202 protein-coding genes and 5 pseudogenes (1 of these 207 cut by a window edge) are annotated in these 230,686 nt (G+C 72.2%); 72 read left to right on the forward strand and 135 right to left on the reverse strand.

Features of this window, described 5'->3' with window-relative positions; translation table 11 throughout:
- On the reverse strand, positions 1–439 hold a 439-nt coding region (locus Mam01_RS03110), incomplete at its 3' end, for an RNA-guided endonuclease InsQ/TnpB family protein (protein ID WP_204283980.1).
- A gap of 72 nt (positions 440–511) precedes the next feature.
- Here Mam01_RS03110 and tnpA point away from each other — a divergent pair.
- Positions 512–881 (forward strand): annotated as a pseudogene (tnpA, locus tag Mam01_RS03115) (IS200/IS605 family transposase).
- 154 nt (positions 882–1,035) lie between these two features.
- Here the strand turns inward: tnpA and Mam01_RS03120 are convergent.
- Entirely contained in the window at positions 1,036–1,455 is a 420-nt protein-coding gene (locus Mam01_RS03120; protein WP_204283981.1) for a prevent-host-death protein, read from the reverse strand.
- 147 nt (positions 1,456–1,602) lie between these two features.
- The gene (locus tag Mam01_RS03125) at positions 1,603–2,811 is read right to left on the reverse strand and encodes an acyltransferase family protein (protein ID WP_204283982.1); all 1,209 of its coding nucleotides are present in this window, start codon (positions 2,809–2,811) and stop codon (positions 1,603–1,605) included.
- 267 nt (positions 2,812–3,078) lie between these two features.
- Between Mam01_RS03125 and Mam01_RS03130 the strand changes: the two genes are divergently transcribed.
- Complete coding sequence (locus Mam01_RS03130) at positions 3,079–4,608, forward strand: carboxylesterase/lipase family protein (RefSeq protein WP_204283983.1); 1,530 nt, start codon at positions 3,079–3,081, stop codon at positions 4,606–4,608.
- Between the two features lie 17 nt (positions 4,609–4,625).
- Here the strand turns inward: Mam01_RS03130 and Mam01_RS03135 are convergent, their stop codons facing one another.
- On the reverse strand, positions 4,626–5,381 hold the full coding sequence (locus Mam01_RS03135; RefSeq protein ID WP_204283984.1) for an SDR family NAD(P)-dependent oxidoreductase: 756 nt from the start codon (positions 5,379–5,381) through the stop codon (positions 4,626–4,628).
- Between the two features lie 127 nt (positions 5,382–5,508).
- Between Mam01_RS03135 and Mam01_RS03140 the strand changes: the two genes are divergently transcribed.
- Positions 5,509–6,369 (forward strand): helix-turn-helix domain-containing protein, encoded by an 861-nt coding sequence (locus Mam01_RS03140; protein ID WP_204283985.1) that lies wholly within the window; start codon positions 5,509–5,511, stop codon positions 6,367–6,369.
- Positions 6,370–6,377: 8 nt separating this feature from the next.
- On the opposite strand, the gene Mam01_RS03145 is transcribed toward Mam01_RS03140, so the two are convergent.
- The gene (locus tag Mam01_RS03145) at positions 6,378–7,190 is read right to left on the reverse strand and encodes an alpha/beta fold hydrolase (RefSeq protein WP_239100997.1); all 813 of its coding nucleotides are present in this window, start codon (positions 7,188–7,190) and stop codon (positions 6,378–6,380) included.
- 127 nt (positions 7,191–7,317) lie between these two features.
- Between Mam01_RS03145 and Mam01_RS03150 the strand changes: the two genes are divergently transcribed.
- Positions 7,318–8,031, forward strand: a complete 714-nt coding sequence (locus Mam01_RS03150) for a DUF4328 domain-containing protein (protein WP_204283986.1) — start codon at positions 7,318–7,320, stop codon at positions 8,029–8,031.
- A 53-nt stretch (positions 8,032–8,084) separates the two neighbouring features.
- Here Mam01_RS03150 and hxlB read toward each other — a convergent pair whose 3' ends face one another.
- The 16 genes from hxlB to Mam01_RS03230 all read right to left on the reverse strand — a co-directional run bounded on the left by hxlB (position 8,085) and on the right by Mam01_RS03230 (position 22,869).
- Positions 8,085–8,642 carry a 6-phospho-3-hexuloisomerase gene (gene hxlB / locus Mam01_RS03155; RefSeq protein ID WP_204283987.1) on the reverse strand — a complete coding sequence of 186 codons (558 nt, stop codon included), beginning with the start codon at positions 8,640–8,642 and terminating at the stop codon, positions 8,085–8,087.
- A complete protein-coding gene (locus Mam01_RS03160) occupies positions 8,639–9,601 on the reverse strand; it encodes a sugar kinase (RefSeq protein ID WP_204283988.1) in 963 nt (320 codons plus the stop codon). Before Mam01_RS03160 ends, hxlB begins: the two co-directional genes overlap by 4 nt.
- Positions 9,598–10,995 carry an amidohydrolase family protein gene (locus Mam01_RS03165; protein ID WP_204283989.1) on the reverse strand — a complete coding sequence of 466 codons (1,398 nt, stop codon included), beginning with the start codon at positions 10,993–10,995 and terminating at the stop codon, positions 9,598–9,600. Before Mam01_RS03165 ends, Mam01_RS03160 begins: the two co-directional genes overlap by 4 nt.
- Positions 10,992–11,384 carry a RidA family protein gene (locus Mam01_RS03170; RefSeq protein ID WP_204283990.1) on the reverse strand — a complete coding sequence of 131 codons (393 nt, stop codon included), beginning with the start codon at positions 11,382–11,384 and terminating at the stop codon, positions 10,992–10,994. Before Mam01_RS03170 ends, Mam01_RS03165 begins: the two co-directional genes overlap by 4 nt.
- A 14-nt stretch (positions 11,385–11,398) precedes the next feature.
- Positions 11,399–12,241, reverse strand: a complete 843-nt coding sequence (locus Mam01_RS03175) for an FCD domain-containing protein (protein WP_150930283.1) — start codon at positions 12,239–12,241, stop codon at positions 11,399–11,401.
- The gene (locus Mam01_RS03180; RefSeq protein ID WP_204283991.1) at positions 12,222–12,959 is read right to left on the reverse strand and encodes an SDR family NAD(P)-dependent oxidoreductase; all 738 of its coding nucleotides are present in this window, start codon (positions 12,957–12,959) and stop codon (positions 12,222–12,224) included. The genes Mam01_RS03175 and Mam01_RS03180 overlap by 20 nt, the downstream gene beginning before the upstream one ends.
- Positions 12,960–13,014: 55 nt before the next feature.
- Positions 13,015–14,049: an ABC transporter substrate-binding protein gene (locus tag Mam01_RS03185; RefSeq protein ID WP_204283992.1), complete on the reverse strand. Its 1,035-nt coding sequence runs from the start codon at positions 14,047–14,049 to the stop codon at positions 13,015–13,017.
- Between the two features lie 106 nt (positions 14,050–14,155).
- A complete protein-coding gene (locus tag Mam01_RS03190; protein ID WP_204283993.1) occupies positions 14,156–15,181 on the reverse strand; it encodes an ABC transporter permease in 1,026 nt (341 codons plus the stop codon).
- Entirely contained in the window at positions 15,178–15,966 is a 789-nt protein-coding gene (locus Mam01_RS03195; protein ID WP_204283994.1) for an ATP-binding cassette domain-containing protein, read from the reverse strand. The genes Mam01_RS03190 and Mam01_RS03195 overlap by 4 nt, the downstream gene beginning before the upstream one ends.
- Before the next feature lie 3 nt (positions 15,967–15,969).
- The gene (locus Mam01_RS03200; protein ID WP_204283995.1) at positions 15,970–16,665 is read right to left on the reverse strand and encodes an isochorismatase family protein; all 696 of its coding nucleotides are present in this window, start codon (positions 16,663–16,665) and stop codon (positions 15,970–15,972) included.
- A gap of 405 nt (positions 16,666–17,070) precedes the next feature.
- Positions 17,071–17,937 (reverse strand): amidohydrolase family protein, encoded by an 867-nt coding sequence (locus Mam01_RS03205; protein WP_204283996.1) that lies wholly within the window; start codon positions 17,935–17,937, stop codon positions 17,071–17,073.
- Between the two features lie 44 nt (positions 17,938–17,981).
- On the reverse strand, positions 17,982–19,358 hold the full coding sequence (locus tag Mam01_RS03210) for a phenylacetate--CoA ligase family protein (RefSeq protein WP_204283997.1): 1,377 nt from the start codon (positions 19,356–19,358) through the stop codon (positions 17,982–17,984).
- Positions 19,355–20,305, reverse strand: a complete 951-nt coding sequence (locus Mam01_RS03215; protein WP_204283998.1) for an alpha/beta fold hydrolase — start codon at positions 20,303–20,305, stop codon at positions 19,355–19,357. The genes Mam01_RS03210 and Mam01_RS03215 overlap by 4 nt, the downstream gene beginning before the upstream one ends.
- A 53-nt stretch (positions 20,306–20,358) precedes the next feature.
- On the reverse strand, positions 20,359–21,177 hold the full coding sequence (locus Mam01_RS03220) for an IclR family transcriptional regulator (RefSeq protein ID WP_150930309.1): 819 nt from the start codon (positions 21,175–21,177) through the stop codon (positions 20,359–20,361).
- Positions 21,177–22,034, reverse strand: a complete 858-nt coding sequence (locus Mam01_RS03225; RefSeq protein WP_204283999.1) for an ABC transporter permease — start codon at positions 22,032–22,034, stop codon at positions 21,177–21,179. Before Mam01_RS03225 ends, Mam01_RS03220 begins: the two co-directional genes overlap by 1 nt.
- Before the next feature lie 10 nt (positions 22,035–22,044).
- On the reverse strand, positions 22,045–22,869 hold the full coding sequence (locus Mam01_RS03230; protein ID WP_204284000.1) for an ABC transporter ATP-binding protein: 825 nt from the start codon (positions 22,867–22,869) through the stop codon (positions 22,045–22,047).
- 258 nt (positions 22,870–23,127) lie between these two features.
- Here Mam01_RS03230 and Mam01_RS03235 point away from each other — a divergent pair, with 258 nt between their 5' ends.
- The 12 genes from Mam01_RS03235 (at position 23,128) to Mam01_RS03290 (ending at position 36,313) form a co-directional block, all read left to right on the forward strand.
- On the forward strand, positions 23,128–23,955 hold the full coding sequence (locus Mam01_RS03235; RefSeq protein WP_204284001.1) for an acetoacetate decarboxylase family protein: 828 nt from the start codon (positions 23,128–23,130) through the stop codon (positions 23,953–23,955).
- Positions 23,955–24,191 carry a hypothetical protein gene (locus Mam01_RS03240; RefSeq protein WP_204284002.1) on the forward strand — a complete coding sequence of 79 codons (237 nt, stop codon included), beginning with the start codon at positions 23,955–23,957 and terminating at the stop codon, positions 24,189–24,191. The genes Mam01_RS03235 and Mam01_RS03240 overlap by 1 nt, the downstream gene beginning before the upstream one ends.
- On the forward strand, positions 24,188–25,348 hold the full coding sequence (locus Mam01_RS03245; RefSeq protein WP_204284003.1) for a class I SAM-dependent methyltransferase: 1,161 nt from the start codon (positions 24,188–24,190) through the stop codon (positions 25,346–25,348). The genes Mam01_RS03240 and Mam01_RS03245 overlap by 4 nt, the downstream gene beginning before the upstream one ends.
- A 45-nt stretch (positions 25,349–25,393) precedes the next feature.
- The gene (locus Mam01_RS03250) at positions 25,394–26,512 is read left to right on the forward strand and encodes an ABC transporter substrate-binding protein (protein ID WP_204284004.1); all 1,119 of its coding nucleotides are present in this window, start codon (positions 25,394–25,396) and stop codon (positions 26,510–26,512) included.
- Between the two features lie 80 nt (positions 26,513–26,592).
- Positions 26,593–28,005 carry an FAD-dependent oxidoreductase gene (locus Mam01_RS03255; RefSeq protein WP_204284005.1) on the forward strand — a complete coding sequence of 471 codons (1,413 nt, stop codon included), beginning with the start codon at positions 26,593–26,595 and terminating at the stop codon, positions 28,003–28,005.
- A complete protein-coding gene (locus Mam01_RS03260) occupies positions 27,996–29,228 on the forward strand; it encodes a CaiB/BaiF CoA transferase family protein (RefSeq protein WP_204284006.1) in 1,233 nt (410 codons plus the stop codon). Before Mam01_RS03255 ends, Mam01_RS03260 begins: the two co-directional genes overlap by 10 nt.
- A 127-nt stretch (positions 29,229–29,355) precedes the next feature.
- Positions 29,356–30,192 (forward strand): cyclase family protein, encoded by an 837-nt coding sequence (locus tag Mam01_RS03265; RefSeq protein ID WP_204284007.1) that lies wholly within the window; start codon positions 29,356–29,358, stop codon positions 30,190–30,192.
- The gene (locus tag Mam01_RS03270; protein WP_204284008.1) at positions 30,185–31,624 is read left to right on the forward strand and encodes an MmgE/PrpD family protein; all 1,440 of its coding nucleotides are present in this window, start codon (positions 30,185–30,187) and stop codon (positions 31,622–31,624) included. Before Mam01_RS03265 ends, Mam01_RS03270 begins: the two co-directional genes overlap by 8 nt.
- Positions 31,609–33,075: a dihydroorotase gene (locus Mam01_RS03275; RefSeq protein ID WP_204284009.1), complete on the forward strand. Its 1,467-nt coding sequence runs from the start codon at positions 31,609–31,611 to the stop codon at positions 33,073–33,075. The genes Mam01_RS03270 and Mam01_RS03275 overlap by 16 nt, the downstream gene beginning before the upstream one ends.
- An 8-nt stretch (positions 33,076–33,083) precedes the next feature.
- The gene (locus tag Mam01_RS03280; protein ID WP_204284010.1) at positions 33,084–34,205 is read left to right on the forward strand and encodes an HpcH/HpaI aldolase/citrate lyase family protein; all 1,122 of its coding nucleotides are present in this window, start codon (positions 33,084–33,086) and stop codon (positions 34,203–34,205) included.
- 132 nt (positions 34,206–34,337) lie between these two features.
- On the forward strand, positions 34,338–35,471 hold the full coding sequence (locus tag Mam01_RS03285; protein ID WP_204284011.1) for an ATP-binding cassette domain-containing protein: 1,134 nt from the start codon (positions 34,338–34,340) through the stop codon (positions 35,469–35,471).
- Complete coding sequence (locus Mam01_RS03290; RefSeq protein ID WP_204284012.1) at positions 35,468–36,313, forward strand: ABC transporter permease; 846 nt, start codon at positions 35,468–35,470, stop codon at positions 36,311–36,313. The genes Mam01_RS03285 and Mam01_RS03290 overlap by 4 nt, the downstream gene beginning before the upstream one ends.
- Before the next feature lie 19 nt (positions 36,314–36,332).
- Here Mam01_RS03290 and Mam01_RS03295 read toward each other — a convergent pair whose 3' ends face one another.
- The 3 genes from Mam01_RS03295 to Mam01_RS03305 all read right to left on the reverse strand — a co-directional run bounded on the left by Mam01_RS03295 (position 36,333) and on the right by Mam01_RS03305 (position 41,452).
- Entirely contained in the window at positions 36,333–39,761 is a 3,429-nt protein-coding gene (locus Mam01_RS03295; protein ID WP_204284013.1) for an ATP-binding protein, read from the reverse strand.
- Between the two features lie 101 nt (positions 39,762–39,862).
- Positions 39,863–40,744 (reverse strand): alpha/beta fold hydrolase, encoded by an 882-nt coding sequence (locus tag Mam01_RS03300; protein WP_204284014.1) that lies wholly within the window; start codon positions 40,742–40,744, stop codon positions 39,863–39,865.
- 63 nt (positions 40,745–40,807) lie between these two features.
- The gene (locus Mam01_RS03305; protein ID WP_204284015.1) at positions 40,808–41,452 is read right to left on the reverse strand and encodes a dihydrofolate reductase family protein; all 645 of its coding nucleotides are present in this window, start codon (positions 41,450–41,452) and stop codon (positions 40,808–40,810) included.
- Positions 41,453–41,550: 98 nt separating this feature from the next.
- On the opposite strand from Mam01_RS03305, the gene Mam01_RS03310 reads away from it, so the two are divergent.
- From Mam01_RS03310 to Mam01_RS03320, 3 genes are read left to right on the forward strand one after another with little or no spacing between them, the layout of a single operon-like run.
- Positions 41,551–42,045: a winged helix-turn-helix transcriptional regulator gene (locus Mam01_RS03310; RefSeq protein WP_204284016.1), complete on the forward strand. Its 495-nt coding sequence runs from the start codon at positions 41,551–41,553 to the stop codon at positions 42,043–42,045.
- Between the two features lie 40 nt (positions 42,046–42,085).
- Positions 42,086–42,343, forward strand: coding sequence for a type II toxin-antitoxin system Phd/YefM family antitoxin (locus Mam01_RS03315; protein ID WP_204284017.1), 258 nt, complete (start codon positions 42,086–42,088; stop codon positions 42,341–42,343).
- A 2-nt stretch (positions 42,344–42,345) separates the two neighbouring features.
- Positions 42,346–42,714 carry a type II toxin-antitoxin system VapC family toxin gene (locus Mam01_RS03320; RefSeq protein WP_239101029.1) on the forward strand — a complete coding sequence of 123 codons (369 nt, stop codon included), beginning with the start codon at positions 42,346–42,348 and terminating at the stop codon, positions 42,712–42,714.
- Between the two features lie 286 nt (positions 42,715–43,000).
- On the opposite strand, the gene Mam01_RS03330 is transcribed toward Mam01_RS03320, so the two are convergent.
- The 4 genes from Mam01_RS03330 to Mam01_RS03345 all read right to left on the reverse strand — a co-directional run bounded on the left by Mam01_RS03330 (position 43,001) and on the right by Mam01_RS03345 (position 48,321).
- On the reverse strand, positions 43,001–44,443 hold the full coding sequence (locus tag Mam01_RS03330; RefSeq protein ID WP_239100998.1) for an AAA family ATPase: 1,443 nt from the start codon (positions 44,441–44,443) through the stop codon (positions 43,001–43,003).
- Between the two features lie 70 nt (positions 44,444–44,513).
- Positions 44,514–46,427, reverse strand: coding sequence for an acetoacetate--CoA ligase (locus Mam01_RS03335; RefSeq protein WP_204284019.1), 1,914 nt, complete (start codon positions 46,425–46,427; stop codon positions 44,514–44,516).
- Between the two features lie 62 nt (positions 46,428–46,489).
- Complete coding sequence (locus Mam01_RS03340; protein WP_239100999.1) at positions 46,490–47,377, reverse strand: serine hydrolase; 888 nt, start codon at positions 47,375–47,377, stop codon at positions 46,490–46,492.
- Entirely contained in the window at positions 47,374–48,321 is a 948-nt protein-coding gene (locus Mam01_RS03345) for a LysR family transcriptional regulator (RefSeq protein WP_204284020.1), read from the reverse strand. The genes Mam01_RS03340 and Mam01_RS03345 overlap by 4 nt, the downstream gene beginning before the upstream one ends.
- Before the next feature lie 108 nt (positions 48,322–48,429).
- On the opposite strand from Mam01_RS03345, the gene Mam01_RS03350 reads away from it, so the two are divergent.
- Positions 48,430–49,983 carry a penicillin-binding transpeptidase domain-containing protein gene (locus tag Mam01_RS03350; protein WP_204284021.1) on the forward strand — a complete coding sequence of 518 codons (1,554 nt, stop codon included), beginning with the start codon at positions 48,430–48,432 and terminating at the stop codon, positions 49,981–49,983.
- A 203-nt stretch (positions 49,984–50,186) separates the two neighbouring features.
- Here Mam01_RS03350 and Mam01_RS03355 read toward each other — a convergent pair whose 3' ends face one another.
- On the reverse strand, positions 50,187–50,699 hold the full coding sequence (locus Mam01_RS03355; RefSeq protein WP_204284022.1) for a hypothetical protein: 513 nt from the start codon (positions 50,697–50,699) through the stop codon (positions 50,187–50,189).
- A gap of 275 nt (positions 50,700–50,974) precedes the next feature.
- The gene (locus Mam01_RS03360; RefSeq protein WP_204284164.1) at positions 50,975–51,694 is read right to left on the reverse strand and encodes an HAD family hydrolase; all 720 of its coding nucleotides are present in this window, start codon (positions 51,692–51,694) and stop codon (positions 50,975–50,977) included.
- Positions 51,695–52,570: 876 nt separating this feature from the next.
- Between Mam01_RS03360 and Mam01_RS37515 the strand changes: the two are divergent.
- The 3 genes and pseudogenes from Mam01_RS37515 to Mam01_RS03370 form a co-directional block, all read left to right on the forward strand.
- Positions 52,571–52,696, forward strand: a pseudogene (locus Mam01_RS37515) (RNA-guided endonuclease TnpB family protein); the annotation flags it as partial.
- On the forward strand, positions 52,675–52,938 hold the full coding sequence (locus Mam01_RS37520; protein WP_307819798.1) for a zinc ribbon domain-containing protein: 264 nt from the start codon (positions 52,675–52,677) through the stop codon (positions 52,936–52,938). The pseudogene Mam01_RS37515 and the gene Mam01_RS37520, both read left to right, overlap by 22 nt.
- Before the next feature lie 150 nt (positions 52,939–53,088).
- Positions 53,089–53,400, forward strand: coding sequence for a hypothetical protein (locus Mam01_RS03370; protein ID WP_204284023.1), 312 nt, complete (start codon positions 53,089–53,091; stop codon positions 53,398–53,400).
- 111 nt (positions 53,401–53,511) lie between these two features.
- On the opposite strand, the gene Mam01_RS03375 is transcribed toward Mam01_RS03370, so the two are convergent.
- From Mam01_RS03375 to Mam01_RS03420, 10 genes are all read right to left on the reverse strand, one after another.
- Positions 53,512–54,144 carry an HAD family hydrolase gene (locus Mam01_RS03375; protein WP_150930359.1) on the reverse strand — a complete coding sequence of 211 codons (633 nt, stop codon included), beginning with the start codon at positions 54,142–54,144 and terminating at the stop codon, positions 53,512–53,514.
- Positions 54,145–54,194: 50 nt separating this feature from the next.
- Entirely contained in the window at positions 54,195–54,716 is a 522-nt protein-coding gene (locus Mam01_RS03380) for a DUF6912 family protein (protein WP_204284024.1), read from the reverse strand.
- A gap of 61 nt (positions 54,717–54,777) precedes the next feature.
- Positions 54,778–55,473 (reverse strand): HAD family hydrolase, encoded by a 696-nt coding sequence (locus tag Mam01_RS03385; RefSeq protein WP_204284025.1) that lies wholly within the window; start codon positions 55,471–55,473, stop codon positions 54,778–54,780.
- A 232-nt stretch (positions 55,474–55,705) separates the two neighbouring features.
- Entirely contained in the window at positions 55,706–57,064 is a 1,359-nt protein-coding gene (locus tag Mam01_RS03390; protein ID WP_239101000.1) for a glycoside hydrolase family 3 protein, read from the reverse strand.
- A 244-nt stretch (positions 57,065–57,308) separates the two neighbouring features.
- Positions 57,309–58,982 carry a phosphoenolpyruvate--protein phosphotransferase gene (gene ptsP / locus Mam01_RS03395; protein WP_204284166.1) on the reverse strand — a complete coding sequence of 558 codons (1,674 nt, stop codon included), beginning with the start codon at positions 58,980–58,982 and terminating at the stop codon, positions 57,309–57,311.
- A 262-nt stretch (positions 58,983–59,244) separates the two neighbouring features.
- Positions 59,245–59,502, reverse strand: coding sequence for an HPr family phosphocarrier protein (locus Mam01_RS03400; protein ID WP_150930369.1), 258 nt, complete (start codon positions 59,500–59,502; stop codon positions 59,245–59,247).
- Between the two features lie 24 nt (positions 59,503–59,526).
- A complete protein-coding gene (locus Mam01_RS03405) occupies positions 59,527–60,162 on the reverse strand; it encodes an HAD family hydrolase (protein WP_204284026.1) in 636 nt (211 codons plus the stop codon).
- A gap of 7 nt (positions 60,163–60,169) precedes the next feature.
- Positions 60,170–60,616 (reverse strand): PTS sugar transporter subunit IIA, encoded by a 447-nt coding sequence (locus tag Mam01_RS03410; RefSeq protein WP_150930373.1) that lies wholly within the window; start codon positions 60,614–60,616, stop codon positions 60,170–60,172.
- Positions 60,617–60,722: 106 nt separating this feature from the next.
- Positions 60,723–60,959 carry a PTS sugar transporter subunit IIB gene (locus Mam01_RS03415; protein ID WP_036329147.1) on the reverse strand — a complete coding sequence of 79 codons (237 nt, stop codon included), beginning with the start codon at positions 60,957–60,959 and terminating at the stop codon, positions 60,723–60,725.
- A 33-nt stretch (positions 60,960–60,992) separates the two neighbouring features.
- A complete protein-coding gene (locus tag Mam01_RS03420; RefSeq protein ID WP_204284027.1) occupies positions 60,993–62,027 on the reverse strand; it encodes an SIS domain-containing protein in 1,035 nt (344 codons plus the stop codon).
- 153 nt (positions 62,028–62,180) lie between these two features.
- Here Mam01_RS03420 and Mam01_RS03425 point away from each other — a divergent pair, with 153 nt between their 5' ends.
- Complete coding sequence (locus Mam01_RS03425) at positions 62,181–62,921, forward strand: GntR family transcriptional regulator (RefSeq protein ID WP_150930376.1); 741 nt, start codon at positions 62,181–62,183, stop codon at positions 62,919–62,921.
- 70 nt (positions 62,922–62,991) lie between these two features.
- Here Mam01_RS03425 and Mam01_RS03430 read toward each other — a convergent pair.
- Positions 62,992–64,188 (reverse strand): annotated as a pseudogene (locus tag Mam01_RS03430) (RNA-guided endonuclease InsQ/TnpB family protein); the annotation flags it as partial.
- Positions 64,189–64,328: 140 nt separating this feature from the next.
- Between Mam01_RS03430 and Mam01_RS03435 the strand changes: the two are divergent.
- Positions 64,329–65,657, forward strand: a complete 1,329-nt coding sequence (locus Mam01_RS03435) for a PTS transporter subunit EIIC (RefSeq protein WP_373868677.1) — start codon at positions 64,329–64,331, stop codon at positions 65,655–65,657.
- 262 nt (positions 65,658–65,919) lie between these two features.
- Positions 65,920–66,390 (forward strand): Rv3235 family protein, encoded by a 471-nt coding sequence (locus Mam01_RS03440; RefSeq protein ID WP_204284030.1) that lies wholly within the window; start codon positions 65,920–65,922, stop codon positions 66,388–66,390.
- Positions 66,391–66,546: 156 nt separating this feature from the next.
- On the opposite strand, the gene secA is transcribed toward Mam01_RS03440, so the two are convergent.
- Positions 66,547–69,348 (reverse strand): preprotein translocase subunit SecA, encoded by a 2,802-nt coding sequence (gene secA, locus Mam01_RS03445; RefSeq protein ID WP_204284031.1) that lies wholly within the window; start codon positions 69,346–69,348, stop codon positions 66,547–66,549.
- Positions 69,349–69,568: 220 nt separating this feature from the next.
- On the opposite strand from secA, the gene Mam01_RS03450 reads away from it, so the two are divergent.
- Positions 69,569–69,841: an HGxxPAAW family protein gene (locus tag Mam01_RS03450; protein WP_150930385.1), complete on the forward strand. Its 273-nt coding sequence runs from the start codon at positions 69,569–69,571 to the stop codon at positions 69,839–69,841.
- A 103-nt stretch (positions 69,842–69,944) separates the two neighbouring features.
- Positions 69,945–71,150, forward strand: a complete 1,206-nt coding sequence (locus Mam01_RS03455; RefSeq protein WP_239101001.1) for a winged helix-turn-helix domain-containing protein — start codon at positions 69,945–69,947, stop codon at positions 71,148–71,150.
- Between the two features lie 21 nt (positions 71,151–71,171).
- Here the strand turns inward: Mam01_RS03455 and Mam01_RS03460 are convergent, their stop codons facing one another.
- From Mam01_RS03460 to mtrA, 6 genes are all read right to left on the reverse strand, one after another.
- Positions 71,172–71,876, reverse strand: a complete 705-nt coding sequence (locus tag Mam01_RS03460; protein WP_204284032.1) for a response regulator — start codon at positions 71,874–71,876, stop codon at positions 71,172–71,174.
- 158 nt (positions 71,877–72,034) lie between these two features.
- The gene (gene hpf, locus Mam01_RS03465) at positions 72,035–72,730 is read right to left on the reverse strand and encodes a ribosome hibernation-promoting factor, HPF/YfiA family (protein WP_204284033.1); all 696 of its coding nucleotides are present in this window, start codon (positions 72,728–72,730) and stop codon (positions 72,035–72,037) included.
- Positions 72,731–73,255: 525 nt separating this feature from the next.
- A complete protein-coding gene (locus Mam01_RS36310; protein ID WP_239101002.1) occupies positions 73,256–74,284 on the reverse strand; it encodes a ComF family protein in 1,029 nt (342 codons plus the stop codon).
- A 46-nt stretch (positions 74,285–74,330) separates the two neighbouring features.
- A complete protein-coding gene (locus tag Mam01_RS03475) occupies positions 74,331–76,100 on the reverse strand; it encodes an LpqB family beta-propeller domain-containing protein (RefSeq protein WP_204284034.1) in 1,770 nt (589 codons plus the stop codon).
- On the reverse strand, positions 76,090–77,844 hold the full coding sequence (mtrB, locus tag Mam01_RS03480; RefSeq protein WP_204284035.1) for an MtrAB system histidine kinase MtrB: 1,755 nt from the start codon (positions 77,842–77,844) through the stop codon (positions 76,090–76,092). The genes Mam01_RS03475 and mtrB overlap by 11 nt, the downstream gene beginning before the upstream one ends.
- Positions 77,845–77,859: 15 nt before the next feature.
- Positions 77,860–78,537 (reverse strand): MtrAB system response regulator MtrA, encoded by a 678-nt coding sequence (gene mtrA / locus Mam01_RS03485; RefSeq protein ID WP_030509347.1) that lies wholly within the window; start codon positions 78,535–78,537, stop codon positions 77,860–77,862.
- 312 nt (positions 78,538–78,849) lie between these two features.
- On the opposite strand from mtrA, the gene Mam01_RS03490 reads away from it, so the two are divergent.
- From Mam01_RS03490 to Mam01_RS03510, 5 genes are all read left to right on the forward strand, one after another.
- Positions 78,850–80,481 (forward strand): DUF7847 domain-containing protein, encoded by a 1,632-nt coding sequence (locus Mam01_RS03490; protein ID WP_204284036.1) that lies wholly within the window; start codon positions 78,850–78,852, stop codon positions 80,479–80,481.
- Between the two features lie 5 nt (positions 80,482–80,486).
- Positions 80,487–81,137, forward strand: coding sequence for a DUF4129 domain-containing protein (locus Mam01_RS03495; RefSeq protein WP_239101003.1), 651 nt, complete (start codon positions 80,487–80,489; stop codon positions 81,135–81,137).
- Positions 81,138–81,288: 151 nt separating this feature from the next.
- Complete coding sequence (locus Mam01_RS03500; protein WP_204284037.1) at positions 81,289–82,494, forward strand: DUF4350 domain-containing protein; 1,206 nt, start codon at positions 81,289–81,291, stop codon at positions 82,492–82,494.
- A 74-nt stretch (positions 82,495–82,568) separates the two neighbouring features.
- Positions 82,569–83,567 (forward strand): AAA family ATPase, encoded by a 999-nt coding sequence (locus tag Mam01_RS03505; protein ID WP_204284169.1) that lies wholly within the window; start codon positions 82,569–82,571, stop codon positions 83,565–83,567.
- Positions 83,568–83,574: 7 nt separating this feature from the next.
- A complete protein-coding gene (locus Mam01_RS03510) occupies positions 83,575–84,990 on the forward strand; it encodes a DUF58 domain-containing protein (RefSeq protein ID WP_204284038.1) in 1,416 nt (471 codons plus the stop codon).
- 22 nt (positions 84,991–85,012) lie between these two features.
- On the opposite strand, the gene Mam01_RS03515 is transcribed toward Mam01_RS03510, so the two are convergent.
- Positions 85,013–86,005 (reverse strand): stage II sporulation protein M, encoded by a 993-nt coding sequence (locus Mam01_RS03515; protein WP_204284039.1) that lies wholly within the window; start codon positions 86,003–86,005, stop codon positions 85,013–85,015.
- Positions 86,006–86,188: 183 nt separating this feature from the next.
- On the opposite strand from Mam01_RS03515, the gene Mam01_RS03520 reads away from it, so the two are divergent.
- Positions 86,189–87,112: an RDD family protein gene (locus Mam01_RS03520; RefSeq protein ID WP_239101004.1), complete on the forward strand. Its 924-nt coding sequence runs from the start codon at positions 86,189–86,191 to the stop codon at positions 87,110–87,112.
- 127 nt (positions 87,113–87,239) lie between these two features.
- On the opposite strand, the gene Mam01_RS03525 is transcribed toward Mam01_RS03520, so the two are convergent.
- From Mam01_RS03525 to ahcY, 15 genes are all read right to left on the reverse strand, one after another.
- Complete coding sequence (locus Mam01_RS03525) at positions 87,240–88,061, reverse strand: carbon-nitrogen hydrolase family protein (protein ID WP_204284041.1); 822 nt, start codon at positions 88,059–88,061, stop codon at positions 87,240–87,242.
- Between the two features lie 7 nt (positions 88,062–88,068).
- The gene (gene npdG / locus Mam01_RS03530) at positions 88,069–88,779 is read right to left on the reverse strand and encodes an NADPH-dependent F420 reductase (protein ID WP_239101005.1); all 711 of its coding nucleotides are present in this window, start codon (positions 88,777–88,779) and stop codon (positions 88,069–88,071) included.
- Positions 88,780–88,781: 2 nt separating this feature from the next.
- Complete coding sequence (locus Mam01_RS03535) at positions 88,782–89,789, reverse strand: LLM class flavin-dependent oxidoreductase (RefSeq protein ID WP_204284042.1); 1,008 nt, start codon at positions 89,787–89,789, stop codon at positions 88,782–88,784.
- Between the two features lie 24 nt (positions 89,790–89,813).
- A complete protein-coding gene (gene hydA / locus Mam01_RS03540) occupies positions 89,814–91,229 on the reverse strand; it encodes a dihydropyrimidinase (protein WP_204284043.1) in 1,416 nt (471 codons plus the stop codon).
- A gap of 51 nt (positions 91,230–91,280) precedes the next feature.
- Complete coding sequence (locus Mam01_RS03545; protein ID WP_204284044.1) at positions 91,281–92,663, reverse strand: aminotransferase class III-fold pyridoxal phosphate-dependent enzyme; 1,383 nt, start codon at positions 92,661–92,663, stop codon at positions 91,281–91,283.
- Positions 92,660–93,223, reverse strand: coding sequence for an amino acid synthesis family protein (locus Mam01_RS03550; RefSeq protein WP_239101006.1), 564 nt, complete (start codon positions 93,221–93,223; stop codon positions 92,660–92,662). Before Mam01_RS03550 ends, Mam01_RS03545 begins: the two co-directional genes overlap by 4 nt.
- A 107-nt stretch (positions 93,224–93,330) precedes the next feature.
- A complete protein-coding gene (locus Mam01_RS03555) occupies positions 93,331–94,194 on the reverse strand; it encodes a nitrilase family protein (protein WP_204284045.1) in 864 nt (287 codons plus the stop codon).
- A complete protein-coding gene (locus Mam01_RS03560; RefSeq protein ID WP_204284172.1) occupies positions 94,191–95,654 on the reverse strand; it encodes an NAD-dependent succinate-semialdehyde dehydrogenase in 1,464 nt (487 codons plus the stop codon). Before Mam01_RS03560 ends, Mam01_RS03555 begins: the two co-directional genes overlap by 4 nt.
- Positions 95,655–95,725: 71 nt before the next feature.
- On the reverse strand, positions 95,726–96,565 hold the full coding sequence (locus tag Mam01_RS03565; RefSeq protein WP_307819803.1) for an IclR family transcriptional regulator: 840 nt from the start codon (positions 96,563–96,565) through the stop codon (positions 95,726–95,728).
- Between the two features lie 66 nt (positions 96,566–96,631).
- Complete coding sequence (locus tag Mam01_RS03570) at positions 96,632–97,780, reverse strand: ABC transporter substrate-binding protein (protein ID WP_204284047.1); 1,149 nt, start codon at positions 97,778–97,780, stop codon at positions 96,632–96,634.
- 38 nt (positions 97,781–97,818) lie between these two features.
- Positions 97,819–98,643: an ABC transporter permease gene (locus Mam01_RS03575; protein ID WP_204284048.1), complete on the reverse strand. Its 825-nt coding sequence runs from the start codon at positions 98,641–98,643 to the stop codon at positions 97,819–97,821.
- The gene (locus Mam01_RS03580) at positions 98,640–99,434 is read right to left on the reverse strand and encodes an ABC transporter ATP-binding protein (protein WP_204284049.1); all 795 of its coding nucleotides are present in this window, start codon (positions 99,432–99,434) and stop codon (positions 98,640–98,642) included. The genes Mam01_RS03575 and Mam01_RS03580 overlap by 4 nt, the downstream gene beginning before the upstream one ends.
- 75 nt (positions 99,435–99,509) lie before the next feature.
- Positions 99,510–100,397, reverse strand: a complete 888-nt coding sequence (locus Mam01_RS03585; RefSeq protein ID WP_204284050.1) for an ABC transporter permease — start codon at positions 100,395–100,397, stop codon at positions 99,510–99,512.
- Between the two features lie 319 nt (positions 100,398–100,716).
- Positions 100,717–101,961, reverse strand: a complete 1,245-nt coding sequence (locus Mam01_RS03590) for an adenosylhomocysteinase (RefSeq protein ID WP_150930413.1) — start codon at positions 101,959–101,961, stop codon at positions 100,717–100,719.
- Positions 101,962–102,060: 99 nt separating this feature from the next.
- A complete protein-coding gene (ahcY, locus tag Mam01_RS03595) occupies positions 102,061–103,488 on the reverse strand; it encodes an adenosylhomocysteinase (RefSeq protein WP_204284051.1) in 1,428 nt (475 codons plus the stop codon).
- 172 nt (positions 103,489–103,660) lie between these two features.
- On the opposite strand from ahcY, the gene Mam01_RS03600 reads away from it, so the two are divergent.
- Positions 103,661–103,993, forward strand: a complete 333-nt coding sequence (locus Mam01_RS03600) for a MerR family transcriptional regulator (RefSeq protein WP_204284052.1) — start codon at positions 103,661–103,663, stop codon at positions 103,991–103,993.
- Positions 103,994–104,019: 26 nt separating this feature from the next.
- Here Mam01_RS03600 and Mam01_RS03605 read toward each other — a convergent pair whose 3' ends face one another.
- The 7 genes from Mam01_RS03605 to Mam01_RS03635 all read right to left on the reverse strand — a co-directional run bounded on the left by Mam01_RS03605 (position 104,020) and on the right by Mam01_RS03635 (position 110,699).
- Positions 104,020–105,801, reverse strand: coding sequence for a DUF6114 domain-containing protein (locus tag Mam01_RS03605; protein ID WP_204284053.1), 1,782 nt, complete (start codon positions 105,799–105,801; stop codon positions 104,020–104,022).
- Positions 105,802–105,835: 34 nt separating this feature from the next.
- A complete protein-coding gene (locus tag Mam01_RS03610) occupies positions 105,836–106,432 on the reverse strand; it encodes a DUF6230 family protein (protein WP_204284054.1) in 597 nt (198 codons plus the stop codon).
- Between the two features lie 133 nt (positions 106,433–106,565).
- Positions 106,566–107,507, reverse strand: coding sequence for a cation diffusion facilitator family transporter (locus tag Mam01_RS03615; protein ID WP_150930423.1), 942 nt, complete (start codon positions 107,505–107,507; stop codon positions 106,566–106,568).
- Positions 107,508–107,542: 35 nt separating this feature from the next.
- The gene (locus Mam01_RS03620) at positions 107,543–108,688 is read right to left on the reverse strand and encodes an SIS domain-containing protein (RefSeq protein ID WP_204284055.1); all 1,146 of its coding nucleotides are present in this window, start codon (positions 108,686–108,688) and stop codon (positions 107,543–107,545) included.
- Positions 108,685–108,858 carry a Trm112 family protein gene (locus Mam01_RS03625; RefSeq protein ID WP_204284056.1) on the reverse strand — a complete coding sequence of 58 codons (174 nt, stop codon included), beginning with the start codon at positions 108,856–108,858 and terminating at the stop codon, positions 108,685–108,687. The genes Mam01_RS03620 and Mam01_RS03625 overlap by 4 nt, the downstream gene beginning before the upstream one ends.
- Before the next feature lie 4 nt (positions 108,859–108,862).
- Positions 108,863–110,218 carry a phosphomannomutase/phosphoglucomutase gene (locus Mam01_RS03630; RefSeq protein WP_204284057.1) on the reverse strand — a complete coding sequence of 452 codons (1,356 nt, stop codon included), beginning with the start codon at positions 110,216–110,218 and terminating at the stop codon, positions 108,863–108,865.
- Between the two features lie 115 nt (positions 110,219–110,333).
- Positions 110,334–110,699 (reverse strand): DUF3499 domain-containing protein, encoded by a 366-nt coding sequence (locus Mam01_RS03635; protein WP_139573364.1) that lies wholly within the window; start codon positions 110,697–110,699, stop codon positions 110,334–110,336.
- Between the two features lie 201 nt (positions 110,700–110,900).
- Here Mam01_RS03635 and Mam01_RS03640 point away from each other — a divergent pair, with 201 nt between their 5' ends.
- Complete coding sequence (locus Mam01_RS03640) at positions 110,901–111,368, forward strand: metallopeptidase family protein (protein WP_239101007.1); 468 nt, start codon at positions 110,901–110,903, stop codon at positions 111,366–111,368.
- Positions 111,369–111,461: 93 nt separating this feature from the next.
- Here Mam01_RS03640 and Mam01_RS03645 read toward each other — a convergent pair whose 3' ends face one another.
- The 4 genes from Mam01_RS03645 to Mam01_RS03660 all read right to left on the reverse strand — a co-directional run bounded on the left by Mam01_RS03645 (position 111,462) and on the right by Mam01_RS03660 (position 119,173).
- Complete coding sequence (locus Mam01_RS03645; protein WP_204284058.1) at positions 111,462–112,934, reverse strand: DUF5719 family protein; 1,473 nt, start codon at positions 112,932–112,934, stop codon at positions 111,462–111,464.
- Complete coding sequence (locus Mam01_RS03650; RefSeq protein ID WP_204284059.1) at positions 112,931–115,924, reverse strand: glycosyltransferase family 2 protein; 2,994 nt, start codon at positions 115,922–115,924, stop codon at positions 112,931–112,933. Before Mam01_RS03650 ends, Mam01_RS03645 begins: the two co-directional genes overlap by 4 nt.
- A 306-nt stretch (positions 115,925–116,230) precedes the next feature.
- Positions 116,231–116,488, reverse strand: a complete 258-nt coding sequence (locus Mam01_RS03655; protein ID WP_111701756.1) for a WhiB family transcriptional regulator — start codon at positions 116,486–116,488, stop codon at positions 116,231–116,233.
- A 192-nt stretch (positions 116,489–116,680) separates the two neighbouring features.
- On the reverse strand, positions 116,681–119,173 hold the full coding sequence (locus Mam01_RS03660; RefSeq protein ID WP_204284060.1) for a hypothetical protein: 2,493 nt from the start codon (positions 119,171–119,173) through the stop codon (positions 116,681–116,683).
- Positions 119,174–119,345: 172 nt separating this feature from the next.
- Here Mam01_RS03660 and cofD point away from each other — a divergent pair, with 172 nt between their 5' ends.
- Together cofD and Mam01_RS03670 are read left to right on the forward strand one after the other, a co-directional pair.
- Positions 119,346–120,281 carry a 2-phospho-L-lactate transferase gene (gene cofD / locus Mam01_RS03665; RefSeq protein WP_204284061.1) on the forward strand — a complete coding sequence of 312 codons (936 nt, stop codon included), beginning with the start codon at positions 119,346–119,348 and terminating at the stop codon, positions 120,279–120,281.
- A gap of 43 nt (positions 120,282–120,324) precedes the next feature.
- Complete coding sequence (locus Mam01_RS03670; RefSeq protein ID WP_204284062.1) at positions 120,325–121,692, forward strand: coenzyme F420-0:L-glutamate ligase; 1,368 nt, start codon at positions 120,325–120,327, stop codon at positions 121,690–121,692.
- Here the strand turns inward: Mam01_RS03670 and Mam01_RS03675 are convergent.
- On the reverse strand, positions 121,677–124,463 hold the full coding sequence (locus Mam01_RS03675; RefSeq protein WP_204284063.1) for a bifunctional FO biosynthesis protein CofGH: 2,787 nt from the start codon (positions 124,461–124,463) through the stop codon (positions 121,677–121,679). The two genes, Mam01_RS03670 and Mam01_RS03675, sit on opposite strands and share 16 nt — an antisense overlap.
- A 406-nt stretch (positions 124,464–124,869) precedes the next feature.
- Between Mam01_RS03675 and Mam01_RS03680 the strand changes: the two genes are divergently transcribed.
- Entirely contained in the window at positions 124,870–125,226 is a 357-nt protein-coding gene (locus Mam01_RS03680; RefSeq protein WP_204284064.1) for a hypothetical protein, read from the forward strand.
- Here the strand turns inward: Mam01_RS03680 and Mam01_RS36315 are convergent.
- Together Mam01_RS36315 and manB are read right to left on the reverse strand one after the other, a co-directional pair.
- On the reverse strand, positions 125,211–126,425 hold the full coding sequence (locus Mam01_RS36315; RefSeq protein WP_239101008.1) for a DNA-3-methyladenine glycosylase family protein: 1,215 nt from the start codon (positions 126,423–126,425) through the stop codon (positions 125,211–125,213). The two genes, Mam01_RS03680 and Mam01_RS36315, sit on opposite strands and share 16 nt — an antisense overlap.
- Positions 126,426–126,489: 64 nt before the next feature.
- On the reverse strand, positions 126,490–127,593 hold the full coding sequence (gene manB / locus Mam01_RS03690; RefSeq protein WP_239101009.1) for a mannose-1-phosphate guanylyltransferase: 1,104 nt from the start codon (positions 127,591–127,593) through the stop codon (positions 126,490–126,492).
- 165 nt (positions 127,594–127,758) lie between these two features.
- On the opposite strand from manB, the gene Mam01_RS03695 reads away from it, so the two are divergent.
- From Mam01_RS03695 to Mam01_RS03705, 4 genes and pseudogenes are all read left to right on the forward strand, one after another.
- Positions 127,759–128,100, forward strand: coding sequence for a hypothetical protein (locus tag Mam01_RS03695; protein ID WP_204284065.1), 342 nt, complete (start codon positions 127,759–127,761; stop codon positions 128,098–128,100).
- Positions 128,101–128,621: 521 nt separating this feature from the next.
- A pseudogene (locus Mam01_RS37585) lies at positions 128,622–128,756 on the forward strand (helix-turn-helix domain-containing protein); the annotation flags it as partial.
- Positions 128,757–129,208: 452 nt separating this feature from the next.
- A complete protein-coding gene (locus Mam01_RS36320; protein ID WP_239101010.1) occupies positions 129,209–129,379 on the forward strand; it encodes a hypothetical protein in 171 nt (56 codons plus the stop codon).
- A 79-nt stretch (positions 129,380–129,458) separates the two neighbouring features.
- Complete coding sequence (locus tag Mam01_RS03705) at positions 129,459–129,716, forward strand: hypothetical protein (RefSeq protein ID WP_204284067.1); 258 nt, start codon at positions 129,459–129,461, stop codon at positions 129,714–129,716.
- A gap of 87 nt (positions 129,717–129,803) precedes the next feature.
- On the opposite strand, the gene Mam01_RS03710 is transcribed toward Mam01_RS03705, so the two are convergent.
- From Mam01_RS03710 to Mam01_RS03720, 3 genes are all read right to left on the reverse strand, one after another.
- Entirely contained in the window at positions 129,804–130,931 is a 1,128-nt protein-coding gene (locus Mam01_RS03710) for a glycosyltransferase family 4 protein (protein ID WP_239101011.1), read from the reverse strand.
- Between the two features lie 226 nt (positions 130,932–131,157).
- Positions 131,158–132,084: a lysylphosphatidylglycerol synthase transmembrane domain-containing protein gene (locus Mam01_RS03715; RefSeq protein ID WP_204284068.1), complete on the reverse strand. Its 927-nt coding sequence runs from the start codon at positions 132,082–132,084 to the stop codon at positions 131,158–131,160.
- Positions 132,081–132,935 carry a class I SAM-dependent methyltransferase gene (locus tag Mam01_RS03720; protein ID WP_204284069.1) on the reverse strand — a complete coding sequence of 285 codons (855 nt, stop codon included), beginning with the start codon at positions 132,933–132,935 and terminating at the stop codon, positions 132,081–132,083. Before Mam01_RS03720 ends, Mam01_RS03715 begins: the two co-directional genes overlap by 4 nt.
- A 146-nt stretch (positions 132,936–133,081) precedes the next feature.
- Between Mam01_RS03720 and Mam01_RS03725 the strand changes: the two genes are divergently transcribed.
- Entirely contained in the window at positions 133,082–134,038 is a 957-nt protein-coding gene (locus Mam01_RS03725; RefSeq protein WP_239101012.1) for a lysylphosphatidylglycerol synthase transmembrane domain-containing protein, read from the forward strand.
- Positions 134,039–134,182: 144 nt separating this feature from the next.
- Here Mam01_RS03725 and Mam01_RS03730 read toward each other — a convergent pair whose 3' ends face one another.
- The 4 genes from Mam01_RS03730 to Mam01_RS03745 all read right to left on the reverse strand — a co-directional run bounded on the left by Mam01_RS03730 (position 134,183) and on the right by Mam01_RS03745 (position 139,456).
- Positions 134,183–135,268, reverse strand: a complete 1,086-nt coding sequence (locus Mam01_RS03730; protein WP_204284070.1) for a glycosyltransferase family 4 protein — start codon at positions 135,266–135,268, stop codon at positions 134,183–134,185.
- Positions 135,265–136,197 carry a glycosyltransferase family 2 protein gene (locus Mam01_RS03735; protein WP_204284071.1) on the reverse strand — a complete coding sequence of 311 codons (933 nt, stop codon included), beginning with the start codon at positions 136,195–136,197 and terminating at the stop codon, positions 135,265–135,267. The genes Mam01_RS03730 and Mam01_RS03735 overlap by 4 nt, the downstream gene beginning before the upstream one ends.
- A gap of 57 nt (positions 136,198–136,254) precedes the next feature.
- On the reverse strand, positions 136,255–136,965 hold the full coding sequence (locus Mam01_RS03740) for a permease-like cell division protein FtsX (protein ID WP_204284072.1): 711 nt from the start codon (positions 136,963–136,965) through the stop codon (positions 136,255–136,257).
- A gap of 319 nt (positions 136,966–137,284) precedes the next feature.
- The gene (locus tag Mam01_RS03745) at positions 137,285–139,456 is read right to left on the reverse strand and encodes a hypothetical protein (RefSeq protein WP_239101013.1); all 2,172 of its coding nucleotides are present in this window, start codon (positions 139,454–139,456) and stop codon (positions 137,285–137,287) included.
- 277 nt (positions 139,457–139,733) lie between these two features.
- Between Mam01_RS03745 and Mam01_RS03750 the strand changes: the two genes are divergently transcribed.
- The 6 genes from Mam01_RS03750 (at position 139,734) to Mam01_RS03775 (ending at position 148,737) form a co-directional block, all read left to right on the forward strand.
- Positions 139,734–140,081, forward strand: coding sequence for a type II toxin-antitoxin system RelE/ParE family toxin (locus tag Mam01_RS03750; RefSeq protein ID WP_239101014.1), 348 nt, complete (start codon positions 139,734–139,736; stop codon positions 140,079–140,081).
- The gene (locus Mam01_RS03755; RefSeq protein WP_204284074.1) at positions 140,078–140,410 is read left to right on the forward strand and encodes a helix-turn-helix domain-containing protein; all 333 of its coding nucleotides are present in this window, start codon (positions 140,078–140,080) and stop codon (positions 140,408–140,410) included. Before Mam01_RS03750 ends, Mam01_RS03755 begins: the two co-directional genes overlap by 4 nt.
- Positions 140,411–140,627: 217 nt before the next feature.
- Positions 140,628–142,271: a hypothetical protein gene (locus Mam01_RS03760; RefSeq protein ID WP_239101015.1), complete on the forward strand. Its 1,644-nt coding sequence runs from the start codon at positions 140,628–140,630 to the stop codon at positions 142,269–142,271.
- Between the two features lie 461 nt (positions 142,272–142,732).
- Complete coding sequence (locus Mam01_RS37210; RefSeq protein ID WP_204284075.1) at positions 142,733–144,673, forward strand: LCP family protein; 1,941 nt, start codon at positions 142,733–142,735, stop codon at positions 144,671–144,673.
- A gap of 402 nt (positions 144,674–145,075) precedes the next feature.
- The gene (locus Mam01_RS03770) at positions 145,076–147,439 is read left to right on the forward strand and encodes an acyltransferase family protein (RefSeq protein ID WP_204284076.1); all 2,364 of its coding nucleotides are present in this window, start codon (positions 145,076–145,078) and stop codon (positions 147,437–147,439) included.
- A gap of 86 nt (positions 147,440–147,525) precedes the next feature.
- On the forward strand, positions 147,526–148,737 hold the full coding sequence (locus Mam01_RS03775; RefSeq protein ID WP_204284077.1) for a glycosyltransferase: 1,212 nt from the start codon (positions 147,526–147,528) through the stop codon (positions 148,735–148,737).
- Here Mam01_RS03775 and Mam01_RS03780 read toward each other — a convergent pair.
- The gene (locus Mam01_RS03780) at positions 148,703–149,362 is read right to left on the reverse strand and encodes a hypothetical protein (RefSeq protein WP_204284078.1); all 660 of its coding nucleotides are present in this window, start codon (positions 149,360–149,362) and stop codon (positions 148,703–148,705) included. The two genes, Mam01_RS03775 and Mam01_RS03780, sit on opposite strands and share 35 nt — an antisense overlap.
- Positions 149,363–149,372: 10 nt before the next feature.
- Positions 149,373–149,723 carry a hypothetical protein gene (locus tag Mam01_RS03785; RefSeq protein ID WP_204284079.1) on the reverse strand — a complete coding sequence of 117 codons (351 nt, stop codon included), beginning with the start codon at positions 149,721–149,723 and terminating at the stop codon, positions 149,373–149,375.
- 138 nt (positions 149,724–149,861) lie between these two features.
- Here Mam01_RS03785 and Mam01_RS03790 point away from each other — a divergent pair, with 138 nt between their 5' ends.
- From Mam01_RS03790 to Mam01_RS03800, 3 genes are all read left to right on the forward strand, one after another.
- Positions 149,862–151,847 (forward strand): sensor histidine kinase, encoded by a 1,986-nt coding sequence (locus tag Mam01_RS03790; RefSeq protein WP_204284080.1) that lies wholly within the window; start codon positions 149,862–149,864, stop codon positions 151,845–151,847.
- The gene (locus tag Mam01_RS03795; RefSeq protein ID WP_204284081.1) at positions 151,835–152,485 is read left to right on the forward strand and encodes a response regulator transcription factor; all 651 of its coding nucleotides are present in this window, start codon (positions 151,835–151,837) and stop codon (positions 152,483–152,485) included. The genes Mam01_RS03790 and Mam01_RS03795 overlap by 13 nt, the downstream gene beginning before the upstream one ends.
- A 73-nt stretch (positions 152,486–152,558) precedes the next feature.
- Entirely contained in the window at positions 152,559–153,308 is a 750-nt protein-coding gene (locus Mam01_RS03800; RefSeq protein WP_204284082.1) for an acetoacetate decarboxylase family protein, read from the forward strand.
- Between the two features lie 33 nt (positions 153,309–153,341).
- Here Mam01_RS03800 and Mam01_RS03805 read toward each other — a convergent pair whose 3' ends face one another.
- The 7 genes from Mam01_RS03805 to Mam01_RS03835 form a co-directional block, all read right to left on the reverse strand.
- On the reverse strand, positions 153,342–154,379 hold the full coding sequence (locus tag Mam01_RS03805; RefSeq protein ID WP_204284083.1) for an ion transporter: 1,038 nt from the start codon (positions 154,377–154,379) through the stop codon (positions 153,342–153,344).
- Positions 154,380–154,518: 139 nt separating this feature from the next.
- Entirely contained in the window at positions 154,519–155,400 is an 882-nt protein-coding gene (locus tag Mam01_RS03810; protein WP_204284084.1) for a glycosyltransferase family 2 protein, read from the reverse strand.
- 174 nt (positions 155,401–155,574) lie between these two features.
- Positions 155,575–156,333, reverse strand: a complete 759-nt coding sequence (locus tag Mam01_RS03815) for a CDP-alcohol phosphatidyltransferase family protein (protein WP_150930479.1) — start codon at positions 156,331–156,333, stop codon at positions 155,575–155,577.
- A complete protein-coding gene (locus Mam01_RS03820) occupies positions 156,311–157,351 on the reverse strand; it encodes an iron-containing alcohol dehydrogenase family protein (protein WP_191909935.1) in 1,041 nt (346 codons plus the stop codon). The genes Mam01_RS03815 and Mam01_RS03820 overlap by 23 nt, the downstream gene beginning before the upstream one ends.
- A 44-nt stretch (positions 157,352–157,395) precedes the next feature.
- Entirely contained in the window at positions 157,396–158,127 is a 732-nt protein-coding gene (locus Mam01_RS03825) for a phosphocholine cytidylyltransferase family protein (RefSeq protein ID WP_204284085.1), read from the reverse strand.
- A 93-nt stretch (positions 158,128–158,220) separates the two neighbouring features.
- Positions 158,221–158,898: a DUF5941 domain-containing protein gene (locus Mam01_RS03830; RefSeq protein ID WP_239101016.1), complete on the reverse strand. Its 678-nt coding sequence runs from the start codon at positions 158,896–158,898 to the stop codon at positions 158,221–158,223.
- Positions 158,899–158,998: 100 nt separating this feature from the next.
- Entirely contained in the window at positions 158,999–160,564 is a 1,566-nt protein-coding gene (locus Mam01_RS03835) for a CDP-alcohol phosphatidyltransferase family protein (RefSeq protein ID WP_239101017.1), read from the reverse strand.
- Between the two features lie 170 nt (positions 160,565–160,734).
- Here Mam01_RS03835 and Mam01_RS03840 point away from each other — a divergent pair, with 170 nt between their 5' ends.
- From Mam01_RS03840 to Mam01_RS03850, 3 genes are read left to right on the forward strand one after another with little or no spacing between them, the layout of a single operon-like run.
- Positions 160,735–162,141, forward strand: coding sequence for a bifunctional cytidylyltransferase/SDR family oxidoreductase (locus Mam01_RS03840; protein ID WP_204284087.1), 1,407 nt, complete (start codon positions 160,735–160,737; stop codon positions 162,139–162,141).
- 34 nt (positions 162,142–162,175) lie between these two features.
- Positions 162,176–164,053 (forward strand): CDP-glycerol glycerophosphotransferase family protein, encoded by a 1,878-nt coding sequence (locus Mam01_RS03845; RefSeq protein WP_204284088.1) that lies wholly within the window; start codon positions 162,176–162,178, stop codon positions 164,051–164,053.
- A 42-nt stretch (positions 164,054–164,095) separates the two neighbouring features.
- Positions 164,096–164,710, forward strand: a complete 615-nt coding sequence (locus Mam01_RS03850) for a Uma2 family endonuclease (protein WP_204284089.1) — start codon at positions 164,096–164,098, stop codon at positions 164,708–164,710.
- Here Mam01_RS03850 and Mam01_RS03855 read toward each other — a convergent pair.
- On the reverse strand, positions 164,687–165,745 hold the full coding sequence (locus Mam01_RS03855; protein ID WP_204284090.1) for a glycosyltransferase family 2 protein: 1,059 nt from the start codon (positions 165,743–165,745) through the stop codon (positions 164,687–164,689). The two genes, Mam01_RS03850 and Mam01_RS03855, sit on opposite strands and share 24 nt — an antisense overlap.
- 54 nt (positions 165,746–165,799) lie before the next feature.
- Between Mam01_RS03855 and Mam01_RS03860 the strand changes: the two genes are divergently transcribed.
- Together Mam01_RS03860 and Mam01_RS03865 are read left to right on the forward strand one after the other, a co-directional pair.
- Complete coding sequence (locus tag Mam01_RS03860; protein WP_204284091.1) at positions 165,800–167,314, forward strand: LCP family protein; 1,515 nt, start codon at positions 165,800–165,802, stop codon at positions 167,312–167,314.
- A 231-nt stretch (positions 167,315–167,545) separates the two neighbouring features.
- Positions 167,546–167,788, forward strand: a complete 243-nt coding sequence (locus Mam01_RS03865) for a hypothetical protein (protein ID WP_204284092.1) — start codon at positions 167,546–167,548, stop codon at positions 167,786–167,788.
- A 79-nt stretch (positions 167,789–167,867) separates the two neighbouring features.
- On the opposite strand, the gene Mam01_RS03870 is transcribed toward Mam01_RS03865, so the two are convergent.
- The 5 genes from Mam01_RS03870 to fxsA all read right to left on the reverse strand — a co-directional run bounded on the left by Mam01_RS03870 (position 167,868) and on the right by fxsA (position 173,247).
- Entirely contained in the window at positions 167,868–169,196 is a 1,329-nt protein-coding gene (locus Mam01_RS03870) for an HEXXH motif domain-containing protein (protein ID WP_204284093.1), read from the reverse strand.
- Positions 169,193–170,362 (reverse strand): FxsB family cyclophane-forming radical SAM/SPASM peptide maturase, encoded by a 1,170-nt coding sequence (locus Mam01_RS03875; protein WP_239101018.1) that lies wholly within the window; start codon positions 170,360–170,362, stop codon positions 169,193–169,195. The genes Mam01_RS03870 and Mam01_RS03875 overlap by 4 nt, the downstream gene beginning before the upstream one ends.
- A gap of 78 nt (positions 170,363–170,440) precedes the next feature.
- A complete protein-coding gene (locus Mam01_RS03880; protein ID WP_204284095.1) occupies positions 170,441–172,087 on the reverse strand; it encodes an nSTAND1 domain-containing NTPase in 1,647 nt (548 codons plus the stop codon).
- Positions 172,084–172,965: an SIR2 family NAD-dependent protein deacylase gene (locus tag Mam01_RS03885; protein ID WP_204284096.1), complete on the reverse strand. Its 882-nt coding sequence runs from the start codon at positions 172,963–172,965 to the stop codon at positions 172,084–172,086. The genes Mam01_RS03880 and Mam01_RS03885 overlap by 4 nt, the downstream gene beginning before the upstream one ends.
- A 114-nt stretch (positions 172,966–173,079) precedes the next feature.
- Positions 173,080–173,247, reverse strand: coding sequence for an FxSxx-COOH cyclophane-containing RiPP peptide (fxsA, locus tag Mam01_RS03890; RefSeq protein ID WP_204284097.1), 168 nt, complete (start codon positions 173,245–173,247; stop codon positions 173,080–173,082).
- Between the two features lie 185 nt (positions 173,248–173,432).
- On the opposite strand from fxsA, the gene fxsT reads away from it, so the two are divergent.
- Positions 173,433–175,928 carry an FxSxx-COOH system tetratricopeptide repeat protein gene (gene fxsT, locus Mam01_RS03895; RefSeq protein WP_204284098.1) on the forward strand — a complete coding sequence of 832 codons (2,496 nt, stop codon included), beginning with the start codon at positions 173,433–173,435 and terminating at the stop codon, positions 175,926–175,928.
- Between the two features lie 16 nt (positions 175,929–175,944).
- On the opposite strand, the gene Mam01_RS03900 is transcribed toward fxsT, so the two are convergent.
- The 6 genes from Mam01_RS03900 to Mam01_RS03925 all read right to left on the reverse strand — a co-directional run bounded on the left by Mam01_RS03900 (position 175,945) and on the right by Mam01_RS03925 (position 182,724).
- The gene (locus Mam01_RS03900; RefSeq protein WP_275408894.1) at positions 175,945–177,249 is read right to left on the reverse strand and encodes an AbrB family transcriptional regulator; all 1,305 of its coding nucleotides are present in this window, start codon (positions 177,247–177,249) and stop codon (positions 175,945–175,947) included.
- 249 nt (positions 177,250–177,498) lie between these two features.
- Positions 177,499–178,446, reverse strand: a complete 948-nt coding sequence (locus tag Mam01_RS03905; RefSeq protein WP_204284100.1) for a WD40 repeat domain-containing protein — start codon at positions 178,444–178,446, stop codon at positions 177,499–177,501.
- Between the two features lie 55 nt (positions 178,447–178,501).
- Positions 178,502–179,641 carry a winged helix DNA-binding domain-containing protein gene (locus Mam01_RS03910; protein WP_204284101.1) on the reverse strand — a complete coding sequence of 380 codons (1,140 nt, stop codon included), beginning with the start codon at positions 179,639–179,641 and terminating at the stop codon, positions 178,502–178,504.
- A 48-nt stretch (positions 179,642–179,689) separates the two neighbouring features.
- Positions 179,690–180,823, reverse strand: a complete 1,134-nt coding sequence (locus tag Mam01_RS03915; RefSeq protein ID WP_204284102.1) for a methyltransferase domain-containing protein — start codon at positions 180,821–180,823, stop codon at positions 179,690–179,692.
- Positions 180,824–180,898: 75 nt separating this feature from the next.
- The gene (locus Mam01_RS03920; protein ID WP_204284103.1) at positions 180,899–182,065 is read right to left on the reverse strand and encodes a sensor histidine kinase; all 1,167 of its coding nucleotides are present in this window, start codon (positions 182,063–182,065) and stop codon (positions 180,899–180,901) included.
- On the reverse strand, positions 182,062–182,724 hold the full coding sequence (locus tag Mam01_RS03925) for a response regulator transcription factor (RefSeq protein ID WP_204284104.1): 663 nt from the start codon (positions 182,722–182,724) through the stop codon (positions 182,062–182,064). The genes Mam01_RS03920 and Mam01_RS03925 overlap by 4 nt, the downstream gene beginning before the upstream one ends.
- A gap of 139 nt (positions 182,725–182,863) precedes the next feature.
- Here Mam01_RS03925 and Mam01_RS03930 point away from each other — a divergent pair, with 139 nt between their 5' ends.
- Both Mam01_RS03930 and Mam01_RS03935 read left to right on the forward strand, forming a co-directional pair.
- Complete coding sequence (locus Mam01_RS03930; protein WP_204284105.1) at positions 182,864–184,411, forward strand: DUF1349 domain-containing protein; 1,548 nt, start codon at positions 182,864–182,866, stop codon at positions 184,409–184,411.
- Between the two features lie 185 nt (positions 184,412–184,596).
- A complete protein-coding gene (locus tag Mam01_RS03935) occupies positions 184,597–185,505 on the forward strand; it encodes a hypothetical protein (protein ID WP_204284106.1) in 909 nt (302 codons plus the stop codon).
- A gap of 92 nt (positions 185,506–185,597) precedes the next feature.
- Here the strand turns inward: Mam01_RS03935 and Mam01_RS03940 are convergent, their stop codons facing one another.
- Entirely contained in the window at positions 185,598–186,761 is a 1,164-nt protein-coding gene (locus Mam01_RS03940) for an acyl-CoA dehydrogenase family protein (protein ID WP_204284107.1), read from the reverse strand.
- Between the two features lie 232 nt (positions 186,762–186,993).
- Between Mam01_RS03940 and Mam01_RS03945 the strand changes: the two genes are divergently transcribed.
- The gene (locus Mam01_RS03945; protein ID WP_204284108.1) at positions 186,994–188,307 is read left to right on the forward strand and encodes a UDP-glucose dehydrogenase family protein; all 1,314 of its coding nucleotides are present in this window, start codon (positions 186,994–186,996) and stop codon (positions 188,305–188,307) included.
- Here the strand turns inward: Mam01_RS03945 and purE are convergent.
- From purE to Mam01_RS03960, 3 genes are all read right to left on the reverse strand, one after another.
- Positions 188,283–188,816, reverse strand: a complete 534-nt coding sequence (gene purE, locus Mam01_RS03950) for a 5-(carboxyamino)imidazole ribonucleotide mutase (RefSeq protein WP_204284109.1) — start codon at positions 188,814–188,816, stop codon at positions 188,283–188,285. The genes Mam01_RS03945 and purE overlap by 25 nt on opposite strands.
- On the reverse strand, positions 188,809–189,951 hold the full coding sequence (locus tag Mam01_RS03955) for a 5-(carboxyamino)imidazole ribonucleotide synthase (protein WP_204284180.1): 1,143 nt from the start codon (positions 189,949–189,951) through the stop codon (positions 188,809–188,811). Before Mam01_RS03955 ends, purE begins: the two co-directional genes overlap by 8 nt.
- Before the next feature lie 125 nt (positions 189,952–190,076).
- Positions 190,077–191,060 (reverse strand): hypothetical protein, encoded by a 984-nt coding sequence (locus Mam01_RS03960; protein ID WP_204284110.1) that lies wholly within the window; start codon positions 191,058–191,060, stop codon positions 190,077–190,079.
- Positions 191,061–191,300: 240 nt separating this feature from the next.
- Here Mam01_RS03960 and Mam01_RS03965 point away from each other — a divergent pair, with 240 nt between their 5' ends.
- Positions 191,301–191,954 (forward strand): GtrA family protein, encoded by a 654-nt coding sequence (locus Mam01_RS03965; RefSeq protein ID WP_204284111.1) that lies wholly within the window; start codon positions 191,301–191,303, stop codon positions 191,952–191,954.
- 36 nt (positions 191,955–191,990) lie between these two features.
- Here Mam01_RS03965 and Mam01_RS03970 read toward each other — a convergent pair whose 3' ends face one another.
- The 8 genes from Mam01_RS03970 to Mam01_RS04005 all read right to left on the reverse strand — a co-directional run bounded on the left by Mam01_RS03970 (position 191,991) and on the right by Mam01_RS04005 (position 198,778).
- Positions 191,991–193,259, reverse strand: coding sequence for a sensor histidine kinase (locus tag Mam01_RS03970; protein WP_150930536.1), 1,269 nt, complete (start codon positions 193,257–193,259; stop codon positions 191,991–191,993).
- A gap of 36 nt (positions 193,260–193,295) precedes the next feature.
- Positions 193,296–193,964, reverse strand: a complete 669-nt coding sequence (locus Mam01_RS03975; protein WP_030451323.1) for a response regulator transcription factor — start codon at positions 193,962–193,964, stop codon at positions 193,296–193,298.
- 275 nt (positions 193,965–194,239) lie between these two features.
- Positions 194,240–194,722, reverse strand: coding sequence for a bacterioferritin (gene bfr / locus Mam01_RS03980; RefSeq protein ID WP_150930537.1), 483 nt, complete (start codon positions 194,720–194,722; stop codon positions 194,240–194,242).
- Positions 194,723–194,735: 13 nt separating this feature from the next.
- Positions 194,736–194,915: a (2Fe-2S)-binding protein gene (locus Mam01_RS03985; protein WP_111698258.1), complete on the reverse strand. Its 180-nt coding sequence runs from the start codon at positions 194,913–194,915 to the stop codon at positions 194,736–194,738.
- Between the two features lie 257 nt (positions 194,916–195,172).
- Positions 195,173–196,258 carry an S-(hydroxymethyl)mycothiol dehydrogenase gene (locus Mam01_RS03990; protein WP_204284112.1) on the reverse strand — a complete coding sequence of 362 codons (1,086 nt, stop codon included), beginning with the start codon at positions 196,256–196,258 and terminating at the stop codon, positions 195,173–195,175.
- Positions 196,259–196,268: 10 nt separating this feature from the next.
- On the reverse strand, positions 196,269–197,279 hold the full coding sequence (locus Mam01_RS03995) for an adenylate/guanylate cyclase domain-containing protein (protein ID WP_239101019.1): 1,011 nt from the start codon (positions 197,277–197,279) through the stop codon (positions 196,269–196,271).
- 111 nt (positions 197,280–197,390) lie between these two features.
- Positions 197,391–197,903, reverse strand: coding sequence for a PH domain-containing protein (locus tag Mam01_RS04000; RefSeq protein ID WP_204284113.1), 513 nt, complete (start codon positions 197,901–197,903; stop codon positions 197,391–197,393).
- Between the two features lie 47 nt (positions 197,904–197,950).
- Positions 197,951–198,778 carry a biotin--[acetyl-CoA-carboxylase] ligase gene (locus Mam01_RS04005; RefSeq protein ID WP_204284114.1) on the reverse strand — a complete coding sequence of 276 codons (828 nt, stop codon included), beginning with the start codon at positions 198,776–198,778 and terminating at the stop codon, positions 197,951–197,953.
- A 400-nt stretch (positions 198,779–199,178) separates the two neighbouring features.
- Here Mam01_RS04005 and Mam01_RS37590 point away from each other — a divergent pair.
- From Mam01_RS37590 to fdhD, 3 genes and pseudogenes are all read left to right on the forward strand, one after another.
- Positions 199,179–199,583 (forward strand): annotated as a pseudogene (locus tag Mam01_RS37590) (glycosyltransferase); the annotation flags it as partial.
- A gap of 175 nt (positions 199,584–199,758) precedes the next feature.
- Entirely contained in the window at positions 199,759–200,250 is a 492-nt protein-coding gene (locus Mam01_RS36335) for a hypothetical protein (RefSeq protein ID WP_239101021.1), read from the forward strand.
- Between the two features lie 74 nt (positions 200,251–200,324).
- Complete coding sequence (fdhD, locus tag Mam01_RS36340; RefSeq protein ID WP_239101022.1) at positions 200,325–201,230, forward strand: formate dehydrogenase accessory sulfurtransferase FdhD; 906 nt, start codon at positions 200,325–200,327, stop codon at positions 201,228–201,230.
- 118 nt (positions 201,231–201,348) lie between these two features.
- On the opposite strand, the gene Mam01_RS04015 is transcribed toward fdhD, so the two are convergent.
- The 4 genes from Mam01_RS04015 to Mam01_RS04030 form a co-directional block, all read right to left on the reverse strand.
- The gene (locus Mam01_RS04015; RefSeq protein WP_204284116.1) at positions 201,349–203,985 is read right to left on the reverse strand and encodes a phosphoenolpyruvate carboxylase; all 2,637 of its coding nucleotides are present in this window, start codon (positions 203,983–203,985) and stop codon (positions 201,349–201,351) included.
- A gap of 79 nt (positions 203,986–204,064) precedes the next feature.
- Positions 204,065–204,532, reverse strand: coding sequence for a hypothetical protein (locus Mam01_RS04020; protein ID WP_204284117.1), 468 nt, complete (start codon positions 204,530–204,532; stop codon positions 204,065–204,067).
- A gap of 113 nt (positions 204,533–204,645) precedes the next feature.
- Positions 204,646–206,202 carry a hypothetical protein gene (locus tag Mam01_RS04025; protein ID WP_204284118.1) on the reverse strand — a complete coding sequence of 519 codons (1,557 nt, stop codon included), beginning with the start codon at positions 206,200–206,202 and terminating at the stop codon, positions 204,646–204,648.
- Between the two features lie 175 nt (positions 206,203–206,377).
- On the reverse strand, positions 206,378–207,160 hold the full coding sequence (locus Mam01_RS04030; RefSeq protein WP_204284119.1) for an ABC transporter ATP-binding protein: 783 nt from the start codon (positions 207,158–207,160) through the stop codon (positions 206,378–206,380).
- A 249-nt stretch (positions 207,161–207,409) separates the two neighbouring features.
- On the opposite strand from Mam01_RS04030, the gene Mam01_RS04035 reads away from it, so the two are divergent.
- The 5 genes from Mam01_RS04035 (at position 207,410) to Mam01_RS04055 (ending at position 212,600) form a co-directional block, all read left to right on the forward strand.
- Positions 207,410–208,999 (forward strand): acyl-CoA carboxylase subunit beta, encoded by a 1,590-nt coding sequence (locus tag Mam01_RS04035; protein WP_204284120.1) that lies wholly within the window; start codon positions 207,410–207,412, stop codon positions 208,997–208,999.
- On the forward strand, positions 208,996–209,220 hold the full coding sequence (locus Mam01_RS04040) for an acyl-CoA carboxylase epsilon subunit (protein ID WP_150930560.1): 225 nt from the start codon (positions 208,996–208,998) through the stop codon (positions 209,218–209,220). The genes Mam01_RS04035 and Mam01_RS04040 overlap by 4 nt, the downstream gene beginning before the upstream one ends.
- A 151-nt stretch (positions 209,221–209,371) precedes the next feature.
- Complete coding sequence (locus tag Mam01_RS04045) at positions 209,372–210,307, forward strand: NYN domain-containing protein (RefSeq protein WP_204284121.1); 936 nt, start codon at positions 209,372–209,374, stop codon at positions 210,305–210,307.
- 139 nt (positions 210,308–210,446) lie between these two features.
- The gene (locus Mam01_RS04050) at positions 210,447–211,973 is read left to right on the forward strand and encodes a DNA-3-methyladenine glycosylase 2 (RefSeq protein WP_204284122.1); all 1,527 of its coding nucleotides are present in this window, start codon (positions 210,447–210,449) and stop codon (positions 211,971–211,973) included.
- 126 nt (positions 211,974–212,099) lie between these two features.
- Positions 212,100–212,600 (forward strand): methylated-DNA--[protein]-cysteine S-methyltransferase, encoded by a 501-nt coding sequence (locus Mam01_RS04055; RefSeq protein ID WP_204284123.1) that lies wholly within the window; start codon positions 212,100–212,102, stop codon positions 212,598–212,600.
- Positions 212,601–212,668: 68 nt separating this feature from the next.
- Here the strand turns inward: Mam01_RS04055 and Mam01_RS04060 are convergent, their stop codons facing one another.
- The 12 genes from Mam01_RS04060 to Mam01_RS04115 all read right to left on the reverse strand — a co-directional run bounded on the left by Mam01_RS04060 (position 212,669) and on the right by Mam01_RS04115 (position 224,953).
- Complete coding sequence (locus tag Mam01_RS04060; RefSeq protein ID WP_373868678.1) at positions 212,669–213,688, reverse strand: hypothetical protein; 1,020 nt, start codon at positions 213,686–213,688, stop codon at positions 212,669–212,671.
- Positions 213,676–214,368 (reverse strand): hypothetical protein, encoded by a 693-nt coding sequence (locus Mam01_RS04065; protein ID WP_204284125.1) that lies wholly within the window; start codon positions 214,366–214,368, stop codon positions 213,676–213,678. The genes Mam01_RS04060 and Mam01_RS04065 overlap by 13 nt, the downstream gene beginning before the upstream one ends.
- 110 nt (positions 214,369–214,478) lie before the next feature.
- Entirely contained in the window at positions 214,479–218,369 is a 3,891-nt protein-coding gene (locus tag Mam01_RS04070) for an AfsR/SARP family transcriptional regulator (protein WP_204284126.1), read from the reverse strand.
- Positions 218,366–218,869 carry a pilus assembly protein TadG-related protein gene (locus tag Mam01_RS04075; RefSeq protein WP_239101023.1) on the reverse strand — a complete coding sequence of 168 codons (504 nt, stop codon included), beginning with the start codon at positions 218,867–218,869 and terminating at the stop codon, positions 218,366–218,368. The genes Mam01_RS04070 and Mam01_RS04075 overlap by 4 nt, the downstream gene beginning before the upstream one ends.
- A complete protein-coding gene (locus Mam01_RS04080) occupies positions 218,866–219,249 on the reverse strand; it encodes a TadE/TadG family type IV pilus assembly protein (RefSeq protein WP_204284127.1) in 384 nt (127 codons plus the stop codon). Before Mam01_RS04080 ends, Mam01_RS04075 begins: the two co-directional genes overlap by 4 nt.
- A gap of 71 nt (positions 219,250–219,320) precedes the next feature.
- Complete coding sequence (locus Mam01_RS04085; RefSeq protein WP_239101024.1) at positions 219,321–219,881, reverse strand: TadE family protein; 561 nt, start codon at positions 219,879–219,881, stop codon at positions 219,321–219,323.
- A gap of 5 nt (positions 219,882–219,886) precedes the next feature.
- Positions 219,887–220,138 carry a hypothetical protein gene (locus Mam01_RS04090; protein ID WP_204284129.1) on the reverse strand — a complete coding sequence of 84 codons (252 nt, stop codon included), beginning with the start codon at positions 220,136–220,138 and terminating at the stop codon, positions 219,887–219,889.
- A complete protein-coding gene (locus tag Mam01_RS04095) occupies positions 220,138–221,184 on the reverse strand; it encodes a type II secretion system F family protein (RefSeq protein WP_204284130.1) in 1,047 nt (348 codons plus the stop codon). Before Mam01_RS04095 ends, Mam01_RS04090 begins: the two co-directional genes overlap by 1 nt.
- Positions 221,181–222,152, reverse strand: a complete 972-nt coding sequence (locus Mam01_RS04100) for a type II secretion system F family protein (RefSeq protein ID WP_204284131.1) — start codon at positions 222,150–222,152, stop codon at positions 221,181–221,183. Before Mam01_RS04100 ends, Mam01_RS04095 begins: the two co-directional genes overlap by 4 nt.
- A complete protein-coding gene (locus tag Mam01_RS04105) occupies positions 222,149–223,468 on the reverse strand; it encodes a TadA family conjugal transfer-associated ATPase (RefSeq protein ID WP_150930584.1) in 1,320 nt (439 codons plus the stop codon). Before Mam01_RS04105 ends, Mam01_RS04100 begins: the two co-directional genes overlap by 4 nt.
- Positions 223,465–224,268, reverse strand: a complete 804-nt coding sequence (locus Mam01_RS04110; protein WP_239101025.1) for a MinD/ParA family ATP-binding protein — start codon at positions 224,266–224,268, stop codon at positions 223,465–223,467. The genes Mam01_RS04105 and Mam01_RS04110 overlap by 4 nt, the downstream gene beginning before the upstream one ends.
- A 1-nt stretch (position 224,269) precedes the next feature.
- Entirely contained in the window at positions 224,270–224,953 is a 684-nt protein-coding gene (locus Mam01_RS04115; RefSeq protein ID WP_204284132.1) for a hypothetical protein, read from the reverse strand.
- Positions 224,954–225,476: 523 nt separating this feature from the next.
- Between Mam01_RS04115 and Mam01_RS04120 the strand changes: the two genes are divergently transcribed.
- Positions 225,477–230,474: an FtsK/SpoIIIE domain-containing protein gene (locus tag Mam01_RS04120; RefSeq protein WP_239101026.1), complete on the forward strand. Its 4,998-nt coding sequence runs from the start codon at positions 225,477–225,479 to the stop codon at positions 230,472–230,474.
- Positions 230,475–230,663: 189 nt separating this feature from the next.
- Here Mam01_RS04120 and Mam01_RS04125 read toward each other — a convergent pair whose 3' ends face one another.
- On the reverse strand, positions 230,664–230,686 hold the 3' end of the coding sequence (locus Mam01_RS04125; protein ID WP_111698308.1) for a WXG100 family type VII secretion target. The gene runs 250 nt beyond the window's last position; 23 of the gene's 273 nt are visible here — the last part of the coding sequence; its start codon lies beyond the right edge, outside the window — the gene reads right to left on this strand; its stop codon occupies positions 230,664–230,666.

Below are 230,686 nucleotides of genomic sequence, written 5' to 3' on the forward strand. Positions count from 1 at the left end.
GGACCGCAACGTCACCGATCTTCGGTAACCGTAGTTTCCCGCCGGGGGTGATGGCGAAGCGGGCGTTGCGGGTGAAGCGGATCGCCTGCCGGTTGTCCCTTTTGGACCGGAACCGGGGCGGGGCGACCTTCGCCCCCTTCCGCTTCCCCGTGACGGAGGCGAAGAAGTTCCGGTAGGCGGTGTTCAAGTCGGCGAGCGCCTGCTGTAACACCACGGCGGAAACCTCGCCCAGCCAGGAACGTTCCGGGGTGTGCTTCGCCTGCGTGATGACCCGCTTGGACAACTCCCCATCCGAGATGTACGGCAGCCCGGCGTCGTGGGCGTCGTGTCGTGCGCGCAGCCCGTCGTTGAACACCACCCGCGCGCACCCGAACGCGCGGGCCAAGGCGTGACGCTGGCCCGGCGTCGGATAAAGGCGGAAGTTGTACCGGAGCCGCACACCATGATTTTACCGACGGTGCACGGCTGATTACAGGGAGACCTCAGAACTGGCAGGCACTGTGTTTTCGTCCTGCACGCTCCTCTGGTCGTCGTGACCACGTTCCGGCATCGGGCGTTCACCGGGGCACACCTGGAACGCATGGAGCAGATCATGCGGGACCTCCTGCGCCGACTTCGAGACCGAACCGTCCGAGTACAACGGCGAGACCAGCCACGTGCACCTGCTGGTGAACTTCCCGCCCAAGGTCGCCCTGTCCCGCCTCGTCAACTCGTTGAAAGGGGTGTCCTCCCGGCGGATGCGGACCCAGTTCCCCGAACTGGCCCGCCACTACTACCGGGCGAACAAGCTGTGGTCGGGCTCCTACTTCGCCGGGAGCGTGGGCGGCGCACCGATCAGCGTCCTGCGCCAGTACATCGAACAGCAGAACCGCCCCGTCTGAGCCCACTGGACGCCGATCCGCCTGACGGCGGATCGGCTTTCCCTTCCCCGCTACGCGGGCAAGTCCGCTTCACCCCCGGCCTGAAGCCCGGAGCACTGCGGACGAATCAGGTAGCCGAGGAGGGACGAAATCTCACTCGACGCCGCCGGCGAACTCACTTGTGGTCTCCCAACCCGATCAGCCACTCACGTAGCTGCTCGTCGCTGCTCAGGCAGAACATCTGCACCAGACCCCAGTTGTCCCTGTGGCCGGGGGCATCCAACAGGCGATCCTGCCAGTCCTCGGCGTACTCCCGGACAGCGTCGATCAGCTCATCGATCGCCTCGTCGAATGTCGATCCGTCCGCGGCAAACGGAAGGCCGGGGATGAAGGCCGACCATCCACCCGCCTCCGCCCCTACCTGGACCTTGGACGGGCAGGTGCGAGCGAGGAAGCGACGCAGGCACTCACCGTCCACTACGGCGACGGTGCGGTCACCGAAGCGGGCGGTCGCGCTGCGGCCCCGCTCGGCCGCGTCAAGAAGCTCCCCGAGCCTGGCCTGGGTCTCCGTGTAGCCGGCGAGATGCACTCCCATGCCGGTCCCCTTCGTCGGCGTCAGTGTCAGGCACTTGCCTATCCGACGAAAGCCCACGCCGGAGTGGGTTTCAGGCTCATCACTTGGATTAGGCGGCCACCGCCGAGGCTTCACGCCCGGCACCGTGGCATGAGGAGGCACTGACCGTCAGCTCACCTCGTCCGCCCCCATCCGGACGACCGTGGCCTTACTGCCGGGCGGCGTCAGGTCTGCTGAGGTGAGGCGTTTGGCGAGGCGTTGTGCGGGGGCTTCGACGAAACGCCACGTCAGCGCGCTGAGCACGAGCAGCAGCGTTACCACGAAGGCCAGAGCCGCGATGCGCAGGTGCAGGGGTACGGCCAGCGGCTCCGGCCAGAACCACTCGACCCACTCCAGCAGCAGGGGATGGAGCAGGTAGACCGAGTAACTGACCAGCCCCAGCCATGCGAGTACGCGCGGCATCCTCTGATGCCGCAAGGCCAGGCCGGCGGCGAAGGTGAGCCAGGCGGCGACCGTGGCCGTCTGTGTGCCGATGTCGTCACGCGCCAGCCAGATCCCGGCGACCGGGACCAGAGCCACCCAGCCTGCTTGCCTCCAGGAGAGTTCACGCTGCTCCGCCCTGTACAGCACGGTGCCGGCGAACATCGTGGCCAGGATCAGCAGGCCCTGCCATGGCCCGGGATAGCTCTGGTTGACGGCCAGGAGTGCCAGCACAGTGAGCCCAATAACGATCGCGCCTACGTGCCGCACCGCACCCGAACCCCTGATCGCAGCGGTCAGTCCCGCCGCTGTCAGCGTGGTCACCACCAGGGCGACCGTCAGCATCCGGCCGGATCCGCCCGCCGACAACAGGGCGACCGGGAGAGCGCCGGCGCCCAGCAGGGCCGCTGCGGTGAAACCGAGTGCGCCGGTGATGCTTTTCCGGTTGACGCCGAGCGTGAACATCGCCGTCAGCAGCAGATAGAAGGCCATCTCGTAGGACAGCGTCCAGAGGACGTTGAGCAGGTTGGGCATGTACAGCAGGTTCTGCAGCATCGTCAGGTGGCCCAAGACGAGGGAGACCGGCCGGGACGTCCACCAGATGTGCGGGTCGTCCCAGCCTGCCAGCGCCAGCAGAGCCATGGCCGCCGCGGCGATTCCGAACAGCGGATACAGACGAAAGAAACGGGAAATCCAGAATTCCCGTAGGCTGGCCCGCCGTTCCAGGGACGCCGGCACGATGTATCCGCTGACCAAGAAGAACACCATCACGCCGAACCAGCCAGGGTCGAAAACCACTTTCACCGGTAGCCGCGCTTCGGGTAACAACGGCTCAAGGCTGTGCTCGAAGACCACGGTCAGGGCCGCGAGGCCACGGAGGGCGTCGAGCCACGCCAAGCGTTTCCTGGTCTGTAGCGGCATATCCCGAGTTGTGAGCATTCGGCCCATGCTAGCCATCGATGACAGCACCTACGGGCCAGCTCACTCCTTAAAGCATTTGGATGTGAACGGGATGTGGGAAATTACCAATGCCATATACACCACAGTGGCGGACGGCCGAAATCGGCTTTTCAGACCTGCCGGCATCGCTTTCCAAAATGGTTTGCCCGCGGTCCGTACGCATTGGCATGCTCGGCCGGGCAGGTTCGGAGAGGAGACCGCGAAGTGGCCGTCACCGCGTCTGGCACGCCGTACGAGTCCGAGCCGGAGGTCCGCACGGCGGCCGGTGTCCTGCGCGGCGGCCGGGAGGCGGGGATGGCGGTCTTCCGCGGCATCCCGTACGCCGAGCCGCCGGTCGGCGCCCTGCGGTTCGCCGCGCCGCGGCCGGTGCGCGGCTGGGACGGTGTGCGCCCGGCGGTCGCGTACGGCCCGCCGCCCCCGCAGTCCGGCCTGCTCGGGGGATCCCAGGAAGCCTCCGGCGACGACTGGCTGACCGTCAACGTGTGGACGCCGGAACCGGACCAGGCGGCGGGGCTCCCGGTGATGGTGTGGATCCCCGGCGGTGGGTACGTCTCGGGCAACTCCGGCCTTCCGGAGTACGACGCCGGGCGCCTGGCCGCGAGCGGAACCGTGGTCGTGACCCTCAACTACCGGCTCGGCATCGAGGGCTTCGCGCTGATCGACGGGGCCCCGGCCAACCGGGGGCTGCTCGACCAGGTCGAGGCCCTGCGATGGGTGCGGGACAACATCCGGGCCTTCGGCGGCGACCCGGGCCGGGTCACGGTCTTCGGCGAGTCGGCGGGCGGCGGATCGGTCGCCGCGCTGCTCGCCATGCCTTGCGCCGCCGGGCTCTTCCGCCGGGCGGTCGCGCAGAGTGTGCCGGGCACGTTCTTCTCCCCCGAGCTGGCCGCCGACATCGCCGCCGCGTGCGCCGACGAGCTGGGCGTACGGCCCACGGCGCACGGCCTGTCGGCGGTGGACCCGGCCCGGTTGCCAGCCGCGGGCGACGCGATCTCGGCGAAGATCGTCCGGTGGCGAGAGCGCTGGGGGCAGATCATCCACCGGCCGATCCCGTTCGCGCCGGTCGTCGACGGCGACGTCCTGCCGATGACCCCCTGGCAGGCGCTGGCCGACGGCGCCGCCCGGGACGTCGAGCTTCTCGCCGGGCACACGCGTGACGAGCACCGGTTGTTCAGCCTGATCGACGGCGTGCTCGGCCAGGTCACACCCGAGCAGACCGAGACCGCTCTGCGCATGCTCGCCCCCGGCCCGGACGGCGCACGCCGCTACCGGGAGGCGTTCCCGGGCGCGGCCGAGGAGGAGCTGTACGAGCTGGTCAACGGGGACTGGCTGTTCCGCATGCCGAGCCTCCACCTCGGCGACGCGCAGATCGCCGGGGGCGGGCGGGCCCACCTCTACGAGCTGACGTGGCCCGCTCCGGGGCTGGGTGGTGCCCTCGGCGCCTGCCACGGCCTGGACGTGCCGCTCGTGTTCGGCAACCTCAGCAGTGGTCAGCCCGCCATGCTGATCGGCACCCCGCCCTCCCCTGCGGCGGAGGAGCTGTCCGCGCGGATCCGTACGGCGTGGACGGCGTTCGCCGCGCACGGCGACCCGGGCTGGCCTCCGTACGACGCCGAGCGCCGCCTCGCGCAGGTCTTCGACACGCCGTCGACGGTCACCGCCTATCCGGAGGAGGCCTCGCGGCTGCTGTGGCAGGACCACGCCTTCCCGGCGCTCCCGCTGCTCGCGCCGTAGGAGACGAGCGGCCGCGCTCACGCTCCGCCGGTGACCTTGACCGCCTGTCCGGTGATGCCGGTGTTGGCGGCGGAGCCCAGATAGACGACGGCGCCGGCGACCTCGGCGGCGTCGAGCAGGCGGCCGATCGGAGCCAGCGCGCTGTAGTGGCCGCCCGCCTGCTCGACGATCGCGCCGTTGGTCTCCGTCCTGGTGAGGCCGGGCATGACGACGTTGGAGAGGATGTCGCCGTCCTTGCCGAGCCCGAACGCGGCGGACCTACTGAAACCGTGCAGTGCCGCCTTGGCCGCGCCGTAGTACTCACCACCGGCCATCCCGTCGACCGCGATGCCCGAGGAGATGTGCACCAGCCGGCCCCATCCGCGCTTTCGCATGGACGGGACGACCGCCCGGCTGAGCTGGAGCGCACCCTCGACGTTGGCCCGGATCGTCTTCTGCCACCTCTCGTCGGACACGGCCTCGAAGGCGAGGCCCGCGTCCGGTTCCGTGGCGCCCCAGTGCACCGCGTTGTTGACCAGCACGTCGATCCGGCCGGACCACTCGATCACGGTCTCGGCCAGAGTGCGGGCCGCCTCGTCGTCATCCAGGTCGTACGGCGCGACGAGCGAGCGTCCGCCGATCTCCTTGGCGAGCCGCTCCGCCCCCGCCTGGGAGTGGTGATAGGTGAGCACGACGTCTGCCCCTTCGGCGGCGAAGCCGCGGGCGATCTCGCGGCCGATGCCGCCGGAGGCTCCCGTCACGACGACCGTACGGCCGGTGAGTCCCAGATCCATTTCGACGCTCCTCAGCACAGTGGAAACCCAAGGATCCGGCGGCGGCGACCATCGGAGGGAGGCCGGGCCGAGGCTGGCCCCGGCAGGGCCACGATCGGAGCCGAGGTCACTCGGTAGCCTGCGAATCGTGAGCGACACCACTCTGGGCGAGTTCCTGCGGGCCCGCCGCGAGGCCGTCACCCCCGCCGATGTCGGGCTGCCGGGCGGCGGCCGGCGCCGTACCCCCGGCCTGCGCCGTTCCGAGCTGGCCGCGCTCGCCGGGATCAGCGTCGAATATCTGACCCGGCTTGAGCAGGGGCGGGATCGCCACCCCTCGATGCCCGTGCTCGCCGCCCTCGCCGACGCGTTGCGCCTGTCCGCCGACGAGCGCCTCCGTCTGCTGAACCACTACAAGGCGGCCGACGGCGCCGGCCGGCTGGTCGGCATGTGCCAGGGGCCGCCCGCGCAGTCGGTGCGCCCCACCGTGCGGGCGTTGCTCGACCGGCTCGAACCCGCCCCCGCGCTGGTGGTCAACCGGCTCGGTGACGTGCTCGCCCACACGGACGGCTTCGAGCGGCTCGCCGGGCCCATCGGGCTGCTGGACCACCGGCCGGCCAATCTGTTGCGCTACCTGTTCGCCGACCCGAGGGCCAGGGCCGCCTATCCGGAGTGGGAGCGGGTGGCCGACGAGCGGATCGCCGTCCTCGGCCTGGGCCTTCGCCGGGAGGACCCGCACGTCGGCCATCTCGTCGACGAGCTGACCCTCGCCGTCGGCGCCCCCTTCAGCGACCGATTGCAGGCTCCGCCCGGCCCGCCCAGTCGCACGGGCGTCGAACGGCTGGAGCATCCGCAGGAGGGCGAACTGCGGCTGGCCTACGAGACCCTCGGCCTGTCCGACGACGAGAGCCAGCTACTGATCGCCTATCTCCCCGCCGACGACTCCACCGCCGCGCGGCTCGATCGGCTCACCGGCCGTCACCCCGGAGCCCTCCGCGCCGTCAGCGGCTGAGACCGGCGTCACGTCGTACGATGCTCGTCCACCCGGTCGAGCCACTCGGCGGCGAGGGCGGTGAACAGGCCGAGCTGCTCGTGCGGCAGCGCGTGACCGGCGCGGTCCAGGACGGCGAACGTGGCCCGCGGATACCGCTCCACCAGCTCCCACGGGCCGGCGTACCCGACCGTGCCGTCCTGGCGTCCGGCGAGGATCAGCGCCGGGCCGGTGTACGGGGGCGTCTCCGCGGGAGCCTTGCTCAGCCGCCAGTGTCCGGAGATCCGCTCAAGGCCGTCACCGTCGACGAGGGGCAGAGCCGGAGCCACGTGCTCGCGGAACCGCTCCGCCATGGCGGGCGTCTGCACCACGAAGTAGTCGCGGAACTGGGCCTGCTCGTCCGGGCTCAGCGCGTCGGCCGCGTCGGCCGAGCCGTGCAGCACCGCGTGCGCGGGCACGTCGCCCGCCTCCTCGCCGATGGGGCAGATCAGCGCCAGTCCCGCGACCCGCTCCGGGCGGCGGTCGGCGACGGCCCTCGCGAGGTACGCGCCGAAGGAGTGGCCGACGACCGCGAACGGCTCGTCTCCGACCAGAGCGTCGACCAAGCCGAGCACGACATCCAAGGTGTCGTCGGAGCCACGGAACCAGTCCGGCAACGGGGTGCGCCCCATTCCCGGCAGGTCCGGATAAATGCGCCGATAAGCGGGCCGGCCGCGGAACACCGGCTCCAGAACGCCGGCTATTTCCCGATGATCCACGCCCGCGCCGTGCAACGCCAGAACGGGCATTCCGCCGCCGCGCTCCACGACGTGCACCGGAACACCGCTGATCTTCACGTCCATGACCCCACCCTAACGAGGGCACCGGAGCCGCCCGGCCCGAGAGAAACGATCACGAAATGGAAATTCGGATGATCACGTTCGTACGGCGATGAATGATGATTCCTCACCCCCTCCTGAGGAGTTCTCCGTGTATCCCACAGCACCGCCCACGCCGTTGCAGCCGATACGGGCGCTGGGGACGGCGGCGGTCGTGATGCTGGCCGCCGACTCCCTGGTGAGCGTGCTCTCCTCCGCCGTCGACGTGCAGCGGGCCCTGCTCATCGACAGGTTCCTCGCCGACCCCGCCTCCGCCTCCCAGGCCGACGGCGACGCCAGCGACACGTTGTACGCCCTGTCGGGCCTGGTGGAGACCGTCGTCTACGTCGCCACCGCGGTCGTGTTCCTGGTCTGGCTCTTCCGAGCCCGGACGAACGCCGAGACGCTGAGCCCGTGGCCGCACCGGCGCGCCAGGCCCTGGCTGGTCTTCGGCTGGGGCTTCCCGGTCCTCTGCTGGTGGTATCCCAAGCAGATCGTCGACGACATCTGGACGGCGTCGAAGCCCGGCGCCGTCGAGGAGACCGGAAACCTCGCGACCGCCCGCCGGTCCGGGCTGATCTGGGCCTGGTGGCTGGCGTGGCTGGTCAGCATGTGGATCGCCAAGGGAGTGGGCCGCAGATACCTGAACGCCGAAGAGCTGCCGGAAATGCGGGAGGCCGCGCTCTTCGACATCGCCGTCAACGCCGCGTACATCGTCACCGCCGCCCTCACCGTCGCGGTCGTCCTGTCGATCACGCGTTTCCAGGAGGACCGCCGTACCGCCGCGACGCCGATGCCCAGCGTCGTCCAGAACCCCGCTGTCTGAACCCCCGCCGTCTTAACCCCGCTGTCCAGAACCCCGCCGGGTGGACCGACCTGTCACTCGGTGTTCGCGTGGGCCTGCCTGGCCTGCTCGTCGGTCACGTCGTGGCGCCGGGCGAGCTCCAGGCAGACGCAGTCGAGCAGCAGATGCGTGCATTGGTCGAACAGGCTCGACAGGGGCTGCACCGTGGCTGCCTCGCCCTCGCGCCGGTGCTTGGTGGCGGCGGGCACGTGCAGGACGTGCAGCGCGCCGGAGGCGAGGGGCGACGACGGCGCGGTGGTGACGGCCAGCACTCCCCCGCCGCCGTCGGTCACCGCCCGCGCCGCGCGTACGGTGGCCGCCGTCGTGCCGGACCCGGAGACGGCGACGAGCAGGTCGCCCGGCCCGGTCGACGGCGTGCAGGTGTCGCCGACGAAGTACGTCGTACGGCCCAGATGGACGAGGCGCATGGCGAACGCCCGGGCCATGTAACCCGACCTGCCCTCCCCCGCGACGAAGATGCGCGGCGCGTGGTCCAGCAGGTCGGCGGCCGTCTCCAGCGTGGCCAGGTCGATTTCGGCCAGGACGCCGGACACCTCCGCCTGGACGACGTCGAGGAGGCTGCGCGCGGTCATCGCGTTCCCTCCACAGGTAGGTCGGCCGCGAGGAGCGCGTCCAGTTCCGCGCGGGTGGGCATGCCCTCGTTGTCTCCCTTGTTGCTGGTCGCGAGCGCCCCCACCGCGCAGGCGCGCCGGAGCCGCCGCTCCTCGTCGAGCCCGTCGAGCAGGCCGCTGACGAACCCGGCCGCGAACCCGTCGCCCGCCCCGATCGTGTCGACCGTGACGACCCGGAACGGCGGGCAGGTCCACGACCCCTCGGGCGTGAACAGCCTGGCCCCCGCCGCGCCGAGCTTGACGGCGACTCCGCGCGCTCCGCGTGACAGGTAGTGGTCGGCGATGGCCTCCGGCTCGCGCCGTCCGGTCAGCGCCTCGCCCTCCGCGACGCCGGGCAGCACCCAGTCGGCCCGCACGGCCAGGTCGTCCACGAGGCGCGTCATCTCGCCGTGGTCCGGCCAGAGGGTGGGACGCAGGTTCGGATCGAAGGTGACGCTCGCCCCGGCGTCCCGCGCCGCCTCCATCGCCTCGTACGCGAACCGGCGGGCCGTCGCCGACAGCGCGGGCGGGATGCCGGTGGCGTGCAGGTGCCGGGCCGACGCCACGTAGGCGAGCGTCTCGGGGGACGGCGCGAGCAGCGACCCGGCCGACCCTCGGCGGTAGTACACGTAGCGGGGATCCCCGACGAGCACGCGTTGCTTCAACTGGATGCCGGTGACCGCGTGGTCCTCGGCGCGCACGTGCGCGTCGTCGATGCCCTCCTCGCGCAGGCGGGCGCGGGCGGCGTCCCCGAGCGGGTCGTCGCCCACGCGGCCGACGTAGCCGGTCCGGTGGCCGAGCCGCGCCAGCGCGACCGCGACATTCAGCTCCGATCCCGCGAGCCGCCGTTCGAACAGCGTGGCCTTCTCCAGCGGTCCCACCTCGGTGGCCACGAAGTTGCCCATGATCTCGCCGTACGTGACGACGTCGGGTGCGCTCACGGCCGCCCGCCTGCTTGCCGGGCCATCGGCGCGCGGGCGAGGAACCGTCCGGCGCCCCTCTCCCCCGCGAAGGTCCCGTTCTCGACGACCAGCCGGCCCCCGGCCACGACGTGCCGGGCGAGCCCGGTGCCGCTCGACCGCTCGTACAGGGAGAAGGTCGCGGGCGAGACGGGCCGCAGGTCGGCGCCGGTCCAGGCGCGGGCCGGGTCCCACAGGACGAGGTCGGCGTCGGCGCCGACCGCCACGCGGCCCTTGCGCGGGAACAGCCCGAGCGCCCGCGCGGCGCGCTCCGCCGAGACCTGGACGAACTGGCACGGGTCGAGCCCGCGAACGTTCACGGCCTCGTTCCACAGCACCGGCGTGCGGGCCTCGATGCCGGGGGCACCCGCCGGGATGTGGCGGTGGTCGTGCTCCCAGCCCCGCTTCGCGGAGGTGTCGTACGCGCAGTGGTCGGAGCCGACGGAGACGACCGTGCCGTCCGCAATGCCCGACCACAGGTCGAGCCGGTCGGCCGCGCCGCGGATCGGCGGGGAGATGACGAAGCGCCACGCGTCCTCGCCGGTGAACACGCTCTCGTCGTGCGCCAGGTAGTGCGTGCAGGTCTCGGCGTGGACGACCGTGCCGGCCTGGCGCGCGAAGCGCACGGCGTCGAGCGCGTCGGAGCCGGAGACGTGGAAGATGTAGACCGGCGTGCCCAGCCGCCGGGCGTACATCGACACCATGTGGATGGTCTCGGCCTCGGCCAGCCCGGGGCGGCTGTGGGGATAGTCCGCGAGGCCCAGATGGCCGGAGCGGACCTGGTCGTCCAGCGCGTTGGTGAGGATCTCGTGGTTCTCGGCGTGGAAGCCGGGCAGCCCGCCGTTCGCGGCGATGGCCCGCATCAGCGTCCAGGCGGCTCCGTCGTCGACCCGCCGGTCCTCGTACGTCGTGTACATCTTGAACGACGTGAAGCCCTCGGCGATGACCTTGCCGATGTCCTCGACGTCCCGGGTGTCGGACGCCGTGAGGATCGGGTGGAACCCGAAGTCGATCACCGCGTCGGCGGCGGCCTCCTCGACCCGGGCGCGGCAGCGCGCGGCCAGGCCGCCCTCGGCGGGCGGGACGAAGTCCATGATCGTGGTCGTCCCGCCGAGCACCGCGGCCCGGGTCGCCGAGTGCCAGTCGTCCACGGTGACGGTGTCGTCGTACGGCCAGGCGACGTGGGTGTGGGTGTCGACGCCGCCGGGCATGACGAGCAGCCCGGTCGCGTCGATCTCCCGCTCGGCGGCGGCCGGCGAGCCGGGGGCGAGGAGGGCGGCGACCCGCCCTCCGGCCACGCCGACGTCCAGCGCCGCCCGGGCGTCGCCGTTGACGACCTCACCACCGCGGATGAGCAGGTCGAAACCGGGCCTCATGCCACTTCCTCGGGCTTGACGGCCAACGCCTCGATCTCGAACAGCAGGTCGCCCGCCAGCACGACGCCGACCGTGCTGCGCGCGGGCAGCGGGTCGGAGAAGTGCTTCCGGTAGATGGCGTCGAACTCCGGGAAGTCCTGGATCCGGGTGAGGAAGCAGGTCGTCTTCACCACGTGCGACAGGTCGAGACCGGCCGCCGCGAGCACGGCCTTGAGGTTGGCGATGGCCGACTCCACCTGCCCGGCCAGCGTGTCCGGCAGTTCGCCGGTCGCCGCGTCGCGGCCGACCTGGCCCGCCGTCACGACGAGCCGGCCCGCCACGATGCCCTGGGAGTAGGACGCGCTCGGCGCCGCCGCGGCGTCGGTGATGATCGGGGTGATAGTGGACACGGGTTCCTCCAGGGTCATGTGCCGCCGCCGATGACGGGGCTGTGGTTCTTGAGCAACAGTTCGATCGCCAGGCGCGTGGACGGGGCGACCACGGCGCTGGCGTCGGCGATGAGGCGGTTGATGTGGCGGACCATGGCCGCCTCCGCCGCGTCCGGGTCGCCGGCCCGGATGGCGCGCATGATCTCCTCGTGCTCGTGCACGGAGTGCATGGTCGTGCCGCGCCCGGCGGTGACCATGTCGAGGACGTGCTCCAGCATGTCGAAGCGGGGATCGAAGATCACCATGGCGACGGCGCGGAGCATCGTGTTCTCCACGGTCGACGCGAGCGCCTTGTGGAAGTTGGTGGAGACGTCGCGGCGCCGCTCCTCGGTGTGGACGGACCGCTCGTACTCCTCCATGACGAACTGCAGGCGTTCGACGTCCTCGCCGGAGACCGACGTCGCCGCCTCCCGGACGATCTCGCGTTCCACGCCGCGCCGGGCGACCAGCAGGTCGCGCACGTCCTGCACCGTACGGATCTCCAGGGAGCCGATCTGCTGGTGCCAGGTGACCTCGGCCGCGGCCCGCTGCGCGAGCACCCGGCCGGCCTCGGACACGACCCGTCCCCGGCCGTCCATCGAACGGGTGAGGCCCTGCTCGTCGAGCCGCCGCAGCAGCCGGTTCACCGTCGACTCGCTCAGCGGCCGGTTGCCGGCCTCGATGCGGCGGCCGAGCTCCCGCGCGCCGAGCGGTTCCGGCGAGTCCGCGATGGCCCGGAGCAGCTCCAGGGCCCTCGGCTCCAGCGAGGCGTGGACGGAGGCGTGGGGACCGGCCTGCAGGGGGTCGCCGGCCTCGGGGTTACTGCGCTGTGTAGCCACCGTCGACCGTCCATGCAGTGCCGGTGACGAAGGCCGCCGCGTCGGACAGCAGGAAGCAGATCGTGGCGCTGATCTCCTCCGGCCGGGCGACGCGGCCCAGCGGCACCCGCGAGGCCGCCAGGTCGTATCCCTCCCCGGTCTGCTCGAAGCCCTCGCGCAGCATCGGGGTGTCGACGGGCCCGGGGCAGACCGCCACGGCGCGGACGCCGCTGTCGCGGGCGTCGACGCTCATCGCGCGGACCAGGTTGATCACGCCCGCCTTCGCCGCGCAGTAGGCGACGTTCTCGGGATAGCCCACGAGCCCCACCTGCGAGGCGACCGCGACCAGCGCGCCGCCGCCCGCCCGGCGCATCGCGGGCACGGCGGCCTTCGCGAGCAGGAAGACCGAGGTCAGGTTGACCCGCAGCACCTCGTTCCAGGTGTCCAGGCTCATGGAGTCGACCGTCCCGGCGCGGGTGATCCCCGCGCAGGCGACCGCGCCGTTCACCAGGCCGAAGGCGTCCTCCCCCGCGCGTACGGCGTCCAGCACCTGGCGCTCGTCGGCGGCGTCGGCGACGACGGGCAGCACCCCGTCTCCCGCGAGCGCCTTGACCTCCCGCGCCCGGTCCACGGCGACCACCCGCCCGCCGCGTTCCAGGACGTCGCTGACGGTCGCGGCGCCCAGGCCGGAGGCCGCGCCCGTCACCACCACCACCTTCCCGGCAAGGTCGGCCGTCATCTCGATCCCCTCGTTGATTTCGCGTTGATGATGTTCGACAGCGACAGTGCCACGATCAAGAGCAGCTTGTGGGGTAGAGCAGCTTCTTGATCTCCGGCGAGTCGACGTTGTCGGCGGTGACGATCGCGTTCGGCACAACGTTGTCGAAGGCCGCCCCCTGCGGCACCTCGCCGCGGATGTCCTGCACGAGCCGGGTCAGCGCGTCGTACCCCTGGGTATAGGAGCCCTGCGCGACGAGCGCGTCGAGCGTCCCGGCGCGCAGCGCGGTGACCAGCGTCGGGCCCGCGTCGTACGCGATCACGGTCATCTTGTCGTTGTCGACCTTGGCGGCCTGGAGGCCGGAGACGGCGCCCATCGCGCCCGACTCGGAGGTGGCGAAGATCCCGACGATGTCCGGGTTGGCACCCAGCGAGCTCTGCACGATGGTCGCCGCCTTGGTGGGGTCGTCCTCGTAGTACTGCGTGCCGAGGATCTGCAGGCCCGAGCCGGAGTCCTTGAGCGCCTTGACGAACCCCTCGGCGCGCTCGTTGGTCACCGGCAGGCCGGGCCGGGTGTCGAGCACCAGCACCTTCCCGCTCTGTCCCTTGGCCCGCTTGAGCAGCTCTTCGGCCGCCAGCGCGCCGCCCGCGTTGTTGTCCCCGCGGAACTGCGCCTTGGCCACCTTCTCGTTCAGCGTCGCGTCGGTGGTGACGACCGGGATGCCGGCGTTCACCGCGAGCCTGATCGGCGCGACCATCGCGGCCGGGTCGGCCGGTACGAAGATCATGCCGTCGGGGCGCCGGTTGACCACCCCTTCGAGGACCGGGGTCTGGTCGGCGGCGTTCATGCCCCGCGACGGCCCGTCGGCCTTCACCGTGATGTCGCCGCCCAGCTTCTTGGCCGCGTCCTGCGCGCCGCACTGCATCGCCGTGTAGAAGGGCAGGCCGTTGTACGTCGTGAGAAGGGAGATCTGCAGGGGGCCGGACTTCTGCTCGGCGGTGGCGCCGCTGGTGCCGCCCGCCGCGCCGGTGTCACCCGATGAGCCGCAGGCGGCGGAGGTCAGGGCGATCGCCGTCAGCGCGGCGGCCAGCACACTGGTGCGTACGTTCATGGTGGTTCTCCGTGTTTCGGCGCGAATCTCGGCGCGGGGTCTCGGCAGGAGGGATCTCGGCAGGGGATCTCGGCAGGGGATCTCGGCAGGGGATCTCGGTGAGGGGCTACTTGCCGCGCAACTGGTCGAGCCAGACGGCGATGATCAGGACGGCGCCGATGGCGATGTTCTGGTAGAAGGACGAGACGCCGACCATGACGAACCCGGCGAGCAGCATGGTCGGGATGAAGGTGGCGAGGACCGAGCCCAGCACCGAGGCGCGCCCGCCGAACAGGCTCGTCCCACCGATGATCACGGCGGACAGCGCCTGCAGCATGGTCGTCTCGTGCCCGGAGATGGCCGTCGTGCCGAAGCGGGTGATGTCGAGGAATCCGGCGATCCCGGCCATCAGCCCGGAGATGACGAAGACTGCGATCGTGCTGCGCTGGACGTTGACGCCCGCCCGCATGGCCCCGTCGGAGGAGGAGCCGATGGCGAGGGCGTGCCTGCCCGCGCTGGTCTGCGACAGGACGACCCCGGCCACCAGGGCGACCACCACGGCCAGCACCAGCGGGAGCGGGATTCCGGCGACGGAGTTGAGCCCGAAGGACGTCTGGACGTCCGGCGGGATCCCGGCGACGTTCGACCCGTTCGTGAGGACCTGCGCGGTGCCGGTGGCCACGCCCATCGTGCCCAGCGTGACGACGAAGGAGTTGACCTTCAGTTTTGTCACCAGGAGCCCGTTGACCAGCCCCGCGATCCCTCCCACGACGACCGCGGCGAGCGCCGCGACGGCGATGGCGGGCCCGGCGCTCGGGAAGGCCCCCGACGCCGACGGAGGTCCGGCGATGTCCACGGCCACGGTGCCCGCCACCACCGACGACAGCACGAGCGTGGCGCCGACGCTGAGGTCGATGTGCCCGGCGCCGAGGACGAAAGTCAGGCCGACGGCCAGCAGGACGAGCCCGGCGCTGTTGCGCCCGACCGCCTGCAGGTTGGTGGCGTCCAGGAAGCGCCCCTCGGGCGAGATGATCGTGAAGACCACGACCAGCGCGACCAGTGCGACCACGATGTAGGCGGGGGTGGACCGTATCAGCGCGCCGGCGCGGGCGCGGTTCGACGGGGCCCGGAGTGTCGGTTGCGTCGCGGTCATGCCGGCAGGCTCTCCTCACGTGGGTCGTTCTGCTCGCCGAGCATCAGCGCGACGATCTGGCCGATCTTCAGATCCCGTGCGGGAACGTCGGCCACCACCCGGCCCAGCCGCATGACCACGATCCGGTCCGCGACCTCCAGCACCCTCGGCAGGTCGTGCGAGATGAGGACCACCCCGAGACCGCGGTCGCGGGTCGCCCGGATGGTCTCGATCACCATCTGCGACTGCCGGGCGCCGAGCGCCGCCGTCGGCTCGTCCATGATCACCAGACGCCCCGCGCGGGAGACGGCGCGGGCGACCGCGACAACCTGGCGCTGCCCTCCGGACAGGTCGCCGACGGGCAGGGTCACGTCCTGGAGGGTCGTGATGCCGAGACTGTCCATGAGCTCCCAGGCGCGCTCGCGCATCGCCTTCTTGTCCAGGAGGCCGAGCCGGCCCAGCAGCCCGGGACGGCGCAGCTCGCAGGAGAGGAACAGGTTCTCGGCCACCGACAGGTCGGGGGCCATCGCCAGGCCCTGGTAGACCGTGGCGATGCCGTGCTCCATCGCGGCCTTGATCGACCCGAGCGGCATCGGACGGTCGTCCACCCTGACCTCGCCGGCGTCCGGCAGGTGGGTGCCGGAGATGCAGGAGATCAGCGTGCTCTTGCCGGCGCCGTTGTCGCCGACGAGCGCGACCACCTCCCCGGCGTGGACGGTGAGCTCACCGTGCCGCAGCGCCTGCACGTGGCCGAAGGACTTGGCGAGGCCGGTGGCCCGCAGCACCGGAGGTTGCCGGTCGGTCATCGGTCATTCCTCCGCGGCGCGGGGATGGGTCTGGGGCAGCGCTCGCAGGTGGTCGAGCACCTCGGCCTCGGGCAGCACGTCGCCGTAGCGGGCGTCGATGTCGAAGAGGTTGGCGGCGTGCGCGGAGGGGCTCCGGTCGCCGACCGCCTCACGCGGGACGATGACGTGGAATCCCCGGTTGAACGCGCTCTCGGCGGTCGCCCGGATGCAGCCGCTGGTGCTGCACCCCACCACGATCACCGTGTCGGCCTTGGCGGAGATCAGCATCGCGTCCACGTACGTGCCGAAGAACGCCGAGGCGCGCGGCTTGACGACGAGCGGCTCCTCGGGACGGCGGCCCATCTCCGGCCGGAGCGCGACCCGCTCGGTGCCGTGCAGCATCAGTTCGCTGTGCGGCGTCTTGCGGCGGACCACCTCGCCGATCTCGGCCAGGCTCGGGTCCCACGCCATGGTGGTGAAGATGATCGGCAGGCCCGCGCGGCGGCCCTCCTCCAGGATGCGGACGATGCTGTCGGACACCGCCGACAGGTCCGAGCCGATCCGCTCTCCCGGATCGGCCCAGGCCCCGGCCATGTCGATCACGAGGATCGCCGGCCGCTCGCCCCATCCGACGCGCCCGGCGAAGCCGGCGGCCTCGTAGAAGGCGCGCAGGTCCGCGTTCTCCAGGCTGTGCGCGTACGTCTCGTTGACAGTGGTCACTCGAACCTCCTCGCGGGCGGCTCTCGCCCGTGGGCCCCGACCCTGCCACCCGCGTGAAGCGTGTGTCAATACCGACACACCAAATGACCTGTTCTGCGGTTTCATGGTCAGGAAGATGATTCATGTGTCACAGTTGACACACTGGCGTTGTGAGGGGCAGGATCGGCGACGGACGTCCCGCCGACCCGTGGAGGGGATGTGAAGGCGCCCTTTCCGCTTGCCCTCCGCCCGCTTGCTCTTCGACCGCTCGAACGCCGAAAACGCCGGGGGGCCCGCTCCTCGTCCATGGAGCGGGCCCCGGATGCGCCGTATGCGAACTCGGCACCGGCCGCCGTGTTCCGTTCGGCGGTCCGGCCCCAGGTCCGATCAGATGGCCCGATCAGATGGGCCGATCAGATGGGCCGATCAGGTGGGCAGGTCGTACACGCGGAGGGCGTTGTCGCGCAGGAGCTTGCGCTCGGAGCCGGGGCGGAGGCCCAGCTCGGCGATCTCGGTCCGGGCCCGCTGGTGCGGGATCACCGGGAAGTCGGTGCCGAAGAGCACCTTGTCCTGACCGAAGGTGTTGGCGTAGTGGACGAGCTTGGGGTCCCAGTGCCGGGGCGCGTAGGCGTCCACGCCGATGTAGACGTTGGGGTGCTTGTACGCGACCGCGATCATCTCCTCGGTCCACGGCCAGCCGATGTGGATGCCGAGGATCTTCAGCTCGGGGAAGTGACAGGCGATCGTGTCGAGCAGGATGGGGCGGCCGACCGAGGGCAGCGGGTGCTCGTCGCTGTAGCGGAGACAGTGGCCGACCTGCATCTGGATCGGGACGCCCAGCTCGGCGCACTTGGCGTAGAGCGGGTAGTAGCGGGCGTCGTCGGGCGGCAGTTCGAACCAGTGCGGGTAGAGATGCGCGCCGACGAAGCCGTACTCGCGGACCCATTTCTCCAGCTCGCGCACGCCGCGCATGCCGGCGTAGGGGTCCAGGCCGATGAGGCCGCTGAAGCGGTCGGGCCGGGCCTGCACGGCGTCGGCCACGTGGCGCGGGTCCATCTGCCACGACTCCGGCAGGCCCACCCGGCCCATCTTCGGGGCGATCAGCAGCGCGCGTTCGACGCCGGCCTCGTCCAGCCGCTCGACGTGCTGGTCGAGGGTGAGGCCGCCCAGCGTGCGGTCCTCGGTGTGCACCTTGCCGCCCAGGAAGGTCTGCGTCCAGCCCGGCCGCGACCGGACCACCTCCGGGGTGAAGAGGTTGCAGACGATGTCGATCGCCGCGACCCGCTCGCTCATTGCCGAACCTTTCGTCAGTGCTCTTTGCTGCCCAGTGGTGGTGCTCACCGATTCGCGGAGGCGCGTTCGTCGAGGAAACGGCGTGGCTTCATGCGCTCGTCCGCCGGGAAGATCTCGTCGGCCGTCGCCACCTCGACGAGCGGGGTGACGCGGCACGCCTGCTTGACCGCCGTACGGACCGCCGGGACGACCTCGCGGGCGTCGGCTCCCGCGGTCAGGGCCACCGCCACGACCAGTTCGTCGCCGGAGAGCGGGTCGGACGGGACCGTCCAGCGCACCGTCGCCCGGTGTTCGAGCACGCCGGGCACCCGCTCGACGGTCCGCCCCAGCACCTGGCCGTCCAGCAACTGGCCGCGCACCTTGGTCGCGCTGCCGGTGCGGTGGTGATAGGCCACCACCCGGCCGCCGCCGCGGCCACAGTGCGGGCACCTGCCGTGGTCGACGGTCACGACGTCTCCGAGCAGATATCGCAGCAGCACGGTGCCCCGGCGGTCGAGGTGGGTCAGGGTGAGCCGGCCGGGAGTCCCAGGCGCGCAGGGCCGCCCGTCGTCGTCCACCGCCTCGATGTGGAACAGCTCCGGGGCGGGGTTGTGGAACCCGCCGCCCGGCTCGCACTCGACCAGGCCGCACTGCAGCTCGGACGCGCCCAGGCTGTTGGAGACGACGACCTCCCGCGCGCCGAGGTCGCGGGTCAGCCCGGCGAGCACGTCCGCCGTCTCGGGGGTGCACGGCTCTCCGCTGACCGCGAGCATGCGCACACTCGGCAGCCGTCCGCCCTGACGGGCCACCTCGTCCAGCACTCTGCGCAGGTAGCTGGGGACGCCCCACAGCGTGGTGGGGTCGCTCGCGACGACCAGCTCGGCCACCTCGGGCAGGCGGCGCGACACCCCGAACCAGCCGGTGGCGCCGCTCATGCCGCAGACCACGGACGCGCCGAGCGCGGCGGCGGCGTGGTTGGCGCGGGTCCAGGCGCCGTGCGGCTGCGGGGTGAGCGGATAGAGGTTGGCGATGCGGTCCGCCGAGGTCATGCCGCGGATCTCGGCCATCCGCCGCTGGGCCAGCAGGATCGCGTGGAAGTCGTACGCCGCCTGGTAGATCGGGGTGGGCGTGGAGGTCGATCCCGAGGTGTAGGCGATGTCCCACAACTGGTCGGCGGGGTCGCCGGTCGGCTCCAGGCGGAAGCGCTCCGGGGCGGCGGCGAAGTCGGCCTTCCCGGTCAGCGGCAGCAACGGCAGGTCGGCCACGCCCTGTACGTCGCCGGGGTCGATGCCGCGCTCACGCAGCAGGTCCCGGTAGTACGGGTGCCGGGAGGCGACGCGCCGCATCGTCGCGCGCAGCCGCTCGTCCTGGAGAGGCGCGACGGCGTCGGGGTCCCACGGGAGACCGGAGGGGCAGGGACGACCGGAGGGGAGCGCGCTCATCCGGCGGCCCGCCCGTCCCCGGAGGGCGTCGCTCCGGGCACCGCCGTGGGCTGCCCGTGCCCGGCGGAGATGGCTGTGGACGCCGCCGTCGCCGAGGACGCCACCCTCGCCGTGGCTGCCGCCGTGGACTCCGCAGAAGGTGCCGACGATGGCGCCGATGGGATCGGCAGCACGCGGTCGGCGAAGCGGCGGAGCATCGCGGCCAGTTCCGCCGGTCGTCGCACCGACGGCTGACCGGGAATCCCGGGGATCATCTCGTACGCGAAGCCGAGTTCGGCGGCGGCCTCCCGGGTGGCCGGCTCCAGGAACTCGCCCTCGGCGGCGGTGGCCCAGACCGGGCAGGTCACCTCGCGCAGCGGCGGCAGCGCCTCGTACTCGAACGCGGAATGGTAGGCCCAGTTGAACCGCTCGATCGACCCCAGCATCGCGCTCACCGCCTGGTGCCGGACGGCGGGGCCGAGGCCGCGCCACAGCGCGTTGTAACGTTCCCAGGCCGCGGTCAGGTGCGAGCCGTCCTCCACCGGGGGCTGGTCGGGCGCCCAGTTCCGGCGGCGGTCCGCGCGCTGCGCCGGGGTGTACGTCGCGAGCCCCAGCAGGGCGAGCCCGGCGACCCGGCCGGCGGCCTGGCGGGCCACCTCGATCGCGATGCTCGCGCCGGTGTGCGACCCGGCGACCAGGACGGGACCGTCCAGACCGCGGATGATCTCCACCATCGGCTCGGCGTACTCGGGGATGGTCAGCCGGCGCGGCGGCGGGTCGGACATGCCGTATCCCGGCGTGTCCGGCGCGATCACCCGGGCCCACGCGGAGAGCGGGGCGATCATGTCCTCGTACACGAAGGACGACAGCGGGCTCTCGTGCAGGAGCAGCAGGTGCGGGCCTCCGGTGCCGCCGATCCGGGCGTGGATCTGCCCGCAGGACGTGTCGAAGTACATGCGTCGGCTCATGACGAGCTCAGCTCCTCGCGGAAGACGTGCGGAAAAGCGGTGATCGGTGGGTGCTAGGGGCGGTAACCGGCCGCCCGGGACGCCTCCTGCGCCGCGCCGGCGACCAGCGCGCCGTAGTGCGGCATCTCGGTGGTCTGGAAGCGGTGCAGCGGCCCGCACACCGAGATCGCGCCGAGGACGCGCCCGCCCGCACCGAGTACGGCGGCGGCGATGCTGGCCGCGCCGGCCTCGCGTTCGCCGGTGCTCACGGCGTATCCACGACGGCGGATCATCGCGACCTCGGCCAGCAACTGGTCACGGGAGGAGATGGTCGTCGCGGTGACGTGGTCGAGGGAGTGGGTGGCGAGGTAACGCGTGATCTCCTCGTCGTCCATCGCGGCCAGCAGGGCCTTGGACGACGCGCCCGCGTGCAGCGGGTACGGATGGCCCAGGGTGACCGACATGCGGATCTCCTGGGGAGACAGCACCTGGTCGACGTAGATGCGCGACCAGCGCTGCCGCACCGACAGGGTCGCGGTCTCGTCGGTCACGGCGACCAGGCGCTCCAGCAGGGGCCGGACGATGCGCTGGATGTCGAGCTGACGCAGCGCGGCCAGCCCGACCTGCAACGCGCCGGGGCCGAGGGTGTAGCGCTTGGTGTCGCTCTCGAAGCTGAGGAAGCCGTCGTCGCTGAGCACCTTGAGGATGCGGTGGGCGACGGCCTTGGACAGCCCGACCTCCCGGGCAAGGGCGGAGACGCCGACGCCCTCCGGGCCGGACTCGCCGACGGCGTAGATCACCTGCAGCGCGCGGCCCAGCCCGGAGGCCGACCCGTTCGCGCGCGCCGGGTCCTCGCGTTCCTCGCGTTCCTCGAAGGGGGCGGAGATCAGCATCAGTGTGCGCCACCTCTGTCGCCGGAGTTCCAGAACACGATACGACGGTTGGCGTACCGGACGATCAGATGCGCGACGATTCCCAGCACGGACAGCGCGAGCAGCACCGCGAACAGGCCGGGGATGTCGAAGTTGTAGTTGGCCTGCAGCAGCTGGTAGCCCAGGCCCTCCTTGGCACCGATGAACTCGCCCACGATCGCGCCGAGGATCGAGAACACGACGCCGATGTCGAGCCCGGCGAAGATGAACGGCAGCGCGCTGGGCAGCCGCACCATCCGGAAGATCTGGAACTTCGAGGCGCCGAAGCTGGTCAGCATCTCGACCTTGTCCGCGTCGGCGGACTTCAGCCCGGCGATGACGTTGACCAGGACCGGGAAGAACGCGATGACCGCGGCCATGATGATCTTCGACTCGGCGCCGAAGCCGAACCACACCACCATCAGCGGCGCGATGGCGACCTTCGGGATGGTCTGGATCGCCACGACGTACGGCATCACGGTGCGCTCGACGACCCGCACCTGGGCCACGAAGGTGCCCACCAGGATGGCGCCGACCGCGGCGATCACGAAGCCGGTCAGCGCCTCGGTCACCGTCACCCGGACGTTGCTCCAGAAGGCCGGCGAGCCGAGCTGGGCGACGAACGCGTCCAGGATCTGCGTCGGCCGGGGCAGCACGTACTCCTTGATCCCCAGTGGCACCGTCAGGAACTGCCAGGCGAGGACCACGACGACGAAGACGGCGGGCACGAGGATCAGCTCGGGACGCTCGTGCAGGTCGAGGCGGCGCCGCCGGCGGGGTGCGGCGGTGGCGGCCGGGGCGGCGTCCGGCTTGGACGGCGCCGTGTTGAGGGAGGCCATCGTTCGTCTCCTAGTTGATGACGCCGGAGTTGTTGAAGTAGCGGCGGATGCGCTCGACGTACACTCCGGCGGCGTCCGAGGCCATGATGCTGAGATCGCGCGGACGGTCGAGATCGATGTCGATGATCTCGGCGATCCGGCCGGGGCGCGGGGTCATGACGATGACCCGGTCGGACAGGAACACCGCCTCGGGGATCGAGTGCGTGACCAGGACGGCCGTCTTCCTGCTCTCCCGCCAGATGCGCAGCAGCTCGACGTTCATGTACTCGCGGGTCATCGCGTCGAGCGCGCCGAACGGCTCGTCCAGCAGGAGGACGGCCGGGTCGTGGACGAGGGCGCGGCAGATGCCGGCGCGCTGCTGCATGCCGCCGGACAGTTCGTTGGGGTACTTGTCGGCGAAACCGCCGAGCCCGACCATGTCGAGCAGTTCCACGGCCCGTTTCCGGTGCGCGGTTCTGTCGAGTTTCTGCACCTCGACGGGGACCAGCACGTTTTCCAGGATGGTCCGCCACGGCAGCAGCGTCGGCGCCTGGAAAACCATGCCGACCTCGCGCTTCGGCCCGTCCACGTCCACCCCGGAGATCCGCACCGTCCCCTCCGAGCGCTGGACCAGCCCGGCGAGGATCTTCAGCAGGGTCGTCTTGCCGCATCCGGACGGGCCGACGACCGCGACGAACTCGCCCTTGCGTACGGTGAAGTCGACATCCGCCAGCGCGTGCGTCGGCTCGGACTTCCGCGGCCGGTAGATCTTCTGCAGCCCCCGGACGTCGATCCAGCGATCGTGCGCGTCCTCGGGCGTCCGGACGTTGCCGGAACTGGCGGCTGAACGAGTCACAGATGTCCCTTCGGGTGGGCCCAAATTGTGCCGACCGCGTTTCGATCAGCGGAACGGGATATCGATAGGGGAGACCGTAAGTCCGCATTCCGGGCGCCGTCAAGAGGTCACCCAATGATGTTGACGAGCCATTTCTCCATGCGGAGAGGGTTGACGCGGTCTTCCAGGGCTCTTAGCCTGCGTTCGTCTTGCAAATATGTTGTTCCGCTCAACGGAACGATCAGGGGACGCTTTCCGGCTCGGCAGAAGGAGTCAGACGTGGAATTGAATGGGTTCTCGAACCCGCTGTCTCCGTCGGGGACCGCGTCCCTGGTCGAACCGCCGCCGCACCACATCGGGGCGGACGCGATCCGCGTCGTGTTCCGGGCGGGCCGTGACCTGGCCCGCCGCTACCTGCCCGAGCCGCTGGAGCCGGTCGAGGACGGCCTCGGGTTCGCGTACGTCGCGGACATGGTGAAGGTCAGCGCCGACGAGCCGGACCAGGCGTTCCTCTCACCGCGCCGCACCCAGTACGGCGAGGGCATCGTCGGGTTCTACTGCCGACTGGGCGAGCGGGCCGGGCGGTTCAGCACGTTCATCTGGGTCACCCAGGACTGGTCGATGGGCTTCGGCTCGATCATGGGCTGGGGCAAGAAGATCGGCGAGGTCTGGCGGACGCACCTCAACCCCTACAACCCGGCCATGGGCGAGGTGGGGCCGGGCGCCCGGCTCGCCGGCGAGGTCACCCGGCTCGGGCGTCCCGTGCTGCGGGTCGGCATCGAGATCGAACGGGCCATCACGCCCGCCGAGATGCCGGGTTACGGCGACCGCGGCTACCTGCTCCGCCACCAGCCGTCGCCCGGTCCGGAGATCCCGGCGGCCACCCAACTGCTCGAACTGCAACTGCGCGACGTGCGGACCGGCGACGTGTTCACCGGCCGCCCCCACCTGGAGATCCACGACGCGGAGAACGAGGACCTGGCCCCGCTGCGCGACTGCGAGCCCATCGCGGCGTACGCGTACAAGCAGGGCTGGACGACCGACACCGACGCCCGGCTCGTGCACGACTACTCCGCCGCCGACCACTCCACGGGCCGGCGGGCCTGATGACGACGGCGCCGCGCTACCTCGGCGAGCCGCACGCCGACGCGCTGCTGTCCGGGCTGCTGCTGCTCACGCAGGAGGTCGCGGTGCTGCGGCACCGGTGCGCCGTGCTGGAGGCCGAGCGGGACGGCCGGCAGCCGCCCTCGCCGGACGACTCCGACCTCATGCCGCGCCTGGTGGACGAGCTCTTCGGGCGCCTCGGCACGACCCAGGGCACGACCGGGAAGGAAGACCGATGACAGGAGCGGCCCTCGCCGACGGCCAGACCGTCCACGACGCCCTCGCCGTCCCCACGGCCGAGGAGGCGGTGCGCCAGAACGAGATCTGGACGCTCAAGCGCAAGCTGGCCGAGGAGATCGCGCCCGAGCTGCGGCGGCACTACGAGACCGAGATCGTGCCCCGCCACGTCGCCGAGCACGGCGCGCCGCCGGCCGACCGCCGCGTCATCGCGTCGCTGATGGCGCCCGACCCGCGGATGCGGCTGTTCAGCGCGCTGCGGCGGCGCTCGCAGGAGCAGATGTGGGATCTCGTCCTGACCAGCGCGAACCGGCAGCTCGACCGCCTCCTCGACCTCGCCGCCGGCGCGTCCGCCGCCCCGGGCTCGCTCGACCTGGACCCGGCACTGGAGATCCCCCGGTATCTGCGCGCGGTCGACATCCACTGCATGCCGACCGGTTACTACCGCGAGTTCGCCCCCGACGACGTCACGGCGGGAGCGCTCTACGACCGCGGTGTCTACGTCTACGCCGGCGGCCAGCTCGGCGGGCTGAACGACGACAAGGGATGGTCGGTGATCAGGGGCTACCTGGACCGGCACCGGCCCGGCTGGACGCCCGCCCGCATCCTCGACATGGGCTGCTCGGTCGGGCACAGCACCGTCCCCTACACGCTGCGCTACCCGGCGGCCGAGGTGCACGCGATCGACGTCGCGGCCCCGATGCTGCGCTACGCCAGGGCCCGCGCCGCCGCGCTCGGCGCCCCGGTCCACTTCGCGCAGCGGGACGCCACCGCGACCGGGTATCCCGACGCGAGCTTCGACCTGGTCGTGTCGCACATCCTGCTCCACGAGACCAGCGTGAAGGCCGTACAGCAGGTGCTCGCCGAGAGCTACCGCCTGCTCCGTCCCGGCGGCCTGATGATCCATGCCGAGTATCCGCCGTTCGACACCATGGACCCCTTCGCCCAGTTCCTCGTCGAGTGGGACACCACCAACAACAACGAGCCGTTCTGGAGCAAGGTCCGCACGCTCGACCTGGTGGCGATGGCCGCCACGGCCGGCTTCGACCCCGCGACCGTCCACCGCGAGCTCATCCCGACCGGGCGGCGCCTCACCACGGGCCAATCCGGCAGCACGTCCGGCGGCGGCCGGATGCAGGTCCTCGCCGCCTCCCGCTGACACTCCACACCCCAGCCCGCACCACATCTTGCAAGGAGTCCCGCAGTGAGGAAGTCACTGGTCGCGATCGCGGTGCTCGTCGCCACCGCGCTGACCGCGTGTTCGGGCGGCGACGAGACCGGCGGCGTCGCCGCCGCCCCGAGCAGCGGCGGAAAGACCAAGGTCACGTACGTGACCACGGCCGCCGTCCCCGGGTCGACGCAGATCGCCCTGTTCGCGGTGCCCACCGCGATGAAGTACTTCGAGGAGGAGGGCCTCGACGTCACGCTGCAGACCACCAACGGCTCCACGGCGGCGCTGCAGGTGATCGCCGCCGGTGACGCGCTCGCCACCAACGCCGAGGTCGTCTCGACGATGGCGGCGGTGCAGAAGGGCGTGGACGTCCGCACCGTCGGGTCGATCAACACGTCGTTCCCCTGGAAGATCGGCGTGCCCGAGGGGTCGAAGATCGCCACGGCCGCCGACCTCAAGGGCAAGAAGATCGGCATCATCTCGCTGGCGTCCGGCTCGAACCTGTTCACCCGCTCGTTCCTGCAGCAGAACGGCCTCAACCCCGACACCGACGTGCAACTGCTGCCGGTGGGCCAGGGCGCGCAGGCCAAGGCCGCGCTCGACTCCCACCAGGTGGACGCGCTGGCCCTCTACGCCGAGCTGTTCGCCCAGCTGGAGATGAGCGGGTCGAGCTTCACCTACCTGCAGAACCCGCCGCTGTTCGACGGCATGCCGAGCATCGCCTTCACCGCCCGCGCCGACGACCTGACGGACGCCAGGAAGGACGTGCTCACCCGCTACATGCGGGCCGCGTACAAGGGCCTGATGTTCGCCGCGGTCAACCCGGAGGCGGCCGTGGAGATGGGGACCAAGGTCTTCCCGCAGATCGCCGGGCCCAACGCGAGCCCGCAGAAGAAGAAGGAACTGGTCACCCTGATGAAGGCGTGGCTGTCCACCTCCAGCCCGCAGAGCGGCGACCCGAGCACCTGGCCCGACTGGGGCGTGCTCACCGAGGACGGGCTGAACAAGGCCGCCGAGTACGCCGTGTCCACCGGCCAGGTCGCCAAGAAGCCGGTGCCCTCGGAGGTCTGGAACGGAAGCCTCGTCACCGAGGTGAACAAGTTCGACAAGGAGGCCCTGATCAAGCAGGCGCGCGACTACACGACCGGCTGACGCCGCGGGTGGCGCGCCCCGGCCGAAGCGCGCCGCCCCCGCCGAAGCCGCATCAGCCATCTCACGAAGGGACCGCTTCTGTGAACAAGGCGTGGGACGTCATCGTCGCCGGTGCCGGCACCGGAGGACTCGTCCTGGCGACCTTCGCCGCCCGCCGGGGCGCGCGGGTGCTGGTCGCCGATCCGGCGCCGCGCGTCGGCGGCACGCTGCACATCGCGACCGGGCAGCTCAGCGCCGCGGGCACCCGCCTGCAGGCCGAGCGGGGCATCGAGGACTCCCCCGAGGCCCACCTGGCGGACATCCTCCGGATCAGCAAGGGCACCGTGGACGAGGGCCTGGTGCGGCTCGCCGTCGAGAACGCGGCGGACACCTTCGAGTGGCTGCTCGGGAACGGGTACGAGGTGCTGCCGGACCACCCGGTGCAGGGCCAGAACCACGAGCCGTACAGCACCCCGCGGTACTACTGGGGCCCGGAGGCGGGGCGGTCCATCCTGGCCGCGCTGCTGCCGCCGTTCGAGGCCGAGCGCGCGAAGGGCGGCATCACCCTCCTCCTGGAGACCGAGGTGGTCGCGCTGCGCCAGGAGGACGGCGCGGTCACCGGCGTCGCGGTGCGGCGCGCGGACGGGAGCACCGAGGAGCACACCGGCCGCAACGTCGTGCTCGCCACCGGCGGCTACAACTCCGACCCGGAGCGGTTCAGGAAGCTGAACGGCGTCACCGCGTACGCCGCCGCCTCCTATCCGTACGCCAGGGGCCGGGGTCTCGACCTCGGCGTCTCGGCCGGAGGGTACGTGCGCGGCGGGGAGAAGTACCTCTGCTCGTTCGGCTCGGTGCTCGACCACGACGGCCACCCCGCGCCGGTGCTGTGCCGGCCGGTGCACTGGCCGGAGATGCGGCAGCCCTGGGAGATCTACGTCAACGCGCACGGCGAGCGGTTCGTCGCGGAGGACGACCCGAGCGTGGACCGGCGGGAGCACGCCCTGCGCGCGCAGCCGGAGCTGCGGCGCTGGATCGTCTTCGACGACCGCATCGCCCGGGAGGCGCCGCGGCTCGTCCCGGACTGGCCGCTGGAGACGCTGCTGGGCCACTTCGGCACCCACCCGATGTTCCACCGGGCGGACACGCTGGAGGAGCTCGGCCGGCTGGCGGGGGTCCACCCGGAGAACCTCGCGCGCACCGTCGCCGAGTACAACGCGGCGCTCGGCGGCGAGGACCCGCTGGGCCGCACGCACCGGCCGCTGCCGGTGGCCGAGCCGCCGTTCTACGCGATCCGCGTGCAGGGCATGTCGATCACCTCCACGGCCGGGCTCGCGGTGGACACGCGGCTGCGCGTCGTGGACCGGGCCGGTGACCCCGTCCCGAACCTGTACGCCATCGGCGAGATCCTCGGCTCGGGTCAGCTGATGGGCGACTCGTTCTGCGGCGGCATGCTGGCCACGCCCGCCATGACGTTCGGCCGGCTGCTCGGCGATCGGATGCTGACATGGACCTGACCCCGACGCAGCCTCACAAGCAGCAGCCCACCGGCCCGCTGGCCGGCGTCCGGGTGATCGACGCCTCCACGATCCTGGCCGGGCCGCTCTGCTGCCAGATCCTCGGCGACTTCGGCGCCGACGTCATCAAGATCGAGCACCCGGTGGCCGGGGACAGCATGCGCGGGCACGGCAGGTCGAAGGACGGCAAGCCGCTGTGGTGGAAGGAGATCTCCCGCAACAAGCGCACGATCGGGCTCAGCCTCTCCGACCCCGACGGCGCGGCGGTGTTCCTCCGGCTGGCCGAGACCGCCGACGTCGTCGTGGAGAACTTCCGCCCGGGCACGCTGGAGCGCTGGGGAATCGGCCCCGAGAGGCTGCACGAGGTGAACCCGCGGCTCGTGCTGGTGCGGGTGACCGGGTTCGGGCAGCACGGCCCGTACGCGAGCCGGCCCGGCTTCGGCACCCTGGCCGAGGCGATGAGCGGCTTCGCCCACCTCACCGGCCAGCCCGACGGCCCGCCGACGCTCCCGGCCTTCGGCCTCGCGGACAGCATCTGCGGCATCGCCGCCTCGTCGGCCACCATGATGGCCCTCTATCACCGGGACCTGCACGGCGGCGCCGGACAGGTGATCGACATGAGCCTGCTGGAGCCGATCCTGACCGCCGTCGGCCCCGGCCCGCTCGAATACGACCAGCTCGGGCACGTGGGGCACCGGCACGGCAACCGTTCGACGAACAACGCGCCGCGCAACACCTACCGCACCAAGGACGGCCGCTGGGTGGCGATCTCGACCAGCGCCCAGCAGATCGCCGAACGCGTGCTGCGCCTCGTCGGGCACCCCGAGGTGATCGACGAGCCGTGGTTCGCCACCGGCGCCCAGCGCGCCGAGCACGCCGACGAACTGGACGAGTACGTCGGAGGCTGGATCGCCGCACGCACCCGCGCCGAGGTTCTGGAGGCCTTCACCGCCGCCGGCGCCGCGGTGGCGCCGATCTACGACATGGCGGACATCGCCGCCGACGAGCACGTGCGGGCCACCCAGATGATCACGACGGTGGACGACCCGGACTTCGGGCCGATGGCCATGCACAACGTGATGTGGCGGATGTCCGCGACGCCCGGCTCGATCCGGTTCAGCGGCCGGGATCTGGGGGCCGACACCGACGAGGTGCTGGTGGAGGGGCTGGGTTACGACCCCGAGCGGGTGGCGGAGCTACGCGCCCGCCGCGTCGTCCGATGAGAGGGCGTCCGATGAGAGATGCGCGATGAGTGACGTCCGAATGAGAAGCGCGCGTGACAGCGCGGTGGAAGCGGCGACACGGCCGAGCCCGCCCGCGTACGGGCGAGGCAGTGAAACGAGAGGAAGCATGACGACCGCGACGAAGGGGGACCCGCTGCTGCGCATCGCCGGCGGCGGGCTGCGGATCTACGACCTGGGCAGGCCGTTCACCATCGGCATGCCGCAGTCGCCCAACCACCCGCCGTACTGGCACACCCTCCCGCGCCGTCACGGCGACCGGGTGCGGGCCGACGGCGGATCGGCCGCCAACGACCTGATCAGCATGGGCACGCACGTCGGCACGCACATCGACGCCCTCGCCCACGTCTCGCAGGACGGCCGCCTGTACGGCGGCGGGGACGCCGCGGCGGCCGGGGTCGGCGGGCGGTACGAGGAACTCGGCGCGCACACCATCGAGCCGATCGTCCGCCGCGGGGTGCTGCTGGACGTGCCCGCCGCCATCGGCGAACGGCACTGCGCGCCCGGCTACGAGATCACCCCGGCCGACCTGGAGACCGCCGTACGGCGGCAGGGCACCGCGCCGGAGGCCGGTGACGTGGTGCTGATCCGCAGCGGCTGGGGCCGGCACTTCGACGACCCCGACCGGAACGTCTACATCGGGCAGGACTCCGGCGTTCCCGGCGTGTCCGAGGCGGGGGCGCGCTGGCTCGCCGAGCGCCGGGTGCACGCGGTGGGCGCCGACACCATCGCCTTCGAACGGCTCGCCCCCGGCGCCGGGCACGCCGCGCTGCCCGCGCACCGCGTGCTGCTGGTCGAGCACGGCATCTACATCATCGAGGCGATGGCGCTGGAGGACCTGGCCGCGGCCGGGGTGCACGAGTTCCTCTTCGTGCTCAGCCCCCTGGCCCTTTACGGCGCCACCGGTTCCCCGGCGCGCCCGCTGGCGGTGGTCACCGGTGCCTGACCGGACCCTCGCGGAGGAACTCGCCGCGTTCGCCGCCAGGACGGCGGCCGGCGCGCTGCCCGAAGCGGTGGCGGCCAGCGTGCGGCGGCGCGTGCTCGACGTGCTCGGGCTGTGCGTCGCCGCGGGCGACCTGCCCACCAGCCGCGCCGCGCTGGAGCACGTGGTGGAGCAGGGCGGCCGCCCGGAGGCGCACGCCATCGGCGCGCCGCGCCCGGTGCCGGCCGCGTGGGCCGCGTTCGTCAACGGCGTGACCGCGCACTCCCTCGACTACGACGACACGCACCTGCCCTCGGTGCTGCATCCCAGCGCCGCCGTCGTCCCCGCCGCGCTGGCCGCGGCGGAGGTGGCGGACGCCGACGGCGCCGCCGTCGTCAGCGCGATCGCCGTCGGGCTGGAGACGACGGTGCGGCTCGGCATGGCGGCCTACGATCCGGAGCTCGGCAACTCGGTGTTCTTCGAGCACGGCCAGCACGCGACCTCGATCTGCGGCGCGATGGGCGGCGCGGTCGCCGCGGCCCTGCTGCTCGGCCTGGGCGAGGAGGGCGTACGGCACGCGCTCGGCGTCACCGCCTCGATGGCGGCCGGGGTGATCGAGGCGAACCGCACCGGCGGGACGGTCAAGCGGCTGCACTGCGGCTGGGCCGCGCACTCCGCGGTCACCGCCGCCCAGCTGGTGCGCCGCGGGTTCACCGGGCCGCCCACCGTGCTGGAGGGCCGGTTCGGGTTCTTCGAGGCGTTCGTCCGGGACCGCTACGACCCCTCCGCCGTCACCGACGGGCTCGGCGAGCAGTGGGAGGTGCCGGGCATCTTCTTCAAGCCTTACCCGGCCAACCACTTCACGCACACCGCCGTGGACGCCGCCGCCCTGCTCCGGAAGCGCGGGGTGCGGCCCGAGGACGTCCGCTCGGCGACGCTGGGCGTGCCGTCGGCGGTGGTCCGCACGATCGGCGAGCCGATCGCCGGGAAACGGGAGCCGCAGACCGGCTACCAGGCCCAGTTCTCCGGTCCGTACGCCGTCGCGGTGGGCCTGTTCGGCGGGTCCGGCCTGGGCGCGGGTCTCGCCGACTACACCGACGAACTCGCCGCCGACCCGGCCCGCCGGGCGCTCATGGCCCGCGTCGAGGTCGTCCCCGACGCGCGCTGCGACGAGATCTTCCCCCACCAGTTCCCGGCCGTGCTCACGGTCACCACCCACGACGGCGCCGAATGGGTCGAGGAGGTGCCGGAGAACCGGGGCGGCCCGCGGCGCCCGCTCACCGACGCGGAGCTCGCCCGCAAGTTCCGCGACAACGTCGCCGGACGGGTGCCGCCCGGCGCGGCCGCGGATGTGGAGCGGGCCGTGCTGACGCTCGGCACCGGTCCCTCCCTGCCCGTCATCGGCTCGCTGCTCGCCCGGCTGTCAGTTCAGGAGGATTCATGGCCCTCGATTTGATCATCGCGAACGCGCTCGTCGTCGACCACGACCGGCCCGAGCCCGAACGACTCGACATCGGCGTCGCGGACGGCCGGATCGCCCGCCTCGCGCCCTCGATCCCCGCCGAGGACGCGGCGACCGTCGTGGACGCCGAAGGCAGGCTGGCCTTCCCCGGCGTGGTGGACGCCCACCAGCACTGGGGCATCTACAACCCGCTGTCCGTCGACACCGAGGTGGAGAGCCGGGCGTGCGCCCAGGGCGGCGTCACCTCCGCGCTCAACTACATGCGCACCGGGCAGTACTACCTCAACAAGGGCGGCCCGTACGCGGAGTTCTTCCCCGAGGTGCTGGCCGGTTCCGAGGGACGGGCACTGGTCGACTACGCCTTCCACCTGGCGCCGATGATGAACGAGCACATCGACGAGATCCCGATGCTCATCGAGCGGTTCGGGGTCACCTCGTTCAAGATCTTCATGTTCTACGGCGGGCACGGCCTGCACGGCCGGTCCAGCGACCAGAGCGCGTTCCTGATGACGCCCGAGGGCGAGCGGTACGACTTCGCGCACTTCGAGTTCGTGATGCGCGGCATCCAGGCGGCGCGGGAGCGGTTCCCCGACCTCGCCGACGAGATCTCGCTCGGGCTGCACTGCGAGACCGCCGAGATCATGACCGCGTACACGAAGCTGGTGGAGGCCGACTCGTCGCTGTCCGGCCTGGCGGCGTACTCGGCGTCCCGGCCGCCGCACTCGGAAGGCCTGGCCGTGTCGATCGCGGCGTACCTGGCGCACGAGACCGGCCTGCCGAAGATCAACCTGCTGCACCTGAGCTCGGCCAAGGCGGTCGACGCCGCGCTGCGGATGGCGAGGGCGTTCCCGCACATCGACTTCCGCCGCGAGGTCACCATCGGCCACCTGCTCGCCGACGTGGACACCGCGCACGGCCTCGGCGGCAAGGTCAACCCGCCGCTGCGCCCGCGCGAGGACGTCGAGGCGCTGTGGCGGCACCTGCTCGACGGCGAGCTCGACTGGGTGGTCAGCGACCACGCGTGCTGCCGGGAGGAGCTCAAGTTCGGCAACCCGCCCGAGGACGTCTTCCTGGCCAAGTCGGGCTTCGGCGGCGCCGAGTATCTGCTGCCCGGACTGGTCACCGAGGGCGGGCGGCGCGGGCTGTCGTACCAGCGGATCGCACAGCTCACCTCGTGGAACCCCGCCCAGCGGTTCGGGCTGCGGACCAAGGGCGCGCTCCAGGTCGGCTACGACGCGGACGTCGCGCTGGTCGACCCGTCGGTGACCTGGACGGTGCGCGCGGAGGACTCGGAGTCGGCGCAGGAGTACACACCCTTCGAGGGCTTCGAGCTCACCGCCGCCGTCACCGACACCTTCCTGCGCGGCCGGCGGATCCTCGCCGACGGCAAGGTCACCGGCGAGGCGGACGGCGTCTACCTGCGCCGGCCGACCGTACGGGATTGAGGCGAAAGGTGACCGAACAGGAGGGGCCGGGCCGCATGGTGGCGCGCAGTTACCTGTACGTGCCGGGAGACCGGCGGGAGAAGCTCGCGCGGGCACGCGAGCGCGGGGCGGACGGGCTGGTGCTCGACCTGGAGGACGCCGTCGCCCCGCCCGCGAAGGACACCGCACGCGAGGTGGTGGCGGCGTTCCTCGCCGGACTCACCGGACTCGCCGGACTCGCCGACGAGGGCGCGGCGGCCTCCGCACCGGACGGTCCCGCTCCGGGCGCACCTCCCCCGGCCACCCCGAACGAATTCGGCCCGAGCGGATCCACTTGGAGCGGATCGACTCGGAGCGGATCGACTCGGAGCGGATCGACTCCGCACGGGTCCGCTCTTGGCACATCTTCCCCGGCCGCTTCGCCCGGGTCCGCGTCGAACGGGCCCACTCCGGCCGGGTCCGCGCCGAACGGGTCGGAGCTGTGGGTGCGGGTGAACGCGGACCGCCTGGACGAGGACGTGCCCGCCGTGACCTCGGCCTCCTGCGCCGGCGTCTGGGTGCCCAAGGCCGATCCGGAGTCGCTCGCCCGGGTCGACGCCCTGCTCACCGCGGCCGAGCGCGCCGCCGGGCTCCCGGCGGGCGTGATGCGGATGGTCCCCGTCATCGAGACCGCTCGCGGGCTGCTCGCCGTCGCCGAGATCGCCCGTGCTCCGCGCGTGCTGCGCCTGGGCATCGGGGAGGCGGACCTCGCCGCCGAGCTCGGCGTACGGCCCGGCCGTGACCGGGCGGAACTGGCCCCGCACCGGGCGGCCCTGGTGGTGGCCTCCGCCGCGGCCGGGCTCGCCGCACCGATCGCGCCCGTCGAGACCGACCTGTCGGCGACCCGCGCGGACCTCGCCGCCAGCACCCGCGCCCTGCTGTGCGAGGGCTTCCGGGCGCGCACCGCGATCCACCCCCGCCAGGTGCCGGTCATCAACGAGGTGTTCACCCCGTCGCCCGCCGAGATCGCCGCGGCGCGCGACGTCGTCACACGGCTGCGCGCCGCGAACCAGTCCGGTACGGGTGTCGCCGTCGACGCCCGGGGACGGATGATCGATGAGGCCGTCGCACGGTCGGCCCGCGAAGTCCTCGGCCGGGCCCCCGCGTCATAGGCGTCCGGTCCACGGCGGCGCGGGAGGACCGTCCCGCCGCCGCGCGTCCCCCGCCAGATCGGATCTAGCGGCTGAGTACCCCGGATCTGGCGCCTCCTCTGTGAACGGCTGAACAGAAGGAGACGACAGATCATGCGGGACCGGACGACGGACCTGGCGATAGAGACATCGGGCCTGGTCAAGATATTCGGCAAGAACCGGGCGGTGGACGGGCTCGACCTCAGGGTGCCCGCGGGCACCGTGTACGGCGTGCTCGGCCCCAACGGAGCGGGCAAGACGACCGCGGTCAAGATGCTGGCGACCCTGCTGCGCCCGGACGGCGGCGAGGCGCGGGTCTTCGGCCACGACGTGCTGCGCGAACCCGACGCCGTACGCGCCCGGGTGAGCCTGACGGGCCAGTACGCCTCCGTGGACGAGGAGATGACCGGCGCGGAGAACCTCGTCCTGCTCGGCCGGCTGCTCGGCCACCGGAAGGCCGCGGCCAAAGACAGGGCCGCGCGGCTGCTGGAGGCATTCGGGCTGACCGACGCGGCGGGCCGGCAGGTCAAGACCTACTCGGGCGGCATGCGCAGGAGGCTGGACATCGCGGCCAGCATCCTCGACACGCCCGACCTGCTGTTCCTGGACGAGCCTACGACCGGCCTGGACCCACGCAGCCGCAACCAGGTCTGGGACATCGTCCGGATCGTGGTCGCCCACGGCACGACCGTGCTGCTCACCACGCAGTATCTCGACGAGGCCGACCGGCTGGCCGGGCGCATCGCGGTCGTCGACCACGGCCGGGTCATCGCCGAGGGCACCCCCGGCGAGCTGAAGTCATCCGTCGGCGCGGGCATGGTCCACGTACGGCTGCGCGACCCCGCGCAGCGGCCCGCGGCCGAGCGCGTGCTGGCCGCGGAACTGGGCACCGACGTCCATCTGGATGCCGATCCCGTGGCGCTGACCGCCCGCGTCGCGGCGCGGGACGCCGACGCGGGCGCCGAGCGGGCCTCCCGCGCCCTCGGGGCACTGGCCGCGGCCGGGATCGTCGTCGACGACTTCTCCCTCGGCCAGCCCAGCCTCGACGAGGTGTTCCTCGCGCTGACCGGCGCGCCCGCCGGGGAGACCGGCCGCACCCCGGCCGGCGTGCCCGCAGGGAACCGCGCCGGGGAACCCGGCTCCGCTCTGGCGGACCGGCCCGCCGCCCGATCCGGCCGAGCCGGGCACGAGGCCCGGCAGACGCACGGAGCCAAGGAGACGTACGAGATCGAGGAGACGACGGTATGAGCGCCACGACCACCGAGACCGGCACGTCCTTCGTCCCCGCGGCCGAGACGCTGGGCGCGGTCCTGGCGCCGGGGGCACGCCCACCGCGCCCCGGCGCCCTGTCGGCCTCGCTGACCTTCGGCTGGCGGGCGATGCTGAAGGTCAAGCACGTGCCCGAGCAGCTCTTCGACGTCACCGCGTTTCCGATCATGATGACGCTGATGTTCACCTACCTGTTCGGCGGCGCGCTCGCGGGCTCTCCGACGGAGTATCTGCAGTTCCTGCTGCCGGGCATCATGGTGACGAGCGTCGTGATGATCACCATGTACACCGGGGTCGAGGTCAACAAGGACATCGAGAAGGGCGTCTTCGACCGCTTCCGCACGCTGCCGATCTGGCGGCCGTCCACGATGGTCGGCTACCTGCTGGGCGACATGTTCCGCTACACGATGGCGGCGACGGTCATCCTCGTGGTCGGCCTGGTGCTGGGCTTCCGCCCGCAGGGCGGCGTCGTCGGCGTGGTGGCCGCCATCGCCCTGCTGGTGGCCTTCTCGTTCGCCTTCTCGTGGGTGTGGACGATGTTCGGCCTGCTGCTGCGCAGCGAGAAGTCGGTGATGGGCATCAGCATGCTGGTGCTCTTCCCGCTCACCTTCCTCAGCAACGTCTACGTCGACCCGGAGACGATGCCGGGCTGGCTGCAGGCGTTCGTGGGCGTCAATCCCATCTCACATCTGGTCACCGCGGCCCGCTCGCTGATGTCGGGCGCCGCCGACACCGGGGAGATCACCTGGGTGCTCGTCAGCGGGGCGGTGTGTGTCGCGGTCTTCGGCGCGCTGACCATGCGCCTGTACAACCGCAGGTGAGTCAGCGGGTCTCAGAGGGTCACAGTCGCCAGGCGATCTCGCGATCGGGCTGGTATCGGCAGGTCGCCCCGGTGGAGACGGCGCCGCGCAGATGGGCGGCCAGCTCGGGGTGGAGCCCGTCGAGCTTGCGCAGGACGTCGCGGATCCGGGCCGTGACGGCCTTGCGGGCACGTTCGGCCTCGTCGCCGAGGCGGCGGTCGCGCCCGCCGAGGCCCGAGGCGGAGCGCAGTTCCGCCAGCAGCGCCGCCCGCTCCCGGTCGAACTCCGCCGCCCTGGCGTCGTCACCCCGCTCGACGGCCCGGTCGATCTCCTCGTCGAGCAGGGTGAGCCGGCGCCGGTAACGGGCCTTGGCCTCCTCGTCCAGGACGGCGTCGCCGCCCATCCCGCGGGCGGCGACGACGATCCGGCCGCCCTCCGGGGCGAGCAGCAGTACGGCGGGCAGGTCGGCCCCGGGGTGGCCCAGCAGCCTGTGGAGGTCGCGCAGGCCCTTGGCGTCGGGCAGGCGCACGGTGCGGTCCGCGAACGTCAGCGTCCAGACCGCGCCGTCCCGCCGGAACTCGTCGCCCACACCGAGCACGAGGCCGGGCGCGGGGCCGGGCCCGTGAACCGGCACGTCGTCCGGCACAGCGCCAGGGGCACGGCCCGACACAGCGCCCGGCCCACCGTCCAGCGCAGGGCCCGGCGCTCCGTCCGGCGCACCGTCCGGCGCAGGGCCCGGCGCACCGTCCGGCGCACGGCCCGGCCCACCGTCCGGCGCACGGCCCGGCGCTCCGTCCGGCGCACGGCCGGGCGTATCGCCCTGCGTACGGCCGGGTAAGCGGCCGGACGGGGACGCGCGCCGCCTCGCCCGGCGGGCGCGGGCCACGACGTGCCGCATGCCGAGCCGGTCCGCTTCGCTCTCCACGTCGGCCAGCAGCGTCCCGGCCTCCTCCGCGTCGCCGGGACGGCCCCGCGCCAGCAGCGCCTCGGCGAGATGCGCCCGCGCCTCGACCGACCAGGGGCGGGCGAGGAGGAGATCGGCGGACCGCCGGGCGGCGGCGAACCCCTCGATCGCCTCGTCCCACCGCTCCTGCGCCGCGTTGACGAGGGCGCGCCAGAAGACCATGGGGCCGCCGATGTCCCAGCCGTACATCGAGACCGCCCAGGTGCCGGCGTACGGGTCGAGATCGGCCCGGGCCTTGTCACACAACCGCGGATCGCGCGACCACGCCGCGATCATCGCCTGGAACCGCAGCCACAGGGGCCGGGCCGAGCGCAGGCGCGGCTCTCCCCCGGCTGTGGCGTCGCGGTAGTGACGCAGCGCGGTGCCGCCGTCGCCCCGCAGCAGCGCGGTCATCCCCTCCAGCAGTCCCGGACACGGATGCCGGCTCCTGCGCAGCGTGCGGTGCACCTCGTCGAGGTCGTCGAACCTGCCCCGGAGCAGCCGTACGGCCCAGCGGTGGTGATGCAGCATGTAACCGAACTGGTCGTGCCCGTGTTGCCAGGTGAACCCGGTGAGCTCGTCGAGCAGGCTCTCCGCCTCGTCGAAGTCGCCGGTGAGCGCGCCGATGATGCTCCGGTCGGCCACCGTTGCCATGTCCATGCGGGGCAGATCGCTGCGGCGGCCGAGCACGACGAACTCCCGGAACTGGGCGAGATATCCGGGATCTCCCTGTTCGAGGAGCGCCACCCAGCGCAGGGCGGCGGCGACGCTCTCCATCTCCACGTCGGCCGTACGCCGGGCCAGTGCCTGCACCTCGCCGGTGAGCTCCGCCCGCTGCGCCGCCGTCCCCGGACCCCAGATCGCGTCGTGATAGGCCCACAGGCCGAAGGTCAGCGCCTCGTCGTCCTGGCCGCGCTTGGCCAGCACCGCGACCTGCACGGCCAGCTCCCGCGCGAGCCGGTCGGGAGAGAGCTCCTCGCCGGGCACACGGCCGTTCCCGAGCAACGCGCCGTGCGCCTCCCGCAGCAGGCCGGTGGCGAACTGGTCGCCGTCACCGTCGGATTGGTCGCCGTCGCCCCGGACACCGTGGACGGCCAGCGCGACACGGGCCAGCACCTCGGGGTCGCCGGCCTCCCGGGCGACGGCGGCCGCCTCCTCGAAGACCCGCCGCCCGCCGTCGTGGTCGTCGCCGTGGACGAGCGCGCGGCCCAGGTCGATCGCGATCACGACCCGCCTGCGCGGTTCGCCGGCCGCCGCGAGCTCCAGCGCCCTGCGGTAGTGCCCGATCGCCTCCTCGACCGCCAGGCGGCCCGCGGCGCCGCGGGCGGCGGCGAGCAGCCGATCCACCGCGACGGACACTTCGATCCGGTCTCCGGCGAGATAGGCGTGCCGGGCCAGGTCGGCAGGCAGGACATGCTCCGCCAGACCGGGCGACCGGTCGGCGGCCCGGACGACCGCGGCGTGCAGGCGGGGCGCCTCTCCCTCGTCCAGCGACTCGTACAACGTCTGCCGGAACAGGTCATGGGCGAACGCGAACGAGTCTCCCCCTCGCTGCACGACGAGGCGGGCGGCCACGGCTTGGTCGAGCAGCCGTTCCAGGGGGAGGACGGAGGTCTCGGCGACGGCGGCCAGCACCGGACGGTGGAACTCCCGGCCGAGCACCGCGGCGGTGCTGAGCAGGTCGATGACCGGCCGGGGCAGCAGGGACAGCCGGCGCAGCAGGGTGTCACGGACGCCGGGCGCGATGGCGGTCACGGAGCCGCCGCCGCTCCACAGCCGCGCCGTCTGCTCGACGAAGAACGGGTTGCCGCCGGTGCGCCGGTGCACCTCGGCGACCAGATCGGCGGACGGCTCCCGGCCGGCGGCGTGGGCCATCAGCGCGCCGACCTCCTCCCGTCCGAGCCCGGTGAGGGTGATCGTCGCCGCCCGCGCCGTCAGCGGCAGCACGAGAGGGCGCAGCGGATGATCCGGCGACTCCACCTCGACATCACGGTAGGTGCCCACCAGCAGCACCCGCTCGAACCAGGTGTGCTGCGCCGCGAACTCCAACAACCGGAGTGTCGCGGGATCGGCCCAGTGCAGGTCTTCGAGGACGACCACCAGGGGACGGCTCTGCGAGACCGACACCAGGGCACTGGTCACCGCGTCGTACAACCGGAAGCCCTCGGCCGCGTCGCCGCCCGGCGACTCTCCGAGCAGGGCGGACAGGCCGGCGCCCCCGGCCTCCTCGGCCGCCGCCCACTCCCCCGGCGCGGCGCAACGCCGCAGCCCGCGAAGGACCTGTACCCAGGGCCAGTAACCAGGGGCGCTGTCGGAGTCCCAGCACGACCCGCCGAGCACGAGCGCGCCCAGGCGCCTGGCCTCCTCCGCCACGCTGGCGACGAGTGTGGTCTTGCCGATGCCGGCCTCACCGGCGACCAGCACCAGGCCGCCGTGGCTGGCGACCGCCCGCCCTATCTCGGCACGCAGCAGCGCGGCAGGATGCTCCCTGCCGAGCAGCCCGGTGATCGCCTCATCGATTCGCATGCCGCTACGAAGGTATCCGCCCGCTCCGACAATTTCCGGCCGCCCGGCACCCCTCGGCCGTGCGGCACGGCATCTCCTCGGCTGTACGGCCTGGCGGACGGTCAGGCGAAGAAGTCCGTCAGGATGCGCGCCAGTGCGGCCGGGCGCTGCAGCACCGCGTGGTCCTCTCCGGGCATCACCCGCAGTTCGGCGCCGGGAAGGGCCGCCGCGACGGCCTCCGTCGCCTTCGCGAGGCCGGGCGAGGTCCGGTCGCCGTAGACCGCCAGCACCGGCACGCCGATCCCGGCGACCCGCTCCTGCGGCGTCCCCTGCCAGGGCGCGGTGACCAGCACGTCGTACGGCAGGCTGGGGGCCTTGTCCGCCATGAACGCCCACCCCTCGCCGGCCTTCATCCCGGCGATCGCCCCGGCCGGGACGCCGACCGCCTCGCGGAGGAACAGCTCCGCCGCACCGTCGCGGTCCCCGGCCGCGACCAGTGCCCTGAGCCGGTCGTAGACCTCGGCCGCCAGGCGCGGCTGGTTCTCGTCGGCGTGGTACGGCGGCTCATAGACGGCGACCCGGTCGATCGGCAGTCCGCGCCTGGCGGCCTCCAGCACGAGGACGGCGCCGGAGGAGTGGCCGAACGCCGAGGCCCGGCCGCCGGCGTGCTCGATGACGGCCGCCAGGTCGGCGACCTCGTTGGCCACCTGGTAGTCCTCGCTCCTGTCGTCACTGGCCCCCCGGCCGCGCCGGTCGTAGGTCAGCACGGTGAACGCCGGCGCGAGCTCGGCGGCGAGCGCGGCCACGGTCGAGCGGTCGTTGAACGCGCCGCCGATGAGGATGACCGGCGCGCCCTGGCCGATCACGTCGACGGCGAGGGTTGTGCCGTCCTTGGAGACGACGTTCACGCACGTGATGTCCACCGGCGCGATATGCCCGGGAACGTCGTCCCCGGAAACCTGCTGCTCGGAAACCTGCTGCTCGGAAACCTGGTGTTCGGTCATGTCAGTCGGCCTTCGTGTCGGGGCTTGCGGGCTGGTTTCACACTCTGGGCTTGCGGGCTGCGCTCACGGGCGGGTGAAGGTGATGTGGGTGACGCCGCTGGGGGTGGACACCGACTCGATGCGGAAGCGCTTCTCGAGTTCCTCCAGCCCGTCCCACAGTCGTTCGCCGCGGCCCAGGACGATCGGGACGACGGCGACGTGCATGTGGTCGACCAGGTCGGCGGCCAGGAACTGGCGGACGGTGCTCGGCCCGCCGCCGATGCGCACGTCGAGGTCGCCCGCGGCCTCGCGGGCCTGACGCAGCGCCTCCTCGGGGGTGGCGTCGACGAAGTGGAAGGTCGTGCCGCCCTCCATCTCCACGGAGGGCCGGGGGTGGTGGGTCAGGACGAACACCGGCGTGTGGAACGGCGGGTTCGGCCCCCACCAGCCGTTCCAGTCGTGATTCTCCCACGGGCCCCGCTGCGGCCCGAACTTGTTGCGGCCCATGATCTCCGCCCCGATGCCCGTGTCCCACGTACGGACGATGGCGTCCTCGACCCCGGTGCTCCCGCCGGTCTTCCCCTGCATGGCCTGGAAGGTCCGCGTCTCGAAGAACCACTCGTGCAGCCGTCCGCCCGCGTGGCCGAACGGCTCCTCAAGGCTCTGGCCCTCGCCGGTGGCGAAGCCGTCCAGGGAGACGGCGAAGTTGTGCACCCTGACACGCGACATGGTCGATCTCCTGATTTCCAGAAGTGCTTGCAGATTGCAACCACTGAGGAAGAGCGTAAAGTAGGTGGTTGTAAAACGCAACCAGCTGGAGGTCGAGCATGAGGGACGAGCCACGGTCGGGTTGCCCGATCAACGGGTCGGTGGAGGCGCTCGGAGACAGGTGGAGCCTCATCGTGCTGCGTGACGTGATCTTCGGGGGGCGCCGGCACTTCCGTGACCTGCTGGCCAACTCCATGGAGGGGATCGCGTCGAACATCCTCAGCAGCCGCCTCAAGGCCCTCGTCGCCAAGGGGCTCCTGACCCACGAGGAGGCGGCGCGAGGACGACGAGGGACCTACAGCCTCACCGAGGCGGGCATCCAGACGGTCCCGATCATGGTCGCGCTCGGCTCCTGGGGCCTGCGCCATCTCCCGGCGACACCGGAGCTGGCCGTACGGGCACGCTTGCTGGAGGAGGGCGGGCCGCCCCTCTGGGAAGACCTGATGGACGAGTTGCGCGAGGCGCACCTGGGCATCCCCCCGCCCGGACCCCGTCCGCCCCCGCGCGTCCCAGCTCCTCCAGGAGGCGTACGAACGCGTATCGATGAGCCCTGAGCATGCGATGGACTAAGCTAACTTAGCTAGGAGGTGGAGCATGTCCGAAGGCGCTACCGAGCAGTACAACATCCACGAGGCGAAGACGAACTTGTCGCGCATCATCGACCGGGTCGAGCATGGCGAAGAGATCGTCATCAGCCGTGCCGGTCGCCCCGTGGCCAAAGTCATTCCCTTTCCGACCAAGGTGAGCCGCCACGGCAGGGGTTCCCTGAAGGGAGTCCTTCAGGTGACCGACGACTGGGACTCTTCAGAGGTCAACGACGCCATAGCACGGGATTTCGGATTGCTGCCGTGAGGATGCTCCTCGACACACACGTCGTCCTATGGTGGCTGAGTGACGACCCGACGCTCACGGATGAGATCAAGCAGATGATCGATCAGGAGCCAGAGGTCTTCGTAAGCCCCGCCACGCTGTGGGAAGTGGCCATCAAGCAGAGCATCGGCAAATTGGTCGCGCCCAGGGACCTGGTCGAACGCATTCGCGACAGCGAGTTCCGTGAACTTCCCATCCGCTTCGGGCATGCCATTGAGGCGGGAATGCTGCCGCTTCTGCATCGCGATCCCTTCGACCGGCTACTGATCGCTCAAGCCCGGCGCGAAGATCTCTCCCTGGTCACCAGGGATGGACAGATCGCCAAGTACGACGTTCACGTGCTGGCTGTGTGAACAGACTGAGCCGTTGTCTGTAACGGTTCATTGCTTTGTGTAGTGCCGACGCCGGCCGGGCGCGCGTGACCCTCCAGGTGCGCCACACGTCAACCTCGACGGCATCGTCTTCGCCACGGACCGCGTCGCCACCCCGGGCCCCAACGGCACCGACCTGTGGTGGTCCGGGGGCCCCATGATCTCCGCCCCGATGCCCGGGTCCCCCGACGGCACCGGAGCCGGCCGTCCGGGCGCGGGCGGCATCCGAACGAAGACCATGAAATGCGGGCTCAGGCGGTGAGGATGCTCACGGGCCGCCGTACAGCAGGGGGAGGCCGACGAGGAGGACGCGGGGGTCGCGGGCGGCGGCCTCGGTGAGCGCGGGGTCGAAACCGGCGCCGCTGTAGAGGGCGAGCACCGTGTCGCGCGTGTCGAGCCCCCGCGTGTGCAACTGGTCTCTGGCCTGCTCCAGGCGCTTGAGATGGCCGACGTTCATGGTCTGCGACCACTTCGCCTCGCCGACGGACAGAAGCCGGCGCGGGTGGTCGTCCTGCGGGGCGAGGGCGATCACGTCGACCTCGATGTTCTGCCCCCTGCCGCCGCCGGGGGCGATCCCCGCGGCGACCTCGGTCGCGTACTCGCCGTTCCAGTCGTGGGCGAGCGCGAACTCCCGGCACACGTGCTCGAAGTGCGGGCCCACGACCTGCGCCGCGAACCTGGCCCCGGCGCCCCGCCACACCCGGTCGGCCCACCCCCGCTCCAGCAGGCTCCAGGCCGGGCGCATGATGGCCTCGTAGAACGTGACGAGCGGCTCGGCGACGCGGAAGAGCGACCGCTTACGGATGGGGTCGATCTCCCTGCGGATGAGCCGGCAGTCCTCCAGGACGGCGAGCGGATGGGCGATGTCGGTCGCCTTGCGCTCCATGTGCCCGGCGATGCCGCCCCGCGTGTTGTTCCCGGCCGCGATCGCGCCGAGGACCGCGTGGTAGAGCGCCTCGTCGCGGATCTCCATCTCGTTCGTCAGCAGATATCGGGCCTCGCGGAAGAGCGGCACCGCGGGGTCGAGCACCCGTCTGACCACCCAGTCGTCGAGGTCGTCGCCCGGCGCCTCGTGGTCGACGAAACCGGTCCGGTACGCCGGTGTCCCGCCCACGATGGCGTTCACCTGGAGCGCGAGCCGGAGGTCCTCGATCCCCCAGAACCGCCGGGAGAGCCGGTGGTCGAACGGCTGCACCACCAGGTCGAGCGAGGCCCGCCCGCGCAGCGGCGCCTGCCCGGCGAGGAGCCTCCCCATCACCGACATCGCGGACCCGGCGAGCACCAGGCGCACCCGGCTCCCGGCGCTTCGATGCGCGCCCCGCCCGTCGATCTCCCGCTGGAGGATCGAGGGGATCGAGGGATCGGCCTTCGTCAGGTACGGGAACTCGTCGAGGACGATCAGCCGGTCACCGCAGTGGTCCAGCAGATGGACGATCGCCTCGTCCCAGTTGGCGAACGCCAGCGTGCCCGGCACCCCCAGATAGGCCGCGACGGCCGTGCCGAACTGCCGGAGGGCGTCGGCCGACGTGGACTCGACGGCCACGAAGTAGAAGCCGCCGTACACGTCGGCGAGCGCCTGCAGGAGGAACGTCTTGCCCTGCCGGCGGCGGCCGCTCACCACCGCCAGCCGCATCTCCGGGCTCGGCGACTCGGCGAAGGCCCTGAGGGCGGCCCATTCCCGATCACGGTCGAAGATGTGGGCGGGCTTCATGGCCCCTCCCGATATAAGTGCGCTTCTTATAAGTGGACTTCTTAGAAGTGTACTTATACAGACGGCGATCTCAGTGGTCCGGCGCGAAGTGGGAGAGGACCTCGGGGTTGGCCATGGCGTCGGTGTTGGCGGCCCGGTCGATCGGCGTGCCGAGCAGGATCTTCCGTACGGGGACCTCCAGCTTCTTGCCCGACAGCGTGCGGGGGATGCCGGGGACCTCGTGGATCTCGTCGGGCACGTGCCGGGGCGACAGTTCCGTGCGCAGGGCCGTACGCAGCCGGGAGACCAGGTCGTCGGACAGGGCCGCGCCGTCGGCGAGCGTGACGAAGAGCAGCAGCCTGCCCTCCTGGCCGAGTTGCCCGGTGTCGATGACGAGGCTATCGGCGATCTCGTCGAACCGCTCCACGACCCGGTAGAACTCGCTGGTGCCCATGCGCACCCCGCCGCGGTTCAGGGTGGAGTCGGACCGGCCGTAGATGACGCAGCCGCCGTCGGGGAGGATCTTGATCCAGTCGCCGTGCCGCCAGACGCCCGGATAGTCGGCGAAGTACGACTCCCGATATCGGTCGCCGGAGGGGTCGTTCCAGAACATGACCGGCATGGACGGCATGGGCCGGGTGATGACGAGCTCGCCCACCTCGCCGACGATCGAGGCGCCGGAGGCGTCGAACGACTCGACGGACGCGCCGAGGCAGCGGCACGGGATGACGCCGGCCCTGATCGGCAGCAGCGGCACCGGCCCGACGAACCCGGTGCACACGTCGGTGCCGCCGGAGAACGAGCCGAGCTGCACGCCGGGCCCGACCTCGGAGTAGACCCAGGCGAACCCCTCCGGCGGCAGGGGCGAGCCGGTGGAGCCGATGCCGCGCAGCCGGTCGAGGCCCTCCGGCCTCAGCCCGGCCTTCATCGACGCCACGATGTACGGCGCGCCCGTGCCGAAGTAGGTCACGCCCTCCTCGGCGGCGAGCCGCCACAGGGCCTCGGTGCCGGGATGGGCCGCGCTGCCGTCGTACAGCAGGACGGTGGCGCCTGCCAGCAGGCCGCCGATGAGGTAGTTCCACATCATCCAGCCGGTGGTGGTGTACCAGAAGAACACGTCCCCCTCACCGAGGTCCTGGTGGAAGGACAGCGACTTGAGGTGCTCCAGGACGATCCCGCCGTGGCCGTGGACGATCGGCTTGGGCAGGCCGGTGGTGCCCGAGGAGTAGAGCACCCACAGCGGATGGCCGAACGGCACCCGCTCGAACTCCAGCGGCGCCGGCTCGGCGCGCAGGTCGTCCCAGATCGCAGCGCCTTCGGGCGCGTCCGCGCGGAGCCGGGGGATCCAGACGGTCGCCCGCAGCCCCGGCAGCTTCGCGGCGATCTCCCGCACCACCTCCGACCGGTCGTACGCCTTGCCGCCGTAGCGGTAGCCGTCCACCGCGATCAGCACCTTCGGCTCGATCTGGGCGAACCGGTCGGTCACGCTGGGCGCGCCGAAGTCGGGCGAGCAGGAGGACCAGATCGCCCCGAGCGAGGCGGTGGCGAGGAACGCGATGAGCGCCTCGGGGATGTTCGGGACGTAGGCCGCGACCCGGTCGCCGCGTCCGACGCCGAGCCGCACCAGCCCCGCCCGGACCCGGGCGACCTCCTCGCGGATCTCGCCGAGCGAGTACTGCCAGCGGCTGCCCGACTCGTCGCGGAAGACCACCGCCGTACGGCCGGGGTGGCCGCGCAGCGCGTTCTCGGCGTAGTTGAGGGCCGAGCCGGCGAACCATTTGGCGTCCGGCATCGTTCCCTGGATGACGGGCCCGTCGCCACGCGTGCCGATCACGCCGAAGTAGTCCCATATCGACGTCCAGAAGTCGGCCGGAGACTCGACCGACCACTTCCACACGTCCTCGTACGCCCCGGTGTGGCCCAGCCGTTCCATGTATCGGGTGATCCGGGCGGCACGCACGACGTCGGGCGTGGGTTCCCAGAGCAGAGCGCCTTCCTCGACCATGCCCCCATCTTCGCCATGCCCGGGCCACGTGTCACCCTCGCGGCCCACACAGAACGCCCCTGTCATATGTGGGTTCTGAGCTGGTCGATCGCGACGCGGGCGGCGGCCCCGATCGCGGCGTCGGCCCGCGGCTGGTTCTGCGCCGTGCTGAGCGACCGGGTGAAGACCGCGACGGCGTAGCGCCCGCCGTCGGGATACTCGACCACCCCGACCTCGTTGCGGAGCGTGGGCAGCGTGCCCGTCTTGCCGCTCACCGCGACGTCGTCGAACGGGAAGCCCGAGGCCAGCCGGTGCGGCCAGACCTGCAGGGCCATGAGGCGGCGGATCGCCGCGCAGGAGGCCGCGCCCGCCGCCTCGTCCCGCCAGATCATGGCCAGCAGCCGGGTCATGTCGCGGGGCGTGCTGCGGTTGCTCCGCGCCGGGTCGAGCGCGCGCAGCCGCGCCACCACCTCGGGATCGGCGCACGCCTGCGTCACGTCGGACTGGTCCGCCACGCCCGCGTCCTCCCACAGGCTGGTGAGCATGTCGCGGCAGTCGTGCACCACCCGCGTCTCCGTGAGCCCGAGACGGTCGAGCAGCGCGTTGACCGCCTCACGGCCCACCCGGGCCAGCAGCGCGTCGGCCGCCGCGTTGTCGCTCACCGTCATCATCAGGTACGCCAGGTCGCGCAGCGACAGCGTGGCGTCGTCGAGCATCGCCGCCAGCCCGGTGCCCCCGCGCGTACGGCCCTCCGCCGGCACGCGGACGAGCCCGGCGAGGTCGAGCAGCCCGCGCTCGGCCTGGCGGTGCAGTTCCAGCAGCAGGGGCAGCTTGAAGACCGACGCGAGCACCACCGGCTCGCCGGCCCGCAGGCCCACCTCGCGCCCGCCGTCGACGTCGACGGCGTGCAGCCACCCGGTGACGCCGGCGCCCCGGAAGACGCGCTCCAGCGGGTCCACGCCGGGGCTCACGCGAGGAACCCGGTCGCCGGGCGCGGCGCCACGCGGGGCGTGGGCGGCGCTCCCTCGTCCACCATGCCCGCGCTCTCCTTCAGCACCCGTACGGCCACGGCCGTGAAGTCTCGCACGTACGGCCCCGGCTCGGCCCGCCAGGCCGGGAGACAGCGCCAGGCGAGGGGCGTGCCCGCGAGGGGCCGCCACACCACCCCCGGCGTCTCCGCCGGGGCGCCGAACGCGACGGCCGTGCCGGACAGCACCAGGCCGAGGGCGAACTCCGCGCGGTCGGTGCAGGTGATCGCGGTGGGCACGAAGCCGCCGCGGCGGCAGGAGGCCAGCGTGTCGTCGTACAGGCCGGGTTCGGCGTCCCGGGGGAACAGCACCAGTTCCCGCCCGGCCAGGTCGCCGAGGTGCACGGTCGCCCAGGCCGTCAGCTCGTCGTCCTCGGCCAGCAGGACGCCCGGGTGCCGGACGAGCACGGGCCCGTAGGCGAGCCCGTCCGCGGCGACCGGATGCCGCAGCAGCCCGACGTCGAGCCTGCCCTCAAGCAACGCGGCGACCTGCGCGGCCGTGCCCATCTCGGCCGGTGCCAGCCGTACGTCGGGACGGCGGTCGCGGAACCCCGCGATGAGCGCGGCGAGCACGGGGGCGCCCAGGTCGGCGGGCACGCCCGCACGCACGACCGCCGCGTCGCCGCGCGCCAGGTCGGCCATGAGGTCGCGCATCCGCTCCACCCTGGCGACGATCTCGCGGGCCTCGGGCACCAGCAGCCGGCCCGCCTCGGTCAGCGCGACCCGGCGGCTCGACCGCTCGAACAGGCGCATGCCCAGCTCCTCCTCCAGCCGCCTGATGCGCTGGCTCAGCGGCGGCTGGGCCATGCCGAGCCGCGCGGCCGCGTTCCCGAAATGCAGCTCTTCCGTCACGACGAGGAAGTAGCCGAGATGCCGGACAAGGTCCACGAGCTGGGAGCATATCCAAACCGCACATGAAGCGCGTTGATATCCATATTGGACACACTCCCGGCCGGTCTGCTGCTCTTGACGCGCACTCGAATCCAAGGGGGACACATGCGAGAGCGAAGGCGGTGGCCGTACGTCACGGCGGGGGTGCTCGTTCCGGTGGTGGCCGCGGGGGCGACCATCTGGGCGCTGCGCACGAAGGGCTCGCCCGAGGAGACCGCGCGGGACTTCCTCGCGGCCTGGTCGCGCTCGGACTACGTGGCGATGCGCGCACTCACCGCCGACCCGCCGTCCGCTTTCGACAGCACCTACCGCCGCTTCCACGACGACCTGAAGCTGACCGGCCAGCGGTTCCAGGTGCGGGACGTCCAGGAGGAGACCGTGCGGTTCCGGGCCCGGCTCACCGGCCCGCTGCCCGTCGCGTACGACGGGAGGCTGCGGCTGGTCGAGCGCGACCGCGCCTGGAAGGTCGCCTGGACCCCGGCGGCCGTCCACCCGCGGCTGACCGGCGGCGTGCGGGCCACGCTCACCACGGTGCCCGCCGAGCGCGCCCCGACGACCGCCGCGGACGGCACCCGCATCGACACTCCGGACGCTCCCGGCTCCGTGAGGCAGCTCGTGGAGGCGCTGCGCGAGCAGTACGGCTCCCGCCTGGACGGCACCGCGTCCGCACGGGCCGACCTCGTCGACACGCGGACGGGCGCGAAGGTCGTCACCCTCGCCGAGGGCGGGGCGAAGCCCGGCGAGCCGCTGCGGACCACGCTCGACCTGCGGGTGCACCGGGCGGGGGCGCGGGCCCTTGAGGATGTGGACAAACCCGCCTCGCTCGTCGCGCTGCGCCCGTCCACGGGCGAGGTCCTGGCGGTGGTGAACAAGCCGGGCGGCTACAACCGCGCCCTGCTCGGCGCGTACCCGCCTGGCTCCACCTTCAAGGTCGTGACCGCGTCCGCTCTCGTGGCGGGCGGCGTCACGCCCGGCCAGACCGTCGAGTGCCCGGCCGAGAAGACGATCGGCGGCTTCCCGTTCCACAACTCCCGAGACGAGAACGGGCGGTTCCACGACTACGGCGCGCTGCCCTTCGTGGACGCCTTCGCCCACTCGTGCAACACGACGTTCGGCGAGATGTCGGTGCGGCGCCTCGGCGCGGACCGCCTGGCCAAGGTGGCCGCCGACTTCGGCTTCGGCGCGAGCATCAAGATCGGCGTGCCCGCCGTGGACGCAGCCTTCCCCGCGCCGCGCGACGACACCGACCTCGCGTCCGCCGCCATCGGCCAAGGTCGCGTCCTGGCCAGCCCGCTGAACATGGCCGCGGTCGCGGGCGCCGTCGCCGCGGGCACCTGGCGCCAGCCCCGGCTGGTGCCGGCCGCGCTCGTCCCGGACGGCGGCACTCCCCCGCGCCCGCTCGAACCCGCGGTGGTCTCCGCCCTGCGCCGCCTCATGCCCGCCGTCGTCAGCGAGGGCACCGCGAGCGGCGTGTCGTTCCCCGCCGGCACCGCCGGCAAGACCGGGACGGCCGAGTACGGCTCCGGGACCAACCCGCCCACCCACTCGTGGTTCATCGGCTACAAGGGCGACCTTGCCTTCGCCGTGGTGGTCGAGGGCGGCGGCACCGGAGCCCAGGTGGCCGCCCCCGCCGCGGCCCGCTTCCTCAAAGCCCTCTGAGCGACCCCTGTGCGCTCGTCGACCTCCTCGGCAGCCCCGGAAGGAGCGAGCTGTACTGAACCACCCGTCCCCCGGCTCACCTGCAGGGCCGAGAGGCGCGTCGCGGGCACCTGGGTAAGGCCAGGGCGAGCGTCACCCCAGCCTGGCGGCCAGGTTCCTGGTGAGCTCACGTCACCTGTCGCCGCTGCCTGGTGGACGGGTGTTCAGCCGCCGATGCCGACGACGTCGATGTGTACCTGCCACAACTTCTGCGGAAGTGCACACCGGGGCGTGGTGTGCAGGCAGGCGTAGTCGGTAGCGGTGCTCACGTCGGCGGAACCGGCGGTGCCGGTGCGGTACACCTCGAACAGCGGCTGATCGGTCGGGTATCCGCCGCGGGTCAAGGCCTTCACGAGAGCCGGTCCACGGACGACGGTCGGGCGGTACGCCGCGGGGAGGGAGATGCCGAGGGTCTGTCCGACGCGGAGGGTGATCGTCTTGCCGGCGTCGGCCTCGGTGAGGGTGACGCTCGGCTCAGCGGTGATGGCGTCGTTGACGCAACTCGCCGTCGGGGTCGGCCCAGTGCCGGTGACCTGCATCCCGAAGGTGGTGGCGGCGCACCCGGCCGCCTGGGCGGCCGCCACGGCGGCTCCTCCGGCGACTGCCGGTGTGGCGAGCATGCTCAGCAGGCCGACGATCGTGCTCAGGCCCAAGGTCATCCGTCTTGTCCAGACCACGGCTACGCACCTCTCAGCGCACGCGGGGCCGACCCAGGCCGGGACACCGCACGATGGACTTCCGGCAGACGCATCGTCAACGGCGACCTTGTCGGTGTCAAGGATCGGTGAAGCTTTCAGGAATCGCCCACTCGCGGCTCGCCCCTTGACCTGCACCTACCACTCTGACGTGCACGTTCGTTCTGCCGGACAGGAGAACGTGGCTACTGGGACCAGAACCCGGCCCAGTACTCCAGAGGCAGGGTCGTGCCGGGGCACCGGCACACGTCGACGTCTCAGCGGCCCGTACGGCCGGCGGGGGTGGTGAGGCGGGCGACGGCGGCGACGACCTCGGAGGGGTTGGTGAGGTCGGGCAGCACGATGTCGGCGCCCGCCTCGTGCAGTTCGGCGGGGGTGGACCGGCCCGAGGCCACGGCGATCATCGCCGCGCCGCCGATCCGGGCGGCCTGGACGTCGCGGGCGGAGTCGCCGACCAGCACGGTGTTGCCCGCGGTGAAGGCGGCACCGTGCCGCTCTTTGGCCCGGCCCTGGGCGACCTGCAGCAGAGTGGCCTTGGGATAGACCTCCTCGCCGTACCCGCCCACCTCGAAATCGATCCACTTGTCCAGGCCGAAGGCCTTGAGCTTGAGGACGGCGTTGCTCTTGACGGTCCCGGTGAGCACCGACTGCACGACGCCGTCGAGGCGGGAGACGGCCTTGAGCGCGTCCTTGGCCCCGGGCATCGCGCGCCCTTCCCTGGTCAGGCGGTCGCGCCGTTCGGCGAAGCAGACGGCCAGCGCGTCGAGGAACCTCGGCAGGTGATGGTCCTCGACGGCGATGCCGTTGACGGCCAGGGTCTCGAAGACGATCTCGGAGTCGGGACGGCCCGCCGCGGGCGCGAGTTTCACCAGCGGCCGTCCCGTCACCATCCGGAAGGCGGCCGCGTAGGCGTCGCGGGTGACGATGGCGACGTCGACGAGCGTGAGGTCGACGTTCCAGAGAACGAGGCGGTTGATCGCGGCCTCCGTGGGGGTGCGTCGGGGATCGTGCCCAGCGTACGGCCCACGGGCGGGGCACACGATGCGGCGGCCGCCACCGGCATACCGGACTGGCGAGCCGGCGGCAGCGAGTGCGCGGCCGAAAATCGGCCCGACACCACACCAGACGGCCCGTTTCAGGACCGGAAAGCGGCAGAGACGACATACGGAACGACCGCAATCCCACTCCAGCGACGCCTCCGAACAACTAAAATCCCGGCATGAAGCTGGTCGTGCAGGTGAAACTTCTCCCCGACGCCACCACGGAGGCGGCGCTCAGGGAGACGCTCGCCCTGTGCAATCAGGCTGCCAACCACGCCCCCCGCCGCGCATTCACTACCGGCATCACGGGCAGGACCTCCCTTCAGCGCCTCGTCTACGGCGACCTGAAAGCCATGGGCCTGTCCGCACAACCGGCGATCCACGTCACGCGGAAGGTCGCCGGGGCATACGCCACTCTGAAGGCCAACCTGAAAGCCGGGAACCATGGCCCGATCGGGTCCAAACGGCGGGCCAAAGCCGAGAACGACCCGATCCGGTTCCGGAAGGATGCCGCGCAGCCGTACGACGACCGATGCCTGTCCTGGCAGTACGACGCCCGCACCGTCTCCATCTGGACCCCACGCGGACGCTCCGGCCGCATCCCCTTCGCCTGCTCGCCCGAACAGATGAAGCTCCAGCGACGGAGACCGGCACACGGGCGGACGGTTGAAACAGGTACGGCATCGCAACCGCCGTCTGCGCTCTCGCCTCCAGACGAAGGGCACCAAGTCCGCGAGACGGCTCCTGCGCAAACTGTCCGGCCGGGAAGCGCGCTTCGCGGCCGACACCAACCACCGCATATCCAAGACCATCGTGACCGAGGCGCAACGCACCTCGCGCGGCGTCGCCCTGGAAGACCTGGGCGGCATCCGCGAGAGGGTACGGCTCCGCAAGCCCCAGCGGGTCACGCTGCACTCGTGGAGCTTCCACCAGCTCGCGACGTTCATCTCCTACAAGGCCCAGCGTTCCGGGGTACCGGTGGTGTACGTGAACCCCGCCACACCTCCCAACGGTGCAGCGCGTGCGGCCACATCGCGAAGAAGAACCGGCCCGACCAGGCCACCTTCACCTGCACGTCATGCGGCTTCGCTGAGCACGCCGACGTGAACGCAGCCCGCAACATCGCCGCGCGCGGTGTCGCGGGCTGGGCAGTGAGTCACGCTGCCGACGACGCGGCCTGAACCGTCGAATCCATCGACGGCGAGGAGCTGCAAACCCGGCCCTTCAGCTTCAGGGCCGAGAAGCTGACGAAGGGGTGGAAGATCGCTCTGGACAGCCTTGCGGCCGCCCCGGCCGAGGTCGCGGGCTACCCGCACGCGCCGGTGTGGGCGGTGCTCGCCGCCGCCCTGCTCGCGATCCTCGGCGTCGTCAACCACGTCAGGTTCGTTCGGAGCGGGCCGGACAGCACCTGGGCGGCCCGCTACTTCGACACCGACAACCCCAAGGAGCTGCGCAACCTGCCGTTCGCGCAGCTTCCCGGGGCCGTCATGCTCGCGATGTGGGCCGTGATGCTCGCCTACACCCGGGTCTCCGGGCAGGAGACCTGGGACGCGGTCATGGGCCTGTTCCTGTTCGCGTCGTTCGTCTTCGGCGGTGTCGCGGTCAAGCGGCTCTACCGGCCGCCGCGCAGGGCCAAGCCTTAGTGGCTCCTCGACGAGGAGGAACGCCAGGCCCGCCGGGACGCGTGAGCCCGGGCGGCTGTCCGGCGGCCCGCCCTCGGGCGGCCGCCGGGTGGCGGCCCAGGGTGGCGGCCGTCAGACGAAGTCGAGGGCGTCGGCCAGCGAGTCCACCACGGGGACGCCGACGCCCTCCAGGTCGGACCGCCGCGTCATGCCGCCCGTGTAGAGGATCGCGCGGGCGCCGACGTGCAGGGCGGCGTGGGCGTCGTCCACGCTGTCGCCGATGACGACGACCTTCGCCGAGTCGATGCCCAGGGCCCGCAGGTGCTCGACCATGTGCTCGGCCTTGTGGCCCCCGGACGCCGAGCGCAGCCCGTCGACCCGCCGGAAGTGACCGTCGATGCCGAACTCGCCGACCTTGCGGACCAGCCGCTCGTGGCCCCACATGGACAGCAGCGACTGCGTGCGGCCCGACTCTTCCCAGGCGCGCAGGCTCGACTGCGCCCCCTCGGCGAGATTGCAGACCTCCATCAGCCGGTGATAGTGCTCGTGGAAACCCGTGTCGAGCAGCTCCCACTCACCCTCGCGCAGCGGCCGGCCGAGCATGCGCTCGTACGCCACCCAGATCGGGCGGGTGTAGACCTCGCGGAAGCCCTCCACGTCGTACGGCCCGAGGCCGTACGACTGGAAGAGCTCGTTGGTCGCGCCGATGACGGCGTCGACGTCGTGGAAGAGCGTCCCGTTCCAGTCCCAGACTATGTGTGTCATCTCGTCTCAAGCTTAGACGGCGCCTGTGACGAAATCGTGAACGGCGCCGGTCAGCTCAGCAGATCAGGGATCTCCTGCGTGGCGTACCAGAGCAGTTCGTGGTCCTCCACGCCGTCCACGACGAACCGCGCGTCGTCGTCCCCGGCGTCGGCCGCGGGCAGTGCCGCGATCGCCGCCTCGACGTCCGGCACGGCGGCCGGGTCGTCCACGTGCACCGCGGCGAGCAGCTTCAGCGGGACCGGCTCGACCACCCGGACATGGGCGCGCTCCTCCAGGCCGGCGCCGGCCTTCACGGTCTCGTCCGGCACCTCGGCCGCGAGGACCACCCGCCGGGCGGCCCCTTCTTCCTGACCGGCGGCAGGTCCGGCGGCGGGGTCGGCGGCCAGCAGGCGCAGCGAGGCGCGGGCGGCCTCGGTGAGCGCGACGTACTCCAGCTCCTCGGTGTCCCCCGAGGCGTACCACTCGACCAGCGCGGGGGTGACCGCGAAGCCGTTCAGCGGAGCCGGACCCAGCTCACCGGCGGCGACGACGCGCGCCAGCGCGGGCAGCGTGGACGGCAGATACACGCGCATGCGTTCCTCGACTCGATATCGGTGCGGCCGGGACACCCCCGGCCCGTCCCTGCGGCTGAATTTACCGACCGGGCGGCTGTTCCGCGGAGCGTGCCGCGCGCAGCGGCAGGCCGAACAGGCGCTCCATCTCGGCGATGGTCGCCACGGGATCGGTGTGGTGGACGCCGACCAGCCCGACGGCCCGCGCCGCCGTGATGTTCTCCTCGATGTCGTCGACGAACACGCACTGCCCCGGCTCCAGCGCGAGCAGGCCGAGCGCGTGGTGGAAGATGCGCTCCTCCGGCTTGCGCATGCCGACCTCGCCGGAGATGACGACGGCGTCGAAGATGGCCTCCCAGCCCTCGCGCGTGTAGTGGTCGCCCCACGAGTTCGACACCAGGCAGGTGCTCAGCCCCGCGACGCGGGCGAGGCGCAGCATCTCGTTCATCTCCTCGACCGGCCGGAACCCGGCGAACATCCGGGTCAGCAGGCCGTCGGCCTCGGGCGGGCCGCCGTCGAGGGTCAACAGGCGGGCGGCCAGGTCGCGCTCGAACTCCAGGATGGGGATCTCGCCGCGCTCCAGCGCGTGGATCGGGTTCTCGGCGACCGACCCGGCACCGGCCTCGCCGCCGGCCCCGTATGCCTGGGTGACCAGCGCGCGCATGACCTCCCGGTAGTGCCGGGGGTCGATCCGGTCGGCCTCGATCCACTCCACGAGAGACTCGGTCAGGCTCGTCGTCAGAACCCCGCCCCAGTCGATCAGCACACCCTTGAGCACCGCGCCTCCCAGCCGACGTGCCTCAAATATAGGCCTACCCCGGCCCCCGCCCCGCCCGGCGCGGGCGCCCGGGCGAGGTGGCCGCTCACGCGACGGGGGTCCGGTCGGCGTGGGTGCCAGGGCGGGGGCGGCAGCTCAGGCGAAGTGGGGCCCGACCGGTGCCGGGCCGGGTCGGGGCCAAGCGGGTTCGGCGGGCTCAACGGGCGCAACGGGCGCAACGGGCTGGATGGGCTCAGCGGGACTGGGCGAAGACGCGCTGGGCCACCTTGAGGTGCTCGGGGGACCGCAGCGCGCCGGGGTCGGTGCGGATCGGCCCGAAGAGGCCGCGCCTCTCCTTCAGCCGCAGGATCCGCAGCACCGACTCGTTGATCCTGCTTTCGGATATCCGCCCCGACTTGACCGCCTTCAGGATGGCGTCGTACGCCTTCGGGAGGTTCGGCGGCATGAGGAGCATGTCGGCCCCGGCGAGGACGGCCCGCACGACCACCTCACTGTCGCCGTACTTCTTGCGCACCCCGGCCATGTCCAGCGCGTCGGTGCTGATCACGCCGCCGAAGCCGAGTTCGTCGCGGAGCAGGCCGGTGAGGATGCGGTGCGACAGCGTCGCCGGGTCTCCGGACGGGTCCAGTTCCGGCATCACCACGTGCGCCGACATGACGACGTCCACGCCGTGGGCGATGGCCGTACGGAACGGCGGCGCGTCGAGCGTCCGCCACTTGGACATCGTGTGTTTGATGACCGGGAGGCCGGTGTGGCTGTCGACGGAGGTGTCGCCGTGGCCGGGGAAGTGCTTGGCGACGGAGGCCACCTTCGCCGCGTGGAAGCCGTCGACGGCCGCGCCGACCATCGGCGCCACCTTCTTGGGGTCCGAGCCGTAGGCGCGCGGCCCGATGACCGGATTGCGGGGGTTGACGTTGACGTCGGCGACCGGCGCGAAGTCGAGGGAGATGCCGAGAGCGCGCAGTTCCTCACCGGTGACCCGGGCGACGTCCCGCGCGTTGGCCGTCTGGCCGGTCGCGCCGATCTGCGCCGCCCCGGGGAGCTTGGTGACCAGGGCCCGGAGCCGGGAGACGATGCCGTTCTCCTGATCCACGCCGATCACGAGCGGTGCGCCGCCGTCCTCGCGGGCCGCCTCGCGCAGGCCGGTCGTGAGCGCCGCCACCTGCCCGGCCCCCGACACGTTGCCCGCCCAGTCGAACAGGATCACCCCACCGGGCCGGAACTTCTCCACGACCTCCGCCGGCGTCGCGGCGCCGTACCGCGCCTGGTTCTCCTTGCTCGGCGCCCCGGCCTTCGGGCCCCACACCACGACGGTGAACAACTGCGCGACCTTGTCCCGCAGGCTCATCGCGGCGAGCGTCCGCTCGGCCAGCCCCTTCGACGACCCGCCCGACGACCCGTCCGATGACGACGTGGCCGGGGTGGTGTCGGCAGAGGCGGCGGAGCCTGCGGTGGAAGCGGTGGAAGCGGCGGAGGAGGCCGGCGCGGACGCACCCGGCGAGGTCTGCGCGCCCACGGCGCCGGTTCCGGACGAGCATCCGGCCACGAGGAGGGCGGCGAGCATGACCACGCCTTGTCTGAGTGCTGGCACGCCTTTTACCGTAACCGCACCTCGGGCCTGCTCACCCACCGGCTCGCGAACCGGCTGTGACCCGGCGGTGAACCGACTCCCGGACCCGGCCGCACCCGGCTGGTGGCCGACTATCAGACCGGCTGGACACCGACTCGCGAGCTGACTGGGGGCCGGCTGTGAACCGGCTCCCGGACCGGCTCCCGGACAGGTATGGGCGGCGGGACGAGGCGCCCGCCGCCCATGCCGTACAGATCAGTACAGGTCAGAGCCCGAGGTCCTCCAGGCCGGGCAGCACCGCACGCGCGGCGGCCTTGGCATCCCGGGCGGAGACGGCGGAGCGGGCCGTCACAGCGGCGGAACGGCACTCGTCGAGCGTGTGCCGGGCCAGCGCGGCGCGCACCCACGGGAGCGCGGGAGCGCCCATCGACAGCGAGGTCACCCCCATGCCGACGAGCACGCAGGCGAGCACCGGATCGGCCGCCGCCTCGCCGCAGACCCCGCAGCCCTTGCCCGTCTCCGAGGCGGCCGAAGCCGCCATCGCGATCAGGTCGAGCACCGCCGGATGCCACGGGTCCTGCAGCCCGGCGACGGCGCTGACCTGGCGGTCGGCCGCGAGCGCGTACTGCGTGAGGTCGTTGGTGCCGATCGAGAAGAAGTCGACGGCCCGGACGAGGTCCGCCGCCCGCAGCGCCGCCGACGGCACCTCGATCATGATTCCCGCGCTGTCCAGCCCCGCCGTACGGCAGGCCTCGGCGAACCACTCGGCCTCCTCGGCCGTGGCCACCATGGGCGCCATGACCTGGACCTTGGCGGAGGTGCCCGCCGCCGCGGCGGCCAGCGCGCCGAGCTGGGCGGCCATGATCTCGGGATACCGACGGAACATCCGCAGGCCGCGCTCCCCGAGCGCCGGGTTCGGCTCCTCCTCCGGCGGCGGCAGGAACGCGAGCGGCTTGTCGGCCCCGGAGTCGAGCGTGCGCACCACCACCCGGCCGCCCGGGAACGCCTCGAACACCGCGCGGTAGGCCTCCTCCTGCTCCTTCGCGGACGGCGCCGACGCACGGTCGAGGAAGAGGAACTCGGTGCGGTACAGACCGACGCCCTCGGCGCCGTGTTCGAGGGCGTCCGGCAGGTCGCGCGGGCCGCCGATGTTGGCGAGCAGCGGCACGGCGTGACCGTCGGCGGTCGCGCCGGGGCCGTCGGCCGCCGACAGCGCCGCGCGCCGCGCCTCGACGGCCCGGCGGGCCGCCGCGACCCGGTCCGGGCCGGGGGCGAGCAGCACCTCGCCCGAGCCGCCGTCCACCAGCACGGGTGTGCCGGGGGCGATCGCGGTGGCGCCCGCGCAGCCGACGACGGCGGGCACGCCCATCGCGCGGGCGAGGATCGCGGTGTGACTGGTCGGCCCGCCCTGCTCGGTGACGAACGCGGCGACCACGTCCTTCGACAGCAGCGCGGTGTCGGCCGGGGCGAGGTCCCTGGCGACGAGCACGAACGGCTCGGCGGCGCTCGCCGGCACGCCGGGCATGGGCAGGCCGGTGAGCACGGCGATCGTCCGGTCGCGGATGTCGTCGAGGTCGGTCACCCGCTCGGCGAGATAGCCTCCGGCCGCGGCGAGCAGGTCGCGATACTTGCCGAAGGCGTCGAAGACGGCACGCGGGGCGGCCACGCCCCGGTCGATCAGCGCGCCGACCTCCGCGGCCAGGCTGGGATCGCGGGCCATCAGCGCCTGCGCGCCGAGCACCTCCTGGGCCTCCCCGCCCGCCCTGGCTCCGCGCGCCTCGAGGTCGGCGGCCACCTCCTCGACCGCCCGCTCGGCGCGGGCCCGCTCGGTGGCGGCGTCGCCGCCGTGCCGCGACTCCTTGTCGGGCTCGGGGATCTCCCCCGCCAGCACGTGGGCCGGGCCGTACCCGGCGCCGGGGCTGACCGCCGTACCGGTCAGCGACCCCGGCGATCCCGGACCGGTGAGCGGCGCCGGGCCGGTCTCCGTCTCTGCTCGCCCGGCCGCGCCCTCCCGCCGTGCGGGGAGCGACCCCTGGTCGGTCGCCGTCCCTCCCGTGCCGGGCGCCTTCCGGCCTGTCTCTCCGGCCCCCGGGAGGGCTCCCTGACCGGTCACCCCGTCACCCGATCCCGTGAGCGGCCCCGGGCCCGTCGCCTCTCCGCCCGCCGGCGTCCGCCGTGTGTTCACCGCGCGTCCGCCGGCGTCAGGGGGCCGCGGCGATCTGGGCGAGCTCGTCCAGCAGCGCGTCGGCCCCCTCGCCCTCCGCGCTGATGACGATCGACTCCCCCTGTCGTACGTCGAGCGCCAGCACCGACAGGATGCTCTTCGCGCTCACCGGCGTGCCGCCCGCCTTGGCGATGGTGACGTCGTACGACGCCTTCGCCGCGGTCTGCACGAACGTCGCCGCCGGGCGGGCGTGCAGCCCGACCTCCGACGTGACGCTGACTCTGCGTTCGGCCACGTTTCCTCCTCTGCGGGCGGTGGTCTAGACCGCCCGTGGTTCCGTCAAAGGCCAGTCAATACCCGACATGTCGGGGATTACCAGATCCGCATGCGACAGTTCATCCGGGTGATGCGTGGTCGCCACCGCGACGCAGGTCATACCCGCCGTCCGGGCGGCTTCGATGCCCGCGAGCGAGTCCTCGAACACCACGCACGCGGCGGGGTCCACCCCGAGCAGGTCCGCGGCCAGGAGATAGCCGGACGGATCGGGCTTGCCCACGGTCACGTCCTCGGCGGACACGATGGTCCGGACCACCTCCAGGATCCCGATCTCGGTCAGCCGTCGCACCGCCCAGTCCCGATCCGCCGAGGTCACCAGCGCGAGCGGAGATCCGTGCCCGGCGACCCGCAGGACCAGGTCGGCCGCCCCCGGCACCGGCACGATGGCGGGCAGATCCGGATGGTCGTAGTAGGTGGAGATCTCGTCCATCAGCGCCCGCGGATCCATGTCGGGGAACACCTCGGGGATGACGTCGGAGCCGCGGCGGCCCATGAAGCGCCGCAGCAGCGTCTCGTCGTGGTCGATCCCGTGGTTGTCCAGGAGCATCCGCCACAGGGCCCGGCTGCGGATCTCCGTGTTGATCAGAGTGCCGTCGAGGTCGAAGAGCGCGGCCTTCATGACGCCGTCACGACCACTCGAACAAGGTGTCGCCCGCGTTCACACTGCCCTCGGCGATCCCGCCGACCGCGTCCCGCACCGCGTCGAGCGCCACCACCGGGCAGACCGGCGACCGGCCGCCCGCCTCCACGACCGCGGGGTCCCACGCCACCACCGGCTGACCGGCCCGTACGCGGTCGCCCTCGGCGGCGAGCAGGCGGAAGCCCTCCCCCTTGAGCTGGACGGTGTCGATGCCGAGATGCACCAGCACTCCCCTGCCGTCGTCTCCCACCACGACGTACGCGTGGGGGTGCAGTTTCACGATCGTGCCGTCGATCGGGGCCAGGGCCTCGACGGGCTCCCTGCGGGGATCGATCGCGGTGCCGGGGCCGACCATCGCCTGGGAGAACACCGGATCGGGCACGGCGGACAGCCCGATGGCCGCCCCCGCGACAGGGGCGAGAACAGTCGTCAATGAAGCGCCCTTCCCTGATGTGATCCGGGCAGGCGTCACGCCAGGAACCGCCGGAGACCCGTGAGGGACAGGTGAGGGACCGGCGGACCCGTCGTGACCTGCCGGTCTAGCCGATGATGTCCTCGATGTCGCTGGCGATGGTGTCGGCCTCGGGGCCCACCACGACCTGGACGACGTTGCCCGCGGCCATCACTCCGTGGGCACCGGCCGCCTTGAGCGCGGCCTGGTTCACCTTCGACGCGTCGTGCACCTCGGTGCGCAGCCGTGTGATGCACGGCTCCACCTCGATGATGTTGTCGGCGCCACCGAGCCCGGCGATGATCGCCTCGGCGTCTGCAGCCATGGGGGTCCTCCTGGTATTCGATCGGCCTGTCGTTCAGTCGGTCTGGGTGACCTTCTTCAGACCGCGGGGGGAATCGGGGTCGATACCGAGCCTGCGCGCGAGCGCCTCGGTGAGCAACTGCCCCGGGACGATGAGTCCCAACGGCGCCACCCACTCGGGCAGGTCCGGACCGTTCAGCGCGGCGGTCGAGGCCGTGGCGAGCCGCTCGCCGCCCCCGACGCCGTACGCGGCGGCGCCCGCGCCGGTGACCCGCTCGGCCAGCGCGACGGTGCCCGCGAGGGTGGGCCCCTGCCCGGACGCGACCAGGATCGCCGGGGTGTCGGCGTCCACGACCGCGATCGGGCCGTGCAGCAGGTCGGCGTACGAGAGGCCCATGGCGTGCAGGTAGCACGCCTCCTTGAGCTTGAGCGCGAGCTCCAGCGCGGTCGAGAACGCCAGCCCGCGGCCGGAGACGACGACGCCGGGCTTGTCGGCCAGGCCCTCGACCACGGCGTCGAGGTCGCCGGGGTCGGAGACGAGCTTCTCCACGGCGTCCGGCACCCGGCGCAGGTCGTCGGGGTCGACGTCGGCGCCGAGGCCGATGGCGAGCACGGCCAGCGCGGCGAGCTGGGTCGTGTAGGTCTTCGTGGCCGGGACGGCCTTCTCCTCGCCGGCGAGCGTGCACAGCGCGAGGTCGGCCGCCCGGGCCAGCGGCGAGTCCTCGCCGCCGTTGGTGACGGCGACGGTCCGCGCGCCGCAGTCCTTGGCCCACTGGAGGGTCTCGACGATCTCCTCCGTACGGCCCGACTGGGACAGGCCCACGGCCAGCACGCCGTCGAGGTCGAGCCTGCGGCGGTAGGTGGTGGCGATCGAGGGGGCGCCCAGCGCGGCCAACCGGCCGGCCCGCGCCTCGATGAGGTAGCGGCCGTAGACCGCCGCGTTGTCCGAGGTCCCCCGGGCGACGAACAGCAGGTGCCGGGTGCCGCGGGCGACGGCCTCGACCTCGCCGGTCCGCGGGAGCAGGGCGTCCAGCGTCGCCCGGATCGCCGCGGGCTGCTCGGCGATCTCACCGCGCATTCTGGTCGTCATAGGTGATCATCCCCCGCTTGACGAGATTTGTCTGTTATGGATCCGTCGTCGGCCCATACATTGACACATATTTCCCGGCTGTGGTCTAGTCCGGACTAGACCAGTAAGAACCTTAACTTATCCACACGATCCGGAGCGAGAGGGGAGGGATCAGTGGCCCAGATCGACCCGGACAGCCCGGTGCCCAAGTATTTCCAGCTACGGGAGATCCTGCTCGACCTCATCGAGAACAACGAGCTGCCGATCGGCGCGGCGATCCCCTCCGAACGTGACCTGAGCCAGCGCTTCGACCTGTCTCGTATGACGGTACGGCAGGCCGTCGACCACCTGGTGTCCGAGGGGCGGCTGCACCGTGTGCCGGGCAAGGGCACGTTCGTGGCGCGGCCGAAGATCGAGCTGGCCCTCCAGCTCACCTCCTTCACCGACGACATGCGGGCGCGCGGCATGGAGCCGGGCTCCCGCGACCTGGACCGGCGGGTGGTCCGGGCCAGTGCCCACCTCGCGCGGCAGCTCGGCATCCAGCCGGGCGACGCCGTCCACTTCATCGAGCGGCTGCGCACGGCGGACGGGGAACCGCTGAGCATCGAACGGGCGCACATCCCGGTCAAGCTCGCGCCCGACCTCGATGAGTTCGACCTGACCGGACGATCCCTGTACGCCCTGCTCGAGTCGCGCTACGCGCTCGTGATGGACGCCGGGGAGCTGACCATCGACGGCGGCGTCGCCGACCCGAGCGACGCCGACCTGCTCAAGCTGCCCCGGGGCGGGGCCGTGCTGCTGCTGCAGCGCCGGTCCTTCGCCGGCGGGGTCTGCGCCGAACTCGGCGTCTCGACCTACCGGGCCGACCGCTACCAACTCCGGACGCTCCTCGGAGCCCCGGCCAGACGCCTCTAGCAACCCCCCACATCCTGGAGGAACAGCCCTTGACATCCTCCCCTCCCTGGAGGGAGGGGATTCCAACCCTCACAGGTTGGGCTTCCTGTTTCGCTGCCGGTTGCCCGCTCGGAGGTCTCCGTTGAGGTCTTACACCAGCTCCACAGGCGTTTCACCTCTCCGCCAGCCCGGCGGCGAGGATGTTCCTGGCGGCGTTGACGTCCCGGTCGTGGACCGCGCCGCAGGCGCACACCCACTCCCGGACGTGCAACGACATCACATCTTGCAAGCTCCCGCAGGCCGAGCACAGCTTCGAGCTGGGAAACCACCGGTCGATCACGACGAGTGCCCGCCCGTACCACCGGGCTTTGTACTCCAGCATCGAGCGCAGTTCCCGCCAGGAGGCGTCGGAGATGGCGCGGGCGAGCGAGTGGTTCTTGACCATGTGGCGGACGGTCAGGTCCTCGATCACGACCGTTTGGTTCTCGCGGACGAGCGAGGTGGTCAGTTTGTGCAGGTGATCCCGGCGCCGGTCGGCGATCCGCGCGTGCAGGCGGGCGACCTTCACCCTGGCCTTGGCCCGGTTGGTGCTGCCTGCGGTTTTGCGGGCGAGCGCACGCTGAGCCCTGGCCAGCGCGCGCCGGTCGGCCCGCTCATGCCGGGGGTTGGTGATCTTCTCACCGGTCGACAGGGTGACCAGGGCGGTGATCCCCGCATCCACGCCAACCGCGTTCCCCGCCGGGTCGAAGGGGCGGATGGTCTCTTCCACCAGGAGGGACACGAACCATCGCCCGGCCGCGTCCTTGCTCACGGTCACCGTGGACGGCTCCGCCCCTTCCGTGAGGGGACGCGACCACACGATGTCCAGCGGGGCGTCCATCTTCGCCAGCGTGAGCCGTCCGTCGCGCCAGCGGAACGCCGAGCGGGTGTACTCGGCCGACGCCCGCGACTTCTTCCGCGACTTGAAGGTGGGGTACTTGGCCCGCTTGGCGAAGAAGTGGGCGAAAGCGGCCTGCAGGTGTCGCAGCGCCTGCTGCAACGGCACGGACGATACCTCGGAGAGGAACGTCAGCTCTTCGGTGCGTTTCCACGCCGTCAGCGCGGCCGAGGACTCCGCGTAGGAGACCCGGCGGCCTTCAAGGGTGTAGGCGCGGGTGCGTTCCTCAAGGGCCTTGTTGTAGACCAGGCGCACGCACCCGAACGTCCGGGCAAGCTCGCAGGCCTGCTCGGGGGTGGGATAGAAGCGGTACTTGTAGGCCCGCTTCACCGTCTGCGCCACCCCGCACATCATGCCACCCGATCAGTCGACGATCCCGTGACTTCCGACAACGGTCCGCTTTGCGGCGAACCGCCTATCCCCGCCCTGCTCCGCAGGGAGTCCGATTTCTCCCCCGCCTTGAAGGCAAGGTTTCCTCGGAGGCTTCGATGATGAGTTCCACCTCCGCCGACGCGGGCCTGCCGGCCGCACCCTCGGGCCAGAACGCGCTGTTGACCGCGCTGTCCCGGATCGGCCGCTCCCTGATGCTTCCGATCGCGGCGTTGCCCGCCGCGGCGCTCCTCCTCCGGATCGGCCAGGACGACCTGCTCGGCCGTACGGACAACGCCACCCTGGACAAGATCGCGCAGGTCATCGGCGGCGCGGGCGGCGCCCTCTTCGACGCGCTGCCGCTGCTGTTCGCGGTGGGCGTCGCGGTCGGCTTCGCCCGGCGGGCCGACGGCTCGACCGCCCTGGCCGCGGTGGTCGGTTACCTCGTCTGGGACCGGGTCACCCACCTGATGTTCTTCGACGCCGCCGCGGACGCGGCCGTGCACAAGAAGGTGGCGCAGTCCGTCCTGGGGGCGGACGGCAAGCCGGCCGAGGCGCTCAACCTGGCGTCGGCCAACCCGACCGGAGTGCTCGGCGGCATCCTCATGGGCCTCGTCGCGGCCGTCCTGTGGCAGCGGTACTACCGCACGAAGCTGCCCGCCTACCTGGCCTTCTTCGGCGGGCGGCGCTTCGTGCCGATCCTCACGGCGCTGGCCGGGCTCGTCCTCGGCGTCGTCTTCGGCCTGATCTGGTCGCCGATCGGTGAGGGGCTCACCAACTTCGGCGACTGGCTGGCGAACCACTCGACACTCGGCGCGGGCATCTACGGGATCGTGAACCGGGGCCTGATCCCCTTCGGCCTGCACCACTTCGTCAACTCGATCGTGTGGTTCCAGGTGCCGACCTGCGACACCCTCCACACCGCGGGCGACCTGAACTGCTACTTCGCCGGGCAGGACGGCGCCGGCGCGTTCATGGCGGGCTTCTTCCCGGTCATGATGTTCGGCCTGCCGGCCGCCGCCATCGCGATGTGGCGGGCCGCCCCGCCGCACCGCCGCGCCACCGTCGGCGGCATCATGATCTCCTCGGCGCTGATCTCCTTCGTCACCGGCATCACCGAGCCGATCGAGTTCGCGTTCATCTTCGTGGCGCCGGTGCTGTTCGCGGTGCACGCGCTGCTCACCGGCGTCTCGATGGCCCTGGTCGCGTTCCTGGGCGGGCGCCTCGGCTTCGGGTTCTCCGCCGGAGCCATCGACGCGGGCCTGAACGCGACGAAGGACAACACGCACAACTTCTGGTTGATCATGCTGATCGGCGTGGTCTACTTCGTCCTCTATTACGTGATCTTCAGCTTCCTCATCAAGAAGCTGAACATCATGACGCCCGGCCGGGAACCCGAGCCCGATGTGGACTCCGGGGAGAGCGCCGAGACGGCGCGCGCCCGCGCCTGACGCGTCACGCCCCCTAGAGGGGAGCAGGGGCGCCCGGCGATCCCGGGCGCCCCTGTCGCGTTCTCCGCCAATTCCGGATGACCTTAATATCCTTCTCCATGCTCCACTAACAGGGGATGTTCTCCCCAGCTCGGCCGGACCTTCCCGGGCGAATGGCGGCACACGGCGGCGGCTCTTGGCAAAGTTGGCGGCCCCGGTATCAGGCGGGACGACCGCAACCTCTATTAGGCGTCAGATCCCGGCGCGCGAGAGCGGAGTCCCGATGCCCAAGCCCGTCCCCCTGCCACGGCTCGCGTCCGTCCCCCCGGCCGATCCTCCGTACGACGAGCGGGACGGCGGTCCCGTGACGTACGGCGCGCTCGCCCTCGCCCCGGCCACCCTCCCGGCGCCGCCCGTGTCCTACCCGTACGGACGGCCGGGGGGCTCCCTCACCGACGAGCGCCGGCTGCGGGGGCTCGGCCAGGCGCTGGCGGAGATCCTGGCCGGCCGCAGGCCGCCGGAGACGGTGGCCGGCCGGCTCACCGAGCGGGCCTACCGCGAACTGGTCCGGGCCGGAAAGATGATCGACACCGAGCGGCCGCCGCTGACCGGCCTGCCGCACGTGCAACGGCCCGTGGACGGGGTCATCGAGATGTGCCTGCTGGTCAACTGTGGTCCGCGCAGCCGGGTGCTCGCCGTGCGGCTGGAGCGGCAGGGCATGCAGTGGCTGGTCACCGACTTCGAGACCGCCTGACCCCGCGGGTTCCCGCCCCCGGCCTCCGGCGCTCCCGGTCGTGACCCTTGGCGTCGGCCCTACCCGGCCCCCCGTTCCCGCCCTTCCCCACGACATGGAAGGACCCCGCCGGACATGTCCGGCGGGGTCCTTCTCAGCTCAGGTCAGACCTGACGGTCACGCCTGCTGGTTGCGCGGGTCGCCGTGGCAGCGCTTGAACTTCTTACCCGAGCCACAGGGGCAGGGCGCGTTGCGCTCGACGTCGCCGTACGCGGCGCGCTGCTCAGGAGTCGACCTGACCCGGCTGACCTCCACGTCGCCGCTCTCGCCGGGCGCGGTGTAGACCATCTCGGTCGGCCGCGACGGCTGCCGCAGCGCCCGGGCGATGATCGACCCGGTCTCCGACAGCGCCGTGTCCTCCTCGGCGTTCTCCTCCACGATCGGGTTGGCCTGCACCTCGACCTCGAGGTTGAACAGGTAGCCGACCGACTCCTCCTTGATGCCGTCGAGCATCGCGGAGAACATCTCGAAGCCCTCGCGCTGGTACTCGATCAGCGGGTCCTTCTGGGCATAGGCGCGCATGCCGATGCCCTCCTGGAGGTAGTCCATCTCGTAGAGGTGCTCGCGCCACTTGCGGTCGAGCACCGAGAGGATGACCCGGCGCTCAAGCTCGCGCATCGCCTCGGGACCGAGCTGCTCCTCGCGGCGGTCGTACGCCTGGAGCGCGTCTTCCTTGATCTTGTCGGCGATGAATTTGGCGTCGAGGTCCTCCTTGGCGCCGCCGGCCTCCTCGACGAGCTGCTCGACCGTGACGGAGACGGGGTAGAGCTGCCCGAAGGCCTTCCACAGCTTGTCGAGGTCCCACTCCTCGGCGAAGCCCTCGCCGGTGGCGCCCTTGACGTAGTCGTCGACGACGTCGGTGACGAAGGTGCGGACCTGCTCGTGCAGGTCGGCGCCTTCCAGCACCCGCCGCCGCTCGGCGTAGATGACCGTGCGCTGCCGGTTCATCACCTCGTCGTACTTCAGGACGTTCTTGCGGATCTCGAAGTTCTGCTGCTCGACCTGATGCTGGGCCGACGCGATGGCCTTGGACACCATGCCCGACTCGATCGGCACGTCGTCCGGGATGTTCAGCCGCGTCATGATCATCTCGACCCGGGCGGCGTTGAACAGGCGCATGAGGTCGTCTTCGAGCGACAGGTAGAACCGCGACTCGCCGGGGTCGCCCTGACGGCCGGAACGGCCGCGGAGCTGGTTGTCGATGCGCCGCGACTCGTGCCGCTCGGTGCCCAGCACGTAGAGCCCGCCGGCGTCGACGACCTGCTCGTGCTCGGCCTTGACGGCCTCCTTGGCCTTCTCCAGCGCCTCGGGCCAGGCCTTCTCGTACTCGTCCGGCGTCTCGGACGGCGACAGGCCGCGCTGCTGAAGCTCCAGGTCGGCACGGAACTCGGGGTTGCCGCCGAGCATGATGTCGGTGCCTCGACCGGCCATGTTGGTGGCCACGGTGACCGCGCCCTTGCGGCCCGCCTCGGCGACGATCGCGGCCTCACGGGCGTGGTTCTTGGCGTTCAGCACCTCGTGCGGCACGCCCTGGCGCTTGAGCATGCGCGACAGCTTCTCGGACTTCTCGACGCTCGTGGTGCCGACGAGGACCGGCTGGCCCTGCTCGTAGCGCGCCTTGATGTCGTCGACGCACGCCTGGAACTTGGCGTCCTCGGTCTTGTAGACCACGTCGGCCTGGTCCTGACGGACCATCGGCCGGTTGGTCGGGATCGGGACGACGCCCAGCTTGTACGTCTGGTGGAACTCGTTGGCCTCGGTCGCGGCCGTACCGGTCATGCCGGCGAGCTTCTCGTACAGGCGGAAGTAGTTCTGGAGGGTGATCGTGGCGAGAGTCTGGTTCTCGTCCTTGATCTTCACGCCTTCCTTGGCCTCGATGGCCTGGTGCATGCCCTCGTTGTAACGGCGGCCGTGCAGCACGCGCCCCGTGAACTCGTCGACGATCAGAACCTCGCCGTCGACGACGATGTAGTCCTTGTCCTTCTTGAACAGTTCCTTCGCCTTGAGCGCGTTGTTGAGGAACTGCACGAGGTGGGTGTGCTCGGGCTTGTAGAGGTTGTCGATGCCGAGCCAGTCCTCGACCCGCTCCACGCCCGCTTCCAGGATGCCGACCGTGCGCTTCTTCTCGTCGACGACGTAGTCGCCGGTGCTCTCCTCGCCGTCCTTGCCCTCGGTGCCGCGGCGGAGCCTCGGCACGATCTTGGCGAACTCCTGGTACCACTTGCCCGACTGCTCACCGGGGCCGGAGATGATGAGCGGGGTGCGGGCCTCGTCGATCAGGATCGAGTCGACCTCGTCGACGATGGCGTAGTTGTGGCCGCGCTGGACGCACTCCTCCATCGACCACGCCATGTTGTCACGCAGGTAGTCGAAGCCGAACTCGTTGTTCGTGCCGTACGTGATGTCGGCGTTGTACTGCCTGCGGCGCTCGTCCGGCGGCATGTTGGCCAGGATGACCCCGACCTCCATGCCCAGGAAGCGGTGCACGCGGCCCATCGTCTCGGCGTCGCGCTTGGCCAGGTAGTCGTTGACCGTGACGACGTGGACGCCCTTGCCGGAGATCGCGTTGAGGTAGGCGGGAAGCGTACAGGTGAGCGTCTTGCCCTCACCGGTGCGCATCTCGGAGATGTTGCCCATGTGCAGGTTGGCGCCGCCCATGAGCTGCACGTCGAAGTGGCGCTGCCCGAGGACCCGGCGGGCGGCCTCGCGCACGGTCGCGAAGGCCTCCGGCATCAGGTCGTCGAGGGACTCGCCGTCGGCGTGCCGCTGCTTGTACTCGGCGGTCAGCGCGCGGAGCTCGGCGTCGGACAGGCTCTTGAAGTCCTCTTCGATGGAGTTGACCTGCTCGGCGATGCGCTTGAGCTTCCGCAGAGTCTTGCCTTCGCCGGCGCGAAGGATCTTGTCGAGAATGGCTGGCACTTTTAGTAAAGCTCCTCGCAGGTCTCACCCCGGCCGACCACCGGGGTGTGAGGACGAGACATACTTCCCCGCTAACCATCGTAGGCGGTTCCATCACCAGACACAGCCACCCGCAATCGACGGAGCGCCGCGTCACAATCTCCTATCTCATAGGGAGAAAACCGCCCAGAGGGTTCCCCCGATGTCCCGACCGCCCGGCCCATCAGGTAGAAAACGGGGTATGGCACAGAGCGGACACCAGGGCAGCCACGCGGGAAGCGCCAAATCGTGGCTCGCCGTCAGCATCATCCTCATCGGCTTCACGATCGGGGGCGTGGCGCTGACCCTCGGCCCGAACTGGCTCTTCGTGTGGATCGGCGCGGGCATCTGCGCGGTGGGCGGACTGCTCGCCCTCGCGTTCGACATCTTCTCGGACGTGATCGTGGACGCGCCCCGGGAGATCCAGGTGCAGGAGCACCACTCCCCCTTCGAGCACCGGTCCATCGGTTCCTGAAACAGGCACGGGGCCGCTGAAGCTTTCACCGGCCCGCCCGGGAGACCCGGCCCCAGAACCGCCGTAGGCGTTTTGTCGGTCACCGCGTCTACCATCTCCTCCTGTGACCGACCTGACCGCCGACGAGGCCCGCAGGATCATCCTCCGGGCCCAGGGCTTCCTCGGCGCCGCCGCGCGCGCCGGCGGGGTTCCCGCCATGCTGCGGCGCGTCGGCGCCGTCCAGCTCGACACCATCTCCGTCCTCGCCCGCTCCCACGAGCTCGTCGCGTACGCGAGGCTCGGCGCGGTCGGCCGGGACGCGGTCGCGCGCGCCTACTGGGACTCCCCCGCCCGCGCCTTCGAATACTGGTGCCACGCCGCCTGCGTCCTGCCCATCGAGCAGTGGCCGCTGTACGACTTCCGCCGCCGCGCGTTCCGGGAACGGCGGTTCCGGTGGCACGAGGTGCCGCCCGTGGTCGACAAGGTGCTGGAGCAGGTGCGCTCCGACGGCCCGCTGACCACCGCCGACATCGGCGGATCCAAGAACGGCGGCCCGTGGTGGGACTGGTCGGATACCAAGATCGCCATTGAGTGGCTGCTCGACATCGGCGAGGTCGTCTGCACCCGCCGCGTCGGCTGGCGGCGGGTCTACGAGCTCGCCGAGCGCGCGGTCCCGGCGGAGCTGCTCGGCCTGGACCTGTCCGACGCCGAGTGCGTGACCCGGCTGACCGGCATCGCCGGGCGCGCTCTGGGCGTGGCCACCCGGGCCGACCTCGCCGACTTCACCCGCGTCAAAGGCCCTCACGGCGCCCTGCTCGACGAGGCCCTGCTCAGCGGAGCGGCCGGCCTCGTGCCCGTACGGGTGTCGGGCTGGCCCGCCCGGCGCGGCGGGGGCGCGGGCGGGCCCAACGCCTGGGCCGACCCCGCGGCGCTGGACGGCGAGCCGCGCGGGCGGCACCGCACGGCGCCGTTGTCGCCGTTCGACTCACTGATCTGGGAGCGGGCGCGGGCCGAGCGCGTGTTCGGCCTCAACCACCGGCTGGAGGCCTACGTGCCGAGGGACAAGCGGGTCCACGGCTACTTCGCGATGCCCGTGCTCGCGGGCGGCCGGATCATCGGCCGGGTCGACCCGGCCCGCGAGGGCGCCACCCTGGTCGCCCGCCAGGTCGGCTTCGAGCCCGGGGCGCGGGCCAGGGATGTGACGGCGATGAGCGACGCGCTGTGGGAGGCCGCGAGCTGGGTCGGCTGCACCGACGTACGCGTCGAGCGGGTCGGGACACCCGAACTGGAGGCTCCGCTGCGCGCCGCCGTAACCCGCGACCCCCGCTGACCACCGCGCAGGCTCAGAGGCTCAGGTGATCTCCAGCAGGCGCTCGCGTACGGCGTAGACCACGGCCTCCATCCGGGAGTGCAGTTGCAGCTTCTCCAGGATGTTGCGGACGTGGTTCTTCACCGTGTTCTCGGAGATGAACAGGTCCTTGGCGATCTCGCGGTTGTTCATGCCCTTCGCGACCAGCCGCAGGACCTCCATCTCGCGATCGGTCAGACGGGGGACGGGAAGCTGCGGGGGCCGCTCGGCCTCCTTGCGGCTCATGTTCGCGAACTCGGTGATCAGCTTGGCCGCCATGGCCGGGTTGATGAGCGACTGCCCCTCGTGCACCCCGCGGACCGCGTCGGGCACCTCGTCGATCTGGACGTCCTTGAGCAGATAGCCGGTCGCGCCCGCCTTGATCGCTTCGAAGAGGTCCTCCTCCTCGTCGCTGACCGTCAGCATGATGATCCGGGTGCTCGGCACCGACTCCTTGATCTTGCGGGTCGCTCCGATGCCGTCCAGCTTCGGCATCCGGACGTCCATCAGCGCCACGTCCGGCATCAGCCGATCGGCGAGTTCCACCGCCTCCTGGCCGTCGCTGGCCTCGCCAACCACCTCGATGTCCGCCTCCGCGGCCAGCGCGAGCTCCAGGCTGCGGCGGATCAGTGCGTGATCGTCGACGATCAGGACACGGATCGGCTCGCTTCTACCGGCTGCTCGAGCCGCCTCGTCGGATCGGGTCACGGAACCTCCTTGCGGGGGCCAAGGACGCTGGATCGCCATCATTACACGGGTTCCGGAGTGTTAGGGATCTTCGTCGCGCCGGACCGGGCCTCCTCCGAGGGTTCGCGCGGTGCCCCGGCCCGCGTTCGTCCGGGCCGGGGACCACACGAGGACCTGCCTCAGGGCTCGATGAGCCTGAGGAGACCGTAGTCGTAGCCGCGCCGCCGGTAGACGACGCTGGGCAGGCCGCCCTCCTTGTCACGGAAGAGGTAGAAGTCGTGACCCACCAGCTCCATCTCGAGGAGCGCCTGGTCGATCGTCATGGGGTCGGCCTTGTGGAACTTCTCGCGCACGATCAGCGGTCCGTCGCCCTCCATCTCGATGGGGACGATCGGCCCGGAATCCTCGACCCGCTCCTGCTCCGGCTCCCACTCGGCGACCGCCGGGGCCGCCTGCACCGCCGCGACCTCCGCGACCGGCCCGGGCTCCTCCCGGGCGGTGCGGACGACCCCCTGCGCGTCCTCCATCACCGCCGTGAGCTCGGCCGTCGAGGGCGGGCAGTTCTTCCCGTGGTGGATCTTGCGGCGGTCGGCGAGCCGCCTCAGCCGCTCTTCGAGCTTGCCGATGGCGATGTCCAGCGCCGAGAAGCGGTCGTCCGCGCACGCCTCGGCGCGGATGACGGGGCCACGTGAGTGGATGGTGAGCTCCACCCGTTCACGTTGCCCGCTCTGCCGGTGGTTGGACTCCTTGGAGACCTCCACATCGGCCTGGATGAGCTTGTTGTCCAGTCGTTGGATTCTGGCCAGCTTGGACGTCACATGATCACGGAAACGGTCACTCACTGTGGTGTGCCGTCCCTTGACGATGATTTCCACGCAAAGCCTCCCTTCGCACATCGACTGCGGTGCACGGCTTACGGAGCACCCGTCCGGCCGACCTGGTCTTCGTCCCCACATCCGCCTGCTGAGGGGTTCGCAGCTCAGTCGCCACTACTGCCCTTCTCCTCTTGCGGGGGACATCTGGACCCCCGGGAGGGCAGGACTTACCTCTAAGCCGCACCGTGATCGGTCGACCAAGAGTCGCCTTACGTGGGCCGTTTCGCCTGCGGCTGGCATCGGCTTGCCAGGCCGGACCCCACGAGGGAGTCGGCCCGGCGCAACCACGGACCCGGACGGGTGCCATGTCTGAACGCTAGTCGTTGCCGACGTGAATGTCAGCCAAGAGGAGAGCCGGACGATCACTTTGCGTGATCTGGGTTGCCGTCTCACCCTTGGAAAACTCGCGGTCATATTCCTGGAATCCCCGCAGATCCGGTGTCCACACCTCTCCCGAGCAGGTGGCTCGCCGAATCCGCCGCCTGGTCCTCTCCACCGGGACGAGGGGTGAATCTGCCTCGGGTTTTACCATCCGTGATTGTCGGCAACGCGGCACTTCCGGCGTGTCGCGACGGATGGGACACGTCTGGGGGTGGCGGCGATCGTCACCGCCGCGGTCGGCGCGACACCCGCCGCGCGCAGCGCACGCGCCGCTTCCGCCAGCGTCGCCCCGCTCGTGACGACGTCGTCCACCAGGACGACCCGGAATCCCACACCACGCCCTGTGCCGCTGTGAGACGGCCCCAGCGTCCCCGCGGCGCGAAGATCGGCCCAGGAGTCCTCCGGCAGGCCGACGCCCCGCTCCGTACGCCTCAGAGCGCGGAGCGCGACTCCAAGAGGCGGCACAGCACGGAGCGCGAGTCCCGGAGGCTCCAGAGAGCGGGCCGCGAGTGCCAGGGGTTCCAGTGCGCGGAGATCGACGTCGAAGGCGCCGGAGAGGTTGGCGGCCCGCTGCAGCGAGCCCAGGCCGGCCTGGTCGGCCACCCGCCTGCGCTGCCGCAGCAGCGGCGCGAGCACGGCTGCGAGGCCCCGCCCGCGCAGCTCCCGGGCGGCGGCCGTCGCGACGGCGCGCACCGGGTCGTGCCCCCGGCGGCGGACGGCGGCCCGGGCGCTCGGCACCGGCACCAGCCACGTCACCGGCACGGGCACCGGCCCTGCCGGACCCGCACCCCTGCCCGCCAAGCTCCCGCTCGCCCGATCGCCGGCTGCCGGCCACGCTCCTGCCCGGCTTCCGCCCGCCAGGCCCTCCGCACGCTCCGGCGCCGCCTCGGCTTCGGCGTGCCAGGCGGCGACGCAGGTCGCCACGCAGGCGGCCAGGACCGGCACCAGAGCCGTACGGCCGCGTTCCTTGCAGGCGAGGATCATCCGGCGGGCCGCGCCCTCGTAGGCGGTGGCCGACCAGCAGTCGGGCAGGCCAGGGGGCACCGGGTCCGGCGGCCGTGGAGCCGGCTCGCCGAGCAGCCTCGCCAGGCAGGACGGGCAGGCCGTCGCGCCCCACGCGCCGCATCCGGCGCAGCGGGGCGGGAGGATCAGGTCGAGCAGCGCAGGCACCACGCGCCCAGCATCCCGCCCGCCACCGACATTCCGGCGGGAGGACCGGTCAGCCGAGAGGATAGACCGGATTGGTGGCGCCGTCCTTGGCGAGCTGGTTCCAGGCCTGCTTGTCGGTGCTGTAGCTGATCACCTGGCCCTCGTCGGCCGCGGCGATCACGTGGTCGGGGGCGGCGGCGATCGACTCGATCTTCGAATCCAGCTTGATGGGCCCGGCGTCCGGGTCCGTCCTGCCCTCCATCACCGACCACGGGGTCAGCTCCTGGCCGCTCTTGACCTTGGACAGCACGAGCAGATCGGTGGCGTCCTGCCAGGCGATGTCCTCGATCTGCTGGTCGTCGCGGGAGTCGATGAGCGTCCGCACGTCGTCGATCCGCACCTGCTCGCCGAGGCGGAGAATCGTGCCGACCCGAACGGAGGTGCCGAGCCCGTCGTCGAGGATGGCGGCGACCCTCGCCCCGTCGCGGGAGACCCGCAGCTTGATGATGCGCCCGTACGACAGTTCCTCGGAGATCTCCACCCTGCGGGGCTGGCCGCCGATCGCCGTCCAGACGCGGCTCTCGTGCGCGCTCACCTTCTCGGCCGACCAGACGGCGCCGTACCGGTCCCAGGAGGGCGGGCTCATGTTCCGGCCGGCGATCCACCGCTGCCACGCGCTGCCCGGCGTCATCGGCGCGACGTAGACGCCGTCGCCGTTGACCAGGGCCGCCACCGAGACCGGATACTGGGTCAGGACGGCCGGCTCGGTGAACTTCCCGGCCTGCTCGCCCGCCGCGCCCGGCACGGGGGTGCCGGCGCCCTTCTCCTTGTACTGCAGCAGCCTGCCGCCCTGCATGTAGTAGGCCTGCGGCGAACTGCTCAGCACGTTCGGGTCGTACGCGTGGTAGTCGGCGGGCCGGAACCGGACGCCGGAGCCGCTGCCGTTGACGCGGATCTCCACCGTACGGCCGGTCACCAGGTCGCCGAGCGTCCACACGAGCTGCGCCTTGAGCGCGTCGAGGCGGTCGGTCGACACCGTGTCCACCTGGGAGGTGAAGTCGACCACGACCGTGTCGCCCTCGACGGTGATCCGGTTGAGGTCGGTGCCGGCCGGGAAGGCGCTGCGCACCGCGCTCGCGATCGACGAGGTCGGCCCGGCGAGCAGGCGACGGACCCGCGTCTCGGGCACCCCCCTGCTCGGCTCGATGGGCACCCACACCCGGTCGGCCACCAGCCCCGTCGCCGGGATGGCCGGGGGGTAGTACAGATCCACCCGCCGGTAGGCCCGCCGCACGTCGTCGCTCGACAGCAGGCGGGCGTCCGGCGGGATGTCGATCCGCCACTCGGCGCCCACCTTGACCAGGGTGAACGGCTCGACCAGGGCGCCGGTCGCCGGGGTGTACCTGCCCTCGGAGTCGATCGTGGCGACCTTCGTCCCCTTCAGCGTCACCGTCGTCCGGGTGGCGTGTTCGAGGTCCTGCGTACGGTCCGGCTCGATCTTGCCCTCGTAGACGCGGGTCTGCCGCCTGGGGTTCCAGCGCTGGGCCGCGCCCGGGGTGAGGTACTGCTTGGCCATCCGCAACTCGGCGTCGTCGAAGGAGGCCATGGCGGCCTGGAAGCCCTTGACGATGTCGTCGGGCGAGGCGCCCTGCTTCGGCGGCTCCGCGATGATCCGCACGTACGGCTCGCTGAGCGTGTCCTTGCTCTTGTCCACCTGGGCGAGGCGGGGGCCGCTCGTCGGCACGGTGGCGCAGCCCGTCCCGCCGCCGGCCAGCACGAGGACCACGCCCGCGAACGCCGCGAGGCGGCGGGTCACCGCGCCGCGACGCTCAGTCGGCATCGAAACCGCCCGCCTCGGCGCTCTCCCGCACGCGGGGCCCGGCCTCGGAGATCGCGCCGACGGCGGGGGTCAGGACCGGCGTGACGTGGCCGCGCCAGGTGCGCCGCATCTCCACCTCCGGCGGCACCAGCGGGAGCGGCGATCCGCGCAGCGGCGCCCCCGCGACGCGCGGCAGCGACAGGCGGAACTGGCTGCCCTCACCAGGGGCGCCCCACGCCTGGAGCCAGCCGCCGTGCAGCATCGCGTCCTCCCGCGAGATCGCCAGCCCGAGACCCGTGCCGCCGATGGTGCGGGCACGCGAGGGATCGGCCCGCCAGAAGCGGTCGAAGACCATGTTCTCCTCGCCCGGCTTCAGGCCGACCCCGTGGTCGCGTACGGCCACGGCCACGGCGTCGCGGTCGGCGCCGAGCGTGACCACGATCTCCCGGCCCTCTCCGTGCTCGATGGCGTTGAACAGCAGGTTGCGCAGGATCCGCTCGACCCTGCGGCTGTCCACCTCGGCCATGCAGGGCTCGTTGGGCAGGCGCAGCTCGAACCGGGTGGCCTGCCGTTCCGCCAGCGTCTCGGAGTCGCCCACCGCGCGCAGCACCACGTCGCGCATGTCGACGGGGTCCAGGTCGAGGGTCGCGGCCCCCGCGTCGTACCGGCTGATCTCCAGCAGGTCGGCGAGCATGGACTCGAAGCGTTCGAGCTGGTTCTGCATCAGCTCGGCCGCCCGCGCCGACGAGGGGTCGAAGTCCTCGCGGCCCTCGTACAGCAGGTCGGCGGCCATGCGGACGGTCGTCAGCGGCGTACGCAGCTCGTGCGAGACGTCGGAGACGAACTGGCGCTGCACCTGGGAGAGCTCCTCCAACTGGTGGATCTTCACGGCCAGGGTGGAGGCCATCTCGTTGAACGAGGTGGCCAACCGGGCGAGGTCGTCCTCACCGCGCACCTTGAGCCGCTCCTCCAGGCGACCGGCCGCCAGCCGTTCCGCCGCCTGGCGCGCGAGCCGTACGGGGATGACCACCTGGCGGGTGACGAGCGAGGCGACGCCCGCGAGCAGCAGCACGAGCGCGGCGCCCGCGCCGATCAGCATCCGCTGGACCGCCTGGAACGTCTTCTCCTCGTCGCCCAGCGGGAAGACGTGGTAGATCTCGTAGGTCCCGTTGACCATGGCGCCGACGACCAAGGCGGGCTCGGGCTGCTTCGCACCGATGTAGCGCACCGTCACGGTCTGGTGCCACAGAGGGTGGTCCTCATCGCTGTTCCGGACGTCCGCCCGGAGCGACGCGGGGATGCTCAGCGGGTCGATCTGGCCGGAAACCCTGCCCTGCCCGACCATGCTCGTGTTGTAGATGACGACGTCGTAGCGTCCGCCGGAGCGGTCCGCCAGCGCCTGGGCCGCCGTGTCCGCGGGATCGCCCACCGGGCCGGGCGCCGTGCCGTCCTGCCCGGAGTCGCCGATGTCGGAGAGCTGGCTCAGGTAACCGCTCGCGGTGGCGTTGTTGGCCTGCGACTCCGCGACCGCGGACACCTCGCTGGCGTTGTGCACCGACGCGTAGATCGACTGCATCAGGAACACGCCGAGCACGACCACGACGGCCATCGACAGCACCAGCGTGCTGGTGACGACGCGGAGCTGGAGCGAGCGCCGCCAGACCCTCCGCAGCCGGCCCGCGAGACGGCGCGCGCGTCTGCGGACCCCACGGGCGATCTGGCCAGGGGTCCGACGGCGGCGGGGCTTTCTCGCGGGTGCCGGCATGGTGGGAGCGGGCGCTTACGCGGGGCCGGCCTTGTACCCCACCCCGCGCACCGTGACCACGATCTCCGGGTGCTCGGGGTCCTTCTCGATCTTCGCGCGCAGGCGCTGGACGTGCACGTTCACGAGGCGTGTGTCGGCGGCGTGCCGGTAGCCCCAGACCTGCTCCAGCAGCACCTCGCGGGTGAAGACCTGGCGGGGCTTGCGCGCCAGCGCGACCAGCAGGTCGAACTCCAGCGGCGTGAGGTTGATGGTCTCCTCGCCGCGCTTGACGGAGTGACCGGCCACGTCGATCGTGATGTCGCCGATCTGGAGGATCTCGGGGGTGGGCTCGTCGGTGCGGCGCAGGCGGGCGCGCACCCGGGCGACGAGCTCCTTCGGCTTGAACGGCTTGACGATGTAGTCGTCGGCGCCGGACTCCAGGCCGAGGACCACGTCGATGGTGTCGCTCTTGGCCGTCAGCATGACGATGGGGACCCCGGACTCGGCCCGGATGCGGCGGCAGACGTCGATGCCGTCGGCGCCGGGGAGCATCAGGTCGAGCAGGACGAGGTCCGGCCGGGTGTCCCGGAACGCGTCGAGCGCCTTGTCGCCGTCGGACACGAACGACGGTTCGAAACCCTCCCCGCGCAAGACGATGCCGAGCATCTCGGCGAGAGCGGCGTCGTCGTCGACGACCAGCACGCGACCCTTCATGGCCCCTCATTCGTACGCGTTTGGGAGATTTGGGCGTTTGTCACAGGTACCCCCGCAGGCTACCGGTGGCCGCCACTCGGGTGTTACACGACCATGACAGAGGTTGGAGTTTAGGCGGGATGGAGTTTAGGCGCAGCAGACGAAGCGCGGGATTATCTGACCAGATGCGGTCACACCGGCGGGAATCCCGTGGTGCGGTCACGTTCCAAGTGTGCGCCCGCGCCCCGGTTTCAGCCATCCCCCGCTCACCCCCGCGACGGGACGCTTGGTGATCACGCGGCACACGCACGTACATCATGCCAGGATTGGGACATGACTGACGGCCCCGGCTCCTCCCCCGACGTGCCCTCCGGCTGGGCGGCCGAGCAACCTCCGCCGTACGGCGGAGCCGCCGGGACCGGCGGAACGGGCGAATCCTGGGCCGCCCCCGGCGGCCGGGAAGGCCCGGCCGGCCCCCAGACCGGCCCGTACGGCCAGCCCGTTTCCTATGGTCACCCCGGTCAGCCCGGTCAGCCCGGTCAGCCCGGCGCTTCCGGCCCGTACGGCCAGCCCGGACAGCATGGCCCTTATGGTGAGCCCGGTTCTCACGGCTCGTACGGCCAACCTGGGCAGTACGGCCAGCCCGGACAGTATGGGCAGCCCGGCTACGGCCAGTCCGGGCCGTCCGGGCCGTACGGTCAGGGCCCGCAGGCGGGCGGACCGCACTACGGGTCCGGTCCCTATGCCCAGGGTCACTACGCGCAGGGTTCCTACGCCCAGGGCCCCTATGGACAGGGTCCCTACGGACAGCGCCCGCCCGAGGCGCCCCGGCCGGGGATCATCCCGCTGCGCCCGCTGACGCTCGGCGACATCTTCGACGGCACGATCAAGCTGATCCGCTCGAACCCGAAGGCCACGCTCGGCCTGTCGGCGATCGTGGCGGCCGTCACCTCGATCCCCGGCGCGCTCGGCCAGGCGGTCGGCCTCGGCATGTTCGGGACGGCACTGGAGGGCTTCGGCTCCGGTTCCTACGCGACGACCAGCTCGCCCGCGCTCCCGGTCGTCGGCGTGGCCGCGCAGTACATCGGCGCGATCATCACCTACGTCATGACCTTCCTGGGCACCATGATCCTCACAGGCATCCTCACCCGGGTGCTCGGCCGCGCGGTGTTCGGCGGCCGGATCACGGTGGGCGAGGCCTGGCAGCTCGCGCGGTCGCGGGTGCTCGCCCTGCTGGGGCTGGCTCTACTGCAGGCCCTCATCCTCGTGGCGCCGGTGCTCGTCCTCCTCGCGCTCCTCGTGGCCCTGGGGCTGGGTGACGCGACGGCGGGCGCCTTCGTCGCCGTCGCCCTGCTGTTCGTCCTGGCCTACATCCCGTACGCCGCCTTCTTCTACACCCGCTTCTCACTGGCGGCCCCCGCGGTCGTGCTGGAGGGCCGCGGGGTCACCGACGCGATGGCCCGATCGTGGCGGCTGGTGAAGGGCGACAGCTGGCGGGTGTTCGGCATCCTGGTGCTCACCGCCGTGCTCGCGGGCATCGCCTCCAGCGTGCTGGGGGTCCCGTTCACGATCGGCGGCTCCCTGATCGGGATGTTCGGCGGCGGCACGGTCGCCGCCACGGCGCTCACCACGGTCCTCCTGGCCGCGGGCAGCGTCGTCGCCTCCATGATCACTTATCCCTTCCAGGCGGGCGTGGCCGGGCTCCTCTACGCCGACAGGCGGATGCGGGCCGAGGCGTTCGACCTCGTGCTGCAGACGGCGGCCGCGCAGAACCAGTCGCAGGGCTGGGTCCACACCGGCGTCGACGACCTGTGGCACCCGAGCCACGCGGCCGCGGCGGGACCGGTGCCCGGCCCCGGATCTCCGCCCTACGACGGGACCCCACCCGGAGGCTCGTCCTACTACGGAACCCCACCCGGGGCCTCGCCCTACTACGGAACCCCGCCGAACGGACCGCAGGGGTGACGACGGTGCCGTTCGCACCGCTCGCCGCGTCGTTCGTGCCGTCGCTCGACTCGCCCGTCGACGTCGGCCGCGACCAGGCCGCGGACGAGGCGGCGCGCGAGCTGTCGAGGGCGGCCTACCAGCACGAGTCGTTGTTCGACCGGTTGCAGCGGGAGATCTTCCAGTTCATCGGTGACCTCATGAGCGGCGACGGGACGGGCACGGGCGGCGTGCTGTCACTCGTCCTGATCGTCGTCGTCCTGGTCGTCCTCGCCCTGCTGCTCCTGTGGGCCCTGCGCCGTTTCTCCGGCTCGGGGAGGGCGGAGCCGGGGGCCGTGTTCGGACGGCGGGAGCGGACGGCCGCCGAGCACAGGTCGGAGGCCGAACGCCTGGCGGCCGAGGAGGACTGGGCCGGGGCCATCCGCGAACGGTTACGCGCCGTCGCCCGCGACCTGGAGGAACGCGCCGTCGTCGCCCCGCTGCCGGGCCGTACGGCGATGGAGCTCGCCGAGGCCGCCGGACAGGCGCTGCCGTCCCACGCGGCGGACCTGCGGGCGGCGGCACGCCTGTTCGACGACGTCACGTACGGCGAGGCCGGCGGCACCCGCGAGGAATATCTGACGCTCGCCGCCCTGGACGAGCGCCTGCGGTCGGCCCGCACGGGCGTGACGGCATGACCACGCGCACAAGCCGCCGAGGCCGGACGACGGCGAGGACCGCGCCCCTGCCAGTAGCGCCGAACCTGACCCCCACCACGACGGCCATGGACCGACGGGGCCGGGCGACAGCGGGGGTCGCATCGATGTCCCCCGCGCCGGATGTGGCTCCATGACCGCGACCACGACCCGGACCACGACCGGGACTACGACCGGGAGCGCGACCCGGGCCGGGACGCGGCGGCGGGGCCGGGGAACGGCCTGGGGCACGCTGGTGGTGCTGCTCGTGCTGGGCGCGGCGGCGCTGCCCGCGTTGCTCGCGCCGGACCAGCCCACCGGGCGGCTCCTGGACCCGGCCGACACCTCGCTCATCGGGAGCTCGGCCCTCTCCCGGCTGCTCGAAGCGCACGGGGTGGAGGTCGTCCGGGTGGAGACGCCGGGCGCGGCGGTGGCCGCCGCGGGGCCGCAGACCCTGCTGCTGATCACCGAGGCGAGCCTGCTCGGGAGCCACGACGCCGCCGTCCGGCTGGCCGAGGCGCCCGGCGACCGGCTCATCGCCGGACACGCGTCCTTCCTCGACGTCCTCGCCCCGGGCCTGAACAGGGAGAGCGTCGAGCGCGTCCGCTCCCGGCCGCCCCGGTGCGCGCTGCGGGAGGCCGTGCGGGCCGGTGACGCCTTCACCGGCGGCATCTCCTTCTCCAGCCCGCCCGGGTCCACGGGCTGCTATCCGGCGGGCGACGGTCACACGCTGGTCCGTTACACGGAGGACGGGCACACGGTGACCGCGCTGGGCGACGCGTCGTTCCTGACCAACATGTGGCTCGCGGACGACGGCAACGCGGCGCTCGCGCTGAACCTGGCCGGTGCGCGGCCCAAGCTGGTCTGGCTCGCCCAGGGCGACGATCCCGCCGAGGCCGAAGACGGTGCGACCGGGGCGGACGGCGAACCGGCCAGGTCGCTCGGCGACCTCATCCCGGGCGGCGTCACCTGGGCGGTCTTCCAGCTCGTCGTCGCGGTGGCCGTGACCGCCCTGTGGCGGGCGCGCCGTCTCGGGCCGGTCGTGACCGAGCGCCTCCCCGTGGTCGTCCGGGCCTCGGAGACCGTGGAGGGGCGGGGCCTGCTCTACCGGTCGCGCCGGGCCAGGGACCGCGCCGCCCTCGCCCTGCGGGCCGCCGCCGCCGACCGGCTCGCCCCTCTCCTGGGCGTGCCGCGTACGGCGACGGCCGAGGAGGTGGCCGACGCCGCGGCGGCGCGCACCGGGCAGGACCCGGGACCGGTGCGGGCGCTGCTGTGCGGTCCCGAACCGGCCGACGACGCCGCACTGGTGGCCCTGGCCGCCGACCTGGACACTTTGGAAAGGCAGGTTCGAGACTCGTGACCACCCCCGGACCGGGCGCCGCCCCCTCGGCGTCGTCCCCCGTACCCCCGGCCACCCCGCCACCTGCGCCACCGATGCCGCCGGCTCCGTCGTCCGCGTCGCTTCCGCCGCTGCCGGCGCCTCCCGGGGCCGACGCCGCGCGGGAGGCGCTGGCGGCGCTGCGCGCGGAGGTCGGCAAGGCGGTCGTGGGCCAGGACCCGGTCGTCACCGGCCTGGTCATCGCGCTGCTCTGCCGGGGTCACGTGCTGCTGGAAGGCGTGCCCGGGGTGGCCAAGACCCTGCTCGTCCGCACGCTGTCGGCCGCGCTCGCGCTCGACTTCAAGCGTGTGCAGTTCACCCCCGACCTGATGCCGGGCGACGTGACGGGATCGCTGGTCTACGACGCGCGGACGGCGGAGTTCGAGTTCCGCGAGGGGCCGGTCTTCACCAACCTGCTGCTCGCCGACGAGATCAACCGCACGCCGCCGAAGACCCAGGCCGCCCTGCTGGAGGCGATGGAGGAACGGCAGGTCAGCGTCGAGGGAGCGGCCCGCGCGCTGCCCGATCCCTTCATCGTCGTGGCGACGCAGAACCCCGTGGAGTATGAGGGCACCTACCAGCTTCCCGAGGCGCAGCTCGACCGGTTCCTGCTCAAGCTCACCGTGCCGCTGCCGCCGCGCGAGCAGGAGATCGCCGTCCTCGAACGGCACGCACTCGGCTTCGACCCGCGCGACCTGTCGGAGCTGAAGGCGGTGGCGTCCGCGGCCGACCTCGCGGCGGGACGCCGGGCGGTCGCCCAGGTCCACGTGGGCCCGGAGGTGCTCGGCTACATCGTGGACCTCGCCCGGGCCACCCGGCAGTCGCCCTCGCTCCAGCTCGGCGTCTCGCCGCGCGGCGCCACCGCGCTGCTCGCCGCCGCGCGGGCCTGGGCCTGGCTGTCGGGCCGGTCGTACGTCACCCCCGACGACGTGAAGGCCCTCGCCCGGCCCGCCCTGCGGCACCGCGTGGGGCTGCGCCCGGAGGCCGAACTGGAGGGCGCCACCCCGGACGGCATCCTGGAGGGCATCCTGTCGGCCGTACCGGTGCCCCGGTGAGGGCCTCGTGGCGCTGACCGGGCGCGCGGGGCTGCTCGCCGCCCTCGCCGCGATCGTGGTGCTCCTCGCCCCCGAGCCCGGCCTGGTCGTGCTGGCCGCCGCGCTGGTGCTGGCCGCGCTCGTGACGGCCGACCTGCTGCTCGCGGGCGGCGTGCGCGGGTTGCGCTTCCACCGGGACGGCGACAACCGCGTACGGCTCGGCGGGTCGCTCGTGATCGGGCTGGTCGTGGACAACCCCGGCCCGCGCCGGCTGCGGGGTGTGCTGCGCGACGCCTGGCAGCCCTCGGCCGGGGCGGCCCCACGGCGGCAGGCGCTCGACGTGCCGCCCGGCGAGCGACGGCGGCTGGTCACGACGCTGACGCCCGTACGCAGGGGCGACCGGGAGGCCGTGGCCGTGACGGTGCGCTCGGTCGGTCCGCTCGGCCTGGCGGCGCGGCAGCGGACGTTCGAGGCGCCGTGGACCGTCCGGGTGCTGCCGCCGTTCCTCAGCCGCAGGCATCTGCCGGCGCGGCTGGCCCGCCTGCGCGAGATGGACGGACGGCACCCGGCCCTGGTACGCGGCCAGGGCACCGAGTTCGACTCGCTGCGCGAGTACGTGGTCGGCGACGACGTCCGCTCCATCGACTGGCGGGCGAGCGCCCGGCGCAGCGACGTCGTCGTGCGCACCTGGCGGCCGGAACGCGACCGCCGCGTGCTGATCGTGCTCGACACCGGCCGCACCTCGGCCGGCCGGATCGGGACGGCGCCCCTCGGCTTCGGACCGGACGTCAGCGCGCCGGGCTCGGACGCGGGACGCGGCCCCAAAGCCGGTCCAGGGCCCGGTTCGGGGCCCGGTTCGGGGCCCGGTTCGGGGGCCTCCGGGTGGCCCCGGCTGGACTGGTCGATGGACGCCGCGTTGCTCCTCGCGGCCCTCGCCGCGCGGGCCGGCGACCGGGTGGACTTCCTCGCCTACGACCGGGCCGTACGGGCCCAGGTGTCCGGCGCGTCGCGCACCGAACTGCTGTCGTCGATGGTGAACGCGATGGCGCCGATCGAGGCGGAGCTGGTCGAGGCCGACGCGGCCGGGATGGCGGCGGCCGTGCTGTCCCGGGCCCGGCGGCGCTGCCTGGTGGTGCTGCTGACCGACCTGAACACGGCGGCCATGGAAGAGGGGCTGCTGCCGGTGCTGCCGCAACTGTCGGCGCGGCACCTGGTCCTGGCCGCCGCGGTGGCCGACCCGCGGGTGGCCGAGATGGCGGCCGGGCGGGGCAGCGCCGAGGCGGTGTACGACGCCGCCGCCGCGGAACGGCTGCGCGGCGAGCGGAGCGAGGTCACGGCGACCCTGCGCCGTCAGGGCGTGGAGGTCGTCGACGCGCTGCCCGAGGACTTCGCCCCCGCGCTCGCCGACGCCTATCTCGCGCTCAAGGCCGCCGGCCGGCTGTGACCCGTCAGGCTATGGGGGCCCGTCAGGCCGTGGGGGCCAGGTCGGGGGCGCGTTCGATGTCCCCCGTCTCGTTCCGGCGCTCCGCCCGGCGGCCGAAGACGACGACGTAGGTGAGGAACAGCGCCTCCGCGAGCGCGCCGATCGTGATGCGCGCCCAGGTCGGCAGGCCTGAGGGGGTGACCCCCGCCTCGATGAGCCCGGAGACGAACAGCACCACGACCAGGCCGAGCGCGACGCTCATCACGGCCCTGCCCTGCTCGGCCAGCGCATCCGCCCGCCGCCTCGGGCCGGGGTCCACGACCGTCCAGCCCAGCCGCATGCCCACCGCCGCCGCCAGGAACACCGCGGTCAGCTCCAGCATGCCGTGCGGCAGGATCAGCCCCCAGAACACGTCGGCCCTGTCGTGGGCGTGCATCAGGCCGCCCAGCACCCCGACGTTGGCGGAGTTCTGCCAGAGGATCCACGGGATGGGCAGGCCGAGCAGGATCGCCGAGACCACCACCTGCATGGACAGCCAGGCGTTGTTCAGCCACACATGGCCCGCGAAGGACGCCGCCGGGTTCTCCGAGTAGTAGTCGGCGAAGTCGTGCTCGACGATCTGCCGGATCTCCTCCGGCGTGCCGACCACACCCTGCACGGCCGGGTCGGTCGCCACCCACACGCCCATGACGTACGCCACGACTAGTGAGGCGACCGTGGCGCCGATCCACCAGCGCCGGGCCCGGTAGGCGACGACCGGGAACGACACGGTGAAGAACCGGACCACCTCCCGCCAGGCCGGGCTGTGCGCGCCGGTGACGGCCGACCGGGCCCGCGCGACCAGCGACGACAGACGGCCGGCGAGCAGCGCGTCGGTCGACGCGGACCGGACGATGGACAGGTGCGTGGCCGCCTGCTGGTAGAGCTCCACCAGTTCGTCGATCTCCGCGCCGCGCAGCGTGCGCCGCCGCCGTACGAGGTCGTCCAGCCGGTCCCAGGACGGCTTGCTCGCCGCGACGAACGCATCGATGTCCACGGATCGGACCCTATCGGCGGCGGCCGCGAGGTGCGCGGCCGTGTCTGGACTTCGCGGAGCGAGGAACGAGCGAGCACGCACCGAGGGCTGCCCATGCCGCGCGCCTCCGGCACGACCACGGACTGCAGGCGCCCGATCCGCCGTGCCGAAGGCGCGGCAATTGAACACAGTAGGGTGCGCAGTGTGTCCGAAGTCGTGACGGGTGAGGCCGTCGTCGTCGAGGTCCGCGTGGCCCAGTTGCCCAGCCGCGCCCTGGCCTTCCTCATCGATTTCGTCATCCAGTGGACCGTGCTCGTCGTGGCGGCCGTGCTGGTCTCCAACGCCTCGGCGCTGACCGACGACGCGCTGTCCGTCGCGCTGATCATCCTGTTCACTGTGCTGGTGATCGTGGGCTATCCGGTCGCGTTCGAGACGCTCACCCGGGGCCGCTCACCGGGCAAGCTCGCGCTGGGCCTGCGGGTGGTGAGCGACGACGGCGGGCCGGAGCGTTTCCGGCAGGCGCTGTTCCGCGGGCTCGCCGGGTTCCTGGAGTTCTGGACGCCGTTGTTCGGCGCCCCGGCGCTCATCACCTCGTTGCTGAACCAGCGCGGCAAGCGCCTGGGCGACGTGTTCGCCGGGACGATCGTCATCGGCGAGCGCGGGCCGGGCGAGACCCCGCCCCCCGAGATGCCGCCGGCGCTGGCGTCCTGGGCGGCCACGCTGGAGCTCTCCGGCCTGTCCGGCGAGCTCGCCGCCACCGCCCGGCAGTACCTCGTCCGGTGGCACCAGCTCAGCCCGGCGATGCGGGAGGAGATGGGGATGCGGGTGGCCGGTCAGGTGAGCGCGCGGATCGCGCCGCCGCCTCCGCCCGGCGTCCCGCCGTACGCCTATCTGGCCGCCGTGCTGGCCGAGCGCAGGCGCCGGGAGGAGGCGCGGCTCGCCGGAATCCGCGAAAATCGCGCGCGGTACGGCGCGCAGAGGTACGGCCCGCGCGGGCACGGGACGCACGGGGGAAATCCCCTGGTCAGCCGCCGGGTCGAGGTACCGCAGGCCGCGCCCGGCACCCCTCGGGGAGAGGCGCGGGAAGGGTCCGCGGCGACGTCCGGAGGATTTGTTCCGCCGATTTAGGTGTAGACCCGCGACTCGGGGGCACCTGTGGCAATTGCAGGTCATGGGGCATCCTGCAGTGGGGTTGAGGCGGGCGCCGCCGGTGTGTTGAGGGAGAGGTCACACCGACGGCGCCCGCCTCCGTGTATCACTCCATGGCGGTCAACCGGCCGTACAGCTCCGGACGCCGGTCCCGGAGGAAGGGACGGCGGCGGCGCGAGGCGGCCACCAGGCCGAGGTCCACCTCCGCGACGGCCACGCCGTCGCCGCCGTCGCCGGCCTGGGCGAGGACGTCGCCGTCCGGCCCGTAGACGGCGCTCAGCCCGAAGTAGTCCTTCACGCCCTCCTTGCCGACCCGGTTGGCGCAGATGACGAAAAGACCGTTGAAGACGGCGTGCGCCCGGAGTTCGAGCTGGAAGACCTCACGCATCGGCGCGCTGGCCGACGCGACCGGAACGCAGAGGACCGATCCGCCGCGCAGCGCGACGATCCTGCTCAGCTCGGGGAAGTGCCGTTCGTAGCAGATGATCGTGCCGACGCCGGTCTCCCCCGTGTCCACCACCTCGGGTTCCGCCCCGCCCGGGCGGAAGTAGAACTTCTCCGGAAACCCGTTGGAGAACGGCAGGTGGGACTTGCGGTAGACCGACCGCAGCTCACCGCGGACGAAGGTGCACGCGGTGTTGTAGTAGACACCCGGGGTTTCGGCCGCCTCGAACACCGACGAGACGACCGTGATCCCATGCCGCCGGGACCGCTCGGCCGCCATCGCGTTGGAAGGGCCGTCGAGCTTCTCGGCGAGCTCGAAATAGTCCGGATCCGGGTCCGGCTGCACGAACGGCACGGCGAACAGTTCGGGTAGCAGGGCGACCCGGGCGCCCTGCCTGGCGGCCTCGTCCAGCAGGTCACCGGCTCGCCCGACGGTCTCCCGCCGGTCGTCGGTCGCGCGGAGCTGCACTGCGGCGAGCTTCATCGGTTCCTCACTCCTTCACGGGCACGGACGTCAGGAGAGGCTGGGGCAGGCCGGTCAGCGCGACACCCGAGCGGGTGCGATAGCGCTTGTTCACGGAGATGAGCACGGCGGTGAGCGGTTCGAGCTGCCGGGCCATCCGGAGCCGGCCCGCGTCGACGCCCCTGCCGCCGGTCACGTCAGTGGCCAGCGCCATCACCCGCTGCCTGGCCGTCGCGTCGTCACCGCACACGAGCACGTCCTCATGGGACAGGTCCGCGTCCGGGTCGAGCAGCAGCGGAGCCGCCAGATGGTGGAACGCTCCGGTCACGACCGCGTCCGGCACGATCCCGGCCGCCTCCTCCGCGGCACTGCCGGCCGGCACGGGCAGTCCGTACGGGCCGTTCCGGTCGAAGCCGAGGGGATTGACGCAGCTCACTACCAGCGCGCCCGCCAGGCCGGCGGCGAGGGCGCGGACCAGCTCCGCGTGCCCCTCGTACGGCACGGCCAGGATGACGATCCCGGCCTCGGCCACCGCCTCCTCGTTGGAGGTCCCGCGGATCGGCGCCGGCACTCCGGGCAGCGCCGAGAGCTCCGCCGCCCGCGCGGCGGCGCGGTGCGGGTCGCGCGACCCGATGACGACGGGGTGTCCCGCGCGGGCGAGCCGGTAGGCGAGCCCGCTTCCCTGCGGTCCGGTGCCGCCGACGACGGCGATGGTCTGGGGAAGAGAGGAATCGAACACGCTCAGTCCTTCGCTGCCATGGCCAGGCGGGTGAGGGTCTGCTCCTTGTCGCCGAGGGTGGAGATGATCGGGCAGCGCACGCCGGCCTCGTGGTAGGCCATCAGCTTGTCGAAGGCGTCCGACGTCGTCCCGCAGGCCGTCACGTTCTGCACCAGCGAGTTGGGGACGAGCGGCATCGCGCGCTTGATGTCCTCGGGGGAGGCGGGCCAGCCGGCCACCTCCTGCAGCCGGTCGACCAGTTCCCGATCGACGCCGCAGTGCTCGGCGATGTGCGGCTGCTGCATCAGATAGAGCGTGAGGAACGCCTTGCACGCGTCGATGGCCTCCTGCGGGTCCTTGTCGTTGACGCTGCAGGCCACGATCTGTGTCAGGTCGATGCCGGCCCGGCCGTCGGCCCGCTTGGCGACGCCCCGGGCGATCGCCTCCCGTGCCCCGGTCAGGTAGGACGGCGGCAGCAGGAAGTCCATGTGGACGCCGTCGCTGATCTCACCGGCGAGCTCCAGCATCTTCGGCCCGACCGCGCCGATGTAGATCGGGATGTCGACCGGTTTGTTCTCGCGGTACATGCTGTCGAAGCGCACTCCGCGCATCTGGACGAACTCGCCCTCGAAGTCGACCGTCTCGTTCCGGAAGAACGTCTGGCAGACGGTGATGTACTCGCGCATGGAGGCGACCGGCCTCGACAGGGGCTGGCCCACCTTCGTGGCGAGTGGCTCCCACCAGGCCCCGATGCCGAGGATGATCCGGCCCGGCGCGACCTCGTCCAGGGTCTTGAAAGTCACCGCCATGAGCGCGGCGTTGCGGCTCTTGTTGTTGACCACGCCCGTGCCGATCCGCACGTTGGAGGTCCGGCCGGCGATGATCGCCGCGGGGACGATGCCGTCCCTGGCCAGGCGGCCCTCGGCCACCCACACCGACTCGAACCCGTTCTGGTCGGCGAGCTCCGCCTGCCAGTACGTCTGCTCCAGGCTCAGCCGCTCCCCCACGTGGATGCCGAGAGGCAGTTTCATCCGTACAGCTCCGATCAGTCGAAATCAGAAGAGATGAGGTGCGCCGCGGGTCAGGAAGGCCCCCCGACCGGGCCCTCCTTCGAGCGCTCCGTCGTTGACGAGGTGGTGTCCGCGCGAGAAGACGTGGACGGGGCGTCCCGTCACGCGCATGCCTTCGTAGAGGTTGTAGTCGGTCCGGAGGTGCGAGCCGGCCGCGGTGATGACGTGGTCCGCCTCGGGGTCCCAGACGACGAGGTCGGCGTCGGCTCCCGCGGCGACCAGGCCCTTGCGCGGGAAGAGCCCGAACAGCTTGGCCGGGCGGGTCGCGACGAGGTCGACGAAGCGGCACATGTCGATCCGGCCCGTCCGCACCCCGGTCTCCCAGAGGACCATGAGCCGGTCCTCCACGCCGGGCACCCCGTTGGGGACCTTGGGGAAGTACCCCGGGCTGCGCAACTTCTGCGGGGGGAGGTCGTCCGGCTGTTCCATGCAGAAGCCGGCGTGGTCGGTGGCCACCGTGGACAACGCGCCGGTCTGGAGGGCGCGCCACAACCCCTCCTGGTTGGCACGTTCCCGGATGGGCGGCGAGCAGACGTACGCGGCGGCCCTCTCGCCGAGGCCGGCGTAGTCCTCGTAGGCCACGGCGAGGTACTGGGGGCAGGTCTCGCCCCACACCCGCGCTCCGCCGGCCCGCGCGGCGCCGATCTCCTCCGCCGCCCGGGCGCTGGAGACGTGCACCACGTACAGCGGGGTGCCTGCGGACTCGGCCAGGACGACCGCGCGGTGCACCGCCTCGGCCTCGGAGTCGTGGCCGTGCGCCAGCGCGTGGAAGCTCTCCGAGACGCGGCCGCTGCCGACGAGGCGGCGGGTCTCCCGCTCCACCATGTGGCCGTTCTCCGCGTGCACCATGGGGAGTACGCCGTACTCGGCCGCGAGCTCGAACCCCTCCAGGAGCTGGCCGTCGTCGACCATCTGCGTGCCGGGATAGGCCATGAAGAACTTCCAGCTCGTCGCGCCCTCGCCGGCCAGCAGCCGGAGGTCGTCGAGGACGTCCTCCTGCTGGTCGCGCGGCGGGACGATGGCGTGCAGGCCGAAGTCGACGAACGACTTCGCCGCCGCCACGTCGCGCCGGCGCAGGTACGAGTCCCGCAGGGACGCGCCCGGTTCCTTCTTGACGAAGTCGACGACCGTCGTCGTCCCGCCGTGCGCCGCCGCCGCCGTACCGGAGTGGAAGTCGTCGGCGGTGCGGGTGGTGAAGCCGTCGATCGGATATTCCAGGTGCGTGTGCACGTCGATCCCGCCGGGCAGGACCAGCCTGCCGGTCGCCTCGACGACCTCGTCGGCCGCCCAGCCGGCGCCGTCGCCCAGCGCGGCGACCACACCGTCGCGCACCAGGACGTCGGCGCGCACCGCCGCGTCGGCGTTGACGACGGTGCCGCCTCTGATGAGCGTCGATCCCATCGTTGTCCTCCTCGTGGTACGGCCGGCCGCGCTGCCGCGGGTGGGCCGGGATCAGCCGGTGTAGTGCTCGTCGGCCAGCGTGAGCACGTCGTCGAGCACTTCGAGCGCCAGGTCGATCTCCTGCTCCTGGATGATCAGGGGCGGGGTCAGGCGCAGTACGTTGAAGTTGGCCGTCAGGTAGAGGCCGCGCTTCATCGCTGCCTTGAGCAGCCGGGTGACGGGCAACGCCGCCTGTCCCTTCCCGTTGAACGGTACGAGGGGCTCGCGGGTGGCCCGGTCGGTGACCAGCTCGACGCCGTAGAAGAGGCCGCGGCCGCGGATGTCGCCGATGCTCGGGTGCCGCTCCGCCAGGGCCGCCAGCCCGGCGCCCAGTCGCTCGCCCATGAGCCGGGCGTTGTCGACGACGCGCTCCTCCTGCATGATCCGCAGGGAGGCGACCCCGGACGCGCAGGCGAGCGGGTGTCCCGCGTAGGTGAGCCCGCCCCAGAACATGTTGTCGCGCAGCCAGCCCGAGATGCGCTCCGACACCGTCATCGCGCCGAGCGGGACGTAGCCGGAGTTGAGGCCCTTCGCCGTGGTCAGGATGTCGGGGACGACCCCCCAGTGGTCGCAGGCGAACCATTCGCCGGTGCGTCCGAACCCGGCCATCACCTCGTCGAAGATGAGCAGGATGCCGTACTTGTCGCAGACCTCGCGCAGTGAGCGGAGGTATCCGTCGGGCGGGTACAGCAGGCCGTTCGTCCCGGTGACCGGCTCGACGATCACGGCCGCCACGGTGGCGGGGTTCTCGTACTGGAGGATCTCCTCCAGATGCGGCCCACCGGTGCAGACCGGGCAGGGGTCGGGGTGGCCCGCCGGACAGCGGTAGGTGTAGGGATCGAGCATCCGGACGACGCCCGTCATGCCGGGCTCGGCCGCCCACCTGCGCGGGTCGCCGGTGAGCGAGATCGCCCCCGCCGTGGCCCCGTGGTAGGAGCGGTACCGTGCCACGATCTTCTGCCGGCCGGTGACGTGGCGGGCGAGACGGACGGCGTTCTCGTTGGCCGCCGCGCCTCCGGTGGTGAAGAAGCTCATCTTGAGGTCGCCGGGCGTCAGCCCGGCCAGCATCTCGGCCAGCTCTGCCCGGGACCGCTCGGCGAAACCGGGGCCGATGTAGCAGAGCTCCGCGGCCTGCCGGCGGATCGCCTCGACGAGCTTCGGGTGCTGGTGCCCCAGATTGAGGTTGACCAGCTGGGACTGGAAGTCGAGATACCTGCGGCCCTCGTAGTCCCAGAACCACGAGCCCGACCCGCCGGCCACGGGGAGGGGGTCGAGGGCCCCCTGGACCGACCAGGAGTGGATGACGTACTCCTTGTCGGCCGCCTTCAGGCGCTCCCCGGTCCAGGCGTCCGCGCCGGCCGTCGTCTCCGCGCTCCCTCTTTCCGCGGTGGTCATGAGTTCCTCGTCTCGGCGCCGAACTCGGCCAGCCGGGCCAGGGGCCGGCCGGCGTTGGCCGCCGCGCAGATCACGAGAATCTCTCTCGGCCGGGGCGCGTCCGCCACCTGGAACGTCACCGTCTGGTGGTGCGAGCGGGTCTTCGCGTCGAGCTTGTGCTTGAGGGGGATGTCGATGGGACTGCCGGGAAGGCCGACCTTCTCGGCGGCGGGGAGCAGTTCGGTGCCGCCGGCGGCCGAGCGGAAGACGTTTCCGAACCGGAGGTTGTGGATCAGCGCCGACCCGTGCTCGACCTCCCCCTCGATGCCGACCAGCGCCGCCTTCCCGAACGCCTCCACCTCGCCGCCGAGCAGTTCCACGCACGGCGGCCCGATGAGCCGGCCGATCTCCTCGCCCAGCCCGTCGGCCAGCGTCACCAGGTCCGCGACGTACTCGCTGGGATAGGGGTTCGCGATCACAGCGCCCACGAACGCGACGCGGTGCGCGGGCTCGACCCGGCGCCCGTTTTCGAGCCGGGTCTCCTCGACGTGCTGGATGATCTTTCGGACCTCGATGCCCACTACTGCTCCTCGAATTCTGATGGTTCATCTAATGAACCATTGGTTCAAATTCTTCTCATGAGAAGCCCGGGTGTCAATAGACTCACGCGGGCTCCGGGAGGACCGGGTCAGACGGCGAGCGTGTCCCCGCTCGGACGATCGTCCCTGGTCACGTACAGGTCGGGCCGCCGGTCCGCCAGCGGCTGGTTGAACGGATTGCCCCGCCGGAACGGGCGGGACCCGATGAGGTCGATCTCCGCGAGCAGCAGCTCCTCCTGGTCGGGAGCGGCCGGACCGCGGATCACCCAGCCGTCCGGCCCGACCACCACCGACCTGCCGACGAACTCCTGTCCGCGCTCGGTGCCCACACGGTTCACGCCGGCCACGTAGCACTGGTTGCTGTGCGCGGCGGTCATGCACATGAGCGTGGCCATGGCCGGCACTCCCGGCGGTTGGCCCGGCACCGGAACCCAGTTCGACGGCAGGGCCACCAGGTCGGCGCCCTGGAGCGCCGCGCTGCGGAACGTCTCGGGGAACCAGGCGTCATAGCAGATGGCCAGGCCGATGCGCCCGAGCGGAGTGTCGAAGACCGGGAAACCGGTGTCGTTGCGGCCGTAGATTTCCTTCTCGTCGTTCCAGAGATGCGCCTTTCGGTACGTCCCGACATGCCCGTCAGGACCGATCAGCACGGCCGAGTTGTACGGCCGGTCACCGTCCCGCTCGGTCAGCCCGGCGACGATCCACAGGTCGTGCCGTCTCGCGAGGCTCGCCCAGGCGGAGCACGCGGGCCCGGATGGCACCTCCTCCGCGTACCGCAGGGCCTCGGCACGGTCGGCGAAGACATATCCGGCGGAACTCGCCTCGGGCAGGATCACGAGTCGCGCGCCGTTCTCCGCCGCCCTGACGATCCACCGGGACGAGCGCTCGATGTTGCCCGGGACATCGCCGAACCGGGGGCGCATCTGCACGCCCGCCAGGACGAACGCGGTCACCACGGCGCCCTGATGGACATGTACTTGATCTCCAGATACTCGTCGATGCCCACACGCCCGCCCTCCCGGCCCAGCCCGGACTGCTTCACCCCGCCGAACGGCGCCGCGGGATTGGAGATCACGCCCTGATTGAGGCCGACCATGCCGCTCTCCAGCCGTTCGCAGACGCGCAGTCCCCGTTCGAGACCCTCGGTGAACACGTACGCGGCGAGGCCGTACTCGGTGTCGTTCGCCATGGCGAGCGCGTCGTCCTCGTCGTCGAAGGCGATGATCGGCGCGACCGGGCCGAAGATCTCCTCGCGTACGGCCCGCACGCCATGGGTCACGCCGGTCAGGACCGTGGGCCGGTAGAAGTTCCCCGCGCCGTCGATCCGCTCGCCGCCGGTCAGCACCTCTGCCCCGCCGACCCGCGCCTCGTCCACCAGCCCCGCCACGTTCGCGAGCGCCCTCTGATCGATCAGGGGGCCGACCCGCGTCGCCGGATCGAGCCCGTGCCCGATGGCCAGTGCGCCCAGCCGCTTCGCGAGTGCCTCGCCGAACTCCCGCGCGACGCCCCTCTGGACGTAGAACCTGTTGGCGGCGGTGCAGGCCTCGCCGATGTTGCGCATCTTGGCCTGAACCGCGCCCTCCACGGCGGCATCGAGATCGGCGTCGTCGAAGACCAGGAACGGCGCGTTCCCGCCGAGCTCCATCGAGGTGCGCAGCACCCTGCTCGCGCACTGCGCGAGCAGCGTGCGCCCCACCTCGGTCGAGCCGGTGAACGACAGCTTGCGCAGTCGTGGGTCGCGCAGCAGCTGCGAGGTCACCTCCCCCGAGCGGGAGGTGGTGAAAACGTTCACCACTCCGGACGGCAGGCCGGCCTCCTCCAGGATCCGCACCAGGGCGAACATGGACAGCGGCGTCTGCCTGGCCGGCTTGACGACCACCGTGCACCCCGCGGCGAGCGCGGGACCGATCTTCCGGGTGCCCATCGCCATGGGGAAGTTCCACGGCGTCACCAGCAGGCTCGGCCCGACCGGCTGCCGGGCCACCACCACGCGGGAACCCCCGCCGGGCGCCACCAGGTAACCCCCGTCGATGCGGACGGCCTCTTCGGAGAACCAGCGGAAGAACTCCGCCGCGTAGGTGATCTCGGCCTGCGACTCCGCGAGTGGCTTGCCCATCTCCAGGGTCATGAGCAGGGCCAGGTCGTCGCGCCGGGAGACGATCAGCTCGTAGGCGCGGCGAAGGATCTCTCCACGCTCACGCGGCGGGGTGGCCGCCCAGGGCGCCTGGGCGTCCGCCGCCGCAGCCAGAGCGGCCAGGCCGTCCTCCACCTGCGCGTCCGCGACCTCGGCGATCGTCTCGCCGGTGCCGGGATCGTCCACGGCCAGGACGGCGCCTGAGCTGGACGCGCGCCATTCTCCACCGGCGAACACGCCTCCCGGCACGCCGCCGGCGATACCGCGCGCCGCGGCCATCGCTTCTGTCAGCGCTGTCATTCCAGAACTCCTTGTCGTACGTCGCCGCCCGCCGGACGCCCGCCCCGCCCCTAGCGGCCCGTGAGCGCGCTGGGCAGGACGATGTCCGTGACACTGAGCAGGTCGCCCAGGTCGCGGGCGGCATTGATCACCGACACCGCCAGGGTGTCGATCCGTTCCCGGGTGAGGCGATAGGTGGGACCGCCGATCCACACCGCGTACGGCGTGCTGTCCCTGACCCTGACCGGCGCGGCCACGGACGCCGCGCCGACCTCCAGTTCGTCGTAGGCGTAGGCGAACCCGTTGCCGCGGACGGAGTCGAGGGAGGCGATGAAGGCGTCGACGCCGCCGAACCGCTCCGGCGCCTTGTCCTCGAACTCCGCCGCGAACTCCGCACGCACGGTTTCCGGGTCGAGCGCGGCGAGCAGCACCTTGCCGGTCGAAGTGGCCCACACCGGCTGGGTACGCGGCACCGGCTTGAGCGTCTGGCCGATCAGGGACGGTCCCGGAACCTGCGCGACGACCATCACGTTGGGCGGCAGGAGCACGTCGAAGCCGGACGTCTCCTTGGTCTCCTCCGCCAGCCGGCGCAGCACACCGCGCATGTGGCCGTAGGCGCCGTCGCTGTCCAGCAGGCCTCCCACGATCGAGAGGAGGCCCAGCGAGACGCGATAACGGCGGGTGTCCGGATCGAGCGTGAGCCAGCTCTCACGCTCGAGGACGGTGAGCACGCGGTAGCAGGTCGCCTTCGGGATGCCCACCTCGCGGGCGATGTCGCTGAGCCCGATCCCCTCCGGGTGCGCAGCCACAGTACGAAGCAGCCAGATAGTACGGCGGACGAGTCCGGCTTCACCCGGTGGCATTGTCTCCTCCGTTGCCTCAAGAATCGGTGATCGGTGTACGGCCATCATGCTGGCAGCCTCCCGCGACCCCGTCCGCACGTTGCGGAGGTTACGCGAGCAAGATGACCAATCGTCCTATTTGCCTCCGGCAGTGACTTCCACCGTCTGCGGCTCGAACTTCTCACCGGTCACGTCGAAGCCCTCGGCGCGCAGCTCCTCGTCCGCCTTCTCGGTGAGGTCGGTGCGGTACGCGCCCTCACCGGGGTCAGCCTTGAGGACCTTGGCATCGACCGCGATCTTGATCGTCTGGGCCCACGCCTTCGGATCCACCACCCCGATACCGTCCGGCGACGGCCAGACGAGCTTGTTCACCTCGTTGAGCATCCAGGTCTGGTGCCCCTTCCCCAGTGCGCTTCCGTTGTCGAGCACGACATCGACGCAGCCGGCCAGGTCGTCGCGGCAGTAGCCCCATCCCTTGTACGTGGCCTTGAGGAACCGCACGGCGACGTCCTTGTTCTCCTCCTTGGCCAGCCAGCTCTCCCGGGCGTAGACGCCGTCCTCGAGGCTCGTGTAGCCCGCGTCCTGGAGGCTGATCGCCGAGAAGTCCTCCGGCTGGTACAACTTGCCGGTCTTGGGATTCACGGTCTCCAGCAGCTGCGCGTACTCGTTGTAGGTCTTGGCCTGGGCCGCGTCCACCTCACGCTTGAGCAGGAGCGACATGTCGAAGGGCTGCTGAACGATCTTGACGTCCTTGGCGGGGTCCACCCCCGCGCCCTTCATCGCGGCGAAGAGCACGAGTTCGTTGCCGAAGCCCCAGCTCCCCACCTTCTTGCCCCGGAGGTCACTCAGCTGCTTGATCCCGGAGTCGGCCCAGGCGACCTGCAGGTAGGCGCCACGCTGGAAGACCTGCCCGATGTTGACCAGATCGGCCCCCTGCTCTCGGGTGACCATGGTCTTGGTGACGTGGCTGACCGCGAACTCGGCGTTGCCGGCGGAGAGCACCTGCTGCGGCACGATGTTGACGCCGCCCTCCTGGATGGTGACGTCGAGGCACTCGTCGGCGTAGTAGCCCTTGTCCTTGGCCGCGTAGTAGCCGGCGAACTGGGCCTGGGCCACCCACTGCAGGACCAGCCTGACCGGGGTGCGCGTCTCACACTTGGCGTTACCCGACGCGGCGGGGGCGGCGGCCGAGCCGGTGTCCTCCGACATGCCGCAGGAGGCCAGGGACAGGGCGGTGGCGACGCCGGCCACCGCCGCGAAGGTACGACGAAGAGAACGAGCCATGATGACTCCTTGGTATGCGGGAGGAAGGAGGGGAGAGATCAGGCCTCGCCGCCGTGGACGGACTCGTGCCACGGCATGAGGAGGCGTTCGAGTAGCGACATGACGCCGAACATCGCGAGGCCGAGCAGGCTGGCCACGAGGATCCCGGCCCACGCTTCGGCGAAGCGGGGCAGTGAGGCCTGCTGGGCGATGTACACACCGAGGGCGTTGCTCGGTCCCCCGAAGTACTCGGTCACGATCACGCCGATGACGGCGAGCGTGGAACCGAGCTTGAGCGCGTTGAAGAGGTACGGCAGCGCGTTGGGCAACCGCAGCATCAGCGAGATCTGCCGCGGCCGGGCCGCCAGCGACTCCATCAGCTCCAGATGGAGCGGCGCGACCTGGAGGAGGCCTCTCGCGGTGTTCACCAGGACGGGGAAGAACACCATCACCCCCGCCACGCCCGCCTTGGACGCCAGGCTCGTCACACCGAACCAGTTGTTGAAGATCGGTGCGAGCGCGACGATGGGGGCGCAGTTGACGATCACCGCGACTCCCAGCACGGGGCCGGAGATCCGGTGGAACCGGCTGACGACCAGCGCGACCAGGATCCCGGCGACGGACCCGGACACGAGGCCGAGCAGCACCGCGCTGACGGTGAGCCTGGACGCGGAGAGGATGGTGGTGAGCTGGTCCACCAGGGCCGAGGCGATGTCGGTCGGCGCCGGGAGGATGAACGACGGGACGTCGAAGAGCCGGACGACGAGCTGCCAGGCGCCGAGGATGACGAGCGCGGTGACCGTGACCGGCAACCCCCGCCTGGCGGTGTCCCACGCGCCCCCCGCGACGAGCATGGGTCGACCGCGCCCCGCGTGCGCGGTCATGCCGCGTCCTCCGCCACCGTCATGCCGTGCAGCGCCTCGCGGACCTCGGTGATCTTGTCGAAGAAGGCCGGCAGCGTACGGGTCTCGGCGGTCCGCGGGTAGGGCAGGTCGACGTCGATGCTGGCGGCGATGCGTCCCGGGCGCGGAGACATCACGACGATCCGCGACGACAGGAACACCGCCTCCGTGATGCTGTGCGTCACGAACACGACGGTCGTCCGGGTGTCGGACCAGATGCGCAGGAGCTCGCCCTGGAGGTGCTCCCGGTTCATCTCGTCGAGCGCGCCCAGCGGCTCGTCCATGAAGAGGATCTTCGGGTCCGCCGACAGCGCGCGGGCGATGGCCACCCGCTGCTGCATGCCGCCGGAGAGCTGCCAGGGGAAGTGCCGGGCGAACTCCGGCAGACGCACGAGGTCGAGCATCGCCGCGGTCTTGGCCCGGCGCTCCTGCTTGGCGACGCCGGCGACCTGCAGCGGCAACTCCACGTTGCGCTGGACACTCCGCCACTCGAACAGGCCCGCCTGCTGGAAGACCATTCCGTAGTCGCGGTCCCGGCGGGCCGTGGCGGGAGACTTGCCGTTCAGGCTGACCGACCCCGCGGTCGGCGGAGTGAGGTCCGCCATGATCCTCAGAAGCGTGCTCTTCCCGCAGCCGCTCGGACCCAGCAGCGACACGAACTCGCCCTCGGCGATGGTCAGGTCGATGTCGGCCAGAGCCGTCACCGAGCGGTCGGTGCCGGGGTTGAACTGCTTCGTGACACCGTCGATGCGGATTATCGGGGATTCGGGCATCGGGACTCTCCAGGGAGCGGAGCAGACAGCGGAGCAGACAGGGAGTTTCGTCGGGCAGGAGTCATCGGGCGGATGTCACCGGGTGTGCCGGTTACGCAGGGCGAACCGCTCCAGCAGGTTGAGGACCTGGACGAACACGATTCCAGTGACGGCCGCGACCAGTACGGCGGCGTACAGCTTCTCGGGGCCGTTCGAGTAGTAGTAGGCGAAGGTGAGGATGACCCGGCCGATTCCCCGCCCCGTGCCCGCCGACAGCTCTCCGACGATGGCGCCGACGACGCTGGCGGTGGCCGCCAGCCGCAGGCCGGCGAAGAGGTAGGGCAGGGCCGCGGGCAGCCGAAGCCAGAACAGCAACTGCCGCCGGCCGGCCGCGACGCTGCGCATGAACTCGGTCTGCACCTTGGGCGGCGACTTGAGGCCCCGGAGGGCGTTGATCGTCACGGGAAAGAACGCCAGGTAGGCCGCGATGCCGGTCACCGCCACCCACGGAGGCAGGCCCGCCTTGCCGCCCCAGATGACGACCATGGGCGCGATGGCGACGAGCGGAACGGTCTGCGAGGCCACGAGCCAGGGCATGAGCCCGCGCGAGACCGGCGGCAGATGCAGGAACACGATCGCCAGCGCCAGCCCGAGCAAGGAGCCGGCAACGAGACCGTACGCCGCCTCGCGCAGCGTCACCGATGCCTCTTCCAGCAGGTAGACGCCGAGTATGGTGGACGTCCCCCGGCGCGCCGGCTCGACCAGCGCACCGAGGATCGCGCCCACTCCGGGCATTGACAAGTCGTCGGTCGCGACGGGGAACCGGAGGCCGAGCAGCCGGTCGCCGGTCGCCTGCCCGAGCGCTTTGTACCCCTCCCACAGGGCGGCCAGCAGGACGAGGACCACGGCTCCGATCGCCCCCGTGGACAACCGGGACCGCAGGGCCGCCGCCTTCGCCGAGGTCCGGCCTGCCGCCCTGGTCACGGAAGGGCCTTCGGACGAGGTGGGGGCTAGAGGGGGATTTTTCATGGCCGTCATGCCGGGTCACTCTCCGGGGTGGTCGGGAGAGGCGTGCCGTGGGCGGGCCGCTCCCGCCCTTGCAGGTGGACTGCTGGATCACTGAGCGATCCGTTGGTTCAACTTAGGCGCGTAGTTCAGGAAGCGTCAATGCTTTGAGGTAAATGGTCAGATAACGACCCACGTCTTTGCATTTGCCCGACTCGCCCGGTGATCGGCGAGAGGGGCGCCACAGCCTGGCCATACAGCACCGGCAGACGGAGAGTAGGAAGCCGAGGGGGGAGGGTCAGGATCCGAGACGCCAGGAGTGGAGATACTCCTCCTGCTCGGCGGTGAGGGCGTCGATCGAGATCCCGGCGGCGGCGAGCTTCAGGCGGGCCACCTCCACGTCGATGCCGGCCGGGACGTCGTACACGCCCGGCGGCAGCCGGGACGGCTCCTCGACCAGCCAGGCGACGGTGAGAGCCTGGGCGGAGAACGACATGTCCATCACGGCGGCCGGATGACCCTCGGCGGCGGTGAGGTTCACCAGGCGGCCCTCGGCGAGCAGGAGCAGCCTGCGGCCGTCCTCCAGGACGTACTCGTCGGTGTTGGGCCTGATGCCGAAGCGCACCTCCCGGGCCATTCCCTCCAGCGCCCGCACGTCGATCTCGACGTCGAAGTGGCCCGCGTTCGCGAGGATCGCGCCGTCCTTCATGGCGGCCAGGTGCTCGGCGCGGATCACGTCGCGGTTGCCGGTGACGGTCACGAACACGTCGCCGATCTCGGCGGCCCGGCTCATCGGCCGCACGTCGTAGCCCTGCAGGGCGGCGTCGAGGGCCTTGACCGGGTCGATCTCGGTGACGACGACCCGCGCGCCGAGGCCCTTGGCCCGCTCCGCGACTCCCCTGCCGCAGAAGCCGAAGCCCGCGACGACGACGGTGCGGCCCGCGAGCAGCACGTTGGTGGCCCGCATGATGCCGTCGAGCGTCGACTGGCCGGTGCCGTAGCGGTTGTCGAACATCCGCTTAGTCCGGGTGTCGTTGACCGCGACGACCGGGAAGCGCAGCGCGCCCTCCGAGGCCATCTGGCGCAGCCGGATGATCCCCGTGGTGGTCTCCTCGCAGCCGCCCAGCACGCCGTCGAGAAGCTGGACCCGCTCGGTGTGGAGGATGTTGACGAGGTCGCAGCCGTCGTCGAGGACGATGTGCGGCGCGATGTCCAGCGCCTGGTTGATGTGCCGGTAGTAGGTCGCCCTGTCCACCCCGGCGCGGGCGTGCACGGCGATGCCGTACTCCCCCAGCGCCGCGGCGACGTCGTCCTGCGTGGACAGGGGGTTCGAGGCGGCCAGGGCGATCTCGGCGCCGCCCTGCCGCAGCGCGCCCATGAGCACGGCCGTCTCGGCCGTCACGTGCAGGCACGCGGCGATGCGCAGGCCGTCGAGCGGCCGGTCGGCGCCGAATCCGGCGCCGATGGCCTGGAGGACCGGCATCGACCGGGCCGCCCACTCGATGCGCCGCTCCCCGGCCTCCGCGATGTCCGGCTGTGTCACGCCGGCCCTCCGTCTTTCGTGCCGCTTCTCGTAGGCGCCTTCTCGTACGCGCCTTTCGTACGGGCCGCAGGGGCCGGGACCCCCGCGGCCGTCCCGCCGTCAGTAGCGGTAGTGGTCCGGCTTGTACGGGCCCTCGACGTCGACGCCGATGTACTCCGCCTGCTTCTTGCTCAGCGTGGTCAGCTTCACGCCGAGCGCGTCGAGGTGGAGGCGGGCGACCTTCTCGTCGAGGTGCTTGGGCAGCACGTACACGCCGGTCGGGTACTCGTCGGTCTTCGTGAAGAGTTCGATCTGCGCGATGACCTGGTTGGTGAACGAGTTCGACATGACGAACGAGGGGTGGCCGGTGGCGCAGCCCAGGTTCATCAGCCTGCCCTCGGCGAGCACGAGGACGGAGTGCCCGTCGGGGAACACCCACTCGTCGACCTGCGGCTTGATGTTGATCCTCTTGACGCCGTCGATCCGGCCGAGGCCGGCCATGTCGATCTCGTTGTCGAAGTGGCCGATGTTGGACACGATCGCCTGGTGCTTCATCCGCGACATGTGCTCGGCGCTGATGATGCCGTAGTTGCCGGTGCAGGTGACGAAGATGTCCGCGATGCCGACGACCTCCTCCAGGGTGGTGACCTGGAAGCCGTCCATCGCCGCCTGGAGCGCGCAGATCGGGTCGATCTCGGTGACGATGACCCGGGCGCCCTGGCCGCGCAGCGCGTCGGCGCAGCCCTTGCCCACGTCGCCGTACCCGCAGACCACGGCGACCTTGCCGCCGATCAGCACGTCGGTGGCGCGGTTGAGGCCGTCGATCACCGAGTGGCGGCAGCCGTACTTGTTGTCGAACTTCGACTTGGTCACCGAGTCGTTGACGTTGATCGCCGGGAAGAGGAGATTGCCGGTCTTGTGCATCTCGTACAGGCGGTGCACGCCGGTCGTGGTCTCCTCGGTGACGCCCTTGATGTCCTCGGCGACGCGGGTCCACCACTTGTCCGCGGAGACCGTACGGCGGAGGGTGTCGAGGATGACCGCCCACTCCTCGGGGTCGTCCTCACCGGCGACCGGAACGGCGCCGGCCTTCTCGAACTCCACGCCCTTGTGCACCAGCAGCGTGGCGTCGCCGCCGTCGTCGAGAATCATGTTGGGGCCGGAGCCGTCGGGCCAGCGGAGCGCCTGCTCGGTGCACCACCAGTACTCCTCCAGCGTCTCGCCCTTCCAGGCGAAGACCGGGACACCGGAGGGGTTGTCGGCCGTGCCGTCCGGGCCGACGACCACCGCGGCGGCGGCGTGGTCCTGGGTGGAGAAGATGTTGCAGCTCACCCAGCGGACGTCGGCGCCCAGCGCGACCAGCGTCTCGATCAGCACGGCGGTCTGGATCGTCATGTGCAGCGAGCCCATGATCTTCGCACCCCGCAGCGGCTGCGCCGCGGCGTACTCCTTCCGGGTCGCCATGAGGCCCGGCATCTCGTGCTCCGCGAGGCGGATCTCTTTGCGGCCGAACTCCGCGAGCGCAAGGTCGGCGACCTTGAAGTCCATGAGTGTGTCCCTCTCCGTTGTCTCGTCGGTGCGAGTTTAGGCGTCGCGGGACTCGGGACGCATACGCGGGCGTGCGAACCTGACACAAGAATGTGAGATTCGGCCGCCGACGGGTGCCGGAAGGCTCCGGGACTGTCTAGCGTGGGGTCCGGGAACGTGGACCGGAGGCATCATGCGCATCACCGAGGCGGCACGGCGGCTCGGCATGTCCCCCCGCATGCTGCGCTACCGGGAGGCGCTCGGCCTGCTGCCGCCCGTACGCGACCGTGGCTCCCACCGGCGCTTCGGCCCGGACGAGATCGAGGCGGTGCGGCAGGCGGTGCTCCTGGAACGCCGCTTCGACGTCTCACCGGCGGAACTGGCCTTCGCGCTCCGGGCGCTGTCCGAGCCCGCGGTGGCCCAGGCCGTACGGGACCTCGGCGTGCGTATCGGCCGCATCCAGGCGCCGCGCCGGGCGCTGGACTTCGAGAAGGAGAAGGCCCTCCGGCTGCTGCGGCACCGTTGACTCAGGCCGCCGTTTCAGCCCGCAACTCAGGCGCCGACCACCAGGTGGAGATCGTCCGCGCGCAGGGAGTCGGCCGTGACGTACGGCTGCTCGCTGACGACGTCGGTCATCGTCAGCGGGACGTTCAGCGACGGCACCAGCTTGAGCGCCCGGACCAGGATGTTCGGATGCTCGGCGGTGAACCGCTGGGGCACGCCGAGGAGCTTCGCGGTCATCTTCGTCGTGCAGATCACGACGTTGCCCTCGAAGGTGAAGGCGCTGCCGACGAGGGTCGTCGAGCCCATGGTCTGCTGAGGCCGCTCCAGCACGGCCTTGTCCATGGTGAAGCGGAGCATCTTGACCATGCCGGTCGCGGTGGGCATCTCCACGACCCCGGTGAACTTCATGCCGGTCATGGTGAGCGAGGGGGCGCGTACAGCGGCGGGCTCGACCGCGACCCGCACCTGACCGTCCGCGGGGCCGGCGGGCGGGGCCTGGCCCCCTTCGTCCTCGCCGGGGGACGGCGACGCCCCGGGCGAGCGGGATCTCCCGCCGGTGAGAGGGGCCAGGGGATTCGCCGACCCAAGTGCTCCCGGCAGGTCGGTGGGCACGATCGTGGGCACCAGGTCCGGGACGACGCCGGAGACGTCGCTGGGCACGGCCCCGGGAAGCAGAGTGGACGCCGCATCGGGCACGGCATGGGACACGGCGCGGGAGCCGACATCGGGCATCGTACGGACGTCCGCGTTGGACACCGCGTGGGAGCGGGTATCGGCCACCGCGCTGCGTGCGGCAGCGGGCGCGGCCCGGGTGACGGTGCCGCTCTGTGCGGAGACGCCGGGGTCCTCCTGTGGCACGCCCGTCCCCGTCGCCAGGAGGACGGGAAGCATGGTGATCGCCAGCGCCCTGCCCGCCGCGCCCGGCCCCCCGCTCCCTTCGGACCGCCCCGGCGGGCCCGCGGGCGAGCGGGGCCCGTCATCGGGCGAACCCGCCCGCGCACCCCCGTCACCGCTGTCACCGCTGTCACCCCCGTCGCCGCCGTCACTGCTGTCACCGTCGGAGCCGCGGTCTCCAAGACCGCCGTCCGAGCCCACGTCCGCACCGGCCCCCGAGCCGACCGACAGATCGGACGACTCGCTACCCGCACCGGCCTCGGGGGGCGGGTTGGGGCGGATGCGGCCGACGAGGACCTGATGGCCGTCTCCGGTGGGCGGCGCGACGGGCGGCTGCGGCGGGGTCCGCGCCTCGGCCGGCGCGCCGGTCTGCGTGTCGTCCTGCGCGACGGGTGGTTGGGGGGTCTGCGGGCCGGCCTGGGCGCCCGCCGGCCGCAGGTGCTCGTCGCGGCTGACGACCCGGCGGGTGGTGAAGGTGATCTCTCCGCCACCGGGCGCGGGCGCGGCGGCACCGAAGGGCTCAGCGGGCGCGGCGCCGAAGGGCTCAGCGGGCGCGGCGGCGCCGGAGGGCTCGGCGGGCGTCCCGGAGGCGTGGGGGGCCGTCTCCTCCGGAGCCCAGGCGACCGCGAGCGCGCCCCCGACGAGGCCGAGCAGCATGCCGACCAGGAAGCCGCCCAGGTTGGCGTACACGAACGACGCGATCGAGACCAGCACGGCGACGACGCCGAGGAACGCCCGCTGACCGGGCTGGAGCCAGATCATCAGGCCCAGGATGACCAGCACGAGCGCGATGAGGTAGGTGGCCCCGACCGTGCCCGACTGGATGACGAGCGGCAGCGCCTTCGTGGCGAACGGGATGCTCAGCAGCTCCAGGCCCGCGAGCAGCACCAGAAGGCCGCCCCAGAAGGGCCGGGACCTGCGCCAGGAACCGTTCATCGCCGCCCGCCGAGGAGTTCGACCGGCCGCCGCATCAGAAGCACTCGTGCTCGCCGGGTTCGACGCTCAGCTTCAGCCCCGGAAGCTTGAAGGTCGCCGCGTTGACCGACCAGGAGACCTGCCGGAAGTTCTCGATGGAGACCGCGGTCGCCTGCTGGCCGAACATGCCCGCGGCGCCCTGCGCCTCCGGCACCTGGTCGAGCGTGCTGGCGTCACGGCCGGCCTCGATGCCGGTGAAGACCGCGTTGCCCTGGATCTGGGAGGCGTCGACGATCATGTTCTCGGCGGTCACCGGGTCCTTGCCGGTGCCCGCGGTGATCCGGAGCGTCACCGCGCCGACCGGCGACTTCATCAGGACGGTCTGGCACATGTTCGTCAGGGTGGCCTTCCGGATGCCGGAGACCGCGACCGGGATCTTCCGGCCCTGCTTGTTCTCGGTGACGCTGCCGTACTGCACGAAGCCCTGGCCCTGCAGCTTGTCGGCGGAGACCTTGAACGTGTCGCCCGAGACCACGAACGACGCGCCGATGGCGCCCTCCGCGGTCGCGCCGACGAGCACGGAGGCGACCGCGAGAGCGGGTACGAAGACGAGCGCGAACCGTTTCCAGCGCACGCGTCCCTGCTGAATCATGAGTCACCTCCGGAGGGGGGAACCGGTCAGATGCACAAGTAAAGTTACCGACCGGTACCAGGGAGGTTGAAGTGACTCAGGATCACATTTCAATCACGGTGCGCAGTGGAAAAGTGGCCGAGCGAAAAGCCGGTCACGTGCCGGCGGGCTGCGTCGAGGCGGCGTCCGCCCGGTAGAGGTCCGGCTCCAGGTAGATCACCCGGGCGATCGGCACGGCCTCGCGGATGCGCCGTTCGGCCTCGTCGATGCCCCGGGCCACCTCGCTCGCGGTGTCGTCGTGCTCGACCGCGATCTTTGCGGCGACCAGCAGCTCCTCCGGACCGAGGTGCAGGGTGCGCAGGTGGATCACCCGGCTGACCTCGGGAGCCGACTCCAGCGCCGCGCAGATCTTCTTCTCCATCTCGGGAGCGGCGCTCTCGCCGATCAGCAGCGACTTGGTCTCGACGGCCAGGATGACCGCGATCACCGCGAGCAGCAGGCCGATCACGAGGCTGCCCACGCCGTCCCACATGCCGTTGCCGGTGATCACCGCCATCGCGACGCCGAACAGCGCGAAGACCAGGCCGAGCAGCGCGCCGAAGTCCTCCAGCAGCACGACGGGCAGCTCGGGCGCCTTGGCCCGCCGGATGAAGGACACCCAGGACTCCTTGCCCTTGTGCTCCCTCGACTCCTTGATCGCCGTACGGAACGAGAACCCCTCGGCGACGATCGCGAAGACCAGCACGCCGAACGCCCACTGCGGCGACTCCACCGGATGCGGGTCGGCGATCTTGTGCCAGCCCTCGTACAGCGAGAACAGGGCGCCGATCGTGAACAGCACCACCGCCACGACGAACGCGTAGAAGTATCGCTCGCGCCCGTAGCCGAACGGGTGCTTGCGGGTGCTCCGCTTGGTCGCCTGCTTGCCGCCCAGCATCAGCAGCGCCTGGTTGCCGGAGTCGGCCACGGAGTGGACCGACTCGGCGAGCATGGAGGACGACCCGGTGAAGATGAACGCCACGAACTTCGCCACCGCGATCGCCATGTTGGCGCCGAGCGCCGCGAGGATCGCCTTGGTACCGCCACCCGCACTCACGTTGAACTCCTCGATTTCGACCGGCCGAAGCGATCCTATTGGGAAATCCGGGCCCGGAGTTCCGTGGATACGGCCACCGACGCCGGGTCGATCCCGTACCCGAGAGCAAGGTAGACAGTCGCGTAGTCGCACAGCCCGGCCAGGGAGGCGAGCCGCTCCAGCGGGCGCACGCCGTCGGCCGTGATCTCCGACACCGGAACCCCGCGGTCCTCGGCCATCCGCACGGCGGCCGTGCGGGACCGGGTCACCTGCGGGTGTTCCTCCACGTCACGCAGCAGGAACAGGCGCAGCCGGGGGCCGCCTCCGGGCTCGTCTGCGAAGGGGTCGGCGAAGATGTCGCGCCCGGCGAGGGGGCCGTCGAACGTCCCGATCTGGTTGTGCGCCGCCTCGGGCAGCTCGCCCCAGGTCGCGGGATAACCCGCGTGCGCGCCGAGCCGGGTGGCCAGGAGGTGGGCCGCCACCGCGGCCACCGGAGAGGTGCCCCAGACGACCGGAACCGTGCCGGCCAGCTCCATGGCCAGAGTCTTGCCGGGGTTGATGAACGACTCACTCGACGGGCGGCAGCGGTGCGCGAGATCCTCAAGCCGCCTCGCGACCGCCTCGAACTCGTCCTCGTCCACCGGGACCAGCCCGAACGCCGCCGCGGCGAGGATCGGCGGCACCATCAGCGACCACAGGGTCGCCTCGGGCTGCCCGGCCACCCCGCCGACAGGCACGTACGGCCCGCCGCCCCGCGCGACCAGGGCGGCGAGCGGCGTGTCCGGCGCGCCCACGCCGACGATCCCGCAGCCGCGCCGTACGGCCTCGGCGGTCACGGCGACGGTCTCCTCGGTCGTCCCCGAGCGGGAGACGGCGACGACGAGATCGGCGGCGCCGACCCAGCCGGGCAGCCGGTAGCCGCGCACCGTCACGACCGGAAGCGGGGCGCCGTACCGGCACAGCGCTTCCAGCACCTCGCCGGCGAGCCCGCTCGCGCCCATGCCGGCCACCACGATCGCCCGCGGACGGCCGTCGCGGCCGACCCGCGCGAGGCCGCTCTCCACGGCCGCCCGGTACGCCGTGCGCACCTCGGCGGCCGAGGAGGCCACCGTACGGAGCATTCCGGAGGGGTCGCCCTCCACCAGATATGCCTGGTCGTCGAGCCGGTCGGGCTCGAACCGGGCCCCACCGGCACCGGTCATGCCCGGCGGGCCTCGTCGACGAGGAGAACCGGGATGTCGTCACGCACCGGGTAGACCAGGCCGCACGACTCGGACGTGCACGCCAGCTCGTCCGCCTCCGGCACGGCGCGGAGGGGGGACTTGCACGCCGGGCACGCGAGGATGTCCAGCAGCCAGTCGTCGATCTTCAACTCGTCAGCTCCTTACGACGGCGAGCACTTCGTCGCGGACGGCGGCGACCTTCTCCTCGTCGGAGGCCTCCGCGTTGAGCCGCAGCAGCGGCTCGGTGTTCGACGGACGCAGGTTGAACCACCAGTCCGGACCGCTGACGGTGAGTCCGTCCAGCTCGTCGAAGGTAACACCCTCCCGCGCCGCGAACGTCTCCCGTACGCGGGCCAGGGCCGCCGTCTGGTCGTCCACCCTGCTGTTGATCTCCCCGGAGGCGGCGTAGCGCGAGTAACGCGACAGCACCTCCGACAGCGGCCGGTCCTGCTCGCCCAGCGCGGCGAGCACGTGCAGCGCGGCCAGCATGCCGGAGTCGGCGAACCAGAAGTCGCGGAAGTAGTAGTGGGCCGAGTGCTCGCCGCCGAAGACCGCGCCGGTGCGGGCCATCTCGGCCTTGATGAACGAGTGGCCGACGCGGGTGCGGACCGGCTTGCCGCCGTGCTCGGCGACGATCTCCGGCACGCCCTTGGATGTGATCAGGTTGTGGATGACCGTCGCGCCGGGGTCCTTGGCCAGCTCGCGCACCGCGACCAGCGCGGTGATCGTGGACGGCGGCACCGACTCGCCCCGCTCGTCGATGACCCAGCAGCGGTCGGCGTCGCCGTCGAAGGCGATGCCGATGTCGGCGCCCTGCGAGACGACCGCCTTCTGCAGGTCGCGCAGGTTCTCCGGCTCGATCGGGTTGGCCTCGTGGTTGGGGAAGCTGCCGTCGAGCTCGAAGTAGAGCGGGGTCAGCTCGATCGGCAGGCCCTTGAAGACCTCGGGGACCGTGTAGCCGCCCATCCCGTTGCCGGCGTCGACGACCACCTTCAGCGGCCGGATGCCCGACAGGTCGACCAGGGTCTTGAGGTGGGCGGCGTAGCCCTCCAGCAGGTTGCGCTCCGTCACCGTGCCCGCACCGGGGGTGCCGCCCAGCCCGTTGTCGAGCAGCTCGGCCGCGCGGTCGCGGATCTCCAGCAGCCCGGTGTCGGTGCCCACGGGAACGGCTCCGGCGCGGCACATCTTCATGCCGTTGTACTTCGCCGGGTTGTGGCTCGCCGTGAACATCACACCCGGCAGGTTCAGGCTGCCGCTGGCGTAGTAGAGCATGTCGGTCGAACCGAGGCCGGCGTTGACGACGTCGGCGCCGCGGGAGGTCGCGCCCCGCGCGAAGGCCGCGGCCAGCGGGCCGGAGGTGGTGCGCATGTCGTGGGCCATCACCACCGACGTCGCACCGGTCAGCTCCACGAACGCCGCCCCTACGGCCTGCGCGATCTCCTCGTCGAGCTCGTCGGGCACCACACCGCGCACGTCGTACGCCTTGAAGATCCTGCTGAGGTCGGCCACTGCACGCCCCTAAAAGTCGTTAAGTCTTCGCACCTGAGCCTATAGCGCCTGATTGCCCCCACAACGGGCGATCCAACGCGATGCGCGCGATCTCGTCGCGCGGAGTCTGAACGCTTCAGCGCTCCCGATTGGGCTGCGCCGACTTGAGCACGCGCAGATGGCCCCGGCGACCCACCTCGACCGCCTGGCCGACCGGCTCTCCCGCCGCGGGAGCGGGGCGGGCGGCCTCGCGGACCGCGTTCGCCAGCGCCTCCAGGTCGTCTCCGCTCGGGGACACGGACTCGGACGGAAGGCGCACGACCTCCCACCCTCGGGGCGCGGTGAGCCGTTCCGCGTGCTCCGCGCACAGGTCGTAGCAATGGGGCTCGACGTACGTCGCCAGAGGGCCGAGTACGGCGGTCGAGTCGGCGTAGACATACGTGAGTGTGAAGACGGCAGGCTGCCTGCAGGCGGTACGGGAACAGCTGCGGACGGGGCTCACGGAGGGACCGTATCCGGTCCGCGTTCACATTGCCACCACCCCGCCGCTCTTATCGAGCGTGTCGCCACAATTCAGCGTTCTGAGAAGTCCTCATGAGATTGCCGGGCAAAGCGGACACAACGCCGCGCGGTCCGTCGTACCTGCGGAAGGCGCTCAGCCGGTGTCCGGCGGATCACGCCGGGCACGCCTTAAGCTGACTGCGTGAGCGATCGGAGCGGTGACAGGCCGGACCCCCGGCGGCGGGTGCGCCGGCGCGACCGGCACGGTCGCGGGATGCGCGGCCCGCTCGCGCCCTCGCACGTCCCCATCGCCAAGTCCCGCGGGGAGCGTTTCGACGACCTGGTGCTCGACGCGGTCGACCGGCTCAAGCCCCGGTGGGGGGCCCAGCTCGCCGCCGTCGAGTTCGCCGTCGAGGAGGTGCCGCCGGCCGACGAGTTGGTGGACGGCCCGGCGCGGATGTCGTCGGACCCGATCCCGCTCGGCCGGGCCGAGTCGGCCGCCGGGGACGGCCCCGCGACCGTCGTGCTGTATCGCCGGCCGCTCGAAGCGCGGGCCCGCGACCGCGACACGCTCGGCACGCTGGTGCTGGACGTGGTGGTCGAGCAGGTGGCGAGCCTGCTGGGCCTCACCCCGGAAACCATCGACCCCGGCTACGACGACCGTCACTGAGACCACGCCCCCTGATCACCACTGATCGCCACGTCGGGACCGCCCCGCCGTTCAGGGGCCGCCGGTCAGGGGCCGCCGGTCAGGTGCCGCCGTTCAGGGGAGGACGACGCCCGGTGCGTCGACGGCCGGGGGCACCAGGGCCCAGATCCGGCCCACGGCCAGCGGCTGCGCGGTGACCAGCTGGCCCTCCTTGGTCGCCTCGTCCAGGACGCGGCCGCCGTACACCTGGCCGGAGCCGGGCAGCGGACGCACGACGACGCTGAAGGCGTCCTTGCTCCCGCGCGGAGTGAGCCTGATCTCCTGGGTGTGGGCGGCGGCCAGCTTCACCTCGACGGGGGCCGGCGCCTCCCCCTTGGCGGGCAGCAGCCGCACCTCCACGGTGGCCGGGGCGAAGGGCGCCGACAGCACCAGCCGCGAGACCTGCTTGCCACCTGTCGCCTGGGCGTCCGCGACGACGCTGCCGAGATCGATCGAGTCGGCGCCGGCCGTGAAGGCGACGTCCTGCCGGGCGCCGGTTCCGGTGATCTTCAGGCCCGCGACGATCGGCACGTCGGACTCCAGCACCAGCGCGGCGGGCTGCCCGCCGATGCCGGTGGACAGGTCGAGTGAGGCCGTCGAGCCGGCCGGGACCTCGATCGTCTCCTTGTTCTTCAGCGCGTAGGAGCCGTCCTCCAGCACCGCCTTGATCCGTACGACCGTGTCGGTCTCCCCGGGCGCGGCGACGTACAGCTCGCGCTTCCCCGCGGTGCCGGGGATGCCGGGGACGACGACCCGGGTGGCGGGGGCGGCGGCGACGGGCAGCCAGTCGGCGCCCCGGCCCTCCCCGAGCACGGCCTTCACGGCGGCGGCCACCCGGCCGCTGCGGGTGCTCACCCGCAACGCCATGATCAGCGGGGACGGCGCGAGGTCGCGCAGCCTGATCACGCGGTGCCCGCCGGGCTTGACGACCGCGCCGTTGCCGCGCTCGCTCAGCACCGGGCCCTCGCCCGAGTAGACCATGAACGTGATGTCGGCCGGGGCGGAGTCGGGGTTGGCGAGATAGAGGGTCATCTCGGCCGCGGCGGGGCCCGGCCCGACGAACCAGGTGTCGGCGCCCGGCTCGACGCAACGCACCCCGGCGAGGCCCCGCTGGGCGCCGGAGGTCTCCCTGGCGGTCTGCGCGCTCTCCAGCCCGGCGGCCATCGAGCCGGTGCCGTCGACCATGAGAGGGCCGCCTCCGGAGGCGATCTCCCGCTGCCACAGCAGACCCGGCCGGTCGATGACGGCGTCCTTCTCCCCCGGGTCCTCGCCTGCCTTCTTGTCCGCGGCCTTCGCGTCCGGGGCGGCGATCGCCGACAGGGTGGCGCTGCCCGGTCCGCCGGCGCCGGGCGGGGTGACCACGCTCACCCTGCTGCCCGCCGGAGCCGGGCACACGGCCGTCACCGACTCGACGGGCGCCCTGACGGCCTGCGGCCGCGCCTGGGTCACGGGTGCGGGCCTGCTGACGAAGGCCACGCCGAAGAGCGCACCCATCGCGATCAGCACGAGGGCGAGCAGGCCGAAGCGGTTCTCGATCAGTCTTCTCACGCGGGCACCGTTTCTTCCCTGCCCCTGTCGTCGCCGCCCCTGTCCTCGCCGCCTCTGCCGCGGCGCCCGCCTTCCCGGCCCCTGTCACCGCGGGCCCTGTCGTCGCGGCCCTTGTCGTTCCGGCCCTTGTCGTCCCGCGCGCGGCGGCGGCCCCGCGGCCCCTCCTCGGCCGGAGCGTCGGTGTAGTCGCCGTCCGGATCCGTCGTACGGGCGCCGGGCGAGGCCAGCACGAGCACGAGCACGAGCAGCGCGCCCTGCGCCCACAGCCACCCGCGGTGCAGGGCGCTCCCGGAAGCCGCGGGCGGCGGCACGGTGACCTGGCCCGACATGCGCCACAGGCCACCCGCCTCCGACAGGCTCCTCCTGGCCAGGGCGGGCTCGGAGTCGAGCGCCCGTTGCAGCGCCGGGTCGACCGGGGCGGGCACCGACACGAAGCGGACTCCGGACGACGCGAGCGTCCGCGCGTACTCGCCACCCCGCCCGGAGGCGAGCCCGGCGACCGCCGCACCGAAGCGGGCGCTCGCCTCACCCGGCGGTTCCAGGTCGGACTCGCCGATCAGCGGGCCCCGGCCGCGCAGCAGCGTGTAGCCGACCTCGCCGTCCCTGGCCCGCAGCAGCAGCGTGCCCTCTCCCGGTGCCGACTCGACCGCGGCGAGCAACGGCACGGGATCGGCCACGTCGTGCCGCAGCGGGCCGTCCGCGCCCCTGACGACCCACAGCCCGGCCGCGGCCAGCGGCGTGGCGAAGGCCACCACGACGATGAGCATCGCCCCCAGGCGGCGCAGCCCGCGGGCGGCGCGGAACTCGGTGATCCGGTGCGCGGGGTGCGCCGCCGCGACCAGCAGGCCGGTCGCCGCGAACGCCAGCGGCACGCCGGGCCAGACGGGGACGGCTCCCCCGGTGGCCTCCCCGATCGCTCCTCCCACGTGGACGGTGATCCGGCTGACCACGATCGCCACCAGCAGGCCGAAGAGCATCACGCCCCAGCCGATCGCGACGACCATCTGGTGCCGCCGCAGCAGCAGGGCGGCCAGCGCGACCGCGACCAGGCCGGCCGTCGCCCACACGGGCGGCACCCCCGGGCCGCCGGGGCTCAGCATGAGCAGCGACTCCGCGGCGAGCCGGGGGTCGGAGAGCCGGGGATCGTGCAGGCCGGACTCCAGCAGGATGCGCCCCGGCTCCTGAGCGATCTGGACCAGCCACGGGAACAGCAGGACGATCGGGGTGCCGAGACCGATCGCGATCGACCTCGTGACTCCCCTGCGGATGCCGCCGAACGACACCGCGGCGAGGCCGCCGAGGACCGCCACCAGCACGTACACCAGCGGGACGAACGCCGTGCCCACGGCCAGGAGCAGGCCGAACCCCCAGGCGGCCCGGCTCGACCCGGCCATCACCCGGATGGCGAGCGCCGCGTAGACCGGCAGCAGCACGATCACGATCGCGGTGCCGAGCCGTCCGCCCGCCACCGCGCCCGTCGTGACCGGAAGCAGCGCGTAGGTGGCGGCCAGCCAGACCCGCGCCGGCGTGTAGGGGATCATCCGCTTCGTCGCGGCGTACGCCGAGAACCCGGCCAGCGGCACGCAGCCGAGCAGCAGCACGCCGACGACCAGCCACGTCTTGCCGAGCGCGAGCGCCGACAGCCCGGCCAGCACGGCGACGTACGGCGGGGCCCAGGTGCCGGAGCCCAGCCCGGCGGCGTGGTGATCCTCGACGTAGAGCCGCCAGAGGTCGGCCGCGCTCCCGGTGACCGGCACCAGCGCGCCGCCGCCGAGCAGGCCGCCCGGCAGCAGCGTCCGTTCGGCGGCCACCGTGATCGCGGCCAGGATCAGGCAGAGCACCACTCCGGGGCTGCTCAGCAGGCGCTGGACGCCTCCGGAGTCGGTGAGCAGTTCGTCGCCGTCCTCCTCGCCGGTGTCGGCGGCGGCGTGGTGACGGCCCGCCGAGTCGACCGGGCCCGTCCCGGCGAGGAAGCCCTGCACCATGTCGGCGAGGCGGCGCAGCGCGGCGCCGGGCGGGGTGAGCTTGCGCCTGATCGCGGGCCAGCTCTGCTTCCTGCCGTTCCTGCGCGCCTTGCGGGCCCGCAGCAGACGCCACGGATGGCCGAGGACCGAGCCGAGCGCGGCCACTTCGTCCAGGGCGTTGGCCGGCTGCTTGGCCAGCAGGAACAGCACGGCCCGCAGCGCCGACCCGAAGACGTTGCGCAGCACGGACCGCGCGAACGCGCCGAACGGGAGGTTCGCCATCAGGACGAACAGGCCGTTGCGCCGGTCGAGCCGGCGCGGGTGCTCCTCGCTCGTGGAGATGCGGCGGCGGCGCCGTGCGGACGCCTCGGCGTGCCAGGCGACCGCGTCGCTCACGTTCAGCACGCGGTGTCCCGCCGCGCGGGCGCGCCAGCACAGGTCGAGGTCGTCGCGGAACAGCGGCAGGGACGTGTCGAGGCCGGACAGCTCGTCCCAGACGTCCCTGCGGATGAGCATGCCCGCCGTGGAGACCGACAGGACGTCGGCGATCTCGTCGTGCTGGCCCTGGTCGTACTCCCTCGGCTCCAGGCCGGTGTCGCGCCGTCCGGACCTGCTGACGGTCACGCCCATCTCCAGCAGCACCCGCCGGTCGAGCCAGTCACGCAGCTTGGGGCCGAGGATCGCGGCCTTCGGGTCGTGGTCGGCGGCCCACAGCAGGGCCTGCAGCGCGCCCGCGTCGGGAGCGCAGTCGTCATGGAGCAGCCAGACCCACTCCTGGCCGGGCGCGGGCGGCAGCCGCCGCAGCACCTCGTGGACGGCCTCGCCGAATCCGGTGGACCTCGGCATGGTCAGCACGTTGTGCGAGCCGAACGCCTCGGTCAGCAGCTTCGCACTGCCGTCCCGGCTGCCGTTGTCGACACCGACGACACGGTCGAGAGGCCGGGTCTGGCGCGGCAGCGCCGCCAGCGTCTCCTTGAGCCAGCGGGCGCCGTCGTGAGCGACGACGATCGCGGTCACCGAGTGCACGTCGAGTCCTAAGGGGGTCGTACGGCTGAGCGCCGACCACGATACGGCAACCCGGACTCACCCGATCACATCCAGGCGAAACAGGATGTCAGCACAGACTTCGGAGGCACTCCGCCGCCGACGCCGCTCCCAGGACGAACCACCGCATACGAACCCCGCCGGACCCGTACACAGGGCCCGTACGCGCACCTTGCCGGGCACAGGCCACGCGGGAGGCGAACCTCCCCGGACCGAACTCCGCCGGACCGAACCGCGCCGGACATGAACGCGGGGCCGCGCGCCGAGCGCGCGGCCCCGTTCGCGTCGTCAGACGGCCTGGCGCTTCATCTTGCGTCGCTCGCGCTCGGACAGACCGCCCCAGATGCCGAAACGCTCGTCGTGCTGAAGCGCGTACTCAAGGCACTCCGCACGAACCTCGCACGAACGGCACACCTTCTTGGCTTCCCTGGTGGAGCCGCCCTTCTCAGGAAAGAACGCCTCAGGATCGGTCTGCGCGCACAGGGCGCGTTCCTGCCACCCAAGATCTTCACCATCGAGCGCCTGTGCCATGACCAGCTCGGTCATTGCACACCTCCCTGTCGCTCGCCCGCCCACATGAGGCCCCCCATAAAAACGCCTGCCCCATACCCACCCTTGGGAAGGCGTAACAACATGTCTGTAATTACACGCGCGTGGCGCGTGTGGCGTCAAGCGGCATAACGATACCCGGGGAAAGACCTGCTTGCCCCGGTTCGTATGCCCCGTTGTTCGGTCCTGTCAGCGTTCGGAACCATACCAAGGGAGGTTGGGGTCAGTTCCGCGGCCTGCCTGATCGGGGGCGGAACCTTCCTCATACTTTGCCTGCGACCTGTCCGGGGTGTAGATCGCCGTCGGATCGATGGGCTCCTCCCGCCGCAGCGGGTCGGTGAGCGGGTCGCCGCGATAGCCGGAAGGGTCGAAGCGCAGGGTCTGCTCGGCGGGGCCCGGCGGCGGGGCCTGGAACGGCGCGGGCTCGGAGCTCTGGGGGTGGCCGAGCGGGTTGTCGTAGTACTCGGGCAGGTCCTGCGGACCGGTGGGGTGGTCCGGCAGGGCGATCTTCTGGTAGCTCTGCGCCTGCTGGTAGGCCTGCGCGAGCTGCTGTTCCCTCGGGTCGGCCGGGCTCTCGTACGCGGGGGGAGCGTCGTAGGCCGGACCGCCCGCCGCAGGCTCGGAGCCGGGGTATCCGGAGTGACCGTACGGCTGGTCCTGCTCGTACGGCCTGCCCTCGGCGCCGGCCGGGGGGAAGCCGGGGCCTTCGGGCGGGTTGGGGAAGCGGCCGTAGCCGCCGGTCTCGCTCTGCTGGCCGGCGTAGCCGTACTGGTCGAACACCGGGCCCTGCGGCGGGGCGGAGTAGTCGGACCGCTGGTGGGCGGGAAGGGCCTCCGGCTGCCCGCCGTAGGCGCCGTTGTCGCCCTGCTGACCGTAGGCGCCGTTGTCACCCTGGCCACTGTGCGAGCCGCTGTCGCCCTGGTGACCGTAGGAAGCACCCCCGGGCTGCTGACCGTAGGAACCGCCGGCGGGCTGCTGGCCGTAGGCACTGTTGTCGCCGTGCCGGCCGTAGGAGCCGCCCTCGGACTGCTGACCGTAGGAGGCACCGCCCGGCTGCTGACCGTAGGAACCGCCGGCGGGCTGCTGGCCGTAGGGGGCGGCCTCCGGCTGCCCGCCGTACCGTCCGCTTTCCGGCTGGCCCGCGTGCTGACCGCCGGAGGGCCGCTCCTGCTGGTAGCCCGGCGCGCCGTAGTCGGAGTAGTGCGCGCCGGTCTGGACGTCCTGGATCGACGGCCGGGCCTGCTCGGCCTGCCACGGCTGCTGCCCTTGGCTCTGTGCCTGCGCCTGCGGGCTCTGGGGGTGGACCGGCGTGCCGGGCTGTCCGAACAGCGGAGGCTGCGGGGCGGTGGAGGCGGGGGTGTAGCCGCCCTGCGCCTCGTAGGCGTCACCCTGCCCGGTGGCCGCACCGCCGTACGGCTCACGCGGCTGGTCCTGGCCGTAGACGTCCTGGGGCCGCTCCTGGCCGAAGGCGCCCTGGCCGCGCTCCTGGGAGTAGGACGCGTGCGGCCGGTCCTGCGGAGCGTAGGTCTCCTGGCCGTACTGCTGCTCGGCGGCCATCGCGGGCTGGGGATAGCCGGGAGCACCCTGGGCCTGTCCCTGCTGCGCCGCCGGCGCCTGCTGGCCGTGCTGTGCCTGCTGCGTCTGGGGATCGCCGTACGCCGGGGCCTGGACGGGACCGCCGCCCGGCGTGGACATCCCGGCGTGCTGACCCGCGTGCTCACCGAAGGGGGGCTGACCGGTGTGGTGGGGGTTCTGCGAGCCGTTCTGCCGGCCCTGGTCAGGCTCGCCGTGGAGATCGTGGGTGGCAGGCTGCCGGCCCTGCCCCTCGTGACCCGAACCGTGCTGGCCCAGGCCCTGCTGACCCGAACTCTGCTGGCCGGAACCCTGCTGGCTGTACGCCTGCGGACCGTGGCCCTGCTCCCCCGGACCCTGCTGGCCGGGGCCGTGCTGTCCAAGGCCGTGCTGAACGGAAGCGTGCTGGCCGGGACCCTGCTGCCGGTCGGCGGGCATGCCGTTGTGGGCCGGTCCGCCGGAGGCCGCGCCACTGGGGACCGCGCCGTTCGAAACCACGCCGTTGGCGACCGGGACGCCCTGCTGCTGGCTCTGCGGTTGTCCCTGGGGCTGGCCGTAGGACGACGGGCGGCCCTGGGCGTCGCCGTACCCCTGCGGCAGAGCCGGAACGTTCGGCCGGGACGGATAGGCGTCGTCGCGCCGGCCGAAGAAGTCAGCCGCGGGCCGCTGCCCGGACTGGAGCGCGGTGGCCGTGCTCAGCGCGAACAGCGCCCCGAAGACGGCGAGAGCGAGCATCGGCAGGCCGGTGATCAGGTATTCGAAGCGGTCGCGAAAGCTCGGCAGGTCGCCCACGAGGACGCCCAGCACGCCGATCACGCCGAAGACGACGCCGAGGCCGAGCGACCCGGCCGCGCCCAGCGCCACCAGGCGGGCCCGGGGCGTCGGGGCGCCCGCCTTGTCCACGAGCAGCACCGCGCCGGCCGCCAGTGCGGTCGACACGGGGGAAGCGAGGGTGTGCAGGCTCGCGGCCGCGCGCAGGCCGAACGTGCCGCCGAGCGCGGAGGAGCCGATGAGTAACCGTGCGATTCCCACAAGAACGGTTGTGATCACCACCGCGAGCATCGTCCACGCGGCCGGCTCTCTGAGCCGGTCGGTATCGACCTTCAGCACGGCTTACCCCCAACGGTCCAGATGGCCCTCGGGGAAGTTTCGCACATGCCGGACTTAAGTGTCGGCAGTCCCAAGAACCTCACAAGCCCGACACACCCTACATTTCCCTGGTTAACGCAATAGGTGGGGTGGGGTGAGCGGCCCGCCCGACACCCGGTGGAAGACTGGCGGCATGCGCATCGTGTCCCTCGCCGGAGGTATCGGCGGCGCCCGCTTCCTCCGAGGTCTCAAGGCTGCGGCGCCCGGTTCGGAGATCACCGTCATCGGCAACACCGGCGACGACATCACGCTTTTCGGGCTACGGGTCTGTCCCGATCTCGACACCGTCATGTACACCCTGGGCGGCGGCATCAACGAGGAGCAGGGCTGGGGCCGGGACGGCGAAACGTTCACGGTCAAGGAGGAACTCGCCGCGTACGGCATGGAGCCGCAGTGGTTCGGCCTCGGCGACCGCGACTTCGCCACCCACATCATCCGCACCCAGATGCTGGCCGCCGGTTATCCCCTCTCTCAGGTGACCGAGGCGCTGTGCGACCGCTGGCGACCCGGGGTGCGGCTGCTGCCCATGTCGGACGACCGCACCGAGACCCATGTGGTCGTCGCCGACGACGCGGGCCGGCGGGCCGTCCACTTCCAGGAGTGGTGGGTGCGGCTGCGCGCGTCCGTGCCGGCCGAGCAGATCGTGCTCGTCGGCGCCGCCGAGGCCCGCCCGGCTCCCGGCGTGCTCGACGCGATCCGCGACGCCGACCTCGTGATCCTCCCGCCGTCCAACCCGGTCGTCAGCATCGGCACGATCCTGCAGGTTCCGGGCATCCGGGCGGCGCTGGAGGACAAGACGGTCGTCGGCGTCTCCCCCATCATCGGCGGCGCTCCGGTGCGCGGCATGGCCGACGCCTGCCTGACGGCGATCGGCGTCGAGACGAGCGCCCAGGCCGTCCTCGAACTGTACGGATCGGCTCTGGTCGACGGCTGGCTGGTCGCGGAGGAGGACAAGGGCGTGGCGCTCGACGGCGTGGCGGTGGAGGCCCGTCCGCTCCTGATGAGCGACTCCGCGGCGACGAGGGACCTCGCCGCCGCGGCCCTCGCCCTGGCCCAGTCCCTGCGGTGACGACGTTCCGGTGATCCCCTTCCACGACGCATCGAGGCAGTTCATGACCCACATCACGGTAAGCGGCGTCACCGGCATGCCCGAGGTCGCGCCCGGCGACGACATCGCGCTGCTCGTGGCCGAGGCCGCGCCGGCCCTGGAGGACGGCGACATCCTGGTCGTGACCTCCAAGATCGTGAGCAAGGCCGAGGGCCGGATCCGCCGCGGCGGCGCCGCCGAAGCACCACCGCACGACCGCCCGCAGGCACCAGACGGCAGCACGACGGCGGCGGGACGCGGCGCGGCGCCGCGCGACAGCCGTACGGCCGCGATCGAGGAGGAGACGCAGCGCGTCGTCGCGCGGCGCGGTGACACGGTGATCGCGCAGACGCGGCACGGTTTCGTCATGGCCGCGGCCGGCGTCGACGCCTCCAACACCGCCCCCGGCACCGTGCTGCTGCTCCCCGAGGACCCGGACGCGTCGGCGAGCCGGATCCGCCGCGGGCTGCGCGAACGGCTCGGCGTACGGGTCGGGGTGGTCGTCTCCGACACGTTCGGCCGGCCCTGGCGGCACGGCCTCACCGACGTCGCCATCGGCGCGTCCGGCGTACGGCCCCTGGACGACCTGCGCGGCGGCTCCGACGCGTACGGCAACCCGCTGAACGCCACGGTGGTCGCGCTGGCCGACGAGATCGCGGCGGCGGGCGACCTCGCGAAGGGCAAGCTGTCCGGCGTGCCGGTGGCGGTCGTCCGCGGGCTGGGCGGCCTGGTGACCGGCGAGGACGGCCCGGGCGGGCAGGCGCTGGTGCGGCCCGCCGACGAGGACATGTTCCGGTACGGCTCGGCCGACGTCGTCTTCGCCCGCCGCACGATCCGCGAGTTCTCCGGCCGGGAGGTCGACCCGGCGGCGGTGCGGCGGGCCGTGGCCGCCGCGATCGCCGCGCCCGCCCCGCACCACACCACCCCGTGGCGGTTCGTGCTGCTGGAGACCCCCCGGGCGCGTACGGAACTGCTCGACGCGATGCGGGACGCCTGGATCGCGGACCTGAGCTCCGACGGCTTCTCCGAGGAGTCGATCGCCCGCCGGATCCGGCGCGGCGACGTGCTGCGGAACGCGCCCTACCTGGCGGTGCCCTGCCTGGTCATGGACGGCTCGCACACCTACCCGGATCAGCGCAGGAACGCCGCCGAGCGGGAGATGTTCGTGGTGGCCACCGGCGCCGGGGTGCAGAACTTCCTGGTCCAGCTCGCCGTGCAGGGGCTTGGCTCGGCGTGGGTGTCGTCCACGATGTTCTGCCGCGACGTGGTCCGCAAGGTGCTCGACCTGCCCGAGGACTGGGACCCGATGGGCGCGGTGGCCGTCGGCCATCCCGCCGCGCCGCCGAAGGACCGCCCGCCACGGGACGCGGCCGACTTCTACGTCACCCGCTGACCGCCGTCTCCGGGCCGGGCCGCGAGCGTTGGTGTGGGCACGGGCGTGACCGTGAGCAGCGGCCGTCGCACCGACTGGCAGACCCCGTCGCTGCGCCGGGCCGCCTCGGCCCGCTCCTCGCTCGGCCGGCCGTACGACGTGGTGCGCTGGCGGAGCGGACGGCCGGTCGGCGCGACCATGGCCGCGATCTCGCTGATCGTCTTGTAGGACCCGTTCTCCGAGCCGGCCATCCTGCTGATCGTCTCCTCCATGAGCGTGCCGCCGAGGTCGTTCACGCCTCCGGCGAGCACGTCCCGGCACAGGTCGTCGCGGAGCTTCACCCAGGAGCACTGGATGTTGCGGATCGCGCCGTGCAGCATGATCCGCGCCAGCGCGTGGACGGCCCGGTTCTCCCGCGCGGTCGGCCCCGGCCGGGCGATCCCGGCCAGGTAGATCGGGGCGCTGTGGTGGACGAACGGCAGCGGCACGAACTCGCTGAACCCGCCCGTCTCCTCCTGGATCGACCGGATCAGCCGGATGTGGCGCACCCAGTGCTCATGGGTGTCCACGTGGCCGTACATCATGGTCGAGGTCGTCGGGATGCCGACCCGGTGGGCGGTCGTGATGACCTCGACCCACTCCCGGGTGGGCAGCTTGCCCTTCGTCAGCACCCAACGGACGTCGTCGTCGAGGATCTCGGCCGCCGTACCGGGCAGCGAGTCGACCCCCGCCTCCCTCGCGGCGTGCAGCCAATCCTCGACGGACAGGTTCGCCCGGCTCGCACCGTTTACGACCTCCATCGGCGAGAACGCGTGCACGTGGATGCCTGGACAGCGCTCCTTGACGGCGCGGGCGATGTCGAAGTAGGCCGTGCCCGGCAGGTCCGGGTGGATGCCGCCCTGCATGCACACCTCGGTCGCCCCGGCCTCCCACGCCTCCTGCGCCCGGTCGGCCACCTCGCCCAGCGACAGCGTGTACGCGTCGGCGTCGGTGCGCCGCTGGGCGAACGCGCAGAACCGGCAGCCGGTGTAGCAGACGTTGGTGAAGTTGATGTTCCGGTTGACGACGTAGGTCACATCGTCGCCCACCGCCTCGCGGCGCAGCCCGTCCGCGATCCGGCACAGCTCGTCCAGGCCCGCGTCGTCGGCGCCCGCGCCCGTCTGGTCTCCGGCGAGACCGAGCAGCGCCACCGCCTGCTCGTCGGTCAGCCGCGCCGGGTCCGCCTCCGCCCGCCGCAGCGCCTCCCGCACGCCGCTGTCCACCCTGCCGTACGGGTCCACCCTGCCGTACGGGTGACCGTCAGCCTGGCCTTTGACCGGGTCGTCGGCGGGGGGCGTGTGCCCACCGCCGGGCAGGCGCTCGCGCAGCGCGTCCCAGTCGCCGTACACGCTGTCGAAGTCGTCGCGGCGGTCGCTCGAACGGCCCTCGGCGTCGACGGCGGTGTGCAGGTCGGCCCGTCCGCCGGTGACGAGACCCCCCAGGCCGCCGTCGGGCTCCTGCCAGGGACGGCCGCGCGGCACGGCGCCTTCCTTGGCGAGCCCGGTGGCGGGGTCGGCCAGCGCCGCGACGTGCCCGGCGAGCCGGGGATCGAGCCAGGGTTCCCCGGCGAGCACATATTCCGGATAGATCGTCAGGCGCTCGCGCAGCGTGAACCCGGCGGCGGCGGTCCGGGCGGCGAGGTCGTCGATCTGCGGCCACGGCCGCTCGGGGTTGACGTGGTCGGGAGTCAGCGGGGAGACGCCGCCCCAGTCGTCGATTCCCGCCCGCAGCATGAGGGCGTACTCCTCGCCGATCAGGTTGGGCGGCGCCTGCACGCGGACCTTCGGCCCGAGCACCAGCCGCGTCACCGCGATGGTCGCGGCCAGTTCGTGCAGGTCGGCGTCGGGCATGCCGCGCATGGCCGTGTCGGGCTTGGCGCGGAAGTTCTGGACGATGACCTCCTGGACGCCGCCGTACTCCCGCGCCACCCGGCGGATCGCGAAGATCGACTCGGCCCGCTCCTCGATCGTCTCGCCGATGCCGATCAGCAGGCCCGTCGTGAACGGCACGCTGGAGCGGCCGGCGTCCTCCAGCACGCGCAGCCGTACGGCGGGGTCCTTGTCGGGGGAGCCGTAGTGGGCCTCGCCCTTCTCGGTGAACAGCCGCCGCGAGGTGGTCTCCAGCATCATGCCCATCGACGGCGCGACCGGCTTGAGCCGCTGGAGATCCCGCCAGGTCAGCACGCCGGGGTTCAGGTGCGGCAGCAGCCCGGTCTCCTCCAGCACGCGGATCGCCATCGCCCGGACGTACGACAGGGTGTCGTCGTACCCGTGCGCGTCGAGCCACTCGCGCGCCTGGTGCCACCGGTCCTCGGGGCGGTCGCCGAGCGTGAACAGCGCCTCCTTGCAGCCCATCTCCGCGCCCTGGCGGGCGATCTCCAGCACCTCGTCCGGCGACAGGAAGGGGGCCGGCAGCCGGTGGGGGGCGGTGGCGAACGTGCAGTAGCCGCATCTGTCCCGGCACAGCCGCGTCAGCGGGATGAACACCTTGCGGCTGTAGGTGACGACGCCGGGCCGCCCGGCCGCCTCCAGGCCCGCGTCCCGGACCCGCGAGGCGTACGCGAGCAGTGTGTCCAGGTCGCCGCCGCGAGCGCGCAGCAGGACCGCCGTCTCGGCGAGATCGAGCGTTTTGCCGTCCCGGGCCCGCGCGAGCGCCCGGCGCGTCCCGCTGCCGGAGGCCGGACCGGCGGTCGAGCCGGCGGCGGCCGAGGTCGAAGGGGTGCTGTCGAGGTCCGGGGGTCGCTTCGCCGTCATAGCCCGCAGCCTATGAGCCCTGCGTACGGACGGCGCAGCCGCCTCCGGACCAACTCTTTGATCAGGGGCGGCGCGGCCGTGCCGGGCGGTGGGGTATCAGCCGGTCGTGTATCTCCGATCAGCAGCGCGACTGGTCGTCGTGACGCTCGTCTTCGGCACGCCGGGACCGCCGACGGCCCAGGCGCTCGCGGCACCGGGCCTCCGGGCGCATCCCGTGACCGACCATGTCACCCACGGCGACCGTACCGGCCACGGCCGTCTCGCCGGAGACACGGTGCAGGCGCGGAAGGCGACGAGGGCGGGGCACGCCCGAGGAGCGGGGCAGGCGCGGAAAGCGACGCGGGCACCGGAAGCGTCAGTGGCACCGCAGGCGCGAGGGGCACGGCAGGTGCCAGAGGCGCGACAGGTGCGAGGAGCAGGCCGAACACCGGGGGCTCGGCACGCGCTGGACGCCGCGCGGGTCTGGCAGGTGCGGCGCGGGCGGGGCGGCGGCTGGCAGGTCACGTCCGGTGTGCGATCGGCGAACTCGCCGCAGATCGGCAGCCCCGTCCGGCAGGTGTCCACGGGCAGGCGCAACGTGAACGCGCCCGGAGGCAACAGCGGCTCCGCCGTCGCCGGCCTCCAGCAGGTGGCGGGCGACAGCGTCGTCCTCAACACCCTGAACGGCGGATGCCTGCCCGCGGTGGTCCACTGCGGGATCCACCAGACCCTGCGTTCCGGTCCGGCGGGCGGTGACGCGCGGCTCGCTCAGAAGGAGCGGTAGTCGCGGGCGGCCATGCGGGGACCGCGGGCCGGCGGCCTGACCCCGCTGAGCTCGATCAACCTGACCACCCGGTGGCGGTGGCCGCGGAACGGCTCCAGCAGTTCGAGCATGCCGTCGTCGTCGGTCTTCCGGCCGGTCAGGGCGTAGCCGACGATGCCGGGCAGGTGGAAGTCGCCAACGCTCGGCGCGTCCGGGTCGCCGTGCGCGCGCTGGCGCACCTCGGCCGAGGTCCACACGCCGATCCCCGGCAGCGCCCGCAGCAGCCGGTCCGCCTCCGCCGAGCCCTCGATCCCCACCGCGACGTCCACGTCGGCCACGACCTGTGCCGCGTCCCGGGGGCCGACCGAGATCGATGCCGCGCCAGGTGGCGGCGCCGGGTCCGGCGGATCCGCCGACCCGGCGGCGCCTGTCGTGCTCTCCAGTTTCGCCGCGTGGCGCGCGGCGTTGACGATCGTCCTGGCCCGTACGGCCTCCGCCCCGGCCCGGTGCCAGTCCCACGACGGGACCACGCGCCACACCTCCGGCGACGGGACGACGTACATGCCCTCGGGAGCCGGGCCGGGAGCGGGCTCGCCGTACCGGCGCAGCAGGAACCGCCAGGCCCGCCACGCCTCCCTGCCGACCACCTTCTGCTCCAGTACGGCGGGCGCGAGCGCCTCGAAGACCCGCAGGCTGCGCCCGATCCGCAGCCCGCCGGCGCGTCCGGCCAGATCGGCGACGAACGCGGCGGCCCGGACGTGCCGCGGATCCGTGGAGCGGGCGAGCCGTGCGAGCAACGCGGCGAAACCGGCCACGTCGTCGTCGGCGCCCAGCAGCGAGGGAAGCATCTCCAGGAGCCACCCGGCCCCCGGGCCCCATGCCTGCCCATGGATCTCGCCGTCGCGGCTCCCCGTCACGCGCAGGGTGGCAGGGCCTTCGGGAGTGCGCGAGGTGCGCCAGAACGCGCCGTCGGGCGTACGGCGCCAGGCGGGGTCGCCTCCCCCGCGCCGGTGCGGCGACAGCGTCAGCGCCAGGTCGACCGGCGCGGCCGGCCGCCACCGCCGCTCGCGCGCCTGCGCCCCCGGGCCGCGCCCGGCATGAACCACACAAGCGGTGCCGGAAAGAGCAGCACCGGAAGTGGCGGTGCCGGGCGAGACCGCGCAGGACGGAGGGGTGCCCGCCGTGACGGGCACACCGCCGGGCGCGGATGATCTGGGCATTCGGCTCGCCTCCACCCGCCCAGTCTGCCGCTCCCCCCGATGACGGGTGGGAGCGGGACCGGTGTCACACGTCGCTGGAGAAGCGGACGGCGCACTCGGGCAGGGCGACCCCGGGCCACACGCGCATGCCGGCCGTGAGTTCGTTGCCGGGGCCGATGGACGCGCCGTCGCCGACCACGACCTGACGCAGCACGGTGCCGGAGGCGACGCGGGCGCCCACGCCGACGACCGAGTCCACCACGGTCGCGCCGGACGCGACGTGGCAGCCCTCGGAGAGCACGCTGCCGCGCACGCTGGCGCCCGCCTCGACGGTGGCCCGGGGGCCGACGACCGTGCCGCCGGTTACCTTGGCCTCGGGCGACACGACGGCCCCGTCCAGCAGGAGCCGCTCACCGGCGGGGCCGGGCAGGGCGGGCGAGCCGAGCTTGCCCAGCACCAGATCAGCCGAGCCCTGCACGAACGCCGCGGGCGTGCCCACGTCGAGCCAGTACGACGCGTCGGCGAAGCCGAGCACCAGCTCACCGGCCGCGATCAGGCCGGGGAAGGTCTCCCGCTCCACCGAGACCACCTGGCCCTCGGGGATCGTGTCGATGACCGAGCGCTGGAACACGTAGCAGCCGGCGTTGATCCGGTTCGTCACCGGATTGGGCGTCTTCTCCAGGAAGGCGGTGACCCGGCCCTCGTCGTCGGTCGGCACGCAGCCGAACCTCGACGGGTCGTCCACCTCCGTGAGATGGAGGGTCACCGCGGCACCACGTGAGACGTGCAGGCCGACCTGCTCGGCGATGTCGTGACCCGACAGGATGTCGCCGTTCAGCACGAGCACCGGCGCCTCGGGCGGGCAGGTCAGGGCTTGTGCGGCGTTGCGGATCGCACCGCCGGTGCCGAGCGGGGTGTCCTCGGTCACGTACACGATCTCCAGGCCGAACCCCGCCCCGTCGCCGAACGCCTCGGCGAACATCGAGGCCCGATAGGACGTCGCGAAGACCACCCGGCGCACCCCGTACGCCCGCGCCTTGGCCAGCTGGTGCGCGAGGAAGGGCACCCCCGCCGTCGGCAGCAGCGGCTTCGGCGTGCTGAGTGTCAGCGGCCGGAGACGCGTGCCCTGGCCGCCCACGAGAAGGATCGCCTCAAGACCGTCCGGCGACCGCACAGAACTGTCCCTCACAGCCGCGAGAGTAGCCTAGACAGAACCTTCGTATGGCGTCCCGCCACAGGCAGCTGTCCGGATATTTCCTGGCAGGCGCGCTATCTCCGCCTCCGAACTCTCGAATCGGACGGCACATATGGCCACAAACGGACACCCGAAAAAGAACCAGCCATAATTCCCTTTTTGCCGACCGTATCCTCGGCCTATCCCGAAGGCCGGAGATTCGGCACGCTTCGTAAGGCAGGGGGTTCGGTGGAAGGCGTTGCAGCAGACGTTCGTCAGCGCATTCGCGAAGGATGCCGTTTCATCGATTTGCTCAGCTTTCTCGCACTGAACGAATCCTTCAAGCTGACTCCCCTCAACCTGATGAGGGTTCTCAGTGAAGCGATCGGGCTGTCCATGATCGAGTCTCGCGAGATGGTTTCGATGTTCGATGAGAACTTCTCTCAGCTGGTGCCGGATGCGGATATCGAACACCAATGGCAAGCGATCCTGGATGGCCGCAGGGGGAACCTGAGCGACTGAGGGGGACATTCTTTCTGGAGTGCAGCCGGTTCGATCGGTGGACATCGCATCGTGGCGTCCCATCTGGAGCTCTCACCACGAACTCCGCGAGGTTGGACGGGCGAGGTCCGTTGGAATCCGGTACGCGCGAGCCATCCTACGTCCACCTACGGCCGCTCCAAGGTCATGAGCTTGGCGGCGGAGCGTCCCCGAGGCACATCAGGGCCTCCGCAAAACCCGGCGCGGTTCATGTCCACAACACGGGGCAACATCAGCGATCATGCCTGCCCCGCCCAGCGAAGCCCCATGTGAGAACGCGAGGCGAATAGTCATCTCGCGACACCCGATAGGCTGAGCTCGGCCTCGCTGCCATTTCCACCCCGCCTGCGAATGATCGTGGGCAGCGGCGACTGTTCATCGGTACTTGGGTCCATATACTTCCTATCAGGGTGTAGTCGCGCCGAGTGTTCTCGATCACAGGGTATTCGGCTGTTTCTTGTCTGGTGGCGGGCGTGACTGATGACGGAACCGTGGTGGGGCGGGTGGCTACGATCCTGGACGCGGTCGCCTCCGCGAGCGGACCCCTGCCGCTGGCGGAGCTGACCCGGCGGACGGGCATTCCCAAGCCGACGGTACGGCGGATCGCCGCCGGCCTCGTGTCGCGCGGGCTACTGAACCGGACCGACGACGGGTATGTGCCGGGCGGCACGTTGGTGCGGTACGGGCTGCATGCCCTGGCGCGGCACCCGGCAGCGCTCGCGGCGCAGCCCGTCCTCGCAGACCTGCGCCAGCGGGCGCCCGGCGGAATCGCCTGGTTGAGTACCGTGCACGGCGGGGCGCTCACCCTTGCTGGAGCCACCTGTGGACGGGAGCACCACGCAGCGATCCGCGCCAGGTGGCCGACGGCGGAGTTGATCGGCCCCAGCGTCGTCCTCGTCGCCGGATGTCGCCTGGAGGTCGCACACCAACCCGAGAGGGCCGACCGGATCCTGTCCGCCGGATGGCGGCGGCTCACGCCATACTCTGTCACCGACCCGCGCCGGATGCGGTCCTTGCTCGCCGAGGCCCGCGACACGGCGTCGCGCGGGAAGACGAGCAGACACGGCTCGGCTGGAGTTGCCTCGCAGCGGTGCTCCGCGGCCCCGGAGGAGCCGTCACCGGCATCCTCGGGATCGCCGGGCGCACCGGCTCCCTGGCCGCCCCCGCTCTGCGCGCCGCCCTGGTACGGCAGACGGCGGACCTGGAGGCCGAACTCCGTGCGACCGGCCTTCCGCAGGAAGCGCTGCCCGCGGGTCACTGAGTGACCCGGCCGCCTTGTCGGCGTGCGGTGCCCATCCCCATCCTGAATCCGGGATGCGGCAGGGCATGGGAGGGCGCGAATGTTTCCGGATCCGGGTCAACGGGCAGCGCGGCAGGCCCAGCAGGAACACCAGCGACAGGTCAACCAGAGGTTCAGCGACTTCCGGCCGCCCCGCTCGGGAGGCCTGTCCTTCCTCGTCCTGGTCGCGGTGACTCTCGCGGCACTTGGCTGGGCCAGCGCGCACGGCTACACCCCCGCCACGATCATCCGTGACATCCAGCACTTCGTCACGACGCCGCCGACCCCTGACGTGCCAGGGGACGGGAGTGGCGGCTGACCCGTGTAGGCGGCCTTCATCGGCCTCGCCTCAGCATCGGCATCACCGCGCACAGGCGAGGCCGACTCACGATCCGGCAAACGCGGGCTAACCCTCGACGGCGCGTTGGTAGGCGAGGAGGTGGGCCTCGGCGGAGTGCTGCCAGGTGAACTCGCGCGAGCGGGTGACTCCGGCCGCGGCCAGGGACTCGCGCCGTTCCGGTGACTCCAGCAGGGCCCGCAGCGCCCGCGCGATGCTGTCGGCGTCGGGCTCGGTGTAGACCACGGCGTCGCCGCCCACCTCCGGCAGTGAGGCGCGGTGGGTCGTCAGCACGGGCGCCCCGCAGGCCATCGCCTCCAGCACCGGCAGCCCGAACCCCTCGCATCGCGACGGCGAGGCGACCGCGAGCGCCCCGCCGAGGAAGCCCGGCAGATCGGCGAACGGCAGGTAGCCGGGGCGCACGACCTTCACCCGCGGCGGCAGCGCCGCCACCGCGGCGTCGACCTCCTCGTCCCAGGCCGGGCCGCCCGCCAGCACCAGCGCGGGCGGGTCGGACAGGTGGGCGACCGCCCGGCCGAAGCCCGTCACCAGATTCGGCACGTTCTTGCGCGGCTCCAGCGCGCCCAGATAGGCGACGTACGGCCGGCCGTGCAGGCCGATGCGGCCCGCCACCCGGCGCACGTCCTCAGGCGCCGGCGGGTGGAACAGCGCGGAGTCGACCCCGTGATAGGCGACGTCGATCCGGGTCGGGTCGGCGGCGAGCACCCGGACCAGTTCGTCCCGGGTGGCCTTGGACGGCACGATCACCCGGTTGGCGTGGCGGACGGCCGTACGGGTGGCCGACCGGAAGAACGAGGCCCTGACGGGGTCGTGCAGATCGGGGTCGGTGAACGAGGTGGCGTCGTGGACGGTGACCACCGTGGGCAGGCCGGAGCCCAGCGGGATCGAGTAGTAGGGGGCGTGGATCACCTGGGCCCCCGCCTGCCGGGCGAGAACGGGCAGGCCCGTCTGCTCCCAGGCGAGCCGCTTGTCCCGGTTGGTGATCGCGGGCGGCCCGGAGAGGATCCGGGCCGTGGGCGCCAGGGCCGCGTACCGCTCGGCGTCCGCGCGCTGGCAGACCAGGGCGAGATCGGCGCCCGCCTTGTGCAGGGCCGCGACCAGACCATCCACATACCTGATGAGGGCGCCGCGGTCGGCGGGGACGGCGGCGGCGTCGACGAGCACTCGGGGTGTCAAGTGAATCGCTCCCCTCACGGGGCCCGCTCCGGCGGAGGTTCGCTCCCCGTCCTCACGGTCCCGCTGTCCGGCAGGTGTTCCGGCAGGGACCTGGGGCCCCCGCCGCATACGGACGCCTGCCCAGCATCCCTCCCTTGTCACTCTATTTCCGGCGTCCCCCGAAACGTGAGGGTTATCACATGGGGGTTGTCTCCCAGGATGCGCAATGCGCGGACAATCCACGGAATCAGGCCCGGATGACGGGTTCCTCCCGCGTACGGGTGGTTCGGCGGGCGGCGAGTCCGGCGGCCCCGGCGCACACCAGGTCACCGAGGGACACGATCAGCCGGGAGCACAGCGCGGCGGCGATGGCCACGGGCCGGTCGAGCACGGGCGCGAGCGCCGCGACCATCGCGGCCTCGCGCACACCGACCCCGGCCGGCGCCAGAATGAAGACGAACCCCAGGCACCAGGCGAGCGCGAACGCGCCGACGCTCAGGATCACCGCCGAGGGGCCGCCGGCGCCGAGGCCGTGCACGATCAGCGCCAGGTGCACGCCGTACGCGGCCCAGCCGGCCAGGGCCCAGCCGCACGCGACGAGCAGGCCGCGGCGGGTGAGGGGCCGTTCGAGCGGCTCCCTGCGCAGTTTGCGCAGCCCGAAGTCGATGACCCGGTTGACCACGGCGGGATGCAGGGCGGCGGCGAGCACGGGCACGAGCAGCAGGAGCCAGGCATATCGGGCGACCGACTGCCCGGCGAGCACCGGCAGCGTGACGGCGGACACCAGCAGGCCGGTGCCCAGATAGACCGGATAGGTGAGGAAGAAGGCGGCCGCGCTGCGGGAGCGGGGCACGCCGTGGTCGCGGCCCATCTCCATCTGCGCGATCATCGGCCACACCGACCCGGGGATGTACTTGCCGAGCTGGCCCACGAAGAAGATCTTCGCCGCGTCGGTGAACGCGAGCGGCGAGCCGAGGTCGGCGAGCAGCGCCCGCCACATCAGCATCCCCGCGAGCAGCGCGCCGAGCACCGCCGCCAGCGAGCCGGCGAGCTCCGCCCACGACAGCCGGGCGAAGCCGTCCGCCACGGCGCTCCACTGGCCCGCGACGGCCCAGATCCCGAAGCCGAGGGCGACCAGCAGGAACAGCGTGCGTACGAGCTTGCGGCGGTTCATCGCGACGTGCGCACCGGCTCCGGCGGCTGCGGCAGGGCCGCGCCGAGCGGACGGCGGGGCGTCTTGGTGGCCACCCACAGATAGGTGGGGACGACCGGCAGCAGCGCCCGCAGCGCCGGGCGCGGGGTGCGCTCCAGCGTGGCCTTGGCGGCGCGGCCCACGGCGCCGGGGAACAACTCGCCCCCCGCGAACCGCTCGGGCGCGGCCAGCACCGGGAACGTGTAGTCCCACACGTGGAAGTCCGCGAGCATCCGACGCAGGCCGGGGCGGGTGCGGAAGCGCTCGTAGTAGTGGTCGGCCCGGCCGGACGCCCGCACGTAACGGTCGGCCGCGGCGGGCGGCAGGTACGACAGGAAGGGCAGCTTGTAGTGCGGCTCCATCACGCCGAGCCGGTTGCCCAGCCCGAGGTAGAGCACGCCGTCGTCGGACAGCACCCGGTGCATGTCGGCGATCACGGCGTCGGGGTCCACGACGTGCTCGTAGATGTGGTTGAAGACCAGCACGTCGACCGACCCGTCCGGCAGCGGCAGCCGGGAGCCGTCCGCGCAGACGAACCCGACCCGGGCCCCGAAGCGGTCGGCCGCCCTGCGCAGGCCGGGGACGTCGATGTCGAGCCCGAGCGTGCGGCGCGCGCCCGCGGCGGCCAGTTCGTCGGCGATGAACCCGGCCGAGCACCCGACGTCGCCGACGGTCAGCCCGGAGAGCGCCTCGCCGGGCTTGCCGGCGTCCCTGCCCAGGAAGTGCGCGAGCACCGCGATGATCTTGGCCGCCTTGCGGCGGCGCTTCTCCTCGTCGAGCATCGCGGCCTGGAGCTCGGAGTATTCCAGCTGGGCCGCGCGTTCCCCGCTCACCGGTCGATCACCCTCGCGTCCTGACGGTCGTCCACGCTGCCCAACAGTACCCGTGCCCGCCCCGCCCCCGTCGCCGATCAACCGACCCTGTGGACAACCGCGCGCCGGACCTACCGGCAGGTAGCGTCAGGCCGTACCCTGTGCCCGTGCCGCGCCTGCCCAACGGCCTGCCGAACCGCCTGCGCTCCGGCCCGCTGCCGCGCGTGCTGCTCGCCCTGGCCGCCCTCGCCTTCCTGGCGTACGGCCTGGCCCGGAACGGGACGGAGACCTGGGCCGCCCTGGAGCGGCTGTCGTGGTGGTCGCTCGGGGTCTCGTTCCTGGCGGTGCTCGTGGGGCTGGCCTTCATGCTGGTCGCCTGGCGCGACATCCTCGCGGGGCTCGGCTCCCCGCTGCCGCTGCGCGTGGCCGCGCGGGTGCTGTTCGTCGGCCAGCTCGGCAAGTACATCCCCGGCGCGGTCTGGGCGTTCGCCGCGATGATGGAGCTCGCCCGCGACCACGGGGCGCCGCCCAAGCGGACGTTCGGCGCCACGGCCCTCGGGCTGGTGACCTCGCTGGGCTGCGCGCTCGCCCTCACGGCGGCGACGCTGTCGGGACAGATCGCGCGCGAGGCGTGGTGGCTGCTCGCGCTCGTCCCGCTCATCCTCGTCGGCCTCCACCCGCGCGTGCTGGCCTGGGGCCTGGGCCTCGCCCTCCGCGTCGCCCGCCGGGACCCGCTCGACCGGGTGCCGAGCGGGGCCGACATGACCAGGGCCGCCGCGTGGACGATGGCGGGCTGGCTCGTGTACGGCGTGCACCTGTGGGCCCTGGTGGGCGGCCTGCGGCCCGGAGGGGTGTCCCTCTACGCGATCGCGGCCGGGGCGTACGCGCTGGCCTGGTCCACCGGCATCCTCACGGTCGTGGTCCCGGCCGGGATCGGCGTGCGGGAGGGGGCGATGGTCGTGGCCCTCGCCCCGCTGCTCGACACGCCCAGCGCCCTGGTGGTCGCCGTGGTGTCCCGGGTGATGTTCACCCTCGCCGACGTCACCTGGGCCGGCCTCGGCTTCCTCCTCGCCCGCGGCGTCCGCGCCGAAGCCCCGGACGACCTCTCCGCCCGCACCCGGTGAGCCGCACGGTCCCGCTGAACGGCTCGCCCGCTGAACGGCTCGCCCGCTGAACGGCTCGGCCCCCAGCGGCGCCCCCGCTGAGCAGGCTTCGCGGCCCGGCCCCGAGCCGCCTCCTGGCTCGGTCGCGACGAGTCCCCTGACCGTTCAGGCCGGCGGGGCGGTGGCGAGCAGGGTGTCCAGGTACGCGGCCCAGTGCGGCTCGGGATCGACGGGCGCGACGCCCGCCCGCAGCCGTTCCGGGGTCCCTGGCTCGTAGAACCTTTTGATCGCCTCGGCCAGCGCCCCGGCCGAGCCCGGCTCCACCAGCAGGCCGTCCACGCCGTCGCGCACGTTGTCCGGCAGCGCCCCGACCCGGGTGGCGATCACGGGCACTCCGTGCTCGTGCCCGAGCCAGACGTTCTGGCTGGCCGTCGCCGAACGGTAGGGCAGCACCAGCGCGTCGGCCTCGGCGAACAACCCCGGCACGTCGTCGGCCGCGACGTACCCCGGCCGCAGGTCGACCCGGCCGGCCAGGCCGAGGCGGCCGAGCAGGGCGCGCGTCTCCTCCAGCCCGCCCCAGAACTCGCCCGCGACGGTCAGCCGTACGTCCGGCACCTGCGCGAGCGCCTCCAGCAGCAGATCGAGCCCCTTGTACGGCCGGACGATGCCGAAGAAGAGCAGCCTGCCGTACGGCTCGCGGTCCTCGCCGGCCCGGGCGCCGCGCGCGGGCAGGTGCGGCGCGAGGGCGGCCACCCGCACCGGCGCCGCGGTGAGCCCGCGGGCGAGGCCCGCCTGCTGCTCCGAATGCGCGAGCACGCCGTCCACCCGGCGCAGCAGCGCCTTCATCAACGGCCGGTCGTACGGCTTGCTCTCGTGCGGCAGCACGTTGTGACACAGGGCGACGACCCGGGCCCGGCGGCGCAGGCCGTACAGGATCCCCAGGTAGGCGGGCACCTGCACCGGGCTGAGCACGGCGAGCACGACGAGGTCGGCGCCGCGCAGCCGCCGCCCGCAGGCGACCCAGCCGTCCGGCCTGCGCCAGTCGAGGTCGCGGCGGGTGCCGGGGTACGGCTCGCCCTCCGGGCTGTCGATCGTCTGCTGCCCGGGGTACAGGAACGACGGATACTGCGCCCGCCACGACTCGATGACGACGTCGTGACCAGCCGCCCGCAGCCGGTGGGCCAGCTCGGTGGTGTGCTGCGCCCCGCCGCCCTTGTACGGATACGTCGGGCCGACGATCGCGATCCTCAAACGTCACCCCTGGATCGCACGATCAGGTCCGCGAGCAGCGCCACCGCCCCGATCAGCATCCCGGACAGGAACGTCACGATCGTGTTGCTGGTGAGGTAGAAGCCGTACCTGACCACGTCGAAGACGCCCTTGGCCAGACCGATGCCGACCAGCCAGAGCGCGGGCGGCATCAGCACCTTGAGCGGGTTGAAGTACATGATCATCCGCAGCACCTGCAGGATGTAGCGGTAGGCGTCGGAGACGAAGTTGAACTTCGACTTCCCCGCCCGCTTCGCATAATCGATGGGCAGGTAGTAGACGTCGTGCTGGTTCGACATGAACGCCAGCGTGATCGTGGTGACGCAGGAGAAGCCGGGGGGCAGCAGCCGCAGGTACGGCCTGGCCACCGACCTGCGGAAGGCCCGCAGCCCGGAGTTGAGGTCGGGGATCTTCTGCCCGGCCAGCCGCTCGGCGACCTTGCGGATGAACCACTTCGCGGGCACCCGCAGGAACTTGTGCGAGCCCTCCTCGGTGGTCCGCGCGCCCACGACCTGGTCGATCGTCGGGTCCTTCTCCAGGATCTGGACCAGCTCGGGGATGCGCTCGTTCGGGTAGCTCATGTCGGCGTCGGTCCACACGACGATCTCGCCGCGCGCCTCCTGGCTGCCGATCCGCCGTACGGTGCCCGACCCGCCGTTGCGGTGGAACGCCCTGATCCGCATGTTCGGGAAGCGCGGCGCGGCCTCCTGCAGGCGCGCGAGCGTCTCGTCCGTGGAGCAGTCGTCCACCGCCAGCAGTTCGTACGTGTAACCGCTGGCGTCCATCGCCGCGGAGATGCGCTCGACCTCGTCGACGACGTGGTCCTGCTCGTTGTAACAGGGCAGGACGATCGTGACGTACGGTGTCTGTGCGGGAGTCACGGCGCTTCCAGAGGTCTCGGGCGTGGTCACGTCCGGCAAGGGTACCCTTCCACGCCAAGTGGCGGTCTCACTTCGCGGGCGCCGCCCTCACAGCCGGTTCCCCTTCGTGGTCACGTCGACCGCTCCCACCTGGAACACCCCGGCCGCGCCGCGCAACGCCCGCTTGACCTCCGACAGCACCGGCGGGGTCGCGAACTTCAGGTAGAAGAACTCGGACCCGGGGACGGGGTCGCTGTCCGGCACGTGCCGGCGATGCCACATCGGAGCCTGGTGCGAGCGGGCCTGGAAATACACCCTCTCCAGCCCCGGGAGATCGTCGACGCGGTCGAGCACGGCGTTCTTCTCCGCGAGGGTGGCCCACCCGCGCCCCTCACAGGGGTCGCCCAGGCCCAGGCCCTCAAACGGCCACTCCTGCGGGCAGAGCTGGATCATCACGTCGGCCTTGCCCGGCCAGTAGTCGTCGCGGATCACGAGCGCATTGGACACCCCGGGCGACGCCGACATGCGGCGGACCAGCGCGGGCCAGTCCCCCGGCCCGATCCGGACGCTGTACTGCTGCCGCATGTCCTCCAGCTCCAGCGTCTCCAGCAGATCGGGCCTGTTCTTGAACATCTTCCGCTCGACCCGCAACTCGTCCGCTCGCGATACGAACTCGATCCTTCCGACCTCTGGCGCCGTCGTGAGCAGCGCACGCACCCTGCGGATCTCCCTCGCTGTGGCGGCCCCGCGCCCCTTACAGGCGGGGAAGACGTCGGCGGGCACACAGAGGAACACCGCCAGTTCTCCCCTCTCGGGCAAGGGAGCGTCCGGGGGAGGCAAGGGGGTGAGCGTGCTCGTGCGCGGCCACGGATCGTCCGGCGGCGGCCACGGCGTGGTGGAAGCGGACGGCGACGGCGAGAGCGAGAGAGCCGGGCGAGACCCCGTAGGCCCCGCGGACCGCGCGGACGTCCCGGCGGTCCCGCAGGACGCCACGGCCAGCGCCGCCAGCGTGACCGCGAGAGCTCGCGTCCCGACGCGCGCGGAGCCACCACGAGCTCGCCACATCCCGAAGGCCGACTCCTCCGTGATCAGGCAGCGCATAGGAGGACATTAACGGCGCAATGCCGCATCTATCGATCTATCCGGCGAGAACGGTCATCCAGACGTCGATGCTCAGCGACCAGGTGCCGTTGGGCGCGTCGGCCAGCGACCGCTCGTCCTGCCGGGTGCGCAGGCTCATCACCCGGCTCGCCGGGCCGTACGCCATGAGCTGTTCGGGCTCGGCCGCGAGCAGCACGGGCACCCGGCCGGTACGCCGGACGGCTCCCGCCAGGCGCACCACATCGGCGGGGCGCGGCACGTCGGAGTCCGGGGGGTAGACGACGCGGGCCGTCGGCAGGCCGCACTGACCCCGCACGACCTGCGTGAGGCGGTCACCGGTGACCCGTTCCACGATCAGCACCGAGGCGTCCTTCGGCAGCGCGCCGCACAGTCCCGCCACCGCCGCGGCCTCGCCCCGGTTGACCGGCGTGAACGCCGTCCCGATCGAGGTGATCGCGGGAGGCACGACCAGCAGCAGCGCTCCCGCCCCGGCGGCCGCCCGCGAGCGCCACGGCCGGCCGGCGAACCACCCGAACGGCCCGGCGGCGCTGCTTCCGGCGGCGAGCCGCTCCCGCAGCCGTCCGGAGAGCCAGCGGAGCCCCCAGACGGCCAGCAGCACCAGCCCGGGGATGACGACCGGCACCAGCCTGCGGGAGGCGAAGGGATGGTCGGGCGTGATCGCGGGACGCCAGAGCGTCGTCACCGTCGTCCATCCGATCACGGCGAGGGGCAGCAGCCAGGCGAACTCACGCCCCCTCACCAGGCGGTGGGCGAGCACCGCCGCCGCGACGGTCGCGAGCACGACGACGGGAACGCCGACGTACCAGAACAGCCAGTCGAGCGAGTGCTCGTAGTACAGCCGTGAGCCGTCGGACGCCAGGCCGTTGGCGATCTGCGTCTTCTCGACGAACTCCGAGGTGAGCCGGTCCTCGGGCGTGACCGCGACGCGCCGCACCGTCTGCACCCACGGCCGTACGGCGAAGCCCGCCATGACCAGCACGACGAGGGCCGCCGCGGCCCCGGGCAGCCACCGGGCACGAGGAACGGACGACCGCGTACGCGACGCGAGCCACGGAGCGAGAGCGGCGCCGACGGCCGTGAGGACCACGACGACGGCGCAGATCGCCAGGAGGGGCGTGAGTGAACCGGACAGATAGGCGAGATAGGGCCGGGCGAGGACGTAGCCATCGGTGAAGCCCCACGTCGCGCCGACGGCCAGGCCCAGCAGGAGGGGTACACCGAGCCGGCCTTCCGCCCTCCGGTTCCCGGTGATCCTGGCGAGCGCGATCAGCACCCCGGCGAGGATCAGGACGGGCAGCACGTCACGCAGGCCGTCGATGCGGACCAGCAGGGCCAGCCCGAACGACAGCCCCGCGAGCGCGGCGGGCACGAAGCCCGGATTCGGCCGCTTCGCGAGCACGGCCGGCTCCGGCTCCGGCTCTGGGCCGTGCGCTGGACCCGGCCCAGGTCCCGGGTTCGGCTCCGAGCGGGACGACGTGGGCCGGAGCCGGGTCCGCGCGTCGAGCAGCAGGTTCATCCCGCCGAACAGCAGGATCAGGGACGGGATCTCGCTGAAGGTGGTCCGGGACGCGTAGAGGACCGGCAGGCCGACCGCGAAGACGAGAGCGGCCAGGGGCGCCGAGCGCGGGCCCGCGAGCCGCGCCGCGGTCCCCGCGACGGTGAGCACCGCGAGCACGCCCAGCACGGGCGGCACGAGCAGCAGGCCGGGCACACCGCCCAGCCAGTGGCCGATCGCGTGGATCATGGGCGGCCCGGCCATGAACTGGGGGACGATCCCGCCGTCGACCAGGTAGAAGCCCATGCTGTCGAAGCGCAGGGCGGGATCGGCGCCGCCGAAGTCGCCCACCGGGATCGGCAGCGACCCGTGCTGGGCCAGCCAGACGGCGTACTGCGCGTATGTCGCCGGATCGCGCCGGACGATCAGCTGCTCGCCGTGCAGCAGCCCGTTGAGGACCCCCGACCCGAGCGCCACGGCGAGGACCGCCGCCGTCGCCCATCGGTGCGCCGCCGCGGCCCCGGGCAGGCGACGCAGGCCGTATGCGCACAGCAGGACGGCCGTCCCGCCGCCGAGCAACGTCATGGGCAGCGGCCGGAACCAGCCGAGCAGCAGCAGCGGCAGCCCGGCGAGCAGCCATCCGCTCAGCGCGAGCGCGGGCACGACGGAGACGGCCGCGAGCACCCTGCCCATTGGTGTCTCCGCCACCCTGCCCATCGGTGTGCCCGCCGCCCTGTCGGCCGCCTCACCCGCCACCCCGTTGGAGAGGCCGCCGGTCGGCAGCCGCGTACGCCCACGACTGTTCGCTGGAATGCAGCCGAGACTATCGGTCACCCCCGGCCCACGCCCTCTCCCAGCCGTTCCCCCACCCCACGCGTCGCCGTCGTCCACAGACACAACCGCGGTGTACAGAGCTGTTGACGCACCGAGTGGCGTAAGTGACTCATGGGAGATCACGCTGCACGCAGAGGTGAACGCCTGGTTCCTCGACGTATGCAAGAACGATCCGGCCACTGCAGAGAAAATCGAGGAAGCGTCGGACGAACTCGCTGTGCAGGGCCCGAAGCTCGGCCGTCCGCTGGTGGATCGGATCCACCATTCTCATGTCCTGCACAACCTCAAAGAGCTACGGCCCCGGGTACCTGGAGAAGCGGAGATCCGCCTGCTGTTCGTCTTCGACCCCACGCGGGAGGCGATCGTGCTCGTCGCCGGCGACAAGGCAGGGGAGTGGAACCGGTGGTATCGCACAGCGATCCCGTTGGCTGAGGCGCGGTACGCCGCATATCGTGCCGAGAAGGAGAAGGAGGAACGAGGATGAGCGAGTTCGTGAAGTGGTCGGACACCAAGGCCAAGATTCGCGAGGTCGCCCCTGATTGGGACTCCCCTGAGCGGGTGGCGGCTCGGGAGGCCGGCCGCGAACAGCTGCGGGCGGAGTTGCGTGGTGCCCAGCTCGCCGAGATGCGTAAGCGCCTGGGCATCTCCCAGAAGCTCCTCGCCGAAAGGATGGGCATTTCTCAGGCACGTGTGTCCCAGATCGAGCACGGTCAGATCGGTGGGCTGGACACGTTGCGCGCTTATGTCGTCGCCTTGGGCGGCACGCTGGACGTTGTGGCCGACTTCGGTGATCACACCGTGAAGGTGGCGTGAGCCAGTCACAGCGACTGGTCGAAAGTCCGAGCCAGGAGAGCACGACGCCGCTCCGCTCCGCTGCGCGCTGGTCCGCGCTGAGGCCCGAGCGCTGTGAGCGACTCCGGTAGCGTACGCCGGAAAGCGGGCAGGGGGGCGAGTGCAGGTGTCGGACAGCGGGGGCGGGACTCCCGTGCGGGGGCGGCCCTTCGGCGAACCGCTCCTCGGCGGAGCGGGCGTGAGCGAGGCGTTCTGGGGTGAAGAGCTTCCGGGGCGGGGTGGGCGGCTCCGGCGCTGGGGGCGCGCGCGGCTGGCTCCTCGGAATCCGGTGCGTCCGGTGGTCTGGGCGCGCGAGGACCTGCCGGGATGGGCGCGCCGGCACCGGTGGTTTCTCGGGGTGCTCGGGCTGGGGACGCTGCTGCGGCTGGTGACCGTGCTCGGCTACCGGCCCGCGCTGTGGTTCCCCGACTCCTACACGTACGTGGTCACCGCCATGCGGCCGAGGCCGGACCTCGTCCGCCCGGCGGGCTATTCGATGTTCCTGCGGCTGTTCGAGGCGTTCCACAGCTTCGCCCTGGTGGTGACCGTCCAGCACGTGCTGGGGCTGCTCACCGGCGTGATGGTCTACGTCACCGTTCTGCGGCGCGGAAGCCGCGCGTGGGCCGCCGTCCTGGCCTGTGTGCCGGTGCTGCTCGACGCCTACCAGATCGAGCTGGAGCACCTGCTCGTCTCCGATTCGCTGTTCACGTTCCTGCTGGTCGCGGCGGTGTGCCTGGCGATGCGCCGGCCGCTGACGGCGCGTGCGTCCGCCGCGCTCGGCCTCCTGCTGGCCGCCGCCACGCTGACCAGGACCATCGGGCTCCCGCTGATCGCCGTCTTCGCGTTGTTCCTGCTCGCGTACGGCATGCGGCGAGCGGGCGCCGCGACGGAAACCACGGCGGAAGCGATGGCGGAGAGCAAAGGCACGGTACGGCCGGGCAGGGTGGTGGCCGCGGTCGTCCTGCCCTTCCTGGTGACCGCGCTCGTGCCGGTCGCCGCGTACGCCGGCTGGTTCTACGCGACCCACCAGCGGTTCGGGATCATCGGCTCGAACGGCGTCTTCCTCTACGCCCGGACGATGTCGTTCGCCGACTGCGCGGTGATGGACCCGCCGGCCGACCTCGCCGTGCTGTGCGATCCCCGGCCGCCCGCGGCCCGCCCGGTGTCCCAGGAGTACATCTGGGACGCCGCCTCACCCCTGGTCCGGCTGCCCGGCATCACGTTCACCAAGGAGACCGACACGCTGGCCGGGAGGTTCGCCTCGCTCGCGATCCGCAGCCAGCCGCTCGACTACCTCCGTACGACACTGATCGAACTGGGCCGGTCCTTCACGCCCGGGCGGCCCGTCTACCCGGACGCCGACACCTACGGCTACTACCGCTTCCCGGCGACCGTGCCGCCGCCGCCCGGCCGGTATCCCGCCCTGGTGGGCAAGGAGTTCGCCCGGCGCTACGAGCAGGGGTCGCTCACGGTCCGCATCGCCGAGCCGCTCGCGGGCTGGATGCGCGGCTACCAGCGGGTGGCGTGGCTGCCCGGGGCGGCGCTGCTGGCCGTCCTCCTGGTGCCGCCCGCCGCGTGGGCGGCGAGGAGGATGACAGCGGCCCGAAGGGATCCGGGAACGCCGGCGCCCGGCGGCTGGCTGCTCGGCTGGACGACGGCCTGGGCGCTGCTGCTCGTTCCCGCCGCGACGGCGCAGTTCGACTACCGCTACGCGCTGCCCGCGGTGCCGCTCGCCTGCCTGGCCGCCGCGCTGGCCGTCACACAGTCGGCCACACACGCGGCGACGCGCACCACCACACGGGCCGCCGCACCGGTGTCGGAAGGCCGCCACGAGGGTGCCTGAGCGCCCATTCCGTTGGGGCCCAGCCAGGGTGATGCGACCTGGACGAATGGCGTGAAGAACACCAAGTCGGGGTAAAGACAAACTGATTCTCATACCCAAAATGTCGGTGTTTAGTATGCTCTGGCCCTGGATCAAGGGGGCAGTGGCGCGGCGCATGCCGGGCCTGGATCCTCCCAATCGTGGCGCCCGCAGGCGCTCCCGTGACCTACGCTCGGAGCGCGCCCCGTGATCGCCAGGCAAGGAGGACAAGTGTGCGAGCGAAACGTTGACCCTGTCGGCCTCTCGCCCACTCGTCCCGCCGCTTCCTGGGCGGGCCCGCGGTGAGCGAGCGCAGGCGCGTCACCCCGCCCGCCGGGCCTCCTCCCGCCTCCGCTGACCAGAGGGTCTGGGGTCACTCCGACGACGGCTCGTACGGCGGCGCCTTCCAGCCGCCGGCGCGTGGCGGCAGAGGAGCGGCCCCCGTGCCCGCAGGCTACGCCGACCTGCCGGCCGACCCCGCGGGCTACGCGGACATGCCGCGCGGACGCAGGCAGCAGCCGGGCGACCTCCCTCCCGGCCCGCCAGAGGGCGGCCGGGGACGCCGCCGCTCCGGCCAGCGCCCCGAGCCGGGTCACGAGCCGGGCTACGGACCCGCTTACGGGCCGGGTGACGAGGCCCGCTTCGACCCCACCCGCGAGGCCCGCCGCCCCGCCGGCGACGGCCACGAGAGCGAGCCGCCCCGGCGGCGGGGCCGCAGGCGCGGCGACGAGGAGACCGCTTACGGCGTCTCCCCCGCCGGACCAGGCGGACCGGCCGTACCCGGCGAACCCGCCGGTCGCCGGCGGCGCGAGCCCGGCGGCGACCGCGGGCGCGGCGAGTCCGGCGGCGACCGCGGACGTCGCGCCTCGGGTGGCGGCGACGGCCTGCCTCCGGACGACGAGCCGCCCTCCCGGCGCGGATCGGGTGGCGGCCGGTCGCGCCTGAGCGTCGGCGGCTGGATCAGCATCGCGCTGACCTGCGTGCTGGTGATCGGCACGCTGACGGCCTACAAGGTCTACCGGAGCACGCTCGGCCTGATCAACAGGGGCGCGTCCACCGACGAACTCGACAAGAACCGTCCCGTGAGCCCGACCGGTGCGATCAACGTGCTGCTCGTCGGCTCGGACACCCGTGCCGGTGACAACAAGAGGTACGGCCAGCACCTGGTCAACGACGGCGAGCGCACCGACACGATCATGCTGCTGCACGTGTCGCCCAACCGGGACGCGGCGACGCTGCTGAGCTTCCCCCGCGACTCGATGGTGCTGATCCCCGCCTGCTACTCCCGCAACAAGACGCTGATCCCCGCGCACACGGGGATGATCAACTCCGCGTTCTCCGACGGCGGGATGATCTGCACCCGCCGCACGATCGAGAGCCTCACCAACATCCGCATCGACCACTTCATGAAGGTGGACTTCACCGGCTTCAAGAACATCGTGAACGCGCTCGGCGGCATCCAGATCTGCCTGCCGCAGGCGGTCAACGACAAGAACTCGAAGCTCACGCTCCCCGCCGGCAAGCAGGTCGTGATGGGCGAGGCCGCGCTGGGCTACGTACGGCTGCGCCACATCGGCGACGGCAGCGACATCTCCCGGATCAAGCGCCAGCAGGTCTTCATCTCCCAGGTGGTGAAGAAGGCGACCAGCAGCGCGCTGCTCAGGGACGTCGGCAAGCTGCAGAAGTTCATCGCGGCCGCGGCCCGGTCCGTCACGATGGACGACGCGCTCAACACCGAGGAGCTCATCAAGATCGCGACGAGTGCCCAGAAGCTCTCGGCCAAGGGCTTCAAGGCCACCACGGTCCCGTGGGAGCCGTACTCGGCCGACAAGAACCGCGTGCAGTGGAAGCAGCCGGCCGCCGACAACCTGTTCCGGGCCATCGCGAACGACACCGAGGTGACGCCCACCGCCTCCGCGAGCCCGGCCGCGTCCGCCGCCGCCTCGCCGAGCGGCCCTGTGATCACCAAGCCGCAGCAGGTCAAGGTTCAGGTGTTCAACGGCACCAACACGTCCGGCCTCGCCAAGGAGGTCGCCGAGGAGCTCACCGGGCTCGGCTTCAACGTCGTCGGGGTCGGCGACGCGAAGAAGCCCGACGGCAGCGACCAGCCCAAGACCATGGTCCGCTACACCGGCCAGGGCTGGAACTACTCCAAGATCCTGATCAGCAAGCTGCTCAACCCCGTCTCCCCGGAGACGGGCAAGGCGGCGACAGGTCCGGTCCAGCCGTTCACCCCGGCGTCGCCGCCGCCGGACGCGCCCAAGGGCCGGGTGCGCGGGCCGATCGTCCAGCTGGTGATCGGCGCCGACTGGAAGGGCGTGCGGATTCCCCTCCAGGTCGGGGACAACGCGGTCACCGCCGACACCGACATCTGCTCCAGCTAGACGCGTCGCCGGGGGCCGGACGGGACGGATACACCTGGCTTACGTCCGGCCCCCGAGGCGACAGAGGTGTCCAAGAACGTTAGGGTGGTGATCTGGCGAACGCGCCCCTGTTCGCCCGTTCGGCTGATGCGCCGGGGCGCCTTCGCCAGGGAGTGTCTGACAAATGCTGTCCGTCGCGAGCGGGGATCCAGGTGGATGCATCGCAAGGCGGAGGAGGAGGTCGGAGCGGAGCCTCCGGCCGACGACGACAACGCAGCGAGGCGCCGCCTGGGCCACGCGCAGCAGGGCATGATTTGTCAGACACGACCTAGTGTCCGAAAGGACGCGGTGACACGCCTCGGGTGCCCCTGGAGCGTGGCCGTCCCCCGAGCCTCCCCCGACAGATAGCTGAGCGTTTCTCCCGTGAGTGACACCCGCCGTCATCCCCCGGTTCCCGGTTCCCCGCCAGGCGTCGACGCCGACGCCGAAGAGGCTCCCACCGGAGTGATAGGCCGCATCACCGGAGACTGGCCCGCTCCGGACGGCGGTCCGGCCCGCCGGGAGCCGTCGGCCACGGGCGCTCCGGTGCGCGAACCCCACGCGGACCAGCCCGGCGCGCCGGCTCACGGCCGCCACGAGGGCACCGCCCCGGATCCGGCCGCGGAGAGCGACCCCGGTCTGCCCGTGCGCGGACGCCACGAGGACGGCCGGCCGGGCGACGCGACGCCGCAGGCGCAGGCCCCGGCAGGCGGGGCGGCTCCCGCGGGCCAGGCGCCGTACGAGAAGCAGCCCCTGCCCGTACGTACGCCGCGCAGGCCGGGGGCCGCCCGGCTGGGCGCGCCGCCCGAGTCCGCGCCCTCCGCCCCGGGATTCGACTACTTCTCCGCCGGTCGGGGGCAGACCGGTCCCGGCCGGGGACCGAACGGGCCGGGCAGGCGGCCCCTGGCGTCCGGCCCGGACGCTCCCACGCCCGTCCCCGGCGGCACCCCCGCCTTCCCCGCCCCGGCATTCGGCGGCGGCGAAACCGAGTCCTTCGGAACGCCACCGTCCTTCCCCGCTCCCGCCTTCGGCGGCGGCGGAACCGACGTGTTGGGGACACCGCCGAACCCCACCGCTCCACCGCCCGCCTTCCCCGCCCCGGCATTCGGGGGCGGCGGAACCGATGTCTTCGGAACGCCGCCGAACCCGGCCGCTGCACCGCCCGCCTTCCCCACTCCGGCCTTCGGCGGTCCCGAGGCCGGTCCCGACATGTCCGTGAACCCGTTCCTGGACACCCCGCCGACCGGCACCGCCGCGCTCTCCTCGCCTCCGGACGATCCCTTCGGCGTCCCGCCCTACTCGCAGCGGACCGCGTCCGCTGGTCGCGGCGAACGGCCGTTCCCGGACGACGACCCGCCCACCGCCTTCCAGGCGCCGATCACCGACTTCACGGCCCCTCCCCCGCCCCCTGGAGGAGCGGCCTCGCACGCCGCGCCCGCCGCCTTCCAGGCCGCGCCCGTGCCGGAGGCCCCGGCGGCCCCCGCGTGGCCCGGCCCGGAGGGCGACCCCGGCCAGTGGGACCCCTGGCGGCGCGCCCAGGACGACGGTGTGCCGGACCCCCGCCCGACGGGCCCGCTCGGCAGGCCGCTGCGCGCTCCGCTGCCCGCCTGGGCCGAGGCGCCCAGCCGGTCCGCCGACCCGTTCGGCGATCCGTTCGCCCGGCGTACGGACCGGCAGGACGGGATGGAGGGCGGCGACCCCGGGCAGGAGCCCGAGCAGGAGCCCGCGCCCCGGGCCAGGAAGCCGCGCGATCCCTACCTGGACAACGTGAAGTTCGTCGGCATCGCCCTGGTGCCGATCGGGCACGCGCTGGTCCCGACGCTCGCGGCCGACTCGTCCCGGGCGGCGTACCTGTTCATCTACGTCTTCCACATGCCGCTGTTCGTCATCATCAGCGGCTACCTGTCCAGGAACTTCTGGAACTCCAACGCGAAGACCAACAAGCTGGTCGACACGTTCCTCGTGCCGTACGTGATCGTCGAGGTGGGCTACGCCCTGCTGCGCACCGCCTTCGGGCACAAGTTCAGCATCACGATCATGGACCCGGCGTGGTTGAACTGGTATCTGCTGGCGCTGCTCTTCTGGCGGCTGTCCACACCCGTGTGGAAGCGCATGCGCTATCCGTTCGTGATCTCGGTCGCGGTGTATCTCTTCGCCGGGTTCTCCGAACTGACCGGTGACTTCAGCATGGACCGGTTCTTCGGCCTGCTGCCGTTCTTCGTGCTCGGCCTCGTGCTCAAGCCGGAGGTCTTCGACTTCCTCAAGCAGCGCTGGGTGCGGGCGCTGTCGGTGGTCGTCCTGCTCGGCGCGGCGGGCGTGGCCGTCTTCCTCGTGACGAACTACTCGATCAAGCTCGGCCCGATCTACTACAAGAACAGCTTCAAGGACCTCCACCTGGTGTGGTGGAAGGGCATGGCCCTGCGCACGGGCCTGCTCGTGGCCGCGCTGGCCATGTCGGCGGCCGTGATGTCGCTGGTCCCCCGGCGGCAGACGTGGTTCACCGACCTCGGCACCCGCACGCTCTACTGCTACCTGCTGCACGGCGTGCCCGTCATGATCGCCAAGGAGATGGGCTGGCTCAGCGTGCCCTGGCTGTACGGCCCCCTCGGGGTGGCGGCCATCGTGTGCTCGTGCTTCGCCCTGGCCATCGTGCTGTGCCTGCCGGTGACCCGCACCGCGTTCAAGTGGCTGCTGGAGCCCCGCCTCACCTGGCTCTACCGCAGACCGAGCGCGCAGGCGACGAAATAGCGCCCGCACGGGAAGTTCAACCGCATTTCGGGGAGCATTCACCCGAGGCATCCGGTCATTTCGGACTGCGCGGCCAGCCTCCCTGTATGAGGGTATGTGTCGCCACGACCGTGCATCACCCGGAGGACGCGCGGATCACCCACCGGCAGATCCGGGCGCTGCTCGACGCGGGACACGAGGTGACCTTCGTCGCGCCGTTCACCCACTGCAACGTGACGCCGTCGCAGGGGATCCGGGCCGTCGACGTGCCCCGGGCGGTGGGCCTGCACCGGAGCAGGGCGCTGCGGGCGTCCTCCTCGGCCCTGCGCAGGGCCTCCCGGGACGCCGACCTGCTGCTCGTGCACGACATCGAGCTGCTGCTCACCCTGCCGCGCAGAAGGCCGCCCACGGTCTGGGACGTCCACGAGGACACGATCGCCGCGCTGGACACCAAGTCGTACCTTCCGGGGCCGCTGCGCGGCGTCCTGCCGCCGCTGATCCGGGCGATCGAGAGCCGGGCCGAGCGCCGCCTCCACCTGATCCTCGCCGAGGAGGCCTACCGTGCGCGCTTCCCCGGGCCGCACCCCGTCGTGCCCAACCACACGTACGTGCCGCCGACGCCGCCTCCGCCGCCCGGCGACTCCCGCGTCGTCTACGTCGGGCACATCTCCGCGGCGCGGGGCGCCGCCGAGATGATCGAGGTCGCCCGGCGGCTGCGCCCGTACGGCATCCGCCTGGACCTGATCGGGCCGGCCGACGCCGCGGTCCGCCCGATGCTGCGCGACGCGCAGCGCGAGGGCGTGCTCGACTGGTTCGGGTACGTCCCCAACCGGCACGCGCTGCGGATGGCCGAGGGCGCCCTGGCCGGGCTGTCCCTCCTGCACGACCTGCCGAACTACCGGCAGTCGACGCCCACGAAGATCATCGAGTACATGGCGCGCGGCATCCCCGTCGTGACGACCCCGCTGCCGAACGCCGCGTCCCTGGTCGGACGGGTCGACTGCGGCACGATCGTCCCCTTCGGCGAGGCCGGGCCGGACGCCGGGGCGGTCACCGACCCGGCGTCCGAGTCGGCGTCCGACACGGTGACCGACGCGGTCGTCCGGGCGGTGCTGCGGCTGCGCGACGACCCCAACCGGCGGGCCGCGATGGGCACCCGGGGGTACGTCGAGGCGCTCAACCACTACCACTGGCCCGCGGTGGCCGGGGAGTTCGTCGCCCTGCTGGAGCGGTGGGCCGAGGCCCCCGGCCCCGCTCCCCGGCCCGGCTCGACGCGTCCGCGGATCACCGGGACGCGGCCAGCAGGCGCGTACCGGTGACGGCCAGGCCGACGGCCTGGGCGAGCGCACCGGCGACCTCGAACCACTCGGTGCCGGCCACGAGCCCGATCACGTGCAGCGGCGGCCACGCGATGACCCCGGCGGCGGCCCACAGCGGCACCACACGGGCGTGGAGCAGGGCCAGCCCGAGCAGCAGCGTGCCGACGAGGTTGCCGAGCGCGAAGAGCAGGAACACCCAGATGCCCGTCGGGTCGCTCTGGGCGCCGTCGACGACCGCCGCGTAATCGGCGACACGGTCCCCGCGTTCCGCCATGACGATGTCGGTGATCCCCGCGAACGCGACCGCGAAGTAGCAGATGTACCCGCCTGCCACGAGGGTCGCGCCGAGGGCCCCGAGCCTGCGGCTCCGGTCGTCGATGAGGCGCCTGGCGCCGAGGGCGGCCGGAACCATGAGCAGGCTTCCCAGCATGGCGGCGACGGTGCTGAGGCGGTACAGGCCGGGATTGGCCGCCACGAGGGCGAGCGTGTTCGCCCCGGTGCTGTCGTCTCCTCCAGCGCGGGTGGCCCAGGCGTAGGCGCCGTTCGCGACGACGAAGCCCCACGGCGCGGTGAACAGTGCCAGGGCGAGCGGCAGATGACGAGTGTGCGGCGGAGCCGTTTCCATGGATTCTCCTTCAGGCGTGGGAACGCAGCGCCGGGGCGAGAAACGCCACGCAGACGAGGGTGAGCACGATCCCGGTCGCGGCCACCGCGATCGCCGGCGCCGGAACCCCTTCGGCGAAAAACGCCGGCACGGCGCTGAGCGCCGACAGCAGCCGGGTGACGATCACGGCGACCACCCCGGCGCGGCTGCCGCGCCAGGCCGGCACGACGCCGATCACGGTGATCAGACCGAGTACGCCGCCGGCGAGTGCCACCGCGAACGGCGGGTGCTCACCGTCGCCCAACGGCACCGAGATCACGTCGCTGAGACCGAACAGGCCGGCCAGGACCAGGCCGATGATGAGGGGAACGGAGCGTTTCATGCGCTTCTCCTGAGCTGCGGGATGCCGATGTCCGCAGTGTGGGCGCGCCGGCCCCGCCGGCGGATCCGGGCCGCCCCTGGACCGGTCTCCGTGCTGGCACGTATTCACCCCGGCCGCCCCGCGGCCTACGGTGTGCTCGTGGCACTCCCCCGTCTGCTCGCGTACGTAGCCGCGATGCTGGTGTGCGCGCTGATGGGCGTCGCGGTGGTGCCGGCCGTCGCCGGTGACGGAACGGTGGCGCAGGACGGCACGGCGCTCGTGGCCGGCATCGCGCTCGCCCTGCCCTCCGTCGTGCTCGGCGTGCTGGTCGCCACCCGGCGTCCGCGCAGCGTGGTGGGCCTGCTGCTGGTGCTGGCCGGCGCGACGACCGTACGCCTGGGGGTCGGTGAGTCGTACGCGAGCCTGGCCGCGCGGCGGCCGGGGCTGTTGACCGAGGTCTACGCGGCGCTGTCGCAGGGCGACTGGATGTTCCTGTACGTGCCTGCGGCGCTGCTCATGCTCGTCTTCCCCGACGGCAGGCTGCCGGGGCGGCGCTGGCGCTGGGCCGTCGCCGGGCTGCTGGTCGTACCCGTGCTGTTCATGCTGATCGCGGCATGCGTCTCCGATGTGTATCCACCGCCGTTCGAGAACACGCCACACCTGCTGCGGCCTCCGCAGGCGTATCCGCCGGTGCTGGAGATCGTGGGCGTCGCGCTGCTGCCGGTCTTCCTCGGGCTGCTGATCGCGTCGGCGTCGGCGATGGTCATCCGTTACCGGCGGGCGGCCGACGAGATCAGCCGGGCGCGGCTCAAGTGGTTCGCCCTCGGCGCCGGTTTCCTGCCGTTCGCGCTGCTGTCGTGCTGGGCCGGCTACCTGCTTTTCGACAGGCCCGACCTGGTGGTGTTCGGCCTGGTGGCGACGGCCGTGTCGGTCCCGGTGGCGACCGCGATCGCGATGCTGCGTCACGACCTCTACGACGTCGACCGGGCGATCAGCGCCGCCGTCACCTACGGCCTGGTCACCACGATCCTGCTGGCCTTCTACACGGCCGCCTCGTTCCTCGTCGGCCTCGGCGCCGGGCGCGACTCACCCGTCGCGGCGGCCGCCGCCACCGCCGTCTGCGCCGCCGCACTGGCCCCGCTGCGGGTCCGGCTCCAGCGCCGGGTGGACCGCCGGCTCTACCCTGCCCGGCAGGCCGTGCTGACCGCCATCGCGCACCTGCGCGACCGTGTGCACGCCGGACAGGCGCGGCCGGAGGAGCTTGAGGCGGCGCTGCGCGACGCGCTGCGCGACCGGGCGTTCCGCGTCGGCTACCGGGTGCCGGGCGCCACCGGTCTGGTCGACGCGACCGGCGCTCCCGTCGATCCCGGCGACGCCCCCGTGACGCCCGTACGGCTCGGCGGCCACGAGATCGGCGCGATCGTACGCGGTCGGGCCGGGAGCCGGGAGCTGCTGCGCGAGGCGGCCGACGCGAGCGCGCTGCTGATCGAGGTGGTGCGGCTGCGGATCGAGGTGAGCCGGGCGCTCGAGGAGGCCGAGGCCAGCCGGACCCGGCTGCTGCACGCCGGTTACGAGGAGCGGCGGCGGCTCGAACGCGACCTGCACGACGGCGCCCAGCAGCGCCTGGTGTCCCTCGGCATGGCGATCCGGCTCGCCCAGCGCCACCTCGGCGACGACACGGCCGACGTCGGCGCCCTGCTGGACGCGTGGGTGGCCGAGCTGGCCGTCGCGGTCACCGAGCTGCGGCAGATCGCGCACGGCCTGCGTCCGAGCAGCCTCGACGACGGCCTCGGCAACGCGCTGGTCACGCTCGCGGGCAAGGTCCCGGTGCCCGTGGCGCTCGACGTTTCCGCCGACGACCTGCCCGACGACGTGGCGATGACCGCCTACTACGTGGCGAGCGAGGCGATGACGAACGCCGTCAAGCACGCCGCCCCCGCCGCCATCGGCGTCCGCGTCGGCCGCGTCGGCGACCGGGTCACCGTACGGATCAGCGACGACGGGCGGGGCGGTGCCGAGATGCGGCCGGGCGCGGGGCTGGCGGGCCTGGCCGACCGGGTCCGGGCGTCGGGCGGCGCGCTGCGGCTGTCCAGCCCGGAGGGCGGCGGAACGACGGTGGAGGCGGTGCTGCCGTGCGCGTCGTGATCGGTGAGGACTCCGCCCTGTTCAGGGAGGGGCTGGCCCGGCTGCTCGCGGACGCCGGGCACGAGGTCGTGGCCAAGGCCCAGGACGCCCCCGGGCTGGTCGTCGCCGTCGACACCGCCGCAGATCCCGACCTGGTCATCGCCGACATCCGGATGCCGCCCGACCACACCGACGACGGCGCGCGGGCGGCCCGCCGGATCCGCGACGCCCACCCCGGCCTCGGCATCGTCCTGCTCTCCCAGCACGTCGAGACCCGGCACTCCGTCGAGCTGGTGTCCCGCGGCGGGTTCGGCTACCTGCTCAAGGACCGGGTCTTCGACGTCGACGACTTCCTCGACACGCTGCGCCGGGTGGCGGCCGGTGGCTCCGCCCTCGACCCCGAGGTCGTCTCGCGTCTCATCGGCGTACGCCGGGCCGCCGACCCCCTCGCGTCCCTCAGCGCGCGTGAGCGCGAGGTGCTCGCGCTGATGGCCGAGGGCCGTACGAACGTCGGCATCGCCCGGCGGCTCTACCTGACCGACCGTACGGTGGAGACCCACGTCAGCTCGATCCTCGCCAAACTCGGCCTGCCCGGCTCGGAGGAGGACCACCGCCGCGTGCTGGCCGTCCTGCTCTACCTCAACCGCTCCCGGACCTGACGGGTGGCAGGTCTGGGACAACCTTGCCGCCGTACGACTGTCCTCCGGCGGCCGGGCTTGCTGTACTGGAACCATGGCAAGCCATGTCGTACAGGGGCGCCGGGTCGAGATGCCGGTGGAGGTCCGCGACGCCTCGATGTGCCTCGCCGCCTATCTGGTGCGGGCCGACGCCGCCCGTGCGGTCCTCGCGTACTCGGGGATGGACGTCACCGAGGTGCTGCCCGGCAAGGCCCTGTGCATGCTGGCGTTCGTCCGCTACCGCGACTCCGACCTCGGCTCCTACGACGAGTTCGGCGTGATGTTCCTCGTACGGCCGGCCGGCGCGGGCGCCCCGCCGAGGCGGGGGCTGCTCGCCGGTCTCAAGGACCTGCGCGGGGCGGGATCGGGCGCCTTCGTCCACTGGCTCCCGGTCGACCAGGGCTTCACGCTGGAGGCGGGCAGGAGCATCTGGGGCTTCCCGAAGGAACTGGCCGACGTCGACCTGCGGCTCGGCTCGCCGTACAAGCGGTGCGTGCTGCGCAGGGACGGCCGGATGGTCGTCGACCTGCTGATCAGGCCGGGGATGCCAGCCGCCCCCGCGCCGCTGGTCGGCGGGTCCGTCCCGGTGCCGGACGCCTACACCCATCTGGACGGGGTGACCCGGCGTGTCTCCTGGGCCGCCCGGGCCAGGGGGATCCGGTGGCGGCCGGGCGGCGCGCTCGTCCGGCTCGGCAACCATCCGATCGCCAAGGAGCTGAGCGAGCTGGGGCTGCCCCGGCGCGCCCTGCTGACGGTCACCGCCGAGCGCGTGTCGATGACGTTCGAGGAGCCGCGACAGGCGTGACGCCCGGTTTGGGACCGGCCCGGGGTCGGCGCATCACGGGTCCCGGCGGCAGGAGCAGAGCTCCTCTTCCGGTGGGTCGCCGGGCTCCACGGCCTCGGGCTCGGTGGCGAGCCCGCCGCGAGCGGCGTCGGCGGCTGCCGCACGATGGGCCTCGACGGGTTCCGCACGAGGGGCCTTTCCCAAGGCCGCACGAGCAGCCTCTCCCGGGGCCGTACGAGGAGCATCGCCGGGGGCCTCTCTGGGTTCCGCGCGAGCGGGGTCGGCGGAGGCGGGCAGGGCGGCCGCCAGCCGGTCGATCTTCTCGTTCAGCGCCCGGATCTCGTTCATCACCGCCGTGTGCTGCTCCAGCTCCAGCGCCTGGTCCTCCTCCCACCGCGCGGCGTTGACCTCCGCCTCCATCGCCGAGACGATCACGCCGATGAGGAGGTTGAGGACGAAGAACGCCGTGATCACGATGAAGGTGGCGAAGAAGACCCAGGCCATCGGCTCCTTGGCCATCACGTCCTCGGCGACCTGCGGCCAGTTCTCGACCGTGAGCACGGTGAACATGGTGAACAGCGAGGTCCCGAGGTCCCCGAAGTACTGCGGGGCCGCCTCGCGGAAGAGCTGTTCGCCGATCACGGCCGCCATGTAGAGCGACAGCAGCAGGAGGACCAGCGCCGAGGTCAGCCCGGGAATCGCGGTGAACAGCGCGGAGACGACCCGCCGCATGCCCGGCACCACGGAGATCAGCCGCAGGACGCGCAAGAACCGGAAGAGCCGCAGGATCGACAGCGACTCCGAGGCCGGCACGAGGGCGGCGGTCACGATGATCAGGTCGAACCAGTTCCAGGGGTCGCGGAAGAACGCCTTCCCGTGCGCGGAGATCCGGGCGAGGATCTCGACGACGAAGATCGCGATGATGACCCGGTCGACCACGAGGAAGGCCGTGGAGTGGCGGTCGGCCAGTTCGGGCGACGTCTCCAGCCCGAGCGTCACCGCGTTCAGCGCGATGACGGCGATGACCACCCGCTGGAAGGCCGGCGTGTCGACGAGGACGCGGAGTCGTTCGCGATGAGCCGGCAATCCCACACCCCAGAAGATCAGACGAGAACAATCGCCCGAAATCCTATAGTTCGCTGCTGGATGTGGTTCCTGAGGACGTATATCCCGTCCTGGCCGATGTGCACGATCATTAGACCACCCGTACGGAGTGGTCGTGAGCGCGGTTTCAGACGATGGGAGGGCGGCCGAGGCGGAGCATGCGCCAGGCGGTGCGCCAGGCCATCGGACGGCGCTCGCCCGCCGGCTCCCGAAGCCCTTCGACGAACCCGCCGAACCACGCCTTGACGGCGGGCAGCGACCGCTCCCGCACGAGCGTGAGCACCATCCAGTTGAGCAGGTAGAGCGTGGCGAGCGGCCACGGCAGGTTGCGGCGGGCCAGCCACACCCGGTTGCGGGCGTTCAGGCGGTAGAAGTCCGTGTGCCGGCTCGGCAGCACCAGCGGGTGGTACATCACCGTCTCGGCGTCGTACTCGATGCGGTAGCCCTCGCCGAGCAGCCGCCAGGCCAGGTCGGTCTCCTCGTGGGCGTAGAAGAACCGCTCGGGCAACCCGCCGACCTGGAGGAACGCCGACTTGCGGATGGCGCAGGCGCCGCCCAGGAAGGTCGTCACCGGGGAGGAGCGCTCGGGGTCGCCGGCCCGCAGGCGGGGCACGTGGCGCCGCTGCACCAGGCCGCCCTCGGGGTCCATCACCCGGAAGGAGATCACCGCGAGGTCGGGCTCGTGCGTGAACCGCTCGCGGACGTGCGCGGCCACCTTGGTGTTGGCGTACCAGCCGTCGTCGTCGAGGAACAGGACGATGTCGCCGGAGCACTCCTGGACGCCCCGGTTGCGCCCCTCGGGAATGCCCGCGTTGTGCTCCAGCCGGACCGTCTTGATCGTCGCCGAGGTGCCCAGCGGCGGCGCGGTGGTCAGCTCCGGGACGTCCGCGCCGTTTCCGACGACGACCACCTCGATGTCGCCGTCGGTCTGCGTGAGCGCGGACTCCACCGCCCGGTCGAGCTCGGCGATCCTGTTGCCCATGGTGAGGATGACACAGGAGATCTTCACCGCGTCATCGCCTCGACGCGGGGCGCACTGCACACGACTTCATGTTCACCGAGTCTGTATGGCCGGGCGATCCGGGAGCTGCCTGGTTTACCGTGGCACAAGGGTATCGGAACTGCCACCAAACACCCACCCAACCGCGGATGTACGAGCGATCGGCACGCCGCGCCGCCCCCGTCACGACAGCCGCCGGGACGCGAGGATGCTGACCAGGTGCAGCACGAGCTGGACCACCGCGATGACGAGGCAGGCGACCATGAGGATCCGCGTGGCGGAGAACCAGTTGTCGAGCACCGCCGCGGCCACGACGATCAGCGACAGCTCGACAGCCTGGATCACCCGGTGGAACCGCAGCGCCGCCGCCGCCCGGCGGGCCAGCGCGAGCCGCGGCGAGGCGAACTGCTGCGCCGCCGCCTCGGTGGTCGCCACCAGGCCGGACCGGGCGCGGGCCACGTCGACCAGGTCGGTCTCCGACTTGATCAGGATCGCGCCCAGCGCCGCCGCCACGCCCATGACCGTGTACCAGTCGGGCAGCGTCTCCGACGCCCGGAAGCCCAGGCCGATCAGCAGCGCCGCCTCGGCGAAGTAGTGCCCGACCCGGTCGAGGTAGACCCCGGTGATCGAGGTGCGGCCGGTCCAGCGGGCCAGCTCGCCGTCCGAGCAGTCGAGCAGCAGGTAGACCTGGATCAGCAGGGCCGCGGCCAGCGCCGCCCAGAGCCCGGGCAGGGCGAGGACGGCGCCCGCCGCCACCCCACACAGGATCATCAGGCCGGTGACCTGGTTGGGGGTGATGGGCGTCTTGGCCAGCAGCCAGGTGGCGTAGATGGACAGCCGCCGCATGTACAGCAGGCCTGCCCAGTGCTCGCCGCTGCGGCGGTCCATGGTGGTCTGCGGCTGGGCGACCGCGCGAAGCTCAGCTACCGACGGCGCGGACATAGTCCTCAACTCTCGCCCGGACCTCGGGCTCCGACAGCCGGAGGTGCTCAAGGATGGTGTAGCGGCCGGGCCGGGTGCTGGGGGCCAGCATCACCGCGGCCGTGAACTGGTCGGTCGTCAGGCCGACGTCGCCGGGCACGACCGGCAGGCCGTGCCGTCTGAGGCAGTCGGTCACCTGGCCGAGCCGGTGCGCGTCCTCCCGGAGGAAGTAGCAGAACGCCGCGCCGATGCCGGCCAGCTCACCGTGGTTGGAGGTGCCGGGGAAAAGCTGGTCCACGGCATGAAGGATCTCATGATCGCCGCCACTCGCCGGACGACTTGACCCGGCGATGACCATCGACATGCCCGAAAGGATCAGCGCCTCGGCGAGCACGGTCAGGAACGCGTCCGACTCGATCGAGTCCTGCCTGCCCAGGACGGCCTCGGCGGACGTACGCGACATCGAGATCGCGAGGCCGTCGATGGGCTCGCCGCGTTCGACGTTGCCGAGCTGCCAGTCGTCGATCGCCGACAGGTTGCTGAGCACGTCGCCGATCCCGGACCGGACGAGCGAGGGCGGGGCGTCGTGGACGAACTCCAGGTCCACCATGATCGCCAGTGGCATGGGCACCCCGAAGGAGCCCTTGCCCCCTTCGTACACGAGGGAGGCGACCGGGGAGCAGATCCCGTCGTGGGAGAGGTTGGTGGCCACCGCGACCATCGGGATGCCCGCCAGGGACGCGGCGTACTTGGTGGCGTCGATGGTCCTGCCGCCGCCGACGCCGATCACCGCCTCGTAGTTGCCCTTGCGCAGGTCGGCGCCGAGCGACACGGCCGCGTCGACCGTGCCGTCCGCCACCCGCAGCACCTTGGCCTCACCGAGCGAGGGCGCGATGACCTCGGCGATCCGGTCGCCCTGCCCCACTCCGACCGCGACCGCGACCCGGCCGGAGGTGGCCACCCTGCTGTCGGCCAGCAGGGTGCCGAGCTGCGCGATCGCGCCCCGCCGCACCTCCATCGTGAGGGGGGCGGGGAGCATCCTTGCCAGAATCGGCATGCGAACTCCTCAGAAGGCCGCGCGGCTCAGTAACGGCACGCGATCTCACGGGCCTTCGCCAGGTCGTCGTGGTTGTCCACCTCGACCCAGTCGACCTTCCCGATCGGCGCCACGGAGATGGTCTCCCCGCGCCGGACCATCTCCTGGTAGCCGTCCTCGTAGTAGAGCTGGGGGTCCCGCTCGAAGGTGGCCCGCAACGCGTCGGCGAGCCGCTCGGCCGCGCCGGGCCGGATCAGCGTGGCGCCGATGTACTCGCCGTACGCCTCGGCGGGGTCCATCAGCTTGGTGATCCGCTTGAGCCGGCCGTCCTCCAGTGTGACCTTCATCTCCTCCTCGGCCAGGGACTTCACGTCGTCCACGGCGAGCAGGATGTCGGAGGTGTCCTCGGCGGCGAGGAGAGTCTGCTCCACCGAGACCGGGTGGACGGTGTCGCCGTTGACCAGCAGCGCGCCCCGCGAGAAGTGGTCACGCGCGCACCACAGCGAGTAGGCGTTGTTCCACTCCTCGGCCTTGTCGTTGTGCACCAGCGTCAGCGACACGCCGTGGCGGCGCTCCAGGTCGGCCTGGCGCTCCTGTACGGCCTGGGCCTGGTAGCCGACGATGACCACGACCTCGCGCAGGTCCACGGCCGCCAGGTTGCGCAGGGCGATGTCGAGGATCGTGGTCTCACCGTCGACCGGCACCAGCGCCTTGGGCAGCGTGTCGGTGTACGGCCGCAGGCGACGTCCGGCTCCGGCGGCCAGCACCATTCCGAGCAATTTCCCGCACTCCTTGAGGTCGAGCGTCAGACAGTAAACCCAAAGGTTAGTTGGCCCGGGGCCGCACTTGGGTAATCCGCCGTTGGTCTGACGTTAATCCTGGGGAGCCGGTTCCACCGCCTGGTCGGGCGTGCGGGGGGCGGCCAGCCAGCAGGTCAGGCTCTCCCAGCCGAACAGTCCCCACAGGTAGAGCGCGAGCAGGACGAACGCGGGAGCCACCATATCCAGCAGTCCGGCCAGGGCGACGACCAGCATCCGGCCGTCCCAGCCGAGCCCGGCCGTGGCCAGCCACGGCGGCGGATACACGTGCTGACGCACCCGGTAGACGATGTCGTAGTGGTGGAAGGCCATCGCGCCGAGCAGCGCGAAGGTGATCACGGGCGGCACCGAGCGGGCGAACCCGGCCGAGGCGACGAAGCCGTACTCCGTGATGCGCAGGATCGGGGGCGCCAGCCAGTCGAGCCGCCCGTCGTGCCGGTGCGCGCTGCCCGCCCCGGCGAGCAGCAGGGCGATCGCGGGCGCGAAGACCGCGAAGTCGTCCGCCCCGGCGATGCCGAGGACCAGCAGCACGGCGGTCACGAACGCCCCGGCGAGCGCGGGCGGCAGGGGCGGCAGCTGCCCGGCGACGAGCAGCCCCATCGCCCGCGACAGCGGGCCGTCGTCGCGCTGGGCGACCACGACGCTGCGCGGCACGGGGGTCATGTGGACGGAGATCACGTCGGAGCCCTCCCGAGCGGCGTCGTGGGCGGCGTCATTACCGGGACGACTCATGCCACCTCCTCGCCTTCGGCTCGGAGTCCGGTCGTGCCGGAGGCACGCGACTCGGCACCTCGCCAGGCGCTGTGTTCACTGATTCGCTCGCTACGCTCGCTCATGCGAAGGACCTCGCCATCCGCCCGGCGGCCGTGTAGACCAGCGCCACCCCGCCCCAGCCGAGCAGCGCGAGGAACGTCACCCGCGCGTCGAACAGCGCCGCCGTGACGCAGATCAGGGCGGTCCGCTCCCCGATCGGCAGGACGATCATCTTCTTCAGCCAGTAGGCCACACCCCGGTCGAGCCGCCGCGACAGCGCCAGCACCGACCCGGTGCCCGAGGCCGCGGCCGCCGCCGGAGCTTCGTCCCAGGGCACCGCCATCGAACGCGGGGCCGCCGCCCGCAGGCTCGCCGCCCGCGCCCGGTCCGCCAGCGATCCGGCGTACGCGAAGTCGACCATGTGCCGGATCGTCTGCAGAATCAGCGCGGCCACGGCCAGGGCCCAGATCTGCCAGGACCCCTCCGGGCCGGAGGTGTACCCGAGCACCAGCCCGACGTAGACCACGTACTCCTTGATCCGGTCGCAGATGGCGTCGAGCCAGCCGCCGAGCGGGGAGAACCGGCGCGTGTACCGCGCGACCTGGCCGTCCAGGCAGTCGAGCACGAACGACAGATAGAGCGCGACGGCCCCCACGACGAGCCCCGCCCGGTGCCCGTCGGAGAACCAGACGGCGGCGATGAGCGCGAACGCGACCGAGACGCCGGTGATCGAGTTGGGCGTCAGGCCGAGCCGTACGGCCGGCCGGATCAGGTGGCGGGACCACGAGCTGACGCAGAAGGTCGTGAAGAAGCCGTCTCCGCTCTTCACGGCGGCCTCCAGGCGGGCCCGCGGCTCGTCGACGTCGGCGAGCTCGCGCACCGCCCGCTCGGCGGCCGGGCGGGTCGCGACCCGCCCGCAGTGCAGCGCGCCCGGCGTGACGGCGTGCACCGGGACGCCCGCCCGGGCGAGCCCGGTGAGCAGCAGCTCGGGCACCTCGGTGTCGCCCACCCGCCCGAGGTGGCGGCGCTGGGCGAGGTCGGCCAGCTCCTCGGCCAGGTCGGCGAGCCCGGCGAGGTGTGCCTCCCCGACCTGCAGGACGCCGCGGAAGGTGCCGTTGGCCCACTCGACCTCGTGGAAGGAGGTGCCCGCCGACACGACGCGGCCCCACTCCGTCCGCACGGGCGGCCGCAGCGGGGCGGGGTCGCCGCTGGCGACGATCGCGCCGGTCGGGCGGGCGGGATGTTCGAGCAGCAGGGCCAGCGCGTCGGTGTGCGCGACGACGTCGGCGGCCAGCACGGCCACCGGGGAGGTCGAGGCGCGGGCCGCCTTGGCCACGATCCGCAGGTCCTCGGCGAGGCCGTCGCTCACGCAGATCTGGTGCCGCGGACCGCTCTCGATCTCCCGTTCCGGCCCGCCCGCCGGACCCGGCCGCCGCCCGCCCGCGGCCTGCGGCCCCGGACCGCCCGCCGCGATCTGTCTTCGCTCGCCCTCCCAGCCGTCCTGGCTTCTCACCACGACCACCACCTCGCGGACCGGCAGGGTGAGCAGCTGGGCGACGAGCCGCTCCAGGAGGCTGCCCTCCGACCGGGCGCCGTCGGAGCAGGGCAGCCCGGCGGCCGGCGAGGTCGCGAGGACGACCGCCACCGTCTGTGTGTCCCGTACCGTACCGGGCTTGCTCGGATCCGCCCCCATATGGAAACCCGTTTCACGTCGGCCGCACGTGCTCACCTCGCAAAGTAACCGAGTGATCACTAGGTGGCAATCACCTTCTGCGGCTTCCGGCACGGGTATGGTCTGCTGTCGGGGAGGACATCATGATCGCGGAATCGCGTCTGCGCAGGGTGGGGGTCGTGCTGGCCGGCGGCGTCGGCCAGCGCGTGGGGCTGAACACACCGAAACAGCTTCTGAAGATCGCCGGAAAGACGATCCTGGAGCACACCCTCGACGTGTTCGACGGCCATCCGGAGATCGACGAGGTGATCGTCCTGATGACCCCCGGCTTCGTCCCGGACGCCGAGGAGCTCGTCAGGCGGAACGGCTACACGAAGGTCTCCCGGGTGCTCGAAGGAGGCGCGAGCCGTACCGAGACGACCTGGCGGGCCCTGTCCGCGCTGGGCGAGCGGGAGTGCGACGTGCTGCTGCACGACGCGGTCCGGCCGCTGATCGAGCCGCGCGTCATCAGCGAGTGCGTGGCGGCCCTCGGCCGCTACGAGGCGGTCGAGGTGGCGATCCCGTCCTCCGACACGATCGTCGTGGCCGCCCCCGGCCCGCGCGGCGAGATCATCCGCGACATCCCCGACCGCTCCCGGCTGCGCCGCGGGCAGACCCCGCAGTGCTTCCGGCTGTCGGTGATCCGGGCTGCGTACGAGCGCGCCCTGGCCGACCCCGAGTTCCCCTCCCTGCCGACGACCGACGACTGCGGCGTGGTGCTGCGCTACCTGCCCGACGTGCCGATCTACATCGTGCCCGGCAGCGAGCGCAACATGAAGGTCACCCACCCGGTCGACGTCTATCTGGCCGACAAGCTCTTCCAGCTCGCCGAGAACACCGCTCCCGCGCTGACCGACGAGCAGTACCGCGCCGGACTGGAGGGCCGCACGCTCGTCGTCTTCGGCGGCAGCTACGGCATCGGCGCGGACATCGTCACGCTCGCCCGGGGCTACGGCGCGAGCGTCCACTCCTTCTCCCGCAGCGAGAACGGCGTGCGTGTCGAGGACGCCGCCGCCGTCGAGGACGCCCTGGCCCGCGTGTACGCCGCGACCGGCCGGATCGACCACGTCGTCAACACGGCGGGCGTGCTGCACATGGGCAGGCTCGGCGAGGCCGGGCAGCACACGATCGAGGAGACCATCGGCGTCAACTACCTCGGCCCGGTCAACATCGCCCGCGCCTCGGTGAAATACCTGATGGAAACCCACGGCCACCTGCTGCTCTACACGTCCTCGTCCTACACGCGCGGCCGGGCCGACTACAGCCTGTACTCCTCCACCAAGGCCGCCGTCGTCAACCTCACCCAGGCACTCGCCGACGAGTGGGCCTGCCAGGGTGTCCGCGTCAACTGCGTCAACCCCGAGCGCACCGCCACCCCCATGCGGCTGCGCGCGTTCGGCGACGAACCCGCCGGAACGCTTCTCTCCCCCGCCGCCGTCGCCCGCACCAGCCTCGACGTGCTGCTGTCCCGCCTCACGGGACAGGTCGTGGACGTGCGGCTCAGCCGATGACCGCAACCACGTACGGAGGGACGGGCGCTCGCCCATGGGGGGAAACATCAGGGGGCGCACGGCCTCCGAGGCGCGGCTCACGCCGCTCGCACGCCGCCTGGCCCTGGTCGCCGGAAGGCGCCGGGGCCTGCGGAGGCTTGCCGGGGGCCACAGAGGGCTGCTCACCGCGCTGACGCTCGCGTCGTACCCGGCCCTGCTCGCGGCGGCCGTCTGGCCGCTGCCCGCGACCTTCGCGGTGCTGGCGCCGCTGTCGTACGCCGCGGAGGCGGCGCTGCCCGGCCGGGCGGCGGCGGCGCTCAGCCGGGCCCATCTGGGAGCCACGGTCCGCTTCCTGGCGCGGGAGACCGCCGCCGTGGTGCTGCTGGCGCGGATGGCGCCGGGACGGCCGTGGTGGTACGCCGCGCTGGCGACGGGGTTGTTCCTGTTCCACGGCGTGCGGGCCGCGCAGACCTGGCTCGCCTGCCGGCTCGACCGCGTCCACCACCAGATGCCGGTGGTGACGCGCAACATCCGTCTGACCGCGCCGCCGATCCCGCCGGCGCCGCCCCGCGCGCTGCTCGCCTGGCGCGGCACCCGCCCGCTCTACCTCGACGCGCTGGCGATCGTGCCGGCGGCGGCCCTGACGCCGTCCGGTCTCGGCTGGGTGGGTGCCGCGGGCGCCGCCGCGGCCGTGGCGCTGGAGGCCGTCGTCACCGCCACGCTGCTGGTCCACACCCGTCGGGCCGCCCACCTGGGCGACCGGCGGCGCGTCCTGTCGGCCGTGGACGAGTGGGTGGCCGCCTACCGGCCCGAGGTCGTCATGTACTTCTCCGGCCCGGCCACGGCCGCGTACCAGGCCACGATGTGGCTGGGCACGCTGGAGCGGATCAGGCCGAGGACGCTGGTGGTGCTGCGCGAGCGGTCGCTCGCCACGGCCCTCGGCCCGACGACGCTGCCGGTGGTGTGCATCCCCTCGTCGGTGGACCTCATGAACTTCCGCGCGCTGGACGGCGTCCGCGTCGCGCTGTTTCCCGCCAACGTCGGCAACAACATCCACATGCTGCGGGTGCCGGGCGTCCGCAGCGTGTTCATCGGCCACGGCGACAGCGACAAGGAGGCGTCGTTCAATCCGTACACGAAGGTGTACGACGAGGTCTGGGTGGCCGGGCCCGCCGGGCGCGACCGTTACCTGCGCGCCCAGGTGGGCGTGCGGGACGAGGCCGTCGAGGAGGTGGGCCGCCCGCAGCTCGCCGGGATCCGGCGCACCGGCCCGCACACGGAGGGCACGGCGCCGTACCAGACCATCCTGTACGCCCCGACGTGGGAGGGGTGGAGCGACGACGTGTTCCACAGCTCGCTCGTCGCGATGGGGCCCGCCATCGTGCGCGCGCTGCTGGAGCAGCCGGTGCGGGTGATCTACAAGCCCCACCCGCTGACCGGCCACCGGTCCCCGGCGGCCCGTACGGCCCACCGGCGGATCATGGCGCTGCTGGGCGAGCGGGCGGGCATCCCCCACGTGGCCGTGACCGGCCGGGAGCCGTCGCTGTACGACTGCTTCAACGAGGCCGACGTGCTGATCTCCGACATCTCCAGCGTGGTGTCGGACTTCGTCGCCAGCGGCAAGCCGTACATCGTGACGAACGTGGCCGCCCTGTCAGAGGACCGCTTCCGCGAGCGCTACCCGGCCGCCGGGGCGGCCTACCTGCTCGGCCCCGACCTGGCGGAGCTGCCGGGCATCCTGCGCCGGCTGGACGCTCCAGGAGAGGACGAGAGGGCCGGCGCCCGCCGCGCCCTGCGGGGCTACCTGCTCGGCCCCGACCATCCGGACCCGCTGGCCCGCTTCGAGGACGCCGTACGGCGGGCCGCCGCCCGCGCCGAGGAACGCGCCCGCTTCCTCGGCCTCGAAGCCCTCGCCCCCTCCGCCCACGACTGAACACCACCTACGGAAGGCTTCCGGGTCACTACATTCAGTCACATGGATGTGAGCATCACGGACCCTGGGACACCCGCTCTGGCGCCAGCGCCCGGCCAGCCTCTCCCCAGGACACCTCGGGAGCTGTTCGACGCGCTGCCCCCACTGCCCGGCCTGCTGGTCGAAGTCATCGATGGACGACTGGTCGCACGCCGACGGGACGCTCTCGAACACGCATCGGCCGCGATGCTGTTGTTCGAGGCGTTCCTGCCGCTGCAGGACGAACGCCGATGGCAGGCGTGGACGGGAAACGTGGGCGTGTGCCTCGACGGGACACACGAACCGGTCATACCCGATCTCGTGCTCGCACCGCCGGACTGCCCGCAGTGGGAACGGCGTGAGCTGCTCTCATCGGGACTGATGCTGGTGGCCGAGGTGGTGTCGAAGGGAAGCGCGGAGGACGACCGGGGCAAGAAGCCCGAGATCTACGCGCGGGGCGGGGTCCCGGTGTTCCTGCTCGTGGATCCGCTGACGACGCCGGCGTCGGTCACGGTTTTCAGCGACCCGAAGGAGGGGCGGTACCAGGTGACCTCGACGGTGCCGTTCGGGCGGGAGATCCTCGTCCCCCACCCGATCGGCTACACGCTGGACACCTCAGTCTTCGAAAAGGTCGTCTAGGCTCGCCCGTTCCGGCTTGGGACGGGGCTTGCTGAGCTTCGGGGGGCTGGTCAGGAAGCCTGTCCCCCACGAGACGTGCATGGCCGCGTACACCACGGGGAGGCGTACGAGTGCGGCGGGCGGCAGGTGGCGGCCGGTGAGGACCGAGCCCGCGACGATCGCCGCGAGATAGCCCGCCGGGACGAGCAGGCCGGGCCAGAACACGGGCGAGATCACCAGGCCCAGCGCCATCGCCGCGACGGCGGCGGGCGGGGCGAGATAACGCAGGTTGATCGTGCCCTGGTGGGTGCGGGAGACGACCCGCCGCCAGCGGCCGTAGTGGAAGTACTGCTTGGCCAGGGCGCGCACGTTGGGCCGGGGCCGATACGTGACGCGCATCCTCGGCTGGAACCACACCAGCCCGCCGGTCTCCCGGATGCGGTGGTTCATCTCCCAGTCCTGCGCGCGCAGGAAGTGCTCGTCGTAGCCGCCCACCCGGTCGAGCGCGCTGCGGCGGAAGACACCCAGGTAGACGGTGTCGGCCGGGCCGGCCTCGCCACCCGTGTGGAACCGGGCGTTGCCCACGCCGATCTTCGAGGTCATGGCGCAGGCCACCGCCTGCTCGAACGGCGTGATCCCCTCGGCGGCCATGATGCCGCCGACGTTGTCGGCGCCGGTCTGCTCCAGCGTCTCGACCGCCGTACGGAGGTAGTCGCGGGGCAGGATCGCGTGCCCGTCCACCCGCGCGATGATCGGGTTGCGGGACGCGGCGATCGCGGCGTTCAGCGCGTTGGGCGTGCGGCCCGTGGGGTTCGGCACGACGACGACGCGGCGGTCCTCGGCCGCGATGGCGTCGGCCACCTCCTGGGTGCGGTCGTGGGACGGGCCCACACTGATGACCACCTCGAGCGGGCCCTCGTAGTCCTGTTCGAGGACCTGCCGGACGGCGTCGCGCAGGTGCCGCTCCTCGTTCAGCACCGGCATGATCACCGATACCGGCGGCCAGTTCCGCGCGGGATTCTGGCTCGACTGTCGCGAGTCGGGAAAGGGCTTCATGGCGGCGCTCACGCTACTGTACGGAGGGGTGGAGACGGCAACCGGAGGACGGGAATGCCCGGCGAGGATCAGGAGGACTCCGGCGTCCGCATAGGGGGCGACGGGTACGGCGGAGTGCGGCTGGCGCCGCAGCGCGCCCGCCGCCGCGGGACCAACCTCCGATCCCTGGTCATCTCGGGCGCGCTCTCCGGAATCGTGCTGGTCGGCTCGGGTGTGCTGTGGACGGTGCCCAACTTCGCCTCCGGCCGCATCCGGTCCGTGGAGGCGGGCACGAGCGAGACCACGTCGCGGGGCGCGATGAACATCCTGCTCGTCGGCGTGGACAAGCGCGACGACCTGAGCAGGCGCCAGCAGGTCCAGCTCCACCTCGGCCGCGACGTCGGCGAGCGCACCGACACGATGATGGTGCTCCACCTGTCGGAGGACCACAGCAGGGTCACCGTCGTCAGCCTGCCGAGGGACACCTGGACGACGATCCCCGGCAAGGGCGACCACAAGATCAACTCTGCGTACCAGTTCGGCGGGCCGAAGCTGACCGTCAAGACGGTGGAGCAGGTGACCGGGCTGCGCATCAACCACTACGTCGAGGTGAACGTGCTCGGGTTCATCGGCGTGGTGGAGTCGCTCGGCGGCGTCACCGTCTGCACGCCGGTGGCCATCGACGACCCCAAGACGAAGCTCGACCTGCGGCCGGGGACGTACACCCTGGACGGGGTCAACGCGCTCGCGTACGCCCGCACCAGGGCGACGGCCCGGTCGGACCTCGACCGCATCGACCGGCAGCAGCAGGTCATCTCGGCGTTGCTCGACAAGGCCCTGAGCGGCGGCACGCTGGCCAACCCGGCCAAGCTGGCCGGGTTCCTCGACTCCACGTTCAGGACGATCACGGTGGACCCCGCCCTGCAGAAGGACCTGCTCGGCATGGTCAGCCAGTTCAGGGACGTCTCGACCGACGACGTGGCGTTCGCGACCGTGCCGCTGGCCGACGTGAACTACCGCTCGCCCACGGGCGAGTCGGCGGTGCTGTGGGACAAGCCGGCCGCCCGTGAGCTGTTCCGGCGGCTCGACGCCGACCAGCCCCTCGTGGAGCCGCCGGCGAAGGCGTCCGCGTCCGCGAAGCCGTCGGCGTCTCCATCGAGCAGCCCCGCGGCCTCGGCCTCGCCGGGGGCCCTGACCATCCCGCCCGCGCGGATCTCGGTCAAGGTGCTCAACGGCACGCTCATCCAAGGCCTCGGCGCGGCCACGAAGACCAAGCTCGTCGAGGCGGGGTTCATGGTGCCGTCGGCTCCCGGCGACACGGCCCGGCGCGACTTCGCGAACACGGTCGTCCGCTACCCGCCCGGCCGTGAGGACTCGGCCCGTACGGTGGCCGCCGCGATCCCGGGCGCCGAACTGCGCGAGCAGCCGGACGTGACCGGCATCGAGGTGGTCGTGGGCCAGAAGAACCACGACGTGAAGAAGGTGACCGTGACGGCGGCGCCCACGGCCTCCGCCGCGGGTTCCCCCGCCTCCGCGCCCGTGGCGACCCCCTCGGCCCGCACCGCGACCCAGAACATCTGCAAGAAGTAGCCCCGCCGGGCCCGGCGGCTCACTGAGAGCCAACTCAGAAAACGTCCGGTAGTGACGCACTCTCAGTTGGCATCAGTGCACAAGGTCGCCTTCGCCCTGCTCGCACCCTCCGGCGGAGGCCCAGGAAGTGCTTTCGCGGATGGCGGAGGAGTTCGCCCTGCTGGAGCCGAGCAGACGTACCGTCAGGAAACCTTCCCGACTTATCGTCTGCGGGCCGAAACAGTGGCCGCGATGTCTCGGGCGGTCGCCTATCGACGCCGGGGCGTGGACGGCACGGACCAGAAGATCATCGATCACGTTCGCGAGTACGGCTTCGTGACGAACCGCACCCTGCAGCGCCTCTTCGACGTCCAGGTGTACACCGCGCGTGACATGCTCGACGACCTGCGCGCACGTCAGATCCTGGAGAAGATCGGGGACGCGCGTGGCGGCACCGGGGTCAGGTACGGGCCAGGGCCCGCTTCTCCCCGCTGATCGGTCGCATCCCACCGGCCGGAGGATCACCCGGCGCATCGTCCGCCGACGACGTGGCCGGACGGCTGTCGCCGGTGGGTCAGGCGACCGGGGCCGCCGGGGCGGGAAGCGCGCCGTTGCGCTCGCGCCACGACGTGAGGTGCCGGTCGGCGGCCTCCCTGGCGATCGTCGCCGCGGCGGCCGGGACCGGCTCGCGGCGCCACTCGTCGAGCCGCCGCGCCATCCGGGCGACGAACCGCTCGCCGGGCGCGGTCAGGCTGCCGCTCGTGAGGAGGGTGCCCGACACCACGCGGGCCGCCTCACGCCACCGGGCGAACTCGGCCGCGGCGCTCACCGCGTCCGCACCGCTCTCGTGGTGCCGCTGCCGCCGCCAGAAGCCCGCGACGCCGAGGAACGCGTACGCGCCCTGCAGCAGGCCGCCGGCCGGCCGGGGGTCGTCGCGCCAGGGGGCGTAGTAGCGGGCGCCGTCGTCGGGCCGGGTGAGCGGCACGATGTCGAGCAGCGCGGACAGCTTGGCGTGCTGCGTCTCGTGGGCGAGCGTGACCGCCAGCGTCTGCGCGTCGGGGGGCGTGGACAGCGCGACGCAGCCGAACGTCTCCCGGGAGGTCGCGCTGGACAGGCCGCGCTCCGGCGGCGCGAGCGGGGTGAAGACGGTGATCGCCGCGGCGACCTCGTCGGCCACCCGGGGATGGTTGCGGGCCAGCAGGTCCCACGCCTCCTGGAGCACGCCCCGCCAGCGCTCCGCCTCCGGCTCGCTCAGACGGCCGCCCAGGTTGCCCGAGCCGGGCATCCGGTGCGGGTCGAGGTCGTCCACGAGCACCCGGAGCCGCCGGCCGTCGCTTTCGGCGGACAGCGACCGCAGGCCCGTCCATCCCGGCTCCGCTCCCCCGATCCGCACGGCGAGGCCGTCCACGCCGACCTCGGCTCCGCCGGGAGCGGAGTGGACGGTCGCGGTGGCGGTCCGGGCCGCGCTCTCGGCGGGCAGGGTGACCTGGCCCAGCGAGGGGAGCGTGACCACTCCGCCGGTCACCGGGACGTCGACCTCGCACGTCACACCGGCCCTGACCACCGCGGCGGCGGCGAGGGACGCGAACCGCTCGATCCCCTCGCCGGTGGCGACCGCGTGCCGGGCCCACGCCCCCACCGACGGATGGCGCAGCACCGCGGCCACCGCCTCGGGGTGGTGCGCCTGGACGGCCGCCAGCAGGTCGTAGGCGCGGCGCGCGGCGGCCCACCGCGCGTGCCCGGCCCGCCGCGCCGCGTCCAGCACTCCCCGTACGAGCAGCAGGTGCTTGCTGTACTGGGCCGCGACCAGGCGGCCGACCGCCGGGGCGCCCCCCGCGCCCCCGGCGAGTTCGTCGAACGCGTCGGCCGGGATCCGGTGCTCTGTCAGCTGCGGTGAGATCATCGAGGTTCCTTGGGACGGGCCGACAGGTCGGCCTGGACGGCGGCCCCGATCCGGCGGATGAGCGCCAGCAGGTCGGGACAGTAGACCGAGGGGTTCTGGAAACCGCTGCCGTGCCGATAGCGATGGGCGTAGAGGCCGCCGCCGCAGATCCCGCCGACCGGGCAGCCGGCGCATTCGGCGGCGAGCGCGAGCGCCCCGATCTGCCGGGCGGCGGTGCCGGGGAGCAGCAGCAGGTCGTCGAAGGAGTGCGTGGCCACGTGCAGGCCGGTGTTCCCCGCGCCCTCGTACGCCGACTTGAGCAGATCCGACTGCTCGATCTCTCCGTCGGTCTCGACGACCACCATGGCCGCCGGGGACAGGCCGACCTGCTCGGAGGCGGACCACCCGCCGAGCAGCAGATGGATGATCTCGCCGAACAGCCGCACGCGCGGAGCCCGGCCGGGCGCGGCGTACCAGCGGTCGAAGACCGCGCCGAGCCAGTCGGCGTACGGCGTGGCCGGCAGGCCGGCCGTACGGCCGGGCGGCGGGGCGGACCAGTTGCCGTGCGGCAGCAGGAAGTCGACGGCCGGCGGGCCGAAGCCGCACAGCGCCTCGTACGTCTCGGCGGGGTCGTTGCACAGGTCGACGGTGCACAGCAGCCCGCGGAACAGGTGCCGGAACGCCGGAGAGGTCAGCCGGGTGAGCGCCGCGGCGGTGCGGTCGTAGCTGCCGCGGCCGTCGGCGGTGCGGCGGACCCGGTCGTGCGCGTCACGGCTCCCGTCGAGGCTCACCCCGAGGCCGACGCCGAGCGCGTCGAAGACCCGCAGGTAGTCGTCGTCGAGAAGGGTGGCGTTGGTCTGCGCCAGGACGTCGACGCGGGCGGGCACCGCGGCCCGCAGGGTGCGGACCGCGTGCTCGATCTCCGCGGGCCCGGCCAGCAGCGGCTCACCGCCGTGCAGGACCACCTCCACCGACTCGACGCCGTGCGCCGTCACGTGCTCGGCGATCCGTGCGGCGGTCGCCGCGACGGTGTCGCGGCTCATCCGGCGGGGACGGCTCCGCCAGGTCTGGTCGGCCATCTCGTACACGTAGCAGTAGGAGCACGCCAGGTCGCAGCGGCTGTGGATCTTCAGGATGAACTGCCTGAACGGGGTGGGCCGCCAGCCGTCCGCCAGCAGCGCATCCACGTCGAGAGTCGACGGCCACTCGGGCACCGCGGATCAGCCTCCACGCTGGGGCTCCTAAGGGTGCCCAGCATAGTGAGATCACGCCGTCTGCCGGAGCATTTCCCTCGCCTGCTTGAGCAGGTCGGGCGGCAGGCGATCGAGCACGCCGGTCACCACCTGCGCGGCGGCCTTGGGGGTGCCCGCCCTGACCAGCGCCTCGGCGAGGGCAAGGTGAGCGGCCATGTCATTGGGCGCCCAGCTCAGCGCGGCGGTGATGCGCTCGATCGCCTTCACGTGGTCCCCCTGGCGCAGCCACAGCAGGCCGTCGGCCCGGAGCATCCGCGCCACGCCGTCGAACCGCTGGCGCTCGGCGTAGAGTTCGACCGCCTCCTCGCAGTATCGCCGCGCGGTCTCGTACTCGCCGTTCTCGACGGCCACCTCGGCGAGGATCTCGGCGGCCTCCGCCCGCACCCACGACTCGCCGAGGTCGGAGGCCCGCACCGCCTCGCCGGCGAGCCGCCGGGCCTGCTCCCACTTGCGGGTGGCCAGCGCGGCGCGGGCCGCCCGCAGGTACGCCTCCGGGGAGTCGGAGCGGGAGATCGGCCGGATGAGCCGGTCGTGGGCGAGCTCGTACCACCGGATGCCCCGCCGGTGTTCGGCGCGCAGGATGTGCCGGTCCTCCAGTGCCCGCGCCACCGCGTTGGGCATGCTGCGGGTCTGCTGCAGTCCCTCGTAGACCATGTTGCGGGTGCCGTGCTCGGTGACGAACGTGTTGCGCAACCAGAACTTGATCTCGCCCGGCGACATGTCGAACTCCTCGGCCACCTCGGCGACCATCCGTTTGCAGAAGTCGTACAGGAACTCCTCCACGTCGGCGTACGCGCGGGCGTGCCGTTCGGTGATCTCGGTGACGCCGGGCGGGAGCGACTCCCAGAGCGCCGCGCAGACGACCTGCAACTGGACCGGCTCGACGGTGTCCAGCATGACCTTCGACTCATGGCCGGCCTCGTCCACGATGACCGCCGTACGCAGGTCGTCCACGAGCAGTTCGGCGGCGGCGGGCGTGATCGTCCTGCCGGTGTGCCCGAGCGGCCGCGCCACCGCCTCACGGGCCGCCTCGGGGGTGAACGGCCGCAGGTGGAAGCGGGCCCGCGAGCCCTGCCCGAACGGCCGCTCGTACGGCAGGACGAGGAACAGGTACTCCTCCCGCAGCGAGAGCAGCAGGTGCAGCCCGGTGTGCTCCTGTACGGCGGTGGTCAGCTGGTCCAGCAGCTCGGTCCGGTCGCGTTCCCCGGCCGGCCCGCCCTGGAACATCTCCTCCGCCTGGTCGACGGCCGCGAGGATCGGCATCGGGTCGCCGTACTCGTCGGTGCGCTCGGGCCGGGCCCGCAGGAACTCCGTCACCGTCAGGCCGGCCGTCGTGCGCGGGTCCCGCTCGGGCGCCCAGCAGGACAGCAGCGCCGCCACGTACGGGTTGCCGCTGCTTTCCGGCGGCCGGGGCCGGGGATGGACCCTGGCGACCGGCAGCAGGTCGACCCGGCCGGGATCGAGCCGGGGCAGCACGCCCGCCTGGAGCAGCGACGTCTTGCCCACTCCGGACGCGCCGTAGAGGACGGTCAGCCCGGCCGCCTGCCACAGGGTGGCGATCTCCCGCGCCTCGCGGTCACGACCGTGGAACAGAGCGCTCTCGTCGCGCTGGTACGGGCGCAGCCCCACGTAGGGGCGGACAGGCGCGGTCTCCGTCATGTCGTCCTCATTCTGTCCAGCAGCTCCTGGAAGAAGTCCTCGGTGCTCCCTATGTAGATGGAGATGCTCCAGCCGTCGAGGTAGCGCTCCAGGTACTCCTGCGCCTTGCCCGCGGCGCCGGCGACCGTCCCGCTCAGCTCCGGCAGAAGCTGGACGCTGACGTGCCGCCGCCTCCGCGTGAGCGGAACGGGCCGGATGAGGCCGTGGAAGAGCACCCGGAAGTTCCAGTCCTGCAGGCTGTAGCCCACGAACAGCAGGGGCCTGGCGGTCATCGCGGCGAGCACGGGGGTGGGCAGCGGCTGCCGCACCCCGGAGGCGCGGGCGTCGACCATGTTGACCAGATATTCGAGGTAGTCGTCCTCGGTGAGCACGAGTGACGCGGGGTCGTCCCAATGACCGTGGAGGTGATAGACCAGCGGCCGCCGGGACGTCGGCTCCAGCGCTTCGATGTCGTCCGCTTTCGTGTCCCACCAGGTCGAGGTGTACGTCTCCGGCGACTTGGGCTCCGCTTCGGACCGCTGCAGCGCCTGCGTCATGAAATCGTCGTAGTTGGTGGTGATGAACGTCGTGATGGGAAATCGCGCGAGCACCGTGTGCGGATCGAGCGCATTCGTGGCCTCGCCGGCCGGATACCGCTTCAGATAATCGCAGATCTCGTGCTTGAGCTCGACATAGTCCCGGCCCAGAAGCGCGACGTACTGCATCACCCGGGCCAGGTTGCCCGAGTCGGCGAACGGATACCGATACTCGTGCGCGAAATGGCGGCTGAGTTCACCGCCGGTGGGCAGCCGCCCGAAACAGGAACCCGCACCGAGAAGCGGCGTGCAGTCACCCCTGCGGAGCTGCTTGATCAGCCGTTCCCAGTCCGCATCGTTCACACGTCATCCCGGGGGTCGCCGCAAAGTCACCAGTTAAGTCGATTATGACCCACGATGACGGCAACGGACCGGCGATTGATTTGCGGACGGGCCGGATTATCCCGGCCGGAATGCTCAAATAGCCGATTGAAAACCGGCGTAGGGAACAGAACCATCCTCTTCCAGCAGACGGCGCAGGGCCTCCGACAGTGCCGGATTGTCCACCTGTCCGAGTTCGGCCAGGCTGAGACCGGTCACATCGATCAGACCACCGCTGTACCCACCATCGGCCATGTCGCCCATGACGCTCCTCGTCCGACAAACAGTGGACCCCATCTTCCCCCACGCGCATGGCGAGGTGCCACCAGTCTGACTCCTTGACTCTTCAATCCACGAGGTGTGGCGCTCTAAGCTTTGTCCAAACCAATCGAGCCCCGGCAAGGGATGGCAGCGTGTCGGCTTCGCACTTTTCGTCGGACTCTGGCCGCATGCCCGTCATTTGGGGCAGAGTTCCCCAGCAGAACAAGAACTTCACCGGACGCAAGGACCTGCTCGACAAACTTCGCGCCGACCTCATGACCGAGACCACGGCCGCCGTCCTCCCCCATGCCCTGCACGGTCTCGGCGGCGTGGGCAAGACCCAGCTCGCGATGGAGTACGCCCACCGCTTCCGGCACGAGTACGACCTCGTGTGGTGGATCCCGGCCGACCAGCCCATGCTGGTCAAGTCGTCGCTCGCCGGGCTCGCCAGGGAGATGAAGCTGCCGAGCGCGGTCTCCGCGGGGATCGAGGACGCCGCCGAGGCCGTGCTGGACGCGCTGCGCCGGGGCGAGCCGTACGGCCGGTGGCTGCTCGTCTTCGACAACGCCGACGACCCCGAGCAGATCAACGACATCATCCCCCGGGGTCCCGGGCATGTGCTGATCACCTCCCGCAACCACAGCTGGCAGGGGGTGGTCGACACCGTCACCGTGGACGTCTTCCTGCGCGAGGAGAGCAAGGAGTTCCTGCTCCGCCGGGTGCGGCGAGGGCTGAGCGAGGAGCAGGCCGACCGGCTGGCCGACGCGCTCGGCGACCTCCCGCTCGCGCTGGAGCAGGCGGGCGCCTTCCAGGTCGAGTCGGGCATGTCCGTCGACGAGTACCTTCGGCTCCTGCGGGAGCAGACCACCCGGCTGCTGGGGATCAACAAGGCCTCCGACTATCCGCTGTCGATGACCGCGGCGTGGGCGCTGTCGGTGACACAGCTCAGGGGGAAGTCGCCCGAGGCCGTGGAGTTGCTGCGCTGCTGCGCCTTCTTCGGTCCCGAGCCGATCCCGCGCGACGTGTTCGAGCCCCTGCCGGAGCCGTTCGCCGCCCAGTCGCGGATGGCCGACCTGTTCGCCGACTCGATCCGGGTGAGCGGAGCCGTCCGCGAGCTCGGCCGGTACGCGCTGGTCCGCATCGACTCCGAGAGCCGCACCCTCCAGGTCCACCGGCTGGTCCAGGCGCTGCTGCGCGACGAGCTCGACGATCCCGAACGGGCCGCGTTCCGGCGGGAGGTACACCTGCTGCTCGCGGCCGCCGCCGCGCCGTACGAGGCGGACGACACCCAGTCCTGGCCGCGTTACGCCGGGCTGCTCGGCCATGTGGCCCCCGCCGACGTGGCGAGCAGTCATGATCCGCGCATCCGCTCCTTCGCCCTGAACATCGTCCGCTACCTCTACTCGTCCGGCGACTTCCTGTCGGCCCGGTCGCTGGTGGAGCGGTTCATCGAACGCTGGCGGGCCGACAGCGGCGAAGACGACCGGCACGTGTTGTCCGCCCACCGCCACCAGGCGATCGTCGTCAGAGAGCTGGGCGAGATCCAGGAGTCGTTCGACCTGAACCGGCGCGTGCTGGAGCGGATGCGGCACGTGCTCGGCGAGGACGACGGTGAGACGCTGCTGCTCACCAACAGCCACGGGGCCGACCTCCGCTTCCGCGGCGACTTCCAGGCGGCGCTGGAGCACGACAAGGAGTCGCTCCGCAGGCACGAGGCGGTCTTCGGCCCGTCCCACCGGCGGACCCTGCGGGCCATGAACAACCTGGCCCTCGACTACCTGCTGCTCGGCGACTACGCGACAGCGCTGGAGCTGCAGTCCAGGACGTTCACCCTGCAGAAGCGGTCGGGCTCCAGCAAGCAGAACGTGCTGGCCTCCTGGAACGGCCTGGCCCGGCTGCTGCGGCTCAACGGCGAGTACCGCCAGGCCTGCGACATCGGCGAGGACGCCTACGAGTACGGCGTGCAGGAGCTGGGCCGCGAGCATCCCTGGACGCTCCGGACCGCCAAGGACCTGTCGATCGCCAAGCGCCGGGCCGGCTACATCGAGGAGGCGCTGGAGCTGGCCCGCAGCACCTACGACCTGCAGGAGCGCATCTTCGAGGAGGTCGACCACCCCGACACCCTGGCCGCCGCCCTCTGTCTGGCCAACGCCCAGCGGGCCTACGGCGAGACCGGCGCGGCGCTCGAACTGCTGGAGGACATGACCACCCGCTATCCGCGCATGTACGGCGACGACCACCCGTTCAAGTACGGCTGCGACACCAACCTCGCGCTGCTGCTGCGGGTGAACGGTCAGGCGGAGCGGGCCAGGGACATGGACGCACGGGCGCTGAACGGATTCGACGGCCGCCTCACCCGGGACCACCACTTCTCCCTCACCTGCGCGATCAACCTCGCCAGCGACCTCGCCGCCCTGGGCGACGCCGAGGCGGCCAGTGAACTGGGCGAGGACACGCTGGCGCGGCTTCGCGCGCTCCTGGGCGAGAGCCACCCGCTGACCCTCGCCGCCGCCGCCAACCACGTGATCGACCTGCGGACGGTGGGAGACGCCGAGGCGGCGGACACGCTGCTGGCCGACACGCTGGAGCGGTACGTCGGGGTCCTCGGCCCCGAGCATCCGGACGCCGTGGCGTCCCGCGAGGGCCGCCGGCTCGACTTCGACTTCGACCCACCCGTCCTCTGACCCGGCGCCGCCGGCGTCACGGAGAGCCCGATCTCACCGAGGTGAGCCGCGCCCTCTGGGGCACGGGCGCGGGGGTCCCGGGAGCCCGCACGGGGCCGCGGATCACGGAGAGGGCGAACCGGACCAGCAGCGGCGCGAGCAGCGCCATCACGAAGAGCCTGAGGCTCTGCACGCCGGAGATGAGGGACACGTCGGCGTCGGTGACGACGGCGGTGGTCATCACGGCGTTGATCCCGCCGGGCGTGGTGGCCAGGTAGGCGTCGGAGAACGGGACGTCCAGGATCCGCGCCAGCACCGCCGCGATCACGGCGCATCCCCCGCTCACCACCGCCGTCAGGGCGAGCAGCACCGGCAGCAGCGACCGCACGCGGCGCAGCGTGTGCCGGGTGAAACGCAGGCCGACGTCGAGGCCGACCAGAGTGAACAGGGCCGTTCTCAGCGCACCCGCCGGGGCGTACGCCGGCGGCGCGTCCACCGGGACGATCTCCGTCAACGTGCCGGTCAGGGTGACCAGCGCCGTGCCCAGAACGGTGAGGAGCATCGGTCCGAGCAGCGCCGGGCACGGCAGCCGCGTCTTCGTGCCCAGGAACACGCCGAGGGCCGCGACGACCGCCAGCACCAGGAGCCCCGCCGCCTGATGGTCGCCCGTGACGAGCCGTCCCCACTCACGGGCGGTGGCCGGCGCCTCTCGCGCGCTCGTTCCGCCGGCCATCCAGTCGATGACCACGGGAGCGGTGGCCGCGACCAGGCCGACCCGTAAGTACTGCATGAACGCGACGAGCCGGGTGTCCGCGCCGAGGTCCTCGGCGGAGGCGACCACGGCGGAGGAGCCTCCCGCCACCATGCCCAGGGTCGCGCTCGCCCGGTCGACTCCGGCGCGGCGGGCGAGGATCGCCGCCGCGCCGACACCCAGGACGACGGCGGCTCCCGTGACGGTGGTGAGCGGCACCACGTCGCCCGCGGACTCCGCCAGGGCGTGCGGGTTCAGGTGCGTGCCCAGCAGGACTCCGAGAAGCGCCTGGGCCACCCGGTTCGCCCACCTCGGCGCCTTGTCGGGCATCACCCCGGCGAGTGCCAGGCAGAGACCCAGCGCCATCGGCACGAGCAGGTGCGGCGCGGGGATCCGCTGCCCTGCCAGTTCGGCCGCGAGGCCTCCCGCCGCGAGTGCGACCGGCCAGCGGAGCGCCCGTACGAGACGCGGACAGGACCGGGCCGTACGGCTCGCGCTCGGAAGGCTCGTGGAGAACGCGCCGGTCGCCGGACAGGGCAGATCACGAGAGCCGTCTGTCCGGATTGGAATGGATTGAGAACCGCTGAGCACCCTCAACGATGCGGCATCGCGGGCAAAGCCACCGTATGACCCGGCAATGCTCCGGTGTGGATTGCCCGCTCATATCGTCATCAGCGGGAGCCGTGAGGCCATAGTGGCAAACGGGAACGCCGATACGCCGGGCCTGTGACCAATCGCTCACGACCCGCCGCAGGCGCCGATCACGGTCAGCCGACGCCGCCGTGACAGGCCGTGGTCAGGGAGGTGCGGTTCCCGGAACCATGGTTCTGTGCGCCCCCGTCAGGTGGGGAGGACGTAGCCTCCCACGGAGGGCGGGATCAGGAAGGAGTCGATCCGCTTCAGCTTGTGCGTCGCGCGGTTCAACCGATACCAGGTGTGGAGCCTGCGCTCCTCGCCGCCGACCCGGCGGTCGGAGCGGGTCAGGACGTCGATGTGACCGGCCTTGTCCCAGCGCGTCCGCAGCGGGTTCTCCCCCGTACGGAGCCGGATGGGTATCGTGCTCTTCTTTCCGGTGGCGAGGTTGCGGGTGACGACCATGTTCCGGACGGTCTTGCCGGTCTTCGTCCACTTGGTGCCGGCCACGGTGACGCCGTCGGGGCCGAGGTCGCCGCGCATGTAGACGGATCGCCGCAGCTTCACCGACCACGTGCCGGTCGAGTAGAGCACCGCCGTACGGTTGTTGCCCGCCATCATCCGTCTGCCGTCGGGGCTGAAGTCCCAGGCCTGGTATCCCCTGGGCAGTGTGAAGACCTTCCCGGTGGTCGTGTCCGCGACCCGGTCGACCTCCCGTTCGGAGGCGTCGACGCCGAGCATGCTGACGTACCGCCCGCCCGGGGAAAGGATCAGCGAGTTCATCTGGAGGTCGTCCGGCCACGTCACCTTGGGGATCTCGCGCGCCCTGCCGGTGGCGGCCGTCCAGATCGTGAGCACGCCGTCCTTGCCGCTGAAATACGCCGCCCGGGCGCCGTCCTGGGAGACCGCGACGACGGCGGCGGCCACGTACTCGTCGTCGCCCACCGTCCTGCGCGCGCCCGGGAGTGCGACGACGCGGCCGTTGCTCAGCCACAGCTTCAACGGGCCGCACGGATGCCGGCCGCCGTCGCTCTGCAGGCAGGAGCTGAGCCCGGCGTAGCGGATGACCGGCTTGGCCGCCGCTGCCTCGGCATGGGGCGTGATCGTGAGAGGGGCGGCGGTCACGACCGCGGCCAGGAGTACCCGGTACGGCATTTCGGCATCTTCGCACACCCTCGCGGATGTTCGGGGGCAGACGGCAAGAGATCGCTCAGCCGGGGAGGACTCGCACCTCGGCGGCGGGCAGGTCGGCCCACCAGCGGTCATACGCGCGGTAGAGCCGGTGATCGCGGCCGACCAGGAACGCCGTCAGCGCCCGGGCCTCCTCCGCGAGCCCCTCCCATGCCTCGGCCGACAACGGGTGGAAGGCGGTCGCCTCGATGCCGCCCTCGACCTGGCGCCACACGCCCGCGACGTACCCGTCGACCAGGAGCGACGGCAGCACGTCACCGTTCGCCCTGATCACGAGCCTGCGGTAGTCCGGCGGGAGGACCCGGCTCCGGTCGGCGTACGCCAGCAGAACGCTGTCCCACATGGCCATCAGCCGGGGAGGGGCGGGGGTGTCGGCGGCGGGCCGCGGCGCGCCCGGCACGTCGTACAGCTCCGCGCCGCCGGGCCCCTCCAGCCGCTCCAGTACGGCGGAGAGCGCGCCCAGCGCGTCCCGGACCCTGGACCGCTGCACCAGGGCGAACTGCGCCACGTCCGCCACGGACGCGGGCCCGAACCCGTCCAGGTAGCGGTGGACCAACGTCTGCAGGTGCTTGTCCGACAGGTCCCTGTCGTACGGCGTCGGCGGTGTCCCCGACGCGACGTACGACGGCCGGGGGCCGAACGACCACGGCCCGCCCATCGGGGCGTGCAGCAGCGGCGCGAACGACCGCACCGCCCACCACACGCCCTGCGGCGGGACGTCGAGCCGTCCGGCGAGCCAGGCGTGGATTTCGGCGTTGGTGCGGGGCCGGTCCGCGAACTCCAGCAGGTCGGGAAGGAGGGCGTCGGCGTCGGCGGCCCCGAGACCGCTCTCCGTGAAGCGGCGGTCGCCCAGCCTCGCGCCGCGCAGCGTCGGCTGCATGGCGGTGTGCATGGGCGGATGATCGTCGGCGTGCACCACGTGCAGCGTGATCCGCATCAGCGTCGCCTTGACCAGCGCCTGACCGGCGAAGGCGACGTCGAGGTCGGCCGGGTCGAAGGCGGCGAGCCGGTTCCACAACGCGATGTACGGCGAGGCGGGCTGCTGGGCCTGGAGCGCGACCACGCGCCGGACCGCGTCGACGACACCGACGGGCTCCCGCCGCAGCAGCAGTTGCCGGGCGAGCGTGGCGCGGTTGAGGTCTTTTGCCGTGATTGTCATGGTGCGCAAGGACTCTAACGGAGGGCGGTGCTCGCGGTGGGGCGGCGGTCAGGCGATGACGGCCTTCCACCGGCCGCGCTCCAGCCGGATCGTGCCGTCAGGGCTGATCGTGACCCACGCCCCGTACAGGGGCAGGCTGCCGTCGGCGAGCCACTGATGGCGGATCCGGTCGAGGATGTCCCACAGGCGCCGCGGCCCGCCCTGGTGGACGAGCGGAACCTCGTCGCGCACGCCCTCGGCACGCGCCCAGGAGCCGTCCGCGTGGACCATCCACGCCGTACGCCGGCCGTCGTCACCTTCTTCGAACCAGTGCGAGATGCCCGGAGCGGTCACCTCCAGCATCGACCGGAGCTCCCACGCCTCGATCACCTCGACCATCGGGTATCGGCCGCGCCCGACGTCCTCGCCGTCCTGGTCGCGGATCTCCTCGAACCTGGCCAGGAGCCCGGGCGGATAGTCCTCGCCGTGCCGGGTCGTCATGAACCCCGCCCGGTCCCACTGCACCCGCCCGAAGGCGCCGCCGTCGTCCGTCCTGTCCGCGACAATGATGATCATGGTGTTCGCGATCGTCGTGACCAGGCGCCCGCCGGGACGCAGCGCCTCCAGCCAGCTCGCCGGGACCGGCCGTACGGACACCATGGCCGCGATCCGGTCGAACGTCCCCGGCAGGGGCCCGGTGGCGTCACAGGTGACGACCCGCGGGTGCAGGCCGATCGCGTCGAGCCGCTCGGTCGCGGCCGTGGTCAGGTAGGCGTCCAGGTCCACGCTCGTCACGTGCCGATCACCGAGCCGTCTGGTGAGCAGCGCGGCGCCGTACCCGGAGCCGACACCGACGTCGAGCACGTCGACGCCGTCCTGGATGTCGGCGTGCTGGTACATGCGCACGACCAGGCCGGGCATCGTCGAGGACGACGTCGGCAGCCCGCCCGGGTGATCCTCGCCCGTGGCGTGGTCGGCGTGCGACGACCCGACCCGGGTCACGAGCGACACGTCGGAGTAGGCCGCCTTCAGCCACTCCCGCTCGTCGGCCGGCCCGTCGCGCAGCGTCCAGAGCCCTTCGCGGTGCTCCCACCACCTCGGGACGAACAGCTGGCGCGGCGTGGTGGCCACCGGCCCGCGCCAGCGTGAGGCGGGCCGGGTGACGTCGGCGGCGAGCCGGGCGGCGTGCTGTTCCCAGGTCATCGTTCCCTCGTCGTGTCCGGGTTACGGAGGCGCGGGTCGCGGGCAGGCCGGTCCGCCGATCACCGGCCGGCACCCTCATTCTCCGCGGCCCACCGCTTCCCCGCGAGCTCCGGCCTCGCGCGGCCGTCCCGCGTCAGGGATAGGAGTTCCGTGAGTGAACCGCACGGTGATGGTCAGGCCGCCTTCGGGGCGTGCGCCGGCGGCCAGGGTGGCGTGGTGAGCCTGGGTGACGGCGTTGACGATCGCGAGGCCGAGGCCGTACCCGTCGCCGCGGCCGTGACGTTCGGGCGCCAGTTTCTGGAAGGGCTGGAAAAGGCGCTGGATCTGGTCCCCGGGGACGATCGGCCCGCTGTTGGTGACCGTGAGGACCGCCTGCGTGCCGGAGGTCCGCGTGGTGACCTCCACGTGCCCGTCCGGGTGGTTGTGGCGGACGGCGTTGTCGACGAGGTTGGCGACGAGGCTTTCGATCAGTCGCGGGTCCCCGGCCGTCACCGCGGGCGTCAGGTGGCCGGCGAGGTCGATGCCCGCCTCCGTCGCCTGGCCGCGGCGGGAGGCGAGCACTCCCTCGGCGACATGGGCGAGGTCGAGGGTCTCCCAGCGGGTGACGCCGCGCTCGCTGGTGGCCAGGGCGAGCAGCGCGTCGACGAGCCGCTCCTGGTGTCCACCGAGAGCGAGGGCCTCCTGGCAGGCCGAGCGCAGGGTGCCGGCGTCGGCGTCGGGGTCGGCGAGGGTGACTTCGAGGAGGGTGCGCAGGCCGGCGAGCGGGGTGCGCAACTCGTGGGAGGCGTTGGCGACGAAGTGGCGTTGGGCGTCGAAGGAGGCTTCGAGCCGGGCGAACAGGTCGTCCAGGGTGTGGCCGAGTTCGGTCAGCTCGTCCGTGGGCTCGCCGAGGGCGAGGCGCCGGTGGAGGTTCCCCGCGGAGATGACCTTGGCGGTGGCGGTGATGGCGCGCAGCGGGTCCAGGAACCGGCCGGCGACGTACCACCCGAGAGCCAGGGCGACGGGGGCCAGGACGACCAGGGCGACGGCGGATCCGACGAGGAGTTGGGGCAGGCCGATCCCGGGCTCCGTTCCGGTGATCGTGCTCGGTTCGGGCCCGCCTACGGGTCTGGTCTCCTGGATGCCGGCGAGTGGGACGTTGACGAACACGAGCGCCAGGGCCCCGGCCGCGTAGACGCCTGCCGCGTAGGCGAGCGCGAGCCGCTTCCGCAGCGACCTCCTGGCGAATTGCCGGGAGGTCATGACGGTCCGATGCGGTAGCCGCCTTCGCGGATGGTCTCGATCACCGGCGGGTCGCCGAGCTTGGCGCGCAACCGGTGCATGGTGTGCTTGACGGCGCTGCTGAAGGGGTCGGCGGCCTCGTCCCAGACCCGTTCGAGCAGTTCCTCCGCGGAGATGACCAGGCCGGGCACGGCGAGCAGGCATTCCAGCAGGGCGAACTCCCGGGGGCTCAGGTCGAGTCGCCGGCCCGCCCGGGACGCGACCCGGCGGGCCGGATCGAGGGTGATGTCTCCGCAGGCCAGGGTGGGCGGCAGCGGCGGGGTGGCGCGGCGGGCCAGTGCGCGCACGCGGGCGACCAGCTCGGCGAACGCGAACGGCTTGGGCAGGTAGTCGTCGGCGCCGAGGCTGAGCCCGTCGACACGGTCCTCGATCGTGCCGGAGGCGGTGAGCATCAGCACCCGGGTCTCGCAGCGGCCGTGGGCGAGTCGCCGGCAGATCTCGTCGCCGTGGACACCGGGCAGGTCGCGGTCGAGGATCACCACGTCGTAGCGGGTGACGGCCAGGCGGTCGAGGGCGGCGGTGCCGTCCAGGACGACGTCGACGGCCATGCCCTCGCGGCGCAGCCCCGTTCCGATGGAGCGGGCGAGGACCTCGAAGTCCTCGACGACGAGGACCCTCACCGCCGCTCACCGCCGGTCGTCGTACGGGCGAAGCGGCCGGGTCGAGGTGCCATGTCTCCACGATGCCAGCTCCCCGGTCGCAACCGGGTCGCGGCGGCCGCGACCCGGCTGGAACCGGGCGCCCCGTACAACCGTCGCCATGAATCCACTGAAGCCTCACCGGCTCAGCCGGCAGGACGCTGTCCCCCGGGCGCTGCACTTCCCCCGGGTGCTGCGCGCGGAGTGGACCAGGTTCCGCACCAGGCGCGGCTTGGTGCTCGCCGTGGCGGCCTCCGTGCTGGTCACCGTGTCGCTCGGGCTGCTGATCGCGGGGGGCGTCCGCAGCACCTGCGTGACCGGGAAGGGCGAGGGCCCCTGCCCCGCGCCCCTGCTGGGACCCGACGGCACGGCGGTCAGGGACAAGTACTACTTCGTGCACCAGCCGCTCAGCGGGAACGGCGGCGTCACCGCCCGGGTGTCGGACCTGACCGGGCAGATGCGGCTGCCGGACGTCGTGCCCGGAGTGCGCAACGTCAAGGAGGGGGTGGTGCCGTGGGCGAAGGCCGGGCTCCTCGTCAGGCAGAGCCTCACCCAGGGCACGCCGTATGCCGCCGTCATGCTCACCGGAGAGCACGGCGTACGGATGCAGTACAACTACACCCACGACGTGGCCGGTGGTGCTCACAACGGCCCGCAGTGGCTGCGACTGACCAGGTCGGGCGACACCGTCACCGGCTACGAGTCGGACGACGGCAGGACGTGGACCGAGGTCGGCACGGTCACGCTGACCGGGCTGCCGGAGACGGTCGAGATCGGGCTGTTCGCCACCTCGCCAGGCGTGCTGTGGGAGAGGGCCCAGGCCTTCGCCCAGGCCACCGCCACCTTCGACCAGATCGCGCTGCAGGGCGCGAACGGTTCGTGGCGCCGTGACGACGTCGGCGTCACCATGGAGGCTGACGGGAAGACCCCGCACCACCCCGGCGGGGTCGTCGAGTCCGGCGGCAAGCTCATCGTGACCGGGGGCGGTGACATCGGGCCCGCCCCGGTGGAGGGCGGCGTGCGCGCCGACCTCCTGCTGACCGGCGGGGCCGTGGGGCTGATCCCGGTGCTCGTGGCGGCGGTCACGTTCCTCACAAGGACGCTCCGGCGCGGGCTCAACAGGACCGGCCCGCCGGACGAGCCGCATCCGGTACGGCTACTGGCGGCCAGGGCCGTCGTGATCGGCGCGGTCGCGTTCGTGGCGGGACTGGTGGCCTCGGGGATCGTGGTCCCCGTCGGCCTGGCGATACTGCGTGCCAACCAGAACCCGGTCCAGCCGATCAGCCTCGGCACGGAGCTTCGGGTGATCGTCGGCTACGCCGCGCTGACCGCGGCCGCCGCCGTACTGGCTCTGGGCCTCGCCGCGCTGGTCAGGCGGGCCGTCATCGCCGTCGGGCTGGCCGTCGCGCTCGTCGTCGTGCCCTACCTGCTGGCGTCCGCGGGCCTGGCGCCATGGCTGCTGATGATCACCCCTGCCGCCGGGTTCGCGATCACCCAGAGCATCCCCACGTTCGCGCACGTGGACGTGAACATGTCCCTGCTCGACGGCTACTACCCGCTCCCACCCTGGGCCGGTTTCTCCGTGACCTGCGTATACACCGCCCTCACCCTCGCGGCGGCGATAGCCGTACACCATGGGAAGCGCCACGTCAGGCCCGCATCCAACTGATCGATCGTCGGCTCGGTCGCCGCAGGCGAGCTATCTGATGGATCGCCTCGGTGCTCAGACACTGGCGGGCTTCGGTGCTCGCCCCGCGGGTCGCCGGCACCGACCGACAAGAACAGAAGGCGAGGCTACCAGCGTAATTGCTGGCTGAACGGCAATAGGGGCTCGTCTCAATGTAATATGCCGTGATGGCAGCTCTCTTTGCACGTACGGCGACTTCCGTTCTCCTCGTCGTACTTGTTTCCGGATGCCTTCCCGGATCTGATGAAACCTACGTTTCAGCTGATGAAGCGACAGGAGTCTCACTGCCGGTCTCGTTCACCTATCGGCCCACTGCCGTTCCGGCGATTTCCGAGGAGGATCGGATCACCCTCGTCAACGCGCGGAACGAGCTGATCTCGAGGTGCATGAGGAAGAAGGGGTTCACTTTCAGAATCGCCAAGGCCGAAGCCGGCCCTTCGAACGGGGGCCCGAGCGACAGCGACGTCGCCTACCGTAGTCGATACGGCTATGACGAGCGCCCTTGGCAGGCACAGCATGGCAGCAGATCCGCATCCAGGGGTAAGAGCGTGGTCGGGCATTCTCCGAAATATCTCCTTGCACTTGAAGGCCCCCCAGGATCACAGAAACGAATCGACGGCGTGTGGGGAGGACTGAGCAAGGAGGCGCCGACCAAAGGCTGCCTGGCGGAGGCGGACCGCAAGCTGTATGGCGACGTCATCGAGTGGGCGTCTCTCGACCTGACAGTGCTTAACATCGAGAATCTCATGCTCAACGGAGTGCCGGTGGACTCCCGTTACGTCGAAGCGCTGAGGCGATGGAGGAGCTGCATGAGCGGCCGCGGGATGCGCTTCAAGAACCCGTACGAAGCAAGAGAAAAGGCCGATAGCAAGGAGTCCACGCGGGCGGAGACGCTCGCGATAGCGACGGCCGACGCCATCTGCAACGGCGAAGCCGGACTCACCGTCACCGCGAAAACGGTAGCCGCGGAGATCACCTCCGAGCTGGCCCGAAAGAACAAGCACGCGATAGCCAGGCACAAGGCCCTGCAGGAGTCGGCACTTACGAAGATCCGAACCGGGCAAATCCCGAGCTGAGGTCTCCCGCGAAGCAGCAAGGCCGACCTGACGGCCGTACCACCGGAACCCGCCTCCCGGGAAAAGGAGACGGGGGTCGCGTAGTGCAGAAGCTACTTCAGGAGCTGGCGGGCCATGACCATGCGCTGGATCTGGTTGGTGCCCTCGTAGATCTGGGTGATCTTGGCGTCGCGCATCATGCGCTCGACCGGGAAGTCGCGGGTGTAGCCGTACCCGCCGAGGAGCTGGACGGCGTCGGTGGTGATCTCCATGGCGGCGTCGGAGGCGGCGCACTTGGCGGCGCTGGAGAAGAACGTGAGGTCCTTGACCCGCGTGCCGTTCATGGCCAGCTCCGACTTGGCCGCGGCGGCGTAGGTGAGCTGACGGGCGGCCTCCAGCTTCATCGCCATGTCGGCGACCATGAACTGCAGGCCCTGGAAGTCGGCGATCGGCTTGCCGAACTGCCTGCGCTCCTTGATGTAGCCGATCGCGTGGTCCAGCGCGCCCTGGGCGATGCCGAGCGCCTGCGCGGCGATCGTGATGCGCGTGTGGTCCAGCGTGGCGAGGGCGGTCCTGAAGCCGGTGCCCGGCTCGCCGATCATCCGGGACTCCGGGATCCGCACGTTCTCCAGGATGACCTGGCGGGTGGGTGAGCCCTTGATGCCGAGCTTCCTCTCCTTGGGCCCGAACGAGACGCCCTCGTCGTCCTTCTCCACCACGAACGCGGAGATGCCGCGGGCGCCGGCCGACGGGTGGGCTACGGCCATAACCGTGTAATACTCCGACACGCCCGCGTTGGTGATCCACATCTTGGTGCCGTTGAGCACGTAGTGGTCGCCGTCGCGCTCGGCCCTGGTCTTCATCGCGGCGGCGTCCGAGCCCGCCTCCGGCTCCGACAGGGCGTAGGAGAACATCGCCTCCCCGGCCGCGACCGGCCGCAGGTAGCGCTGCTTGAGCTCCTCGGACGCCGACAGCAGCAGCGGCATGGTGCCCAGCTTGTTGACGGCCGGGATCAGGGAGGACGAGGCGCAGGCGCGGGCGACCTCCTCGATCACGATCACGGTCGCCAGGGCGTCGGCCCCGGCGCCGCCGTACGCCTCGGGGATGTGGACGGCCTGCAGGTCGGCCGCGACGAGGTCCTTGTAGACCTCCCAGGGGAACTCCTCGTTCTCGTCCGCCGCCGCGGCTCGCGGGGCGATCTTCTCGTCGGCGAGGGCCCGTACGGTCTCACGGAGCATCTCGTGCTCCTCGGCGGGGGCGTAGAGAGGGAAGCTCATGACGCGATACTAGGACGTCCGACCGAAAAGTTACCAGTCGGTACGGCACGCGTCCTGACACCTCGCCCTGACAACGGCCGTAATGGCCTATGCACACGGGACCCATCGACCACCTGGGCGTTTGGCCGTACCGTTGGGCCCAAGGCCCCGGTTTGCCCAGGTGGCTGCTCGGGCAGATGACAGGCCCGGTACCATGCCAGATCACGAAGAGTCGGCAAGAGGGGAGCCTGCCGTGCCGTACCGCCTCACCGTGCTGGGGACCGGATACCTGGGTGCCACGCACGCGGCCTGCATGGCGGAGCTGGGCTTCGAGGTGCTCGCTCTCGACGTGGACCAGAGCAAGATCGAACGGCTGCGGCGCGGCGAGCTGCCGATCCACGAGCCCGGGCTCGAGGAGGTCCTCCGCCGCAACCTCGATTCGGGCAGGCTGCGTTTCACCACCTCCTACGAGGAGGTGGCGAAGTTCGGCGACGTTCACTTCGTCTGCGTCGGCACGCCGCAGAAGAAGGGCGAGCGCGCCGCCGACGTCTCCTATCTCGACGCGGTCGTCGAGTCGCTGGCCCCCTATCTGGACCGCGAGTGCCTGGTCGTGGGCAAGTCGACGGTCCCCGTCGGCACCGCGGAGCGCCTCGCCGACAAGCTCGTACGGCTCGCGCCCGCCGGCGCGCAGGCCGAGCTGGCCTGGAACCCCGAGTTCCTGCGCGAGGGCTTCGCCGTACGGGACACCCTTCAGCCGGACCGGATCGTGCTCGGGGTGGCCTCCGAACGGGCCGAGAAGATCCTGCGGGACGTCTACGCGCCGCTCGGCGAGGTGCCGATCGTGGTGACCGACTTCCCCACGGCCGAGCTGGTCAAGTCGGCCGCGAACGCGTTCCTGGCCACGAAGATCTCGTTTATCAACGCCATGGCCGAGGTCTGCGAGGCCGCCGGCGGCGACGTCACGCAGTTGTCCGCGGCGTTGTCGTACGACGATCGGATCGGCGGCCGGTATCTCAACCCCGGCCTCGGCTTCGGCGGCGGATGCCTGCCCAAGGACATCAGGGCGTTCACCGCCCGGGCCGACGAACTGGGCGCCGGCCACGCGCTCGCCTTCCTGCGGGAGGTCGACGAGATCAACCTGCGGCGCCGCGCCCGGATGGTCGGCCTCGCCGGTGAGGCCCTCGGCGGTTCCTTCGGGGGCCGGAGGGTGGCGGTGCTGGGCGCGGCCTTCAAGCCCAACTCGGACGACATCCGCGACTCGCCCGCGCTGGACGTCGCGGTGAAGATCGCCGAGCTGGGCGGGCTGGTGACGCTCTACGACCCGGCCGCCCTGGCCAACGCGCGGGCCGCCCACCCCCAGCTCGGGTACGCCGAGTCGGCCCTGGAGGCCGCGAGCGGCGCCGAGGTCGTGCTGCTGCTCACCGAGTGGCAGGAGTTCGTCGCCCTCGACCCCGAGGACCTGGGGGCGGTCGTCGCCGCCCGGGTCATCGTCGACGGCCGCAACGCGCTCGACGTGGAGACCTGGCGGGGCGCAGGCTGGGACTACCGCGCGCTCGGGCGCCCCTGATCCTGTTCCCCGTGGAGGGCGGCGGCCTCGGCGCGAAGCCGCTCGCCCTTGGCGTGTGCCTGGTCGCGCAGGGCGACCTGGAACTCCTCCATCCGCCGCCGCAGGCCCTCGTCGGCCGCCGCCAGGATCCGTACGGCGAGCAGTCCCGCGTTGCGGGCGCCGCCGACGGCGACGGTCGCCACGGGCACCCCGGCCGGCATCTGGACGATCGACAGCAGCGAGTCCATCCCGTCGAGATACTTGAGCGGCACCGGGACGCCGATCACCGCCAGCGGGGTGACCGAGGCCAGCATGCCCGGCAGATGGGCGGCGCCGCCCGCCCCGGCGATGATCACCTTCAGCCCGCGCCCGGCCGCGCGGGAGCCGTACTCGATCATTTCGGCCGGCATCCGGTGTGCGGAGACCACGTCGGCCTCGAAGGACACGCCGAACTCGGCGACCGCCTCGGCGGCCAGGCGCATCACCGGCCAGTCCGAGTCGCTCCCCATGACGATCCCGACGTCAGGCATCCACGGGTCCTCTCAGGCAGGTGACGGCGTGGCGGGCGCGGGCCCGCACCTCGTCGAGGTCGGTGCCGAGGGCCGTGACGTGCCCGATCTTGCGGCCGGGCCGCACGTCCTTGCCATAGAAATGGATCTTGATGCCCGGGTCGTTGGCCAGCACGTGCTCGTACCGCGAGTACACGTCCGGGTCGGGCCCGCCGAGCAGATTGGCCATGACGACGACCGGCGCGGTCATCGACGGCGACCCGAGCGGCAGGTTCAGCACGGCCCGCAGGTGCTGCTCGAACTGGGACGTCCGCGCGCCCTCGATCGTCCAGTGGCCGCTGTTGTGCGGGCGCATGGCCAGTTCGTTGACCACGAGGCCGGTCTTCGTGACGAACATCTCGACCGCGAGGAGCCCGGTCACGCCGAGGTCGCGCGCGATGGTGAGCGCGACGCGCTGGGCGTACGCCGCCTCCTCCTCGCCGAGGTCCGGCGCGGGGGCGATGACCTCGACGCAGATCCCGTCCTGCTGGACCGTCTCCACGACGGGATAGCTGACGCCCTGGCCGTGCGGCGATCGGGCGACCAGCACGGCGATCTCCCGCTCGAACGGGACGAACGCCTCGGCCAGCAGGTCGACGCCGGTGCCGAGCGCCGCTTCGGCCTCGTCCGGCGACGAGCAGACCCACACGCCCCGGCCGTCGTACCCGCCGCGGACCGCCTTCAGCACCACCGGCCAGCCGTGCTCGCCCGCGAACGCCTCGACGCCGGCCAGATCCTCGACCCGGGCCCAGGCCGGGCAGGGCGCGCCGATCGCGGTGAGCCGCTCGCGCATGACCGCCTTGTCCTGCGCGTGGACGAGCGCGTCGGCCCCGGGGTGTACGGCGTGCCCGTCGTCGGCCAGGGCCCGGATGTGCCCGGTCGGCACATGCTCGTGGTCGAACGTGACGGCGTCGCACCCCTTGGCGAACTCCCGCAGGTCGGCGAGGTCGCGGTAGTCGCCCAGCCGGGTGTCCACGATGACCTTGGCGGCGCTCTCGTCGCGGGCGTTCGCCAGCACGCGCAGCTCGATGCCGAGCGCGATCGCGGCCTGCTGGGTCATCCGGGCGAGCTGGCCCGCGCCGACAATGCCCACGACAGGGCCCACAACAGGGCCCACCACGGGCGCGGCCACCGGCCGGGAAGGGGAATCCTTCGGGCTGTTCACGACAGGTCAGCCTACCTATTGCCCACGCGTACGCCCGCCATGGGTCACGCTTCACAGAGCGGCCAAAGCCGACCCGGTCAGCCGTCGCCCTCGGTGATGTCGGCCAGGACCCGGCGCATGCCCACGGTCGTCATCCTGTTGTCCGCGCCCACCCTGGTGGCGAGCAGCACGATCTCCGCGCCCGTCATGGTCTTCGGCGCACCGCCGGTGAAGGCGCGCACGTCGGCCGCACCGTACCGCCGATGGGCGAGGGAGGAGCGCCCCGGGCCCGGCTTCTGGGTGAAGACGAGGCGCAGCGCGTGGAACACCAGGGCCCCGCCGTCCGGCAGGGCCAGCGCGCGGGCCGGCCCCTCGATGCGTACGTCGGTGGACAGGCGGTCGGGACGGACCCTGCCGGGAGCCCGGACCAGTTCGCCGAGCAGGCCGCGCATCGGGTCGCCGGAGACGAAGCGGACCCCGCTCACCCCTGCGGGGTCGGTCAGGAACGCGACGTGCCGGGTGGACACGAGCCGCGCCCCGACCCAGGAACCCGGGCCGGCCGCGGCGTCCACGATCTCGCCCTCCCCCTCGGGCGCCTGGGGCGCCTCGCCGTCGAGCGGAATCGGCCCGGCGCCGAGCCGCCACGCGCCGTCCGTGCGTACGAAGACGAAGTAGGCCGGGGTGGGCTTGCGGGCCAGGACGGCGAACCAGGGGTCGTCCTCGCCGTCCTCGTGCGCGGGGAGCAGGAACTCCGGGTCCTCGGGCACGTCGAAGCCGGGCGCGGCGCGGCCCTCGCGGGCCGCCGCGCAGACACGGCTCCCGATCGCCTGCTCCGCCCACGTCGTGAGCCGCTCGATCTCCGCGCAGTCGCCGTCCTTCCAGGCGGCGGCGAGATCGCCGAGCCCGCCGAAGGCCGCCTCGGCGTCCGCCCGGGCGACCTCGGCCATCGGCGCGGAGGTCTCCCCGGGATCGGCCGGGAGTTCCCGGGCGCTCTCGGTTCCGCACCCCGCGAGAGAAACCGCGAGGAGAACCGCGAGCAGGACGAGGCTCGGCGGACGAGCCCCGAAGGTACGACGAACCACGGTGAAGGCCACCTCTTCCACAACGGCACGGCCCCGCGCGAAGTGATCCAGTGGGGCGAGAGCGTAGTGCGAAGAGTGCCGTCAAATCCCAGATGACGGGATTTTCCGTGAAATGTTCTTTGGTGACCTGCGGCGAAGCGGCGAGAGGTTGCGCTACTACCCTCATTTGTGCCACCGGCAGGTAGCCTGAGAGGACCTCGCCGCCGACCAGGCCGCAGATCAGGAAGGACCGATCGGGACGTGCAGTTTCTACAACGCGCCTACGAGCGGTTCGCCACGCTCATCCACGAGTTGATCAAGTTCGGAGCGGTGGGCGCGATCGCGTTCGTCATCGACTTCGGCGGCACCAACTTACTGCGGTTCGGCGTCGGCCTGGGCCCGCTGAGCTCGAAGGTCGGGGCCACGATCGTCGCCGCCACCTTCGCCTACGCGGGCAACCGGTTCTGGACCTACCGGCACCGCAAGCAGAGCGGCCTGCGACGCGAGTACATCCTGTTCTTCATTCTCAACGGCGTCGGGCTGCTGCCCCCGCTGCTCACCATCGGATTCGTGACGTACTCGCTGGGTCTGCACGACGCACTGAGCTACAACATCGCCCAGGGCGTCGGCGTGGTCATCGGCACGCTGTTCCGCTTCTGGTCGTACAAGAAGTGGGTGTTCCTCGCGGCTCCGGAGCCGGTCGAGAGCGCTGGTCCCGCCGGGGGCGTCGAGGCGCTCGTCGCGTCCGCCGCGAAGGTCGGCCCCCAGAAGAACGGTTCCCCGACGGGCGGCTCTCCGAAGAACGGCTCCCCGACGAACGGCTCCCGGAAGACCGGCAAGAAGGCCCGGGCGAAGGCGAGAGCGGCTGTCACGGCGGACGTCTCGGCGCAGCCCGACCCGATCACCGCTCGCTGACCCCGTTTTCGTCCCCCGCTTCGCACGTCGCCCGGGTCAGGCCGGGCCGGAGACCACGCGGCGACGCTCGTTGTCGCGGTCGTGCCGCAGGAAGATGGCGAAGGTCGCCGGACGGCGCTTGACGAGTTCGAGCCGGCCGCCGTCGGCGGCGACCAGGGCGCGGGCGAGGGTCAGCCCCAGGCCGGTGCCGCCGCTGCCACTCACGTTCCGCTCGAAGACGCGCTGGCCGAGGGCCTCGGGGATGCCCGGCCCCTCGTCGCCCACCTCGATCACCACGGACTTCCCCGCGCTCGAGGTGTTGATCGTCAGCACGCCGTCGCCGTGCTTCAGCGAGTTCTCCAGCAGGGTGGCCAGCACCTGGCTGAGCCCGCCCGTCGTGCCGAGGGCGCGCAGGCCGCGGTCTCCCGCCAGCACCAGCGACCGATGGGCCCGGCGGAACGCGGGCTCCCACTCGACGATCTGCTGGCCGACCACGTCGTCCACGTCGAGCGGCCCGGCCTGGGCGTGGCGCTGCCTGCGGGCCGCGGCCAGCAACTCGTCGATGACCGCCGTCAGCCGCTCGACCTGAACGATGGCGGCCTCGCCCTCCTCGCGGACCACCTCGGGCTGCCCGGCCGCGGCGACGATCTCCTCCAGGCGCATGGTCAGCCCGGTCAGCGGCGTACGCAGCTGGTGGGAGGCGTCGGTGGCGAACTCGCGCTCGCGGGCGAGCAGATCGGAGATCCGCAGCGCGCTGCGGTCCAGCACCTCCGCCACGAGGTCGAGCTCCGGAACGCCGTAGCGGTGCCTGCTGGGCCTCGCGTCGCCCGAGCCCAGCCGCTCCGCGATCCTGGTGAGGTCTTGGAGCGGCAGGCTCAGGCGGCGCGAGGTCACGGTGGCCAGCCCGATCGCGGCGCCGAGCGCCGCGATCGCGAGCGCGATGATCAGCACCAGCCGCGCCCGGGTCTCCCGCTGGACCTGGGCCGAGTCGCGGCTGACGCGTACGTAGCCGTTCTCGGAGCGAGCCTCCTCTGTCAGGTCACGGGCCTCCGGTGGCGGCGTGCCTGCGATGATCGGCGGATTGCCCCGGACGTACACCTGGAGGTATCTGTCCGGGTAGTTCCGTGCGAGCTGCTCCGGACTGATCGGCTGCTGCTGGCTGATGGAATACTCCACCCCGATCAGCAGCCGGTTCGCCTCCGAGTGCAGTTCCTGGGCGGCCTCGTCGTTGATCAGCCGTACGACGACCACGCCCAGGGGCACGCCTAACAGCAGGACCGCGATGACCGCGACGAGCAGCATGGAGGCAAGCAGGCGCCGGCGCATGCGGCTAGCTCCTCCCCCGAAACCGCCCCACGGCCGCTACTCGCGCTCGAAGCGGAAGCCGACCCCACGAACGGTGGTGATGTAGCGCGGCTTGGCCGCGTCGTCGCCCAGCTTCCGGCGCAGCCAGGAAATGTGCATGTCCAGTGTCTTGGTCGAACCCCACCAGTTGGTGTCCCACACCTCGCGCATGATCTGCTCGCGGGTGACGACCTTGCCGGCGTCCCGTACGAGCACGCGCAGCAGGTCGAACTCCTTGGTGGTGAGATGCAGCTCCTTGTCCCCCATCCAGGCCCGGCGGGAGTCGGCGTCGATGCGGACGCCCTGCACCACCGGGGTCTCCGACGTTCCGCGCCGGAGCAGCGCCCGCACACGGGCGAGCAACTCCGCCAGCCGGAACGGCTTGGTCACATAGTCGTCGGCCCCCGCGTCGAGACCGACGACGGTGTCGACTTCGTCGACACGGGCGGTGAGGATCAGGACCGGAGTCCCGTGCCCCTCCGCGCGAATGCGGCGCGCGACCTCCAGCCCGTCCATTTCTGGCAGGCCGAGGTCGAGAACAATCAGGTCGACGCCCCCCGACAAGGCCCTCTCCAGGGCCTGCGGGCCATCCGGGCTCACCTCCACCTGATAGCCCTCCCGGCGCAGTGCGCGCGCCAGTGGCTCGGATATCGAGGTGTCATCCTCGGCGAGAAGTACGCAGGTCATGGTGCGATCGTAGGACCTTAAGCGATCGTTTCCCGGCTACAGCGCGCAGTTTGACTTGTCGTTGACTCATCAATTGACCTGGGCAAACACTGATATATCCCGGATAGTCATCACGGAAGGGCCGTGATCTTTTATGGCGTTCTCCGCCAATTCGAACAGCCTCGGATCAATACGGATAATGACATGAGAAACGCCCGCCGAACCGATGTCGACGGGCGTTGTCCATCTGTATTCGCGAGTTTCGGCCGACCTCCGGACGAGACTCCGGGCGGGCCTCAGGCGGGCGACGGCGGCTCCGCGTACCGCTGGAGGTAGGACTGCTCGCCCAGGCTGTCCAGGAGCCCGAGCTCGGTCTCCAGGTAGTCGATGTGGTGCTCCTCGTCGGCGAGGATCCGCTCGAAGAGCGTGGCGGAGGTGAAGTCTCCCCGCTCCCGCATGAGGGCGATCCCCGGCCGCAGCCGCTTGACCACCTCGACCTCAAGCTCCAGGTCGGCCTGGAGCTGCTCCCTGACGGTCTGGCCGATGTGGAGGGTGTTGAGCTTCTGGTAGTTCGGCAGGCCCTCCAGGAAGAGGATCCGGTCGGTGAGCTCCTCCGCGTGCCGCATCTCGTCTATCGACTCCGCCCTCGTTAAGGCGGCGAGCTTGGTGTATCCCCAGTTCTCCTGCAGCTTGGCGTGCAGGAAGTATTGGTTGATGGCGGTGAGCTCGGAGGTGAGCTGCTCGTTGAGCAGCGCGATGATCTCCTTGTCGCCCTGCATCGCGTACCTCGATCTATGCGCTGGTGACCAGGTCGTCTGACCGTTTCAGGATGGCACAGATCTTTCGGACACATGACGCGCAGTCCCCTCCGGCGCCGGTGGCGTCCCGCACCTGACGAGCCGTCCGCGCCCCCGCGGCGATGCAGTCGTGCACCTCGTTCTCGGTGACCGCGCGGCAGATGCACACGTACATGGATCGCCCTCTCAGGGATCATGAGGAAGGTTAGGCATACCTAAGATAACCCACTTTGGTTAGGCTCGCCTACGTGATCCAGCGCACAGAAAGGGGCGGCGTCCGGCAAACCCGCTGTCCGAGGAGGACCCGGGAGCCGGAACGCCGCCCCTGTCGCCGAGGCGGGCCGCCGTCCGCGGAGGTCAGAGCACCACGACTCAAAGCACCGTGACTCAGAGCACCGTGACTCAGAGCACCGTGACTCAGAGCACCGTGACTCAGAGCACCACGACGGAGCGCAGCACCTCCCCGCGGTGCATCTTGCCGAACGCCTCCTCGACCTGGTCGAGGGCGATGGTCTCGGAGACGAACCCGTCGAGGTCGAGCCGTCCCTGCAGATAGAGGTCGATCAGCATCGGGAAGTCGCGGCTGGGCAGGCAGTCGCCGTACCAGGACGACTTGAGCGCGCCGCCGCGGCCGAACACGTCGAGCAGGGGGAGTTCGAGGGTCATCTCGGGCGTCGGCACGCCGACGAGCACGACGGTCCCGGCGAGGTCGCGGGCGTAGAAGGCCTGCTTGTACGTCTCCGGGCGGCCCACCGCCTCGATCACCACGTCGGCGCCGAAACCACCGGTCAGGTCGCGGATCGCCGCCACGGGGTCGGCCTCGCGCGAGTTGACGGTGTGGGTGGCGCCGAAGCGGCGGGCCCAGTCGAGCTTGCGGTCGTCGACGTCCACCGCGATGATCGTCCGCGCCCCGGCGAGGTTCGACCCGAGGATCGCCGCGTTGCCCACGCCGCCGCAGCCGATCACCGCCACCGAGTCGCCGCGGGTGACGCCGCCGGTGTTGATCGCGGCACCGAGGCCCGCCATCACGCCGCAGCCGAGGAGGCCGGCGACGGCCGGGATGGCCGCCGCGTCGACCTTCGTGCACTGGCCCGCAGCCACCAGGGTCTTCTCCGCGAACGCCCCGATGCCGAGCGCCGGGCTGAGCGCGGTGCCGTCGGCCAGGGACATCTTCTGGGCGGCGTTGTGGGTGCTGAAGCAGTACCACGGCCGGCCCCGCAGGCACGCCCGGCACTGCCCGCAGACCGCGCGCCAGTTGAGGATGACGTAGTCGCCCGGCGCGACCTCGGTCACGCCCTCGCCGACCGCCTCGACGACGCCCGCGGCCTCATGGCCCAGCAGGAACGGGAACTCGTCGTTGATGCCGCCCTCGCGGTAGTGGAGATCGGTGTGGCAGACGCCGCAGGCCTGCACGTTCACGACCGCCTCGCCGGGCCCCGGGTCCGGGACGACGACCGTCTCCAGTGTCACCGCCTCTCCCTTGCCCCGTGCCACCACGCCCTGGACTTCGTACGGCATGCCCCGCACCTCAACTCTCTCTGCTGGATCTCCTCAGAACATACGGCTCCACGACGCCGAGCCCGCGTGCGGGGCGGCGGCGCAGTTTCACCAGGTCGACGCCGGAGGCCCCGGTGAGCGCCGCGGCCATCTCGCTGTCGGCGAGGATCGTGCCCGGCCGGGCGATGGCGGTGAGCCGCGCCGCCAGGTTCACCGTCGTACCGAAGACGTCGCCCATCGCGGGCAGCACCGGGCCGTACGCCAGCCCGACCCGCACGTCCGGCCCCTCGGCGTCCCGCTTGAGCTCGTCGAGCAGGTCGAGCGCGATCAGGGCCGCGGTGCGCGGGCCCGAGGCCGTGAAGAGCACCTCGTCGCCGAGCGTCTTCACCAGCCGCCCGTCGTGGGCGGCGATCACGTCGGAGGCCCGTGACTCGAACCCCTCGACCAGGTCGGCCAGCGCCAGTTCGTCCAGTTCCCGGGACACCCGGGTGAAGGCGACGAGGTCGGCGAACCCGACCGCGAGCCTCGGGCGGGTCGGAGAGGCCTCCCCACCCGGCTCGCCGGGCTCGGCGAGGCTGACCAGCCGGCTCGCGGTCGCGGCGAGCTGCGACCGCCAGACGTGCACCAGCGTCCGCTCGAAGTCCGGCAGCAGGCGGCTGACCGTGTCCATCACCTGCCGGAGCCGCTCCTCGCCCGGCCGCGCCCCGGGCTCGATCAGCGCGTCCACCATGATCTCCGCCTGCCACTGCGCGAGCCGCGCGGTGTTGCGGCCGAGCGCGCGGGCCATGCGGATCACGGACCGCTCGTCGAGCATCTCCGCGTCCAGCAGGTCGCGGATGCGGTGCAGGGCCTCCAGATCGGCGTCCGTGAACGCCACCGCGTCGTCGGCGAACGTCGCGAAGCCCAGGGCCCGCCAGATCCGCGCGGCGAGCTCCTGCGGGATCCCCGCCGCCTCGGCGACCTGCCGCCGCGTGTACACCGGCGGCGGCCCCAGAAACAGCCGCCGCATGTCGTCGGCGCCGGGCCGCCCGCTTGTCTCCACGTCTCCCTCCCCCGTACGGCACGTGGTCCGTGCCGCTTAGGTCGTGCCTGACGAATCATGCCCTGCTGCGCGTGGCCCAGCTCGCGACGGGCAGCATTTGTCAGACGCTCCCTACTCCCCGTCGATTTTCCCGTCGGCGGCATCCTCCACCAGCCGGAACAGCTCGTGCCGTACGCGCTGGATCTGGGGGATGTCCCGGTAGTCGATGTCGCCCTTCTCCGAGGCCGACTCGACCCGGAGCGTGCCACAGCCCAGGATGCGCTCCAGGAACCGCTGGTCGGAGCTCACGCTGCTGACCTTGGCCAGCGGGATGTCGTCCTCCGACTTGTTCAGCACCCCGAGGCTGATGGCGAAGCGGTGCGAGGTCAGCGTGTAGGAGGTCGTCACCCAGCGCAGATAGGGGATGAGCGTCCACAGGACCAGCGCCACGAAGGCGACTACGGCCACCGCACCGCGGGCGAGCCCCGCGTACTCGTAGTCGCCGGGAATGAGGATGAAGGCCGCGACGGCGGCGGCCAGGACGACGACGAAGGCGAGAACCGGCAGGATGAGCCGCTTCCAGTGCGGATGGAACGACAGAACGACCCGCTCGCCCTCGGCCAGATAGTGATCCGGGAGACCCATGGCGCAAATCGTGACACGATCCCGGGTCGTTCGCATGCGTTCCCGGGCTACGTGATCGACCCAGGGCGGACGTGAACGACGTCGCCGGCGCTGAGCGAGTGCTCCCCGTCCTCGCCGCGCACGATCAGGTGGCCCGCCGGGTCGATGCCGGCGGCCCGGCCGGTGAGCACCCGCTCGCCGGGCAGTTCGACCCGTACGTCCTGGCCCACGGTCGCCGACCAGGCGAGATAGGCCGCGCGCAGGCCCGAGGCGTCCGGGTCGCCGTCGGCGGCCACCCAGTCGCGGTAGTGCGACTCGACCTCCCGCAGGATCGCGCGCAGCAGCGGGTCGCGGTCGGTGCAGGCGGCGTTCTCCACCGCGAGGGACGTGGCCCGCTCGACGGGCAGTTCCTCCCGTCGCAGCGAGACGTTGAGGCCCATGCCGATGACGACCACCCGGTCGACCCGCTCGGCCAGGATGCCGGCCAGTTTGCGCTCCCCGATCATGAGGTCGTTCGGCCACTTCAGCCGTACGTCCAGCTCGGCGATCCGCCGTACGGCGGAGGCGGCGGCGAGACCCACCAGCAGGGCCAGCCAGCCCTGCCGCGCGAGCGGCACCTCCGGCCGCAGCAGCATCGAGAACGTCAGCCCCGAGCGCGGCGGCGCGCTCCAGGGGCGGCCGAGCCGTCCCCGGCCCGCGAACTGCGCCTCCGCGACCAGCACGGCGCCCTCACCGGGGGTGTCCCGCACGGTCTTCGCGAGGTCGGCGTTGGTGGAACCGGTCCGCTCGACCACGCGCACGGACGACCACAGCGATCCGGGGCGCACCAGCGCCCTGGTCAGCGCGGTCTCGGACAGCGGAGGCCGATCGAGGTCGGCGTACGGCGAGTCGGGCACGCGTCCAGGCTATCGGCCGGGGGCCGCCCCCACCTCCGCGAAGCCACATCGGCGGCCCGCCGCCTCGATAGGCCTCAGCGCGGGGCGCCAGGAGGGTCCCCAGGCGAGCTGAGAGCGGGTCCGGGCCGGTTTTCCGGGAGGGGTCCCAGGCAGCCTCAGCGCGGGCTCTCGGCGGCCGTGGGGGCATGCTGCCGGAGGCCGCCGCGCCCGTACGACGGACCCAGGACCCGGGCGTGACCTGCGCGAATCGGGGTTTGCCGGGGAAAGCCCCCGGGCCCAGCGCCGGCTGAGGGAGGCGACCGTGGCGAGAGAGATCCGCGTGGCCGTGGTCCACGGTCCCGGGCCCGCGCACCGCGACGGCGTCGGCGTCGGCGTCGGCGACTACGCCGAGCGCCTCGTCGTGCGTCAGCTGGTCGAGGCCCTGCCCACGCTCTGGACCGGCCGTCCCGGGCTGCGCCTGCTGGTCGTGGGCGGCTTCGCGTCCCAGGCGCTGCCGGAGGCGGAGGCGCGGGCCTTCCGCGCGGAGCTGGAGGCGCTGGCCGCGCGGCACGGCATGGCGGACGCGGTGACGTTCACCGGGCACCTGCCCGCCGCCCGGGTGTCGGAGCTCCTGCACGCGGCCGACGCGGGCGTGCTGCCCTTCACCGCCGGGGTCACGACCAAGAGCAGCGCACTGCTCACGATGTTGGCGCACGGTCTGCCGGTCGCGGTCACCGTGCCGGACGAACCCGACCCGGCGCTTCCGCTCGGGGAGGCCGCCGCCGTGATCCCGGCGCGCCGCGACGCCGCCGCCGTGGCGCGTGCCGTCGGCGCGCTGCTGGACGATACGGGCCTGCGGCGGCGGATGGCCGGGGCCGCCCGGCGCCTCGCCGACCACCACTCCTGGTCCCGCGTCGCCGCCGCTCACCGGACCCTGTACGAAGCCCTGCCCGGCCCCCACCGGGATCTCCCCAGGCAGGGCGAGAAGGGGCGCCGTGGTCGTGGGCGGCGACACCGGCCCGCTGCGCCTCGCCGCCGCGTCCGGCGCGGCCACGGTCGGGCTGTTCGGCCCCACCTGGGCCGGGAGGTACGGCATCGCCGGTTCCACCGTTTTCCCCGACGGCGACATGCCCGGCGATTCCCGCCTCGCCGTTCCCCCCGGCGGCGTGTTCGGCGATTCCGGCTCCGGCGGCCTTCCCGGCCTTCCCGGGCTCCCCGGCGCGCCCGGCTCGGTGAGCGAGCGTGCCGACTCCGGGACACGCGCGGTGGACCTTCAGGGGTTGCCGGGGTGCCCGCACCGGAGGCCCGTCGCGATCACCGAGCAGCCGTGCTGGTGGACCGCCGCGTGCCCGTTGTCCGCGGCGGGGTCCCCGGCGGGCCCTGCCTGCATGGCCGACGTCTCCGTGGCGTCCGTCGCCCGCGCCGGGACCCGCCTCATGACCACCCTGTGCGACGGCGGCCCTCCCCCGCGCCGCCCGGCGGAGGACCCCTGAGACGAGGCCGGGACGAGGCGTGGCAGGCTGCGTACGGGAAAGAGCGGCAGCCATGCCGCCAGAGGAGGAAGCAGATGCGAGGGGACGGCGGGGAGGGATTGCCGGCCCGTCCGGGGCCGGTCACGCGGTTCTACGTCCGGAGGGTGTCGGGATCGGCCGTACGCGACCGGCGGGACGACCTCGCGACCGAGGAACCGCTGGAGATCCGGCTGCTGGCCGCGGGCGGCGACGCCCGCACGGTGGCGATCACGATGCGGACGCCGGGCGCGGACTTCGAGCTCGCGGCGGGGTTCCTGCACGGCGAGGGCATCGTCGGCCCCGGCGGCATCGCCGCCATCGGCTACTGCACGGACGAGGACCTGGACCCCGAGGCGCGCTACAACACCGTGACCGTACGGCTCACCGCGCCCGAACTGCCCGACATGACCTCCGTCCAGCGGAACTTCCTGACGTCGAGCGCGTGCGGCGTCTGCGGCACGGCCAGCCTGGACGCCCTGCGTGATCGCTGTGCGCCGCCGGTCGTACGCCCGCCGGTCGGCGTGTCCGCCGCGACCCTCTACGCCCTGCCGGACCGGCTGCGCGCGGCCCAGGGGGTGTTCGGGAAGACGGGCGGGCTGCACGCCGCCGGGCTGTTCACGCCCAAGGGCGCCCCCGTGGCCGTACGGGAGGACGTGGGGCGGCACAACGCGGTCGACAAGCTGGTCGGCTGGGCGCTGATGGGCGGCACGCTGCCCCTCGACCGGCACGTCCTGCTGGTCAGCGGCCGCGTCAGCTACGAGATCATGCAGAAGGCCGCGAGCGCCGGGATCCAGATCGTCTGCGCCGTCTCCGCGCCCTCGTCGCTCGCCGTCGACCTCGCCCGCGAGTTCGGCGTCACGCTCGTGGGGTTCCTGCGCGACGAGCGCTTCAACGTCTACGCCTGCCCGGAGAGGATCGACGTCGAGCGGGAGCCGTCGGCTCCGGCCTCTCCCGCGCCGTGACTCCCCGCCGCCGCGGCCGAAGCCGCGGCGTGACTCCCCGCGGCCGCGGCCGAAGCCGCGGCGGGCCGAGCAGCGTGCGGGCGCCCGTTCACCTGCGCCCGCACGCCGGACCGGCCGGTCAGCCGGTGTTCTGGAGACCGGCGGCGACGCCGTTCACACTCAGCAGCAGCAGCGTGGACAGGCGCTCGCGCTCCTCCTCCGACAGGTCGCCGGACGCCCGCAGCGCCGACAGCGCGCGCAGTTGCAGGTGGCTGAGCGCGTCCACGTACGGGTCGCGAAGCTGCACGGCCCGTGAGAGGACCCGCCGGTTCTCCAGCAGGCGCGTGTGGCCGGTCACCTCCAGCACCAGCCGCCTCGTCAGGTCGTACTCCTCCAGGACCTGCTCGGCGAAGTCGCTCCGGCCGCCCAGCCCCAGGTAGCGGGACGCGATGGCGCGGTCGGTCTTGGCCAGCGACATCTCCGCGTTGTCCAGCATCGCGGCGAACAGCGGCCACTCCCGGTACGCCGCGCGCAGTTCGGCCATGCCGCCGTCGGTGACCACGGCGGCGAGGCCGCTGCCGAGGCCGTACCAGCCGGGGAGGTTGACCCGGGTCTGCGCCCACGAGAAGACCCACGGGATGGCACGCAGGTCGTCGAGCGAGCGGGGCGCGCCGAGACCGCGCCGTGCGGGCCGGGAGCCGAGCCGCAGCGAGCCGAGCTCCTCCAGCGGGCTGACCAGCGCGAACCACTCGGGGAAGCCCTGGGCCTCGGTCAGTCCCCGGTACGCGCGCTCGGAGGCCGAGGCGACGAGGTCGGCGAGCCGGCGGAACTTGGCCGCCGCCTCGGCCGTGCTCGACTCCACCGCCGAGGTGGACGCCAGCAGCACGGCGTTGGTGACCTGCTCGATGTGGCGCTTGGCGATGGCGGAGTGGCCGTACCGGGCGAAGATGACCTCGCCCTGCTCGGTGACCTTGAACCGTCCGGCCACCGACCCGGGGGCCTGGGCGAGCACGGCTCGGTTGGCCGGGCCGCCGCCGCGGCCGAGCGCGCCGCCGCGGCCGTGGAAGAGCGTGAGCCGGATGTCGTTGGCCGCCGCCCAGGCGGTCAGCGCCGCCTGCGCGTCGTACAGGCGCAGGGTGGCCGCCGCCGGGCCGAGTTCCTTGGCCGAGTCGGAGTAGCCGAGCATGACCTCCATCCGCCGCCCGTTGGTCGCCAGCCGCCTGCGCACCGGCTCCAGCGCGGCCATGCCCTCCAGGACCGTCGTGGAGTTGTCGAGGTCCTCACCCGACTCGAACAGCGGAACCACGTCGAGCACCGGGGCGCGGTCGCCGAGGGCGTGCCGGGCGAGCTCGTACACGGCGGCGATGTCGTCGGCCGACCGGGTGAACGAGACGACGTACCGGGAGCAGGCGGTCACGCCGAAGCGCTCCTGGATCCAGCCGATCACCCGGATCGTGGCCAGGACCTCCTCGGTGCGCTCGGACACCGTGCCGGACGCGATCTCCTGCAGCGCCGCCGCGTGGACCGCCGAGTGCTGGCGCACCTCCAGCTCCGCCAGGTGGAAGCCGAAGGTCTCGACCTGCCAGATCAGGTGCTGCAACTCGCCGTACGCCTGCCGTACGGCGCCGGCGCCGCGCAGGGAGTCCTGCGCGAGCCGCAGGTCGGCGAGCAGCTCCGCCGGGGCGCGGTAGGCGAGATCGAGGTCACGACGGCGGGTCGCGGCGATCTTGGCCGCCACGAACATCAGCCACTGGCGGTGCGGCTCCATCGGGGAGCGGGTGGCCATCTCCGACACCAGGTCGGGGTGGTCGTCCTCCGCCTGGGCGAGCGCGGCGCGCAGCTCGGCGGACGGCGGCGTGTAGGCGCCGGCCAGGGTCAGCGACCTGCCGATCCTGGTGGTGGCGTTCTCCAGCGCGATGAGCACGTGCTCGGCCTGGATCTGCATGGCCTCCCTGGTCACCTTGGCGGTGACGTTGGGGTTGCCGTCGCGGTCGCCGCCGATCCAGCTTCCGTAGCGGATGTACGCCTTCGCCTGCGGCTCCCGCGTCCCGGTGCCCGGGCCGAGCGCCGCGTCGAGCGACCGGTAGATCAGCGGCACCGTGCGGAAGAGCGTCTCGTCGAACGCCGCCATCGCGGTGCGGACCTCGTCCAGGGGGTCGAGCTTGGTGTGCCGGAGCTGCGCGGTCCGCCAGAGGAGGTCGATCTCCTCCAGCAGCCGCCGGTGGGCCTCCTCGCGCTCGGCCGCCCCCCGTCCCGGCATGTTGTACGCGTCGAGTTGCGCGCTGATCCGCTGGATGGCGGTGACGATCGCGCGCCGCCGCGCCTCGGTCGGGTGCGCGGTGAGCACCGGCCGGAACTCCAGCCCGTCGATCAGCTCCTGGAGGCGGTCGTCCCCGCGCAGCCGCTGGACGGCCTCGGCGAGCGACTCGCGCAGCGGCACGTCGTCCTTGTCGCGCTGCCGGAGCGTACGCACCCGGTAGTGCTCCTCGGCGAGGTTGGCGAGGTGGAAGTAGCAGGTGAAGGCGCGGGCGATCTGCACGGCGCGGTCGACGGGCCATTCGGCGACCAGGGCCGCGACCTCGTCGGCGGTCGTCTCCCGGCGCCGGGCCGCGATCACCGCCTTCCGGAGCCGTTCCACGTCGGCGAGGAGGTCGGGGCCGCCGTGCTCGGCGATCACCTGACCCAGCAGTCCACCCAGGAGGCGCACGTCCGCGCGGAGCTCATCCGGCATCTCCGCTACGGCGTTGTGTCGTTCGGCAGGAGCGATGGCGGCCATGGTTGGAAGGCTAGCGAATGACGCTTCGCGCCCCGAGGGCGGTCTCACTAATTGGACTAGACCACTGAAAAGGGACAGATCAGATTGTCCCGACCACCTCGGCGGGGGTGACGACGGCCGCCGGGAGCCGTCTGATGCGGAGAGTGAGGTGCTGGGCGAACAGGCCGTGGGCCGCCACGGCGGCGGCGAAGGCGACGACCAGGAAGGTGATCAGCGTCAGCTGGTCGTCGTCCGCCAGCAGGATCGTCTTCGCGTCGCCGAGCCCCGTCCTGACGGCCATCAGCCCGGTGACCGCGGCGGTCACCCACCGGCCGGCGCGCCTGACCGCCGGGCGCGCGGTCGCGGTCGCCGCCGCGGGCAGGGCGAACACGACGAAGGCGACGATGATCGCCACCGTGCCCACCAGGGAGAAACCGGTCCGTCCGTCGATGGCCAGGTTGATCCCCCGCATCAGGAGGCGCGCCAGCGCTCCGATCACCAGTCCGCTCAGCGCCGCCGCGGCAAGCGGCGCCCAGATCGCGCGGCCCAGCCGCCTGCGGTCGTGCATCATTCATCCCCTTAGAACGGTCCAGACCGTTATAGGGACAGCCCATAACGCCCGCAACACCACAAGGACTTCGCGACCGCTCTGTTACGTGACAGACGGGGCAGAAGGCGCAGTCAGGTGGGGCGGGAGACGGCGGCGAGGAGTTCGGGGAGCCGGGCGAAGCCGATGCCGGACGCGAGCCGGCGGCCCGCCCAGGCGACCGCCACGCCGTACGGCACCGCGAGCACGGCGAGCCAGGTCGTGCCGAGCAGGACCGGAAGGACGACGGGCAGCGCGAGCGCGGCGACGGCGAGCATCGTGGCGAAGGACGAGGCGAAGGCCTGCCCGCCCTGCCCGGGCGCCGCGCCGCTGAAGGCGTTGAGCCGGTCGGGATAGGTGTACGGGACGGTCACGCTGGTGAGCGCGCCGACTCCCATGCCGACGCCGAGCACGCCCCACGCGGTGAGCGCGGCGGCGGGGGCCCAGCCGGCGTCACCCGCCACCAGGGCGGCGGCCAGCGACGCCAGCGCCAGCAGCGGCACCGCGATGACCGCCATGGCGAGGTGCCGCCCGGCGAGGTCGGTGCGCAGGTCGCGCGGCGTGCCGAAGGCCACCGCGTTCATCCACAGCGACCTTCCGTCGATGCCGAAGGAGTTGGCCGACTGCAGCCCGATCACCAGGGCGGCCAGGCAGGCGGGGCCGATCGCGGACGCGGGCCCCGCCGAGCCGCCGGGCCCGTGCAGGGAGAACATGACGACCGCGCTCACGAAGATCGCGGCGATCCAGTTCACCCGGCCACGCGGCTCCCTGCGGGCGTACTTCAGCTCCTTGGCGACGACGGCGCCGATCATGCCGTCCGGCAGGAGCCCGCCGGCCCAGGACCGCCGCACCGAGCCGCCGCTCTGGTTGGAGGAGTCGGGCCGCACCAGCGCGTGCCGCAGCGCGGCGATCCACAGCCAGCCCAGGAGGACCACCGCCACCGCGACGACGACCAGGTCGGCCACACCGGCGAGCCCGCCGTCGGCGATCGCGTGCGCGGCCAGGCCGGGCGGCGTCCAGCGCAGGACGTCCGCCGCCGACGCCAGCATCCCCGCCGGGTCGCCCGCCAGCCTCCGGTTGAGCAGCAGGTTCGGCAACTGGGCGAACAGCACGCCGAAGACGGCGGCGACCGCGAGCACGTCGCGGCCCCGGCGGGTGCGCAGCGCGCCGGACAACGCGGTGGTCACCAGGCGGGAGAGCACGATGCAGAAGGCGAACTGGAGGACCACCGCCGGCACCCCGAGCAGCACCCCGCCCGGTCCGTGGGCGAGCGCGACCAGGCCGCCGAAGAGCGCGACCAGCGAGGCGATCGGCCACGGCCCGGCGACCGACGCGGCGAACAGGCCGGTCGCGAGCTGCCGGGTGGTCAGCGGGAACAGGGCCAGCCGGGCCGGGTCGAGCGTCTCGTCCAGGCCGAAGGCCATCAGCGGCACGACGATCCACCAGGCGGCGAACATCGCGAACGCCACCGGCACGACGTCGAGCGCGATGTCGTGCGGCGCGAACCGTACGAGTGCCAGCAGCCCGAACCCCGCGACCGCCATGAGGACGGCGGCGAGCAACGAGAAGGCGAAGCCCAGCTGCTTGGCGGTCTCACCGCGCAGGCCCCCGCGGACGAGGCTGAGCTTCATCCGGACGAACAGCCACGTCATGACGCGCTCCCCGGTCCGGCGGGCCGCGCGGTCAGGGGGCCCGCGTGCGGACCGGTCAGGAGGTCCGCGTACGGAACGGTCAGGGGGCACGTGTGCGAGGCGGCCGGGAGGCCGGAGGGTCGCGCGGTCAGCGGGCGCGTGTGCGAGGCGGTCAGGAGGCCGACGGGCCGCGCGGTCAGGAGGCCGGGGTGCCCAGCCACGACAGGCCCTCCTCCCCGTTGCCGCGTGCGTCCCAGTCGCCCCGTGCGCCGACGAGGTCGAGGAAGGCCTCGTTGAGCGTGCGGCCCCGCCGTACGTCGTCGAGCGGGCCCTGCGCGACGACGAGCCCGCCGTTCATCACCGACACCCAGTCGCACAACCGCTCGACCAGGTCCATCACGTGGCTGGAGAAGACGACGGTGGAGCCCGAGGCGGTGTATCTGCGCAGCACCTCGGCCAGCGTGTTGGCCGAGACCGGGTCGACGCCCTCGAACGGCTCGTCGAGGAACAGCACGCGCGGGTTGTGCAGCAGCGCCGCCGCGAGGCCGATCTTCTTGCGCATGCCGGTCGAGTAGTCGACCACCAGCTTGTCCTGGGCCTCGACCAGGTCCATGACCCTGAGCAGCTCGTCGGCGCGCCTGCCGGCCTCGTCCAGGGGGATGCCGCGCAACTGGCCGCCGTACAGCAGCAACTCGCGGCCGGACAGCCGTTCGAACAGCCGCAGGCCCTCGGGCAGCACGCCGATCCGCGCCTTGGCGGCGACGGGATCGGCCCACACGTCGTGGCCGTCGATCTCGATCCGCCCGCCGTCGGGGCGCAGCAACCCGGTGATCATGCTCAGCGTCGTCGTCTTGCCCGCGCCGTTGGGGCCGACCAGGCCGGCGAAACCGCCCTTCGGCACGACCAGGTCGACCCCGCCGACGGCCACCTGCCGCCCGAAGCGCTTGTACAAGCCCTGCGTGCGTACGGCGTCAGCCATCGCGCCCCCTTCTCCGCCGTCGTCATGAAGGCCTGGTCGTGAAGGCCTGGTTGTAAAAGCCGAACGAACGACAGGCGACCTCCGTTCCTCCCGGACGCCTCCCTGACGCCTCCCGGGCGGCTTCCGGCCGCGCCCCGGCGCGACCTCGCGGCGGAAGTCTCGTTAACCTGTCGGCCATGGATCCGACGCGGCCTGGAGCGCATCTCGGGACCCGGGGCCGCTGAGCATGCGAGGAACGGTGAGGGAACGATGAGCGCGGAACGCGCCCACGAGATCGATATCCACACCACCGCCGGCAAGATCGCCGACCTGGAGCGGCGCCTCGGCGAGGCGGCCCACGCAGGCTCCGCGCGAGCGGTGGACAAGCAGCACGCCAAGGGCAAGATGACGGCCCGCGAGCGGGTCGCGGCCTTCCTCGACGAGGGCTCGTTCGTGGAGTTCGACGAGCTGGCCAGGCACCGGGCGACCGCCTTCGGCCTGGACCGCGAGCGGCCGTACGGCGACGGGGTCGTGACCGGGTACGGCACAGTGGACGGCCGCCCGGTCGCGGTGTTCGCGCAGGACTTCACCGTGTTCGGCGGCTCGCTGGGCGAGGTCTTCGGCGAGAAGATCGTCAAGGTGATGGACCACGCGCTCAAGACCGGCTGCCCGGTGATCGGGATCAACGACTCGGGCGGCGCGCGCATCCAGGAGGGCGTGGTCTCCCTCGGCCTGTACGCCGAGATCTTCAAGCGCAACGTGCACGCCTCCGGGGTGATCCCGCAGATCTCGCTGATCATGGGCCCGTGCGCCGGCGGCGCGGTCTACTCCCCCGCGCTGACCGACTTCGTCCTGATGGTCCGGGAGAAGTCGCACATGTTCATCACCGGGCCGGACGTCATCAAGACCGTCACCGGCGAGGAGGTGACGTTCGAGGAGCTGGGCGGGGCGCACACGCACAACTCCCGCAGCGGCGTCGCCCACTACGAGGCGTCCGACGAGCAGGACTGCCTCGACTTCGCCAGGGCGCTGCTGTCGTTCCTGCCGTCCAACAACATGGACGACCCGCCAGCCTTCGAGGCGGAGGCGGTCCTGGAGACGACCGACGAGGACCTCGTGCTCGACACGCTGATCCCCGACTCGGCCAACCAGCCGTACGACATGCACACGGTGCTCGAACACGTCCTCGACGACGGGGAGTTCCTGGAGATCCACGCGGGCTTCGCGCCGAACATCCTGGTCGGCTTCGGCCGGGTCGAGGGGCGTTCGGTGGGCGTCGTCGCCAACCAGCCGATGAGCTTCGCCGGGACGCTCGACATCGCCGCGTCCGAGAAGGCCGCCCGGTTCGTCCGCACCTGCGATGCCTTCAACATCCCGGTGCTGACCTTCGTCGACGTGCCGGGCTTCCTCCCGGGCACCGACCAGGAGTGGAACGGCATCATCCGGCGCGGCGCCAAGCTCCTCTACGCCTACGCCGAGGCGACCGTGCCGCTGGTCACCGTCATCACCCGCAAGGCGTACGGCGGGGCGTACGACGTCATGGGGTCCAAGCACCTCGGCGCGGACATCAACCTGGCGTGGCCCACCGCCCAGATCGCGGTGATGGGGGCGCAGGGTGCGGTCAACATCCTCTACCGGCGTGAACTGGCCGCCGCCGACGAGCCGGACACGGCGCGAGCGAGGTTCGTCTCCGAGTACGAGGACACGCTGGCCAACCCGTACCTCGCCGCCGAGCGCGGCTACGTGGACGCGGTGATCCGGCCGTCGGACACCCGGGTCCGGATCGTCCGCGCGCTGCGGGCACTGCGCAACAAACGGGCTGTCCTGCCGCCGAAGAAGCATGGGAACATCCCGTTGTGAGCACTCGCGAGCCGTACCTGGAGATCATCCGGGGGGACGCCACCCCGGAGGAGACCGCCGCCCTGCTCGCCGCGCTGCTGGCCCGGGCGTCGGCGCACGCCCCCCGGGAGGCCCGGCCCGCCACCAGGGGAAACTGGAGGTACGCGGGGCGCGTCATGCGCCCGGCGCTGCCGCACGGCCCGGGGGCGTGGCGCTCCGCCTTCCTCCCCGGCGCCCGGTGACGGCAGCCGGGGATCGGCCGCGGATCAGCCGGGGACCACAGCCTGATTACATCGACGGAACCGGGTGTCAACTGGCCCAAGAGTTGGGACTATCTAGAAAGCGGGGGAATATAGTCGCCTGATCATCTAGTGACGAGTCCTGGAGGACACCATGGCCATCCCGGACTTCAGCGCACATGGGATTGCCGCGAAGTATGCCGTTCTGGTGGACGTGGGTTACCTTTACGCGGCCGCCGGTGAAGTTCTCTTAGGCGCCAAGGAGCGTAAGGAGTACCGCGTCGCCGCGGACGAGTTGATCCAGGCGCTGCAGAAGCACGTCGTGCAGAGCATCTCGGGCGAGCTGCTGCGGGTCTACTGGTACGACGCCGCACGTGACCGGGTGCCCACGGTGGACCAGCGGGTGATCGCCCAGCTGCCCTGGGTCAAGGTGCGCCTCGGCAACCTGAACGCCCGTGGCCAGCAGAAGGGCGTGGACGCGCAGATCCGCAGCGACCTGGAGGCGCTCGCCCGGCACCACGCCGTGAACGACGCCGTGCTGATCGCCGGAGACGAGGACATGGTGCCCGCCGTGGAGGCCGCCCAGGCGTACGGGGTGCGCGTCCACCTGTGGGGCGTCGAGCCGCCGTTCGGGACCAACCAGGCCGAACGGCTCGTCTGGGAGTCGGACACCGTCGAGATCCTCAGCGCCGACTTCCTGCGTCCGTTCTTCACCCGCGCTCCGGTGCCGGTGCCCGTTCCGCCCGCGCCGTCGCCCGCCCAGGTCTTCGCGAGCCGCGCCAAGCCGATGCCGCCGAAGGCGCCGGTCGGCCAGACCTCCAAACTGGGCCCGGGCCGGCCCCACGTGGAGGAGGTCGGTGAGCACGTCGCGCAGAAATGGATCCTGACGCGCGGCCGGGACAACATCCGCGACCTGCTGCCCGGCCCGATCCTGCCCACGGTGATCGACACCGAACTGCTCATCGAGGCCGAGAAGGAACTCGGCCATTCCCTGCGGCCCTATCCCGAGGCTCGCGTGTGGCTGCGCGACGGCTTCTGGGCCCGGGTGTACCGCGAGTTCGACCTCGGGGTCGGCATATCCAGCAAGTGACGCCGACGACGTCCCGTGCCGCGCGAGAAAAGGCCCGGCGCCGCACCGCCCGGCCTGCCGCGAGCGCCATCGTGCGACGTGACGACCGCGTCCGATTTCCGCGAGCCCGCATCGGTGGCCTGGGCATAACGTCGTGTGCGTGACCACCACACGACAGCTCGACTTCGACGCGTGCTACCTGGCCGTGTCCGCCCGGGACCCCCGCTTCGACGGGCGTTTCTACACGGCTGTCACGACCACCGGCATCTACTGCCGACCGATCTGCCCGGCCCGCACCCCCGGACGGGCGAACGTCCGCTTCTACCGGCACGCCGCCGCCGCCGAGGCCGCCGGGTTCCGGCCCTGCCGCCGCTGCCGCCCGGAGCTCAGCCCGGGCGACCCCGGCTGGGACGTCCGCGCCGACCTGGTGGGACGCGCGCTGCGGTTGATCGACGACGGCGTCGCCGACGACTCCGGCGTCGCGGGGCTGGCCCGGCGCCTCCACGTGACCGAGCGCCATCTGCACCGTCTGTTCGCCGCCGAACTCGGCGCCGGGCCGCTCGCCGTCGCCCGCACCCGGCGGCTGCTGCTCGCCAAGCAACTGCTCACCGAGACCACCCTGCCGATCACGGACGTCGCGTTCGCCGCCGGGTTCGGGAGCGTACGGCAGTTCAACGCGGCCATGAAGGAGTCGTACGGCTTCGCGCCGGGTGAGCTGCGCAAGGGCAACGGGCCGGTCGGCGGCGGGGGGCAGTGCTCCCCTGCGAGCGGCCTGACCCTGCGGCTCGGCCACCGGCGGCCGTACGACGCGCAGTCGGTGCTGCGCTTCCTCGCCGCCCGGGCGGTCCCGGGGGTGGAGGCGGTCCGCTGGGCGGGCGCGGACGTCGCGGCGTACACCCGAGCCGTTCCGGGCGGCTCGATCACCCTGCGGCCCGCGGCGGACCACGTCAGGCTCACCGTACGGACCACCGAGGCCCACCGCCTGTCGCCGCTGGTGGCGCGGTGCCGCCGGCTGCTCGACCTGGACGCCGACCCCGGGGCGGTGCGGGAGATCCTCGGCCGCACATCGCTCGCGCCTCTGGTCGAGGCCCGGCCGGGACTGCGGGTCCCGGGAGCGTACGACGGGTTCGAGGCGGCCGTCCGGGCCGTCGTGGGGCAGCAGATCTCGGTGGCCGGGGCCCGCACGCTGCTCGGCCGCATCGCCGCCCGCGCCGGCACCCCCGCCGTCACGGACCGGGACCCCGCCTCGGAGGCGGCGAACGAGACCCCGCTGCTGTTTCCCACCGCCGACCGGCTGGCGGGCGCCGATCTGGACGGCCTCGGGCTCACCACCCGCAGAACCGCCACGATCAGGGCGCTGGCCGAGGGGGTCGCCTCCGGCGAGATCGACCTCGACGGCGCCGAGGACCCCGCCGACACCACGGCCAGGCTGCTGGCGATCCCCGGCATCGGCCCGTGGACCGCGAGCTACATCGCGCTACGTGCGCTGCGCGACCCGGACGCCTGGCCCGAGGGCGACCTCGTGCTGCGCAGGACCATGGACCGGCTCGGCATCACGGCCGGCGAGAGCGAGGAGTGGCGGCCCTGGCGCGCGTACGCGGCGGTCCACCTGTGGAGCCACGCCTCCCAGCAGACCCCGGCCCCGGCCCTCACCCTGGACACGCACCCGGGCGCCGCTTCGGCCTGAGCCCCCGCACCCAGCGTCGGACCACGAACCCAACCGCGACCTCAGTCACAACCCCGGCCCGGCACCGACCGGCCTGAGCCTGGGGACACCGACCAAGCCCAAGACACACATGGACGTGAACAACCGATGATCCTCACGCAGATCGTGCCCACCCCCGTGGGCCCTCTCGCCCTGCTGGCCCATGACGGCGTGCTCGTCGCCGCGGGCTTCACCGCCGACCCCCGCGAGATGTACGCGCGGCTCTCGCCGTCCCTGCGGACGCTCCCCCTGCGGGAGGACGACCTCGGAGACGCGGCGCTCGCCGTCCGCGAATACCTCGACGGGAAGATCGACGCGCTCGACCGGGTTCCCACCGAGCAGCCGGGCACGCCCACCAGGCAGCGCCTGTACGAGGCGCTGCGCGCCGTGCCCGCCGGCACCACCGTGTCGTACGCCGTGCTGGCCGAGCGGGCGGGGCTGCCCCGGACCGCCGCGCGGGCCGCCGGATCGGCCTGCGCGCAGAACCTCGTCGCGCCGTTCGTGCCGTGCCACCGCGTGCTGCCCTCGACCGGCGGTTACGGCGGCTACTACTACGGCACGCCGGTCAAGGAGTGGCTGCTCGCCCACGAGTCCGGCGTGATCGGTTGAGCCGGGCGACGCGATGAGCCGAGCCACCCGGCAAGCCTGATGAGCCGCCCGGTGAGCCGGGCGGCCGGTCAGTTCCGGACGACGCTCTGGACCTCCCCGACGGGCACGTCGCGCTGGGCGTTCACCTGGATCGGCGCGAAGGCGATCGGGGCGTAGATGAACGGGTCGCCCGCGCCACCGCCGAGGTTCTGGCCGTTGCCCTCGACGTTCCAGGTGGTCGTCACGGTGAGCGTGTAGACCTTGTTCGGCTGGTCGATGGAGGAACGCAGGTAGCGCACCCCGCATGGAGGGTCGTCGTCCGAGCCCTTGGCGGCGCCCTTGACGTACGGCTCGCCGGTCTCGCCGCACCTCTTCTCGTAGACCGTGGCCCGGTCATCGCCGGTGCCGGCGTCGATGTGCATGCTGTTGTCGGCCGGTTTCGCCGTGACGGTGGCGGACATGACCCCGGGCAGCGTGGCGGTGACGGACCTGGGGGCCTGGTCGGCCCCGGGCAGCCAGACCCACGTCGGCAGGTTCACGTAGCTCTTGGCGTCCGGGCTCAGCCTGATCGTCGGCTCGGGGACGGTCAGCGCGGCCCGGGCGAGCTCCCTGAGCTGCTCGAACGTGATGCCTCCGGCGGGCGTGTCCCCCTCCGGCACCCACACGAGCGGATCACGCCCGGCCGCGCACGCCTCCCCCTTGGGGTCGCCCGCGTTGTACCCGATGCCCCACCACTGGCCCTTCTCGTCCAGCTTGCTGGAGAACTTGTCGAGGTCCGGCCGGTAGTCGCCGCCCGTCTCCACCGACTCCTTCTTCTCCCGCGCCTTGAGGTCACGCGCCTCGTCGGCCGTCATGTTCGGCTCGTACCAGCAGGGATTGGGCATCTGGTAGCCGTTGCCGTTGCCGCCGATCCCGCTGCCGGACAGCGTGATCTGCGAGTTGGTGAGCCTGACGCCGGCCTTCCTGTCGTGCTGGAAGGCCTCGCCGTGCGGCCCGTCGCCCTGGTCCGCCGCCGCGGGCGGCGTGGCGAGCGGCGTCAGCACCGCGAGCATGCCTCCCGCCAGCAGGGATATCACCGCGATTGTCGGTCTCGTGCTCAACGGAGGCACTCCTTAGCGCGCTCGTCCGGATAGTCCGCGTGGTGGTACATGGCGATTCGCCAGGCGCCGTCGTTCCCGCGGCGCAGCCCGGCGTTCTGCAGGAAGACCGCTCGCGGGCGTTTCACCCAGGAAGGCTGGGCCGCCAGCGGGGTGCCCTCCTCATCGGTCAGCCGGACACCGGTCAGGTCGACGCAGGCGTTCGCCTCGGCCCCGCGTCCCATGATCGCGGGTACGGTCATCGAATAGATCTTGGCGACGCCCCGGGCCGAGCGTCCGTCCTTGAGGAAGCCGTGGACCCATTTGTCGGCGTCCCGGTAGGCCGACGAGTCCGGGTGGAGCCCCTTGGTGTAGGACCGGTCCGCACCGGAGGTGCCGACGGCCCGCCACTGCGCCGTGAAGTCGTCGGCGAACGCCTTGACCACGGCCGACTGCACCGGGTCGAGCCCTCCCGGCCACTCGATCTCGATCCGCAGGCCGGGCGCCGCCGTCACCACGCCGTCGCCCATCCCGTCGGCCGTGTCGTCGCCGGTCACCCCGGTCGTCGCGCCCGCCGCCGCGGCGGGCGCCTTCGCGCCGCCACCCGGGGTGAAGCCGTGGTCCTCACCCGGCGTCGAGCAGGCCGACGTGAGCAGCGCGCAGGCCGACACGAGCAGTGTGGCCGCCGCTGTGGCGAGTGCCGGACGCGTCAAAGGGGTCCTCCGCAGTACGCGATCCCCCGCCGGGCCCACCCTAGAAAGGGTCGCCGGCGATGATCCAGCGTCATGCACGAATCGGCATGGGTCGGGCATCGGCGCTCCGCTCAGGCGAGACGTTGGGTTCGGAGATCAGGTGAGAGGGTGCGGCGCCAGTCGGGCAGCAACTCGTCGATGAGCGCCTCGGTCTCCGGGGCCATCCCGCCGCCGTACGGGTGGGAGGCCGAGCGGCGCACCAGGCCGTCGACGACCGCCCGCAGCCGGACCGGCTCCCCGGTGGCGTGCGAGGCGCGGAGCAGGTCGCGCCACAACCCCTCGTCGTCGGCCGCGAGCAGCAACCCGGCGCGGGCCGCCGCCACCGCGCCGTACGGGTCGTCGCGCCGCAGCCTGATCTCGCACAGTTCGTGCGCCGCGTCCGCCACCCAGGCCGTCACGTCGTACTCCAGCGGGTCGGCGGCCAGCCAGGCGTACCGGTCCGGCGGCCTGCCGCTCAACAGCGGCCCGCGGACCAGCCGCAACGCCCGGTTCAGCAGGTCCTCCTCGACCTCGCCGGAGGAGGACGTCCCGGCCCATTCGCTCGCCTGCCGCACGAGGTCCTGGAACAACCGCCAGTCCGTACGGATCTCCGGCCCGAGCCGCAACCGCCCGGACCGGTCGGCGAAGAGGTGGGGACGCCCCTCGGAGTCGCGGCCGAGCCATTCGGCGACCCGGGCGATGGTGGCGTCGCGGACCGCGGTCTGCACGCCGCGCGGCCACAGCACCCCGGCGAGGACGACCGGATGCACGCCTTCGGGATGCGTGGCGAGATAGACGACGAGCTCGTGGGCGAGGGCCGCCCGCCCCTCTTCGAGGGGGTTCACCGGGCTGATCTCGATCGGGCCGAGGACGCGCACCTCGATGGCCGGGGGCTCCTCGCTGAGCCGCTCCGTCACGGGGGTGAGCGGCTCGCTCTCCTGGCGCATGGCGGTCCGGAACAGGCCGACCACCGCGTCGTAGTGCCGGCGCGGCAGCAGGTGTGCCTCGATGTCCAGGCCCAGGGCGTCGACGCGGGTCCGTCCGCCGTCGGTGACGTCCCACTTCCAGGTGGCGTGCGGCACCTCACCCGCGATCACGAAGCCGCTCGCCGTACGGGTGCCCTTGCCGAGCAGCGCCAACCGGCGCGCCTCGTCCTCGTCGGGCCGGATGGCCGACAGCAGGTAGTGGGGCGTGTAGGCGGGATCGGCCACCCGGCTGTGCACGCGGCCGGTCAGCACGTCGCCGTCGTGCCGGCCGCGCTCCTCGAACTCGGGCAGCACCTCGGCCAGGCTGCCCGCCGTCCTGATCCGGTCGGGCGCGAGCAGGGTGAGTTCCTCGCCGAAGCCGACGAGTGTGAGACGCATGTCGTCGGACCAGCGGTTGGTGGCGAGTTCCACGGCGAGCGCGGACAGGGCGGCGACGGTGTGCGCGCCGGTGATCGCGATGATTCCGTGGGCGGCCTCCAGGTCGACCAGGACCCGGCCGCCCTGACCGGTGCCGAGCGAGACCAGCCCGGGATAGGGCGCGGGCACCCCGGCGAGCGCGTGCTCGTCGATGCGTCGCCCCTCGTGGGCCGGGAGCCGCCAGACCTGCCCGCCGTCGCAGGCCTCCCACGGCTCGGGCGCGTGCTGCTCGGCCGGGTGGATCCACAGGTCGAGACCCCGGCTGGACAGATGCACGGCGTAGATGGTGGGCGGCCGCCTGCCTGAGTCGGCCAGCAGGCGGCCGAGCAGGCGAAGGCCGATGTCGAGCATCCGGCTGCCGGGTGCGTCGGCGCCGAGGCGGATCGCGACCTCGGCCTCGGCGGCGTCTCCGCGTGGCCGCGCGATCCGCCGTCCGAACGCCCTGCGCCACAGCTGCTCGCGCCGTTTGCGGCCGAGCAGGGCCAGCAGCCCGGCCGCCGCCAGCGACGACGCCGCGAGGTAGTCGGCGAGCACCGGCCCGCCCCGCTGCCCGTCCTCCTCGGCTCCGCCCCCGTCGTGGTCACCGGCCGCCGCGGCGGGAGCGCCGTGGGCATCGGCCGTCGCGCCGGGTGAGGAGGCGGGCGGGGACACGGACGGGGACACGGACGGGGAGCCGGTGGCGTGGCGGCCGGGTGCCGCGGCCTCGGCGACGGGCCGGTTACGCACCGGGGGCTGCCCCTCCTCCCGCGCGGACCCCGCACCGGGCTGCTCGGACGCGTGATCGCCCGGGTCCTCGGCCGCTTGCTCGGTGGGGCGTGCCTCCCCCACCGCGGCCGGTTGAGCGGTGGTGGTCGTGATCGGCCGTGGCGTCCGCGGCGCCTCGCCCGTCGCGTGAGCGTCCGGCACGGCGGCCTTGCCCGTGGCGTGCGCGTCCGGCGTAGTGGGCTTCCCTGTGGCGTGGGCATCCGGCGTGCCGGCCTTGCCCGTCGCGTGGGGGTCGGGGGCTGCGGCACGGCCGGTGGCGTGGGCGTCCGGGGTGGCGGGCTTGCCCGTGGCGTGCGCGTCCGGCGTGGCGGCGTGACCGCTGTGTCCCGGCTGCTGCGCCGCGGAGGGGTCCTGCGGCATCGCGGGCGGCGGCAGCACGACCCCCGGCTTGCCCGGCTGGGGGGTCACCCTGCCGGGCTCGTGCCGTACGTCGCCCTGATGCTGAGCGGTCCCCTCCGGCCGCGGGGTGGCGGGTCCGGCCGTCGGCGGAGTGTGCCGCGCCTTCCCGCCCGGCCCGGCCGGGGCGTCTCCCGAGCCCTGGTCGGGCAGCGTCGTGTCCCTTTCCCCACCGGCCGAGCCACCTGCTGAGCCACTGGGGGCGCCCGTTCCGGCCGATACGCGCGGATCGGGCGTGGCGTGCGGACGCTCGTGGGCGCCGCCGGGCGAGCCGGTCGTCGTGTGAGGGGTCGGGCGGGGATGCGCGCGAACGTCGCCGCCCTTGGCGTCCGCTCCCCCGGCGCCGCCGCCATAACGGGTGGTGCCGTCAAGCTCGGCGGGGGCGTTCCGGTGTTCCTTGAGGATCTCCGGCCGGTCCTCGTCGACGGGCACGACGTGGACGTTCCTGGCGTCGTCCGGCATGTCGAGCACCCAGCCGGGGCGGATCAGATCGGCCATGTGGAGGCGGCTGCCGTCCGGCTGCTCCTTGTGCTGGTTCAGCTGATAGATCTCCGGATAGCGGCGCCCGTCACCCAGGCACTTGTCCGCGATCTCCCAGAGGCTCTCGTGATGACGCCCGTGCGGGGGCTGGACCACGTAGACCTTCTTGACCTCCCTGGCGTGCAGGGCCGGCCGGTCCGCTTCTGTCTGGGGCACCGGCGCAGCCAGCACGGCGGCGACCGTCTGCGCCTTGATCACGACGGGCGCGCCCGCGCGGGCGATGGGCACCACCGCGGCGGTCGCCGTGAAGAGCAGCAGGACGGCGCCGACAAGGCGGTTCGCGAGCGCCTGTGTGCCGCCCGACAACGGCACCCGGGCCGGCATCCCGACCCGGCGCAGCCCCGCGTACACCTCGACGATCACGCACAGGAACAGCTGCAGCCAGGCCAGCCACACCAGGAGGACCAGGATCGCGATGATCGTTTCCGGGCCGACGTGGTCGGTGAACAGGTCCAGGTTCAGCAGATCACCGCTGATCGGCGGCCCGGCCAGCCGGAGCAGCGCGTACGGCACGCCGCCCACCAGGGCGACGAGCGCGATGAACGCCCCGATGCCGGCGAACACGTCCTTCGCCCCGCGCCTGGACCGCGGCCGCACCGACCGGTCGTCGCGCCAGTGCTCCGGCGCGCGCTGCGGTGCCAGCACGGACGGCATGCCCTCGGGACGCGGTCGCGGTCCCCGGCCGGGCTCCTGACGGACGGCCTGATAGGAGTCCTGGTAGGCGTCCTGGCCGGAAGTCCGGCCCGCACGTCCGGGAACGCCGCGCGGCGGCGCGGCGGCACGGCCCGGCCACTGCGTCTGCCCTGCAGGGTCACGGGCGGGGTCAGGGGCGGAGTCGCGGGCGGAGTGCCGGCCCTGCGGCGTGGACCTGTCCGTCATTCCTCCCCCGGATCCGGTGCGGCCGTGGCCTCCGCCTCCATGTCGGAGCCGGCGAAGCCGAGCGCGGACAGGAAGAAGGCGTCCCAGTGGACCGCCACCCCCACTGTCACGTCCGCCTGGCCACCGCCCACCGTGCAGTCGGTCATGCGTACGCCCTCCGCGTCTCGGTCCGTAGCGATCTCCTCGGCCCGGCCGCACACCGCGCCCTCGTCGGCGAGCAGGCGCACCTGACCGGAGGCCCGAAGAGTCTCCTCGTCGATCTGGTCGGCGGCGGCGCGGGCGGCCTGCTCGGCGATGTCGGCCGCCTTCAGCCGGGCGTTGATGGCCGCCCCGCCGTCCACAAGCAGCCCGGCCAGCAGGAACACCGCTCCCGAGAACACGACCACGAACACCGACATGGAGCCCCGCTCCGCCGCTCCGCGCCGTACGGCCCGGGCACGCGCGCCCGGCCGCCGGGGGGCGGCGGCCGGTGGTGGGGCGGGGCGGGAGAGAGGGATCATTTCTGCACCCTCCGGAACCGCTCCAGCGGCACGACCGAGGTGCCCGACATCTGCTTGGCCGCGCCGAAGCCGAGGACCGCCAGATCGAGTTCGCAGGTCACGGTGGCGCGGACGACCGCGAGATGCTCGTCGGTGCTCATCTCCCACTCGGTGCCGGACATGTCGACCTGCGGCGAGCATTCGCCGGAAAGGGCCGTTTCGGCGGCCTCCCTGGCGGCCGACTCGGCCTCCGACTGCGTGCGCTGCACCGAGGCGGCCCGCGCGGCGTCACGTGCGGCCCCGTTGACCTCTCCCTGCGCCTCCACGATGCGGCCCGCCGCGACCAGGAACAGCAGGAACAGCAGGAGGATCGGGGCGAGCATGACCGTCTCGACCGTCATCGAACCGCTCTCTCCTTCCGCTGCGCCGTGTGTGGTCTGGGCGAGTCGTGCGGCCCGCGCGGAGCGGGGAGTCATTCGCACCCCTCCGAACCGTCGTCCGGGCGGAAGCACTCCACGGGCCCGCCGAAGCGCGAGGTGATGTGGATGGCCATTTCGGGCAGTAGCGGCACCACCAGTACGGCGTCGCCGGTGACCTCGATGCCCCGCTGGTCGCCCTGCTCCCACGCCTTCGCCTCGGCGTCGCGCAGCAGTTGCGGGCCGATCGCCTGCACGATCTGCCGGGCCTTGCCCTCCGCGGCCTCCTGCCAGCCGTCGGAGGAGCCCGCCGTCCTGGCGACGCGCGCGCCCTCCCGGGCGGCGGCGTCGGCGACCTGACGGCCGTGGAACCAGAGCGCGACCTGGACGACCAGGAAGACGACCGCCAGCACGATCGGCATCAGGATGGCGAGCTCGATCACCGTCGCGCCCCGCTCACCCCGCCGCCCGCCGCCCTTCTCGCCAGGCGGCCGTCGCACGGAGCCGCGAGAGCCGCCCGGCTCGGCGCCGAGCCGGGCGGGCCCGGGCCCGTACGGCTCGGCGGCATGTGGCCGGGGACGGGAGCCGCGTGGCCCGCGTCCGCGTCCGCCCTGCACCCTTGTCATCCTCCGCCGCCGCCACCGCCACCGCCACCACCGGCACCGCCACCACCACCACCACCGAAGCCTGTCTCGATGTCCGCCTGCCGCCCCTCGACCAGTGTCCTGATCAGTGTGGCCAGACCGAGCGCGACCCCGGCGATGATGGCGGTGATGATCACCCATTCGACCGCCGAGGCGCCCTTGGACGGTGCGGTCCTGGCGCGGTCGAGCCGTACGTGGAGCACGGCGACCAGATAGTGAAACCAGAGCATCAGGCCCCCAACATCTTCATGGCTGCCGGAAAGGTAAGGAAGATCACGAAGCCCGCGCACAGCAGGAGCTGGGCGACGAGCATCGACTGGGACCGCTCGCCCGCCTTGCCCTCGACCTCCGCGAGCTCGCGGCGGCGCAGGGTGGCGGCCCGTGCGGTGAGTGACGAGCGCACCTTGGCGCCGTCGTCGGCGACCAGCCCGAGGGCGGCCGAAAGGTCTCGCAGCTCGTCGACGTTGATCTCCTCGCCGAGCTGGCCGAGTGCCTGCCATGGGGTGATACCGACGATCCGGGCGTTCGCCAGTGCCTCGCGGATGCGCTCCATGGCCCAGTTCGCGCCGGGGGCGGGCCCGGCCGCGTTCGCGGCGCCGTTCACACCGCCGCTCCCGGTGCCGGTCGAGGCGCCGGCGGCCGTGCCGTTCAGCGTGCCGTTCAGGGTTCCGTTGAGCGCGCCGGGCGCGGCGGCGGGGCTGCCGACGGAGACGGCCATCATCAGCGCCTCCGGGACGCCCCGGCCGCCCGCGAGGTTCATCGCCACGAGGTCGAGGAAGGCCCCCACGGCGTGCCGGAAGTCCCGGCGCCGTTCGGCGGCGTCCCGCTTGATCTGCAGGTCGGGCAGCAGGAAGAAGACCACACTGACGGCCAGGGCCGACCACAGTGGCACCTGCAGCGAGACTCCCCACCCCATCAGCGCCAGCCAGCCGACGAGCAGCGGGAACGCCAGCAGGCCGGAGACCCCCAGCAGCAGCTTCGTCGCCAGGAAGCCCTCGAACGACCTGCCGAGCAGCGCGAGGTCGGCCTTGGTCGAGCGCACCTCCCAGCCGCGGCTCTCGTAGAAGGCGGCGAGCCGGACGCCGAGCGTACGGCGGAACTCGCTGACGTTCTCCTCCGGCGCGATCAGGGGAGCCCGGGGCACGCCCGTGCCGTCGCGGGCCTGGTCGAGCGCGGCGAGCCGGGCGAGCAGGCCGGGCCGGGGCGGGAACAGCGCGCGCAGCAGCAGGAAGATCCCGAGCCCGAGCACCACCCCGGCAAGCACGGTATTGATCACGGCGTCCTCCCTTCGGCCGCGAGACCACCGACGGTTCCTCCGGCGGGGGCCGGCCGCGTCTGGGGGCGGGTCTGCGACTGAGAGATCTCGGCCCGGGGGTGCGGGGCGAGGATCCGGGCGGGCTTGTCGAAGTGGGCGAGCCGCCGCATCCACGCGAAGCCCGCGCCGAACAGGCCGGCCACGACGACCAGCACGGCCTGGCCGAGCACGGAGTTGTACTCCTCCACGTAGGACCGGTTGAACACGACGAGCGTGCCGGCGAAGACGAGGGCGGTGCCGACGACGATCTGCACGCTCTTGCGGGTGGACCTGCGCTCGGCCTCCACCCGGCGGCGCATGTCCAGTTCCTCGCGGGCGGAGACGGCCAGGGCCGAGAGCACGTCGCGCAGGCCCGGCCCGCGCAGCCGGGCGTTGAGGATCAGCGCCGCCACGACGAGGTCGGCGGAGGTGTCGTCCAGCTCGTCGGCGAAGATCCGCAGCGCGTCCGAGAGCGGCATCCTCATGTGCAGGCGGTCGACCAACGCCCGAAGGTGGGGTTGCAGCATCGGGGCCGCGGCCCGGATCGAGGACGGGATGGCCTGCTCCAGGCCCGCGGCGCCGGCGATCGTGTCCCGCAGCGACTCGGTCCAGGCCGCGAGGCCCTCCAGCCGCCGCATCGCGGCCCGCTCCTCGGCCGCGCCGCCGGTGAGCCCGCGCCAGGCGATGACCAGCAGTACGGCGCCTCCCGCGATGACCGGCCACCCCGTCACCACCAGCACCAGCACGCCCGTGATCAGGGCGACCGCCATCCTGGTGGACAGCGCGCGCAGCAGCGCCGTCCGTTTCGCCTTGCCGTCGGGAGAGGCGGGCCGGGGACGCACGCCGTACAGCGCCAGGGCGAGGAGGAAGATCCCGCCGCCGGCCATCGCGCCGGGCAGCAGCACCAGCGGGTCGAGCAGGTCCTGGGGCACGGGCAGCAGGCCGCTCATCGCCACGCTCCCATCGCCGGGTCGTAGCCGTGGGCGGCCAGTTCGTCCGCGCAGGAGATCGGGGCGTGCGGCACCACGTAGCCGCCCGACATCGCGAACACCTCCGAGGACAGCACCCGCCCGTCGCAGCCCGTGACCTCGCGCACGCTGGACACGTAGCGGCGCAGCGTGCCACCCCGGTGGTAGTCGTTGCGCTTCTCGATGAACACCACGAAGTCGATGGCCCCGGCGATGAGCATGTGGGTGGCCTCGATGGGCAGCCGCTCCGTGGCCTGCAGCGCGTAGGTCGCGATGCGGTTGAACACCTCCATGCTGGAGTTGGCGTGGATCGTCGACAGCGACCCGTCGTTGCCCTGGGTCATCGCGTTCAGCATCGTGACGATCTCGTCGCCCAGCACCTCGCCCACGATCACCCGGGAGGGGTTCATGCGCAGCGAGCGGCGCACCAGCTCGGCCATCGTGATCTCTCCCTGCCCCTCGGAGTTGGGCAGGCGGTGCTCGAAGGCCACCACGTTCGGGTGCAGCTCGGGGAACTGGTCCAGCCCCAGCTCAAGGGCACGTTCCACGGTGATGAGCCGCTCGGTCGGCGGGATCTCGTTGGCCAGCGCCCGCAGCAGCGTCGTCTTCCCGGCGTTCGTCGACCCGGCGAGCATGATGTTCTTGCGCGCCGCGACCGCGGCCGTGAGGAACCTGCCCACCTCGGGGGTGAGCGTGCCGTTCCCGACGAGGTCGGAGAGGAAGACCTTGCCGAGGCGGGACCGGCGGATCGACAGCGCGGGCCGCACGGTGACGTCCATGACCGCCGAGAGCCGCGAGCCGTCCGGCAGGCGCAGGTCGAGCTGCGGGTTCGCGGTGTCGAAGGGCCTCGACGACAGGCCCGAGTACGCCGCGAGGATCTGGATCAGCTCGACCAGCTCCTCGTCCGACTCCGCGACGGGGTCGTGCATGAGCTCCTGGCCGTCGGCGTAGCTGACGAACACACGGTCGCACCCGTTGATGTCGATGTTCTCGACCTCGGGGTCGTCCAGCAGCGGCTGGAGGCGGCCGACGCCGAAGAGGGCGGCATGGATGCCCGCCGCGAGCGCCTCCTCCTCCTCGGCGGTCGGCGGCGTGCGCCCCACGCCGATCTCGCCGCGCGCGAACTCCTCCAGCACCTGGGCGATCAGCGCCCGGGCGAACTGCCGTTCGTCCTCCCCCGACATCGGCGGCAGGCCGCTCGCCTGGTCCAGCCGCCGCTGGTGTGCCAGCCGGTCGCCGACCTCCTGCCGGAACCGCTTCACCAGGCCGTGGTCGACGGTCCGCCCCTGGGCGCTCACGACCGCACCTCCGGGGCCCGCCGCGTGATCCGGCCGCCCGGCTGCCGCCGCGCCTGCTCCGGCTCCTCGCCGCCGCCCGCGAGGTGCGTGGCGAGGCGGGTGGCCAGCTCCCGCGCCGTACGGATCAGCAGGCTGCGGTCGAGCTTGCCGCCCCACTGGCCGCGCAGCAGCTCCGCGCCCTTCGGGTCGTGCGCCAGGCCGCCGACGAAGGCGACGTCCCAGCCGGACACGATGCGCCGGATCTCCTCCAGCGAGGTGCGGTACGACCGGGGGTCGGCGATGACGACGACGCCGGCCTTGCGGCCGAGCAGCGACAGCCGCTCACGCAGGTGGGCGACGTGGTCGAGGTTGGCCCGCGTGAACAGCACCACCAGGTCGGCCTCGGCCATGAGGTCGTTGATCGGGGCGTGCAGCCCGAGGCGGCCGCAGTCGGCGAGCACGTCGGCCTGCGGCAGGGCGGCGAACGCCCGGCCGAGCGGCCCCCACAGCCAGGTGAGGCCCGCCGCCTGCTCGCCGTTGGTCAGCCCGGCCAGCACGTCGAGGCCGCCGACGAGCTTCTGCGTGTGCTCGTACAGAAGATCGGTGTGGAGCCCGCGCCGCGCGACCGCGCCGAGGCTGAGCAGGCCGCGGCCGGGGTTGAGCACGCTCCCGTCGATCCCGGGCAGGCGGTAGGCGAGGTCGCCGCCGGACGGATCGCACTCGGCGAGCAGCACCGGGCGGGGCCACACCGCGCCGAGGGCCGTCGCCGCGGTGGTCACGCCGGGCGCCCCCTTGTCGGCCGCGAGCACGATCAGCGCCACGTCACTTGACCCCCGGAAGCGAGATGAGTGCGATCTCGCCGCTCGACGCGTACTGCGCGATCGTCGGCGCGATCGTGGTGTCGACGACGATCGTGACCAGCCCACCGCCGGACCGTCCGGAGGAGATGCTCTCCACGCGGGCGGCGGTCGTCAGCACCTTCTGCTGGGTGGTCGCGGAGTTGCGCCCGGCCGTGGGCACGTAGACCACCTGGACGATCTCGCTCCACCTGAGGTCGGTGGGCATCTGTCCCGCCTTGAGCGAGAGGCCGACCTTGGCCTTGGCCGGGCCGACCTGGTCGGTGCTCTTGGCGGTCATCGGCTCGGTGAGCAGCGTGCCGGGCAGCAGCGTCACCGCGGCGTACGTCTTGATGACCTGGTCCCTGTACCGCCAGGCGACGTAGTCGATGCCGGTGTCGGCGATCTGCACCTCCCGCAGCGCGGACGGCGGGATGCGCTGCCCGGCGCCCACCTGCTGGGTGATCTGCACGGCCGAGACGCGGTCGCCGCTGCGCAAGACCAGGAGGGTGGTCGCCAGGGCGCCGCCCAGGATGAGGAGGACGGCGAGCGCGGCGAGGGCGGGCTTGCGCTCCCGCGGCGGCACGGGCAGCTTGCGGGAGGCCGGACCGGACAGGCCGGGCCGCGCGGCCGCGCGAGCGTCCTGCGGCGACTTCTCGCTGATCCTCATGGGCGGGGGACCCCCAGGATGACGGCGCCCCTTCTATTTTCGGGCCGCTCGATTGTAATTACGGTCTTACCGTTGCTCCGAATTCACTCCATTATGGCCAGCTCCGGCCGCCATAAGTGGCGCGAAGTGGCGACCCATGCTTATCCGTTAGGAATACGCCTGTCAACGGGAGTCGATCTATCGCCATATCGACACAAAGCTTTACTATCACGACATTTCGTGATAGTGACTGACCACATCCTCCCCACTTGTCACGTCGTTCACAGCGGCATCTCGCGAAGCGCGGCCGGGGTCGTGCCGGGCATGTCTCCCGGTCCGTCACACGTCGCCTGATGACAGGCGCTTTTACCTATTCCGGGAAACGCCCAGATGAGCGGCGGATGCGCGGCTACGGTGTCCCGCGGGAGAACGGCCGGACGAGGCGGCGCCGGAGCCGGCCTCGGTGAAGATCTTCACTGGAACGCCCCGGGATGAAACGCTTTCCGGAGTTCTCGCCGCACCACCGCCGTCTGGGAGTCTGCGCATGCGGGTTACGCTCACCGTGGTCACCGAGCACGGCCGCCGCGACGTGCTGGTCGAGGGAGACGGGACCGCCACGGTCGCCGCCCTCACCGGCGCGCTCACCGCCACGCTGGAGGGCGCGTCCGCCCGGCCCGCCAACGTCGTACGGCTCCCGCGTGCCCGCGCGCCGTACGACATGGACCGGGACCGGCCCGCCGCGCCCGCCGCCGGCCAGGAGACGAGACTGTGGGTGGACGGCCGGCCGCTCGACCCCGACGCGGTCGTGTTCGGCCTGTTGCGGGACGGCGACCTCGTGGCCCTGGACGGCCACGCCGCGGCCGCCACCGTGACCGAGGAGCCCGGCGGCCCGGCGGAGCTCCGGGTGGTGGGCGGGCCGGGCGCGGGAGTGGTCCACCGGATCGGGCTCGGCGCGCACACGCTGGGCGCCGACCCCGCCTGCGCGGTCTCCGTGCCCGACCCGAGGATGCCGCCGGTCGCGCTGGTCGTCAGGCTCGCCCTCGGGACGGCCACCGTGGAGCCCGCCGGACCTGCTCCCGCGCCCGGCGGCGAGCCGGTCGCCCGGCTGGACGGCGAGCCGGTCACCGGGGCGGTCGAGTGGCCCGCGGGCGGCATGCTCTCCTGCGGCGGCTCCGTACTGTCCCTGGGCCCCGTACGGCCCCCGGACGCCCACCTCGACGCGCTGCCGGACGGCGGCCTCGCCTACAACCGGCCGCCGCGCCTGCAGCGGCCCGAGCGGCAGCGGCGGTTCACCGTCCCGGCCGAGCCGAAACGCGGCGAGGGCATGCGGCTGCAGTTGCTGGCCGCGATGCTGCCGGCCGTCCTCGGCGTGGTCATGGCCCTCGTCACCCACACGTGGTACTACCTGCTGATCGCGTTCATGACGCCGCTCATCATGATCGGCCAGTGGGTGAGCGACCGCAGGCACGGCAGGAAGAAACACCGCCAGGCGCTCAAGGCGTACCGCGAGCGGATGGCCGCCTTTGAGGCGGAGGTGGCCCGCGCGGTGCGGCAGGACGAGGAGGCCCGCCGCCAGGGCGCCCCCGACCCCGCCGAGGTGCTGCTCACCGCGACCGGGCCGCGCCGCCGCCTCTGGGAGCGCCGGGTGCACGACCAGGACGCGCTGCGGCTGCGGATAGGGCTCGCCGACCTGCCCGCCGACCTGGAGTTCGAGCCGGAGACCGGCACTCCTCCCGACGCGGCCCGGCGGGAGCCGCCCGTCTGCCACGACGTGCCGGTCGCGCTCGTCATGCGCCGCCTCGGCGTCGCGGGCCTGACCGGTCCGCGGGAGGTGGCCCTCGGCTGCGCCCGGTGGCTCGTCGGCCAGGCCGCCGCCCTGCACAGCCCGCGCGACCTCGCCGTCGTGGTGCTCTCGGCCAACGCCGACGGCGCCGAGCAGTGGGGCTGGGTCCGCTGGCTGCCGCACTGCGCCCCGGACGCCGCCCGCGGGGGCGCCCTGTCGTCCGACTGCGCCGCGCTCGTCGGCGCCGACCCCGAGGCCGCCGCCCGCCGCGTCTCCGAGCTCGCCGCCCTGGTCGCCGAACGGCTCGACGCCGAGAACGGCTCCGGCCCCTACCCGGGGGCGCCGCGGGGCGCCCGCCTGTCGGGCGGCCCGGCGGGCTGGGACGACCTGGGGCGCGGCGGGAACCGGCCCGCCGAGCCGGCTTTCACCACCTACGACGAGCGGCCGTTCGACGTGCTCGTCGTGCTCGACGGCGCGCAGGTGCTGCGCGGCCTGCCCGGCATGCCGCAGGTGCTGCGGCAGGGCCCCCGGGCAGGCGTCTACACGATCGCGATCGACGACGACGAGCGGCTGCTGCCCGAGGAGTGCGCGACGGTCGTGTCCTGCGACGCCGCGGGCGGCGTACGGCTCCACGGCGGCGGCCTCGACCCGATCACGGGCATCCGCGCCGACCGGGTCTCGCCGTCCTGGGCCGAGCGCCTGTCCCGCGCGCTCGCCCCGCTGCGCGACGTGAGCCGCGAGGACCCCTCGGCCGCCCTGCCCGACGCGGTCCGCCTGCTCGACCTGCTGGACGTCTCGCCCGACCCGACCTCCCTCGCCGAACGGCAGGGCCGTACGACCCGGGCCCTGATCGGCGTGGGACCGGAGGGGCCGTTCGAGGTGGACCTGAGCAGGGACGGCCCGCACGCCCTGGTCGCGGGCACGACCGGCGCGGGCAAGTCGGAGCTGCTGCAGACCCTGATCTGCTCGCTCGCGGTGGTCAACCGGCCCGACGAGATGACGTTCGTGCTGATCGACTACAAGGGCGGGGCCGCCTTCAAGGAGTGCGTGCGGCTCCCGCACACGGTCGGCATGGTGAGCGACCTCGACGGCCACCTGACCCAGCGGGCCCTGTCGTCGCTGGCCGCCGAGATCCGGCGCAGGGAACGCCTGCTGCTCGACGCGGGGGCCAAGGACATCGAGGACTACCAGCGGTCGCGCGGGGCCACGTGGGTCCTCGGCACCGGCGGCGTCCGCCGGGCGCGCGGCGGCGGGATCTTCGCCGCGCCGGTGCCGGAGAGCGCCGGGAACAACAGGGACCTGCCGCCGCTGCCCCGGCTCGTCCTGATCATCGACGAGTTCGCCGCGCTGGTGGCGGAGCTGCCCGACTTCGTCGACGGCCTGGTCGACATCGCCCGCCGGGGCCGTTCCCTCGGCATCCACCTGATCCTCGCCACCCAGCGGCCGGGCGGCGTGGTCACCGCCGACATCCAGGCCAACACCTCGCTCAGGATCGCGCTCCGGGTGACCGACGCCCGCGAGTCCGGCGACGTCATCGACGTGCCGGACGCCGCGCACATCTCGCGGTCGACGCCGGGCCGCTGCTACGTGCGGGCGGGCTCGTCCACGCCGGTCGCCGTGCAGACGGCCAGGATCGGCGGGCGGACCCCGCAGGTCCGGGTCCGCGGCAACGGGACGGCCGACGGCGGCGCCGAGGACGTGCGGGTGCTCGACCTGCCCTGGCCCGCGCTCGGCCGTCCGCTGCCCGCCCCGCCCGCCCAGGCGGGGAGCGGCACCGACCTGGCCCTGCTCGTCGACGCGCTGCTGGAGGCCGGGAACGGGCTGCCCCGCCAGCCCAGCCCCTGGCTGCCGCCCCTTCCGGACCGGGTCGTCCTCGACGTCGAGGCCGCGGCGGCCGGGCGGTCCGGCTCGGGACGGTCCGGCTCGGGACGGTCCGGCTCGGGGCGGTCAGGGTCTGGGCGGTCCGGCTCCGGGCGGTCGGGGTCCGGGCGGTCCGGGTCGGGGAGCGACCCGCTCGACGGCGGGGCGCTGGCGGCGGCGCCGCCGTACCGGCCGGGGATCGAGGAGGTGCCGCCGCTGCCCTTCGGCGTGACGGATATGCCCTGGCGGCAGGCCCGGCGGGCGCTCACGCTCGACCCGCGCCACGGCGGCCACCTGCTGATCGCGGGCGGCGCGCGCAGCGGCAGGTCCAGCGCGCTCCGGACGATCGCGGGGTCGATCGCGGCCGGCGCCTCCCCCGAGGACGTGCACGTCCACGCCGTCGACTGCGGGTCGGGCGCGCTGCTGCCGCTCGTCGCGCTGCCGCACTGCGGCGCCGTGGTCACGCGCGACCAGATGGACCGGGTGGAGCGCCTGCTGACCCGGCTGCGCGCGGAGGTCGGGCGCCGTCAGCACCTGCTGGCCGAGGCGGGGTACGCCTCGCTCGCCGAGGCGCGGGGCGCCGCCAGGTCCCGGGCCGACACCAGGCCGCCCGCGGCCCGGGACCGTTCGGGCGTGGGGGCGCTGCCCTGGATGGTGCTGCTGCTGGACCGCTGGGAGGGATACGTCGCGGCGTTCGAGAACTACGACTACGGGCGGCTGGTCGACGCGTTGCTGCAACTGCTGCGGGAGGGACCGGCCGTGGGGCTGCGCGCCGTCGTCACCTCCGACCGGTCGGGCCTGATCGGGCAGATCTCCACCGTCTTCGACGACCGGCTGGTGCTCCGGCTCGCCGACCCCGCCGACTACGGGCTCGCCGGGCTGCCCGTACGCAACCTGCCGACCTCCATGCCGCCGGGCCGGGCCCTGTCGGTGGGCGACCACGGCCTGGTGGAGAGCCAGTTCGCGCTGCTCGGCGACGATCCCTCCGGGCCCGCGCAGGTGGCGGTCCTGCAGGATCTCGCCCGTACGGCCGCGGCCAGGTTCGGGGGCACAGCCGGGGGCACGACGAGCGGCACGACGGGTGGTGCGACCGGCGGGACGGGAGCCGTGGGGGACGGCGGGGAGGCGGCCCGCGCCTGGGTCTGGCCGTCGGAGCCCCCGCTGCGGGTGGACGCGCTGCCGATGCGGATAACGGTGGAGCAGACGATGGACCTGGCTCCGGCGTTCGAGCCGCCGTCGGCGCTGTGGGCGCTGCTCGGCGCGGGAGGTGACGCGCTCACGCCGCTGGGCGTGGACCTGCAGGGCCAGGGCCCGGCGGCGGTGATCGCCGGGCCGCCCCGATCGGGCAGGTCGTCCACGCTGCTCACGGCGGCGCGCTCGCTGCTCGGCCGGGGCACGCCGGTGCTCGTCGTGACCCCGCGCCGCAGCCCGCTGCGCGACCTCGCAGGGACGTCCGGAGTGCTCGCCGTGCTGGACGGCAACGCCAGGAGCGTGACCGGGGGCGGCGCGGACGAGTTCGGCGGCCTGCCCGGCGCGCTCGACCCGCTGGCCCTGGTCGCCGGGCACGAGCGTTACGTGGTGGTCGTGGACGACGCGGAACTGATCTCCCCCGACTCGCCGCTCGGGCTGGCCCTGGACGAGATCCTGCGGACCGGCCGGGACGGCGAGCACGGCCTGCTCGTCGCGGGGACCACCGGCGACCTGGCGACGGCCTACCGGGGCTTCGCGGCCGAGGCGCGCAAGGGCCGGACCGGCCTGCTGCTCAACGTGCAGAGCCCCGCCGACGGGGACCTGTTCACCGTACGGCTGCCGCGTGGCGCCGTTGGCGGGCCTCCCGGGCGGGGCCTGCTGGTCATCTCGGGCACCGCCACCCCGATCCAGGCGGCCGTCCCCCAGTGACCCAGCGCCCTAGCGCCCCAGAGACACAGTGACGCTGGAGACACAGCGCCGGACGCCGCAGAGGCGGCGTCCGGCGGTGAGACGAGGACGGCTATTTCAGCCCTTTTTCCGGCATAAAGGCCGTCCCTTTTCACGAATCGCCGGACGCCTCGTCAGCCGGGGCGCCCAGCGGAGATCGTGTGGATTTCGTTAACGGGTGGCGGACTCGATGT

This window comes from Microbispora amethystogenes (assembly GCF_016863015.1).
GTDB lineage: Bacteria > Actinomycetota > Actinomycetes > Streptosporangiales > Streptosporangiaceae > Microbispora > Microbispora amethystogenes.

Coding starts and splice junctions, on each gene's coding strand:
- Mam01_RS03245 (WP_204284003.1), top strand. CDS start 24,188: ATGACAGGAGCGGCCCTCGCCGACGGCCAGACCGTCCACGACGCCCTC.
- Mam01_RS03310 (WP_204284016.1), top strand. CDS start 41,551: ATGAGGGACGAGCCACGGTCGGGTTGCCCGATCAACGGGTCGGTGGAG.
- Mam01_RS03195 (WP_204283994.1), bottom strand. CDS start 15,966: ATGACCGACCGGCAACCTCCGGTGCTGCGGGCCACCGGCCTCGCCAAG.
- Mam01_RS03165 (WP_204283989.1), bottom strand. CDS start 10,995: ATGAGGCCCGGTTTCGACCTGCTCATCCGCGGTGGTGAGGTCGTCAAC.
- hydA (WP_204284043.1), bottom strand. CDS start 91,229: ATGGGATCGACGCTCATCAGAGGCGGCACCGTCGTCAACGCCGACGCG.
- ahcY (WP_204284051.1), bottom strand. CDS start 103,488: ATGGACTTCAAGGTCGCCGACCTTGCGCTCGCGGAGTTCGGCCGCAAA.
- Mam01_RS04090 (WP_204284129.1), bottom strand. CDS start 220,138: ATGCTCTGGTTTCACTATCTGGTCGCCGTGCTCCACGTACGGCTCGAC.
- Mam01_RS03565 (WP_307819803.1), bottom strand. CDS start 96,565: ATGATGGCCGTACACCGATCACCGATTCTTGAGGCAACGGAGGAGACA.
- Mam01_RS04000 (WP_204284113.1), bottom strand. CDS start 197,903: ATGGGTCTCCCGGATCACTATCTGGCCGAGGGCGAGCGGGTCGTTCTG.
- Mam01_RS03915 (WP_204284102.1), bottom strand. CDS start 180,823: ATGACCTGGGAACAGCACGCCGCCCGGCTCGCCGCCGACGTCACCCGG.
- Mam01_RS04075 (WP_239101023.1), bottom strand. CDS start 218,869: ATGATCCCTCTCTCCCGCCCCGCCCCACCACCGGCCGCCGCCCCCCGG.
- Mam01_RS03330 (WP_239100998.1), bottom strand. CDS start 44,443: ATGAAGCCCGCCCACATCTTCGACCGTGATCGGGAATGGGCCGCCCTC.
- Mam01_RS04030 (WP_204284119.1), bottom strand. CDS start 207,160: ATGGCTGACGCCGTACGCACGCAGGGCTTGTACAAGCGCTTCGGGCGG.
- Mam01_RS03905 (WP_204284100.1), bottom strand. CDS start 178,446: ATGCCGTACCGGGTACTCCTGGCCGCGGTCGTGACCGCCGCCCCTCTC.
- Mam01_RS03705 (WP_204284067.1), top strand. CDS start 129,459: ATGTTTCCGGATCCGGGTCAACGGGCAGCGCGGCAGGCCCAGCAGGAA.
- Mam01_RS03285 (WP_204284011.1), top strand. CDS start 34,338: ATGCGGGACCGGACGACGGACCTGGCGATAGAGACATCGGGCCTGGTC.
- Mam01_RS03475 (WP_204284034.1), bottom strand. CDS start 76,100: ATGCCGACTGAGCGTCGCGGCGCGGTGACCCGCCGCCTCGCGGCGTTC.
- Mam01_RS03560 (WP_204284172.1), bottom strand. CDS start 95,654: ATGGCCGCGGCGCGCGGTATCGCCGGCGGCGTGCCGGGAGGCGTGTTC.
- Mam01_RS04120 (WP_239101026.1), top strand. CDS start 225,477: ATGCGGGTTACGCTCACCGTGGTCACCGAGCACGGCCGCCGCGACGTG.
- Mam01_RS03120 (WP_204283981.1), bottom strand. CDS start 1,455: ATGGGAGTGCATCTCGCCGGCTACACGGAGACCCAGGCCAGGCTCGGG.
- Mam01_RS03780 (WP_204284078.1), bottom strand. CDS start 149,362: ATGGAAACGGCTCCGCCGCACACTCGTCATCTGCCGCTCGCCCTGGCA.
- Mam01_RS03970 (WP_150930536.1), bottom strand. CDS start 193,259: ATGCGCCGGCGCCTGCTTGCCTCCATGCTGCTCGTCGCGGTCATCGCG.
- Mam01_RS03870 (WP_204284093.1), bottom strand. CDS start 169,196: ATGATCTCACCGCAGCTGACAGAGCACCGGATCCCGGCCGACGCGTTC.
- Mam01_RS04015 (WP_204284116.1), bottom strand. CDS start 203,985: ATGGCCGCCATCGCTCCTGCCGAACGACACAACGCCGTAGCGGAGATG.
- Mam01_RS03775 (WP_204284077.1), top strand. CDS start 147,526: ATGAGGGTATGTGTCGCCACGACCGTGCATCACCCGGAGGACGCGCGG.
- fxsT (WP_204284098.1), top strand. CDS start 173,433: ATGCCCGTCATTTGGGGCAGAGTTCCCCAGCAGAACAAGAACTTCACC.
- Mam01_RS03935 (WP_204284106.1), top strand. CDS start 184,597: ATGGCAGCTCTCTTTGCACGTACGGCGACTTCCGTTCTCCTCGTCGTA.
- Mam01_RS36315 (WP_239101008.1), bottom strand. CDS start 126,425: ATGCCCAGATCATCCGCGCCCGGCGGTGTGCCCGTCACGGCGGGCACC.
- Mam01_RS04025 (WP_204284118.1), bottom strand. CDS start 206,202: ATGACGTGGCTGTTCGTCCGGATGAAGCTCAGCCTCGTCCGCGGGGGC.
- Mam01_RS03830 (WP_239101016.1), bottom strand. CDS start 158,898: ATGAGTCGTCCCGGTAATGACGCCGCCCACGACGCCGCTCGGGAGGGC.
- Mam01_RS03620 (WP_204284055.1), bottom strand. CDS start 108,688: ATGACCGGTGCCGGTGGGGCCCGGTTCGAGCCCGACCGGCTCGACGAC.
- Mam01_RS03180 (WP_204283991.1), bottom strand. CDS start 12,959: ATGACGGCCGACCTTGCCGGGAAGGTGGTGGTGGTGACGGGCGCGGCC.
- Mam01_RS03840 (WP_204284087.1), top strand. CDS start 160,735: ATGATCGCGGAATCGCGTCTGCGCAGGGTGGGGGTCGTGCTGGCCGGC.
- Mam01_RS04115 (WP_204284132.1), bottom strand. CDS start 224,953: ATGAGGATCAGCGAGAAGTCGCCGCAGGACGCTCGCGCGGCCGCGCGG.
- Mam01_RS03745 (WP_239101013.1), bottom strand. CDS start 139,456: ATGGGCAGGGTGCTCGCGGCCGTCTCCGTCGTGCCCGCGCTCGCGCTG.
- Mam01_RS03865 (WP_204284092.1), top strand. CDS start 167,546: ATGTCTCGGGCGGTCGCCTATCGACGCCGGGGCGTGGACGGCACGGAC.
- Mam01_RS03190 (WP_204283993.1), bottom strand. CDS start 15,181: ATGACCGCGACGCAACCGACACTCCGGGCCCCGTCGAACCGCGCCCGC.
- Mam01_RS03670 (WP_204284062.1), top strand. CDS start 120,325: ATGACCCACATCACGGTAAGCGGCGTCACCGGCATGCCCGAGGTCGCG.
- Mam01_RS03880 (WP_204284095.1), bottom strand. CDS start 172,087: ATGACGGAGACCGCGCCTGTCCGCCCCTACGTGGGGCTGCGCCCGTAC.
- mtrA (WP_030509347.1), bottom strand. CDS start 78,537: ATGAAGGGTCGCGTGCTGGTCGTCGACGACGACGCCGCTCTCGCCGAG.
- Mam01_RS04100 (WP_204284131.1), bottom strand. CDS start 222,152: ATGAGCGGCCTGCTGCCCGTGCCCCAGGACCTGCTCGACCCGCTGGTG.
- Mam01_RS03610 (WP_204284054.1), bottom strand. CDS start 106,432: ATGATTCAGCAGGGACGCGTGCGCTGGAAACGGTTCGCGCTCGTCTTC.
- Mam01_RS03450 (WP_150930385.1), top strand. CDS start 69,569: ATGGCACAGAGCGGACACCAGGGCAGCCACGCGGGAAGCGCCAAATCG.
- Mam01_RS04020 (WP_204284117.1), bottom strand. CDS start 204,532: ATGCACGACCGCAGGCGGCTGGGCCGCGCGATCTGGGCGCCGCTTGCC.
- Mam01_RS03845 (WP_204284088.1), top strand. CDS start 162,176: ATGGGGGGAAACATCAGGGGGCGCACGGCCTCCGAGGCGCGGCTCACG.
- Mam01_RS03545 (WP_204284044.1), bottom strand. CDS start 92,663: ATGACCACCGCGGAAAGAGGGAGCGCGGAGACGACGGCCGGCGCGGAC.
- Mam01_RS03380 (WP_204284024.1), bottom strand. CDS start 54,716: ATGCGCGTGTATCTGCCGTCCACGCTGCCCGCGCTGGCGCGCGTCGTC.
- Mam01_RS03295 (WP_204284013.1), bottom strand. CDS start 39,761: ATGCGAATCGATGAGGCGATCACCGGGCTGCTCGGCAGGGAGCATCCT.
- Mam01_RS03205 (WP_204283996.1), bottom strand. CDS start 17,937: ATGAGCGAGCGGGTCGCGGCGATCGACATCGTCTGCAACCTCTTCACC.
- Mam01_RS03655 (WP_111701756.1), bottom strand. CDS start 116,488: ATGACCGAGCTGGTCATGGCACAGGCGCTCGATGGTGAAGATCTTGGG.
- fdhD (WP_239101022.1), top strand. CDS start 200,325: ATGCGAGGGGACGGCGGGGAGGGATTGCCGGCCCGTCCGGGGCCGGTC.
- Mam01_RS03940 (WP_204284107.1), bottom strand. CDS start 186,761: ATGAGCTTCCCTCTCTACGCCCCCGCCGAGGAGCACGAGATGCTCCGT.
- Mam01_RS03405 (WP_204284026.1), bottom strand. CDS start 60,162: ATGAAGGCCGCGCTCTTCGACCTCGACGGCACTCTGATCAACACGGAG.
- Mam01_RS03755 (WP_204284074.1), top strand. CDS start 140,078: ATGAGCGAGTTCGTGAAGTGGTCGGACACCAAGGCCAAGATTCGCGAG.
- Mam01_RS03580 (WP_204284049.1), bottom strand. CDS start 99,434: ATGCCCGAATCCCCGATAATCCGCATCGACGGTGTCACGAAGCAGTTC.
- Mam01_RS03675 (WP_204284063.1), bottom strand. CDS start 124,463: ATGACGGCGAAGCGACCCCCGGACCTCGACAGCACCCCTTCGACCTCG.
- Mam01_RS03855 (WP_204284090.1), bottom strand. CDS start 165,745: ATGAAGCCCTTTCCCGACTCGCGACAGTCGAGCCAGAATCCCGCGCGG.
- Mam01_RS03525 (WP_204284041.1), bottom strand. CDS start 88,061: ATGAAGCTCGCCGCAGTGCAGCTCCGCGCGACCGACGACCGGCGGGAG.
- Mam01_RS03420 (WP_204284027.1), bottom strand. CDS start 62,027: ATGACGACCAGAATGCGCGGTGAGATCGCCGAGCAGCCCGCGGCGATC.
- Mam01_RS03910 (WP_204284101.1), bottom strand. CDS start 179,641: ATGACAATCACGGCAAAAGACCTCAACCGCGCCACGCTCGCCCGGCAA.
- Mam01_RS03215 (WP_204283998.1), bottom strand. CDS start 20,305: ATGAGCCGACGCATGTACTTCGACACGTCCTGCGGGCAGATCCACGCC.
- Mam01_RS03375 (WP_150930359.1), bottom strand. CDS start 54,144: ATGACACACATAGTCTGGGACTGGAACGGGACGCTCTTCCACGACGTC.
- Mam01_RS03850 (WP_204284089.1), top strand. CDS start 164,096: ATGGATGTGAGCATCACGGACCCTGGGACACCCGCTCTGGCGCCAGCG.
- Mam01_RS03570 (WP_204284047.1), bottom strand. CDS start 97,780: ATGGCTCGTTCTCTTCGTCGTACCTTCGCGGCGGTGGCCGGCGTCGCC.
- Mam01_RS03715 (WP_204284068.1), bottom strand. CDS start 132,084: ATGAACCGCCGCAAGCTCGTACGCACGCTGTTCCTGCTGGTCGCCCTC.
- Mam01_RS03305 (WP_204284015.1), bottom strand. CDS start 41,452: ATGTCGCGTGTCAGGGTGCACAACTTCGCCGTCTCCCTGGACGGCTTC.
- Mam01_RS03975 (WP_030451323.1), bottom strand. CDS start 193,964: ATGACCTGCGTACTTCTCGCCGAGGATGACACCTCGATATCCGAGCCA.
- Mam01_RS04055 (WP_204284123.1), top strand. CDS start 212,100: ATGATCCTCACGCAGATCGTGCCCACCCCCGTGGGCCCTCTCGCCCTG.
- Mam01_RS03985 (WP_111698258.1), bottom strand. CDS start 194,915: ATGTACGTGTGCATCTGCCGCGCGGTCACCGAGAACGAGGTGCACGAC.
- Mam01_RS03815 (WP_150930479.1), bottom strand. CDS start 156,333: ATGTCCGCGCCGTCGGTAGCTGAGCTTCGCGCGGTCGCCCAGCCGCAG.
- Mam01_RS03505 (WP_204284169.1), top strand. CDS start 82,569: ATGCCGCCGGCTCCGTCGTCCGCGTCGCTTCCGCCGCTGCCGGCGCCT.
- Mam01_RS03315 (WP_204284017.1), top strand. CDS start 42,086: ATGTCCGAAGGCGCTACCGAGCAGTACAACATCCACGAGGCGAAGACG.
- Mam01_RS03320 (WP_239101029.1), top strand. CDS start 42,346: ATGCTCCTCGACACACACGTCGTCCTATGGTGGCTGAGTGACGACCCG.
- Mam01_RS03220 (WP_150930309.1), bottom strand. CDS start 21,177: ATGCTGATCTCCGCCCCCTTCGAGGAACGCGAGGAACGCGAGGACCCG.
- Mam01_RS03600 (WP_204284052.1), top strand. CDS start 103,661: ATGCGCATCACCGAGGCGGCACGGCGGCTCGGCATGTCCCCCCGCATG.
- Mam01_RS03275 (WP_204284009.1), top strand. CDS start 31,609: ATGGCCCTCGATTTGATCATCGCGAACGCGCTCGTCGTCGACCACGAC.
- Mam01_RS03605 (WP_204284053.1), bottom strand. CDS start 105,801: ATGAACGGTTCCTGGCGCAGGTCCCGGCCCTTCTGGGGCGGCCTTCTG.
- Mam01_RS03990 (WP_204284112.1), bottom strand. CDS start 196,258: ATGCCGTACGAAGTCCAGGGCGTGGTGGCACGGGGCAAGGGAGAGGCG.
- Mam01_RS04070 (WP_204284126.1), bottom strand. CDS start 218,369: ATGACGGACAGGTCCACGCCGCAGGGCCGGCACTCCGCCCGCGACTCC.
- bfr (WP_150930537.1), bottom strand. CDS start 194,722: ATGCAGGGCGACAAGGAGATCATCGCGCTGCTCAACGAGCAGCTCACC.
- Mam01_RS03800 (WP_204284082.1), top strand. CDS start 152,559: ATGGCAAGCCATGTCGTACAGGGGCGCCGGGTCGAGATGCCGGTGGAG.
- Mam01_RS03785 (WP_204284079.1), bottom strand. CDS start 149,723: ATGAAACGCTCCGTTCCCCTCATCATCGGCCTGGTCCTGGCCGGCCTG.
- Mam01_RS03930 (WP_204284105.1), top strand. CDS start 182,864: ATGAATCCACTGAAGCCTCACCGGCTCAGCCGGCAGGACGCTGTCCCC.
- Mam01_RS03145 (WP_239100997.1), bottom strand. CDS start 7,190: ATGGACGTGAAGATCAGCGGTGTTCCGGTGCACGTCGTGGAGCGCGGC.
- Mam01_RS03920 (WP_204284103.1), bottom strand. CDS start 182,065: ATGACCTCCCGGCAATTCGCCAGGAGGTCGCTGCGGAAGCGGCTCGCG.
- Mam01_RS03575 (WP_204284048.1), bottom strand. CDS start 98,643: ATGACCGCGCACGCGGGGCGCGGTCGACCCATGCTCGTCGCGGGGGGC.
- cofD (WP_204284061.1), top strand. CDS start 119,346: ATGCGCATCGTGTCCCTCGCCGGAGGTATCGGCGGCGCCCGCTTCCTC.
- Mam01_RS03415 (WP_036329147.1), bottom strand. CDS start 60,959: ATGGCTGCAGACGCCGAGGCGATCATCGCCGGGCTCGGTGGCGCCGAC.
- hxlB (WP_204283987.1), bottom strand. CDS start 8,642: ATGACCGCGCGCAGCCTCCTCGACGTCGTCCAGGCGGAGGTGTCCGGC.
- Mam01_RS03490 (WP_204284036.1), top strand. CDS start 78,850: ATGACTGACGGCCCCGGCTCCTCCCCCGACGTGCCCTCCGGCTGGGCG.
- Mam01_RS03820 (WP_191909935.1), bottom strand. CDS start 157,351: ATGCTCCCCGCCCCCCTCACGATGGAGGTGCGGCGGGGCGCGATCGCG.
- Mam01_RS03335 (WP_204284019.1), bottom strand. CDS start 46,427: ATGGTCGAGGAAGGCGCTCTGCTCTGGGAACCCACGCCCGACGTCGTG.
- fxsA (WP_204284097.1), bottom strand. CDS start 173,247: ATGGGCGACATGGCCGATGGTGGGTACAGCGGTGGTCTGATCGATGTG.
- Mam01_RS03860 (WP_204284091.1), top strand. CDS start 165,800: ATGCCCGGCGAGGATCAGGAGGACTCCGGCGTCCGCATAGGGGGCGAC.
- Mam01_RS03260 (WP_204284006.1), top strand. CDS start 27,996: ATGGACCTGACCCCGACGCAGCCTCACAAGCAGCAGCCCACCGGCCCG.
- Mam01_RS04035 (WP_204284120.1), top strand. CDS start 207,410: ATGAGCGCGGAACGCGCCCACGAGATCGATATCCACACCACCGCCGGC.
- Mam01_RS03350 (WP_204284021.1), top strand. CDS start 48,430: ATGCGAGAGCGAAGGCGGTGGCCGTACGTCACGGCGGGGGTGCTCGTT.
- Mam01_RS04080 (WP_204284127.1), bottom strand. CDS start 219,249: ATGACGGTCGAGACGGTCATGCTCGCCCCGATCCTCCTGCTGTTCCTG.
- Mam01_RS03210 (WP_204283997.1), bottom strand. CDS start 19,358: ATGAGCGCGCTCCCCTCCGGTCGTCCCTGCCCCTCCGGTCTCCCGTGG.
- Mam01_RS03435 (WP_373868677.1), top strand. CDS start 64,329: ATGAGTTCCACCTCCGCCGACGCGGGCCTGCCGGCCGCACCCTCGGGC.
- Mam01_RS03135 (WP_204283984.1), bottom strand. CDS start 5,381: ATGGATCTGGGACTCACCGGCCGTACGGTCGTCGTGACGGGAGCCTCC.
- Mam01_RS03535 (WP_204284042.1), bottom strand. CDS start 89,789: ATGAAACTGCCTCTCGGCATCCACGTGGGGGAGCGGCTGAGCCTGGAG.
- mtrB (WP_204284035.1), bottom strand. CDS start 77,844: ATGCCGGCACCCGCGAGAAAGCCCCGCCGCCGTCGGACCCCTGGCCAG.
- Mam01_RS03225 (WP_204283999.1), bottom strand. CDS start 22,034: ATGGCCTCCCTCAACACGGCGCCGTCCAAGCCGGACGCCGCCCCGGCC.
- Mam01_RS04045 (WP_204284121.1), top strand. CDS start 209,372: ATGGCCATCCCGGACTTCAGCGCACATGGGATTGCCGCGAAGTATGCC.
- Mam01_RS03185 (WP_204283992.1), bottom strand. CDS start 14,049: ATGAACGTACGCACCAGTGTGCTGGCCGCCGCGCTGACGGCGATCGCC.
- Mam01_RS03290 (WP_204284012.1), top strand. CDS start 35,468: ATGAGCGCCACGACCACCGAGACCGGCACGTCCTTCGTCCCCGCGGCC.
- purE (WP_204284109.1), bottom strand. CDS start 188,816: ATGCCTGACGTCGGGATCGTCATGGGGAGCGACTCGGACTGGCCGGTG.
- Mam01_RS03265 (WP_204284007.1), top strand. CDS start 29,356: ATGACGACCGCGACGAAGGGGGACCCGCTGCTGCGCATCGCCGGCGGC.
- Mam01_RS03440 (WP_204284030.1), top strand. CDS start 65,920: ATGCCCAAGCCCGTCCCCCTGCCACGGCTCGCGTCCGTCCCCCCGGCC.
- Mam01_RS03500 (WP_204284037.1), top strand. CDS start 81,289: ATGACCGCGACCACGACCCGGACCACGACCGGGACTACGACCGGGAGC.
- Mam01_RS03300 (WP_204284014.1), bottom strand. CDS start 40,744: ATGACCGAACACCAGGTTTCCGAGCAGCAGGTTTCCGAGCAGCAGGTT.
- Mam01_RS03240 (WP_204284002.1), top strand. CDS start 23,955: ATGACGACGGCGCCGCGCTACCTCGGCGAGCCGCACGCCGACGCGCTG.